This window comes from Rhizobium indicum (genome assembly GCF_005862305.2).
GTDB classification, from domain to species: domain Bacteria; phylum Pseudomonadota; class Alphaproteobacteria; order Rhizobiales; family Rhizobiaceae; genus Rhizobium; species Rhizobium indicum.
On record NZ_CP054022.1, the window covers coordinates 862279 to 1087961 of the forward strand.

A 225683-nucleotide genomic window follows, 5' to 3' on the forward strand; every position below is an offset into this window, starting at 1 on the left:
CGGGCCGGGATAGAATTGGGCCGGGCGGTCCGGCCTGGAGCCGTATTCGAAGGTCGCCTTGACGTCTTCGGCCTTGAAGGGTTTGCCGTCGTGGAATTTGACGCCTTCGCGCAGCTTGATCTCGAGCTTGTTCGGATCGAGAAGCTTGATGCTGGTGGCCAGTTCATAGACCACTTCATCGGGCTTTTCGACAGTCATCGGCGTCCGCGTCAAGAAACCCATGACGAAGCCTTCGATATTCTTCTGCGACAGCGTCGTGTGACCGGTCGGGTCCCAGTTGCCCGTAATGTTTTCCGCCGACAGGAACACCACTGCCTTACCCGATTGGGCAAAGGCCGAGGAGAACAGAAAATCCGGGTTGATCTGCAGGAGACCGGCACCCGTGCCAGCCGCACCAAGCCCGGCGAGGAAATTGCGTCTGCTGATGTCATTCATAAGCTGCTTCCCTTTTTGTGGTTTTATGTGGCTTTCTTATTATTCCACGATATCGGGCATTTTTTCCTTTTTCAATGGGCTCTCGTAAATTAGAAAACCGCAATGCCATACTCTCGCCGCAAGCCGACTCCGACGACTTGTATTCTGTTGATTATAAGTGCATTTTCGGAAAATTCGATCGCAGCGGCGCTAGCGAAAATCTCAAGAATGGTGAATTTTTCAGCATTTATCTATTGCTCAGGCAGAATAAGCGGATCAGATATTTCTATAAATATCACAAAATCACATTTTGGCGCCTAAAAAATACGCAGGGAAAGGCAACGCGCAAATCTCGCCATCTCCACCGACAACAGTTGCTCCTTTTGCGGCCATTCCCACATAGGCGTGTTCGATTTCGACCGTGCGACATAGACATGGCGATTCATATCGGCCAGCCCGATTGGCCCGGTGCGGAAAGCATATTTCTTATGAACGAGATGGTAGCACCGATCGCGTCCCCGTCTTTTCTCAGGTCACATCCAATCGTGAGGGCCGAAGATCTGCTTCGCCTGTCGCTGCTGCGGATGGCGTCCCAGGCCTCGAGCCATTTCTTGAAATCCTCCAAGTCACCGGCACCCCATCGCAGGCCATGCGGTTCGAACAGTTTAGCAACATGGCCCAAGCCTGCATTGCCGGACTGGGGCTCGCGTTGCGCCGCTTTTCCTCATCGACTCCGAGCTCGCAAATGGCCAGCTCGTTCAAGCCTTCCACATCAGGTCAAAAGCACCAGCGCCTATCATGCGGTCGCGCCACTGAGCAGGAAGGACTTCCGCCCTGTCGGGCGTTCCGCGCATGGCTGCTGGACGAGGTCGCCGCGTTGCCAGGAAGGCGAATCGGCAGATAGCGGCGGTTGATGAAGCCACAGCTGAGACACCTTCGACAAATCGGCGACATAATCGTTGATCGATGCCTCGGATGGGTCCGCAATGGGCGCCGATAGCGGGAGAGCATTTAAAAGCTCTTGAAAAGATTTGAACCCGAAACCCAGTCCTCTACCTTCGGCATCATTGAAAATTCCGGCTCTTGATCTTCAGCGAAGGATTGGGATTGTTGCCTGTACACCTGAACCTGCCCGTGCGCCTGAGGGATGTCGGAATTCCAAAGAACGGACTGCCTCTGCTGGCGGACAATATAGGACGCTATGTTGAAACCCCTTTTGATGGTCCGGATAGAGGCATGTTACGATGCTGACGTATCGCGTGTCGAAGAAGCCTTAGCAAACAACGATCTTTCCCTTCGAACTGCCGCGGTGAGTAAGTCGACAGTCTTGCGAATTCGGGCATGACGCCGAAGGTCCTCATGAACCGACAGCCAGTAGCTGCGGCGCAAGAGGAACGACGGCTGCAGGACCGGGACAAGCAGGTGTTTTCCTGCAGCAAGATAGGCCGGCAGAACGCCCATTGCCATGCCGCTTTCAATCATGGCGCATTGGGCAATGATGCTCGTACTCGTGAACCGCATCGCCGGCTTCAGATCCGCAATGTCGAGATAGGCAAGCTCCCTCGTGTGGAGAAGCCCCGCGATGTAGCCGCAGAGCGTGTGGCCGGTCAAATCGTCCAGCGTCTGGGGAAAGCCGTTTCGCCCGAGATAGTCACGGGTGGCGTAAAAGCCCAACTCATAATCGGTCAGCTTGCGTGTCGCCAGGCTGCCTTCTTCCGGGCGATCGAGCGAAATAGCGATGTCGGCTTCCCGCGAAGAAAGCGAATAGGTCTGAGGTAAAGCAACAAGCTCGATGTCAAGGTTCGGATAGTCTTGCATGATGGCTGCAATGCGTCCGCCGAGGTAACCTACTCCGAGCCCCTCCGGCGCACCGATCCGCACGCGGCCCGTCATGCCGGTTGTCGTCTCGGCACCGAGCCCGCCGATCTCCTGGAGGACGATCGATTCCAGCTTGACCGCCGAGCGTCTGAGATCTTCGCCGGCCGACGTGATGCGCAACCGCCGCCCGGCCCGTTCGAATAGCTGAACCCCGAGGCTCTCCTCGAGCTTGGCTAGACGGCGGCTGATAGTTGAGTGGTCAAGCGCCAGGGCCTTTGCCGCATCGATAACCCGGCCAGTGCGAGCGATGTGCAGAAATACCCTGATATTGTCCCAATCCATCTTTCCAGAACTCCTTTTTGCACATCGTATGTGCTTCTCCGCGCCTTGTCTTCAGTGGCGTCGCCGATAAACCCGTTTTGGATATCGATCGTAAGGCGGAGAAAAGCGATGGAGGGGGATTATGATTACATTGTCGTGGGGGCAGGGACGGCAGGGTGTATCCTTGCGAACAGGCTGTCTGAAAGCCCAAGGAACCGCGTGCTGCTCCTTGAGGCCGGCAGCAAGGACAACTGGATCTGGTTTCATATTCCCGTCGGTTATCTTTTCACCATCGGCAATCCCCGCTCCGACTGGATGTTCAAGACGGAGGCCGAAGCCGGCCTGAACGGCCGTTCGCTGTCCTACCCGCGCGGCAAAGTCATCGGCGGCTCCTCCGCGATCAACGCAATGATCGCCATGCGTGGTCAGGCGGCGGACTATGATGGATGGGCGAGCCTTGGTCTTGCGGGCTGGGGCTGGCAGGACGTTCTGCCCCATTTCCGGCAGATGGAAGATCACTTTATGGGGGAAAGCGCGCATCATGGCATAGGCGGCGGCTGGCGCGTCGAGGCCCCGCGTCTTTCCTGGCCGATCCTCGACGCCGTTCGGGAGGCTGCAGCGGAACTCGGAGTCGCCAAGATCGCGGATTTCAACACGGGTGACAATGAAGGATCCGGCTATTTTCACGTCAATCAGAAACGTGGTCGTCGGTGGTCTTCGGCAAGGGGTTTTCTGAAGCCGGTCTTAGCGCGGGCGAACCTGCGGCTTGAAACAGGCGTTCTGGTGGACAGGCTGGTCATCGAAGACGGTCGGGCAACGGGGGTGCGCTATATCCGCGACGGCGTCTTAAGAACGGCGACGGCAAGAGGCGAAGTCGTGCTGAGTGCCGGCGCCATCGGCTCCGTCCAGCTATTGCACCGGTCGGGCATCGGGCCGGCTGAATGGCTTGCTGCCGCGGGCATCGAACCGGCTCTCGCGCGGCCCGGCGTCGGGCGCAATCTCCAGGATCATCTGCAGCAACGCGCCGTCTACAGGATCAGCGGCGCCCGTACGCTTAATGAAACCTATCACTCGCTTCTGCGCCGTGGCCTGATGGGGATCGACTACGCCCTGCGTCGCCGTGGACCGCTAACCATGGCGCCGTCCCAACTCGGTCTGTTCATGCGCTCTGATCGGTCGCACGATCGCGCCAACATCCAGTTTCACGTCCAGCCCCTGTCTTTGGACAGGTTCGGCGAACCGTTGCATCGTTTTCCCGCGATCACCGTCAGCGCCTGCAATCTGAGGCCAACGTCGCGCGGCGAGGTGCGGCTGCGCTCAGCCGATCCCCACGCACCGCCGCTCATCGCCCCGCGCTATCTGACGACAGCGGAAGACAGGCGGGTGGCAGCGGACGCTATCCGCGCGACGCGGCGGCTGATGGCACAGCCCGCGCTGAGACCGTACCAGCCGGAGGAAGTTCTGCCGGGCATTGCCGTCGGCGACGACGACGCATCGCTTGCGAAGGCCGCCGGCGATATCGGCACCACCATCTTCCATCCGGTCGGGACCGCGAAGATGGGTCGCGCGGACGATCCGCTGTCCGTCGTCGATGCACGCCTGCGCCTCCACGGGGTAGCGGGTCTTCGCGTGATCGATGCGTCGATCATGCCGACGATCACCTCTGGCAATACCAATACGCCGACGGCGATGATCGCGATGAAAGGTGCTGCGATGGTCCTTGAGGATGCAAGCCGATAACCATGCACGGCCTTTCGTTCCGCTATTGTCACCGGACACGGAAACTGACATCATGGATCGGCTGGCTTCAATGAGCCGCTGATATTCCATGAGCAGGGTAGCTCTCGACCGGAAACGGGCGGGAGCTTTTTTATTTTTTGGTGGGCGATGATGCATTCAGAAAGTTGGCGGGTCGGTGTGCTGTTCTCCGAAACGGGTGTGACGGGAGCCGTGGAAACAACCCAGAGGGCCGCGACCTTGCTGGCGATCGACGAAATCAACGCGGCCGGCGGCGTGCTCGGCAGGACGATCGAGCCCGTCGTGTACGATCCGCAATCGACGCCCAATCTCTACAAGGAACTTGCAGTCAAGCTTTGCGACGAAGATCGGGTCCGGGTCGTTTTCGGTTGCCATATGTCGAGCACCCGCAAAGCTGTTCTGCCCGTCATCGAGGCCCGTGATGCACTGCTGTTTTACCCGACGCTCTACGAGGGATTCGAATACTCCCGTCACTGCATCTATACAGGTGCTGCCCCCAACCAGAACTCCGTCCAGCTCGTCGACTTCCTGACCGAGCACTATGGAAAGCGGGTTTTCCTGGTGGGTTCGAACTACGTCTATCCTTATGAATCCAACCGGACGATCAGCGACCTGTTTCTTCAGCTGGGCGGACAGGTCCTGGACGAGATGTATGTTCCCCTGAACCTCAAAACCGAGGACGTTGCCAAGATCATCCGGCACATTCGCGCGGTACAGCCGGATGTCATTTATTCGACGATTGTCGGCGACGGTATCATTCCCTTCTACACGGCGTTCAAGCAGGCCGGGTTCGATGCGGCGACAATGCCGATCGCGAGCCAATCGACCAGCGAGGCGGACGTGATCCGTATGCGGCCGGATGTGGCCGAGGGGCATATCACCGCAGCCCCCTTCTTCGCCTCTCTGGATACGCCCCGCGCCCGCGCTTTCGTCTCGGCTTACCAACAGCGATACGGCCTGCAGATGCTTCCGACCGCACCGGCTGAAGCGGCTTATTTCCAGGTTTATCTCTATGCGGCGGCTTTGCAGCGCGCCGGTGGCGACGGACTTGAGCAGCTTCTGCCGGCTCTCTATGATGTCGAGTACGATGCACCGCAGGGTGCGGTGAAGATAGACCGGACGACAAACCACACGCATCTGTGGCCAAGAGTGGCAAGGGTGAACCCCCAGGGCGGCTACGACATCGTCTACGATCCGTCGCTCCGGGTGGCGCCAGACCCGTTCATGCGAGAATATCGCCCGGACTTGACGCAGACTTTCCCGCATCGTGTTCAGGTTTGAGAGGGAGCGACGATGTCTTTCGCCCTTCTCAGAGATTTACGGGACCTCAAGGTTCTGGTCATCCACCCCCGGACATCCGAAGGAGAGTTTCTCGTCGATCACCTGCGCCGTATCGGTTGTACGGTCAGTTGCCTTTGGCCGGTGCCTGCCGAGTTGCCGCACGGCACAGATGTCGTCTTCCTCGCGATGGAAGATGAGGCGCGACCGGAAATCGAACGCCTGCTGAAGTCTTTCCCCAATCCTGCTCCGACCATGCTCGCCATCGTCGGGTACGAAAACCCCTCGACCTTGCAGATCGTTCTGGAAAGCGGCGCGCTCGCCATTGTCGAAAGACCGATCAAACCCTTTGGTCTGCTGACCAATCTCGCCATCGCCCGCAACCTCTGGCTGGAGCGGCAAAAGCTCGTCAAGGAAGCACGCAAATACAAGCGCAAGGTACTGGGAGACCAGAAACTTGCCCGGGCCAAAGCCATTCTGATGGCCAATCGCGGCACAAGCGAGAATGAGGCGTATCGCGAAATGCGCGACCAGGCGATGGCTCGGCGCGTGCCGATCGATGAAATCGCCAATTCGATTATCAACGCCGAACAGCTCTTGCGCCCGTCCCAAAAACATGATTAGTTTTTCACGTGTTTCCAACAAAACACCTCCGGCACATCCCTTCGTTTGACGAAGCCATGTGCCGCTGTTGCACGCGGCGCAGCCGTGATGCGGTGATGGCAAGGGTGCCCGCAGGCTGTGACAAGCCTCGCGGGTTTTTTGTTGTCTGCTGACAGTGACGTCAGTTCTCTACTCATTTCCGGCATGAAAGCCTTGCCGTTCGGCGGGCCGTGCCGCCGTGCGCGCCAATCAAAAAAGGGGAACCAAGATGGTGTTCAACAGACGAGAATTTCTGAAAACCGCAGCGACCGCTTCTGCCGCACTCGCCCTGCCGGCTCTGGGCAGCCGCGCCTTCGCAGCCGATGCCATCAAGGTCGGCGCTCTCTACTCGCAGACGGGCGGGCTTTCCGTTGCCGAGAAGCTTCTGGCAAACGGCGTCATGATGGCCGTGGCCGAAATCAACGCGACCGGCGGTGTTCTCGGTCGCCCAGTCGAGGTGGTCGTCGAAGACGGTGCTTCCGATCCGAAAACCTTCAGCGAGAAGGCTTCGAAACTGATCCTCAAGGACAAAATTTCGACCGTGTTCGGCTGCCACACATCGGCCAGCCGCAAGGCCGTGCTGCCGATCTTCGAGCGACGCGGCGCGATGCTATTCTACCAGACGCATTACGAAGGCTTCGAGTGCTCGCGCAACGTCGTCTATTCCGGCGCCGTTCCGAACCAGCAGCTCGCCAACTACATTCCCTGGATCGTCGAGAAACTGGGCAAGAAGAAATTCTTCATCGTCGGCTCGAACTATGTCTATCCGCGCGAAATGGCCAAGGTTTCCAAGAAGCTGATCGAGGCGGCCGGCGCCGAATGGGTGGCGGATGAATATCTGGAACTCGGCCATTCGGAATGGGCCGTCATGGTCAGCAAGATCAAGGAGTCGGGCGCCGACGTGGTTCTGTCCAACGTGGTCGGCGACTCCATCATCGCCTTCTACCGAGAGTTCAAGAACCAAGGGCTCTCGCAGGAGGTTCTGCCGATCTGCGCGACGGTCACCTCCGAAATCGAAATCGCCGCGATGGGCGCCGAATATGCGGCCGGAAGCTACACCTCCTTCCCCTATTTCATGTCGATCGACACGCCGGCGAACAAGAGCTTCATCGACCGCTTCAGGACCTTCGTCAACGATCCGAAAGCCGTCACCTACCATTCTCTCGAAGCAGCCTATTTCCAGGTCTTTCTGTGGAAGCAGGCCGTCGAAAAGTCCGGCGATCTTTCGGCTGACGCGATCAGGGCCGGCATTCGCGGCCAAACCTACGAAGCACCCGGCGGCAAGGTGACCACCGACCCCGACAACCTGCATTGCTGGCTGACGCCGCGCATCGGGCAATGGCAGGCGGACGGTCAGAGCAAGGTGGTGAATGCCTACCCGGCGCCGATCAAGCCTCTGCCCTATTCGGCCTATGGCGAGACGGAGAGCAATCTGTTCTGCACCAGCAACGGTCTCGACGCCGCAAAGCTCAAGGGCTGACCCCTCCCCGCGTCGTCCCGCCATCCATGGATGGCGGGATCATGTCTCGAAGGCCGGCCCTCTCTTCCTCCGCGAGCTGTCATCCTGCCGTCAGGATGGGAAGGCGCAGGAGAGTTCGGCCCGGCCTTCTCACGAACGGTGGCGCTATGCTCGACATTCTGTTTATCGGCCTCAGTCTCGGCTCGATCCTTCTTTTGGTGGCGCTCGGCCTTGCCATCACCTACGGCGCCATGGGCGTCATCAACATGGCTCATGGAGAGATGGTCATGATCGGCGCCTATGTCGCCGTCCTCTCCGGCATCTGGCTGAAGGCAAGCCTTCTGCTCGCCATCCCGCTGGCCTTCGTCGTGACGGCCCTGCTCGGTCTGCTGATCGAGCGGCTGGTCGTCCGGCGGCTTTATGGCCGTCTGCTGGACACGCTTCTCGCCACCTGGGGGATCGCCATCCTCCTGCAGCAGGCCGTGCGCCTCGAATTCGGCCTGTCCTTTTTCGGCATTCATGTCGAAGGTCTTGGGGCCGGCCTGCAGAACGTCGCGGTGCCTGCCTACCTGCAGGGCACGTTCAGGCTTGCCGGCGCTGACATCAACGCCTACCGCACCTTCATCATCGCCGTTACCGCCGCGCTGACACTGGCGACATGGTTCATTCTCTACCGGACGGCGGGCGGCATGCAGGTTCGCGCCATCATCCGGAACCCGAATATGGCCGCAGCCTGCGGAATCGACGTGAAACGCGTCAACGCCATGACATTTGCTTTCGGTTCCGGCCTTGCCGGCGTCGCCGGCGTCATGATGTCCGGCTTCAAGACGGTCTTTCCCGACATGGGCACGACGATGGTCGTCGACGGCTTCATGGTCGTCGTCACCGGCGGGGTCGGCAGCCTTTTCGGCACCATCCTGTCGTCAGGGCTGCTTGGCGAAATCAATGCGCTGGTCGCCATCGGTACGAACGACATCCTGGCACGTGCCGTCGTGTTCGGGGTCGTCATTCTCGTCATTCTCGTCAAGCCCAGCGGGCTGTTCTCGTTCAAGGGGCGCTGACATGAGCATCGAACGGAAATTCCAGGTCGCCGCCTATGTGCTCTTCATCGCGGTGATTTTTGCAGCGCCCGTTTTTGGCGACGAATTCTGGCTGAACCGCATTTCGAAATACCTGGTCTACGGCATGCTGGGCGTCGCCATCGCCCTCACATGGGGATATGCCGGTATTCTCAATCTCGGCCAGGGGCTATTTTTCGGTCTCGGCGCATACATGCTGGCCATGTCGCTGAAGCTGTCGAGCCTGACCAGTCTCCAACAGGGCTCCGACAAACCGGTTCCTGACTTCATGCTCTGGAATGCCGAGCCCGGCGCGCCGACGGAGCTTTGCTGCATCAATAAGGGCTCCTTCCTCTGGCTTCCGTTTCAAAGCCAGTCGGTGGGTCTCGTGCTCGGCATCGTGCTTCCGGTGGTGATTGCCGGAGCACTCGGCATGCTGGTTTTCCGCAAGCGCATTTCCGGCGTTTTCGTCTCGATCATCACGCTGGCGCTCGTTCTGCTTGTCCGTCTCGTCATGGTCGATGCGCAACCGGTGACAAACGGCTTCAACGGCCTGACGGATCTTGGTTGGCTGACGATCGGTGGCATCGAATTCGATCCCTATAGCCGGGCGACCTATTATCTGTGTGCCGCATGCCTGTCGCTGACGCTCATCGGTGCCCGCCTCATCGTTGAAACCCGCGCGGGCATGATCCTGCAGGCGATCCGCGACGATCATGTGCGTGCCCGGTATCTCGGCTTCGACGTCTCGCTCTACCAGGTGTTCTTCTTTGTCATTTCGGCGGGAATCGCCGGCGTTGCCGGCATGCTCTACGTGGTCGTCGCGGAGTTCGCCTCTCCGACCTTCATGGATCTGTCCTTCTCCGTGACGATGGTGGTCTGGGCTGCCGTCGGCGGCCGCTCCTCCCTGCTTGGCGCCTGCGTCGGCGCGATCCTGATCAACATGATCGAGGCGGAGGTCAGCGAGACCGAAGCGCTGGTCGAGGCATGGAAGGCGATCATCGGTCTCATCTTCGTGCTGGTCGTTCTGTTCATGCCGCGCGGCCTTGGCGGCGTTGCGCATGATGTGCTGCGATGGTTCGTCCGTCGGCGCAAACCAGGCAAGGCGTTTCCGGCATTGCCGCAGCAAAGCGAGGCATTGTGATATGAGCGCCATCGCATTGACCATCGACGGTCTTAGCGTCGACTTCGGCGGTTTCCGAGCCGTCAACAATGTCAGCATCACCGTCTTCGACGGCGAGTTGCGTGTGCTGCTTGGCGCAAACGGCGCGGGTAAGACGACCTTGATGGATCTGGTCAGCGGCAAGACCCACAGCACGCAGGGCAAGGTGTTCGTCTACGACACCGACATCACCAACTGGCCCGAACACCGCATCGCACGCGCCGGCATAGGCCGGAAATTCCAGATCCCCAGCGTCTTTCGCGAGCTTACCGTGCGACAGAATCTGGAGGTCGCCAATTGCCGCAACCCTTCGGTGCTTGCCAATCTTCGCTTCGGCTTTTCGCGCGCCGAGGCGAGCCGAGTGAACGACGTTCTGGCACTCATCGGCCTCGATGCCGAGCACGGCATGACGGCCGCCTATTTGAGCCACGGCCAGACGCAGTGGCTGGAGCTCGGCATGCTCATCGTTCAGGATCCCAAGGTGGTTCTGCTCGACGAGCCGACAGCCGGCATGACCCAGGCTGAAACCCGCAAGACGGCGCAGATCATCAACAATCTCAAAGGTCGCCATACGATTCTCGTTGTCGAACACGACATGGGGTTCGTCCGCGAAATCGCCGAGCGCATCACCGTTCTCCATCTCGGAGAGGTTCTGGCGGAAGGAAGCGTCGAAGATATCGAGCGCAATCCGAAAGTCCGTGAAGCCTATCTCGGTTCGAAAGGAATATCCTGATGCTGTCGTTGAAAGACGTGCACAGCTTTTACGGCCGCAGCCATATCCTGCACGGCATCACGCTCGATGTTCCGGCCGGCAAGGTGACAAGCATTCTCGGCCGCAACGGCACTGGCAAGACGACCCTGTTGAAAACCCTGATGGCACTGACAGACCGCATGACTGGCGAGATGCGTCTGCAGGGAAAGGACATGGCCGCATCCCCAACGCATGAAAGGGCAAGGGCCGGTATTGCCTACGTCCCTCAGGGCAGGGAGATCATTCCCGATTTTACTATCCGCGAGAACATCCTGATGGGCGCCTTTGCCCGCACCGATGGCAAACGCGAGATTCCTGCGCTGGTGCCAGAGCTTTTTCCATACCTGATGGCCAATCTCGATCGGCCGGGCGGCGTGCTTTCGGGCGGCCAGCAGCAGCAGCTCGCCATCGCCCGCGCGCTGGCCGCAGATCCGAAAGTGCTACTTCTCGATGAACCGAACGAAGGTATCCAACCCTCCATCGTCGAGGAGATCGAAAAGATCATCATCCGGCTCAATCGCGAGATCGGCATGACGATCATCCTCGTCGAGCAAAACGTCGCATTTGCGCGGCACGCCTCTCACCAGTTCGCAATGCTGGAGAAGGGAGGCGTGGTCGCGGCCGGCGCCATCGACAGGCTCTCCGACGCGCTTGTTCACCGGCATATGGCTGTCTGAAACAGACCGATATCCTTTCATAGAGACAATGGGAACAACAATGACATCGACACAAAGCTATACCGCGGCCACCATCCAATTCGAACCGACCATGTTCGAAAAGGCGCGCAATATCAGCCGGCTGGCAACCCTTTGCGAAGAGGCAGCGGAGGCAGGTGCGCGCCTGATCGTCACGCCCGAAATGGGCACGACCGGCTATTGCTGGTTCGACAGGGCCGAGGTGAAACCGTTCGTCGAGACTATCCCCGGAGCGACCACGGATGTTTTCCAGGCCATTGCCAGCAAACACCGCTGCTATATCGTCGTTGGCATGCCGGAAGTCGACCCGGCAAGTGATCTTTACTACAATACCGCCGTCCTGATCGGTCCAGACGGCGTCGTTGGCCGGCATCGCAAATCGCATCCCTATATCGCGGAGCCGAAATGGGCTGCCAACGGCGACATCGTCCATGAGGTATTCGAAACAGAGATCGGCCGGATCTCGATGCTGGTCTGCATGGATCTGCACTTCTTCGAGACGGCGCGCCTGGAGGCTCTCGCGGGAGCCGACATCATCTGCCATATCTCCAACTGGCTGCAGGAGCGCACGCCGGCACCCTATTGGATCAACCGCGCCTTTGAAAACGCCTGCTATGTCATCGAAAGCAACCGTTGGGGGTTGGAGAGAACCGTGCAGTTTTCCGGCGGAAGCTGCGTGATCGATCCCGACGGCACGGTCGCCGCCTCCATCGATACGGGCGACGGGATCGCCTATGGCACTATCGATCTCGCTCTTGCTCGCCGCCGCGAGGTCCTGTGCGAACCGGTTTTCGAGTCTCGCCGGCCCGAACTCTACATGAACATGATGACCAACAGCTTCACCTGGAACCCGGGCGATTACTTCCGTCTCTACGGATACCAGCCGATACCGCGCGGACGCACATCGCGCGCCGCTGTCGCCCAGTTCGCCCCGTCCTCTGTCATCGCAGACAATATTGCCCGCATCACTCAACTGGCAGCCGAGGCGAAGGCGACGACAGCGCCGGACATTCTGGTTTTCCCCGAGCTGTCGCTGACCGGACTAGGGGCCCCTGAAACGCGGGCGGAGCCGCTCTCAGGCCCGACGGTATCCGCCTTCGTTCGTCTGGCAATGAAGCTTGGTTTCTATCTTGTCGCCGGATTTGCCGAGGCGGACGGAGACAAGGTCTATAACAGCGCGGTCCTTGCAGGCCCCGAGGGTCTTGTGGGCAGCTACCGCAAGACGCATCTCGGCATTGCCGACAGCTGGGCGACGGCCGGCGACGAATGGAAAGTCTACGATCTTGCCATCGGCCGCGTCGGCCTGGCGGTCGGCCACGACGCGCTCTATCCGGAAGCCATCCGTTCGCTCGCGCTCATGGGATGCGACGTGGTCGCTTGCCCATCAGCCATAGCCGGCACTTTCACCGGCAGCCACAACGGCACGAAAATTCCGCATAACTATCCGATCCCCAAGGGCGCCGATCCCTACCACTGGCATGCGTTGCGCGTGCGCGGTGGCGAGAACAACGTTTATTTCGCCTTCGCCAATGTGCTGGATGCAGCGCGGGGATACCTGGGCAAGAGTGCTGTGTTCGGGCCGGATTCCTTTGCCTTTCCACGCCAGGAATCGGCAATCCTGGACGAGGACGGGATTGCGGCGGCAGCCGTCGACACCACCAATCTCGATACGCCGTATCCGACGAACATCGTCCGGCGAAAGGATCTTGTTGTCATGCGCCAGCCGCATCACTATCAGCCGCTGGTCAAATGGCATCAGTGAGAGACAGGCAGATGTCCACATTCACATTCGCAACCGTCCCGCAGATCATCGCGGGGCCAGGCTGCATCGCCAGACTTTCAGAGCTGACGAAAACGCGGCTTGGGCCGCGTGTTCTGGTGATTTCGGACGATGGGGTCGTCAAGGCGGGGCTGGTGCAGCCGGCCCTGGCGAGCCTTTCGGCAGGTGGCGCTGAAACATCCATCTTTACAGGCGTTGTGGCTGATCCGCCGGAAGCCATTATTCACGCGGCTGTGGCGCGGGCGATCGAGTTTGGCGCGACCGGTGTATTGGGCATCGGCGGCGGCTCGTCGCTCGATGTCGCGAAACTCGTGGCTCTTCTGGCCAAAAGCGGAGAAGCGCTCGGCAATATCTACGGGGTTGGAAACGTGACCGGGCAGCGCTTGCCGCTGGTGCTCGTGCCGACAACGGCAGGCACCGGATCAGAAGTCACACCGATTTCCATCGTCACCACGGGCGCATACCAGAAAAAGGGCGTCGTATCGCAGGTCCTGCTACCTGATACGGCCTTTCTCGACGCGGAGCTGACCATCGGCCTTCCACCGGCCGTGACCGCTGCAACGGGGATTGACGCCATGGTGCACGCCATCGAGGCTTTCACCTCCGCGAGCGCAAACAACAATCCGGTTTCCCGTGCTCTTGCCAAGGAGGCTCTTCGGCTTCTCGGGGCGAATATCGAGATCGCGGTCATGAACGGAAGCGATCTGGCCGCCCGACAGGCGATGCTGCTCGGCGCAATGCTGGCGGGTCAGGCCTTTGCCAATTCGCCGGTCGCTGCCGTCCATGCTCTCGCCTATCCGATCGGTGGCCGCTATCACGTTCCGCACGGCCTTTCCAACAGTCTTGTTTTACCGCATGTGCTGCGCTTCAATGCGATCGCGTGTGGTGATGCCTATGCGGAACTGGCACCTTGTCTCTTTCCTCACCTTGAGCCTGCCAGTCAGGCCGAACGGCTTTCCGGTTTCATCGAAGGACTGGCATTGATCCCTGTGCGCCTGAACCTGCCCGTACGCCTGCGCGATGTCGGAATTCCCAAGGACGGGCTTTCTCTACTAGCGGAAAGTGCGATGGAACAGACCCGCTTGCTGGTCAACAATCCGCGCACGGTGTCGCTGTCGGATGCCGCCAGGATCTACGAAGTCGCTTGGTAAAAACGTGCCGGACGCCAGGGTCGCGCCATATGTGACAACGCCGACAGAATTACGGTCGCCTTGATACGATTCGAACCACTGCACCGCCGAACCTTTTTGCTAAGCCTCTGCTTGGCCTGCCTTTTTGCGCCGTAACCACATTTATGGAACTATGGCTGTAGATCAGAACCAACGCGAAATGGAGTCGCGTCAGCTTTCCGCAGGAATGCCCCCGGCCGCGATGATGGCCTCGGGCGTGTCGACGTCGATCTGCGCCGCGTCGCCAATCTCGACCTCAATCACCGGCAGCCCAGAGGTTTTGATCAGATAGCGGGCGCCGACATCGCCCTTCAGCCGCAGAACGGCATCGTTCAGCGACCGCGGCAGGATAACGGGATTTCCGCGCTTGCCCTGCGAGACGGCACGAACGATCGATGCACCCTTGCCATCTTGAAAGGCCGTAATCAACCGGTTGAGATCGCTGCTGGTCACACCCGGCATGTCCGCGAGCATGACGAGGACACCGTCGGCACCATTCGCCTCGGCAGAGGCAAAGCCTATCACCAGGGAGCTTGCCATCCCGGACGCGTAATCCCGATTTGCGACGATGTTCAATTGGAGATCGGAGAGTGCCTTGCGGATGTCGTCCTGGCGGTGGCCGACGACCACAGTGACGGATTCGGCATGACTATTGCTCGCAGTCACCGCCGAACGGCGGACGAGCGGGATCCCGTCAAACTCGGCCAGCAGCTTGTGGCCGCCGTTCGGGCCCAAGCGCGTCGCCATACCGGCAGCCAGAAGTACGATCGCCACTATTGGCTTCACCGCGACTTCTACTCCAAGGTCTGACATGGCATCGGCCGCGTCTGGATCTCCATCGGGCGCCCGCCACCCATTCGAATATATCATTTTCATCGGGACTCTCACCCGCCAGAATGCGCAGGCTCGTCGATCTTCGAGCGATGAACCGCTTGCGGAATGATTTTGAAGGTCGCGATCATCGTACCGATGCCAACCCCTGCGTGGTCGGCCAGGCAGGCGAAGGCAATCGCCGGCGCGATGGCATTGAGCCTGTCGACCGCTGCTTTGTCGATCGCGAATGTACCCTTGACGGTCGAGTGGACGTTGACCCGGCCCGTCGTCGCCTTGGACAACTTTATATCTTCAGTGGCGATTGATTGTCCCAGCATGTAGGCGGCCTGGTCTTCTCCCACATCATCCGTGTTCATGCGCGCATCCGTTACGTGGCGAAGCTCAGCCTGCTTCAGCCGCGCGAGGTCGCAGTCTTTCAGAACATGGCCTTTCGAAAAAGTGCCTTCGGGCAACCTCAGCGAATGAGCAACCACACGCCCGTTAGCGTCGTCGACGGATAACTGACCGAATTTCATGGTGCTCCATCCCCAGATAACGAAAGAGGGCGCGACCGCAGTGCTTGAATGACTTCGCCCAATATCGCCACGGCGATCTCGGCCGGATTGGAAGCCCCGATATCGAGCCCGATCGGAGCATGAATGGCTGAAAGCGCATCGGGGGTGAAACCTTTCAACGCAAGCCTGTCGGTCCTCGCAGCATGCGTCTTTCTGCTACCGAGCGCGCCGATGTAGAAGCAGCCCGTCCGCAACGCCTCCGCTAGCGGAAGATCATCGATCTTCGGATCATGGGTGAGTGCAACCAAGGCCGTGTAACGGTCGAGCGGGTCGAGCAGAAAAACATCGGCAGGCCAGTCGGTGAAGAGCGGCACACCAGGGAAGCGTTCGCTAGTCGCAAAGGCCGTGCGCGGATCGATGATGCGCACATCGAAACCGGCAAGCCCTGCTATCTGCGTCAGATACTGGCCAATGTGCACGGCGCCAATAATGGCGATACGCGGCGCAGGTAAATAGACGTTCAGGAACCCTCTGCCCTCGGTTGCATCGAACGCCATCGAGCGGCCGGAGCGAAAGGCATCTTCGATCAAATCTGCGATCGGCCCGTCAAGCGGATCACCCTCTAGAACGATGCGTTCGGTATGACTGTCAAGATCAGCCAGCAGAATCGCAGCGATCCGTTTGCGGCGCGCAGCGTTTAGGCGTTGCAGGCTGGCAAGCTGCATCAGTCGAGCCTTTCGACATAAACGCGGATACGCCCGCCACAGGACAGCCCAAGGCGCCAGGCGGTCTCGTCCGTGACGCCGAACTCTAGCATCTGCGCCGTGCCACCGGCAATCACATCGAGCGCGGCCGTGACGACCGCACCTTCGACACAGCCGCCGGAAACCGAGCCTTCGAAATTGCCATCTGCGTCGACGACCAGATGGCTGCCAACAGGACGTGGAGCCGAGCCCCAGGTTTCGATGACCGTTGCGATGGCAACGGCGCGACTTTCATCTATCCATGTCTCGGCCGTCAATAGCGGATCGTTTGGATGTGATACAGTTGTCATTCCAGCGAATCTTCCACGCAAGTGTCGTTCAAGCTCGCGAAGACCAGGGCGATATCCGCCTCCCTGACGCTATCGCCGACGTACCAGCTCAGGGTGTCATAAAAGCCGAGGAAAGAGCCCTTTGTCTTCGCGAGAAGCGCCCTGGCTTCCGCACTGGAGATCGAAAGCGTGGCGACAAAGAAGTCAACCAGAGCGGCCTCGGCCTTCGGATGGGCAAATATCAGCGCCGGTGGAGAGTTGGGCAAAAGCACGTGCAGTCCTGGACGTTCCGGCCGGCATGGTAGAATGGCCTCCAGAAGCATATCACGTGATGATGCACCCACTTCTATGACGAAAGCCTCCGCATCCAGCACCCATGCGGAGCGGACGGCGTCGAAGTACTGGAAGTCCCGCTCAACGAGGGTAAGGGGCACCGTCTTCGCCTCGCCGGGCTCCAGATACAGTTTGCAGAAGGCTTTGAGTTCACGGATCGGCCGTTTTAAGCCGGGTTTCACCGGGCGAACGTAGAGTTGAATGATCTCCTTGCCCGCGACAGATCCAGTGTTGCGGATAGTAACGCTCGCAGTACAGGCCACGCCCGGAGCGACTTCCTGTATGTCGATCCAGAGATTCTCATAGCTGAAGGTCGTGTAGCTGAGACCGTGCCCGAAGGGAAACGCCGGGGCGATTGCCTTGAGATCGTAGAAGCGATAGCCGACGAAAACACCCTCGCTATAGAGATGGCGCCCATGCTCACCAGGATAGGTGTGCCAGCCGGGAATGTCCCGCATCCGCACGGGCATGCTGGCAGAGAGTTTGCCGCAGGGGTTCTGCTCGCCAAACAGAACGCGGGCAATGGCTTCGCCGCCGCCCTGTCCGGCGTAGAACGCGGCGAGCACGGCATCGACATCCTCGAGCCACGGCATTTCGACGGCATCCGGCATCGAGAGCACCACGATTACCTTGCAACCGGATGCAGCCAGCGCATGAAGGAGGGCGTCGTGGGTGGCGGCCAGCTTCAGTGTGTCGCGGTCGTTGCCCTCGCCGTGCCGGCTCTTCTCGTTTTCCGCAAACACCACTGTGAAATCGGCAGAAGACGCCGCCACGACGGTCGCCTCGATCAACGCCTGCATATTGACCTCTGCGGCAGAGGGGAATGGCAGATGCTGCACCTCGAAGTCGGCGCCTGCCCGCGCGGCAATCTGAACGAAGGGGCTGTCGACGCGATAGGGATTGGTCGTGGCCGAACCGGAACCTTGGATCACGGGAATGGTAGCGCCGTCACCAACGACGAGGAGCCGGCCGGTGCTATTCGGATCAAGCGGCAATGTCCTGCCTTCGTTGCGCAGCAAGACGATCGATTCCGCTGCAATCTCCCGCGACAGAGCGTGGTGCCGGTCGAGATCGATGACCGTGTCGCGCCGCTCATGCATCTTGCATTTGCGCACGAACGCCAGAACCTTAGCGCAGGCGGCATCGACCACCTCGGGCGCCAGATCACCAGCCTCGATCGCCGCCCGCAGGCGGGCCTTGCGTGGCTGGCTTTCCGGCATGTCGAGATCAGTCCCGGCAGCGAGCGCCGCACCACGGTCCTTAATCGCGTGCCAATCGGAGACGACCAGCCCGTCATAGCCCCATTCCTCGCGCAACACAGTGCTGAGCAACCATTGATTTTCTGCTGCCTGGATGCCGTTCAACCGGTTGTAAGCGCTCATCACCGTCCAGGGCGCGCTCTTTCCGATCACTCGTTCGAAGCCCGCCAGATAGATTTCGCGAAGAGCCCGTTCATCGACATCGGAGCTGGTCGTTGTCCGGTCGATCTCGGAATTGTTGCAGGCAAAATGCTTCAACGAGGCGCCGACGCCATTGTCTTGCAGGCCCGAGATGACGGCTGCGGCAATGTTCCCGCTGATGAGGGGGTCCTCGGAGTAGTATTCATAGGCGCGGCCGGCAAGCGGCGTGCGGCGGATATTGATGCCGGGCCCAAGCAGGAGATGAACGCCAAATTCCTGGCATTCCGCCGCCAGCGCCTCCCCCATGCGGTAGGCCAGATCGACATCCCAGGAACAGCCAAGCAGATTGCCGTTTGGAAAGCAGGTTGCAGGACGTGTCGCGCCGAACATGCCGCCTGATGCATCGGCTTGTTGGCCGACAACCGCCAGAAACGCCCGTAGGCTGTCTTCGTCATTGTCGCCGGCGTCGATCTGGGTTGTGGAGTAGCGAACGCCATGGGCACCATCGGTCATGACAATCGATGGAATACCGAGCCGTGGGATCGATGCGGTTTTCCACAGCCCGCGTCCGCTCAGAAGATCAACCTTTTCGGCAACCGTCATCTGGCCGACAAGCGACTTGATTTCGTCTTCGCTGGGCTGAAACATGGTATTCTCTCGATTTGTAGAAACAGTCGTGGTCTCTTATCAACAGATCTTCTGCAGGAGCTCCATCAGCATCATCCGCTCAGCAAGCGTCAGCGTGCTCAGCGTTTCCTGCGAGATCTGCAGTGCGACCGACAGGTTGCGAGCCACTGTCGCCTCGCCTTCCGGCGTCAGCGTCAGCACCAGCCGGCGCGCGTCGGTGGCGTCGGGTGCGGTGTGCACCAGCCCACGTTTTACCAGACGGTCGACGACGCCCTTGATGGTCGCCATATCCATGGCGGTCTCGCGGCCGAGGTTGCCCTGCGAGCAGGGCTGCAGGTCCTGCAGCCTGACGAGCGCCGCCCACTGGGTGGTGGTCAGCCTTTCCGCCATCAGGCTCGCAAAGATCGCCACGTGCCGCTGGTTGGCCTGGCGTAGGTAGAAGCCGATCTGCTCGCCAAGCGTATACTGTACCTGCTGGCTCTGCGCCTCGGTCGCTGCGGTCTTTTGTCGGCCGCTTTTGTCTTTGAACGGAACGTCCATCGGATCTCTCAAATCTGCCTGTTCATCGTCGTGACCGGCAATGGCGCTGCCGAATTTACTCTCGCCATAATTTCAGAATGGCTTCTGTCGTTAGAATTTCAATCTGCTCCGAAAGCCTTGGCGCCAGGATCTCGATGACCATGGCGTGCGCCTTCAAGTCGCCGCTTGCCAGTGCGTCCTCGGCGAGGATGACCCGGTAGCCGGCGTCGACCGCATCAAGAACGCTCGCGTAGACGCAGACGTCGGTCTCGACCCCCGAGAAAATCAGCGTGTCCGTTGCCGATCCTTGCAGCCGCTCTAAAAAACCGGGCGAGCCAAAGACCGAGTAGGTCTCCTTGTCCACGATAGACCCTGGACCGGCGATCGCCGAAAGCGGCGCCACCAGATCCAGCATGGCGACATCGAGCTCATCCAGCGTCACGGATGACCAGCGACGATAGTAGGTCTTCCAGCGACCCGTGGCATTTTCGGCACTTTGGGGCACCATGAAGCGAGCAAAGACAGTCTCAGCGGGCTGCGCTTTGCTGAGCGCCACCACATTGGGAAGAATGCCGGCAATTGCCGGCGTATGCCACGCCGTTTGCTCAGCGAAGAGGCGTTGCATGTCGATGACGACACGCAACGCATTCCTGGAGAGTGGCGCGGGTGCCATCATCAGTCGGCCACCGGGACGGTGTGTTCCGCGGCCCAGGTCAGGGTGATGGTGTCGCCATCGCTCAGGACTTTGCCATCGCGGTTCTGTGCAAACAGCTTCAGCGGCACACCGTCTGCGGTTTCCAGCAGATAGGACAGCACGGGACCTGCGTAGATGACGGTGGTAATGCGTGCCGTCAGGCCGTTGCCATCCGTCGGACCGGATGCGATCGACATCTTCTCGGGGCGCACGGCGAGCGTGACGTTCGAACCGCTTGCGGGCAACGTGCCGGTAGTCTGAACTACCGTCCCATCGGCGAGACGCACGGCGCCGTTCTCCACGGTGCCGGTGAGGAAGTTGGAGTCGCCGAGGAATTCGGCGGCAAAGCGCGTCAGCGGTCGCTCATAGACGGTTTCCGGCTCGCCGATCTGGACGATGCGGCCCTTGTCGAGGATCGCTACCTTATCGGACAGCGTCAGCGCCTCTTCCTGGTCGTGGGTGACGAAGATCGTCGTCAGGCCGCTTTCGCGCTGGATGCGCAACAGTTCGACCTGCATTTCCTGGCGCAGGCGCCGATCGAGCGCCGACAGCGGCTCGTCGAGGAGCAGCACGCTCGGCTTGATGACCATGGCGCGGGCAAGCGCAACGCGCTGCTGCTGGCCCCCGGACAACTGCTTGGGCATGCGATCGGCAAAGCCAGGCAGATGCACCATTTCCAGCGCACGGTCGACTTCCTTACGGGCGGCGGCGCCCTTGATGCCCCGGCGTTCGAGACCGAAGGCGACGTTCTGGGCAATTGTCATATGCGGGAACAGCGCGTAGGACTGGAACATCATGCCGATGTTACGGCCCCAGACCGGAATGTCGGTGACATCATTGTTGCCGATCGTGACGACGCCCTGGTCGGGCTTGATAAAGCCCGCGATGATGCGCAGCAGTGTGGTCTTGCCGGAGCCGGATGGGCCGAGAAGGCTGGTGAAAGAGCCTTCAGGGAACTCGGTGGTGATATCGGACAGGACCGGTGTGGTGCCGTAGGTCTTGGCGACGGAATTGACTTTAACGTTTGTCACTTGTGTCTCCGGGCTTGGCGAAGCGCGCAAAAATCAGGATGATCGTCATCGAGCCGAGCAGAAGCACGGTGGAGATCGCGTTGATTTCAGGGGTGAAGCCCTTGCGGATCGAGGAGTAGATCTGCACCGGCAGGGTGGTGTATCCGGGCGTTGCGAGGAAGTAGGAAATCACGAACTGGTCGAGCGACACGGCGAAGGCGAAGAGCGCGGCGCCAAGGATGCTCGGATAAAGCAGCGGTAGCGTCACCGAGAAGAAGGCGTGAACCGGTGTCGAACCAAGGCTCATTGCGGCTTCTTCAAGGTCGGCGCGGATTGTCTTGAAGCCCGTGCCGACGACCAGAACAACGTAGGGGATGGCGAGTGCCACATGGCCGATCAACAGGGCATGCATGCCGCGCCCGATTCCGGTCCAATAAAAGAAGATCAGCATGGCCGTGCCGGTGATCAGCCAGGGAATGGCAATCGGCGGCAGCAGCATCAGTTGCAGGAGACTTCTGCCGCGAAAGGTCCGGCGCGACAGCGCAACGGACGCCATGGTACCCAAAGCCGTCGCCAGAACCGCGGTGATACTCGCGATCACCAGGCTGTTCAGACCCGCCGTCAGAAGGATGCTGTTGTCCCAGAGCGCGTCGTACCATTGCAGCGAGAAATGGAATGGCAGCTCGTAAAGTGGCGAAGCGTTGAACCCCATCGCCATCATCACGAGAATGGGCGTGTAGAGGAAGATGAGGATAGCGATGAGATAGATTGGACCGAGCGTTTTCATGATCCCTTCCTCAAGCGACCGTCCCGCGGCGCAGGACACCGGAGAAGGTTGCGAAAATTGCGAGCACGACAGCCAGCAGCGTAAAGGACAACGATGCGCCCAAAGGCCAGTTGAAGGCCTGGGTGAACTGATCCTCGATCACCGTTCCCATGGTCACGCCGACACGACCGCCCAGAATGCGCGGTTCCATGAATGAACCGATGACCGGAATGAAGATCAAAACGGCGCCGGAGAGCAGTCCGGGAGCCGCAAGCGGCATCAAAATCTTGAACAGGATGGTCCACCAGCGCGCACCGAGGCTTGAAGCAGCCTCAATGATCGCGTCGTCGATGGCCACCAGCGCTATGTAGCAGGTCAGGATCATGTACGGCAGGTAGCCGTGAACGAGACCAACCACCACGGCATAGCGCGTGTAGAGAAAGCCGATGGAACCCGCGTCCGGAGCAATCATATGCAGCAGACTGTCGAGAAAGCCGTTTTCGCGCAGCACCATGGTCCACGAAAAGACGCGCACAAGACCGTTGGTCCAGAATGGCAGGAGAATGAGGATCAATAACATCTCGCGCGTCTTGCCGAAGGTCGAGCGGACCAGCGCCACGGCCGCCAGGAAACCAAGCACGGCGCAGAACAGCGTCGTCCAGAAGCCGATCAGCAGGGACGTGATGCCGATCCCGACCAGATAGGGTTGATCGATGAACGCGCGGTACTGCTTCAGCGTAAAGACGATCGGGGCCTTGCCCATCGGTGTCGCCGACATGAAGCTGAACACGAACATGGTCAGCAGCGGCAGAAAGACGGCAAGTGTCAGCCATCCATAGGTCGGCAGCAGCAGCGCCGTCGTCGAAACCCATGGCGGGAGCGGGCGCCGGCTGCGCGGACCCGAAGGTCCGCGCTCTGACGCTGATATCAGACGATCATTCTGCATAGAAGGCTTTCACTTCCTGCCAGACATTGTTGAAGGCTTCGCGCCGGTCGTCGGGAATGCCCGAGACAAAGGACGTCGTCTTCAAATATTCGGTCTTGTGTACCAGGCGGGTGAGATCGTCAGCAGGAAGTGCTGAAAGGGCTGCCGAATTCGACGAGGCGGGCGCCCCGATCTTGGTTGCCCATTCGACATAGAATGTCGGATCGATCATCCAGTTGACGAAGGCAAGAGCACCTTCTGGATTCGGAGCCGATGCCGGAACACCGAGACCATCGACCCAACCGACGCCGCCTTCCTTAGGCACTACGAACTGAACCGGAAGTTTGGAAACGCGCTTGGATCGCACCGAGCCGCCCGACCAGAACAGCGACAGGTCGAATTCCTTGGCGGCGAATGACTTGTTCCACTGATCTTCCGTCGACCACAGCAACTTGACGTTCGGCTTGATCGATTTCAGCGCGGCGGTAACAGCAGCCAGATCCTTGGGATCGTTGATGTCCTGCCCGCTCATCAGCGCGCCAACGCCGACATTGATGATGGCGTCGTCGTCCATGGCAACACGGCCCTTATAGGCCGGGTCGGCGAGCACCGCGTAACTGTCGGGAACGGTCATGCCTTCACGGATGGCAAGCGAGGTCATGCCCCAGACCCACGGAACGGCATAACCCTTGCCATCCTTGCTGAAGTTCGGGTTGGCGCGCAGGGTCTCGTCGACTGTTGACGCGTTTGGAACCTTGCTGAAATCGATCGGCTGCAGCAGGTCTTCGGCAACCGCCTGGGCGCAACGCGCAGCGTTGAGGATAACAAGATCGTAGGCGCCCGGATTCGTGCGCATCTTGGTCAACATTTCCGATTCCGAGCTGTAGTAGTCATGGACGACTGTGATGCCCGTCTTTTCGGTGAAAGCCTTCAGCGACCAGGCTTCGTCGGTGCCGTAGCCCTGCCAGTTGAGGACCGTGATGGATCCGGCCGAAAAGGCTTTCCGCGGCAAGGTGGAGATGCTGACGCCAGCAATCAGTGCTGCGGACATCAACTTCATTGTGTTGCGTCTGGTGAGTTCAGTCATTGTGGCACCCCTCTTGAAGATACACAGTTATGGACCATCATGACCCGCGGTCATCGACCTCAACGGATCGGCTAGCTTGAAAACAAACAACGTGCCAAAGCGCGCTCAATCATTTGTATACATACTAAAAGCAGATGGGCATTGTCCGTGGGGCGCTGACGTCTCGGCGAAATGAAGCGCGCGCTGCGACGCAGCGGCACACCACCTCTGTAAGAGCAGCACATCACTTCACTGAGCGGCCGGCATGAATCCACGGATCTCCTGCAAGCTGTTCGTTCAACCCTCTGACTTTAGCATCAGTCTTTTATTTTATATGTACACAAACTATCCGTGAGGAATCGAGACCTGTCAAGCACTGCCTTGCTTTAGTGAGCGCTTGACGATGAAAAATAGACGTCGAGCCGGCGATCCTCCGCGTGTTCAGCAATCATGACGCGTATTCCGTCGCCGCCCGACACATAGTTGATGTCCTGCCCGTTGATGCGGGCGGCAAGAACATCGCCCAATGCCAAGCCTGGCAACTCGATGAAACCTGCCTCGGAGACCGGAGCAATCGTGCAGGCCACCCGCCCGTTGGCGAAGACGATGCGCGACAGCGTGGTGCGCAGATCTGTCTTCAGTGCTGCGCGCCCGTTCAAAGTCATCACCAGTGTTCCGGACTTGACGACCAGCTCGAGCGTTCCCGACGGCGAGACCATAGGTCCGAGCACCACATCCCGGCCGGCATGGCCCATCGTCCATCCGGTCCACGGATCGAAGTCAACGATCTCACTGGCAGCCATCAGCGGCAGCATGGCGGCCCAGATGTAGAACGGATCGGTATCGCCCTGATCCATTGCCTCGCCGGTCACCGCGTTGTAATTTTCGGCGGCGATGCGATCGTAACGCCAGTTCTTCATGAACAGGTCGTAGCTCTGGCTTGCCAGCTTGCTCGCCTCCGCCACGAAACCGTAGCGCCGCAGGCCAAGCCAGACCATATAGTTGACGTTCGGCCAGATGCGCCCGCGCCAGTAGACGTTGTCGGCGAAGGCCGGACCGTCTCGCGTTGCGTTCGGCAGCACGAAATCGCCGCCGAAGGTTGTCTCGTCGCTCAGATGCTCGAGCAGACGCGCCGCCTGCGCCGGCGTCGCGGCTCCGCACAGCAGCGGGTAGAAGCTGGTCGGCGACAGCGAGCGCACGAAACCGCCGCGCCGCTGGCGATTGGCGAAGATGCCGCGGCTCTCGTCCCAGAGCGTCTGCGAGATCAGCGTCCGCTGACGCTCGGCCAGAGCGGCGAATTCGCGGGCATCGTCATGCTTGCCGAGCACGGCGGCCATTTTCGAAAGCATCTCGGCATCGAGAGCGGCCGCGCAGTTGAGGCCGAGATCGAAGGTCGACAGCGTCCGGGTGACGGGATCGTAGATCGCCTCGTCATGGGTCGCGGAATTGTCCATGCCGGTCTCGTTGCGCGCGGCAAAGGCCGTCCCCTTGTAGAGGCCCTCGCCCACGTCGGAGGTGCCGCAGGACAGCAGGCCGAAACCGTCCGGATCGCGGTTGTCCTGCCACCAGCGCCGATTGCGCACCAGCGCCTCGTAACTTGCCTGGATCATCGACCGCTCGCCGGTCCGCTGGTAGAGCTGCCAGACGACCAGTGCGCCGAACGGCAGCTGGCTGCGATCGACCCAGGCATCGTTGGAGGTGACGATGCAGGCGATATTGCCCTGCGGGGTTGCGCCGGCCATCGCGGTCGCCATGTTCTCGCGCGCCAGATCGGCGTCGAACACGCCCGCAAGAAGGGCGGCGAAAATCTGGTCGTTGAACCAGACGGCGAATTTCCCGAGGTTCCAGATCCGGGTGACCGCCGTGTAGGAACGCGCGTTGGTTTCGTCCCAGATGGTGTTCCAGGCGACGACGTCGCGCATCGCGTCGAGCGCGCCCTCGAACACGCCGGTCTGCGCATCGGCGATTGCAGCTGGCGCGTCGGCGGCAAGGCATGCCTGCGCCTTGGCGATCGCCAGTTCGGCACTGTCGGCGACGCCTGCGGCATAGGCGCCCTGGCGCATCATCTCGAGATTGAAACGCAGGGCAATCAACGGCGCTTCGCTCCTGCGGGTGGCGGTATAGAAATAACCGTTTTCCTCGAAGTCGGCCCGCAGCGCGTCGATCGTCTCATGACCGGTGACGTGCACCGGCGCCTCGGCGGTCGCGACCGCCACGAAGCGCGTTCCGACCTTCAGCAGCGTAATGTTGCGGCCCGCGTCATGGACCACCACTTCGCCGCCATCTGAGGAGATTGCCAGCGTCAGCCAGAATCGCAGTCCCCACTCGGCCGATACCTTGCCGTTCCAACTGCCGCGGATGGCGAAGGGGTCTGTCTTCGTCGTAGAAAAGGCGACCGTCGTGCCGCTGAGCTCGGTCTCCAGCTCGATCAGCGAGCCGTCGATGGTGTGACGGCCGAGGCGAACCATATCGCGTCGCGGCTCGATCGCGGAGGTCGTCTTGCTGCGGGTCGAATAGAGAACCGGTGTGATCCGCACGCCGAGCGGCAGGAAGACCATTTCGGCCGGCCGGTTGGACCAGCTATTCCAGGCACGCATCAGGGGTATCGTCGAATGTTGTAGCATGGATCTGTAACTTCCGGTCAGTTTGCCAGCTGGATAAGCTTCGGTGCGGCGGACAAGCCGCTCTTGTCGGCGGTGTCACCGAGATAAGGCGTGTTGATGTAGTAGCGATTTGCGGCCGTGTTGGCGACGCGCAGTTCCAGCGAATGGACGCCTGGAAGCAGCCGCCCCAGAGCAAAGCGATAGGGGCGCCAGCCTCTTCGATCGATCTGCCGGCCATCGAGCAGCGCCGCGACCACCGTGTGGACCTCGGGCAATTCGAGGACCCACTCGGCCTCATCGCCGATTTCGAGCGCCAGCCGATAAATGCCGGTACCGGAGAACCCGGCAAAACCCTGCGTTTCCCACCCTGCAACCACCGAGATCGGCACGAATCCCGCGTCAGGGTCCGGCGCGAAGCTCCAGCCGTCGACAAGCGATATCGCCCGAGGCGCGGCAAGCAGCGGCTGGTGCTCGAGATGGCCTCGCACGGTGGTCTTCTGCGTCGTCTTGCTCAGTCGAATGCATTGCACCTCCTGGGGCGCGAGCGCGACTGTCAGGTGGCTGAAGGCGGTTGCCTTTCCCACGTCTCCCGTCGTCGCGGACCAGACCTCGCACGCGAAACCGTCGCCGAAGGAAATCTCACTGATGAGGTGCGATGCGCCATCGTTGAACAGCACGACCCGCCACCAACCAGCGTCCTCATACCCCACCCATTGCCAGGGTCTGCCCGCGGAATGACAGGCAAGATCTGGACCCGATGACCGAAGCGACTGCAACAGAGCGGTGATGTCGTCTTTGCCGGGCATTCCTTCGAGATGGATCGACGGGCCGACGGCACGCCCCGCTGCGCCATCGCAGACGGTGGAGAGCCGCTCGCCTGAAGACCAGACAGCACCACCCGCCGCTTTGAAGACGGCGAGCGTGTGCAAGGTCTTCGTCGTCTCGAGCACGGTGACGGACGGCAGAACGACAGCATCGAAAACAAGGCCGGACGCGCGCAGGCGGCCGTTCTCGATCGTAGCGGTCGCCAAATCGGCCTCGCTGACGAACATGAAGTCGCAGCCTTCTGCTAAGAGCCCTTTGCACCAGGCGCCGATATGGGTTGCATGGCTGTGGCGCGGCCCTTCTGCGAAAGCTGTATGAAGAGGATAAAGGATCGCAACCGGCGTGCGGGGCGTGGCCCCCTCGATGAAGGCGGAAATCCGTGCCGTCTCCTCGGCAAACAGATCGTGGTAGCTCCACCACGGCTCGAAATTGATGCCCGGCCCGAAATCGAAACGTGGATTGGAAAACGGCGTCGGATCGTCGTCGCGCCCGTCCGTCTGGTAGACGCCGTGCCAGAGGAACTGTCGGCTCCCGAGGCAGTGAAGCCGGATGGCCTGCGCCCGCATCGTCTCCAGGGTCAGTTCCCATTGCCCGGCGGCACGCACGGGCGTTCGCTCGGCGCTGGCATAAGTTTCGACGACGCATCGGCTGCGACCATTCGAACGAGCAACGGAGTCGCCGAGCTTCGGCGCCAGCTGCGCCACGAAATTGTTGGAATCAACGGCCGTCTCGTGCCGGTAGGCATCGATGCCGAAGAAATCCACGGCAAGCGCCACCCTGGGGTCGATGCTGGTAAAACCGCCGTTCAGCGACCACGAACTGACATGCGGCAGGATTTCGTGCCCAGTGAGGACGATCCCCCTGCCCTCGGCCCATCGGCGCAACGTGCCGGAGAAGGCCTCGTTCATCAGGGCCGAATAAGCGGCGTAGAATTGGGCGCGCAGCCGCAGGGTTTCAGGCCCGACGCCACGCACCAGCGCCATCAGGGCCCTGGCGAAGGTCTCTCCCGTGCCGCGCGACACGGCGTCCGGCAGGGTCGGCGCATAGAGCAGGCTGTTGCCGAGGTCACCGGAGATCTGGCTCCACTTGTAGAAACCCGCCGCCGGCTGGTCGTAGAATACGAAGCCGACGGGGTCTGGCACGAGAGCGCCAAGCGCCTCGATCAGCGGATCGAGTCCGACTTCGATGAACCGCTCCGCAGCCTCCGGCAGGAGATAATTGATCAGCCGCGAGGTCCTCGACCGGGCGCTGACGAACACCGTGAGCACCTGCCCCTCGGCGGGTACACCGTCGAACGCATGGGTGCAGGATATTCCGTCGCTTTCGATGATGGATGTCCGCGCCGTGACATCGACCACCTGATCGAGGCTGTCGATGCCGACCGACGGATGCAGCAGCGCTGCCTCGACGGTCCATTCGCACCACTCGACGATGCTGCCCTCATACTGCCACGCGACGATATCGGGGCCCATTGTCCGGGTGAACGGCGGATGGATGCCGCTGATCTCGCCCCGCGCCCCTCCCGAGGACGACCAGAACAGGTGGCGCTCGCGCAGGTCGTCGCGGTCCACGACCGTCCGGCCGCCGGCGTGACCGCTGATCCAGTTGTAATCGTCGTAGATCCCGAGCTTCAGGCCCAGCTTGCCGGCAATCCCAGCCGCAACACGATAGGCGTCCAGATAGGCCGGCGACAGGTAGTCATCGCGCGACATTGCGAGACGGGCCTGGATCAGGATCGTGCCGATCCCCTTCTGTTTGAAATCGGCGAGCTGCGCGTGGCAAACGTCCTCTGCCGGGATCGAATGCCAGAACCAGTAGGCCGACGGGCGAAACGCGGCTGTCGGGTTCTCGAACAAGTCGCGGCGGCCGATATCCTGCCCGGTTGGGATCTGCTCCAACTCGTCTCTCCCTAGTGGCTTGCTGCCGTCACGCGTTGCATGGCTTTGGTCGTTTCCGTCCAGGCCGGCTTGTCGGGGGCGAAGCGCGCTCTCAGATAATCGGCGAGATCCTTGATCTGGCCGTCGTTCAGCGTCCGGCGGAAAGCCGGCATCGACATCACCTCCGGGGCTTGGCGGCCGGTCGTCTGCGCAAGGATTGCCGGCGCCTCGACACCGTTCAGGATTGCCTGGATGAGATTGTCAGGGGTCGCCGCATGAAGGTTGCTGTTGAGTGCCAGCGACGACAGGATCGTGTTTCCAGAATGGCACGTGGCGCAGGCGCCATTAAACAGCCGCTCGCCCTTCGGCGAAATCCGCGCGGCGGAAGCCTTTGCCGCTTCACTCGCGGCAAGGGCGGCCTGGCTCTGCGCCTTGCTATCGGCGGGCGCCTCGTTGAGGCTTGCGAGATAGGTCGCCATGGCGCGAATATCGCTATCCGGCAGCGGCTGCATGACCTCGACGACATGTGCCATCGGGCCGGCTGCACTGCCATGATCGCGCGAGTGTCCGGTGCGCAGATAGTCGTAGAAGGCATCGGCCGTCCAGCCGACCGGGCCCTCGGCGAACGCATTCAGGGCCGGCGCCTCCCAGCCGTCGGCAAAGCCGCCGGAAAGCCGGGCGCTGCCGCTCTTTTCCGCGCCGAGCACATTGCGGTCCGTGTGACAGGCCGAACAGTGGCCCAAGGTCTCGACGAGATAGGCGCCCCTGTTCCACTGCGCATCGCGGGTCTCGACATATTTGAACGGCTCCGCCTTCAGGAACAGCGCGTTCCAGCCCGCCATCATCGCGCGGATGCTGTAGGGAAATTTGAGCTTCGTCTCCGGCGCCTTTTCGGCGACCGGCGCCTGCGTCATCATGTAGGCGTAGAGCGCCTGAAGATCGGCATCCTCGGCGCCCGCGAACGAGGTGTAGGGATGGGCGGGATAAAGATGATGGCCGTCGCGGCCCACGCCCTCGCGCATGGCCCGCTCGAAGGCCGGGTAGGACCAGGCGCCGATGCCGCTTTGCGCGTCCGGGGTGATGTTGGTGGCAAAGACGGCGCCGAACGGCGTGTCGAAGCGCCGTCCGCCTGCAAAGGGTGTGCCGTCATTGCCGACATGACAGACATTGCAGGCGCCGGCCGCCGCCGCCAGCCGGCCGCGCTCGATGGTGGCGGCGCTGTAGACGTTCGCGTTCGGGCGCTGGATGGTGCCGATCGCCGGGCGCCATGGCGAGGCCATGGTGACGATACCGGACAGAGCCGCGACGGCACCGACGGCCGACAGACCGATGTTCCACCAGTTCCGCTTCTTGACGGGCGCGGCGGCCGACGGTTCGTCCGTCTTGATGTTCAACGCCGCCAGCACCAGTTCCGGCGTCAGCGGCAGCTCACGGAAGCGAATACCGGTGGCGTCGTAGACGGCGTTGGCAATGGCCGAGGCGCTGGGAACGGAGGCGGACTCTCCGACGCCGAGCGGCGGTTCGTCCTGCCGCGGCACCATTAACACGTCGATATCAGGCACCTCGGGAAAGGTGATCAGCGGATAGCCACCCCACTCCTTCGACTGCACGGCGGTCGACGAGAATTCGACCTTTTCCTTCAGCACCCGGCTGGTGGATTGAATGATATTGCCGTGGATCTGGTGGCGCACGCCATCCGGATTGATCATCATCCCGGAATCCTGCGCGCACGTCACCTTGGTGACCGCGATCTCGCCAGTCTTCTTATTGACCGCGACATCGGCGACCCAGGCGGCCCAGGCGGCAGCTTTGCCCGGAAACGGCCCATGGATGTAGACGGCATAGGCGAACCCTCGCCCGTAGAGCAGGTCGCCCTCGCCGCCGAGCGTGCCCCATGTCGTATGCGATACCCAGTTTGCCCGTTCGGCCAGCGCACGCACTAGATCGACGGCGCGCGGATCGTGGAGGTAGCGAAGCCTGTACTCGACCGGATCGACGCCGGCCGCGGCGGCCAGTTCATCGACATAGCATTCGTGCGCAAACGTGTTGGGCATCGCCGACACACCGCGGAACCAAGAGGCGCGCGCGATCGGCGGCATGTCGTGCACGGTGACGCGGAGGTTCCCGTAGGCATAGGGCGGGATGGCGGTGCGATCGCCCATCTGCACGACGTCGGAGACTGGCGGCACCTTGCCGGTGAGGATCAAGGGAAGGGTCGGTGCCAGATTGGAGGGATAGCGGGTTTCGAAATCATAGGCGGACGGACCGCCCTCCAGGTCGAGACCGCCGCGCACATCCATGATCTGGGCGGCGCCCTTCGGCTCCCAGGCATGTTCCTGTTCGCGCGTCAGCTGGACCCGGACGGGTGCCTTGACGGCCCGCGACAGCAGCGCCGCGTCGGCTGTTACGTCATCGGCGCAGTTGCGGCCGTAACAGCCGGCCGCCTCCAGCCGCTCGACCCTGATCTGCTCTTCCGGCATGTCGAGCAGCAGCGCCAGATCGCGGCGCATGGGATAAGGGTTCTGGGTTCCCGACCAGACGGTCAGCCCGGCGTCATTGTAATCGGCCACCGCGCAGGACGGGCCGATCGAGCCGTGCATCTGGTAGGGCCAGACATAGGTGCGGTTCATCGGCTGGGCGCTGCCGGCCAGTGCCATATCGACATTGCCGAGATCGGCAAGCTTGCGCGCGGTCGACGGATTGGCGCGCAGCGCCTTTTCTGGCGCGTTGAGATCCGGCCACTCGGGCGGCGCGCGCCACACGACCTTCAGGCTCTTCGCCGCCTCGATGGCGATTTCCTCGCGGGTCGCGACCACGCCGACGAAATCGCCGATGGCGACGATGCCGACAAGCCCGCGAATATGCGCGACCGATGCCTCGTCGATCGAAATCAGGCTGTTTCCGACATGGTCGCCGTGATCGAAACCGGCATAGGGCGGCCGCACGACGCGGCCATGCAGCATGCCCGGCACGCGGACATCATGCACGTAGGTCCAGCGCCCCGTCGCCTTCTCGGGAATATCGACGCGCGGACGCGACGAACCGACCAGCTTGTAGTCCGAGGCCGGTTTCAGGGCCGCGTGCTTGTCGATCGACAGCCTGGCATGGCTGCCGGCGACGATGTCGCCGAAGCTCAACTGCCAGTTCTCGCCGCCGTCGGCACGGATGATGCCGTCTTCCAGCCTCAGTCGCTCAAGCGGCACGCCGACCTTCTCGGCTGCCTTGGCCAGCAGATGATGGCGGGCGGTGGCGGCGGCCTGCCGCAGCGGCACCGCGGTGATCTGGATCGTTTCGCTGGCGATGGTCGCGCCCTGGTCGGGTGCGGCGGAGGTGGTGCCAAGCACCATGTCCACATGCTCGAACGGCACGCTGAGTTCCTCGGCGACGATTTGCGCCAGGGAAGTTCGGATGCCTGTCCCGAGATCGACGTGACCGTTGAACGCGGTCACTCGGCTATCGGCACCCACCGCGATATAGAGTTCGGCCGCATCGCCGAGCAGTGCATCGTTGACGATCAGCAGCGTGTCGGCGGCCGACATATAGGCCGATTTCGGCATTTGGCGGTGGTCGGTCACGGGGAGACCTCCTTCGCGGCTTTTGGCGAGACACCGTCCGGCATGGATCGGCGCGCTCGCTCGACCTTGGCATAGGCGACAGCCCGCCTGGCCGCGGCGAGTATTTCCATATGCGTTCCGCAACGGCAGAGGTGATGGCGCAGCGCCTCGCGAATCGTGTCCTCGTCGGGATCGGTGTTGCGATTGAGCAGGGCTGCGGTGGCGATGATCATGCCGTTCAGGCAATATCCGCATTGAGCAGCGGCCTCGTCGATAAAGGCCGCCTGGACCGGATGCAGATGCTCGGGCGTGCCGAGACCCTCGAGCGTGGTGACACGGCGCTTGCCGACCGCACCGAGCGGCACCGTGCACGAGCGAACGGCGCGACCATCGACAAGTACAGCGCAGGCACCGCATTCGCCGAGCCCGCAACCGTATTTCGGACCATTCAGGGAGAGATCGTTTCTGAGGATGTAGAGGAGTGGTGTTTCCGGGCTTGCTTCGACGCTCTCGACGGCGTCGTTCACATTCAAACTGAAGCAAACTGGCAGTGTCAAAGCAGGCCCCCCGCACCGGAGAACCAAACACAGACCACGCCTTTTTCCATCGGCCGAACCGCTACGCAGCAGACATCGCGCGGACGCCCACAAACCATAACGATGCGACAGTCACCGACTCTTCGCATCTATTGCCTCTTTTATTTTATTAAGAAGCGTATACGCTTTATAGTGACGAATGACAAGTCGGATTTCGCCGTTGCGATTTTGCTAGAATATTCAATTGCCGGGCGAATTTCCGCGCAATTTTGACGAAAATCAAAGCCTCGCTATTGCTATTTAGAGTGTATGCGCTAGAATTTTGCGAAGCCTCCAATCGTGGGAACAATGCGTCGAAAGACAGCTAGGAAGGGTCGCTATGTCTAACGGAAAAGAAAAGATCGCGATTATCGGCGCCGGCCTCGGTGGCGCCGTCGCGGGTGCGCTACTCCAGCACGCGGGTTTTGACGTCAACGTCTATGAACAAGCGCCGAGCTTCTCGCGCCTGGGCGCCGGCATCCATATGGGGCCGAACGTCCTGAAGATTTTCGAACGCATCGGCGTCGACAAGAAGGTCATCAGCATCAGCAGCACGCCGAGCCATTGGTTTAGCCGCGACGGCATTACCGGCGAATATACCGCGCGGGTTCCGCTCGAGGGCTACGGCCAGACCTATTGCACTGTTCACCGCGGCGACCTGCAGGCCATTCAGTGCGATGCGCTGCAGCCGGGCACCTTGCATTTCGGCAAGAAGCTGGCTCGCCTCGACGACAGCGGCACCGACGTACTGATCGAATTCGAAGATGGAACCTCGGTCCGCGCCGATATCGTGATCGGCGCCGACGGCATCAATTCGCGCGTTCGCGAAACGCTGCTCGGCGAAGAAAAGCCGAATTACAGCGGCTGGGTCGGCCATCGCGCCCTGATCTCGTCCGACAAGCTGAAGAAATACGACCTGACCTTCGAGGATTGCGTCAAGTGGTGGGGTCCGGACCGTCACATGATGGTCTACTACACGACGGCCAGCCGCGACGAATATTACTATGTCACCGGCGTTCCGCATCCGGCCTGGGAATTCGATTCGGCCTTCGTCGACAGCAGCCGCGACGAGATGGCGGCGGCGTTCGAGGGCTATCATCCGATCATCCAGGCGCTGATCGAAAGCACCGATGGGGTGACGAAATGGCCGCTGTTCAACCGCAACCCGCTCCCGCTTTGGAGCAAGGGCCGCCTAGTGCTGCTCGGCGATGCCTGCCATCCGATGAAGCCGCACATGGCGCAGGGTGCCGCGATGGCTATCGAAGACGCCGCCATGCTGACCCGCTGCCTGCAGGAAACCGGCATCAACGATTTCCGCACCGCTTTCGGACTGTATGAGACTAACCGCCGCGACCGCGCGACGCGTGTCCAGAGCGTTTCGAACGCCAACACCTTCCTGCTCAAGCAGGAGGATCCCGCGTGGGTCTATGGCTACGACATCTATGCCGAGCCGCTGAAGAGCGAGACCGCAGCATGAGCGGCGGTGCGTTGTACGGGGCAAACGTCTTCGCCAACGGCATTCGGCAACACTATCTGCGCTACGGCGGAAACGGCCCTGCCGTCATCCTGATCCCCGGCATAACCAGCCCGGCGATCACCTGGGGATTTGTCGCCGAGCGGCTCGCCGAGCGCTACGACGTCTACGTGATCGACGTGCGCGGCCGGGGGCTGTCTTCGACCGGTCCAGATCTCGAATACGGGCTCGACACGATGGCAGCTGACGTCGTCGGCTTCGCCTCAGCGCTCGGACTTTCCGCTCCGGCACTGCTTGGCCACTCGATGGGTGCACGCATTGCAATCCGCGCCGCCGTTTCGGCACCTAGGGCGTTCTCGCGGCTTGCGCTGATCGATCCGCCTGTGTCTGGCCCCGGACGTCGCGCCTACCCGAGCAAGCTGCCCTGGTATGTCGACAGCATCCGCCTGGCGCTGAAGGGCATCGATGCGGAAGACATGAAGGCGTTTTGCCCGACATGGACCGACGAACAGCTGAAGCTGCGCGCCGAATGGCTGCACACCTGCTACGAGCCCGCCATCGTCACCGCCTTCGAGGACTTCCACAAGGACGACATCTTCTCCGATCTCCCGAAGCTCAACCAGCCAGCCATGCTTATGGTTGCCGGTCGCGGAGGCGTCATCGAGCCGGCGGATGAGGACGAAATCCAGGCACTTTATCCAGCGGTGGAAATCGTGCGCGTGCCCAATGCCGGGCACATGATCCCATGGGATGATTTCGACGGTTTCTTTGCCGCGCTTGGAGATTTTCTCTCCCGTTATTGAAACGGCGACGGGTCGACGATCCGCCGCCGTTTGTTTGGCACCCGCTTTTGCAACGCAGAGGATTCCACCCGTGCAGAAATATTACCGTATCGGCCAGATCGTTCCGAGCTCCAACACAACGATGGAGACCGAAATTCCCGCCATGTTGACGGCGCGCCAGTCCATCCGCCCCGAGCGCTTCACCTTCCACTCCAGCCGCATGCGGATGAAGAAAGTGGTCAAGGAAGAACTGGCCGCGATGGACGCCGAATCCGACCGTTGCGCCGTCGAGCTTTCCGACGCCCGCGTCGATGTTCTGGGATATGCTTGCCTGGTTGCCATCATGGCGATGGGCCTCGGCTATCACCGCCAGTCGGAAAAGCGTCTGACGGGTCGCACTCAGGAAAACAACGCGAACATTCCCGTCGTTACCAGCGCTGGCGCGTTGATCGAGGGCCTGAAGGTGATGAAGGCAAACAAGATCGCCGTCGTCGCACCCTATATGAAACCGTTGACCGAACTCGTGGTGAATTACATCCGGGAAGAGGGTTTCGAGGTCATGGATTGGCGGGCCCTTGAAATTCCCGACAATCTCGATGTCGCCCGCCACGATCCAGAAAATCTCCCGGCCATTGTCCAGACACTCGATCTGTCGAACGTCGATGTCATCGTGCTGTCGGCCTGCGTGCAGATGCCGTCGCTGCCGGTGATTGCCAAGGTCGAGGCCATGACCGGGAAGCCGGTTCTGACCGCCGCTGCGGCGACAACTTACTGTATGCTCAAGAAGCTCGGTCTGGAAGCAGTCGTGCCGGGCGCCGGCGCACTTCTGTCCGGCGCATACTGAAGAGAGACCAATCATGCAGAGCGCAGAAAGCAATTATCAAGGCGTCTGGGGTAACCGCATCGGCTTCGGCCAGCGCCCTGCCCTGCTCGTCATCGATTTCCTGAAGGGGTACACCACCGAGGGCGCGCCTCTCTACGCCCCGGGCGTGGTTGACGCGGTCGCGCAGACGCCGGCGCTCATCCAGGCCGCCCGCGACGCCGGCATCCCGGTCATCCATACGCGCATCCTCTATCTTGCGGAAAACTGCGCTGACGGCGGTATGTGGGTGAAGAAATCGCCCGTCATGAAGGGAATGGTCGAAGGCAATGTGCTGGCCGAGTTCTGCGGCGGCGTCGAGCCTGCCAATGGCGAGCTCGTTATCGTCAAGCAGTATGCCAGCGCTTTCTTCGGCACCAGCCTTGCCTCGCAGCTGCATGCGCAGGGCATCGACACCGTGATCATGGCCGGCTGCTCGACCAGCGGCTGTATCCGCGCCACCGCCGTCGACGCGGTCCAGCACGGATTCCGTGGCATCGTCGTGCGCGAATGCGTCGGAGACCGGCACCCGGATCCGCACAATGCCAACCTCTTCGATATCGACAGCAAATATGGCGATGTCGTTTCGAGGGAGGAGGCGATCGCCGAAATCGCCAAGGTCAAGTCCGAATGTCCGTAACTGGACGAAACACCCAAGCCTTCAAGCAAAGATAAGGGAACGAGCATGGATCAATTCAGCTTCACGGAAATCTGCCTGCATCAGTTGAAGATGTCGGGCGTCCACGACGGAGAAAAACTCATTGTCCTTACCCAGGGCAACGATCGCCTCGATTACGCCGACGCCTTTATGGCGGCGGGCATGCGTCTTGGCGCCAAGATGTATCACATGCGTTTGCCGCCGGTGCCGCCGGCAGGTGCGTGGGCGGTCGGCCAGACAGGCCTCGCCGCCATGCCGGACGCGGTAGAGGCCCTGAAGGCCGCCGACATGCTGATCGATTGCATCTTCCTGCTCTTCAGCCCGGAACAGATGGCGATCCAGGCGGCCGGCACGCGCATCCTGACTGCCGTCGAACCGCCGGAGATTCTCGCGCGCATGCTGCCGACAAAGGAACTGCGCGAGCGCGTCGAATTTGCCGGAGACCTGCTGTCCAAAGCGAAGGTGATGCGGATCACCTCTGCGCATGGCACAGATGTCACCTACAAGCTCAATACCTATCCCACCGTCACGGAATATGCGTGCACGGACGAGCCTGGCCGCTGGGATCATTGGCCGTCCGGGTTTGTCTTTACCGGTGGTGACGACGATGGCGTCGACGGCACAATCGTCGTTGCTCCCGGCGATATCCTGCTGCCGCAGAATATCTACGTGCGCGACCCGATCATCTATACGATCGAGAACGGTTGGGTCACCGATATCCGCGGTGGCCTCGATGCCGAGCTGGTCAAATCCTACATGGCAGGTTTCAACGACCCGCGTGGCATGGGCATGAGCCATGTCGGCTGGGGCCTTAATCAGAACGCCAAGTGGCATCGAATGGTGCCCGGCGAATTCCCGGGCGGCATGGGCATGGAGGCACGCTCCTTCTACGGCAACGTGATGTTCTCCACTGGCCCCAACAACGAGCTCGGCGGCCCGAACGACACCGCCTGCCATCTGGACATCCCGATGCGCGGTTGCTCGCTGTTCCTCGACGATGAACCGATGGTTCTGGATGGCGACATCGCCGTCAAGGAAATGAAGTACAACTTCAAATAACCGAGATAGCCAAGCCGCTCCGCGTGAAATCGCGCGGAGCGGATGCGGCGCGACACGCCTTGACCGGCGCAACCTGCTGTGATGTTTGCTGCAGTCCGCGCTGCATTCGCGCCAAAGACGCCGCAAACCGATGGACCACGCCGACGATGACCGCAAAAGACACCGAACACCTGCCCGAAGCGCCGGCGCCTCAGAATGGCTACCACGTCACGGAGCAAGTCGGGCATCTGCTGCGCAAGGCCTATCAGCGTCATCTTTCGATTTTCCAGACCAATGCCAGCGATCCAGACCTGACATCGGTGCAGTTCGTGACGCTGTGCGCGCTGCATGACCTCGGTCCCAGTTCACAGGTCGAACTCGTCAAGGCCACCTCCGTCGACCAGGCGACCATCCGTGGCATCGTCGAGCGGCTGAAGGCCCGCGGGCTGATCGATCTCTCCAAGGACGAGGCCGACGGCCGCAAGGTGGTGATCTCCCTGCTGCCCAAGGGCGAGGCCCTGCTCGAGGAGATGTATCCCCGGGCACATCTCATCAGCGAAGAGACTGTTTCACGCCTCAATCCGGCAGAACGCATTGCTCTGTTGTACCTCCTGCGCAAAATCGCTGATGACGAGTGTGCAGAACTGTAGGTTGTGGATAGGATTCAACAGGAAACTCCTCAGATGGCACCATTTCGGAGAAATCTGCAATTGAAAGGGGCAGGTGGTCGCCTACGTTGCCTGACAGCCGCATCGACTGGGATTGTGCGGTCCAGGTGTGAGCGCATGTCTGAAGGGGAGTGTCTTAGCGGCTGAATAATGTCATAGGCGCGTTTATGAAGAGGTAGAGATCATCGACATTCTCGATGCCCTAATGGTCGGTTTTTACTATCAGCCGCGCTTACCGGTAAAGCTATTCGCCTTGAAGGATCTGAACGGCGATTTAGTACAAAGAGGTGATTTTTCAGGCGGATAAGCCCGTTTGGGGGCGGGGTCCTCACTAAAAGCTTCCCCGCCGTGTCACCTTGGCGTCGCGACCGCAACTCACTCCATTACGGCCATGAACGCCGGGACCTGCTGTTCAAAGAACTTCGAGAACGAGGCGATACGGGGCGGCAGCACCTGATACGGGGGGTAGTACAGGGTCAACCATAAGTCTGGCGGCGCCCAGTCCCGCAGGACGTGGACCAGCCGTCCGGTCCGCAGATGCTCGGCCACATGGAACTTGGGCAGCATGGCGACCCCGACGCCGTCGGCCGCCATGCTCGCCAGCACCTCTCCGCTATTGGCGCTGAATGCCCGGCCCGCAGAAATCGTGGCGCTACCACTGCCGTCCGACAGCGTCCAGGTCTCCCGCTTGCTGTCACCGCTATAGGCCAGGCAATCGTCGGGAATGAGCTCGTTCGGATGTTTCATGTCGAAAAACCGGCTGCCCGGCGCTGCGACGAGGATACGGCGCACGACGCTGATCTTGCGCCAGATCGTGAACTTGTCCGAGGGTGCCGCGGAAATGCGGATCGCCAGATCATAGTCGTCGTCAATAATGTTCACGAGCCCATCCGCGAGCGAGATCTCGAAGCTGATCTTCGGGTAGCGTTCCTTAAAGGCCGACAGGATGGGCGGCAAGGCCTGCTGGCCGAACCAGGTCGGCGCGCTGATCCGCAGGCGGCCATGATCCGCCTTGTGGGTATTCATCACGTCCTTGCGCGCATTGTCCAGTGCCTGCACCGCCGGCTGGATCTGGGCCGCGAAGATCGCGCCGTCGGTGGTCAGAGACACCTGGCGCGTGGTCCGCACGAAGAGTTGCACGCCAAGGTCTTCTTCCAGGGCGGCGATCGCCCGGGTGACGGCTGCCGGGGTCATGTCGAGTTCGCGCGCAACCTGCGCGAAGTTCCGCTTTTCGGCGGCCAGCAGAAAGGTTCGAAGCAGCTTGTAGTCGTTCATCGATTATTACATCCACCGCAATTCATTGACAATTATTATTGCAATTCCGGCCGATGATCAACGGGCGTAGGTTTCAATCACACCAGACAAACCAACCCAGTCGCGGAAGGGCGAAACATCATGATCAAGGATATCAAGGGACTGCATCACATCACGTCGATGGCATCGGATGCCCGCCAGAACAACGCGTTCTTCACCGACACGCTTGGCCTGCGCCGCGTCAAGAAGACCGTGAATTTCGACGACCCCAACGTCTACCACCTCTACTACGGTGATGAAGCAGGCACTCCCGGCTCCGTCATGACCTACTTTCCTTTTCCCGACGTGATGCGCGGCCGTCCCGGCGTCGGCGAAGTCAGCGAAACCCAGTTCGCTATTCCCAAGGGCTCGCTCTCCTTCTGGCAGGATCGCCTGTCGGCAAAGGGAGCCGGCAACCTGCAGGCCGACACTGCCTTCGGTGCCGACCGCCTGCTGTTCAAGGGGCCGGACGGTGAGGGGTTTGCTTTGATCGAAGCGGAAGACGATGGCCGCAGGGCCTGGACTGGCGCCGGCATCGACGAAAGCGTCGGTATCCGCGGTTTTTCCGGCGCGAGGTTTCGCCTGCATGATACCGCTGCTACGTCCGAACTGCTCGGCTTCATGGGCTACCAGCGCGCCGAGACGGATGGCGATGTCACCCGCTTCATCATTCCCGGCGGTAATGGTGCCGATACGATCGACCTCGAGCTTCTTCCGAAAACACCTTTCGCAAGGCAGGGCGCGGGTTCGGTGCATCATATCGCTTTCGCCGTCGAGAACCGCGCAAAGCAGCTCGAAGTCCGCAAGGCCCTGATGGATACGGGATACCAGGTGACACCTGTCATCGACCGTGATTACTTCTGGGCTATCTACTTCCGCACACCCGGCGGCGTCCTGTTCGAAATCGCCACGAACGAACCCGGTTTCGACCGCGACGAAGACACGGCACACCTTGGCGAGGTTTTGAAACTGCCGGCTCGCTACGAGCCCTATCGTGACCAGATCGAAGCCGGCCTGGCACCGCTGGCTGCCTGACGTCGCTTTCCAACAATAAGGCGGCATAACTTTCAAGACGTGCCGCCCTCCCTGCCCCATTACCTACCTGCAACCCAATCAAAGGAAGACACGAGATGTCCAGCAAGCTTCAGGTTCTCACCCCGCAGAACAGCCAGATCATCTTCATCGACCAGCAGCCGCAGATGGCCTTCGGTGTTCAGTCGATCGACCGCCAGGTCTTGAAGAACAACGTCGTCGGTCTTGCCAAGGCGGCCAGGATCTTCAACATCCCGACCACGATCACCACCGTCGAGACCGACAGTTTCTCGGGCAATACCTTCCCGGAGCTGCTCGCCGTCGTCCCCGACAATGATATCCTCGAGCGCACCTCGATGAATTCCTGGGACGACCAGAACGTCCGCGACGCGCTGGCCAAGCATGCAGCAGACGGCCGCAAGAAGGTCGTTGTCGCCGGCCTGTGGACCGAAGTTTGCAACACGACCTTCGCGCTCTCCTGCATGAACGACACCGACTACGAAATCTACATGGTCGCCGATGCTTCCGGCGGTACCTCCGTCGATGCGCACAAATATGCGATGGACCGCATGGTGCAGGCGGGTGTCGTTCCCGTCACCTGGCAGCAGGTCCTCCTGGAATGGCAGCGCGACTGGGCCCGCAAGGAAACCTACGACGCGGTCACGTCGCTAGTGAAGGAGCACTCCGGCGCCTACGGCATGGGCATCGATTATGCTGTTACGCATGTCCACGGCGGCGCCGAACGCGTCAAGCACGGCAAGCGGATCGGCCCGAACCCGGCCTCTATCTGATCTGAAACAGCCCCGCCCTGATCCACTTGGCGGGGCGATCTTTTTGGAAAAGGAATGCCCGGATGAAAATTTACCTTCTATCGCTGGCAGTCGGCCTTCTCGTCGGCGTCATCTACGGACTTCTCAACGTCCGCTCCCCGGCTCCGCCCGTCATCGCTCTCATCGGCTTGCTAGGTATTCTCGTCGGCGAACAGATCGTGCCGCTGGCAAAAAATCTCTGGAGCCGCGAGCCCGCTGCCGTTTCCTGGCTTCATCAGGTCAAGCCGCACATGTTTGGTCACCTTCCGAAGGGTGGGCTTAATGTAGCGAAGGCGACCTCCACAGGCGACGATTTGACATTGGGGAAAAGCTGATGACGACACGGCGCAAATTCCTGGGCGCAGCATCAAGCCTCGCCTTTTCAAATCTGTTTACACCGGCCAATGCCGCCGATCCCATCAAGACCGGAGCTGCTTCCATGCACGCCGATATCGTTTTTCACAACGGACTGATCACGACGCTTGATCGCGCAAATCCGAACGCCACCGCTGTCGCCGTGAAAGACGGCCTGTTCCTCGAGGTGGGAACCGACAGCGAGGTGATGACGCTCGCCGGACCGGATACGAAGATCATCGACCTGAAAGGCAAGCGCATGCTGCCGGGTCTGATCGACAACCACACCCACGTCGTGCGCGGCGGCCTCAACTTCAACATGGAACTCCGCTGGGATGGCGTTCGCTCACTCGCCGACGCGATGGACATGCTGAAGCGGCAGGTCGCGATCACGCCGGCTCCGCAGTGGGTTCGCGTAGTCGGTGGTTTCACCGAGCATCAGTTTGCCGAGAAGCGCCTGCCGACGATCGACGAGATCAACGCGATCGCGCCCGATACCCCGGTCTTTCTGCTCCATCTCTATGACCGGGCGCTCTTGAACGGCGCAGCACTCCGCGCCGTCGGCTATACCAGAGACACACCGAACCCGCCGGGCGGCGAGATCACCCGCGATGCCAACGGCAATCCGACGGGCCTTCTGCTCGCCAAACCGAATGCGGGCATTCTCTATTCGACCCTTTCCAAGGGACCGAAACTTCCGTTCGAATACCAGGTCAATTCCACCCGCCATTTCATGCGCGAACTCAACCGGCTGGGCATTACCGGCGTGATCGATGCGGGCGGCGGTTTCCAGAACTACCCGGACGATTACGCGGTCATCCAGAAGCTTTCGGATGAGGACCAGCTGACGGTACGCCTCGCCTACAATCTGTTCACCCAGAAGCCGAGGGAAGAGAAGCAGGACTTCCTCAACTGGACGCAGTCGGTGAAATACAAGCAGGGTAATGATTACTTCCGTCACAACGGCGCTGGCGAAATGCTCGTCTTCTCCGCCGCCGACTTCGAGGATTTCCGCCAACCGCGGCCCGAAATGGCGCCGGAAATGGAAGGCGAGCTCGAGGAAGTGGTTCGCGTGCTCGCTGAAAACCGTTGGCCCTGGCGCATGCATGCCACCTATGACGAGACCATCTCCCGTTCGCTCGACGTTTTCGAGAAGGTCAATAAGGACATCCCGCTCGAAGGTCTCAACTGGTTCTTCGACCATGCCGAGACGATCTCGGATCGTTCGATCGACCGGATCGCGGCGCTCGGCGGCGGCATCGCTACCCAGCACCGCATGGCCTATCAGGGCGAATATTTCGTCGAGCGCTATGGTCATGGCATCGCCGAGGCCACGCCGCCGATCAAGCGCATGCTTGAGAAGGGCGTCAACGTCTCGGCAGGGACCGACGCGACGCGTGTCGCCTCCTACAATCCATGGGTTTCCCTTGCCTGGATGGTGACCGGGAAGACGGTCGGCGGCATGCAGCTCTATCCGCGCGCCAACTGCCTCGACCGCGAGATGGCGCTGCGCATGTGGACGGAGAAGGTCACCTGGTTCTCCAACGAGGAAGGCAAGAAGGGCCGGATCGAAAAAGGCCAGTTCGCCGACGTCGTCGTGCCGGACAAGGACTTCTTCACCTGCGCCGAAGACGAGATCTCGTACCTCACCTCGCAGTTGACCATGGTTGGCGGCAAGATCGTCTACGGTGCAGGCGACTTCTCGGCGCTTGACGAAAACAACGTCCCGCCTGCCATGCCGGATTGGTCACCCGTTCGCACGTTCGGCGGCTATGCGGCCTGGGGTGAACCGCAGGGTGCCGGCATGAATTCCCTGCGCCGGACCGCGATCTTCTCCTGCGGCTGCGCCAGTTCCTGCAACGTCCACGGCCACGACCACGCCGGTGCCTGGACGTCGAAACTGCCGATCGCCGATCTCAAGGGTTTCTTCGGCGCACTCGGCTGCGCCTGCTGGGCTGTGTGACTTTTCAACATAATCGATGGGCAGCGTTCAGATTGCTGCCCCACGGAACATTGTTGCGAGTATCGCAAGAGAATCTCAATTTTTGATGCAATTGTTGGCGGCAATCTTTGCGGCCAATATCGCTCCATCAGATGGAAACAACGCCGCCGCATGGACGAAGCGGCCAACATTGCAGGAGCCGACATGACTGATCACTCCCTCTCTTCCAACAGCTGGCGCCCGCGTATTGCCGGGGTCGTTGCCGCACCTGCAACCCGAACCTTTGCGCTCCTTGCCCTGTGCGCGGCCTATATCCAGGGGCCGCTGACCAAGCTTTTCGATTTCCAGAGTGCGATCGGCGAGATGGAGCATTTCGGTCTTCATCCGGCTGCCTTCTTCGGGGTCGCCGTGATCGTGTTCGAACTGGCGGCCTCGGCCATGGTGGTGTCGGGGATCCTTCGCTGGGCCGGAGCGCTGGCGCTCGCCGGGTTCACGCTCTTTGCCACGCTAATCGCCCTTCGTTTCTGGGAGCTGTCCCCAGGCATGGACCGCATGATGGCAACCAACGCCTTCTTCGAGCATCTCGGGCTCGGTGGCGCTTTCATTATTGTCGCCGCAAATGATCTGACCAAGGGAGCTGGCAAATGAGCACTACCAAATCCTCCGGGGGCAGCTTTGCTCCCCTTGCCCAGCCAATCTTCGCAGTTCTTTGGGCTGCAACCGTCCTCGGAAATACCGGCAGCTTTATGCGCGATGTCGCCAGTTCCTGGCTCATGACCGATCTATCGGCCTCGCCGGCCGCAGTCGCGCTGGTACAGGCGGCGGGAACCCTGCCGATCTTCCTCCTGGCAATACCTGCGGGCGTGCTCACCGATATTCTCGATCGTCGCAAGTTCCTGATCGCCGTGCAGATCTTGCTCGCGTCAGTCAGCGTAAGCCTCATGATCCTGGCAAATACCGGCATGCTTTCGGTCAGTGCGCTGATCGGCCTGACGTTTCTTGGCGGCATCGGCGCCGCGTTAATGGGGCCGACCTGGCAGGCGATCGTGCCGGAACTGGTGAAAAGAGAGGACGTCAAGAGCGCCGTCGCGCTCAACTCGCTCGGCATCAATATCGCCCGTTCGATCGGGCCGGCTGCCGGCGGCCTACTCCTTGCTGCCTTCGGCGCGGGCGTCACCTATGGCGCGGATGTTGCGAGCTATCTCGTCGTCATCGCGGCGCTCGTCTGGTGGCCCCGGGCAAAGAACGCCAATGATGCGCTGGCTGAAGGCTTCTTCGGCGCGTTCCGTGCAGGCCTGCGCTACACCCGCGCCAGCAAGCCCTTGCATGTCGTGCTTTTGCGCGCGGCGATCTTCTTTGCCTTCGCCAGTGCCATCTGGGCACTCCTGCCGCTCGTCGCCCGACAATTGCTCGGCGGTGACGCAGGCTTCTACGGTATCCTGCTTGGCGCCGTCGGCGCCGGCGCGATCGGCGGCGCATTGCTCATGCCTAAACTGCGCGAACGCTTTAATGCCGATGGCCTGCTTCTTGGTGCCGCTATTATCACAGCACTCGTCATGGGCGCTTTGTCGCTCGCGCCGCCGAAATGGGTCGCCATCATTGTTCTGCTCTTTCTCGGAGGCGCTTGGATCACGGCCCTGACCACCCTGAATGGCGCAGCGCAGGCCGTGCTTCCGAACTGGGTCCGCGGTCGCGGCCTGGCGGTCTATCTCACCGTCTTCAATGGCGCGATGACGGCAGGTAGCCTTGGCTGGGGCGCCGTTGGTGAAGCTGCCGGGGTGCCGGGGGCGCTGCTGATCGGCGCGGTGGGACTGCTCATTGCGGGCTTCATCATGCATCGCTTAAAGCTGCCGGCAGGCGACGCGGATATGGTGCCGTCCAACCACTGGCCAGAACCCTTGGTCGCCGAGCCTGTCGCCCATGACCGTGGACCTGTTCTGATCCTCATAGAATACCACGTCGAAAAACATCATCGCACAGCCTTCCTGCATGCGCTGGATGACATGTCCCACGAGCGGCGGCGGGACGGCGCCTACGGATGGGGGGTGACGGAAGACTCCGCCGATCCGCAAAAGATTGTCGAATGGTTCATGGTCGAATCCTGGGCCGAGCATCTTCGCCAGCACAAGCGGGTTTCAAATGCCGATGCTGACCTACAAGGCCAGGTCCTCGCCTATCACTCAGGAACGGACAAGCCGGTCGTACGGCATTTCCTGACAATCAACCGGCCGGGGGCCGCCTAGCAACGCGGGAGAGCGGCATCCTCCACTACCCTCGAATCATAGCCGTTAAAGGATCACGGTACGCGAAAATGACCGAGAACTTCCCCTCCATCACCCGCCGCAGCGCATTGCTTTCCGGAGCTGCCGCCGCAGCCGCCATGGTACTTCCCGCATCGTTTGGCCTGGCGGCCAACGCTGCTTCGACCACCACCTCAGCCAAAGGAGATAATACAATGGGCTACATCACCACCAAGGACGGCGTCGAAATCTTCTACAAGGATTGGGGTCCGAAGGATGCCCAGCCGATCGTCTTTCACCATGGCTGGCCGCTCTCCTCGGACGATTGGGATGCGCAGATGCTGTTCTTCCTGGCAAAGGGCTTCCGCGTCGTCGCCCACGACCGTCGTGGTCACGGTCGTTCGGCACAGGTTTCTGAAGGTCACGACATGGACCACTATGCCGCCGATGCCTTCGCCGTGGCCGAAGCGCTCGACCTGAAGAACGCCGTTCATATCGGCCATTCAACCGGCGGCGGGGAAGTTGCTCGCTATGTGGCAAAATACGGCCAGCCGGCCGGCCGCGTCGCCAAGGCCGTTCTGGTTTCAGCCGTTCCGCCGCTCATGCTCAAGACCGAGACAAATCCGGGCGGCTTGCCGATGGAAGTGTTCGACGGCATCCGCAAGGGCGTCGCCGGAAACCGCGCGCAGCTGTTCATCGACTTCCCCACCGGTCCGTTCTATGGCTTCAACCGGTCCGACGCGAAGGTCTACCCGGCCGTCATCCAGAATTGGTGGCGGCAGGGCATGATGGGCAGCGCCAAGGCCCATTACGATGGAATCAAGGCCTTTTCCGAAACCGACCAGACGGAAGACCTGAAGGCGATCACCGTTCCGACCCTCGTCATGCATGGCGATGACGATCAGGTCGTGCCCATCGACAACGCTGGCAAGCTCTCCGTCAAGCTAGTGCAAAATGGCACCCTGAAGGTCTATCAGGGTTATCCGCACGGCATGCTGACAACGCATGCCGACGTCCTGAACGCCGACCTCTTGGCATTTATTCAGGCTTAATTGGACTGTCCGGGTGGGGCCGTTTTCGCCGCATCCGGATCCGGCCGCACAAGCTCGACCCATATTGCCATCACCCCGAGTTTACTTTTCTGAAGCTCAGCTCAAGAGCAGTGCTGCTCGATGGCTTTTTTCAGTGCCGGTTGCGCAAGCGCCACGCAGCCGGAGGCACTCCCTCGGCCCTCGTGAAGGTTGCGACGAATTCATTTTCATCCGGAAACCCGCACTCTTCAGCGATCCGGGCGATAGTTTCACCGGTTCTGCTCAGTTGCGATTGGGCTCTGCTCATTCGATACGACGCAATCCATTCCGAAACAGACTGCCCGGTCGTGCTCAAAAATCCGGAACAGAGCTCATCGACTGAAAACCCGCACGCTTCGGCGATCTTATCGACCGGTGTGCCGCCCGATAGGTTCGCAGCTATGTACGCCTTGATGCGCTTTTCCTGCAGCGCCGACAACTGACCGGTGCCCGAAAGGTGCTGGATGGGGGACCGTCCGTAACGATGCGCAAGATGGGCGCTTAACGCTAATCCGATATGAGGAAGCACTGTGTCCCTTACCTCGTCCGGCATGTCGAACATCGGCATCAGCGCACCGCCGATATTGCGGACCACCTGATCGTTGATCCCGCGGCAGGTTGTGAGGTCATCAATACGTGGCTCGCCTGCCTCCTCCGCGAGCTCGATAAAAAGCGCGCTTGGGATATGAAACGCGAGTGCTTCGAAGCGGCCGCTAACCGAAATTGCGGCGCCATTCCTCAGACTGATGAGACACATAGAACCTCTGGAATAGGTCTTCAGGGGCGTCCGTGCTCCGTCCGGCAGGATGTCGCAATGATCAACGTCAACGAGATAGAGCATGACCAGAAAAGCGTCATCAGCTGGCAGGAAGATTGTATGTTCGCCATTGTCATAGGAGTGCTCGAGATGGACGACAGCGAGCTTGGCTTCGCAAAGAGGCCTGATTGCCAGCGCCCTTGCGGCATTAATCCCAAAACACGCCGCAATTCTCTCACTGACCGTCAACGCTTCACTCACATGTGTCTCGATCATCCTGGCTGGGAACTGTATAGCCGTCCCGACGAGATGCTGCGCTTCAATTTTCCTACACAGATTTCAAACGGCAATATTGAACAAAAGGATCCTCGCGGGGCCGATTTAACAAATTGTCGCGAGGCAAGCTTAGCGTGGGAAAGCTACCAAGCCGGCAGGTCCCGTGTTCGAGTGTCTAAAAATGAAAGAAGTGCGTCATGGTCCAAGCTCTCCCCCTCCGCCACCAATCCACTGGAAACTCGACCGACGGGTTCGGGTGCTCGTTGAAGCAGTTGTCGATCAACCAAAGCCTACCTGGTTCAGACATCGATATCTTTCGAAAGGCGACAGTCAACACTAAACTCGATCAGGTCATGACACCGGCAAGCGATCGGGGGTTTGTCGTCGGGGTTTCCTCTCTCGGTGGCCACACGCGGCGCATCTTCCACAAACATCATGCGACCACCCACGAATTTACCGAGAACTCGATCTATATTCGCGATTTCTCGGACGCCTACAAGGCGGATCTCCGCGGTCCTTTCGATTTCGTGTTGTTTGAAATTTCGCCAGCGTCCCTCGGCAAAATTGCCGATGATGCTGAAATGCCCGGCGTGACGTCGCTGTCAGTTGAAACCGCGTCAAAAGATATTGTGCTTGCCAATCTCGCTCGGGCGCTGATCCCGGCACTCGAAAAGCCAGACGAAGCCAACGCGCTGTTCGTCGAGCAAATGACAACGGCCATCGGAACCTACCTGGTCCAGCGTTATGGCGGCCGGCCAACGGTAGCCTCTGATAGGTCGGGTAGCCTTTCGCGGACGCATGAGGATCTGGCGAAAGGTTTGCTTCTTGAGAACCTCGACGGCAACGTGTCAATTTCCGAAGTCGCGCAGATGTGCAATCTGTCGCGCGGCTATTTCATTCGCGCTTTTCGTGAGACGACCGGTATGACGCCCTATCAATGGGTTCTTCGTGAGCGAATAGACCGCGCCCGCAACCTCCTGCGGACCTCAAAGACTCCACTCGCCGAAGTGGCCATCGCCTGCGGCTTCGCGGACCAAAGCCATTTCACGCGCGTCTTTGCAAGTATCGTCGGCACCACGCCTGGCAATTGGCGGCGCAACACCTGATCCAGACGAGCCCTCTTGGAGATTTTCGAACCGGAAGCTCTTGACCAGATTCGAACCTGAGACACACCAAATCCCACAGCTCCATCCGAGGTGCGCTAAATTGATTCACTTGCCCAATCTTCATGCGCGTGGCGAATTCGTATTACAAAAATTGTCTCATCATCTTCGATCCGATAAACGATTAGATGCGCTTTGAAGGGATGAATTCTAACGGGCGGATCAATCTCATCCCGTTCGCGCGCGATGCGCGGATTGACAGCTATCAGATCAAATAATGCGAAAAGTTCATCGTGGCATCGGTTTGCCTGGCCGGCCCCGAACATGCGGACACCTTGCTCGGCGATCGCAATAATGTCCTCTTCCGCTTCGGCAGAAAGCTTAAAACTCATGACTTGCTGGCACGAGCCATCGCTTCAGCAAAGAGTTCATCCTTTGATCGGATGCCGACACCACTTTGGAGCCCGGCCTCGACGAAGCTTTGCATGGCGGCGATCTTGTCGTTTCGCGTCTGGTCGCGTCGGATCAGGTCGCGCACGTAGTCGCTAGCATTCGAATATCGCCCGGTCCTGGCCTGGGCCTCCACCCAATCCTTCATCGGGCCTGGAAGAGATACGTTCATCGTGGCCATTGATAACCTCCATTTGAAGTCAACATAACCGATTTTGGCAAAGTTTGTCAAAGGCTAGAACGCCTTTGATGAGATGCGGACCACTTCATCTCGATAGCATAACCTTCAACGACTTAGCGACGCGTCGAGGCATATGGCGATTTACGGAACCAAGCACTTTTCCGCTATGGCACGTCACTATGCGGCTGCAGCATGATCGCGCCTTTCGGTAGCAAATCTCAGACGGGGCGCGAACGACGCTGGAGCGTAGCACCACAATGTAACAACATGATCACCCGCCGTCATGAGGGCACAAGCGCCCCTCTGTGGCGGAACGAAGCACGTAGCAGCACGGATGCGATTTGCACGAACAGTCCGTGTACGAGCTTGGACATTGAACGCGAGCGCCGCTTCCTCACTTCGTTTGTTCAACTCGACAAAATCTCCGGACACCTTGATAGTGATCGTCGCCCGCGGGACTCCGCCAGGGCCCAGAAGGCTGCCTCGAACTCCCCTCGACGCCGGGCTGGACAAGGCCCTTCTTAAGGCCGTCGTGTAGCCGTCGCCCTCGGCACGGAAGGCCATAGTTAAATCATCTCGCCTTCGGACGTCCAGCTGTAGGGCGCCATGCGCGTTTGATAACCTGCGGAACTAAACAACGCCTGTCGTCTACATCGCCCCAACCTCTAGGTACTGAGAGATTCGAGCATGTGGTTTCGGAAGTCCCATCGGACATGTCTGATTCCGTGGACTTTGGATTCCGATCGGCACATCGTTGCCAATGCGGCATCAAAACGGGGAGAGGGCCGCAGGTCAATGACCTTGCGTTAACGGGAATAGACAAAATTTGGCCTCGCCACAGCGTTTTCGACTATGGCATAGGTCTCTTCAAGCCCCATAGTCGCAGCAATTCTGCTGGAGCCGATATCTCTGCGGCAAAGACGTAAGGGTCTTCAGATCGTCTCGACTTCGTAGCGTCCCGCATTTTGATTGGAAGCCCGTGCCCCATGTTCCTGACCGAATAGAAGGCCAGCTTCAGACCGTCTGCGGCCCGCCACGATTGCAATCTGCCCCACGGTTTTTCCTCCGCACGTCCGCTGCTTTCGTCGATGCCCTGGACTTCGAGCCACTGTGCTATGCATGCGCTCGCGTTGACCGGGTTCACAGTCCTATCGTCCATGCCCTGCCAGATCGTTACCGCGGGCCACGTCTTGACCTCGGAAGAGATCTTCGTAACGGCTCGGCCCCAGCCGCCGGACGGCGGCGTCACGCCCGACTTCATTGCTCGTAACGCGGACATCGCATCTCGGGCCGATCCGACGGGCATGCCGGCAATAATCGCGGCGCCTGCGAACAATGGAGGATAGTTGGCAACGAGCGCGGCCGTCATCGCCCCGCCTGCAGACAGTCCTGCGATAAAGATCCTCGAGCGGTCGATGCGATGTTTTTCGCAAGTATGTTCGATCATCTGCTTGATGGAGAGCATCTCTCCACGGTCTCTGGCGACGGCGCTTGGGCGGAACCAGTTGAAGCATCGTTGCGAATTATTGGCGCTTCTCTGCTCAGGATAAAGGAGAACGAAGCCGCGGTCTTTTGCGAGTTTGGAGAAGCCAGCGGCACTATCCAGGCTTTCGGGTGTTTGTCGGCAGCCATGAAGCACGACCACAAGTGCGGGGTTTTTCGGCAGCCGCGCTGTCGGCACGAAGGTTTTCATGATTAGGCGGCCGGGATTGGTTCCAAATGCGGTCGTCTCGACCAGAGTCGGTTTCCCGGCACGGAGTGTCGGCGTCGCGCGTTTCGCCTTGTTTCGCGGCGCCTTGAGGGCCTTCTCGATCAGCCTGCTGAATTTCTTCTGGGATTTGAGGACCCGGGCTAGCGATTTGCCGAAACCGACTTTCATACGCCCACGCACTCGAGCTGCGACAACAGCATCCGCAAGCCCGGCTGCGCTGCTTCCCGCAGCGCGGTTTCCAAGGGGAACCATCGCGTCTTTCGGACATCCTTCTCCGGAAACTTGTCCGCGATCTTCGACACCTGGAGGAGATGCACGGCCACGTGGTACCGGTTGGAACTCGTGTCCTTCCGATAAGAAAACGTACCGAACACGGTCTTGTCGACGATGCCTGCGACCCCGGCCTCCTCGAACGCCTCTCTCAGCGCCGCGGCGCTGCTGACCTCACCACCTTCGACGTGCCCCTTCGGAATGCCCCATCGACCGTTCCGTCGGCTGCCTACAAAAAGGATTTCAACTCCACCGTTTTCGTTCCGACGGTAGCACAGAGCACCAGCCTGCGCGACATCGCGACCAGACATGGTTTTCGTAAGTTCGGTCTGGGCGTTTTCGTCGAGCATCGTCCGCCTCCGGTTTCGAAGCCCGCGCAAGCTAGCTGGGCGACGTTCGAGAGTCCAGTTTGCTTCATCACGTCGTGACGCGACCGAACTATGACAGGACCTCCAGCGTTGATGAGCGTCCAATCAGAATGGAGCCTGCCTTGCCAACAGAAATCGAAATCAAGCTCGACCTCTCTAACGAAGCCCTTGAGAGCCTTTTGGGTTCCGATCTTCTCGGAGAGCCTGACGACGCACTGCAGCAGTCATCGACCTACTTCGAGACGGATGATCGTCGGCTGTCGCAGAAGGGGTTCTCTCTGCGCATCCGCTCTACCGGCTCTTCCCACGTCCAGACTGTGAAGGCATCCGGGCCGGCGAAATCGCTGTTTGTCCGTTCGGAATGGGAGACTCCCATTGAAGGCAAGGAACCCGTCCTCGACCATACGAGCCCTCTCATGAGAGAGTTCGGACCGGAACTTGAGGTGGAAGCCGCTTTCACCTTGTTCATTGAGCGCAGCATCTGGAACATCGAGTTGAACGGCTCTCGGCTGGAGGTGGTCGTCGATCGGGGAGACGCAGTGTCTGGCAACAGGCGCTCGCCTGTTCAGGAAATCGAGGTCGAACTGAAGGACGGGGATCCGAAAGACCTGTTCGTCTTCATTCGCAAGATCGACGCGATCGCACCTTTCCGGTTCGGCATTCAGTCCAAGTCCGAACGGGGTCTCGCGCTTCTGGACAGGCTGCAATTCATGTCCAAGGCAGAGCGCCTCGATCTCGAGCGAAACATCAAGGCATCTGCCGCCTTTCGAGAGATCGCCACGTCCTGCTTTCGGCAGTTCCGTCTCAACGAAGAGATCCTTCTCCAGCGACGAAATTCCGAAGCCCTTCATCAGGCGCGGGTAGCCCTGCGGCGTCTCCGCTCTGCGTTCTCCCTGTTCAGGCCGCTCCTGATGGGCGACGAGCCGAAAAGGATCCAAGAGGAACTTCGCTGGCTCGCTGGCGTCCTGGGCGAAGCGCGTAATCTCGACGTCCTGCTGATGAAAGCGAAGGACTCCGACCTTAGGGCCAAGCTCAAGGATGCCCGCAACAAGGCCTACGGAGACGCTGTCGAGGCTCTAGAATCGGCGAGAGGGCGCGCGCTGATGCTCGATTTCAACGAGTGGCTTCAATGTGACACCGATCGCGCCGGCGGCGGTGGCGCAACTTCTGAGGACCCGCCAGCTTCGGAGTTTGCCGCGAAGGCCCTCGAGAGGATGCGTAAGAAGCTAAAAAAGCATGGCAGTGCGCTGGCAGAGACCGACGACGAGCATCGTCACCAGGTTCGCAAGGACGCCAAAAAGCTTCGCTACGCGGCCGAGTTCTTCGGATCGCTGTTCGCCGACAAGCGCGGCGCCCGTCGGTACCGGAAATTCATCGTAGCGATGGAGGCGCTGCAGGACCATCTTGGAGCACTGAACGATCTGGCAACCGGACCGGACGTGCTTGAGCAGCATGGACTGGCCGACCACCCTGCTCGAGATTCTGTCGTTTCCCACGAGGACAAGAATACGTTGATCCGCATGGCGCAGTCCTCAGTAGATGAGGTCATCGACACGAAGCGCTTCTGGCGCTGACATGAGGACGCCATGAACCTTAAGCGAAGGAACCTCGGTCTAGCAGGCACGGTCGAGAACGTCGATGAACATCGAGCAGACACGATGAATGAGATTGACGTCTATCCGAAGCCGATCCAGCAGTATGGTGCATTGTGTTTCCGAAACACACCCAAGGGGCCACAGGTGCTTCTCATCACGACGCGGGAGACGAGACGTTGGATGATCCCGAAGGGCTGGCCGATATCAGGTTTGAAGCCGCGCAAGGTGGCAGAACGTGAGGCCTGGGAGGAAGCTGGCGTGATCGGGAGGGCGAAGAAGAAGCCCTTCGGCGAGTTCCTCTATGACAAGCTGATGCAGGACGGAAGTGGAGCGCGACCGGTCGTTGCCGTCTTCCTACTGGAGGTCCGCCGTAGCCGAAAGCGCTTTCCAGAAATGGCGGAGCGAGATTCCGTGTGGCTGACGCCGTTTGAGGCCGCCCGCCGCGTAGAGGAGCCGGACCTTGAGCGCCTGCTGCTGAAGTTCGGACGAATGGTCGAGCGCGGGGGACGACTTCCCTAGCTCGACGGTCGCGGATTTTCGATCTCGGGAATTCCGGTTCCGCCTTTCGTCAGCCACGAGTTCCTGGAATGTGAACTTGTCTCTACTTCTCCAAGCTAGCTTCGACCTTCTTGCGGCTGTTGCCGACTTTTTTAACAGTCTCCTTGACCTTCGACGTCGAGACCCGCTCTTTTTCCGCCTCGTACCGGACCTCGTGATCCTGTCCTCCTTATAAGTTCTCGAAGGCGATCTGATAGCAAGAGGCAGGCGCACGTCATCGCAAGCCTTCTCTTCGGCGCAATCCCCGATCTATCCGCAAATTTGGAGATTGGTGTTAGTGTTGACTCTGGAGATCACTCAGCCGAAAACAGGCCGTGGCTTAAGAGGAATACCGATGGCTGACGAGAACAACATAGGACCGGCTGCTGTAATCGAGGCAACGGACGCGGACGCAAAAACACCTGCTGCCAAGAAGCAGAAGCCGCCACAGCGCCAGAAGACAACCTTCGAACCGGCGCAATCTGCATCAAATGCAACTGCTGCAAAGTCACAGGCCACTAAGCGAAGGTCCTACAGCGAGCAAGAAAAAACCGGCAAGCTCAAGCTGATCGAGACGCAAGTCACCGAGGGCAAAAGCACCCTCAAGGACGCGATCAAGAAGGTCGGCATTTCCGAACAAACCTACTATAATTGGAAACGGACTGGGATGCCTGTTGTTCACAGGAACGAGAAGCCTGTTCCGGCCGGTGATGAGCTGGCGGATCTTGTGCAGCTCGAAAAAGAGAACCAGAGGCTTCGCAAGCTTCTGGCGGAAAAATTGCGTTCGGAAAACTCGCAGCTGCGCAAGAGGCTCGGACTGAGCTAAGAATCGGCCACCCAGGCGGTCATTTTTTCCATTGGATCCGAACGGCTTCCACCCCAATCCCGGTGTTTAAGGCCAACGACTGCGCGAAATTCTTCCGCTGGCCCGCTCCTCAAAAAGCCCGTGTACTCCGTACGGTATTGTTGGTGCGAAGTATCGTCGCTATCTCGCGCGGTGGCTAGTTGAAGCGCGCTGCGAGGCAATATATGGGTCCGGGGGCGGGAACGAAGTGGCGCCGGTTGGTGCTGGCTGCACGCGATTTACTTGAGGTTGAAACCGGATGAAAACGCCACAACGGAAATTCATTGTCGAATTCAAATCGGGTCGACGACCCACGAAGGGGCAAACAAACTCAATTTGGGGTGACACTGATCTCAAGGCTTTTAATCGAGAAGTGGAAGATAAGGCGCCACATCCATTCAATTCAAATGCGGCACATGGTCTGCCTGACGAAGCCGGAGACATGGCATCTGATGCGATGAATTCGGGTTCCGCTCGCAAACACCCAGGCGAGGCCAATGTTGCACAAACTTTGATATCATCAAGCGACGGCGCAAAGGTCGACGTGCCAAAGCAACATGCGACTACCGTTCCGACTGCCAAAGTTGTTGCGCAGGTGCAGGAGAGCCAGACGGTTTTCCAGCCCGAGAGAATATCAAACGGCACTCTTCGAAAGCGTGTTAGGCGCGGCCCCGTTTCGACGGGGAAGAGCAAGCCCCGAAGCACGAAATCCGTGACTGCTCGGGTTGCGGTTTCCTTCGAGGAAGTAACTGCCCTCGATGCAGAAAACAAGCGGCTCAAGAGGCTACTGGCAGAACAGCTTCTTGCACAGAACTTGCAGCTCACGAAGATGCTTGAGCGCTTTGATGTCGCGTAAAACTGCCCCGGAAAATGGCCGTCGCGCCAGATCCGAGCCTGATCGGCAATGAGGGTCGAGTGCTCGCCTGATGAGGGGACACCCTGCCGCGTCATCGACGATGTCTCTTAGGCGGCTTCGCCTCAAACGTACACGGTCCGCTTTTGCGTAAGACCTCGACAGGGTTTCCAGGAAAACCCTCGCAATGCGTCGACAGAGGATTGATTCGCAAGTCCGTTTGTGAATTCGCGCACTAACGCGCGATGATAGCCGTGGGGCTATCATGTAGAGCCGCCGCCGCGGGGGGCTTCCGTCTGGATTTCGTCGAGCCTTCGCGCGAACAGGCACCGCGTGCTGCGGTTGGTTTGTCGCAGATCGAATTTCAATAGTCATCTCGGCTGTGCCGCCGGTTCTCGGGACCTCGTTCATCGGTCACACAATCTTCAATTCCAAATTTTAAAGCATGCTCATATATTGCGGCAGGGATTGCAGCGTCAGTACCTTGAGGGGTCGAGCACAATGTGCTGGAATACATCGTCGGCATTTGCGCCGGTCGGGCTAGCTCTGCACGGTCCGGCAACGCACAAGATCGTACGCACGCTCGGCGACGCAGCGCATATCCTGATTAAGGATTGGCCATCCGATGAGGGCGAAGAATATGTCGCCGCCGTAAAAGCCTGTGTCGATGCAATTAGCGGGCAGATTGCTCCGGAACAATTCCGGGAAGCGCTTTTGCGTGCGGCCGATGAAGCGGGTATCGCTGCTCTAACTGTCGTTCGCCGATGACCACCAGTAGGAAAGCGGCGGCACAGTCTCAGCTGCCGTTGCCCCCGGATCTAAGCAGCGAATGCCGCCAACGACAGTTTATATCTAAGGAGACGGATTGAAGCAGAGGATCGTCTCAGAAGCTGGCGTCAATGTCGACCTCCGCTTGTCCGCCAACCGGTTCGTCCAAGCCCCGCCAGGAGCAGGCTCACGATCGGTCGAATCGCTCGAGCATCTTTTCAAGCTGAACATTCTGCAAATGCAGCTTTTGCGCTAACTGACCTCTTAGTTGCCTGATCTCCTCGTCCACGCTTGCCACCTCATCGAAGAAGCTTTCACGAGAGGACGAGGATTGAGCACCTTGATCGCTATTTGCGACGTCAGTGCTCTCCGAACCCCTATCGGTTCGGGTTTTCTTCGCGCGTCCTTGCCGCCCTGAGGGTGGTGTTCGCGGAGACATTTTGCTTGTCTTGCCTTCCGGCGCAAACCTATGCGCATCAGTACCGGATCGACTGACCGCATGATCTGCCGGCGTCTGGACCTCTTCAACATCGACTGGCGGCGAGACTGCTCGGGCGACGCCGGGATCGCCGTCGGCTTCATTTGAAGTCGTCCTCGCCACGAGATCAACAGTTGCGTTCTCATCGTGGTCCCGACGACCAGATGCTTCCGTTGAGTCTGACGAAAGCGCCGACGTTTGCCCCGCGCCGCTTTCGCTCGCTTCGGTATCGGCACCAACGCCACTCTCTCGTGCTTCCACCGGCCGTCTTCGCGACGTCAACTGAGCAAGGAATTTCCATGGTGATTTCATAATGCTTCAACCTCGAGCAATCTGCACCACGACGTTGCCGCAGCTTTAGATCCGGGCTCGTGACGTGAGCCCGGCGAATTTCTCTGCTACCGAAGATGTAGTGGCTGAGGTCGATCTCGCAACCGCCTCCGCTATTTATGGTCGATCAATCGAGCGCGAGCCGCTTGCGCAGGTCGGCATTTTCCGCGCGAAGCTTATCTGCCAGGGTTTTGCGGAGCCTTTTATTCTCTTCTTCGAGCTGAATAAGATCTGCCATCTCATCCATAGACGAAACAGGCGCGCTCACGGTCGGCTCGGTTTGTTTCGGCGCCCTCTTCCTTCCGGTTTGCTTGACGGCGTCCTTCCCAGTGCTCTTGCTCGTGACTTGCGTTTCCCCCGCCGTCAGCTTCGCTTCCCCGGTTTGCTCGCCACGCGTCCTGCGACCGCTCGGCACCTTTGCCGTCTTCGCAAGAGATGCGGCTGCCGTTGCTTCGGCGGCTGCCTTCTGGCGTCGCGGTGCGCGCTGCTTTTTAGGCGCCGGCAATTTCGCCGTCACATCCGTCTCTGCAACCTCGGACTTGAGCCCCGTATCGTTCTCGTCAGCCATCAATCGTCTCCCTCTAACGGCAAGAGTTCTTTTCGGCTGAGTGAAAGGGGGAGTCAACATGAACGCTAAAGATAGCTCGCCGTTTTGAAACGCAGCTCTACTGCTCATATATATATGTATATATCAGGATCGGCGAAGAAGCGGAAGCACTCTCGCTCGCTTTGAAACGGTTCGAACCGCCGGCACGCCTTTATTATCTAAGTAGCCTTCTGATTTATCTGAGATACTGTGGCGTAACGCCCTACTATGGAAACCATTGAAACTCGATCTCCTTCTCTTGTCGATTAGTCGGGCCGCCACTCGCCGACCTGGATGGCACCGGTTGCGGTTAGTTCGGTGCATACGAAATGTGAAAGCTCATCGCGCCTGATTACGGCGGCGCTCAGCCGGCCAGTCCGATATGCTCCGGTATCCAAAGCTATGCGATTCGAGTAAACTTCGGGTCGCAGCGACTTCGTGATCGTGTGACCGTGCAAAACCACATGGCCAAAGACGTCCATGTGGTCGAGGAAGCCCGCCCTGATCCAGCGCAAGTCGTATTCGCTTTGATTTGCAAGCTGAACACCGGGACGTATTCCAGCGTGAACAAAGCAGAAGCGCCCGATCTCCTTGAATGTCAGCGCGTTTTCCAGCAAGTCCGCATGGTGGGGGAAGACGCGGCGGATATCTGCGGCGATGTTCTCGAAATCAGGCACCGGGCGATTGGAATATGCGCTCACCGTTGCGACGCCTCCCCAGTCCATCCAGTTGACGGCGTCCTCATGGGTGAGAGCGCCACGAAGGAGTTCACGCAGGTAAAAATCATGGTTGCCAAGGATCAGCCGAGAACCCGGATAAAGGTCGAGTGTCGAATAGACCTGATCGAGTACCTTTGGACTGTAAGGGCCGCGGTCGATCAGATCGCCTAGGAAGATCACGACCGGCTTGGATTGATGATCACTCGAGGCACCCGCGATGTATCCAAGCATGACCTCAAGAAGATCGGCGCGTCCATGGACGTCGGCAATGGCATAGATGTCGGAAGGTAAGCTCTCGGTTGTAGTCACTATTTCTTCCTGCAAGTAAACATAGTGTGCGACGGTTTCCCTGGTGCTTGCAAGATATCGAGACTTGGAGCGGCGGGGACGGGACCAGGGCCAAGCCTTGGTGGTGGCAGCTCCTATAGGCCATGTCGGCCATGACGCGCCATCAAAAGTGAATGTTGGCGTGAAATTTCCGACCTGTCTTAGCCTGATTTGGAATGTCGTGACAGGATCACGTCACGCGCTAATGCGGCCTACGCCAGCACTGGCTTATCTCACTCACGTTCCGCTTGTTCTGTCCGTCGCTGTGGCAGAGCCGAAGATAGTTTTTGCCCTGATCTGATCGCCACCAGGGCGTCTCTTCGCCCCACGAGAAGGCGCTCATCCCCTGATCTTTGGTTAGCGAGTTACGGGGTGAATCGAGAGGATTGTTGCGGGGCGAGAAATGCCCCTGTTCACGTCGCCAACGCCTGCTGCCTCCGCCGCAGCCTGGGCCATAGGATCAACCAGATCACCAAAGCAAGGTTGACGCAGTTCCAAAGAAAGCCATGCAGGAAAGCCAGGCGGTAAGAGCCGGTGGCATCGAAAATGTAACCAGCGGCTAAGCCCCCACAAGCCATGCCAAGTACGGTCGCCATCAACACCAGGCTAATCCGGATACCTGCCTCACGTGGCGGCAAATATTTACGAATAATCACGGCATACATCGGAACTATGCCGCCTTGGAATAGCCCGAACAGGCCGGAGATCACGTAGAGCGACGACTTGCTGTTGAAAAACAGATATAGCAGCAGCGCTGCCGCCTGCATTGAGGAACCGAGGATCAACATCGGCCCGGCACCGATCCGATCGGCGACCGCCCCGGACGCCAATCGGCTGACCACACCCAGTCCAAGCATCAAGGCGATGATCTGCGTGCCCACCGCCACACCGTAGCCGAGATCCCCGCAATATGCGACGATATGGACCTGCGGCATTGACATTGCCATGCAGCACGCAAAGCCCGCGACGACGAGGACGAGCTGCAACGCGTTCGGGCTTAGGCCCAATTCGTTGCGTGCTGCTTCGGTTGCGGCCTCGGCCTGGACATAGGTTCCGGTCTGTAGACGCCGCTTCAACAGCAGACCGATGGGCACCATCACCAGTGGGATGAAAATGCCGATTCCGACATGGGTTGCACGCCAGCCCTGGGTCGTCTGAAAATACTCGATAGCCATCGGCCAAACCGCCCCGGAAAGATAGCTGCCCGAGGCCGCAAAGGCGACTGCGAGGGCCCGGTGCTTGCTAAACCAAAGAGAGAGGTCGGATATCAGCGGCGCGAAGCCGGCAGCTGATCCAAGGCCGATTACCAGCGAGAAGGCTGCGAACTGCCAGATATTGGTGGTAAGGGCAGCCAGGATGTAGCCAATGCAAAGTAAGAACGCCCCAATCAGTACTGGCACGACGATGCCGACCCGATCGGCCAGACGCCCCATCACCACCCCGCCAAAGGCAAAGCCAAGCATCGTGCAGGTATAGGGAAGCGAGGCGCCGCCACGCACCGTGTCGAACTCGACTTGCAGGGTTGGAAGAAGCACTACGACAGACCAATTGCCGACGCAGGCAACGGTGCCAAGAATGAGCGTGAGTACTAGCCGCCACCAGGCATATCCAGAGTCGACGTCGCCAGAATCAGGCCCACCTGCCGCAGTCATCTTCTTCCGGTTGGGCAAGGCTTGATTCAGGTCTGTCATGTCTTTCCCTCGCGGCTCACAAGGCTCCTGCGTCCGCCATACTTCAGCTTTCCCGCCCTGTCTACGAAGAGTCCGGCAGCCCCTACCTCGAAGCGCGGCGAGGGTGTCCCGAATAGATGAGGATCAGGCGCTCGACATGAAAAATTCGCTGCGTTCTCCATCGAAGAAAGCTATCACGATGGATTCCTTAGTGAAAATTCCTGGCCTTCACCTTCAGCGTATCTATGTGTAGGTGCGGAACTTATCCTGAGCCCGATACTATGCCGAGCCCATTCCCTAAAGCCCGAGATTTCCGGTATTCCAGGATCGAAAGCTCGGCATAATTTGAACGCGTTGAAAGACCGGGTTCGGCTCGAAGCGGACCTTCCCGAAGAGTTAAAGCCCCGGCCACATGCCGCCGTCAAGCCGCAGGTTTGCACCCGTTATATAGCTGGCTCGCGGACTTACGAGGAAAGCGATGGCATCAGCGATTTCTCAAGCGTTGCAACCCTTCCCATAGGGACTTGGGCAAACATCGGCAGCACAATTTTCTCGATTTCGGTAAATGAAGCGTCTGAGGCAAGGCCTTGCCCGGCAGCGACCTTGCGGAAGCCTTCGTCTAACTTGTCGCTATGAATCGTTCCGGGCGATACCGTGTTCGCCGTAATGCCATCCATCGCGACCTCCTTCGCGAGGGAGGCCGCTAACGATTCAATTCCGGAAATGCCGGTTCGAGAAAGCTCGGATATCTCTCGCCGACCAAGCAATCCACCGGCGGTGCCATTGCGGCTGGCCGGGGAGCTGAGCCAGACGTGCTACCGCTTACTTCGAGGAGCAGTTTCCGGCGGACCGCGCTCGCAAAAACCTCCACCTCGTGCACGGGAATCATGAAGGAGCCAGGGCCGCCGATGACACATTCCGCATAATACTGGTCGAGCGGAACGGTAGAATTAGAGGGCCTGACAAGTATCACCAATCCGTTGATAACGATCCCGCGCGCCAGGGCATCGGCGCGAGCGCGCGCGAGCGGCGGCCCCGCGTTGTTGTGCCCATCACCCGAAAGATCGAGGATACGTCGCGCCCCAGAATAGGCATTGGACTCAATCGATTTCGCGCCGAAGAGGATTGCGCTCGAGACCGAGGTTCCGCGCCGTGTGCCGATCGGGCGGGTTTCGAGCCTGGCGGCGAAGGCTTCGGCATCCTTGGCGTTTTCGATCACCTGCCAGGCGACGACCGACGATTCGTTCACCTGCCCAGCCCATTCAAAATAGCCAAGGGCAATGCGTCCCAGGTAACCGCCGTTAACGGCGCTGATGAAATCCGGGTGTCGGAGCGCCTCCAAGTAGCCAGAACGCTGCACGTTCGCTCCCCCATGTCCATGGAGCCCGACATGTCGACTGCTAGCACGAGTCCATCGCGGCGCTAAGACGCAAACTGAGCGCGCCTCGCAACGACCAATCGGCCTTTCCATATTTCGTGCCATCCGGCTTGGACCTGATGAGATGGATCTCGTTCGTTTCGAGCTGTCGAAGCCGATCGATCCGGTAGATGATGCCAAGCAGATCGGCCTCGCGATCGACATTGACGCCGCTTTCGCTGATCACGAAACGCCAGCGCCCTCCGTTTTTCGCGGCTGCTTCCGTATAGGCTTTGAGGGCGTCGGCGCTTTCCACTTCCTGGAGGGCGAGCAAGTCGAAACTGCCCATCGCGGCGATCGTTTCGGCCACTTTTGACGGCTGCGTATCGGCGTCGGATTCAGTGTTGAACGTCGCGATCCGAAGAAATCGAAGAGCTCGCAAGAGAGCAGCAAAACGCCAAGTATGCAGGAAATCTCATCCTCGCCCCCGATGGCTAGTGTCTGAACGCGTTTTGTCTGCCCAATGTGACCTCTTAGCCGGCGGTCGATCTTCGGGCTGACCTGTCGCGGACTCCGCAATCTAATGAGGCCGCCGTCAGCCTTCGATCGATAAGTTCGATTCCATCGGGCTTCGATTTCAAGACAGCGAGACAGGCTGCAGGAATTCCGAGTCGCGTCGCAGCGACCGCCGCATAAGTCGGTCTTTACTGGCGGATTATTTTTCCGCTCTGGGGCATGACGCCGCCAATACAATCAACTCCATACAGAACGGTGGAAGTCGCGTTGGCAACGCGGCCGCCAACGATCTGTAAGAACAGTCGCGGCTATTCCAGTCCATGACTTTGCGGTCGCCAGCCCCACTCTCGCGCTGAGCCGTCCCTGCCAAACCAAAGTCGCTCCTCCCAACAATGAGCATACTAGGCAGGGGCGCGCTTCCGCGCCAGCGCCAGTTCGCGCACGGCTTTACCGGCTAAAAGGGCAGACGCAGGAAGGTTAGCAAAGCGACGCTCGCAACGAGCGGAACCCCGGCACCGACTGCCCCGGCAAGCCGTTCCGCTTGGGGCGGCACCTGGTGCCCCTCGCCTCACCTGCCCGGCCGCGCAGTGACCGTGCGATATCGACGATGTCATCGCGCGAAGCCTGATATTTTGAATTATAAATCATACTATAGGCTGATTTATGTCGATTGATAATCAGTCTGTATTCTGATACTTACTGTCTCAAGATCAGCTTACAGTCTGAGAGCAATGGATGAAGAGCGACAGTCGAAAGAGGGGGCGCCTGCGCCTCGATGAACGACTTCGAGCGCTCCAACCGATCGACCGGTTCAGGTCGCCGCCGAAGGGATGGGTGCGCGCGCTACGCGACGCGCTCGGAATGACGGGCGCGCAGCTCGGCACACGCATTGGCGTGCGACCTCAAACCGTAGAAGCCATCGAGAAGTCGGAAGCCGCGGGCACGATCCAACTTAACACCTTACGTCGTGCAGCTGAGGCGCTGGATTGCACGCTCGTCTACGCCCTCGTTCCAAACAGTTCACTTGAGACTGTCATCGAGGCGCGCGCGAGGAAAATCGCTACGCGCGAGCTTCAGCGCGTCGCGCATACGATGCGGCTCGAAGCTCAAGGCACGGACGAGGCAGACTTCGAATCCCGCGTCCAGGCATACATTCGCGATAGACTCTCCGAGCGCGACCTCTGGAACGAGACATGACGGACCTGTTTCAGGAGCCTGAGGACGCAACACCCCTTGAACCGCACGAGCGAGAGGGACTGCTTCAGACATGGATCACGCACCGCCGTGATCTCAACGAGGCGGAGCAGGAAAACATCGTCGAGGGAGCGGCCTGGTCGCGCGGTCGCCGGCGCGTATCGCTTGAGCGAATGCTCAGCGAGGACTTCATGCGAACACTGCACAAGCGGATGTTTGGCGAAGTCTGGGAATGGGCCGGCACCTTCCGAATGACGGAGCGCAACATCGGCGTCCAAGCCTACCGCATCGGAGTGGAGCTCGTGAGCCTGTTAAGCGACGTCCGCTATTGGGTTGAGCATGAGGCATTTCCGTCGGACGAGATCGCGGTCAGGTTCCACCATCGCCTAGTCGCAATACACCCGTTTCCGAATGGAAACGGCCGTCACGCTCGATTGGCGGCCGATCTTCTGATCGAATGCCTTGGCGGCGAGCGTTTCAGTTGGGGCGGCGGAACTCTGGCCAATGTCGGTGAACTGCGCACTCGCTACGTCGTGGCCCTTCGCGCAGCAGACAACCATGATATCGCGCCGCTGCTGGAATTCGCGCGCACCTGACAAGCGGCGTATCATTCGCCTTGAAGGGATCTGAACCGGCGGTGCCTTAACTCAGATAAACTAAGCGCCTGATAAACCGAAATTGTCAAAGCTGGTTAGAGCCGCGACGGTTCCAGCCAATTAGAAACGCGACACTTGTTCCTCGGATCAGCCCCCGCTCCGACCGGCTGGGCCGGGTTGCAAGGGAGGAGCGGGGGCGGGTGAGATGCACCCTTTCGGCTTTAGCTTTTAGATATGCTCGCCACCATTCATTCTGCAGCCTCCATACGAGCCAGAGCTTTCTGTCGCTTAGCAATTACGTCCGGGTCGCTCATGAAGTCCTTCCTTTTACCCGGCTTGCGCCCCCGCTTCTGATATCCGTTGCTCGTGCTGCCGTCGCGAATGCCGAACATATGATCTGTCTGGCCGGTGCGGCGAGGGCCGCTCTGCTGCGCTGCTGTTCCCGCCCGGCCTGCTGTTCTATGATGGCCGAGAGCACGTCATCCAGGCGCTTGTTCTCGACAACAACTGACCGATGAACCGACCGCAAGGTGTCAAAGGTTCTGTAAGGTAGGACGTAACTCTCATGCATGATCTCGAGGCGTCCATCCGGATAGTCGCAAACCACGACCTTCTTGCCTGCCAAGGGTCTGGAGACAGCACTGGGTTCGAGAACGAAGAGGACTTTGTCATAGCGCAGCGTCAGGGATTGCGACAGCGTGCGAGCTTCTTTCCTACACATGGCGCCATCAAGGTTCTCATGATCGGCCAGCGGCCGGTGCATGTCCTTCGAATTACGCGGTTGCTTACCAAAACGAGAATTGAAATCCACAATGAATTCTGATGCATAGGCGTTGGCAGCCTCGATCGTGTCGATACTGCGAAGCCGCAACTCCTTCACCAGCCGATCCTGCAGCGTCTGGTTGGCGCGCTCCACACGGCCTTTGGCTTGCGGAGTGTTGGCGCAGATAATGTCGATGTTCAGCTCATAGAGCGCACGTCCAAACTGCGTTAGCCCGCTCGTCCGGTCTTTCTCCGATGCATTAGTCGAGCGAAAGACGCTGTGCTTGTCGCTATAGAACGCCAGTGGTTTGCCCCATTGCTGCAGATAAGCCTTTGTCGCATGCAGATAGTCGAACGTGTTCTCTGATCCAGCGAACCGCAGATGCAGCAACTTGCCGGTCGCATCATCGATATAGACCAGCAGGGCGCATTTGGGGCCGCGGTTCTCGAACCACCAATGATGCGAGCCATCGATCTGAACCAACTCACCGAAACAGTCGCGCCGGCCGCGCGGCTGGAAAACCCGCTTCTTGCGCTCACGCCGCGAGACCCAGATACCGGCCTCGGTCATCCATTGCCGCAGCGTTTCCTTGGCGACCGAGATCCGGTGCAGCTCGATCAGCTTCTCACGCGCCAGCGTCGGACCGAAATCAAGATAGCGCTCCCGGATCAGATCCAGCGCCGCATTGCGAAACTCCTCGCAGTGGCGCCGGTTGCTCGGCTGCGATCGCTTCTTGAAACGAGCCCGGCTGGACCATCCCTGTCATAGGCCTGTAGCAGCCTGTGCATCTGACTTCGGCTAAGGCCCAGCTGTTCGGCGGCCCGGACAACGCTCAGGCGTTCGTCACGGATCTTCTGGATGACTTCGAGGCGATGCAATTCTTTCTGCGACATGGTGATCATAAAGGACATGACGGCTCCGACCGCTCCTGGTCTCGACCAGGCTGAAGATCGTCATCCTTGCTCCCAACGTTGGCTTTGACCAGCGCGTCGAGAGGCGAGACTGTCGCATCTCTAACTGGCCCAACTGTCGCATTACTAAATAGCCGCTACAGAAATTCACGGCATAAAGCCAATTTATGGAACTAAACAGTTTTCCGCCTTGGCACGTCGCATTAAAAGGCTAACGACATACGCCTTCACGAGGGCACACGCGCCCCTCTGAGACGCACCGACGCGCGAACCAGCACGAGGGACGCAGCCAGCAGAACTGCGTCCTTTAGTAGAAACTGCCCTGGTGCAGCCGAAATCGCAGGAAAGCCGCCGGCAGTCGGCTCCGCGACACCAGGGGTGGTGATGAAAAAGGTCAGCGTAATCAGGTACGTCGCGGCTGACATCAGTGCGCCGAGCGTCGAGAATAGTGGACGAAATGCACCAAGGATCAGAACAATAGCGGTTGATAGCTCGATAACGCCGATGAAATAGCTCTGCCCCTGCGTCCCGAAAATACCCAGCCAACCCATAATAGGGCTGTTTCCGATAAACGGGGCGATACCATCAGCCTCGTACGCTGTGAACTTCATCGCGCCGAACCACAGAAATACGATCACGAGAGCCCATCTGAGCAGAGCGAGTTCCTTCCGATCCTGCTCGGGGACAAGAAATTCGTAGCGGTCAAAAATGCTCATCTAAAACTCCTCAATTGTAGTGGTCTGGTAGCATGTCATGGGTGGGTATATGCGCCGATCATACACTTGAGCGCGGGAGATGTCTTTTGACTGCTGTTTCGCCATGCTAGCCGCTGCATCTACGACGGCTAAGTCAGCGACCCCTTATGCAACGTCTTCCACAGTGAGGTCCCGGCCGTTGAACTGCACGGTCTCCCCTGCTCGGGCACCCTCAATCGCTTCGAAGATCGGCGCCATCGTAGAAATGCCCATGAGCTCCCGCCCACGACAAGTGAACTTGCTCGTTGACACTGCGATCACAAAATAGCGGCCGGACAGCTTGACGACAGCGCCTTCCTTGACTGAAGTTTTAGGGCCGAAGTCGATCGTCCTGAGCTTTTCGAGTTTATCGCCGTAGTCTTCCAGAGTGTCATCAAGCGCCTCGGCGAAGTCGCTAGCGACCTCGGCCTGAGCCAGTTCGTCGTTCTCGATCGGCTCGCTCCGATCGACCCGAGCGGTGGAGACGTAATCCAGATAATTCTCGCGAGCGCTATGCAAGGCTGCGGTCTCCAGCGAAAGCCTAGTTTCTCGAATGTGGTCTTTATTCCAATCCATCATAACCTCGTTGTGTTTCGGTAATCCAAATGTCCTAAAGGCTGGTCCGTGACCGCGTTGGGTGGTGACCGCACAAACTCGTCGACACCGCTATTCATCGCTGATGACGTCTTCTCCCTGGTAGGGGATTCTCATCAGCCGAGAATCTCGGATGATGCTTGTGACGAGCCAGACATATGACTGCTCGGCGGTATCGAAGCCGAGGATGCTGAAGGCTCCGCCGAAAGGGCATGGTGGGAAGTCTGGAAAGCCCTCCCGCAGAACGTAGCGCTCTGGATCATGCTCAAACTCGTTCTTGTAGACTTTGCGCAGTCCGTGCTTGCTCGGCCCATCTTGGTCACCTGCCGGCGCTGTTTCACGATCCGCTACAAGCCTCTCAGAAAGGTCGCGATGACATATTTCGTCGAACACGTCGAACGCGTCGATCAAATGGCCCTTATGCCCGGTCGCCGGATCTGTGATCGCGTAGATGTTAGAGGCGTCTTCGGCATCATTTCCGCTTTCGAGGCGCAACGCTGCGTCGACGCGAATGGTGCACGGATCTAGGGTCGATCCTAGTTCGAGATCGACGAGATTGCCGTCCTTGACGCGGTACTCGCCGTCATAGCCCTTGGCGATGAACGACTGGGCTGCTTCTAGAACGTCGGTCACATGGGATGTCATAGACGCACCTTCATCTCGAGTTGGATTGGACACGCTCCTGCATAAGGCGCGCCGTGACCCGTCGGATGACGGCGAAGAAACCGAAGTGCGGTATTCATAGCCACTTGGCCTTCTTGAAGCGCACGAACAGGAGAAGGCAGAACACCGCTATCAGACCGAGCACGACGAAGTATCCATAGGTCGTGTTCAGTTCCGGCATGTTCGTAAAGTTCATGCCGTATATTCCCGCGATCGCCGTCGGAACTGCCAGTATTGCCGCCCAAGCCGCGAGCTGGCGGGTGATCACACCCGTCCTTTGTGCTTCGAGAAGGCTGCTGGCCTCAAAGACCGTGGACAGAACCTGAAGGAGGCCATCGACCATGGACTGCACGCGTTGGATATGGTCCGCGACGTCGCTGAAGTATGGTCTCACTTCGGCGCTGATGCAGGGAAAGTGGCCGCGAACGAGCTTTCGCACCAGCTCGGCCATAGCCCCGAGTGTGCGCTGGAAGCGCGTGAGTTCGGACCTTAGTCCGAAGATGCGGGCGACTTCTTTTCGTCCGAGAAAGTCGTCTAACGACCGTCTCTCCATCGCCAGAACGTCATCCTCGATCATTTCGAAGATGGGCAAATACTGGTCGACGAGCCGGTGCAAGATCGCGTGCAGCACGTAGTCGACACCCTGCCCGAAGAGCGCCGGCGAAGCCTCGAGTTGCTCCCGAAGGTTGCCTAGCGCTCCGGCGTTGCCATGTCGTACGCTGATAAGGTGATTGTGACCGGTGAAGATCGCCGTCTTGCCATAGCTGATCCGGTCGCCGACCAGCTCGGCGGTCTGAGCGACGATGTATAGCTCGCCGTTGTAGACTTCGAGCTTGGGCGGGCAGAGCGGGTGGATCGCGTTATCGATTGCCAACGGATGGAGATGATACGTCGCTTGCAGCGCGTGAAGTTCGTCGGCGGTGGGCTCGCGAAGCGCGATCCAGCAGAAGCCCGAGCGACTCTTATCGAGATTGACGCGCTCGTCGATCGCGATTTCCCGAATTCGCTTGCCTTCGTTGTAATAGTAGGCGGCGATGACACTCATGCTTCTACGATCCTAGTGCGGGGATGGCGGAGGACTGGGGATGCCCTTGCTCATCAAGCTGGTTCGTGACCGCATCGGTGAACGATGCGGTCACGAGCGTTGCGAACCGTAGCAGCATAGCACGTACGGACGCCTTACCTACTCCGCTGCGGCACCGGCCGCCGGCTGCGTGTCGCCAGCAGGTTGGCGCTTGGGAAGCACCCAGCCGGCTCGTGGGAAATGGCAGCTATACCCGCCCGGCCGCTTCTCAAGATAATCCTGGTGCTCCGGTTCGGCCTCCCAGAAATCGCTGACCGGCTCGACCTCGGTGACCACTTTGCCATCCCACAGACCGGAGGCATCCAAATCGGCTATCGTCTCTTCGGCGACGCGCTTCTGCGCCTCGTCGACGTAATAGATGCCCGACCGGTAGGAGAGCCCACGATCATTGCCCTGGCGGTTCTTCGTCGTCGGATCGTGGATCTGAAAGAAGTATTCCAGGATGTTCCGATAGCTCGTCACCCCCGGGTCGAAGACGATCTCGATTCCCTCGGCATGCGTGCCGTGATTGCGATAAGTGGCGTTCGGAATATCGCCGCCGGTGTAACCCACACGAGTTGAGACGATGCCGGGCTGCTTGCGGATTAGGTCCTGCATGCCCCAGAAACATCCGCCTGCGAGAACAGCGCGCTGATGCATGTTAAGCCTCCTCTACCTGATCGAGATAATCGCCGTATCCCTCGCTTTCCATCTCGTCGCGCGGGATGAAGCGAAGGGACGCTGAGTTGATGCAGTAGCGCAGACCGCCGCGGTCGGAAGGACCATCCGGGAACACATGGCCGAGATGGCTGTCGGCGTGTACCGACCTGACCTCCGTCCGGACCATGCCGTGCGCGCTGTCCCGCACCTCGTTGACGTTTGCCGGAACGATCGGCTTGGTGAAGCTGGGCCAGCCAGTGCGCGAATCGAACTTGTCCGTCGAAGCGAACAGCGGCTCGCCCGACACGATGTCGACGTAGATGCCAGGCTCCTTGTTGTCATTGTACTCGCCGGTGAAGGGCCTTTCGGTGCCCGACTCCTGGGTAATCCGGCGTTGCTCGGGGGTCAGGCGGTCAAGTGCTGTCTGTGACTTTTCAAACTTCATGATAGTCTCCAATACTCATCTCGAGGGGGACATTCGATCTCTTCATCGGCTACAGTGGCCGTATCTATATTTGGACCGGCCACGGCGCCGTTGAGAATTGTCCATTCGGATAGAACGCTCTCACTTATCCTGACATTCGGCGCCAGACGCACTGCTACCCAACTTATCAGTCATTGCGTAGACTATCGCAGTGCGCCCAAGATTTATCCAATACGCTGTGCGTATAGTTTCCATAGCGCCGAAGCTCTTCACGTCGTGCTTCAGTTCCACTCGTATAGGGCTGCCAGCTGCGCGATCTTGCGTATCTCGACCGTCGCCGTGGAACCGGATACAGTCGCGATCACGACTTCGCGCTCCAAGACGAATCCGTCGATCGGCCGAGTGACGAGTCCGTGCGCCGTGGCCGATCGTTCAGGAAGAATGCATATGGCGTGGCCGTCGGCGACGGCCCGTTGCACCCAGTCCTCGCGATCTGACCGAAAGCGGGGTTGCATGAGCAAGTCCCGTCGCGCGAAGTGATCGAGAATCTGATCGCGAAACTCGCATTTCAGGCGATCAACGAAAGGAAATTCGAGCAAGTCTTCGGCCCGAACGATCTCACTGGCTGCCAAGGTATGGTTTGCAGAACAGCCGAGCACGAAGCGCTCCCGAAACAGAGGACGCACATCCAGCTTGCGTTCCGGTCTTGTTTCACGCGGCAGGATGCACGCGTGGTATTTTCCTGACAGCACTTCCGATGTGTCCTCGTTCGAACGGAGCGAGTGCAGCTTGATCTCGATGGACGGCATCTCCGCCAACGCACTCTCGAAAAACGCCGTGAATTGCTTTGGTCCGACGGAGGGCGCGACGGCGACATCCAGCACGCGGTGCCTCCCCATCGCCCAGTTCTCAGAGTGATTGCGCACGCTCTTCATCGCGACCATCATGCGCTGAAATTCTGCCTCGACGTCCTGGCCAAGGCCAGTAAGGCGGCTGTTCTTCCCATCGCGATGGATCAGTGGCCCGCCAAGTTCCTCCTCCAAGCGGCGGATGGCACGGGTCAGGCTTGGTTGAGACACACCACTCAAGCGAGCCGCGGCTGTAAAGTTCAGCGTATCGGCCAAGTTGATGAAATAGCTGATCTGATTGAGTTTCATTAGCTTCCGGCCCATGTGCCTGAGTGATGCTTGCTCGTGAGACCAGCTTCGGAAAGCAGGTGACGGATGTATGCTTCACGCATATAATCATCGTCGAAGGGATTGTCTATATGCGCCGCGCATATAAATGATACCCTGGGATGACGATTAATGTGTCGGTTCGCCCCGCTCAGCTCCATCGAAGGCTCTGGGAGGGCAACCGCCAAGCCGCTTGCTGGAGGTTCGATGGACATGGCAGAAAAAACATTCACATTCGCTAGCGGGGCTGGCTCTCAGCTTTCCGGGCATCTCGAACCGCCGGAAGGGACGCCGCGGGGCTGGGCGATCTTCGCCCACTGCTTCACCTGCGGAAAAGACAGTCGCGCCGCCGTTTACATCTCGCGCGCGCTGTCGCGTGCGGGCATCGGGGTCTTGAGGTTCGATTTCGCCGGAACCGGGATCAGCGGTGGGTCGGGGGAAGCTGTGAGCTTCGCGTCGGACGTCGAGGACCTTCGTGCAGCCGCAAAGGCGATGGCGGCGGCGGGTATGTTACCCTCCCTCCTTGTCGGGCACAGCCTGGGTGGCGCCGCTGCGATCGTAGCCGCTGCCGAGTTGCCTGACATTGCCGCGGTGGCGACGATCGGTGCGCCGGCCGACCTTCAGCACATCTTGCGCTTCTTCGGACCGGACGATCTAGACACCATCGCGAGCGAGGGCGAGGCCTCGGTGGAGATCGCCGGCAGACCCTTCTTCATTCGTCGCAGCTTCCTAGAGGCGGTTGCGGGAATCGACATCGAGAAGTCCATTGCCTCTCTGCGACGTCCGGTGCTGGTCATGCATTCTCCGCTAGATCAGGTGGTCGGCATCGACCACGCGTCGCGCATCTTCGTCGCGTCCAGGCATCCTAAAAGCTTCATCTCGCTCGACACGGCGGATCACCTTCTCACCAACGTTGCAGATGCGAACTACGCCTCGGCAATGGTGGCGGTATGGGCAAGCCGCTTTCTTCCACCGCTCACGGCGGATCTACCGCAGGTCGAGGCTGCCGAGGGCGTTGTCGCCACCGAAACTCTTGAGGGGAGGTTCCAGCTCAAGGTTCGCAGCGGCGAGCACACTCTGTTCGCCGATGAGCCAGCATCGGTTGGTGGTCTCGGAACCGGACTATCTCCTTACGAACTGGTATCTGCCGGCCTCGCAGCCTGCACGGTGATGACGATGCGCCTCTACGCCGACCGCAAGGGCTTTCCGCTTGAACGGGCGAGCACGACCGTGCAGCACGAGAAGGTGCCGGACATGATGCCACCCGATCGATTCTCCCGGACCATCGTCCTCGATGGCCCGCTGAGTGATGATCAGCGCGCTCGGATTCTCGCGATAGCTGATCGATGTCCCGTAGATTTAACTCTTATCCGGGGTTCGGACGTGCAGACCGAGCTTTCTATCACCAGTCAGGCTGCTGATCCCACGAGGCTGGCTTGACCTTGACCCACATAGAGAAAGGCGAACGAGCTATGAGCCAATCAGCTGCCGGTAATGATGCGGCCGCTACAGAGCGAGCGATTCTCGCAGGCGGCTGCTTCTGGGGCATGGAGGATTTGCTGCGCCGAGCGAAGGGAGTCGTATCGGCGCGTGTCGGTTACATAGGCGGAGAGATGCTTGATCCGACCTATGAGAGACATTACAGCCATGCAGAAGCGGTGGAAGTGACTTTCGACCCCTCCGTGCTTAGCTATCGCTCTCTCTTGGAGCTCTTTTTCCAGGTCCACGACCCCACGACCTACGAGCAACAGGGCAGCGATGTCGGTCCGAGCTATAGATCTGCAATTTTCTATACCACCGGGGTGCAGAAGGAAGTCGCCCTGACGACCATCGCAGAGAACGAAGCATCAGGTCGCTGGCCTAGCCAGATCGTGTCGGAAATCAATCCGGAAGAACCGTTTTGGGAGGCGGAGCCGGAGCACCAAAAATACCTGGTGCGCTATCCTGGGGGCTATAGCTGCCATTTCGCGCGCCCGACCTGGCGTCTGGAACGATCAGGTCGATGAGCAAGTCGTAGCCGCCCTCTTGGTTCGTAAGGGATGGGGTAGCAAGCGCCACGCGTCGCTGCAGGCCGGACTCCTGCTATGATGCCTGAGTTCATGATTGTTGGCCTTTGGGGCCGGATGTCGGGCAGCGGACTTTTGGCTGGAGCGATTATAGTGGACGCATTTTTTCAGGAGGATGACGCGCCGCATGATTTCGGCGGTGGGCGCCGCAGTTCATCGGCCTCATCACGGTTGTGGGCTTTCTGGCTGCTGATTTTATCGCTCAGCATTGATCTGCCCTAATTACACGCGTCCTACGCGTCGTCGTTCTTCTCGCGGTCTACACCTCGCTCATGTAATTCGGAATCGATGGGGCAGTTCGTGCAGCCCTCGTAGCAGCACAGGCGGCAGATGCGGTATGAATGCTCGAGGTTTTCCAAGCGATCGCGCAAAACGCGTTCAGCGATGTCGCATAAGATTTTCAGTTCGTCCGGATTAAGGATCGATAGCCCTTCGGCAATCACTTGATCGCGCGAAGCCAGGACCTCGTCGCTCGCGACCTTCCCGGCTGGAGTAAGATAGAGGGATCGCGTGCGCCCGTCGGTCGAATGCTCCCTACGCTCGATCAACCCCTCAGTCGCCAATCGATCCACCAGGCGAACGGTCCCTGCATGTGAAAGGCCCACCCCGACTGCAAGCATACGGATCGAGAGCCCGGGCTTGTGCGCGAGCAACGCCAGCGCTGAGGCGGCAGGTCCAGCTTCCGGCGCCCGCGATGAACTAGCGCGAACGATGTCGTCGCTGATCATGAGTGCGAACGCACCGAAAATATTTCGATCTCGAGGTCCATCCATTGCCACAGCTATATGTGCGCGGAGCATAGACAGCAAGTCATACTCTGGTCCTCTTCATCAACGCGCGGATTAAGAAAGCTCTGTTTTAAAGGGGTTTGAGGGTTTTCGAGTTATCTGGCCCACCAAAAAAAAGGGTCCGGCCCATCAAGGCGGGGAACGAATCGATACCTTGCGGCTATAGAGTAGGCCTCTCTGCTCTGAATCGCCGTAGGTCGCGCTTGAGAATCATCTCGCGTCAGAGCCGCCATCAAGTCGCGCAGGTGTAGATCAGCGAGGCCTTAAGCTTGCCCTACGGTGTCGCACTTCCACCGCGTCACCGGACGCGATTACGATTGCATCAATCTCATTGAGGAAAAGTCCGTGTTCCACGAAGCTGGGGATTGCAACGATCGCTGCTTTCGATTTCGGTAGGCCTTGGTATCTCGTCCAGGGCCGCGTCCAAGATCTGATGCGTCCTACGCGTCCTCCTGCGTTCGTATCATCGCATCGAGAGATCCTGTTATCATCGGCGTGCTCGGACAACGGGTGGCCTTGGCCTCGATTGGGCGCCTTGGCTGCCTGCGTGCGATGGTCAGCACCGCCAAGGGTAGTGAGCAACCCGGCCGCATAGAGGAATAAGCCGCCTGGGCCGACGATATTCATCGCAACTCCCCCTATAAGGGGTCCAGCGGCTGTCCCGACCCCGTTAAGCAGAAGAAGCCCGCGTGCGGTCCCGAGTAGCCGACCGGCCGGAAGATCGTCGTTCGCGACGGCGAGTGACAACGAATAGATCGGGATGCCAAATCCGCCGAAGAGCGCACCCGCTGCGAGGAGCACGGGCAAAGGCGCTTCCGCCGCCAATGCTACGCCGACGGCGGCCACTGCGGCCGCTAGGGCCGCGCCGGCAATGACACGGTTCTGGGGCACCCGATCCGAAAGCCAGCCGAGTGGCCATTGCAATGCAAGTGTTCCACCAACAACCGCAGCCATGAAAGCGAATATGCCGCCCACATCGAGTCCGATCCTCTGGGCGAAGTTCGGGCCCATGCCCCAGAAACCACCAATAGCCAGGCCGGCCAAGAAAACGCCAGCCGCAGCGAGAGGTGATGCGAGGACGAGGTCCCTGAACGCGACCCGTTCCTGTGCCACCTGGCCCGGCGGATGACTGGGTAGCAAGGTGATCGGAACCACCGCTGCCGATATCAACAGCGACACGATGAGGAACAATGTCACATCGGCAGGCGGTGCGATGTTGAGTAACGCCTGCCCGATTGCCCATGAGCCCATCGAGACAACTCCGAAGATCGACAGGAGCTGCCCGCGCGTGGTTTGCAATGCATGGGCGTTGAGCCAGCTCTCCGTTGCGAGGATCATGCCCGCGTAGGCGAAGCCGGTAACGAGGCGAAGCGGCATCCAAGCAATAGGCCCAATGAAGGCCACATGGAGAAGGGCGGTCATCGAAGCGATAGCCGCAAAGCCGGCGAAGGTTCTGACGTGCCCTACAGAAACGATGATCCGCGGCAACGCCAGCGCGCCGATCGTGAAACCCGCGAAGTAGAAGGACATCATCGCGCTGATCGCGCCGCTCGAGAAGCCCTCCTGGCCGGCTCTCACGATCAAGAGCGTACCCAGCAAACCATTGCCCAGTAGCAGAGCGGCGACGCTCAACAGCAACGCCGCCACCGGCGCTAGAACGAGGCCGCGTCCACCCGCCGACTTTACGATATCCATCGCCTGTCTCATTTTCGATCCTGACGTGAGGGTTGATATTCCGCCCCACTGATGAACTGGTCGAATGCTTCGCACCAGATGACGACCGTATTGTAGTCGCGAACATCGATGCCGGCGGGCATCTCCACGATGAAGCCGTTGAAAGTCTTCACGTCGCCCACGCGGACCGATTTGTCCTTGACTAGGAGAAAGGCCTCCTTCGTATCGACGAAACGTGAGGCAAGGTAGAGCTTGTAGTCCGGTCCAGGGGCGAGACGCCCAAGGTGTGCGATCCGATTGCGCGAGACCCGGACTTCGCCTTCGCCCCAATGAAGTAGGTCGCTGCCTTTGAGATTGCGAACTAGGGCCCCTACGTAGAGCGTTTCAGTCGCGATCATCTGAAGCGCTGCTGTGTCCGGCCCCCGCGGCGCTGTGAGGACCGGCAGCGTATAGATGCCTCCTGCAAAGCCTATAGCGAGCATCACGAGATGGGTGGTAATCAGGATGAGCCAACGCCCCATTGGTTACGCTAGCTCCAGTTCCTTCACGAGTTGGTCCGCGTCGAGATGGAAGTCCGAGAAAACGATGCGGCCGCCAGCGTCGATAACCGTGAACCAGGGCGTTCCCCGGGTGCGGTAGTCTTCCATGAAGGTGGGAAGCGTCGCGCTGGCCGGTGGCTCGTCATGACCGAAAGCGACAGGAAGCTCATACTTGAGCTGGTTGACGCGCAATTTCTCGAAGGTGTTCTCATGCGCTCCCTCGAAGACGGTCTGGATCACAGCAAACCCCACGCCCTTGGAGCTCAATGCATCATGCAACCTTCGCAAAGTCGGAAACCCATCCAAATGGCAGCCACGGCACCAGTGCTGGAAGGCGAACAAGATCTTCGGGCCGATCCCGACATCCGACAATTTGAGCGGCGCGATGCTTCCTCCATCCTCGCCAATCCATTTCTGCACCCGCAGTTCAGGCGCTCGTTGTTCGGTCACGCTCATCTTATCCTCCAACCCCGACGCAGACGCGCGCTGTATGTATGGTCGAGCGTCGCGATGGCAGGCGAACTTCCGACCTTGTTTGCGCCCTGTATCCTGAAGCCTTGATCGATCAGATCGACATTTCTTCCGAACTATACTCAGGATCTAAAGGCTTCGCGTGTTAGACTATGAAGGTATGCGCGTAGCATTTCCAATAGCGGCGCGACATAGTTTCCATACCTTACCGCCGTTCAGTCCGATCGTAGTAACCTCAGTTTGCATAGGCATGTCGACCTCTCGGCAGTAGCGTTGGTAGGGGCGATATCGCCCTGCCCCCGATCTTACACTACCGTTGACAAGCGCCGGCGTCCGCTTGAAATTCGCCGACAGGGATGCCGCTGTAATGCTGATGCGAAGCTATCAAAACTATAGCCACAAGGTATTGGGAAATCATGCTAGCCTGACGCTATAGTCACCACACAACAATCACGACCTAAAGTGGTCCAACACATTTCCATACTGATAGAGCCTCCGGTATTTCACGTGGTAGGGGGAACAGAAGTAGCGCAACCGTGCATGCGGCTCGGTGCTCAGTCGCTCTTCCAACGCGGCCGTCAGGCGGGACTTGCCAATCCCAGGCTCCCCCGACAGCATCACCGCCTGGCCTTTTCCTGTGCGAGCCTGCTCCCAGCGTTGAAGCAGAAGCTCGAGTTCCTCGGATCGCCCCACCAGCGGCGTCGCGATGGCGTGCAGCGCATCGAAGCGTCCCTCGGCATCAGCCTCGCCGGTGATGCGCCAGGCGGGAACAGGGGCGGCGAAGCCCTTGAGCTGCTGAAAACCGAGGTCGATCATCTCGAACAACCCTGCAACCAGCCGCTGCGTGCTGTCAGCGATCACGACGGTGCTTGGCTCGGCAAAGGCCTGCAAGCGAGCCGCGAGGTTCGGCGTGTCGCCGACCACGGCCTCTTCCTGCGCTGATCCTTCGCCAATGAGGTCGCCAACTAACGACGAGACCGGTGGCGATACCTATCCGGTCTGCCAGCGATTTGCCCAATGGGGACGTCAGGCTGGCAGTCGCTGCCGCTGCCGCCATACCCGCCCGCACCGCCCGCTCAGCATCGTCTTCATGCGCACTTGGCCAACCGAAATAGGCGAGCACGCCATCACCCATGAGCTTGGCAACGTAACCGTCGTACTGTGCAATCTCCGTCGACACCGCACTTTGATAGGCGCGCAGGACGTCGCGCATTTCCTCCGGATCGAGCCTCTGTGACAGCTCGGTCGAACCTACAAGATCGATGAACACGACGGTCAACTGCCGCCGCTCGGCTTCGACTGGCGAAGGCGCTGGCGCGGACACGGAACTCCCTCGCGGCATCGTGTCCAGTGCGGCAATTGCAGCCAGAACCCTGCGACGCGGCCCGAGGGGTAACCCCAGCTCTCTCAGGTCTTCTTCACTGAGATGCCGAAGCGCATCAAAATCGACTTCATTGGCAGTGAACGCCTCTGTGTACTTGTCCCACCCTAGGCGAGCCAGCCATGAGGCGATGTGCGGCATGACAACCACCTCCCTGGGAGACAGAATACCACAACGGTGGTTGCACAGCACACAAGCGCCATGGAAGTGTACGTCGTTGCGGTGATCGTCGGGACCGAGCAGAAGAAGGATTCGACATCTCCAGCGCCTTGTCGCGTGTCGACGTCAGGATCACAAAGTGCGGCGCTTCGGCCCCATCTCGGTGAACTGGCGACGGAACACGTCGATGTCGATGTGCATAACCGCGCCGGAAGAGCGAAATCCGCTTCAAGCAAGAAACGCGCCGGTCGATGAAGGCTGGCTCCCCGACAGGTGCAGTTGGCGAACCGAGCAAGATTTCAGAAGGCTGATCGCTGCTCAACTGCGTGAGGTCCACCTACCCGTTCAACCCCTCAATCGGTTCGTGCCACCATTTGATCTTCCGCTTCTCGTTCCGACCTTCCAAGCAGGTATTTGCTCGTCGAAACCTTTGAGCTGCCGCGGGCCGAGAGCGACCAATAAAATTTCTCCACGCACGGATTGCGCTACAGCGTGATCGACGAGGATTTGCTGATCGGCGGCGGATGAACAGAGTCGCGATGCCAGGTTCACGACATGTCCGATCGCGGTGTAGTCAACACGGGCTTCGTAACCAATTCGGCCGACTGTCGCCCAGCCCATCGCCAGTCCTATGCCGAAGCCAATCGCATGACCGCGCAGACGCCATTCGGCGATTAGGCGCTGGATGGCATCCTGCATGTCGATCGCCATCTCAACAGCACGAAGCGCCGGGTCTGCGCACGGTACCGGGGCGTTGACGAGCACCATCAAACCGTCTGCCGCGAAGTTGGTCAGCGTGGCCTCGTAGTGTGTAATGATCGCGCCGAGCGCCTCATAGTACTCGCGCAAGACCTGCATGATCTCCTCGGGTTCGGCGTGCGCCGAAAAAGCGGTGAAGCCACGTAAATCGCAGAATACAGCGACGACTTCCGCGCGCTGTCCGGCGAGCACACTCTCGTCGCCGGACTTTTCGACGAGTTCCGCGACCTGAGGTGCGAGAAAACGCTTCAGCCGTGCAATTCGCTCTGAACGATCCCGCGATACGGCGAGTTCTTGCGCCATTTCATTGAACCGGTCCGCCAGCCGTTCGAATTCGTCTCCTGTGACGATGTCGATCCGGTGCTCGAACTGTCCAGCACCGATTTTTTCGGTGCCTTCCTCCAGCAGGCGGATTGGCTCGGTCATCCGCCTAGCAAGCCAGTAGGCAAGCGCCGATGCGAAGATGGCGGCGGCGAGCAGCAGGCCACCCGTTCGCCACAATGACGCATACAGCGGTGCGAAAGCCTCGGCCTGCGCCTGCTCCACGAACACGGTCCAACCGAGATTGGGGATCGCCGCCATGGCGGTCACAACCGGTTCGTTCTCGGCGTTGCGGGCCGTGGTCGCCTCTCCCCCGGCGGCGGCGATCTCGTCCCGCAATCTGGTGAGGGCCGCCGCTGTCTTCTCGTCCGTGCCCTGCAACACCTTACTGATGTCGGGGTGGGCGATGAGCCGGCCGGTCCGATCGAGAACAAACGCCCGGCCACGACTACCGACTCGAATTTCCGAAACAACCGTCCAGACAAGCTTCAGGTTGATTTCGGCGGCGACGATGCCACTTGCCTTACGGTTTCCGGCCATGGCCATGGTCATGAACGGTTCGGAGCCGTCGCGAAAAGTGACTGGCCCAAACCATGTGCCGCTCGAGCGAACTCCCACGACGGCAGGATCGCCAGAGCGATCCGATCCGCCTTCCATCCTGTTCAAGTCGATACGGGAGACATGCAGCCGTTCAACACCGACATCGTCAACAAGGGTGATGCTGACGATCGCCGGGGCTTGGCGCATCACCCGCAGTGCATCGAGCCGATGCTGTCCCTCGGCATCAGCGGTCCAGGCTTGCTGGACCGTCCAACCCAGTTGATCCTTGATTCCGTCGAGAAAGCTCTGAATTTTGCCGGCCGCCGATGTGGCCTCCACCCGCAATAGAGTGCTGAGCATTGCACGCTGGTCGCGATAGCCGAACCAGGCGTCGCCGATGCCGCTAACAGCCAGCGGAACAATGACCGCAGCGAAGAAGGCGAGGAAGTACTTCCGGAACAGCGATCGGCGCATCGGGGCGGCTTGAAGCTGGACCGAACGCCGCACACCATCCTCACTCGATGACTTCATCAGCCATCAGCAAAACCGTCTGCGGCAGCTCGATCCCGAGTGCATTTGCCGTCTTCAGATTGACCGACAAGTCGAACTTCGTCGGCTGCTCGATCGGCAACTCCCCTGGCTTGGTTCCTTTCAAAATGCGATCGACATAATAGGCGAGCCGATGTTGCATTACACCATAGTCCGCCGAATAGGCCATCAGGCAGCCGTCTGCGACGTACCACAAGCCCCAAGCCATGATCGGCATGTGATGCTCGATCGCCAAGGCGGCGATTCGTGACGACTGGTCGGCCAACATGATGTCGGGAAGCACCAGGGCAGCCTGAGCGCCATCGGCCTTCATGCGCGAGAAGGCAGCATCGAGTTCGCCCGGCTCGCTGACTTGCTGGAGGCTCAAAGCCACTCCGAGGTGGCGGGCAGCTTGCTTGGTGTCCGTTTCGAAAGGGAGATATGACACCACCGGGTTTGCCAGCACGCCGACATTGACAAGCCCCGGTATGGCCTCCATCAAAAGCTGCAGCCGTTTGGCGGCTAGTTCGGTGGCGTAATAAGTGACGCCCGTGAGATTGCCCCCAGGTTTTGCGAGGCTTCTCGCCAAGCCTGCCGCAACTGGGTCACCGCTGATGATGGTCACGATTGGAATCGCATCGGTCGCTGCTTGGGCGGCATGCGCCGCCGGCTGAGACGATGTCACGATCACATCCACGGGGAGTTGCACCAGGTCCCTCGCCGCGGCCGCAAGCCGACTGTCTTGCTTACTCGCGCTCCGGCACTCGAAGCTAAGTTCGTGCAGCGTGTAGCCCAGGTCGTGAAGTCCTTGCATGAACATTCCGAACTCACTGGTTTCGCTCACATACGGCATAGCGCACGGCCACCAGGCGAGAAGGCCGATTCGTGGCGTCTCAGCCGACGTCTGCTGCGCGGCGGCGATGGCAGGAAAGCTCAGCGTCAGCGCGACTGCAAGCTTGAGGAAGGGACGTCGTTTCGGTTTCATCCGAACACCCCTCGCTGACCCACGGCACAGAACGGGTCGGCTAATTGCTGCAAACTCACATTTCGATGCGCCCCTTCTCCTGAAGGAGCGACCGACAAACAAGCCAAGATATTCAGTCGATGAAAGTATAGTTGATATTGGCGCGGATTGGTAGCGCGGGCAGCCTAGTTGGCATTCCGTAAGATCTGTTGATTCTCATTGCGATAAGAAGAAAAGGCGATGCGGCCGCCTGCCGACAATTTGGGTAAGGGAGACCGGTCGAAATGCCGGCTGACAGCTCGAAGTTCCATCATGGCGTACGCTCAGCCGATTATCGGGGAAAAGCGCACTGATGCCAAACCTCGCCTCGTCCGAGGCGAGGTCATTGCTTCTGCATTAATTGGCAACGAGACGTGCTGGCCGAGGCGGATGCGTGGTCGGCTTTCTCTTCCACGGGGCCAGGACGGATGGCATGCCCGCTTCGAGACAGGCCGCCACGAGCTAAAGAGAGATGTATCCTGGGATGGTGCGCATTGATCGGCAGCCCTACTTTCGATATTCGATGGCCTGCAGGCGCTGCTGCGCGTTGGTCAAGAGATTGAAGACACGGTCGAAGCCGATGCTGGACCGATAAATCGGTGCGAAGTCGAAGTCGTTTCTCATACCAAATCCTCCGTAAAGCGAGATGGAATGGAGACGCGGAATCTGGCGTCTCCGGGTTGCTGTCGGCCCCATCGGGCGACCGACGCAAAATGATCTGGTCTCGAGCGTTTTTTGATTCAAGAAGCGCATCAAAAAAATTGAGCGTCGCGCTTCGAACCTCTTGAATGCTGTTTCGTTGAAACAATCTCTTTTCCACCTGGAGATTTTCGCTCCGTTAGCTGGAAGTTTTTAGGAGACGCAAGATGAAAACAAAAGGCTCTGACCACACCAATCCTCACAACGCCGTCGACGCGATATCCGCGTCGCACATTCTTCACCTGCACCGACACTTCGACCACCCGGAGGAGGTCGTCTCCGCGCGGCTTTCGAAAGACGAGAAACGAGCAATTCTCGCTTCATGGGCTTCTGACCTTCACGCGGTCGAATCTTTGCCGGAACTGCGCCATCCGCCGGGCGTCCCTCATCCAGTTCGATACAGGGACATTGTCGACGCACTGAAGAAGCTCGACGAGTGGCTAGACGAGGGCTCGCAGACGCAGCCCTCGCGCCGTCCGGTTTTACTTGGATAAGCGGAGGCCGAACATGAAAGTCCGGCAACCCCAACCTCGGAGTGTCACCACTACCCACGATCCCGTGCCACAGCGGCTCTTGGTGATTTCGCGCTATGTGGAGAACATCCGCCGCCTTGCACGGCTGGCGGACCGCATCGGGCGCAGCGAACTCGGCACGGCAATGATGGAGGTGGCAGGCTGTATGGAAAGGATGTCCAACGACATCGCTGTGAGCGCAACCGGCGCGGTCATCTTGCGGCGGGCCGCGAGGCTTGTTGGTACCGTCGAGGGTCTTCTGGAGAGGCAGGCGAAGCTTGCAGTGCTGCATTAGGTCTGTTCCAATCCAGATCGACTTTTCCGCGAACTGAGCGAATCCGCTTGAGGACGGCCTGCCGCTCCGCGGGCGGAAGTTCGAGGAGGACGGGCCGATTGAAATCATGCTTCGTCATTGCTTGGCATGATGGTCGCCGCGGTCGCCTTCGCCCCGCTTCGCTTCGGTCTTGGACTTGTGTCGCTTGTCCGCGGAAAGAGAACGGCCGACATCCGTCGATTCCTTGAACTGCCCCTGCTTGTCGCGGCGCACGAAGCGCTTGTCCGTTCTCGTTTCGATCAGTTCGCGTTTGGTCATGACTTTCTCCTCTGTCAAAGAATTGGAAACGCACAAGATTCCAAAATGTTGCGTCTGTTTTTACCTTGAGCTGCCGGCACGATACGACGACCCGCGCGGCATCAGCTCGCGGACGTGTGACGACAGGAGTCCGAGGTCATACGGCTTAGGGAGAAATCGCGCGCCCGCTGGCAGGGCGTCTGCGCCGACGTGGTATCTGCCCGAGGTTATAAGAATGCCGATCTCCGGATAGACGCCTGCCACGAGCTTCGCCAGGTCTACGCCCGTCAGGCCACCGGGCATGTCCACGTCGGTGAAGACGACATCGATCTCCCGGCTCGACAGGATGCCAACCGCTTCGAGGACGGAGCCCGCCTCATAGACCACGTAGCCGTCGTCTTCGAGGACGTCGACAGCGACGAAGCGAATGAGCGCTTCATCGTCCACTACCAGGACTGCTTTCTGCATGGAGCCGCCTCTCCTACCTCTGTAACGGACATGATTCAGCGACAACGAAAGTCAACGGCGGATAGATAAGAAAATGCTAATAAAGTAGTAGATACCCACGAAGTTTTGATTGACGGCCACTCCGAACGGATCTTCGGACTTCAGTCGGAAGTGACAGGCACGGTCGTTTTCGATACTCTTGCGCTGCCCCAGAAGGAGAAATATGCCTACGATTCTCATCCTTGAAGACGAACCGTTCATCGCGCTCGATATCGAAACGGTTCTGGAGGGTTGTGGCCAGCGCTGCTTCGTAACGCTCTCGACGGGTTCGGACGCCGTTTCCTGGCTGAAGGAAAACTCGCCGTCCGCCGCAATCGTCGACCCTCGCCTCTCGGACGGCGTCTGCACTGCCGTGGCGCGGCATCTCGTCTATTGCGACATTCCGTTCATTGTTTATTCGGGCGAGACGGAATCCGTTTCCGAGCTGGAACCCGCGTTCGCAGAAGGTCATCTCCTGATGAAGCCGGCCTCGCCTGAACAGCTTGTGGAAGCCGTCGAGACGGCCTTGTACGGGTCCGACCGTCTGCGTAAGTCCGGGGCATGACGACACGTTATCTCTGGACGCTGGAACGCGAAGGCCGGTCGACCCTCAGCGGCCTCGACACGATCGGGGAAATCATTTCGATCATTGTGGCCGAGGACGTTCCCGGTGCCATGCCGGCCGACTGGGTGGTCTCGTTCATGCGGATCGATGCCGACCAGGACGGATCGGCAGCTCACGAATCTCCGCTGGGTTGGACGCTGCGTCTGCAGCAATCTGGCGCGCCTGAACGAGAGTGTGGTTTTGGGGCTGATCCACATCCTCGAACAGATTGAGGACGCGCCGAAGCGAATCCATTTGTCGCGTTCGTGATGAGCTCGCGGAGCACGAGGGAGAACGCTAACCTCGCCTATTCAGGCATGGCCGCAGGCATTCCATGTAGCGGAGGAACTATATCTTATCGGTGGCGTTTATCCGGACACTCAAAATCCTGGGAGGATAACAACATGAAAACACTGGTCATCTCTGCGGTAGCGCTGTTTCTGTCACTCGGAGGAGCGGCGGTCGCGCAGACGACGACGGTCGTCGTTCCCGGCGAGGTCAAGACCTATGTACTAAAACAGGAAACGCCATCCGTCACCTTTGAAGGTGACGTCGCAGTCGGTACGGCGCTTCCGGACACGGTCGAGGTCCACACAATCCCCGATCAACCTGATTACGGTTATGTGGTCGTCAACAAAAAACGTGTGCTCGTCAATCCGAAGACGCGCACGGTGATTGAGGTCGTCCAATAAATTGAAAGCATCGCGGGCCTGCTTCCAAGGCCCGCGATTCCTCTCCTCCGTCCGCATCAGGTGCCGTTCGCTCGGGGAGCGAGGGCTGAATTCAGCTTGGCATCCACCGCAGCCAGTCGCATCAGATGACGTCGTAATCGCGGGGTCTCCTTTGGGCATTCCAGACGCGAAGGAGCAATATGATCGTCGAATTTCAACCTCTTCATTCGCGGCTGATCTTCACGGTTTGCTGTGGTCGTCCCGAGACGAAGACAGTGTTGTATTCCGCGCAGACCCTTCTCGAGTACAAGCCGAACCACGAAACACGGGTCGCTTCGGAAAATCACCCCAATGGTCACGAGTGACAGATACGTTCTCCGAGCTTGTCGGAATTCCCAAAACGCATATTTCTGCGTGGCGTCGATTGCACTTCCGATCGCGTATCGGGGGACTTGCGGATTTGCGGCCAGGGAACGCCGGACGACTTCCAAAGCACTTTTACCCATTCGCAGATGATCGGAAGACATGCTGCCTGGATGCTTTCGATATCCCACCAGCCGTTCGGGAACGACTTCGATGAAGTAGCGTGCGGCTAGCTTGAGCTTGAAATCGAGGTCTTCGCAGCCTCCAATGCCGGCTGCTGCATATGAGCTATCAAACCCACCTATCGCAAGCGCGCCGGACGAGAAGCGCGCTTCCATTCCCTATATACTTAACATTCAGATGCCGAGCATAGATATATCCTCTTGCAACATCGGAACTGCCAGGGCGAATGATCTCGTCGTCGTCATTGATGATGTAATGCAGCGTATAGACCGCAGCCCAGTGCGAGGGCAACCGCTCGAGAGCGTCACCTGCTTTTCGATTTTCGTGGGGTGCCAGAGATCGTCCGCATCAGGAATGCCACGAATCGACCTGATGATGCCTCGATCCCAGTATTCCTTGCGGCGGCGACACCGCGGTTGGGGGTGGACAGGAGGCGGATCCGTGGGTCTGACGTGGCTATCTGCTCGACGAGTTTTGCCGTGTCGTCCGTGGAACCGTCGTTGACAACGACGATCTCCAGGGCGGCGTAGGTCTTCGCATAGCGGACCGAAGCGTGCGCTCAATGTAAGTGGAAGCATTGAAGGCCGGGATGACTACCGAGACCAGAGGCTGGTCAGAATGAAATGTGTCTGGTCGATCCTCATCTTTATATGAAAGCATTGCAGATCTCTCGCCACGTCATCCAGAAAGATACTTTCGTACAGGTGAAGGGACTGCTTTTTGATTTCTGCCGTTTTCGTACATTCAATTCGGGGCGGGCAAATCCCAGCCGCCGACATTGTTGGAACGCCGTCAACAAGCCTACACTCTAGCTTTGTTCTGCGGGCGCAAACGGACTTTGGTCTGACGTAGACCCTCTACTTTCGTAGAAGAGGGTAGATATGTCAGCCGCACGTTGGCGAACCCTGGAGTTCCAGGCAAGGCGTCAAGATCTGGTCCTCCGACACTTCGTACACGCGGGTCGCGCACAGGGGCCGGCGCCCGACCTCGGTGAGGCATCCGGATCTCGGACCTTAGTTGGGTATGCTTGAGACTGAAGTCCTACACGTGGAACGGCTTGTAGCGGGGAATGTTTTCGATTGGCGACGCCAGAGAGCGCCGCGCCGATTTTGTAGCCGCCCTGGAGACGAAACATGCGTCTGCTCATCGTCGAAGACGAACCGGGAATCGCTCTGGTGATCGAGGACGTCGCGATCGACGCCGGATTCGAAATCATTGGCATCGCGGGGAACATGTCAGAGGCTCTGGAGCTCGGCTCCGAAGCAGACATCGCCATCATCGACGTCCGGCTTGGGGATGGACTCACCGGGCCGTCCATTGCCCGCGCCCTCTTTTCCGGGTTCGGACTTGGTGTGGTGTATTTCACCGTGAACCCCGGCCTTATCGAAAACCCGGAGGGCCGATCTGTCGTCACCAAACCGGCGAGCCCCGAAAGAATAGTGGACGCGTTGTCCATGGCAGCCAAGAACGCAAGAACGCATCGCGTCGCGAGCGGGCCCACCTTCTCCTGAACGCTTGAGGCGCCGTTGATCGGCTTCCTCCCCCGAACCCAATGCTGCCGACACTATTCCTATTGTCGGTCAGGAGATGCACATGCCCGCTCCGCAATCGTATGACGCGCCGCCGTAACTGCTGCTCCGCTCGCCCGTTGTCCTCGGCGCCGGCTTGCGGCAAGGCATTCCGTCAGTGGACGACGGCAATCACGGGAATTCCGGCTTCCTCCGCAGCGTGAAGGAGTGCGGTACGCGCTGCCTTTGCTGGGATATTACCCTGAATGGCATCGAGACATGTTTTTACCGACGCGATGTATTCCTTGCCATCGTCGGTCGGCCATACGGCGACTAGGGCTTCAAGGTCACAACGGTCCCGCTGTCAACAATGATCCAGAGAGTCCGGACCATATCTGCCGCTTCGCGAAGGGTTGCCGAGATATTCGCTTGGGAAAATGTGACGACGCCTTTTGCCACGATATCCAGCCGGACGATTGCATCGTGTTCGGTACCACCTCCAGGGATGCCAGCATGCTCGCGCAGATCGCGCACTGTAGTCATCGCGCGAAGCAACAAGCTCTCGATTCGCCCGCGGTCAGGCGGTCGACTTCTTTCGCCGCCCTCACGAGTTCTGCGACGAACCCCGGGATGCTGCTCGTCTCCGCAGTTATCGTCATCATCCCTCGAATTCAGCGCCGGGCAGCCAACCGCGCGTATAGCCCCTTGCTGATGCATGCCCGGGCGATTGCAAGCTGCTCGCACAGCCGTTCGCGATCCTTGAGCAGAGCATCGATGGTTGCGCGCGGATCCCCTCCGTGCCAAGCCATAGCTGCGTCGACGGGGTTGGATTCCGGTGTCGTACGACGTTCGGCAAGCATGTCGGATCCTAGTCATTTCAGGGAGAGCATGCTCGGAGACAATGTTGCGGGAGCGAACTGCGTGATGCAACGGAGCGCGGATGCGCGAGCATCGAAAAGCTAGACACCAGAACGAGTCGTAGCAAGGATTCGTTGAACGCTGAGCAGGTCACAAGATGCGGCGTGTCCTGAGGCTTGAATTCCCCCTTGCTGCCGGAACAAAGATGAGGACGGGGGGAAACCGATGAAAATGCTGATAATGCTTGCAGTCGGAATGGTGGCGTTCGATGACGTTGCCGCGGACTATCCCACCAATGGCATGCAGTGCGAATTCCTCTAGTTCAGCCCGAGATGATTTTGGCCTGTCAATGCACTGAGCTCGAAGATGGCGCGTTTGCGCGCGTGGCGGCCAGCCCGACGTAAGTGCCGATCAGAACGGTCGCCATCTCCTTTACCGAGCGACAGCCCTCGTTGTAGAGTTCGATGGCGGCATCACACAAAAAAGAGGACGCTTGATCGTCCCACTCCACCTCGTAGTACCGATACCATTCACGGACCGCCTTCGACATCAGCAGATGATCTTCCTGTATGCACTTGGACATGCGTTACCCCAGACATGGAGGTGGCAGGCCTGCGTGGCTATGACTGCTCCGTTACGACCGAGCGGCGTCGCCATATCCCGGACTAGGAAAGACAGGACACCCACGGGGACTGCCTCGTCCGTGGACAGGGCAACGCCGCTCGGTCGTCTAACGGCGACCAATCTCGGCCTCGACCTTCTTCCGTGAGTTTCCAGCGCTCTTCACGGCCTTCTTGACGGCATCTTTCGAGACGCCTTCCTTCGTTGCTTCGTACTTGACCTCGTGATCCTGGCCGCCGGCCACGCGGGCTCGATCCTGTGCGCGGCCGCGGGATGTCGGTGTCTGTGCCATCGGGCTTCTCCTCGGAATGAGCGTCCGCAGTAGAAACTCACAACGATTCCGGTGGTTCCCGGGAGATAGTGGATGATGATGATGCTTTGAAGCGGCTGCGGAATTCCCTAAGCGGTGCCCGCCATTGTGCTGGAGGAAGGTGGTTGCTTAGTCTCGAACTGAACAAATCTCCACCGCTTTCCACTACTGCCAGGCGCAATTCGACCATCGGAGACGGCGGAATCAATTTGGGAGAGAAATTCCGCAAAGCATTGAAAAATGATTCGTTTGGAGTCGGAACGAATCACCCTGACACGTCTTTGAGTCGCGTATTAATGATTCGGAGTATTTGTCATGCCGTCAGGACAGCGTGCGCAGTGGAAAGGCTTTCTGAAGTTCGGTGAGGTAAGCTGCGGCGTCGCTCTCTACACGGCAGCCTCGACCAGCGACCGCATCACCTTCAACACCATCAACAAGGCCACGGGCAACCGCGTCAACCGCATCTTCATAGACAGCGAGACCGAGGATCCGGTGCCGAAGGAAGCCCAGACCAAGGGCTTCGAGATCGAGAACGGCCAGTACATCATCATCGATCCCGAGGAAGTTTCCGCCGCGATCCCTGAGAGCAACAAGACGCTCGAGATCGAGGCGTTCATCCCCTGCTCCGACGTCGACGACGTCTATTTCGACAAGCCGTACTACCTCACGCCCGACAAGATGGGCGGAGACGCGTTCGCGGCTCTCCGCGATGCGATGAAGAAGTCGATGGTCGCGGCCATCGCCCGCACCGTCCTATTCCGTCGAATGCGTACGGTGCTGATACGGCCGCACGGCAAGGGCCTGATCGCCAGCACGCTCAACTACGACTACGAGGTTCGTTCCTCCGAAAAGGCTTTCGAGGAGATGCCCAAGCTCAAGATCCAGGGCGAGATGCTCGATCTCGCCAAGCACATCATCAGCACCAAGAAGGGCGAGTTCGATCCGGCGACCTTCGACGACCGCTACGAAGCCGCCGTCGCGGATCTGGTGAAGGCGAAGCTGGAAGGCAAGTCGCTTCCGAAGCCGAAGAAGGTGCAGGTCTCGAAGCCCAACGATCTGCTGGCCGCGCTCCGAGAGAGTGCTGGGATGATGAAGGCCGCTGACGACAAACCGAAACGCACTGCGGCCAATGCCAATCAAGGCACTGGCAGGCAGCGCGCCGCGCGCGGAGCGGCTTCGAAAGCCGCCTCTTCCGGTGCCGCTCCGCGGCGCAAGGCCAGCTAGGGGGATAGGTCATGGCTCCGAAATATTACTGGAAAGGCTATCTCAAACTCTCTCTGGTCACCTGCCCTGTGGCAATGACCCCGGCTACGAGCGAAAGCGAGAAGGTTCGCTTCCATACACTCAACAAGGAGACGGGCAACCGCGTCGTTTCCCGGTACATCGATTCCGTCACGGGCAAGCCCGTCAAGGACGAGAACGAAGCCAAGGGCTACGCTCGCGGGGAGAACGACTACGTTATCCTCACCGAAGACGATCTGGATGCCGTTGCGCTCGACACGGTAAAGACGATCGACATCGACAGGTTCGTCCCGGCCGACAGCATCGAGTGGATCTACCTTGAGAAGCCGCATTACCTGATGCCGAACGACGCCGTTGGCAACGAGGCATTTGCGGTGATTAGGGATGCCATGAAGGCCGACAAGGTTTTCGGAGTGTCGAAGCTCGTGATGGGCCGCCGAGAGCGGGCGGTCGTCCTGGAACCGCGCGGCGAAGGCATCGTGCTCTGGACTTTGCGTTTCGGCGACGAGGTTCGACCGGAGGAGAATTACTTCGAAGACATCGACGAGCAGGCCGATCCGGATCTCATTCCCCTTGTGCAGCAGCTCATCAAGCAGAAGACCGCGCGCTGGTCTCCGGACATGGTGAGTGATCCAATCCAGGAGAGCCTGCTCAAGATCATCGCTGAGAAGAAGAAGGCGCTGAAGCCGGAAAAGGCGGCGAAGGGGAAGGCGGCCGAAGTCGCTCCGAAGTCCAATGTGGTCAGCATCATGGATGCGCTCCGGAAGAGCGTTGAGGCAGATCTTAAAGGTAGGAAGTCAGGGTAGTCAGATGCACTTGCTGGAAACGAAGATTGTTCACGAGAAAACCGGATGGCGGGTAGACTTTGTCGGCGACGACGGGGAAGCGGTGTCGATCAAGGTGGCGGACGGTCACGCTGCAAGCGAAGACGAGGCCATTGAGCGTGCGAAAGAGGTCATGGTTCAGTTGACGGCATATGGCACGCGTGGCGGCGGCCGGAACATCAACCCGTACGATGCCGCCAGCAATGGAAACTTTGACGACGATGAGCCGTTGCTGGATACGCGGCACTGATCCGCCTTGAGGAAACTCCAGCCTCTCAGCAACAAAAAAGGCCGGGGCGAAACCGCACCGACCTTCCTCATCATCGCCTTCTTACCAGTGCCAGTACATCCGTGGGCAAAAGCATTTCAGCAATGCGGCGTTGCGAGCAGCGAATTCAGCGCTCATCAGCAAGGCCTATGAGAGAGTTCTACCTGTGAAGTGTGTCCGCAACAAGTCTCAACTAGAAAATTACCCGAAGGGATGTGCCAGCCGGCTTCCCGGGCCTGCGTCAGGCCTGGGAAGCCGGCCAGTCGTTTGACGGTTCCTCGACAGCCTCGTCCGATTGGTCGTCTGCGGGATCCGGGTTGCGGTCGTACGCGACCCTCAGGCGGTCGAGTTCATTCTGGATGGCATCGTAGACGTCCGTCACCTTTGCGCCTTTCACCACGAACGTGTCGATGAAATCTTCGAGCTTCAGGCTCAGGTCGTCGCGCCAGTCCTTGGTCATTGCCCGTTCTCCCGCTGAAGGCGAATCCCTCTGCAAAGAAGGCCCCACGTCGGGCAATGTACGGACGGGCGTATGCTTGGAGAAGCGCCCTCGTCGGGTTCGGGATCGGGAAGCGGTTCCTCGCCGGGTATCCGGTCAGGATCGCGCGGTGGCGTGTCGACGGGCGGCGGCGACGGCGGCGGCACAATGGGTTCGTTTGGCACAGACATGGGGTTCCTCCTCGCTGCGAGAACGTGGGAATTGATCCCAAGTTCCGTTGACGCGCGGCCCCTTCAACACCATCTGCTGCGACATGCCCAAGACGAAGACGAAAAGCAAGGAAGGCGACGATCCCGAGCTGATCAGGGAGTGGCCGCTTCCCGTGGTGGCGACCCTCGGATCTGGTGTGAGGGTGAAGGGGATCCTGCAGGAAATCCGCTCGCGACTACCATCCCCGGTGCGGACGTCGCTGGATATGCAGGCAGGCGGGCTCATCCTCGTCATGCCAGAGACTGCGAAGACAGCATTCAAGGCGACGGCATCGGCCGTTTCCAGCGCACTGGACGGCATCGCAGACCTTCCGATCATTCCTCGTGAGATCGAGGATATCCTGACGATCACGGCATCAGAGCGGAAGCGCTGGCTCGAAGACGGTCGCCTGCCCAGCGCCGGAACGCGAACGGTGAGGCTGCAAGGGCGCGCAAGGAAGATCACCTTTCACGTATTCGACCCCCGAGTCGTCGAAGATCTGCTCGACCGTGGCGCCATGGATGAATGGCGAGAGGAGGACGCAGCGGCGAAAGCGGAAAATCGCAGGCGGGCCGCGTATCAGGCGAAGCTGACGCGTTCGCTGAAGAAAAAGGAAAAAGCCAAACAGACTGAACGAGCCGATGAAGCCGCGACCGGCTTGAGCGGATGGGACGAATTCGGGAGCGACGGTCTCCTTCGGTAGGATTGCCGTCAGTGGAAGTTTCGTGCCTTCACTTTGAGCGTATCGATGTGCAGATCTCTGACGAAGATATCCCTCGGCTCGGGCAGAGGCTTCGGTCGATCCCGCGAATCCGAACTTCCGGGAGAGCCATGCGCGAACTCGTCGCCCCTGCCTGTCGGTAGCCTGAAATCAATGTCGCGATCTGCTAGACCGGATAGATCGCCGGACAGGTCGAAGAGCTGCTGTGCAACAAGATGGACGACATCGCCCTCCCTCTGGATCTTCCCATTGATCGCCATCATCGATGATCCGAGCACCACGCGACGGCGCTTTTCGAACAAGGATGGCCAGACCACCAGGTTGGCAGGACCCGTTTCGTCCTCGATGGTGATGAACATCACGCCTTTTGCCGATCCGGGCTTCTGCCTGACCAGAACAAGGCCCGCGGTCATCAGCCAGCGGCCGTCGCGAGCGTTCATCGCTTCCGAGCACGTGACGATGTTCTTCTTCTGCAGATCCTTCCGCAGGAAGGCGAGCGGATGCTCGCGTAGCGTCAGCCCCGTGTGGCTGTAGTCGGCGATGACATTGTGCCCGTCGGTCATCTGCCGGAGCGCGACCTCCGGTTCCTGCTGCTCCGCGATCGCTTTCATCTCGCGCTCGGCAGCGGCCGCGAACAGAGGGAGCGGCTCGTCACGGAGGGCCTTGATCGCCCAGATCGCATCACGTCTCTCAAGTCCCATAGACGGCAGATATGCATCGGCATCGGCGAGCTGCTTCAGAGCCTCGGACGGAACGCCCGAACGCCGCCACATGTCGTCGATGCTCTCGAATACCGTATGCATCCGGGCGGCGACAATCCGAGCGGCATCGGCGGCCGCCAGTCCCTTGACCATCCGCATTCCGAGACGAACGGCATGTCCGTCGCTGTTGACGACGCGTTCGAGCGTGCAATCCCAGCGAGATCGGTTCACGCACACTGGGAGAACTTGCACGCCGTGGTTCTTGGCACATCCGACGATCTGCGCCGGAGCATAGAAGCCCATAGGCTGGGAATTCAGGAGCGCCGCGCAGAAGGCATCCGGATAATGGCACTTCACGAAGCTGGAGGCGTAGGCGATGAGAGCGAACGAGGCCGCATGGCTTTCGGGAAAACCATAGGATCCGAATCCCTCGAGCTGTGAGAAGGTCTTCTCTGCGAACTCTGCGGTGTAGCCATTCTTGACCATCCCGGATACCAGCTTGTCCTTGAACCTCGATACGCCGCCCGTGAACTTGAAGGTTGCCATGCTCTTCCGGAGCTGGTCGGCCTCCCCGCCCGTGAACCCGGCGCAGACCATAGCCACGCGCATCGCGCTTTCTTGGAAGAGTGGCACTCCGAGGGTCTTCCCGAGAACGGCCTCCAGCTCCGGTGTCGGGTATTCGATCTTTTCCTTGCCTTCACGGCGGCGAAGATAGGGGTGGACCATATCGCCTTGGATCGGCCCCGGCCTGACAATCGCGACCTGAACCACGAGATCGTAAAAGGTCTGCGGTCGAAGCCTCGGGAGCATCGACATCTGCGCGCGGGATTCAATCTGGAACGTGCCCAAGGTGTCAGCCTTCCGGATCATCGCGTAGGTCGCTGAATCTTCCTGTTCGATCTTCGCGAGATCGAGATCTTCGTGCTTGTGCTCGCGGATGAGATTGAATGCCTTCGACATGCAGGTGAGCATGCCCAAGGCCAATACATCGACCTTCATGAACTTCAGCGCCTCGACGTCGTCCTTATCCCATTCGATGATCTGCCGATCTTTCATGCTGGCAGGTTCGATTGGCACGAGATCGTCCAATCTGTCGTGGGTAAGGACGAAGCCGCCAGGATGCTGGCCGAGGTGACGCGGCGCGCCCATGAGCTGCTGAGCCAGCTTCAGCGTAAGTACGAGACGGCGGTCTTCAGGGTTGAGGTTCAGCTCGCGGACGTTCCGATCCGAAACCTCCTCCGACCATGACCACATTCCCGACGACAGGGCCTTGATCACGTCCTCGGGCAGTCCGAGCGCTTTGCCGACATCGCGGATTGCGCCCTTCGCCCGATACCGAGTAACCGTCGCGCAGAGAGCGGCCTTCTCGCGGGTGTAGGTCTTGTAGATCCACTGGATCACTTCCTCACGACGCTCATGTTCGAAGTCCACGTCGATATCTGGCGGCTCATCACGCTCCTGAGAAACGAAGCGCTCGAAGAGTAGATCGTTCGTCGACGGGTCGATGCTCGTTATGCCCAGGACATAGCAGACGGCGCTGTTGGCGGCCGATCCCCTACCCTGACACAGGATTCCTTGGGACCGTGCGAACTTGACGATACTGAAAACAGTCAAAAAGTACGGCGCGTACTTCATCTTCTGTACGAGATCGAGCTCGTGACGGATCGTCTTCAGTACATCGGTCGGCAGACCTTCCGGATACCGATGCGGCACGCACTCCCACACATACTGCTCCAAGGACTCCTGCGCCGACTTGCCGGGGACGATCGCCTCTTCTGGATACTGATAGGTGAGCTCTTCCAAGGAGAACCTGCAGCGATCGACGATCTCCACCGTGCGCCTGAGCGCTTCCGGATAGCGCGGGAACAGACGCGCCATCTCGTCGGGAGGCTTGAGATACCGGTCTGCATGGCGCTCGCGCTCGAACCCGACGGTGTCGATTGTGGTGTTGTGCCGGATGCAGGTCACAACGTCTTGTAGCTGCCGCCTGCCCGGCTCGTGGAATAACACGTCGTTCGTGACGACCGTCTTCACCCTGAACTTCGTCGCCATATTCGACAGGTCATGTAGCCGCAACTGATCGTTCGGGCGCCGTCGGAGACAGAGCGAGAGATATGCCCGGTCGCCGAATATCTCCGCCATCTTCCTGAGCTGGACCGCGCATCTCTCGTCGGGCAGATCCGGTAAAAGGATGCCAATCATGCCGTCGGAATACGCAACGACATCATCCAGGTGCAGAATGCAGTTGTTCTTGCCGCCTCGGGACTTACCCAGCGTGATGAGGCGTGTCAGCCGGGAGTAAGCGGCGCGGTCGGTGGGGTAGACGAGGATCGACATCCCGTCCTGCAAATCGAGGCGACAGCCGACGACAAGCCGGATCCCGGTCGACCGCGAGGCTTCCAGCGCCCGAACAATCCCTGCAAGCGAATTTCTGTCGACGATGCCGACGGCATCGATCCCCAGCATCTTGGCGGTCTCGAACAGCTCCTGCGCCGAACTCGCACCCCGCAGGAACGAAAAATGTGTCGTGACCTGCAGCTCCGCGTATCTCATGCGAAGACCCCGTGCACGAACCATTTATGGCTGCCTGTTTCCGTATCGACGCCATCGCCGGACCGGAAGATCCAGAGCCGCTCACCGCCCTCGTCCTCGATCACGAAATAGTCGCGGACCGCCGCCATCTCGGAGTTGCGTTCCCACCATTCCCCGAAAATCCGCTCTGGCCCATCGGCGTTCTTCACCTTCCGGCGCTTGCCCCGCCACATGATCCAGACGGGCGGATGGTCTGGCAGCAGCGCCATCACATCGACCTGGTCCGGCCGCGCCAGCAGGCGGACCGGGCGTCGCCAGTGATTGACCCACGAGGCCTCTACCGGATCGGATGCGGCACCGATCCTCCGGACGGAACGCTCGGGAACGTCGGAAGCAACGGGGGCGACGCGATAGACGCGTTGGCCACGGTTGCCGTAGATGTCGATTAGCGGCGTGAGGTCCACGACCTCGTCTTCGACCAGCAACGACGACTTCTGGGCTTCCTCCAGCGGCTCCGCCATGACCGCCACTAGCGTCATCTTCTCGATACCGAAGCCGGGTTCGATCTTCTCGGTTCTGTCTTTGAATAGCTTCGTCAGCCAGGCGACATCGCGCGCGGGTTTGGCGGTCCCGGCGCGGATGGCTTGCCGGGTGCCGTCGACCGTCTCGACAATAAGGTCGGCGCGACGGACGCCGAGACCCCTTCTCTGTAGCTCATCGACAAGCTGGACGACCAGCCGGGCGACATACTTGTTGATGGTCTCCGCGGCGCCGATGGGTTCAGCGAACGCCCTACTGACTTCGACAAGCTCGGCTGTTCGGATGGGATCGATAGGCTCCGGTGTGCGGCCGAACATTTGGTCGAGGCGGCGGCCGATTTCCGGCCCGAAGCGGAGCGTCAGCGGGGCACGTGGCGTATTGGCGAGTTCGCCGATGGTCTTGAAGCCGAGCGTCCGCAGATCACCGACGATCTTCTCCGGAAGGCGCAGAAGGGAGAGCGGCAGCTTCTCGACCGCCCGAACGGTCTCGCCTCTCGGAACGATAACGGTCTCGCGGCTGATCGCTCTGGCGCACGCGTTGGCGGCGCCCCATGTCTCGGCGATCGCAACCCGCGCCGTCAGGCCCTTAGCGCGGAAGCGGTTGGCGATGCTCGTCAACATGCGCTCCTCGCCGCCCTGCAAATGGTCCGCGCCTTCCGTGTCCATGACGATGCCGTCCGGCGCGTCGATGGCGACGATCGGCGAATACTGGCTCAACGCCCACATGGTAATGCGCTCGAGCGCTGCGGCATCGGCGGCGAGATCGGCGTCGATCATCCGGAGGCCCTGGAAGAGTGCCTGTGCCTTGGCGGCCGGCATGCCCAAATGGACACCAGCCTTCCTGGCTGCGGCGTCAGCGGCCGACACCCATCGCTTGGAACCGCTCTTCGAAATGACGGCGATCGCCTGCTCAACGGGAATAGCGGGATCGGCCCGCCTGATCCTGTCCGTCGGCAGATCGGGAAAAAATATCGATACGACCCTCGGCATCGCAGGCTCCTACTTCGAACTCGGCGCACTCACCCGCTTTCACCCTCATCAATTCCAGAAACCACCTCGCCCGCCCGACGCCCGGAACCGGCAGCTCCTCGCTTGGAATGACGCTCACCCTCCAGCGCGTGGTCGCGGCAGTCGGCTGGCCGAAGTCGCTAGCCTCGGTCTGCCGTCGCCACCGCCGCACCGCGAGCGCCATCGTGCCGGTCTTCTCGGCAGCAAGCTGCAGTCGCCGGGAGGCCGCCATCGGCAGGCGGACGATCTCGCCAATCACCGCGCCGAGACCGCCGTACGAGAGGCCCTCCTCCATGTTGGCAAGGACGTCCTCCTCCTTGTCGGACTCGACGAAGACGACCCGGTTCGGATGCAGACCCGCCTGCGCCAAGGCCGGGAAGAACAGGTCGGGACGTGTCAGGCACCAGACGACCTTGCCTTTGGTACGAGCCGCTATCCCGGCCACGAACGGGGCGGCGGCCGCCCCATCTACGGTGCCCGCCCCGCCGCCAGCACACTCGTGCAGCGCCCCATAGGCCAACCCACCGCCCGGAAGCCGATCGTCGATTTGTGCGAGGCCGAAAGGCAAAACGCCTCGCTTGCGCTGACTGGCGCTTTCCAGGTGCGCAATCTGCTCGCGCAGGCTGTCGAGGACGGCGTTTGAAGCGGCGGCTGAGTTCATGATCTCCCTTTGTCGGCAACCCGTTTTCAGCTTGAGCAACAGTAATATGTTCTGTATTTGTTCTTAAGGCGTAAATGAGTCAATGCGCATGTAACCCGCTGAAGTTGAGCACGGGTGCAAAGCAGAAAAATCGCCAGCGGATTCAATCGGATGGTAAGGAAGGAATATTTTCGGATGCGCCGAACGCGGCTTGTGGACGATGCGATGCCGACACTGAAAGATCACAAGGTGCCGGTGGTCGAACTCATCTGCCTCCTCTGCGATCGCCATAGTGCGCTTGAGCGGAAAACGTTGGTGAAAGCGTTTGGCGCAAGCGTCACCTTCGCGGAAATCCGCCGGCGCATGGCCATGGGCTGCGAGCGGATGCAGACGACCAAGGGTGACAAGTGTGGGGCATACTTCCCATGTTTGAGTCATGGTCTCGCTGATGGAAGCTAGATAATGACAGACGAAGACAACCGCGAACGGCCGCGCAAGATCGTGCATGTCGACATGGACGCCTTCTACGCATCGGTCGAGCAGCGCGACAATCCGGAGCTGCGAGGTGTGCCGGTTGCTGTCGGCAGTCCTGCTGCCCGCGGGGTCGTAGCGGCCGCCAGCTACGAGGCACGCAAATTCGGCGTCCATTCCGCCATGCCGTCGGTGACTGCGCAGCGGAAATGCCCCGATCTTGTCTTCGTCAAACCCCGCTTCGACGTCTACAAGGCCGTCTCGCTGCAGATCCGCGCCATCTTCGCCGAATACACGCCGATAATCGAGCCATTGTCGCACGACGAGGCATATCTCGACGTCACTGAAAATCTCAAAGGCATGGAGATCGCCACTGAGATCGCCGCCGAAATCCGCGCCAGGATCAAGGCAGCGACAGGACTGACCGCATCCGCCGGCATTTCGTACAACAAGTTCCTCGCCAAGATGGCATCCGACCAGAACAAGCCGGACGGCCAGTTCGTCATCACGCCGAAGAACGGTCCAGCCTTCGTCGAGCGCCTGCCCATTAAGAAGTTTCACGGCGTCGGGCCGGCGACGGCCGAGAAGATGTATCGGCTCGGGATCGAGACCGGAGCGGACCTCAAGGAGAGAACGCTCGACTTTCTCGTCGAACATTTCGCAAAGTCGGGGCCGTATTTTTATGGCATCGCCCGCGGCATCGACAATCGCCAGGTCAGACCGGACCGGGTGCGGAAGTCCGTCGGTGCGGAAGACACTTTCTCTGCGGACATCCATTCTTATGGACCCGCGCGCGAAGGGCTTCAGACGCTGATCGAAAAGGTATGGGGCTATTGCGAGGCCAATGAAATCGGTGCCAAGACGGTGACGCTCAAGGTCAAATATGCCGACTTCAGCCAGATCACCCGCAGCAAAACCGTTCCGGCACCTCTGTCCGCGATCACCGATCTTGAGGAGGTGGTCGACCTGCTCCTCGCGCCAATTTTCCCGCCGCGAAAAGGCATACGTCTGCTCGGCGTGTCGCTGTCTTCGCTGGAACGGAGGAGGCTTGAAACGACGCCGCAGTTGCGGCTGGCGCTTTAGACGCCGAGGAATGGCTGGAAGGGATCCCCACGGGACAGTGTGAGAAACGAACACTCCAGCTTTATGGAAGCCATCGAACCAAAGTTCCCCATCGCCTGGTAAGGCACATAACTGCACGGTATTGCGGGCATAGACAGTGGCATCGAACGTGTCGGGCTTCTGCTGCGCTATGACTGCACCTTCTTCCACCCTGCCAAGCTGGGCGAGACAGGCCGCCTGGTTCAACCTGAAAAAATATGGCGGATTGCTGAGGGTTCCCGATGCTGCCAGGGCAGCGCCAAGTAGTAGCAATCACCTGCGACAGCGAACTACACAGATGTAACCTACACCTTGCAAATCAGCGTTTCGGGAAAGGCACCACCGCTGCAAGGTCGAGGGCCGCATTGATTTCCGTCGCCAGTTCCTCGACGAGTTCGGTGTATTCGACGCTGCGGCTGTCACGACGCGGATCGGGAGAAGACTGCCATTTCCTGTACTCGGCTTCTGGCGTAATCGGCGCAAATGTCCCTGAAGCTTTGGTTGCGGGCCAGCAGCTCGTCGATCGCCTGAGTGCGGTCAGGAAAGCGGTTTTTGACAGCAGTCCCGTTGTCAGCCATCAGCTTGTTTTCCTCCTTGTATGCTTACACAATAACACTACTGCAACGCCTGCCTAACAGGACATTACCTTGGATAGGCCGGGATAGGGGAGTGTGTTACTGTAACATACGGGGAATAGGCGGGTGACTCTGGGGAGAGGAGCGGGCCGTGCTGACAACAACAGACGTCAAAGACCACAAGCTGCCCTGCGAGGAGGAGATTCGCGCCCAACTGCACCGCATCATCAACAGTACCGAGTTTCCGAACGTCGGCCGCGGAGCCGCCTTTCTCAGCTTCATCGTGGAAGAGACGCTGGCCGGGCGTGCGAGCCGCATCAAAGGCTACGCCATCGCTCTTGAGGTCTTCAAGCGTGACGAGAAGTTCACGCAAGAGGACCCCGTCGTCCGGATCCAGGCCGGACGGCTCCGGCGCGTGCTCGAACGCTACTACCTCACTGCCGGGCAGGCGGATCCGATACGCATCGGCATTCCGAAGGGCGGATATGCCCCGGTTTTCACATGGAGCGTCCCCGCATCGATCGAGCCGGAGCATGACGAGGCGGGTTCTGCAGAGGGAATTGAGCGCCACATTCCTGTCAATCAGTCGTGGTGGATCGCGCAGTGGCGGACAGTCTCCGGCCTCGCCGCCGTCGCTTTCATCTTGGTGGCCGCGGCCTACTGGATCTCGCGCCCTGCTTTCGCTCCGGCTGACGAAGCGACCGTCATCGGACCTGACGAGCCGACCTTGGTTATCGCCCCGTTCGCCGATCTGGGGGAAGGGCCGCAGGCCAAGCTCTATGCTCGCGGTCTCACCGAAGAACTACTGACGTCATTGCCACGCTTTAAGGAAATCAAGGTGTTCGGGCGCGAGACCTCGAACGGGCTGCTACCGGATGTTGACGTCAGGCAGGTCCGCGATCAGATCGGCGCTCGCTATCTGTTGTCAGGCGGCGTCAGAGTGGCCGGAGACCACATGCGTGTGACCGCTCGTCTTGCAAACACCAGCGACGGCGCGATCCTGTGGTCGCAGATCTACGACAACGACCTGCGCTCCCGTGACCTGTTTGCGCTCCAGACGGATGTGGCGAGCCAAGTCGCCACAGCCGTCGCGCAGCCGTACGGCATCGTGGCCCAGGCCGATGCCGCCCGCCCACCGCCGGACGATCGCGGCGCATATGAGTGCACCTTGAGTTTCTACGACTACCGCGCCGAAGTCAGCCCGGAACGCCATGCTGTCGTCCGCGACTGTCTGGAAAGTGCGGTGGCCCGCTATCCGACCTTTGCAACGGCGTGGGCGATGCTGTCTCTCATCTATCTCGATGAGGGAAGGTTCAAATTCAACCCCCGCGCAGCCGCCATCAGCCCATTGGAGCGGTCGCTTCAGACGGCACGGCAGGCGGCACGGGCCGAACCCGGCAACACCCGTGCCCTCCAGGCCTTGATGACTGCGTTGTTCTTCAACCGGCAGCCGGAGGATGCGATCCGTGTCGGTGAGCAGGCCTTGGCGATCAATCCAAATGATACCGAATTCATCGGAGAGTTCGGACGGATCCTCTGCCTAACCGGACAATGGGAGCGCGGCGCGGTGCTTCTCGACCGTGCCGTCGCACTCAATCCGGGCGGCGGGGGCTTCTACCGAGGATCTCGCGCCCTGGCCTCCGCCATGCTGGGGGACCACCGACGCGCGGTGCAGGAGATCAGACAGGCCGACGCACAGGCGTTCCCGCTTTTTCATCTGGTTGCGGCGATGATCTATGCGGAAGCGGGGATGGAGATGGACGCGCGTCGGGAAGGTGAGATCTTCGTAAAGATGATGCCTGGGTTCCTGCCCAACGTCGTAGCCGAGTTGAAGTGGCGCAACATGCCGCCCGACGACCAGTCCCGTTTCCTGGCTGCGATGCGCAAGGCCGGCATGGCGGTTCCGGATAATGCTGAATCCACGGTCAAACCATCAACGGCGGCCTCGGACCTTCAGCCCCGCTGAGGTCGAAAGCTACACGGGTGATACCTGATGTTACATGCGCCTTCTAGCGAAGGCGCGTAGTCTCTGACGGCTGCCCGATGACCGGGCAAGGCATGGGAGGGCATATGATGAGCACGACGATGCGAAATGCCACGCGCGCCGCAAGGAACGGACTGCTGTCGACGGCACTCGCCGTCTTCATGTCATCGACCGTGGCGCATGCGGGTGAGGCGGAGGCCAAGAGCCTCCTCAAAGCGATGTCGGACTATCTGGCGGCGCAGAAGGCGATCTCGTTTTCCTACGACGGCGATCTTGAGATCGTAACCAAGGATCACCAGAAGCTGCTTCTGGCAAATTCCGGCAGGATCGACCTCGGACGCCCGGACAAGGTCCGTGCGACACGCAAGGGCGGGTTTGCCGATGTGGAGATGAGCTTCGACGGCAAGACGGTCACTCTTTTTGGAAAGGACGCCAACGCCTACACCCAGAAAGAGCTTCCCGGCTCGGTCGAAAACCTGATCGATGCGCTGCGCGACAAGCTTGGCCGGCCGTTACCCGCCGCCGACCTGCTGCTCCCGAACGTCTATGAAGAACTGATGAAGGACGTGACCGACGTCAAGGATCTTGGCAGCGGCGTGATCGGTGGCGTCGAATGCGACCACCTGGCATTCCGTACCCCCGAAGTGGACTGGCAGATCTGGATCGCGCAGGGAGACCAGCCTTATCCCTGCAGGTACATCATTACGTCGACAAAGGTCGATCAGGGGCCGCAGTACAGCATCCGCATCTCCGACTGGAAGACCGGCATTGACGTTGTGGCCGCCGATTTCACGTTCGATAACAAGACCGGGGCGAAACAGGTCAGCATGGAATCCCTTCCGGATATCGATGACCTGCCAGCTCACTTCGCAATGGGAGAAGCCAAATGAACGTGTCACGGAAATTGAAAATTGCGTTGTTCGCCGTGGTCGTCGGCCTGTTCAGTCTGGAGGCTGGCGAGCAGGTTTCCTTCCCCGGCGTGTCCGGCTTCGTTTCGAGCGCCGAGGCCCGCGTCGGCCGTCCGCTCACGCCTGTGAGCGTCGCTGGTGTAGCGCGCCGGACAACAAGGCGATGTGTGAGCGGCGTATACAACTGCTGACCTGAGTGAGCGGCCGCCGGGCGAGACCCCGGCGGCCGTCCATCGACAAACGAGCTTTCCCTTGGAAGTGTAGTTTCCGGCGGATGCAGATGCCCGCTTGAATCGGTTTTTCTCGGCCGCCCACCTGCAACCATTTCGTCCAGCCGTTAAGTTTGGAAGAGCAGATAGAGGAGAACACGTCATGACAGATGATACGGACGGCGGTCAGCGGCGCATGAGCCGCCGCGACGCCCTCAAGACGGCGGGTCTGGCCGGAGCTGCGGTTCTGTCGACGACCGCGGTGGCATCGGCGCAGGCGCAAGAGGAGGCTGTGACCGCAAGGAACCCGTACGGCGGCGTGCCGAGCGGCGGGATCACGCTGCCACCTTATTACCGACCGACGCCCTATCTCGTCAGCAACAACATCTACTATCCAGGCCAGGAGCAGGTCGGCCCCGACGAGATGCGGATCTCGTTCATTGGCAGTACGCCCATCCCGGTCACGAAGACGCAGGCCGGCACCTGCATCATGATTGAACTTGGCAACGGCAACCGGTTCTTCTTTGATTTTGGCTCGGGCTGCATGCGCAACATCATCGCGATGGCCGTGCCGTTGCAGACGGTCAACGACATCTTCTTCACCCACCTCCATGTAGATCATTATGCGGACCTTCCGTATCTCTACGCGTTCGCGCCGTGGATGGGGCGTTGGAAGCCGTTGCGCGTCCATGGGCCATCGGGCCGGACGCCGAAGGACGGCATCAAGCACATGATCGATGGCATGAAGATGATGACCCATTGGCACACGGACTCCTTCAACGCCCTCCCGATCGGCGACGGCTACGAGATCGAGGTCAACGAGTTCGACTTCCGCGACGACAACGGCATCTGCTACGACAAGGATGGTGTTGTCATTCGCCATTGGCGGCGCGCGCATACGAAGGACGGTGCCTCGGCCTACAGGCTTGATTGGAACGGGCTGTCGTTCGTCTGGACCGGCGACGGGCGGCCGGACGAACTTTCGCTGGAACTGGCCAAGGGTGTGGATGTCTTCGTGACCGAAGTTCAACCGGACACCGCCAATCTCCAAGCGTTGAAATTCGGCATGCCGCCAGTCATGGTCACCAATACGATCGACCAGGCCCACAGCCCACATTACGCAGTCGGCTATATGTTCGACAAGATTCAGCCGCGTCTCGCCATGGTGACGCATCTGAGCTACGACGAGGAGCTGATCCCGGAGATCACCGCCGGAATCCGCACCCACTATAGCGGACTGTTCCAGTTCGGCGCGCCCGACGTCGTGGTCGTCAATGTCACGAAGGACGCCGTCTGGACGCGCAAGGCTGCGCTTCCCGAAGCGGGCAACATGGCGCGTCCGAGCCCGAAGGAAGCCATCGGCCTGTTCGACCTCAGCCCGGCGAATCTAAAGGTCAAATTTCCAAATCCACGGCATACCGTCGCCGACGTGCAGGAGCAGGCCGTCCGCGATCGGGAGATCGATCCGAAGAAGTACTATCCATCCGACGTGTATCGCGAGCCGCAGCCGAACTTCCCGCAGGACTTCACGATCGATGTCCGCGAGATAGTTCTCATGAAGGCAAAATCGGCACAGGCGAAGCTCTCCACCAAGAGTGCGGAGATTCAGGCAATCATCGATGCGATCGAGGCGGTAAAATAGGGCTGGCAATCGCGGCATCAGCATCTGTCTGGAAACTCCGGAAGGAAATCAAGATGACGTCAACCAACCAACCCGGCACGAACGCCGTCCCCCTGACGGTTCTCACCGGCTTCCTGGGCGCTGGAAAGACAACGCTTTTGAACCGCATTCTTTCCGGCGACCACGGCCTCCGAGTTGCAGTGCTGGTCAACGACTTCGGGTCGATCAATATCGATGCCGAACTCGTGGTCGGCATCGAAAGCGACGGGGATGTGATCAATCTCGCCAACGGGTGTGTCTGCTGCAACATTCGTGAGGATCTGGTCACCGCGGTCACGCAGGTGATGGCCCGTCCCGAACAGCCCGAATATATCCTGCTCGAGGCGAGCGGGGTGGCCGACCCGTCCGGTATCGCGCTGACCTTCATGGACGAGGACATGCGGGACCGCATCCGGTTGGACAGCATCATGTGCGTCGTTGACGCGGAGCAGATCTTCGCGGCGCCTGAGATGATGGAACTGAAGCTTCGCCAGGTGGCGTTCGCGGATCTGCTCATTCTCAACAAGGTCGATCTTGTCGCCCCCGAACAGATCGGCCGGATCAAGGCCTGGCTCGACGACCGCTTCCACCGATACCGGCTCGTCCGGACATCCCTCGGCAACGTGCCCCTGGAGATCCTGCTGTCGGTCGGTCGTTTTGATCCCTTGCAGCTCGAAGCCATATCCCCGATTGAGGATTCTGGTCATTCTCCGGACTGTCGCGATCACAATTGCGGACATCGCCTACACTATCACAGGCAAGACCACGCGCAGGTCTTCAGCACGTGGAGCTACGAGACGACAGAGCCGCTGTCGCTCGAAGCCGTGCGGGAGGCGGCGCAGAAACTGCCCGCCAGCATCTATCGATGCAAAGGCTTCCTCCACACTGTCGAAGAACCGGGCCGCCCGGTCATCCTCCAGGTCGTCGGCAAGCGGGTGGATATCGTGGTCGGGGACGAATGGAACGGCCGGGAACCGCAGTCCCGCATTGTCGCCATCGGAGCGCATGATGGAACGGATGCAGCGGCACTGCGCCAGCTCTTCGACCGGTGCCATGTAGAGCCGCCGCAGGTGTTCGCGCCGCCCGCGGCCTCCAGTCGGATGTTTGCCCTGTCCTAGAAGTGGAACGACAATCGGGTGAACAGCCCGTGCTGCGTGGCATCGTAGCGGAAGCCGTCGTCGCTGTAGTCGGTATAGAGCGCCCGGTAGCCGAAGGACGATGAGATCGTGTCGGTCCAGTTGTAGCCCACCGTTGCCATTCCCTGCAGGGTGAGGTCCGAAGCAATGCCGAACCCGCCCACATCGGCCATCACATCGACGAACCATCGGTCATTGATGTCGTAGTGCAACGCCATGCCGACGATCGGATCGACCCAGCTCTGCGACCCGCTTCGATTGGTTCCCGGAAAGAAGAGGCATCGGCTTGTTGAGCCGAGCCTCGCGCAGTTAGCGTGCGTGCATGGGCGTCGGCGTTCCCGTACCTGGCCCCGCCATTTCGATTACTCGACATCGTCGCCGGGTGTCGGACCGAGGGCGCGGGTTGCGAACGAACGACTTGTCTGCCCGCTTGATCGACCACTGACCGGAACCTCATTGAACGCGACTCCGTGCGCAGCGATCTCCGCTGACGGAAAAGTTGCAAATCGTCGATGTTAAATCCAGTCCGATGCTCTCCGACGCCTACGATCGCGTCTACAGCAATGGTCATCGCGACGGACGGATCGAAGCACTCATCATGATGTCCGGCCCCAAACGCAAGACTATCAACGACACCGGCACGAAGGACTCGCACAACTGTTCACGGATCATCCAATGCCTTATTGATGGCCGCAATCAGCGCGGCTCCGGAAAATTGCTTCTGCAGATAAGCAACGCATCCCACCTTTTCGGCCTCCGCCTTGACGGAGGCGGTTTCCAGTGCCGTGATGAAAATCACCGGAAGGGTTGTGCCCTCGGCCTTCAGCCTGCGTTGCAGATCGATGCCGGACATGCCACCGAGGTCGATATCAAGGACAAGGCAATCTATCGCTGTTTTGGGATCGCGAGCGAGAAAGGCCTCGGCGGATGCATACTCCATGGCCAGAAAACCGTAGGCGTTGAGCAGCCGCCCGAGGCTGCGCCGTAGGCTTGCATCATCATCGACGACAGCGACCGTGCGGCGAAGGTTCTCCACCTCATGCCCCCTCTTTCGAACATATGAGAGACTAACGGTTGCCGGTCAAATTAGGCCGCTTGGAGGTCGATTGATATTGTCCTAAGGGGAAGGACATCGGATCACCCCACCGGCGATGCCGTATCCTGGTCGATGAGACCGATACTCGCGGCGATCAACACGGCCTCGGCCAGCGAGCGTACGCCAAGCTTTTCCATGACCTGATGGCGATGCACCTTCACCGTACGCTCCGAGACGCCGAGCGCATGAGCGATCTGCTTGTTGAGACGGCCGCGAATGAGGAGACCGAATACTTCGACCTCGCGCGGACTAAGTCCCGCCACCAGCGCCCGCTGGGCTTGGAGGCGGTCGTGTTCGGCCTTCTGCCTTTCATATTGGATGAGAGCGCGATCGATCGCCTCCATCAATGCAGCCGCGGTCGAACTTTTCTCCAGAAAGTCCCTGGCGCCCGCCTTCATCGCCTCGACGCTTGCCTTGATGTCTCCTTCCCCCGTCAGGAACACGACAGGCATTAGCGGCGCCAGCTCGCACAGCCGGTTTTGGATCTGCAGGCCGGACTGGCCAGGCATCCGGAGGTCGAGAAGAACGCAGCCCGGCTCGCAAGCGGAAAGCCGGGCGAGAAACTGGTCTCCGGATTCATGGGCTTCGACCCTGAGGCCGTGTGCGGAAAGCAGCCTCGCGGTCGCCGTCCGGTAGGATTCATCGTCATCGACGATATGGACAACCGGTTTCATCTCGATTGCTCCTCCCTGTGAGCGAGAGGCAGGGCCACGCAAAAGACCGCGCCTCCTTCGGGGCGGTTGCCGGCACAGATGGTACCGCCATAGGTCTCCAGAATGGCGCGGGCTATGGACAGACCCAGCCCCGTGCCCGCCTGCTTGGTGGTATAGAACGGCTCGAAGATGCGGATCAGCCTTTCCTCGGGAATGCCATCTCCAGTGTCGGAGACCCGAAGCTCCGCCTTCTCGTTCGCCAGTCCCGTCGCGAAGGTAAGCGTTCTCCCGGCCGGGACGGCGTTCAGCATGGCGTCCATCGCGTTGGTCGCCAGATTGAGAATAACCTGCTGTACGTGAACCTTATCGGCACGCACCGGCAGCTCGCCCGGCGGCTGTGTTGAGGTCAGCGTAATTCCGCGCCGTTCCGCCTCGCCGTGAATGATGTGGATCGCGCTCGACGTGACATCGTTCAGATCGAACTCCTGCCAATCGATCTCGCTTCTCTTCTTGAGCAACCCTCTCATTCGGCTGATGATATCGCCCGCTCGCTGATCGTCTTCCTGGATGTCGAGGAGAATCTGCTGAATCAGTTCGTGATCCGGGTTCGCGCTTCGCAATAGCACCGAGGCTGCCTCGGCATTGTTTCGGATGGCCGAAAGGGGCTGGTTCAGTTCGTGAGCGATGGACGAGGATAACGCGCCGGCTGTCGCGGACTGGTTGAGATGAACGGCTTCCAGCAAATGAAGTCGCGCGCTGCGCTCGGCGACGCGGCGCCGCCGCCGCTCGAGCAGCAGCACCGAGATGATGCTGGCTTGCGCCAGCAGGAGGCCGCTCGCCGCCACCAATATGACCCAATGTTCCTCCCAGAGGCTTTTTTCCCGGTACATCGGGACCGTGCCCGGCGGCAGATCCTCCTCGGCAAGCCCCCAACGCCGGAGTTGCCGGACGTCGGCGATATAAGTCTGGGGCGCTTCGAGATCCGATACCGGCTTGCCCGCGATCGCATCGATGACGAGGTCGCCGACGGTCCGGCCCAGCGCGTCGAACGTGACGGTATTGCCGCCGACGACGCCATGATCGATGTAGGTCTGGTAGGGTCCGTAGACCGGCGCGCTGGCGGTTGCCGAGATCTGTCTGATCGCGTCGCGCGGAACGAAGTTGCGCCCTGTCTTATCCTTGAAGACCGTCAATGCTATGATGATGCTGTCGGGCGGCACGCGGGACGCGCGTTCGACGAATTCGTCGATCGTCAGATCTTCCAGATAGGTCGTCGTATCAAAGGATTTGGAGAACTGTTTCAAATCCGCGCGGGTCGTCGTCAGCCAGCTCCGGTCGAAGTCGGACGAGCCTCCGACGATGTAGAGGTGGCGGGCATGAGGCTGCAGGCCGCGGGCCATCTCGGCCGTCTTCAGAATGTTGAATGTCGAGAAGGCTCCGATCACGTCATCCGGCAAAGCGATCTTCTCGGCGGTGGCCGTGCCGAAACCGGCGGCGACGATTTTCGCGCCCGGAGCGATCGTGCCGTGGTTCGCGACGATGAAGCTGGCCGACTCCCTGCCGAAAGCCACGACCACGTCGGGGCGGCGCGCGGCGTATTTCTCGCCCAGATATCGGGCCATGCGCGCGACATGCTCGCCTTCCGGAAAGCGGGAGAGATCCAGGAACTCGGAAAACAGATCGATCTTGCCGTTGGTCGCCTCCAGCAGACGGCTTCGCAACGCCTCTCCGGCAGCGGTCGTCGCCGCGATCCTCTCGTCATAGGGATAAAGAACGAGGACGCGGGGAACCCGGCCAACGATGGCAATCGAGGCGTCGGAGGCTGCGGCATGGCGACTGGACGCACCCAGGACGGCCACCGCCAACAAAAAGGCAGTGCAGCATAGTCGACCTGACCATTCGCCCAAGCCCATCCGCTTTCCCCCAAAGCCGGGCAACAATAACAGCTTCCCGCTGCGCCGTCATCTGCGCATCACTACTGTCGATTGCCACCGCATGAAGAGATTCCCTAAAGTACAATATCGGGCGAAGGCAGCATTCGCTAAAGTTCAGCGGGCCGGGGCAGAGATGCGGCCGACTTCGCAACCCCGCCGGAGGCAGCTCCGGCAGGATCTTCATTTTCAAGGCAGTCCAGTTGAATCGACGCATGCAATCGCCGCGCTTTGCCGCGAGTGGCTTCGTCACTCAACCGGACGTCGACGGAGGGATTTGAAATGAACAGCAGAATCCTTATCCGCTGCATCGGAGTACTGGCTTCATCCACCGTTTTCTGGTGCGCAGCCTCGCCCGTGCAAGCGCAGGACGCCCAACGAAAGCCCAACATCCTGTTCATCGTTTCGGATGATACCGGCTACGGCGATCTCGGCCCCTATGGCGGAGGTGAAGGTCGCGGGATGCCGACCCCGAACATCGACAAGTTGGCAGACGATGGGATGACCTTCTTTTCCTTCTATGCCCAGCCGAGCTGCACGCCCGGCCGTGCGGCCATGCAGACGGGACGAATTCCGAACCGCAGCGGCATGACCACAGTGGCGTTTCAGGGCCAGGGTGGTGGCTTGCCCGCGGCCGAATGGACGCTTGCGTCCGTTCTAAAACGCGGCGGCTATCATACCTATTTCACTGGCAAGTGGCACCTCGGCGAGGCGGACTACGCGCTTCCGATTGCGCAGGGCTACGACGAGATGAAGTATGTCGGCCTCTATCATCTCAATGCCTACACCTATGCCGACCCGACCTGGTTCCCGGACATGGATGCGGAAACCCGCGCTCTGTTCCAGAAGGTGACGACGGGCTCGCTGTCCGGCAAGGCCGGCGGCGAGGTAAAGGAAGACTTCAAGATCAACGGCCAGTATGTCGATACGCCCGTGATCGACGGCAAGGAGGGCGTTGTCGGCATTCCGTTCTTCGACGGCTACGTCGAGAAAGCGGCACTGGGCTTTCTTGATGAAGCCGCGAAGACGCCCGATCAACCTTTCTTCATCAACGTCAATTTCATGAAAGTGCACCAGCCGAACATGCCGGCCCCGGACTTTCAAGGAAAATCGATCTCGAAGAGCAAGTATGCGGACTCCGTCGTGGAGCTCGATACACGTATCGGCAGGATCATGGACAAGCTGCGTGAGACTGGCATGGACAGAAATACGCTGGTTTTTTACACGACCGATAACGGCGCTTGGCAAGACGTCTATCCGGACGCGGGCTACACACCATTCCGCGGCACGAAAGGCACCGTGCGCGAAGGCGGCAACCGTGTTCCCGCGATCGCTGTCTGGCCCGGCAAGATCAAGCATGACGTGAAAAATCACGACATCGTCGGCGGCCTCGATCTGATGGCGACCTTCGCCGCGGCTGGCGGCGTGCCGCTGCCCACCAAGGACCGCGAAGATAAACCGATCATCTTCGATAGCTACGATATGACCCCCGTCCTGCTGGGGACCGGAAAATCGGCCCGCAAGAACTGGTTCTACTTCACCGAGAACGAACTGACGCCGGGCGCTGCCCGCGTCGGCAATTACAAGGCCGTGTTCAACCTGCGCGGCGACAATGGGCAGGCCACGGGCGGTTTGGCTGTTGATACCAACCTTGGCTGGAAGGGCGCTCAGTCCTACGTCGCCATCGTGCCGCAGGTGTTCGATCTGCTGCAAGATCCGCAAGAACGCTACGACGTCTTCATGAACAACTACACCGAACACACCTGGACACTGGTCTCCATCTCCGCGGCGATCAAGGATCTCATGAAAACCTACGTCGAGTACCCCCCGCGCAAGCTGCAGAGCATGGGTTACGACGGTCCGATCGAACTCTCCAAGTATCAAATGCTGCAGTCGGTTCGTGAGCAACTCGGCAAGGAGGGGGTCAATATCACGGCTCCGACCGGAAACTAGGTCCTTGGCAGCCCCGGAGCGATCCGGGGCTGCCGTATATCTCCGATTGCACGATCGCTGCAAGTTGATCGATGGGAGGCGTTGCGATGATTTCGGCACGTAATTTCCTGCATTTTTCCCGAGGCGTCGCGCTCGCCGCCGCGGTATGCTTTTTTGCCGCGACGCTGGCGGTCGCCCAAACGGACGCGCTGCCTTCGTGGAATGACACGGCACCGAAGCAAGCGATCATCTCTTTCGTCGAGCAGGTGACGAAACCGGGTTCAGCCGACTTCGTTCCGGAAGCGGAGCGTATCGCCGTGTTCGACAATGACGGAACCCTTTGGGTCGAACATCCGATCTATACGCAGCTCGCGTTCGCCCTTGACCGAGTGAAGACGCTTGCTCCGCAACATCCGGAATGGAAGGAAACGCAGCCGTTCAAGGCGGTGCTCGAAGGCGATATGAAGGCGCTCGCGGCGTCCGGCGAAAAGGGCCTTGTCGAGCTCATCATGACGACACATGCCGGAATGACCACCAGCGATTTTCAGAAGATCGTGACCGATTGGTTCGCTTCGGCACGCGACCCCAGATTCAAGCGGCCATACACCGAACTCGTCTACCAGCCGATGATCGAGCTTCTCGCCTATCTCCGCGACAATGGCTTCAAGACTTTCATCGTTTCAGGCGGCGGCGTCGAGCTGATGCGGCCCTGGGCGGAAAAGGTCTACGGCATCCCACCAGAGCAGGTCGTCGGTTCGTCGATCACGACCGAGTTCAGGATGCAGGACGACACGCCGACCCTGTTTCGGCTTCCTGAAGTCAATTTCATCGACGACAAGGCCGGCAAGCCCGTCGGGATCAACCAGCATATCGGCCGGCGGCCGATTGCCGCCTTCGGCAATTCCGACGGAGATCTCGAAATGCTGCAATGGACGACCATGGCCGGTGGACCCGCCAGGCTCGGCGTGCTGATCCATCATACCGATGCGGAGCGCGAATACGCCTACGACCGAGACACCGAATTCGGCCGCCTCGACAAGGCGCTGGATGCGGCCTCCATCGCCGGCTGGACCGTCGTCGATATGAAGGCCGACTGGAAGCAGGTGTTCAAGGACTAGGGGAAATAAGCCGAGTATCGGAGCCTCGCACGATGGCGCCGTGACTTTCTGGAACGTCGACAGGGAGCGATTGAGTGGCAGCGTCTGTTCGATCAGCAGCGGCGAAGGGAGTGACCGCCCTGCTTTTCCTCTTGCTCGCCTTTGCCGGGCACAGTCTTGCGAGTGACGCCCTCTCGCCGACCACCGCCGACCCACGAATATCGATCCACGACGGTTTCGTCGACGAAAGGACGTGCTCAGCCTGCCACGCCGATCAGGTGGCTGCTTTTTCGAAGTCGCATCATGCGAAGGCCATGGCCTTGGCCGACGACGAAACGGTGCGCGGCGATTTCGACAATAGCAGGTTCGAACATGACGGCGTGGTCACGACCTTCACCCGCCGCGACGGCCGCTTCTTCGTGAACACCGAGGGTGCGGACGGCGGCAAGGCCGAGTTCGAAGTCAAATATACCTTCGCCTACGAACCGCTGCAGCAATACCTTGTCGACATCGGAGGCGGACGGCTGCAGGCTCTCGATATCGCCTGGGACACGGCCAGACGGCAATGGTTCTGGCTGGGCGACGCCACCCCCGCCAAACCGGGCTCGACCTATCATTGGACAGGTCCTTTCTACCGCTGGAACCGCACCTGCATCGACTGTCATTCGACCGATCCCCAGGCGAGGTTTCAACCGCGGACGAACGAATACAGGTCGACTTACGTCGCCACCAGCATCGGCTGTCAGTCCTGTCACGGCCCAGGCGCCAGGCACGTCGCTTTGGCGCGAGCGACCGATGTTTCATCTCCAATGACGGATAGAGGCTTGCCGAAGGTTGAGGCGAGCACCTGCTTCGCCTGCCATGCCAGGCGTACCAGGCTGCTGGACGGTTATCAGCCGGGAAAGCCCTTTCTCGACTATTTCTCCCCTGCCCTGCTCCGACGGGATCTTTATTTCCCGGACGGGCAGATACGCGACGAAGTCTTCGAATATGGCTCGTTTCAGCAAAGCAAGATGGCAAGGGCCGGTGTGACCTGCCTCGACTGTCATCGGCCGCACGATGCCGGCCTCAAGGCCGAGGGCAATGCGCTGTGCACGCAATGCCACGCCGAGACAAAGCCGGAGCGCTTCGTCGATCAGGACCCGAGCGGCGTGTTCGACACGCCCGCGCACACTGGCCATCAGGCCGGTTCGACCGGAGCGCAATGCGCCAACTGCCATATGCCGGAGCGCACTTACATGAAGGTCGACCCGCGCCGCGACCACTCCTTCGTCATCCCCCGGCCGGACCTGTCGGCGAGCCTCGGAACGCCAAATGCGTGCACGACCTGTCACGCCGGCGGAACCGATGACTGGGCGGCCGAAACAATGGACAAATGGTACGGAACGCAATGGCGCAAACGCCCGTCGAGCGCCCGTGCCTTCGCCGGAGCCGCGAACGGCAAACAAGCCGCGGTGGAGGCTCTACGCGCGCTTGTCAGCGACCGTGACCAGGCGGGAATTGTCAGGGGCAGCGCCATCGCCGCGATGAGCGGGATCGGCGGGGAGGATATCAGCATCGACATTCGAGCGGCCGCGGCCGATGCGGATCCACTCGTCAGGCTCGCCGCCGCGGAAGCGGCCGGCAACATTCCGCCGGAGCAGAGGCTCAAGGCGATCGGCGACCTGGTGGGCGATGAAACGCGCGCGGTTCGCGTTGCCGCCGCCAATGCCCTCGCAAGCATTCCTCCCGACCTCTTCGGCGATCGGCGAGGCCATTTGGAAGCCGCCGTCGCGGACTTGCGCGCCTATGTCGAAACAAATGCCGACGTCGCGGAAATACAAAGCAGTCATGGCTTCTTCCTGTTCGCCCGCCAGGCTACGGCCGAGGCCGAAGCCGCCTTCCGGCGGGCGATTCTTCTCGACCCGACACTGGAGGCGATGCGCATCAATCTCGCCGAGTTCTACCGCGCCACCGGCCGGAACGACAAGTCGGAGCAGACCTATGCCGAAGCGATCCGGATGGCGCCCGAACAAGCTGATCTGCGGTACGGACATGCGCTGTCCCTGGTGCGCAAGCAGGAATTGGCCGAGGCGATAATGGAACTCGAAGAAGCGGTGCGGCTCGATCCGCAAAACTTTCGCTACAAGACGACCTTCGCCGTCGCTCTCGATTCCGCTGGCCGGACGGACGACGCCCTGGACAGGCTCGATGGGTGGGCGGCGGGCGGAGACGCCGACATCCTAGGCCTCGCACTCCAATACAGTCTCAAGCTTCGACGTTTGCCGGAGGCGCTGAAACACGCGGAAGCTCTGGCGCGAGTGAGGCCTGAGGACCGGGAGATTTCGGACCTCATCGGACAGTTGAAGCAGGCCATCAACGGAAAATAGGTATTTAAGCTTGTCCAAATCTACTTCTCGCTGCACAGTGCCGACTCGGGACAGCAGTGCCGAGGCGACGAACGAGATCGGGGGATTCTCATGAAAGCCATATACTTGCGCTCCATTCTGTTGCTGGCGGGCGTCTGCGCGGCGTCGGTCGGCAATGCCGCCGATGTCACGCCGCTGGCGCCGGAAGCAAAAACCGTCGAGAGCCAGAGCGGCTGGGAATTCACCTTCGCTCCATATTTCTGGGCCGCCGGCATTTCCGGCGATATTGGGCAGTTTGGGCTTCCGGAAGTTCATGTCGACGCGGATTTCGGCGATATTCTCGACAATCTCGACTTCGCGTTCATGGCGGCAGGCGAAGCAAGATATGATCGCTTCAGCATCGTCGGTGACGTGATCTATACCAAGCTAGGTGCCGATGCCGACACGCCGGCCGGCATCCTTGCCGACAGCGTCGATGTGACGTCGAAGACCTTTTCGGGATTTCTTGGCGTCGGCTACGCCATACTCGAAGACCAAAATGGCCACCTCGATGTGGTCGGCGGCATGAAGGTCTGGTCGGCGGAAACCGAGATCTCCTTCAATGGCGGCATTCTGGCCGGAGTGGATGTCGAAGACAGCGCCACATGGGTCGATGCCGTCGCCGGCCTCAGAGGAAACTACTTCTTCACGCCGGAAATCTATCTCACGGGGTGGGGTCTGGTGGGCGCCGGCGGCGCCGATCTCGATTGGGACGTGGCGTTGGGTCTCGGCTACAAGTTCAACGACAGCATCTCGGCGATCGCCGGATATCGCGCACTGGGCGTCAATTACGACAATGACGGGTTCGTCTTCGACGTCGTCCAGCAGGGGCCCATCTTTGGCGTAGCCATCCGCTTTTAGGCGGACAAGCCGCTCGCAGGGGTGCGAGCGCGACGGCCTACGGCAGTGAGCAACGACGGAAAGAGGACGCTATGAAAGAACGGCGGCTCTCTCCTCAGACTGTATCCAGGCAACATGAACGCGGACCAGCCGAAGCGTCATGCCGGTCCCGCTGAACTCCACGCCTGCGATATGGTAGTGCCCGAGATGCGGATTTGGTCTTGCAGCTCCTGAAGGGCGTCCGCACCCGACCTTCGATTTCTTCAGGATGACGACACCCATTCTGCCTTGTCGCGAACGAGGTAGATGTCGCCACGTTCGCTCCCGGAGGTCAGGAACCGTTCCGCTTGCTTCTGGTCCGGATCATGACGAAAACTTCGGCGAGCAGTGCCGTCGCCTCGAGAAGGAGCGGGAAGCGTTCGTTGAGCCCCGGGGCTCCGACTTGTTTCCCGTTCACGAGAGCCATGCCCTCGTCCAGCCGTCGCCGTCCTATTGCTTGTCGGCCGATTTCAGGGCCAGGCCCCCAACAAGGATTCGACCGTCGGTGAAGTATGGGTCGCCGCCACCGTTGCGACCATCTTTTTTCGCACCGACGCCTGCGCGCTCGTAGGTCATGGAGATCTGCCCGGCGGCCTTGAGGTCGCCGATCACCAGTTCGCGCTCGGCATCGAGATCGGGGCCGATATGGTGGGTGATCTGCCCGGTGTCGTGGCTGACGCCGACGCCGCGGTCGAAGCTGGCGGAACCCAGCCACAGCGGCTGGCCGTCGGCGCCGACGGTCGCCGTTTGCCAGAGGCGTATGTGGTGGCGCTCGTCCGCGCTTCGCCCGACAGGCTTTTCGAAAGCCAGATCCTGCTTCCGGCCGTCGAAGAACAGCGGGCTGACGGGCGCATCGAGATCCGGCCGATCGAGCGCCACGCTCAGGCCGATTTCGACCGACGAGAGCAATGTGATCCTGTCGGCCGGATCCCAGCCCGAGGCGGCGAAGGCCTTGATCACCTGTTGCTTCGGGCCGACGACGCCGACGTTGATCGGGTCGCCCGGAATGTCGTCGCCGGTCGTGGTGACCATCCGGCTGAGATCGGCAACAGTGCTCCGGTCGCGGAAGATCCAAAGCTCCGGCATGACCAGGTAGCAGACGAGCAGATACGCCAGAAGGACGGCGGCAAGAACGCCAACAGCCGACTTCCATCTGCCACGACTGCTTCTCCCCTCTTCCATTGCAATGTGCCGCTCCCGACTTCAGTAGCAGGGCGGATACGGATAGTAGCCGCAAGGGGGGTGATAGTAGTATGGCGCGGAGGCCGCCGCGGCACCGATGGCCGCCCCCGTCGCGACCGCGGCGCCGTAGCGGGCCGCAGGGTGCGCATACCAGCCCCCATGGAAGCCGACAGCACCCACGCCAACCACGCCGACGCGCCCCATTCCGGCTCGCGCCACGAACATGTCAATGAAAAGCGAAGCCGGGCCATTGGCCTTTGCGAGTTCGCCCTCGAGAACCTGGACGTCAAAGGTCAGCGTGCCGCCATCCAGCTTTGGTTTGGTCAGGACCACGACCGCGTCTTCGACAGCGGTGCCATCGCTGCTCATGAGGGAGATCGTCGCGTTCGGCGGGTCGACCGCGAAGCTGTCCTTGCCCTCGTCCCATTCCTTGATGAACTCGGTCGTGAGAACATGTCCGGCCGATCGTACGGGACGGTCGGCGAACACGATGGAATTCGGGGTGACGCCCGTCATCGTCAGCTTGCCGTCGACAAGCGTCGCCCCGGCGGAATTGAGGACGGCGAGCGACGGCACCATCTTCCCGGCCGCGGTCGCTCCAATGGTCTTGGAAGCGGGTGCCGTGATCGCGTCTTCGGCCAGCGCCGCTCCTGCGAATGACACGAGGCAGGCTACGGCGACTGTGCCGATCCGAATATGGCGTTTCATGGCGAATCCTCCTGGTTGCTACTTTACGAGACCGAGGTTGACGAGCTGGACGCGCCGATTGTCGGCGGCCTGCGGATTCGACGGATCTACGGGCCACTCCTCGCCGACGCCGATCGCGAACAGACGGTCCGGGGCGATGGCGAATGTCGTCGACAGCGCCTCCGTAATCGCGTTCGCCCGCTTCTGGCTGAGGTCCAGATTGTGCTTGGCGTCGCCCGTCGAGCTCGTGTGGCCGACGACAAGGAACTTGTAGCGCCGCAGGTTCGGATGATGCAGGGCGTCAGCGATCATGCCGACGGTGCGATAGGATTTCGGTTCGATGGCGATGGAGTCGTTCTCGAAGTCGATCTCGACCATGAGCTGCGACAGCTTCGAAAGCTTCTGCCAGTCGGGAAGCGCGGCGACGCCCTTGCCAGCACTCGCCGCCGCTTCTTCCATGAGCAACGCGAGGTCGATGCCCGGCGCTCCGCCCTGCAATCTGTCGAGCGTGCGCACCACTTGCTGGCCGCTCAGTTCCTGGGCGAACGGGTGGCCGGGTGCCAGCAGCAGTCCGGCGGTAAACATCGTTGCGAGTCGAAAGCTCTTCATGATCCTGTGTCCCTTCAACATCGTTTCACCGCCAGCCGGCGTCGGTGATGGCCTGGCCGCACTGGCCTTCGTTCACGCGGGTCGCCTTGTTCAGGCAGGAAAGAATGTTGCCCTCGCCCACTACGCCGCTGCAGAACTGCGCGACGTAGTGCTTGCAGATCGCGGTGAACGACGACTGGGCGGCAAGGCGCTGCTCGATCGAGGTGGTGACGCTCGCCAGTGTCGACGTGCAGGTCGGCGAGACTTTTGCGGCATGGGCCTCGAGGCAGTTCTGGATGCGGCCGCTTCCGAGGTTCAGGCCCTTGCAAAACTTCTTGATGTCGGATCCGCAGTCGTTGGCGAGCGTGCTCACCGCGTCGGCGAAGCTGATGGTGTCGGCACGGGCCGGCCCGGTGAGCGCCAGGAACGCGACCAGCGCCCCTCCTAACAGTCTGGTTCTCGTCGACATGCTACCCCCATCGTGAACGATTGATCGTCGGAGAAACTCTCCGCACGCATCTGGTGCGCTTTCGGGGGTGAGAAGGGAAGTATGTTACGGTTACACGGACCGTAGGACACGGCGTTCAACGCGAAGATGCCGAGTTCCGGCGAGCACTTCACCATCAGTCGCGTGAACGTCCCCGAACCTTTTGTCGTTGGTGCGATAATGCGATCCGGGCTTTCGCGGCAGCTATGGATATGGAAGCTACTCGCCGCGCTCTGGCGGCCGATCCTCCACGGCCTTCCCGAACCTATCCAGCTCGAGCGAGTAGCAGAATAGTCCGAAAAGCGTCCCCGCGACATACAGGCACTTCACGAACGCCTGGGCGAGCGGCGGAAAGGCGTCGAGTTCCGGCAGATGCCTGAAGAAGATGGCCGAGAAGAGCGCACCGCCGAAGAAGAAGCTCACCCTGCTGGCAAAGAAGAGCAGATGGGCCACGAAGACGCTGTGAAACGGCGGCGTGACCGGCACCCATTTCAACCGTGCCCAGTAACAGCAATGAAGCAGCGCGGCGCTGGCAACAATCCCGACCTGGTCCGAGAGATCGAGCATCTGCCGTTCACCGAGGTGGGTGACCAAGCCATGAAAGATGGGGAACACGATCCAGAACAGGACCAAGGCCGCAGCGGTCTGAGCTGCAAGGAGACCCAGGTAGATCCATGGTGCCGACAGCCCTGATCTTAAATTCAAGCTCCGCCTCCCCATGCAGTCCTGCTGATCGTTGCTACGGCGAAAACACGAGCCAGAAGGCGCAAGCCGCCGTGGCTGATGCCGAGGACGCTCTCATGCACGGCGCAACTTTCCGGGCGATACCGATCCGACATAGAAGTCGGATCGGCAGGGAGGTGAACCCAGCAAGCCGGCGGGCGCCTGTGGCGATCCGTTCATCGCGTCTTCTGGCGTCACTCGACTGGTTCGAACTCGCCCGGCTTCCAGGTCTTGTCGAACCATGACTCCAGCGGGCCATAGAGGCGAAGAAGGACGTTCCAACCCTTGCCGGGCACTGTCTGGACCCAGTTGGCCTCATGGCCTTTCGGCGCCGTTGGACCGAACCAGACGTCGACCGACGAGTCCGCGTTGATCACGATATCCTTCTTGTCGCTTCCGATGCTGGGGAATTGCCGGTCCGTCTGCAGCATCGAACGCGTCTGGTTGTCATACGCCACGAACGACCAGAATTCCTTTGCAGGAATGTTTGGCGGCAGGTGAATCTTATAGGTCTTGCCGCCGTCGAACGGCTTGCCGTCCTTGTCGGTCGTTGCGCCGGCATATTGCGAGCCGATGCCGACGCGCTTTATCGCCATGGCCGGCGTGATGCCCGTCGCGTAGTAATGAAACAGGACACGGGCATCCAGATAGCGAACGCCGGGCTGCAGCAGAAACTCGTAGCTCCCGCCGACAAAGCCGGTGAACCAGGCACTGTTCGGGTAATAATAGGCATCCTTCATGCGGGTCTTGAAGGTGATGGTGCGCGCCGTCGCATTGCCGACGGCCACGGCTTCGGTGAGGATCTTCTTCATCCGCGCATCCGGCGCGAAGGGCTTGCCCTTTATGATGCCGATGGACGCGAGCTGTCCCAGCACTTCCGGATGATAGGCTTCGTTCGGTTCGTACTGGACGATGTCGTTCACTTCCTCGTAGAAATGGAAATTATTGGCATGGATCGTGTTGAACTCCTTGCCTGAGACGTTGATGATCTCCATCGGCGGCGGATTGCCGGCCTCCGAAAGCGGATAGACTTTGGCGAATTTCCTGGTGTTTTCGATGGCGGCCATCGTGCTGCCGTTCTCGAGGAACCCGCGCCAGAAGAACAGGTTTCCGTAGGTCGACGTCCGCAACACGTGATAACCTTCGGGGACCTCGCCCTCGTAGCCCGGCGGCAGGAGCAGGTATTTTCCACCCTTGCCCTTGTCTGGACCGGCGTTGCCGACGTCGCCGACATATTCGAACCAGTGGTTGTCGATTATGCCCAGGATATTGGGTGGCGTCTCGATGACCAGCGGACCAGCCTTGGTATCCAGCCACATGAGATTGTAGATGCTTTCGGTGTTGCCGGTCAGGAACAGCGAATGCGAATCCATGAGTTTTTCGAATATCAGAATGGTTTGGTTGTTGTCGGCGCCCTGGCTGGCCAGTCCAACCCGAAGGGCTTCGACCGAAGCGCCGGGCATCGCATTGAGAAAAGCGTCCACGCCTCGCATGAAATCGAGATTGTCATAGATCTTTTCCGAAGTGGCGTCGTCCGGAAAGCCGTCGAAAAAGTTCAACTTGCCAATCCTGGTGTCGACGCTCTCCGGCGTGACGATCGAATCCGGTATCGGCGTCGCCATCTTGGTCTTCGGTGCTTCCGCGGAAGCGGCCCCCCAGCCCATCAGTAGCACCGCGGCAGTAGCGTAAACCCGTCTCGTCGCGCGTTTCATTGCACTCTCCTTGTCGACCGCCCCGTCGGTCGTTTTTCATGAGGTCGCCAATCTGTGTGCATTTGGCGGCGCGCGGGGAAGTATGTTACGGTTACACGACCGTAGCCTACCGCGAGCCGCCCCCCGGCTTCGGCTAGAACTTCACCGCCAGTCGCGTGAAGACGCCATGCTGGGTGGCGTCGTACTGGAAGCCATCGTCCTCGTAGTCGGTGTAGAGGGCCTTGTAGCCGAAAGACGAAGCGAGCGTGTCCGTCCAGTTGTAGCCGACCGTTGCAGTGCCTTGCAGCGTGATGTCCGAGGCGACTCCGAAGCCGCCGACGTCGGCCATGACGTCCACGAACCATTTGCTGTTGACGTCATAATGCATGGTGAGCCCGACGATGGGATCGGCCCAGCTTTGCGAACCGCTGCGGTCGATCGCCGGGAAGAACACGGGATCGATCCCGACTTCCACCTTGTTGTGCTGGTAGCGAAGTCCGCCCGTCGCGTAGAGCTGCATGTTGGCCACGTTGACCGGCAGTTCGTAGCCGACAAGGGCCGCCGCCACGATCTGCGTCTGCTCGAAGTCGGCCGTTCCGCCGAAGGGGCCGAAGTCGGCGTCGGTCGAAATCTTGGCCCACATAACATCCGTATAGAGAAGCCAGTTATCGCCTGCTGCCTGAAAGGATCCTGCGAACACGCCGTCCAAATCCTCCAGCACGTCCAGAGGCGAGACGTCGACTGCCGCCGCCGGGAGGCCGCGCACGCCGATGTCGCCATTCAAACCTGCCAGCCAGCCGTCGAACGTGACCTGGAACTTCCATCCGCTGTCGACGACGACCGGTCGAGGTTCCGACATGTCTGCGGCGGCCGCGGGTGCCGCCGCCAGGGCCAGAGCCAACCCGCAATAGACGCTTTTCATTTCAATCATGCAGCAGTCCCCGATCTTTCATGGCTCCGGCGACCGCCGGAAATGATTCCCTGCGAAAGGGATAGCCGATCACGCCGAAAGCACCCGTATGTTACCGTATCCGATTGTCCCCGCGGACTATTGGCGTGACCATTTCTGCGACTCGCAGACGACCTTCATCACGCAGCCTTTGAGGGTGACCGTGTCGCCGGAAACGCTGATGGTGCCGTTGTAGGTCTTCTTCGCGTCGGGATCGGTGATCTTGCCAGAATAGCTGCCACCGCTGCCTTCGAACGCGCCGATCTTCTCACCGGTATGCTTGCCGCTCTTCAGCGTGATGCAGAAACCGGCGCCGCACGGCTCGATCGCGGCGGTGTCGCCGAGCGTCGTCTTCCAGTTTCCGATGATCGGCTCGGCTGCGCTCGCCAGTCCGGTCGACATCAGCAGCGCTGTGACGGAAATCAGGATGGGTTTCACGGTAAGGTCCTCGCATGGCTGGCCCGCCACCGGGCCGATAACCGAATGGACCACACATGCTCTGCCGACCGCAAGAAACTCGCCGTGTGTTACTGTAACCTACATGGTGCCGGCCCGGTTCTGTGTCATCTTCACGACGACGACGCGATGTGCGCCCCCGCGTCGCCTGGCCGGGAGCCGATGCAATGGAATACGACACGGAGTTCGCCAAGCGCAGGTTTCCCGAGCAGACGCTGGAGATCGAAGCGCTTGCCTCCCGCAGTGAAAGCTTCCGGGAACTGTGCAACGACTTTTCCATCGCGGACCAACTCGTGCGGGACTGGGAGTCGTCTACGGCGCCGGAGCGAGACGCACGTTATGCCGAAGCGCTAGAACTCATGGACGGCCTCGCCGCGGAAATCCACACCATGCTCGACTTTGCCAAGGTCGTTCCATTCCCAGCCGCAAGATGAAGTTGCGATCTCCCCGTCGTGGGGGCACGGCGGCTACAGAAAAGGAACAACATGCCTCGACCGATGGCGATCGTCCTCATCATCCCGGTCGCCATGATCGTGGCGGCTTTGACGGCCTGGGGCTCCTTGGCCCTCTGGTATCGGCTGTCCCTGCCTGATGGCGGGCGGGCGATCGGCGCTAGCGTCTTCCTCGTCTTCGGTCTCTTCTCTGTAGCGGCGCTTGCCAGCCGGCTGCGCATCAAAGCACTCCTTTCGTTCGCGGTCGTCTTCGCGCTGGTTCTCTTCTGGTGGAACTCGATCAAGCCGGAAGCGAACGCCGCATGGGCGCCGGATGTCGCCCGCCAGGTCACGGGTCGTGTCGACGGAAATTCGCTGACCTTGACCGATGTCCGGGACTTCGAGTGGCGAAGCAATTCCGACTTTACGGAGCGTTGGACGACGCGAACCTACGATGTGAGCAAGGTGAGGACGGTCGACCTGTTCATGTCATACTGGGCGGGGCCGAAGATCGCGCATGTCATTTTCAGCTTCGGCTTCGAAGGCGGCGAACAGCTCGCCTGGTCGATCGAGGTGCGCCACAAGGTCGGCGGCGGGTTTTCTCCCCTTGCCGATCTCTTCAAGAATGACCCGCTGGTGGTCGTTGCCGCGGACGAACGCGACGTCGTCGGCGTCCGCTCCAACGTGCGTGGCGAGGACGTCCAGGTTTATCGGCTGAGAGCCAGTCCCGAGCAGGCGCGGAACCTGCTGCTCGAGTACGTCGCCGAGGCCAACGCACTCGCCCGGACGCCGCAGTTCTACAACTCGATCACGACGAACTGCACGACGACCGTCGCCAAGCTGATGCGGGTCGCAGGGGACAAGGTTCCGTTCGACTGGCGGCTGATCGTCAACGGTTATCTTCCCGACTATGCCTATGACCGGGGAGCCGTCGACACGTCGATGCCGCTCGACCGCCTGCGGGAGATTGCCAAGATCGATGTGCGGGCGCGGGCGGATGGATTGTCGCCCGACTTCTCGAAGGCAATCCGTCTCGGCGTGCCCTTCCCGGTCGTCGTCGATAGGCCGTAACGTACAGTAACATACGAAGGGAATCGCGATGATTGAGGCATGGTCCGCCCTGTCAGGAATTCGCTAGGCGAAGTTTCACCTATGCCCTTAACCAGGACCGAGCTCATGAACCTCATCAAGCACTTTCAGAACGTCGCGACGGTTGCGGCCCTCCTGATGATGGTGGCCGCGCCGATGCTCGCTCCGACCCCGGCCGAAGCCCGCCGTGCGGTGGTCGGCTGCGGAGCGAGAGGATGTGCGGCCGTCGGCAATCGCGGCGCCGTCGTGGTCCCTCGCGCCCCCGTCAGGCGCGGCGTCGTCATCGTGAATCCTCGCCGCTATTGGCCCGCCGGGGGTGCGATCGCGGCTGGAGCCGCCATCGGCTTCATCGCGGGCGCCGCGGCGGCCTCGGTCGCTGGAACGCCGCCGAAGTCCGGCACGTGCTGGTACTATACCGATAGCACCAAGAAGACGGGTTTCTGGGACATCTGCCCACGATAGCGCTCGACGATCGCCGTGAGCATCGAGCACGGCGAACCGATTTCAACAGGGGACTTGAGCTTGTTTGGTTCGTTGACTGCTGGTCCTATCCGGCGACTTCTTCCATGCCTCGCGCTGGTCGTGCTCGCGGGCTGCGGCGGACATCCGAAGAACGTGCTGTTCCCCGTTGCGGACACCGTGCCGGATACCAGTCGCGTCGACATGCTGGTCGCGACCACCCGCGCCCGATCGACTGTTCCCGGCGAGATGTTCACGGGCGAGCGCGCCCGGACGCCGTCCTTCGCGCAGATGAGAGTTTCGCTGCCCAAGGTCCGCAACGAGGGCGACGTCGCCTGGCCCAAGAGGCTCCCTTCAAATCCGGAGACCGACTTCGCCACGCTGAAGGCCGACGAACTCAGTCTCGAGGCGGCGAAAGGCTGGCTGAACGCCTCGGTCAAAAGGAACCGCGACCACAGCGTCCTTGTCTTCATCCACGGCTTCAACAACCGCTTTGAGGACAGCGTCTACCGCTTCGCTCAAATCGTCCACGATTCCAATGTCCGCAGCACGCCGGTGCTTGTGACCTGGCCATCGCGCGGCAGCCTGCTCGCCTACGGTTATGACCGCGAGAGCACCAACTACACGCGCAACGCGCTCGAGACGCTGTTCCAGTATCTCGCCAAAGACGGCACCGTGAAGGAAGTCAACGTGCTCGCCCACTCGATGGGCAACTGGCTGGCGCTGGAAGCGCTCCGGCAGATGGCGATCCGCAACGGCGGTCTTCCGGCGAAGTTCAAGAACGTCATGCTGGCCGCTCCGGACGTCGATGTAGACGTCTTCCGGTCGCAGATCGAGGACATGGGTGCCCCCCATCCGCAGTTCACGCTCTTCGTCTCGCGCGACGACAAGGCGCTTGCCTTCTCGCGGCGGGTCTGGGGCAACATCCCGCGGCTTGGTTCGATCGATCCGGAAACCGCGCCGTACAAGACCGAACTTGCCGACTATAAGGTATCGGTGATCGATCTGACCAAGATCAAGGTCAGCGACGACCTCAATCACAGCAAGTTCGCGGAATCGCCTGAAGTCGTCCAGCTCATCGGCGCGCGGCTGTCGGAAGGGCAGACGCTGACCGACAGCCGGGTCGGCCTTGGCGACACGATCCTTGCAGGGACGACGAGCGTGGCGGCGGCGGCCGGAAGCGCCGCAGGCCTCGTACTGACCGCCCCCGTCGCGGTGCTCGACGCCGATACTCGCAGCAACTACGCCAATCATGTCGGCGGTCTGACCGGACAAGATAGCGGAACGCAGAAGATCGCGGTCAAGAACTGCCCGGCGACGCCGACCGACCCGGCGTGCCGGAAGCAGCGATAGCAGGAGGCGCCCGCTTGAAGTTAGGCCACGCCTGGCACGCTCTTCGTCATATGCCCGTCCGGGGCCTTGTTCATCGGCATCATCGCGGTAACCGGTAGCCCGGCCCATACGTGATCCGCCTTGAAACTTCTTTCAGGTAGACGAAGGACTATTCGGGGAATAGGTTGCATAAGGGGATTTTAATATAAGCTTTAACTGTCGCGCACCTGTGTGACGAGGGGGAGGATGCAATGCAGACCTCGGTGCCTTTGCCTGACGATCAGGCCGAGCGCTCCTGTCCGACCCATGAGGAGGTCAGGGCGCAGCTTGAACGGATTCTGTCGAGCCGCGAGTTTCCCAGCGCCGGACGTGGCGCTGCCTTCCTGAAATACGTCACCGAGGAGACGCTTGCAGGCCGGGCACAGCGTCTCAAGGCGTATTCGATCGCCATCGAAGTGTTCAACCGAAGCGCGAGCTTCTCTCAGGAGGATCCGGTCGTCCGCATCGAGGCCGGACGTCTCCACCCTGCCCGTGATCCCTTTCTCGCTGAACGCCGACTGGAATCTGATCTCCCGCACGATCCTTCCCGTGACCTACCAGAACGACATCGCCGGGCCGTCCGGATCACAGTTCGGTCTCGGCGACGTCGTTCAGAGCTTTTTCCTGTCCCCTGCCAAGCCCACCGATGGCGGCCTCATCTGGGGCGCTGGCCCTGTCTTCCTGATCCCGACCGCGACCGACGATCTGCTCGGCGGCGAGAAATGGGGCGCAGGGCCGACCATCGTCGCGCTGAAGCAGGACGGCCCCTGGACCTATGGCGTGCTGGCCAACCACATCTGGTCGTTCGCCGGCAACGAGGACCGCAACGACATTAGCAGCACGTACATGCAGCCATTCCTCTCCTACACGACGCCGACCGCATGGACGTTCGCGCTGAACACGGAATCCACATACGACTGGAAGGCGCACGACTGGTCCGTGCCGATCAATCTGACCGTCTCGAAGCTGCTCAAGGTGAACGAGCAGCCGATCAGCCTGACGGCCGGACTTCGATACTGGGCGGCGGCTCCTGACGACGGCCCCGAAGGGCTCGGCGTCCGTCTCGGGCTGACATTCCTGTTTCCGAAGTAGTCGCATAACACCGTCTCATGGTCAGGACTCGATCTGCTCTGTTCGATCGATTTCCGCAGCCGCATGACCCCTTCTCCTGCCACCTGCGCGTGCCTGATCGCACGCCGCGAACCGAAAGGACGTTCACATGCTTACGAAACGCGATCTACTCCGCTCTGCTGCGATGGCCGCACTCGTCGCCGCAACGGCGAAGTCCACCCCGGTGCTTGCGCAGAACAAGGCCGAATGGCCCAGTCTGCTGGAGGCCAAGGACATCGCTGAAGAAGGCTTCATCTACGGCCTGCCGCTGGTGATGAACTATGCTGTCATGAACGAGTTCGCGGTGGACAGGAACTCCGGGCAGTTCAAGGCGCCGTTCAACGAGATCAACAACATGCATCAGGTCGCCAGCCCGGCGGACACGGCAATCATCACGCCGAACAGTGACACGCCGTACTCGATCCTCTGGCTGGACTTGCGTGCTGAACCGATGGTCATCTCGGTGCCGACGGTCGAGAAGGAACGCTATTACTCGGTCCAGCTCATCGACGGCAACACCTACAATTTCGGCTATATCGGCTCGCGCGCCACGGGAAGCGAGCCGGGTTCCTATCTCGTTGTCGGACCCGACTGGAAAGGCGAGAAGCCCGACGGCATCAAGCAGGTCTTCACCTCGAGCACCCCTTTCGTATTCGCCAACTTCCGGACGCAGCTTATCGACGCCGATGATATGGCGAACGTAGAAAAGGTGCAGGCCGGCTACAAGGCGCAACCGCTTTCAGCCTTCCTCAAGCAACCCGCCCCGCCCGCCGCACCGACGATCGAGTTCCTTCCCGCCACCACTGCCGGCATCAAGAAAAACTTCTTCGAATATCTCGACGTGGCTCTGCAGTTCGTCCCGGAGACGTCAAGGGACAAGGAGATCCGTGCGAAGCTTGCAAGGATCGGCATCGGTCCCGGCAAGACCTTCGAGTCCAAGGATCTACCGCTCGAACACAAGGCCGAGTTGCTGGTCGGCATGAAGCAGGGCGACGACAAGATCGACAAGTGGCTGGCCAGCGGAAACAAGCCGATCAACGGCTGGAACGTCAGCTCGCTGCTTGGCGACGAGGCCTTCTTCAATGGCGATTGGTTGATGCGCTCAGGCGCGGCCAAGGCAGGCCTCTATGGCAACGATGCAGCAGAGGCCATGTACCCCTTCACCCGAACAGATGCGAGCGGGAAACCGCTCGACGGCAGCAAGCACAAGTACACGATCACCTTCCCGCCGGGCCAGTTGCCGCCAGTGCATTCGTTCTGGTCCGTGACCATGTACGACGGCAAGACCCAGTTCCTGGTCAAGAACCCGATCAATCGATACCTCGTCAATTCTCCGATGTTGCCTGGTATGAAAAAGGACGCGGACGGCTCGCTCACCCTCTATATCCAGAAAGACAGCCCGGGCGAGGACAAGGAAGCCAACTGGCTTCCGGCACCGGACGGCACGATCTATCTCGTGATGCGCCTGTACTGGCCGAAGACGGAAGCGCCTTCGATCCTGCCTGCGGGAAAAGGAACGTGGCAACCGCCCGGCGTGAAGCGGGTCTCGTAGAAGGCGCTGAACGCCGACTGGAACCTGCTCCGCGACCGCCAGGCTCGACAAGGCGCTTCACGAGCTCGGAGCGCTGCAACCGGCTGGACGTCGACCTGAAGTCGGACTAGAGACCGGTCTTCGCAGTCGAAAACAGCCGGAAGGGGACAAGTGTATGAAATGGATCGCCGGGCTTTTTCTGGCTCTGACAATGTCCGCCTTTGCTCACGCTCAGGAGGCTCCACGACCCCAGAAGGTCGACGATCTCGTGCGGCTGCTACAGGATCCCGAGGTTCGGTCATGGCTAGAGAAAGCGCCCGGCCCGTCGTCGATAGCCGTCGAGGAAGTCGACGCCGGGCTGGCGACATGGGAGGAGGCCACGCGAAGCCGGATTGATGGCGTCGTTCAGGCAGTCCCGAGAATTCCTGGCGAGTTCATGGCCGCAGCTTTTCGCACGAGGGCGGACGCCTTGTCGCACGGAAAGCTGCCGGTGTTCGTCGTCTTCCTTGGGCTGACGGCGGTCGGACTTTTCGCCGAGTGGATGTTCGCGCGGTTGAGACGACACGCGGAAGGGCTGCAGGAACGCCTGCTGGCGATCGGCGTCTTCGCGGCGGCCATGGGCGTGGTCTTCTTCGCATTCGACTGGCCCGCCCGCCCACGCATCGTCCTCCTGGTTTGGCTGCTGGCACTCCTGGCATACCGTACGGTCGCCGCGCTCATCGAGGCGGCCGTACTCACGTCCTCCGCTCGCAGGCGGGCGAAGGGCTTTGCCGGAGTTGCCGTGATCGCCATTGCCGCCGCAAGCCTCGGCCAGCCATTGTCGATCGACCCGGCGGCGACGGAGGCGATTTCGTTCTGCTTTTCGATCGCTCTCCTCGCTTTGGCCGTCGAGGGCGCCGTCTCCTCGTCCGAGAGACCCCTTGGCACGCGCATATCAATGTGCCTCGCCTTCGTCGTCATCTGGGCGCTCTGGTGCGTCGGTCTGCACGGTCTGTTCTGGCTGGGCGTCTATGCGATGGCCCTGCCCGCGGTACTGCGCTTCACCGGTCGCGCGGCGGCCGAAGCGTTTCCTTTCGAACCTGACAGCACGAAACGTGTTCTCCTTGTCCGCGGCAGCCGGGCCGTGGTCGTGGCGGCCGCGGCTGTGTGGCTGGCCCTCGTCTGGCGGTTCGATCCGAACTCCCTGGTCCACAGCGATCATGTGGTGGCCGCGATATCCTACGGGCTTCTGAAGAGCGTGGTCGTTCTGCTGCTCGCCGACCTCGCGTGGCATCTCGCGAGGTCGTGGATAGACAGAAGGCTCACCGTTTCGCCCGGCCTCGCTGTCGATGCATCTCAGGCGGCCCGGCAAGGACGGCTTCGGACGCTCCTGCCGATCTTCCGGAACGTGCTCGCCGTCATGGTGGCGGTTGTAGCCGGCCTGATCGTGCTGGCGGAACTTGGCGTCGAGATCGGGCCTCTGATCGCAGGCGCCGGCATTTTCGGCGTCGCGCTCGGCTTCGGATCGCAGACGCTGGTGAAGGACGTCGTCAGCGGGGTCTTCTACCTTCTCGACGACGCCTTTCGCGTGGGCGAGTACATCCAGGCGAAGAGCTACAAGGGGACCGTCGAGGGGTTCAGCCTCCGGTCGGTGCGGCTGCGTCATCACCGCGGCCCGGTGTTCACCGTTCCGTTCGGCGAACTTGGAGCCGTCGAGAACATGAGCCGCGACTGGGTGATCGACAAGTTTCGGGTGAACGTCAGCTACGACGCGGACATTGAGAAGGCGCGCAAGCTCGCGAAAAAGATTGGGGAGGAGCTGAAGGCCGATCCGGAACTCGGGCCGCTCTTCATCGAGCCGTTGAAGATGAAGGGCGTCGAGGAGTTCGGTGACTACGGCATCGTCCTCAGCTTCGCGATGACCACAGTGCCGGGCATGCAGACCTACATCCGGCGCAAGGCATACGCGAAGATCCGCGAGGCGTTCAAGGCGAACGGCATCGACTTCGCGACGCCGTCGGTTCAAGTCGGCGGCGATGCCAGGGACAGCGCAGCGGCGGTCGCGACGGCGATCCGGACGCAGCAGGCCAAGGGGGTGGCGGAGGAGGCTTAGTTGGCATGGCTGAGCGGAACCGCCTTCGGATCTCGGATGGATCGAAGCAGCCATAGAGTTGAACGCCACCCTCGCCGTTCGCTCGATCCGTTTCAAAAACAGTTATGACAAACCCGAGGACGGCGGCGGCCGGCTCCCGGAGGTGGCACATCCGCGCGAGAGTTATCAGTCCATCCTTCGGAAAGGTCCGACTGATGTTAGAGGAGATATTGCGGGATTGTCGGGACCTCGTCGGTCAGCTCTCCAACGAACGCCGCCAGGAGCTGGTTGTCCGCTACCCGCGTTTCAACAAAGGATTCGTCAAGCTGGCCGAGCGGCCCTACCAGACCGGGTTCGCCGCGCTCTCCGGCCCGCTGAATGTCGCCGTCGACCGCTTTCATTCATGGCTCAGAAGAATGCCGAGAACACGTTTCTCGACCGGGCTTCGGCTGTCTCTGACGTGGAAACTCGGCTGTTGGCCGGCCTTCGCCTCGCTAGACGGAAATCGACCACGCACAGTGCGCCAAGCTATGATCCAGCAAATGGTTCCTGCACGGGATTTTCGCATGAGATATGCCGAGCTCCAGGTCACGACACATTTCTCGTTCCTGCGCGGGGCATCGTCGGCGGATGAGCTGTTTGCCTCCCATTTCGAGCCTCACAAAGTAGAGTGGCGACACTGGTTAGTCCAGCGGATCGCTCTGGGTGCGACACGCATGATCTACTAACGCTCGGCGTTGATGATCGTCCAATCAAACCTGGAGTGCATCTTCCGAAATTGAACTCAAGCTCAAGCTGTCTAGTGAAGCCCGAAGGCGCTTTTAGGTTCCGACCTGCTCGGAGAGGAGATCCGGGAGCAGCCATCGAGTCATTTCGGCTCGGAAATCGCAGGCTCGTGCAGCAGGCTTCTCACCGCGTGTCCGAAACGGTGGGACGCCGCGCCAGATACCCGTACGATCGACGCGCCATTCTAGTTTTTGGTCGCAAATGCATGGTCTGACTTTGCTGCTGGTGGATCGCCTCGTCGGATCTGGCGACAAGGTAGAGGAGCTGACCGAGAGCGTCTAGCAAGGGATGCTCGCCGGATTGGCAAATAGCATCCCCGTAATACCAGCAGGCGTCCAGACAGGTCTTCATCGCGCCGACTAGGACGTCCCATGCCTCGGGCGCGCGTCCAATGGCCGATGCGGCCGAGCTGCTGTCGCGAGGGAATAGGTGCCGGGTTTTTCTAACATTGCGCCACCATCTTGATTCAGTCTCAACGCCCGTAGCGCGGCAAAATTGCCGCCATAGCGTAAGGCCACGCGATTGGAATGTTGGCACTCCGCCCTAATTTGATATCGACGTCTAGGAGGAGAACAGCATGGCGACCATCACCTATCATGTCAGCGAGCACGACGGCGGCTTCGGCTACCGTCTGGGAGACGTCTGGTCGGAGACCTATCCGGACCACGATAGCGCGCTCGCTGCCGCCAAGTCGGCGGCCCAGCGTCAGCACATTGAAGGCCGCGATGCCGAAATTTCATATCAGCTCGCCGACGGTCGGTGGCAGACGGAACATGCCGATGGCGGCGACCGCCCCGATACGGAGGTTGTCGACGACGAACAGGGGAACGGGTGATGGGCGTCCTGACCGGATTCTAACTCTGCGGTAACGTACACATCGCCGTCCGCGGCGACCCAACCCGGATCGGCATATGTCGCTGCACGGACTGCCGGCAGGAGAGCGGTTCCGCATTCGCCTACTTCGCCATATGGCCGGCCGATCAGGGAGAGCGAAGGCGACACCATCGCCTGTGGCAGGCGCCGATTCTGTCGGAGCGCGGTCGCGCATGTACTCCGCGGACGAGAATGAAAGCCGAGATCAAGACCGGCTGCGACTTCTTACACGACCGAGGGGCTGCCTGGCACCTTCCAACCTCCCATCTCGCAACACAAAAACATGATGAGAACAACGCAATTGGGACCATTCGACATGCTGCGCGTTGCTGGGGTGCGGAGATCACAGCCAAGCCTGTTGAGGATTGGAGCATGACTTGCTTTATCTGCGCCGCCTGCGGCGCTCAGTTCAGCGAAAGATCTGAGCCGCCGCGAGCCTGCCCGTCTGCGAAGACGACCGTCAGTTCGTGCCCGAGTCGGGGTAGAGGTGGACGGATATGGAGGCAATCAGCCTGACACACAGTGGAACCAAGAAGCGCAGGGTGTTCACTGCCTGCAGATTACGCCTGCCTTTGCAATTGGCCAACGCGCCTTCCAACAGTCAAGGCGGATATGCGGAGCGGGTAGCGTAGCCGGCTCGCCTCGGTCGGCCTGGATCGCGTCGTCGGAAGAACCGCCCTCATCTCCTCCGCACAGGCAGATTTATTCAAGAATCAGCAGTGCGAGTGGAACGTAACAGCCAAGGCAAAGTTCACCCCCAATTAGAGGAGGACGCCAATGCTCAATGATGATCGCCCGGGTTTTACCGACGCGGAACTGCTTGATAATATGCCGGCTCTCCGAAGTTTTGCCAGACGCTTCCACAGCTCGGCGAGCGATATCGATGACCTCGTTCAGGAAACGCTTGCCAAAGCGATCGCGCATTCCGGGAAGTTTCAGCCTGGCACCCGGCTGCGCTCCTGGCTGTTTACCATCATGCGCAATACCTTCTGCAGCAAATTTAAAATATCTAAACGAGAACGGGTCGGTGGGATCGAAGATTCCGCCGCTTCGGCTTCGCTCCCGCCATCGCAAATCTGGGAGGTGCGCGGACACGAGCTGGAGGTCGCGATCTCTACCTTGCCGGACAACTATCGAACCGCCGTTGACCTGGTGCTTATTCAGGGTGTCAGTTACGAAGCCGCTGCAGACCGGTGCGGCGTTCCGATCGGGACAATCAAGAGTCGGGTTAACCGGGGCCGCCATCATCTGACGAGGGTCCTCGACAGCGAGTGATCTAGTGGTATTCGGCAGGCCTCTGGCCGAACAATGCTTCCGCGATCTTTCCCAATTCGGTCGGCTTCTCGCAAAGCGCGAAGCCTGTGAACTTCACGGGAATTACCGACGGGTCGAAAGCTGTGGCGAATACAAACGGGATATCGCGACGCTCAAGCTCCTCCGCGACCGGAAATACGAACTCGCCCTCCAGGTGAACATCAAGGATTGCCGCGTCGATCTCCTCATTCTCGACCAGATCCAGGGCGGCGGTCACACCGGCGGCCGGACCGATAACTGTTGCGCCGGCTTTCTCAAGCTTCCGCCGTGTCTCATCCGCCAGAAAATATTCGTCTTCGACGATCAGTACGCGCTTTCCTGCAAAGAGCTCGATGGCTAAATTTTCCAAAGCCTCGCTCCTCTGACCTCATTGTGACGGACCGGGATAGATGATTTGGGCGCAGAAAGGCGAGTGTTGTAGCAGGCATTCCGGGGGTATCAACCTAGCAATCATTCGACTTGCTTGATTGAACCGGTCCGGCCGGAGCCACGCGATTTGCCACCCATCCTATCCGTTTTAGCCCCGGCTTGGACGTGACCGTCGTCAACTGCTTGCGTTACCTGAGGCAGGGAACTGCCTGTCTTCGATTCCGCTTCGGCTTCCTGCCAGTGCTGCTCATGCCGTCCATCCGGCTTGCCCTCCCTTTCCCATTTTGCGTGAGCCAGCTGGCGGACTGCTTCTTCGCGACCGTTTGACATCATGCGTCTCCTTGATCCGATTGGAACCAACCCAACATGCCGGAGCGGCGAATGTTCCCGGCGCTTCCAAAGAGGGCTGGAACATTTGGAGAGCCGGAGGTTGGCTCTTTGAAAACCAGGAGAATATCGATGAACGGAACCGAGTGGGCGCTGCTTTCGGGACGCTGACACTCATGTGCTGGTTGGGAGCGGGTCTTGTTGCGGGGATACTCGACGCCAAATATGGATCCCGGAATAAAGAAACGCGGAAGGCTCCGAATTCGTCATGCTCGGTCTGGCTGCCCTTGGCCCCGTTTCAGCCTTCGCAATGGCCGCGGAAATAGTATCGTTATGAAATCGGCCCGACGGTGATGAAAAGACCCACCAGATCATCTCACATCTTCATTTCGACGTCAGCCCCGTGGCGAGCGCCGCAGTCGGCCACGCTGCGGCAAAGGATTTGGAACTTCCGGATCCGGTCGCGGTTGGTGCGGTTCACTCCTAGGGAGGTTTATGATGACGAATTCGAACCACCAGTCGCAGTGAGGAATGACATGGACAAGGTGATCGAGGTAGATTTCAAGGTGACATGGCAGGCACCCGTTTTTGTCAGGATTGGCAACGGCTTCCGGGAACGCGTGGATGGGCCGGACGCCGCGCTCGAGGCGCTTGCCCATCGGTGGCCCGAATGCCGAAGCGAGGTCTATGGCGAAGCAAAGCTTCGCTGTCTTGAGGCGCTCGTTCAGCATGGCAGTGCGGAGACCGCACGAAGCCGCTTTATCGAGGCCGCCATCGCAGCAGGCGTCTTTGCGTGAGCGGTCACATGCCGCGATGTTTAAATACTCTGCCGCCAATTCGTTCGGTAAACGCGGTCAGGTCTGAAACGCCTTCAGCGCCTCGACAAGTCGTTTCGGGTCCGTCGGCTTTCCAATGTTGGCGACACCGGCAAGCACCGGGTGGGCTGCAAGCTCGGTGGCATGGACTGCACTGGCGAGGACGAACGGAACCCCCAATGCTTTCAACTGAAGAGCGACGGGCGTGACTTTCTCGCCAACGAGATTGAAATCCAGGACCGCTGCATGGGGGCGCTCCTCGCTGACCAGATCAAGAGCATGATCGACCGATGCAGCCGGCCCCAACACCCGGAACCCTTCGTCGATCAAGGCCGCCTTGAGTTCCATTGCAATCAGCACTTCGTCTTCTACGACCAGGACGCATCTTCTGCCTTCAACATCGATTTCCGCAGGGTCGTCCATCTGTCCTCACAGCGGGATTTTGATCGTGGCTGACAAACCATCCGGATCGTATTTTAGTTCCACCTTTCCGCCGAGATGAGCGGATGTGCCCTCGATCAACTCGGTGCCATAACCCCGGCGCTGAGGCGGCGCGACAGGTAACCCGTTCTTTTCCTGCCACTTGCAGACAAGAAAGGTCCGGCCTCTCGGACCAGACTCGAGTGCCCATGCAACGTAGATCTGCCCATCGGGAACGGACAAGGCGCCGTATTTCACGGCATTGGTACCGAGTTCATGGAATATCATGCCGACCGCAAGAACCTTGGAACTGGCAAGGGTCACCGCCGGGCCGTCGCAATGAAGATGGTCAACACCGGGCTCGCCAACGGATTGCCGCAGCAGTACTTCAAAATCAATTGTCTGATCGGTAGACGCGATTTCCTGCGCCCGAAGCGTGACCTCAAACCGTCCGAGGAAGATGTCGCGATATTCGGCGGCAGTGCGATCCTCGGTTTGCGTATGCATGGCGATCGAGCGCATTACCGCAAACAGGTTCTTCAGGCGGTGCCATGTCTCCGCGATGACGAAATCTCTCTCCGCGTCTTGGCGCCGGCGCTCGGTGACATCATCGAAGAGAATGAGGATGTTCGTGCTGTTATTATCGGGATGAATGAGACGACGCGCATCGACGAGAAACGTCCGCTTCCCGATTGCGGCAAAGTCGTGTGTCACTTCAAAGCCGATAACGGCGGCGGCTTTTGGGATCACCGTCGCGATCAGGTGCCGGAGTTCGGCAATATCCCATTGACCGTTTCCTAGACCAAAGAAATTTTGCCCCAAGATGTCGTCCCGCTCGACCTCGAAGGTCCGCACGAATGCATTATTGGCGCTCGTCAGACAGAGATTATGATCCAGTACGACAATCGGCTGGGTCATCGTATCGACGATGCCCTGGGCCTGCACGTGTCCGCTTTTCAACAAGCGGTAAAGGTCTTCCAGGATCATCTCCGCCCTGTTCCCTCGGCAGAAAGTTGCACGGTCTTGTGGTCGTTTTCGCGCGTTCGACAACAGAAACTAGGGTGATAGGCCTGTTGTGCAAGGGGTTCGTCACACTTCTAGAGTGACGGCGCCTGCGCTCCTGCGTTGATGGCATTAGCCGGCTGGAGGGGGCCCTTTGCGTAAGGCGCATAAAACAGAAGGCCGCCAACGAGGCGGCCTTTGCATGATTATCGTTCGGACGCTTAGGCGGCCTTCTTGCCCTTGGCATTTGCAGACGCCTGGGCAAGCTGGGTCAGCTTCTTGTCGGTGGCTACTTCTTCGGCAAGGTTTGCCTGAAGCAGCGGAACGGCATCCTTCAGGCCGAGCTGGTTTGCCCAGGCGATGAGAGTGCCGTAACGGGCGATCTCGTAGTGTTCGACGGCCTGGGCCGAAGAGATGAGACCGGCATCCAACGCCGGCGATCCTTTGAACTCTTCCATGATCTCTTCACCCTCGGCGATGATGCCCTGGATTGCTTCACATGTCTTGCCGCGTGCGGGCTTGCCGAGAAGCTCGAATACCTGATCGAGACGTTCGATCTGCCCCTGAGTTTCGTCGCGGTGCTGCAGGAATCCTGCTTTGCCTTCTTCTGACTGGGCGGCGCGAGCCATTTTCGGCAGCGCCTTCAGGATCTGCTTTTCCGCGAAATAGATGTCCTTGAGTGTATCAAGGAAAAGGTCATCAAGTGTCTTGGTGGTGGTAGTCGCCATGGTTAATCCTCCTGTGGCATGGGCTTGCGCGGGGTAAACGCCGCGTGGTTTTGGTTGTTCAAAGGGCGCCGGGCTGATCCGCAGCTAGGTAACCACGCGGGACGATCGTTGTTCCCTTAGGCTTTGCTTTCTCTCCAGCTTCCCTACGAGAAGAAACTTGGTCGTCACGGAACGATGTTTTCATCAAGCCACTGTGCCATCGCCTTCTTTTCAGCAAGGTTTACCTGGAGGGCAGCGCTGGCCGAAAATCTCCGTGTTGACCGTCCCGAACTTCGCACGCCCGGCGCTTCTTTTCCGGTCGAGCGCGCGTCGCCCTGTCGCAAGGGCGTCATCGACCGCGTCGGCGTCGCGTTTTCGGTCAGTGGGGAAACGAGTTCGGAGGCAGTTGCCGAGGGCGACGGCGAGCTAACATAGGGCGGCGCGCCTTTGATCTCTGAGCGAAGCCGGGTACTCCGAAGTCAGAGCAAGGCACAGGCCTTTGCCTTACCGTCGACAAGTCTTTCCACGGTGCCGATGAGGCACGCTGCGCGCCTCAAGAGTTCGATCCCCGTCATCGTTGAGCCGCCAGAGATGCTCCGAGTATCTTGTCTCAAAGACGAGCCTGTCCGTCGGAGGGCTTACCTACCTCTCCAGACCAAATCATTCCTCGGCGTCGGAATAGTTTTTGTACTGCAGCTTTTGGAGGGACGCATCCAGCCTCAGGATGAGCCCGGTCGGGGCGTAATCAACGGTGACCTCTCCGAAGGCGGATAGACTGGAGGTGATGAGCCGGCAGCCAAAGCCCTTCCTGCTCGGAACTTCCACTACGGGGCCCCCGACCTCCCGCCAACTGAAGTTCAGGCGCTTGTCGCCCGCCTCGTCGCGCACGGACCACACGATTTCGATCGTCCCGGTACCCACCGACAGCGCACCATACTTGTTGGCATTGGTGACAAGTTCGTGCAGCACGAGGGAGAACGCAAGCGCCGCCCGGGGACCCAATTCAACCGCGGGACCGACTGATTGGAAACGTGCTGACGACTCAAGTCCGAGATTAGTCGCGGTCGCCTCGACAATCGTCGCCATGGTGGTGCCCAGCCAATTCTGCTGCAGCAAAATGTCGTGCGCTTTCGAAAAAGCATTGATCCGCGCCGAGATCGCCTGTTCCGCATCCTCCATGCAACTGGCGTTTCGGAAGGATTGACTGGTGATAGCCTGAACGACGGCCAGCGTATTCTTCATGCGGTGAGAGAGTTCGTGCATCAGGACGCGCTGTCGCTGCTCGTTTTCTCTCTGCTCCGTGCGATCTCTCAGAATCTTCACAAAGCCCTCGACTTCGCCGTCATCCGACGTCAACGCCATCATCTGACCCGACGCCCAGAACAACGATCCGTCCTTGCGAACGTGCCAGCGTTCGTCGTTGCCATGGCCTTCCGCTAAAGCCGCGGTCATCTCCCGTTTGAGAATCCCCCCCTGCAGGTCTTCCTGCGTGAAAATTACGGCTGCGGGCTTGCCGATAATCTCAGCCTCGTCCCATCCGAGGATCCGTCGCGCGCCCTCATTCCACGTGGTCACCAGGCCATCCAGATCCATAGAGATGATCGCATATTCGATCGCGCTTTGGAGGATAGCTTCGAGAAAGCGCTCTCGGGAGCGGCTGGAATTGGAAAAAAGTCTCATGATCATATGGTGCGCCTGATCCTCCGGAGCTGCAAGGCTGATCGAGCACATCCGGATTTTATAGCGGAGGCCATCGTATTGGCAAAGGCCGCAGCAGGTGACACGTTGTTCGGCAAGTCTCGGAGGGCCCGCGCCATAATCCAAATGGATGGCCATCTCGGAAATAAAGGAACGCGAGCCGCGTTATTGGGCGATCTCCTATTAAGCGCGGAAGCCATTCATCGAAAAAAACTCCACGGGGATTTGCCTTCCGCATCGTCAAAGGCGGCCCGGGCACCGGCCTTAACATCCGATGGCAGGAGACGGCGGCGAGCGCCCGCTATTTTAGGTACTCTTCGATCACCTTGATTAGGGCTTCAGCGGAATAGGGCTTCTGCAACCAAGCGATCGGCGAGGCCGCCGAGGCTCTTTCATGGGTTCGAGCATCCGCATAGGCGGTGGCAAAAATCGAGCGGACGCCGAGCGTTGTAAACAACTCGATCGCGGCTTGGACACCATCTTTGCGACCGGCCAGTCGAATGTCCATGATCGCAAGGTCCGGACTGGTTGATCCGGCGATGGAAATTGCCTCATCGGCCGTCACTGCGATGCCGACGACCTCAAAACCTGCATCAAGAAGGCGATTTTCAATCTCGAGTGCTATAAGATATTCGTCCTCTGCAATCAGAATGCGTGGCGGCCTTCCACCTGTCGCGGCCTGTTTGGCCTCCTCGGCGGATCCGGCATTGGAGCCGCTGGTGTCATTGGCGGGGGGCCCGAACAAGGTCATGAATCAAGGCTGCTTTCCGATTGAGATTGATTGGTGAAACGGACGGTGCATCGCGCCCCCGGCCCTGGAGCAACCGAGAACGAGCCGCGCAGCTGCCGGACCAGGCCGGAGACGAGACCGGTTCCGGATGAACGTCGGCCCGTGACCTTGAAATCGAAGCCAGGACCGTTGTCACGGACCGTCAGCTCGAAGTCGCCTTCCGACCGTTTGAGTGATATCCATATCTCGCAATTGCCTTCGTCATCACAGCCGTGCTTCGCAGCGTTTGTGAGAAGCTCGTTCAGAACGAGAGCCAGAGGCATTGTGACGTCATTCGCCAGGTTTCCGGCGTCGACGTCGATGTGGAGCGTGACGTTTTTCGAGAACGCTTGTCTTGCACTGTCGCACACCGCACGGACAAAATTGCGTGCCTCCACCTCGGAGCGGTCATGTTCCGTATAAAGCGCCTGCTGCGCCGAAGCCATGGCCCCAACACGCTGAGCTGCATCACCCAGAACAACGCTTGCCTCTCGGCTATTGCTTTCGCGCTGCGCCGAACGGATCAAGGCGTAGAGCATCATCATGTTGTTTTTGACGCGATGATTGAGCTCGTCGAGGAAAACCCGCTGATTGCTCTCGGCCAGCTTGCGGTCGCTGATGTCGACCAGCATGTTTACCGCCCCTGTTAGCTCGCCGTCGTCATTGCGCATAGGCGTGGGGAAGGGAAGGAAGGGAAACATCGAGCCGTCGGGCCGCTGAGCCATGGCCTCTACACCTCGCACAGGGCGGTTTTCCTTAAGGGTGATCGCCATCGGGCATTCGTTATGTGGCAGCGGCTGCCCATCGGCCGTGAACAGCCGAAAAGTCACACACCATTCGTCCTCGCCGATGATCGGCTCCCTGCCGGCCAAATCGGCGGCCGCACGGTTGAAATACGTGATCTTGCCCTGTGCGTCGGTCGTGTAGACGGCGGCAGGAAGCGCTTCAAGAACCTGGCGCATTTCTTCGTCTTTGCGCACCAGTTGCCGCCTTACCCGGACGATCTCGGTAACATCGGTTGTGAAACAGCGGGTGTGGATGAATTCGCCCTTGCGGATCTGAGCACTGGAAGTGGTTTCGACGTGCTTGATCGTGCCGTCTTTGGCACGCATCCGGGCCGGAAAGCGGACGAGCTTTTCCCCGGACGCCAAGCGCGTTAACATCTCGTCTATGGTGTGTGGGTCTGCATGAAATTCAGAAATCGGCCGGCCGACGTATTCGTCGGCTGCGTAGCCGAGGAGATCCAATTCCGCCTGATTGGCGCGCAAGATGGTGCCGTCAGCCCCAACCAGATGCAGGGCAACGGCACCATTTTCAAAAAAGTCTTCGTAATCTTCGGGGAAAATATCAGTTTGGGCAATGGGGGTGCCGCTCACCAATTCAACCTTGCCCATTTAATCTCCTCAATTCCCTCAATTAACGCCAACTTAACTCTGTTAAACCCGCCAAGTGTATTTTGGTTCCTGCTCGGTCTTATAGAACAGCGTGACGTCGAAATGGCGCTGAAGCTGACTGGTGCCCTTGAACGAGTACCGACCATCGACCCTGTTGTTTCAAAAGGCCCTTCATATCCATTACCCAAGGTGGTGTGAACATATTGACCGATTTGGGGCCCGAAGCGGTCGTTAGCCGTCGCAAAAATTCGCCGCGACACTCGCAGAACGCATCAAGAAAGACCGGAGTGGCACAAAAGTCGGCAGTCCTGCGACTGGGAAGTAAGATGACGCTCAGGCGCATAAGACAGGACTGTGCAGCGCCTGCCCGTCTCAATGGCGATACACGGTTGCTTGATGCGTCAGTAGAGCAACCGCGTTCTGATCGTTCCCGGTATATCGCGTAGCGCCCCTAGAATGTAGTCGGCTGTCTGGGACGCGTCCTCGACCTCGATGACCACATAACCTGTATTGCCATATGTCTGTAGGAATTCGGCGACGATATTCAGCCCACGTGACGAGAAGACCTCGTTCAACTGGATGAGCATGCCGGGGCGGTTTTCATGAACATGGATGAACCGCGTGCCGTTCGGGCGTTCGGGCAATTGCACCTGCGGAAAGTTGACGGCGCCCATCGTTGATCCGATGTCGGAATATTCGACCAGCTTTCTGGAGACTTCTCCGCCGATACGCTCCTGGGCCTCTTCTGTCGAGCCGCCGATATGCGGTGTCAGAATGACATTGCTCAAGCCCTGCAGCGGCGTTTCGAAACGCTCTTTGTTCGATGCCGGCTCCTTGGGAAAAACATCGACCGCAGCGCCCGCCAGATGGCCCTCTTTCAAGACTTTTGCGAGAGCGTCGAGATCGACCACTGTGCCGCGGGAATTGTTGATGAAGATGGCGCCCTTCTTCATGCGACGCAGTTCGGTTTCGGTGATCATATTGTATGTCGATGGCGTTTCCGGAACGTGCATCGTCACATAATCAGAGATTTCCAAGAGATCGCCGAGCGAAGCCATCGATTCCGAATTGCCGCGGCGCAGCCTGTCGGAGAGATCGAAATAGCGCACCACCATGCCCATGCTTTCCGCAAGAGCGCTCAGCTGCGAGCCGATATTGCCATAGCCGACGATACCGAGGGTTTTTCCGCGGACTTCGCGGCTGCCGACAGCGGATTTCTCCCATCCGCCCTCATGTGCAGATGCCGAGCGTGGGAAGATCTGCCGCGTCAGCATGATGATCTCGCCGATCACAAGTTCGGCCACCGAGCGCGTGTTCGAATAAGGCGCGTTGAACACCGGGATTCCGCGACGGCGTGCCGCTTCCAGATCGACCTGGTTCGTGCCGACAGAAAAACAGCCGACGGCAATCAGCTTCCTGGCGGATTCGAAAATCTCTTCTGTCAGCTGCGTTCGGGAACGAATGCCGATGATATGTGCATCGGCGATATGGCTTTTGAGATCCCTGTCATCAAGCGCTTTCGGCAGATGCACGAGGTTGGTGTATCCGCACGACGAAAAATAGTCCACGGCGCTTTGGCTGATGCCTTCAAGCAGAAGCACGGAAATTCGGTCACGCGAGAGGGAAAGCTGGAGAGGCATAGAGAGACTTTCGTTTTCCGAATTTAAACAAGTCGATGTCGTTTACGGCGCATTGCAACATGGCTTTGCGACCATCCGACAACCGGTGCAAGCACAAATTCTGCTATTCTCAGCTTCCATTGAGCGCGCCTCGGCGACTGATGCAGAATTGCGCTAGTCAACTCCGCGACGTCTGCAAGCAGCTTGCTCGCGCTCTTCACCATGTGCGGCCGAAGCTGGTGCTTGGGCCCGGACTTTTCGACGTCTGGCGCAGTCGAGGGATTCGAACCAGAGGCTCCTTGTCATCGAAAACCGTCGAATTTTCAAGAATGTGCGGGTCTGGAGACTGAGCAGAAATTCCCAGGCGCTAACGCCACAATGCCGAAATAGGCACGGCGTATAGATGTTCTCCGAAGGGGACCACCTTTTGATGGTCATACAAAACAAAGCCTGAAACAAATCTTTCTCCAGATGCTTCGGCCAGGATTCGCAATCCAGAAAAATCAGCGCTCGAGACGGTCGCTGCCGCCTTTATCTCAATGCCGACGATGCGTCCTCTTCTGTCTTCGATAACGATATCGACTTCGTTCTGCTGCTTGTCGCGAAAGTGTGAGAATTCAAATCGTTCTTCCCCGCCACTCGCGAGTTTAAGAATTTCGGCGAAGACGAAAGTCTCCAGTAATGGTCCAAATTGCCCCCTGTCTGCCCGTAGCCGGTCGAGAGAGAGGTCCCGGAGGGAAGCGAGAAGACCAGAATCGAGAAAATGTATTTTGGGTGTCTTGATGAGACGTTTCAGCTTATTGGAAAACCAGGGCTGCAAGGTTCGAGCGAGGAATAAGCTCTCGAATATGCCGACGTATTTTTGTGTTGTGATGTGGTTCATCCCGATCGCAGCACCAATGCCGGAATAATTCACGAGTTGACCTGAATGCTCCGCAAGAATGCGTAGCAACCGCGGCATTTGAGTGATCTGCTCGATTTGTGCCACATCGCGAACATCACGTTGAACGATTGCCTGGATATAATCCGCGTACCAGTCTTGTCTGCGGGTCAGGTTTTTACGGCCCAATGCCTCGGGATATCCACCTGCCAGAACTGCAACCATCAAGTCGTCGCCGAAGATGGAATCTCCGGCTTTGGCGTCGTTGCGAAAAGCGTCGCGCAAAAAGCTGCCGCCGGCCGCCCTGATTTCGCTTTGAGCGAGCGGCAGTAATCGGACAACCTCCATGCGTCCTGCGAGCGAGTCCGCTACGCGTGGCAGTGTCATGAGATTGGCTGAGCCCGTCAGCAGGAAACGTCCCGGACGTTGGTCGGTATCCACACTTTCTTTGATCGCCAGCAGCAGCTCGGGAGCACGCTGAATCTCGTCGATGATGGCCCGGTCCATTCCTCTGACGAAGCCAACCGGGTCTCGTTGAGCCGCTTCCAGGGTCGTCGCATTGTCGAGTGTGTAATATTCCATTTCTGGACTGGCCATCTTCTTCGCCAGCGTCGTTTTGCCGGATTGTCGGGGGCCGACGATCAATACGACGCGCGTGTCCGACATGGCATCGTTAACACGTTGCTCGGCGAGCCTTGGATATAGCGCCATAGTTTTTGCTCCTTGTGACCAGTTGAAGCTATGGCGTTGACTAATTGAAAGTCAATATATGACCATTTGAAATCAAAGTGGCGTCCGTTTGAAACTGCAAGACAAAGTCGCGGGTGCCCCTTTGCGACATAAATTAGGAGAGAGATGCCAAGAAGGCGCTGCTTGAACTTTTCGCTGATTGGTCACCGGAACTGACCGAGCTGATCCGCAAAGGCGGGGTACCTGATCAGGAGTGAAGCGAAAGCAAATTTATGCATCGATTTCCCATCGCTCCGCCAAGCCGAGCCGCTTTTAGACAAAGAATGCAAGGCTCTTGAGGGTTCGAACCGCTAACCCTCCTCGATCGAACCGAACCAGTTCACTCGCGCAGGGGGCTCAACGACTCGGTTATTATACATCGACCAGAGAACCGATAGGGGAGCAGCGTGCAACTTCTCTGCGAATGGGGTCACGCGATCATGATCGTGAAGCACTAGGCCGCGGATAAAGCGGTCTCCACAGAGCGGCCGCGCCGCTGATTTGGGTCGGAATCAGACAGACGCGAGTGTGGGTTTCGGTCACTGTTTAAGCACGCGGGGCTTCATTTAAATAACGATAAAGCTAAAGTAAGCGCCCTTAAACAAGCCTCGGAACCGCCGGCCGTCTCTAATCCATCGATCACCGGTCGATTTACGATTTGTGGTTTAAGGCAACCCGTGTAGAATCGGGCTAAGTGCCTGAATTTCTCATAATCATTTTAAAGCCGCCCCGCGATCATTGCTCTCCATGATGAAATCATCCCTCAACCATATGCCACTTCGCAAGCAGCGCGAGATTGGCCGCGTTCTGGAAATTCTCCACGAGGAATTCGAGGACGCGTTGAAGGATGCGGCGGCCGATTTCAAGAAGCGCGGCCGGATCCTGAAGATCATCCTGTTCGGCTCCTACGCCAAGGGTGGCTGGGTCGATGAACCCTTCACGATGAAGGGGTATCGCTCCGATTTCGATCTCTTGATCATCGTCAACAACCGCAAGCTCTGCGAGTTTGCCGAGTACTGGTACAAGGCCGCCGACCGGCTGATCCGGGAAAGCTCGATCGAAACGCCGGTGAGTTTCATCGTCCACTCCAGACGCGAGGTAAATACCTACCTCAAGGAAGGACAGTATTTTTTCTCCGATATTCGCAAGCAAGGCATCGTTCTCTACGAACTGGACGATGAATCTCTCCCCGAGCCGGAACCGCTTTCGCCGGCAGATCGGTTGCGTGTGGCGAAGGAGCACCACTCGGATCGGTTTTCGCTGGCGCAGGCGTTTCTAAAGGGCTTTCGGTTCTACGTTAGCGAGAAGGAACTCCGCGTGGCGGCGTTTGAGCTCCATCAATCGATCGAGCAGGCCTATTCCTGTGTCCTGCTTACACTCACCAATTACGGCCCGCCATCCCACAACATCAAGTTCCTACGCTCGCTTGCCGAGGAGCAGGACCGACGACTAATCGAGGCCTTTCCTCGCGATCAGCACAGAGAACGCGCCTGGTTCAACACGCTAAACGAAGCATATGTCAAGGCACGGTACTCCGAGCATTTCGAGATCAACGACGAAGCGCTTAGTTGGCTTGGGGAGCGAACGGCCAAGCTGCTTGAGTTGGTAAAAATCGTTTGCTCCGAGCATTTGGAGAAGCTTGAGCGGAGTAAGGTGTAGCGGCGGATCGTGAGCTCTATGTTAGCCATTTGGGGTGCAATCCCACGGCCTAATATGCGGGAAAGCGTCTTCGACCGGCGGTCTTGACCGGAATCGAGCGATCGGCCCTGCCAATTCCCCAATTGAAGCTCTAGAAGGGATCTAAACCGGCGGCGCCTCAACTCAATAAGCTAAGTGCCTGATAAACCGAAATTGTCAAAGCTGGTTAGAGCCGCGACGGTTCCAGCCAATTAGAAACGCGACACTTGTTCCTCGGATCAGCCCCCGCTCCGACCGGCTGGGCCGGGTTGCAAGGGAGGAGCGGGGGCGGGTGAGATGCACCCTTTCGGCTTTAGCTTTTAGATATGCTCGCCACCATTCATTCTGCAGCCTCCATACGAGCCAGAGCTTTCTGTCGCTTAGCAATTACGTCCGGGTCGCTCATGAAGTCCTTCCTTTTACCCGGCTTGCGCCCCCGCTTCTGATATCCGTTGCTCGTGCTGCCGTCGCGAATGCCGAACATATGATCTGTCTGGCCGGTGCGGCGAGGGCCGCTCTTGCTGCGCTGCTGTTCCCGCCCGGCCTGCTGTTCTATGATGGCCGAGAGCACGTCATCCAGGCGCTTGTTCTCGACAACAACTGACCGATGAACCGACCGCAAGGTGTCAAAGGTTCTGTAAGGTAGGACGTAACTCTCATGCATGATCTCGAGGCGTCCATCCGGATAGTCGCAAACCACGACCTTCTTGCCTGCCAAGGGTCTGGAGACAGCACTGGGTTCGAGAACGAAGAGGACTTTGTCATAGCGCAGCGTCAGGGATTGCGACAGCGTGCGAGCTTCTTTCCTACACATGGCGCCATCAAGGTTCTCATGATCGGCCAGCGGCCGGTGCATGTCCTTCGAATTACGCGGTTGCTTACCAAAACGAGAATTGAAATCCACAATGAATTCTGATGCATAGGCGTTGGCAGCCTCGATCGTGTCGATACTGCGAAGCCGCAACTCCTTCACCAGCCGATCCTGCAGCGTCTGGTTGGCGCGCTCCACACGGCCTTTGGCTTGCGGAGTGTTGGCGCAGATAATGTCGATGTTCAGCTCATAGAGCGCACGTCCAAACTGCGTTAGCCCGCTCGTCCGGTCTTTCTCCGATGCATTAGTCGAGCGAAAGACGCTGTGCTTGTCGCTATAGAACGCCAGTGGTTTGCCCCATTGCTGCAGATAAGCCTTTGTCGCATGCAGATAGTCGAACGTGTTCTCTGATCCAGCGAACCGCAGATGCAGCAACTTGCCGGTCGCATCATCGATATAGACCAGCAGGGCGCATTTGGGGCCGCGGTTCTCGAACCACCAATGATGCGAGCCATCGATCTGAACCAACTCACCGAAACAGTCGCGCCGGCCGCGCGGCTGGAAAACCCGCTTCTTGCGCTCACGCCGCGAGACCCAGATACCGGCCTCGGTCATCCATTGCCGCAGCGTTTCCTTGGCGACCGAGATCCGGTGCAGCTCGATCAGCTTCTCACGCGCCAGCGTCGGACCGAAATCAAGATAGCGCTCCCGGATCAGATCCAGCGCCGCATTGCGAAACTCCTCGCAGTGGCGCCGGTTGCTCGGCTGCGATCGCTTCTTGGAAACGAGCCCGGCTGGACCATCCCTGTCATAGGCCTGTAGCAGCCTGTGCATCTGACTTCGGCTAAGGCCCAGCTGTTCGGCGGCCCGGACAACGCTCAGGCGTTCGTCACGGATCTTCTGGATGACTTCGAGGCGATGCAATTCTTTCTGCGACATGGTGATCATAAAGGACATGACGGCTCCGACCGCTCCTGGTCTCGACCAGGCTGAAGATCGTCATCCTTGCTCCCAACGTTGGCTTTGACCAGCGCGTCGAGAGGCGAGACTGTCGCATCTCTAACTGGCCCAACTGTCGCATTACTAAATAGCCGCTACAGAAATTCTCGGCATAACGTTGATTTATGGAACTGCAAGGAAATATCTTCATTCGGCTTAGCAACCGCATGCCTCATTGTTGCCATCGCTTGCCATGGTCGGGACGCCGTGAGGTAGATTCCGCGACCTGCAGCCCGAGTGCATGTCCGCGTTTGAACTGCAACCCCTCGGAAAGCTCCCGATCGGCGGCCGAACGCCTCCCGCTTATGAGACTGTACGTGGCGCTCTCATTCGCCTGATTTCAGCGAAAGCCGCCGAGCGCGGCGAAATGTCTTGGGGGAGTCGCTATCTTGGGGAAATAGAGGTGAAAGCTTTGGGGACCCGCCAGGACTGAGCCAAGGGCCCGGTTAGGAAATGAGGCGTACTGCCATTTCGCGCATACGGATCTTGGAGGAAGGACGTGCTCAGAACTCGAGAAGGCGTAAAAATATGCTTGGTCAATCGATCGAGGGGTCCGTCGCCCCGCAGTTCCCTGCACCGCAGCCCGGAACGTTGATGAACTCGACCCCTCCCTCCCTGATAGCCCTGATTAGCTGAGCCCCCGTTGAGCGATGCAATCCATGTCTGCCTCCTTCGAAGTCGCGGATCGTACTCCGCGACACGGATGAGTGCGCGGCCAGGTCATCTTTAGTGGCCTGCTGCCGGTTTATCGGACACGAGGTTAAGCTAATCCCACCTTTGTTTCAAAGTCATTGGGGCTGAGATAGCCCAGTGTCGAGTGGCGGCGCTTCGGGTTGTAGAAACGCTCGATGTAATCGAACACATCGGCTCTGGCGTCATTCCTCGTGCGATAAACCTTCCGTGCCGTTCTCTCCGTTTTCAGTGAGGAGAAGAAGCTCTCCATTGCAGCGTTGTCCCAGACATTTCCAGAGCGGCTCATCAAGCAGGTGATGCCGTGATCTCCCATGAGGCGCTGGAACTGCTCGCTGGTATATTGGCTGCCCTGGTCGGAGTGATGCCGTGCCGATATAGAGGGCCGGGCGCCGACAATGGCAGTATCGTTCGGCGTCACCACTGCGGCCCGCGAGGCCGGAGCAATCGAAGGGTCCATTGAAATCCTCCTCTAAGACCTCAGCTCCGCAGTTTGGTCTTGTGCCGTACCAACTCGGGTGGGCACAAGACCAAACTGGAAAGGAGCCCATGCAACCAACACTCACGTTTCCGGGTTCGACGGCCAAGATGTCCTTCGAAAGGAGAATCAGATGAGACTGGTGCCATTCCAATACGCCGGCCACAATCCCGCCGTCGTCTTCATTAACCCGGAACAGGTTGTTGCTGTGCGAGCATTCGACAAGAGCACTGACATCTATGTTGCTGCGCCTCAGAAGGATGGCGCGCCATATCCCGTCAGAGAGACGGTCGAAGAAGTCGTTAAGCTGCTAACGGCTTAGCATGCCGAGCGGCCGGAACTTCTATACTTCATCGATGTTTTATCGGCATGAGCAACACAGAGCAAAAAGCCACGAAAGGCATGATCAAATTCGTGCTGACTATCTTCGTTGTCGCGATGATCATAGCGCTGGCGTATTTGGCCTTCTTCACGCCCGGGCAGGCGTAAGCTGAACGGCACCAAGTACATCGATCGTATGCTAGAGCGGCCAACAACCGCAGCAGATCGCCCTGCCACCGCAGCCGAATGGCTCTGCCTCCAAATTGGAGTAGGCGAGATGAGCGAGAACTTCAGCGCCAAGGAGACCTTCGCCATATATGGCGAGTACGCAACCACGATCACATTCCTCCGGGATGAATTTTTCAGCGAGGAAAAGACGTTGCCGACGATGCAAGATGCAATCGATTACCTGAAAGCATTGGACCCTACCCCACTAGGGATAGTTCTCCACATCCGCGCTCACGGTCGCGACATACCATTCGACCGCGATAATATAGCGAAGCTGATGCGGGAGCTATGAGTGAAATGCGGACCTATTGCTGATAAGTCAACGGGATGGAGCCCTACAGAGCTCCGTCCGCGCAAATCATGACTATAGCTAATCTATAGCCGTTTCCTGTAACGGCGCAAGTGCCAGTCAAGCCTTTTTTTCCGTTGCGTACCACGGTTTTTCATACCCCAATCGCGGGCCATCTCATCGAGGCCATCCTTTAGATAATCTGCAAGCGTTTTGCGCTCCCGATGCGAACTGGCAAGCTCCCCGATCGCGAAGCCTTGACCGGCTACCTTGCTCATGATGTCGTAGGCTCCGACGCCAAGGATTTCGCGGCAGCGCTTCAGCTGCTGCTATTCCGTCAAAGGTTCGCGAGAGCCGCCGCCGTCGACCGGCTCGCGGCTCTAGTCGAACGATCCTGCCCCTGCCCCGCTCATGGACTCGTAGAGCGCCTTGAAGCGTGTCGCCGCGGCAAGCTGAGCCTCGTTGATCTGCTTCCTTGCAGCAAGCGTGACGATAGCGCTCTCGCGGATATTCATCTGCGCCTGGATCTTCACCGGGTTGGCTTCGACCCCTTGGTGATGCAAGCACTGGGCGGTGGCGAAGAAACCATTTCATTCGCGCGGAGAAATTCGGTAGCCGATCCAGGACATCTCGACCGATCACCTCGACAGCAAACAATGGGATTAACCCCACCATGGAGCGCACTCGAAGCGTCTGTTGCGCGCCCTCGAAATCTCTGACAACGTCATAGAAAAAGCCGTCCTGCTCATCCCAGAGGCTCTCGTCAGCTCCCCCCGCCCCGGACATGGCGGCAGCGATGGAAAGAAAGTGCTCGAAGAACTTTGTCGCCAGATCCTCATACACCGGACGTTCCAACGCCAGTTCGATCGACATTGCCATCAAGTTCAGTGCGTACATTGCCATCCAGGCGGTCCCGTCCGCTTGATCGATGGAGCTTCCATCAGGCATCTGCTCGGACCGGTTGAACGGGCTAATATTGTCCAAGCCGAGGAAACCTCCCCGGAACAGGTTCCGTTCGCCATCATCCCGGCGATTGACCCACCATGTGAAGTTCAGGCTGAGCTTGTGCAGCACGCGCTCGAGAAAATCGAGGTCTCCGCCCCCCTTGCCGCCTTCGCCTTCGGTAGACCTGCAAAGCAGCCCACGCATGCACGGGAGGATTAGCGTCACCGAAGTCCCATTCGTAAGCTGGCAACTGGCCATTGGGGTGCATGTACCAGTCGCGCGTCAACAACTCGAGTTGGTCCTTCGCAAAAGCTGCATCGACCGTCGCCAAGGCCACGCACTGAAAGGCCAGGTCCCAGGAAGCGTACCAAGGGTACTCCCACTTGTCGGGCATCAGGACGACGTCCGCATTGTTCAGGTGCTGCCACTTGGCGTTACGGCCGGACGGCTGACCGGCGGTTCAGGCTGACCAGGGTCACCCGCCAGCCACTTCGGTACATCGTAGTAGTAGAACTGTTTCGACCACAGCAGGCCAGCAATCGCCTGACGATGCACTGCGCGAGCGTCGGTTCCCAATCCTGGCTGTAAAGCAGCGAAGAACTCGTCTGCCTCCCGAATCCGCGCATCGAAGATCCCGTCGAAGTCCTGGAAGGGCGGAGACCGTTCTCTCTCCGGATGCCACCGGGCACGCACCACACCCGTTTTTCCGGGACCTAACTTCATTTCGCTGATCGCAGCCGCTTTCGTCCCTCTATCCCTTCTGATGGCCTTCTCCCGCCCCTCAACCAGATAGTCGTTGATGCCATCCTTGAAAGGTCTTGGCCGGGAGGAGGGATCGGATACCAACGAGGAGGGGATGACTGATACGCGGGTCTAGGTGCTTTTGCGGGCATTAGGTAGGAAAACAATCACGAGCCGCCCGGTGAGAACACGCGGCCTCCTCCGGCGCGGCTTCGGTTTGCAAACCGAGGCTAACAGCCGCGCTCCGAAAAGTGGGGCATGCCAGATCAACGGCGGGACGTCTTTAGCGACGACGTGACGGAGGATATCATTGCTGGGCTCTCGCGGTCGTGTTGGTGCAAGGAGCCAGCATTCTGACGACTACGTCGGCCCACCCTTCGTCCTTCGGCTAAGGAGAACCAATGCCGCTTCAGATGCGCCCCGGACGTGCCGCCATTTCTCAGAGACGAGAATGGCCATATTCCCATGAACGATGAGACGGCCGACTGGCTCGTGATCGGGCGCACTGGCGAAAGCGTACGAAAACCGGGTGGCAGCGGCCGATACTCTCGGCATTCCGGCCGGTACCTCGATGTCGCGGTGTCAACGTGCGCGGGAGGCTCCGTTCAATCGAGCATGACCCGTCGCCCACATACCCGTCTCCCTGTTTTGCCTACCTCTACGAACGAGATAAGACTTATTTCTTTTTAGCCAAGCGACGGCTGTTGGCGCGAACCCGCTTACCGAATGGTCTCACGGCGGCTGCGACGACCGCGTCGCGGGTTTTCGGCACCGAGGGACGTCCGCCCATCATCATGTGGTGTCGAATGCAGCCGTCGACGGTGCCATGTTGACGGCCACCGCGCTCTCTGCAGTGGCCGCGACTTTTTCTGCGACCATGCGGTGAAGCTCCGCCGCATCCTGCGGTTTGCCTGTCAGGGCCGCGAGTTGCATCTGCTGGAGCCGGAGCGCCATCACGAACGGAGCCTCTAACCAGAACGTGACAGCATTCGTACGAAGTCGGCGCGGCGTCATGGTGAGTGCTCCTATGTAGCGGGCAGCCATATAAGCATGCCTCCTTGGATGGACCTCCATGAAAAAGACGCATGCGGCTCATGCGGAAGATGGCGCTATGCGGCGTAACGCCAGATACTCCCACAACGCCACCACAAAAAGGACGGCGGTTGCGAGCATCTGGATGTGATAGTTGTCCGTTATGGGCAGCAGCAGCGCGACCATCACGAGCAACACGAGCCCACCAATATGCGAGACCGGCATCTCGCGGGCAGCGGCTCGTTTCACCCAGATATTTCCTATGAGAAAGAGCGCCGGACCGCCCAGGATCGCGACAGCCTCCTTGGGCGTGCTTTCCTCGCTTGCAAGCGAAAGGCTGAAGTCTTGGCCTACCGCCGCGAGGATGATGCCTGCAACAATTGGCAGATGGCCGTAGGTGAAAAGTTTCAGCGCGACACTCTCCGGTTTAGACGTCGCTTCCGCCTTGTCCGCTACTTTCTCCTGGCCGTGATGAAAATAAATCCACCACATGAACCCGATGCTGAGGAAAGCGCTGCAGAAGACAGCAAAAGTCAGATCGCCCGCCATGTGTTCGGCGGCATTGCGGCCGGTCGTCAGGATCGTCTCGCCGAGGCAGATTATCACGAACAGTGCACAGCGTTCGGCCATGTGCTCGCCTGAGACATCCAAAGTCTCACGTCCCGACTTTCCCATGCCTGGAACGTAATATCGAACGGCGGGTGATGCATATTCGATCAGAAGCGCAAGCGACCAGAAGACAGGACGCGCCTCCAGCGCACCGGCTATCCAAAATACACTCGACATCAGCATCCACAGGGTAATACGCAAGAAGGTCAGGGATGATGCCGGATCGACGCCGCGAAATGCATAGAGCGCGAAGACAGAGCGCCCGACTTGCATGGCGCTATAGATTGCGGCAAAGACCAGACCATGCGCTTCGAAGGCTTGGGGTATCGCAATGGCCAGCAGAACGCCGCCGAACATCAGGCCAAAAAGCAGCAGCCGGACAGGGTCTTTGTCGGTGTCTAAGAGGTTTGTGACCCATGTTGTGTTGATCCAGACCCACCAGACCGCGAAGATTAGGAGAAGCGATTCAATCGCGGCCGTCGAACTAAAATCGGATGCGAGCGCATGTGACAGCTGAATGAGCGCGAACACAAAAACCAGGTCGAAGAAAAGTTCGGGAAAGCTGGTTCTAGTTTGAGCTGCACCCTCTTTCCGGACCCAATTTCTGCTCCGGTCACTCGCCATGTAACGCTCCGTTCCCGATCACCTTGTGAAGGTAGGGGCCGCCTACGCTGAAGAAAATCAATTCATCGAAGTCCCACGCGACTGACGACGGTAAGGTAGGGCGCAAGCTTGCTGTGGCAATTGCAGGTCAAAACACGATGCTGACTTGCCGGTGAGAAGGCGTACCGATCACGTATAAAGTAGGGATCCTTTTCGAACGGCAGCTTCGCTACGGCTTCTTCAATCCTCGTCACGCGATAGGTCCTTTCGCTTTTCAGGCACTCCGAACGGTATGACTGTGATCGACCCGGGTGATCTGGTTTTATTATGCTGACGGGTTTCACGGCCATGGAAGAGTTGCCCGGCCCATCGTTAGGCAACTTTCCTCGCCATCCCGACCGAGCGCGGCGCGGTTTCGGCGAAACCGAACTGCTTGTAGAGGCGGTTTGCCGGCACGTCGGCGATCAGACTGACATAGGCGGTCTTCGGCAACTGCTTCTCGATATAGTCCGTCAGCGCGGCCATGATCACCTCGCCGAGCCCCCTGCCCTGGTGCTCAGGCATGATCCCGATGTCAGTGATTTGAAAGAAACAGCCTCCGTCGCCGATGATGCGCCCCATGCCGACGACCGCGTCGCCATGCATCAAGCAGACGCCAAAGATCGAGTTGGGCAAGCCCTTTTCGGCCGCCTCTCTCGAAAAAGCACTGAGGCCTGACGCCTGCCGTATGCGCAGATAATCGTCGGTACCTGGGACATGGGGCTCAATGCGGTAGTCGTCGTGCTGGGCCAATGCGATGCCTTCTTTCCTGACAAGTATCCTAAAGTCTCCGTCCGCCATTATCGCGTCCCCCGCGGTTGATAGGCAATCACAGGCGATGTAAAAAGCAGTCGCCACGTCAACCGCGATAAGATGCAAGAGGAACAGTCTCACGCCCGAAAACGGTGGGCAGGACATCTTCGTTCATGTGTCCTCGTTGCAGCGCGGCGGCTCGCTCAGAGAAGGTGACAAAGTCAGCTTCGAGGTGGGTCAGGACCGCAAGACAGGGAAGTCGAAGGCAGAGAACGTCAGCGTACTTTAATTCGACAGGTCTCTTTGACGCAAGTTGGAGATACGCGAAGCGGCCATCGTCGCCGGCGACGTTAAGTCGGAGGCATATGCCCTTGGCATTGGCAACGCGGTATGGTGGGCCGACAATCACCGGCCAGCAAGAGATGCTCGCTGGCCGTGCTGACTGATGCTGCACGTACGGCCTTGCCGCGGCCGACGGATGAGCATCGGTCGCCTCACGACCAGCGCCGAGGCAGCGGCGATCTCTGTTTCTGCCTGGATCTCCCACCCTTTTCCCCGCCAGCTTCTGCATCAGTGCTCACATCTCACGTTCTCGTAACGAACCGGCCGGGTCGATGCCGTGCGGCTCCCACAAGATGCTCTGCGCGGCTCGACGGGCTCTTTGCTCGCCAGTCGATGGAGCGCGCCAGTCCGCTCCAAACCGCCATCACTGCCATCGAGACGTCATAAGCCAAAGCATCGTAAGGAAAGAAGCTCGTCGATCGATAATTGTCTTCCGAACACGTAGTAGCGCCAGACCGGCGCTGTCGCGACGACCAGCCCAAGAGCGAAAGCTCCCCAAGTCGCAGCATTCAGCACCCCGCTCAAGTTCATCCTTCGGTGTGATTTCAAGAGCGCCTCCCGGCGACCCAACCGAGGGCGACCATCGCCGCTCCCCAGATCAAAAAACCGATATCCCAGAACATCCACGACGACCGCTCGACTGTTTCGTTGACATGGTGAAGGCCAAGAACCTGATGGTCGACGACGCCCTCTACCAAGTTGCGAAGAGATGAGGCCGGCGTCCAGTGCCGGCGACCCCTTGAACTCTTCCATTATCTCTTCACCCTCGGCGATGATGCCCTGGATTGCTTCACAGGTTTTACCGCGTGCCGGTTTGGCGAGAAGTTTTTTTGTCGGAGCGAACTTGTATCTAGCCGCGAAGCCGGATCATTGAGCGGTCGGCGCCGCTCAACGACATGCGAAGCAGGCCGTTATGCGGCGCCGGCTCGTCTGAGAGGAAATTCGACTACTTGTTTTCGGAAGCAAGTTCGCCGGGACTGAAGCTTCCAGGCTCGCCGTCTTCCCCCGTCACTGCCTCCGAAGTCGTTCCTCCGCCGTCCGGAATAGTGGTTGCGCTGTGATGAGCAGGAGACCACGTCTGCGGAAGCTCGCCGTCTCCTGCTTGTTCGCGCTCGGCTTGCAGCCAGTGTCGCTCGTGCTCGCCCTCGGGCCTGCCCTCCGCTTCCCATATCTCTTGCGCGCGGCGTCTGATGTATTCGATGTCCATGGCATCCTCCTTGGTGACAATGTCCTCGAACCCGATCGAGAGCGTCTTGTTCCATCCCCCGCGTAGATGTTCGTGACGGGGCCGTTCATGCTAACATGCCTCCCCCTCGCCCCTTAAATGGCTCGCTTGTTGCCCACCATATTTCCAGGCAAAAACACGCCTGTAAGATGAGACTAACCATGCAACCAACTAAGTACGGCCATACCAACGGCGGCCGCGACCAGGATCGCGATCAGCAGCCCCGTCGGAAAGATACGGCCGGTTTGAGAAGTCGTCTTCGCTGAAGCGTCGTGATCTTGCGGCGTCGAATGGCTGCCCCGTAGAGCTGAGCCTGGGCGTTCATTCTCGCCAGCAGCTCAGTGCCGCTGATGCCGTCCGGGGAATCCGGCGTGGTTGTGCGACATAGGAATGCTAGAAGCCCGGCTGGAGTCGTCGTGGAAGACCGTCACGGAAAGATGGTAGCGCGCCAGGTAAATCGCCGCGGTCAGGCCAGCCGGACCACCCCCGATGACAATGCAGTCGTTCACTTTCTCTTCAAATGCGTTCGTCATCATGCCATTCCGTATCCTGTTGGCCCCAACCGGGATTGCACCAGTGTGGGCGACGGCAAACCTCGGCAAACGGCAATGGTTCCATTGTCCGGTAACCCAACTCACCATGTCCTTGACATCCATGCGATGCAGTCCAGAACGACCTTATCAGCTCCATCCGGTTGTTTTCACACCGAACTCGGATCGATTCCCGGCTTTAAGTATCGGCTGGAGCTATCGAGATTCCCGGGAACAAAGGGGCGGACAACAGGTTGGGCGGCAATGAACGACGCCCGATATACGTTTCACGAAACCATTGCCGAAATAGCGGCGCTAACTCAGCCGTGTTGTGATGAGGGAAGTACCTTCCATTTCTCGGTCGAGCACCTCGCGAAACGGCAGGTCTGCTTCCAGTTCAGGGGACGAAACCGAAATGGCCGGTTCGAGGTGGTCGGCCATCGCCTTGATGTGAATCGCGGCGATCTCACGTTTTTGCCGGGCCACCTCGTCGTGGCGGCCATGGCTGACTTTGAAGACAACGCGGTAATGGCGTTCTACATCGGCAAATGTTCATCGATCGGAACAATCACCGGCGAGGTACTAGCGCGGTTGGGAATGTCGCCCGAAGTGCTTCTCATCGAGATCGTCACGGGACAGTCGGATGACCTGTCGGCGTCTAACTCTCTGTCGCGGCTGGCCCTAATAGGACTGGAGGGAACCAAGGGATGGTCTCCGTTAAGGGCCGCTTCTGACATCTTGACCCTGGATGGTCTCCTGCATCCCTACTGGTGTCGGAACAGGTGTGTCGTCATCGGAGGGCCTAAATTCTCCTTGAACAGATAGCCCTCGCCTGGACCGACACGCCCCTTTTTCACTAAGGGTGATCCACGGGCCCATCTGGACATCTTCGGCAAAGGTGCCGCTATCAATCGTGATTAGACATCGGCTGCGACCTGAGCCAGGCTGTTTTTGGGAGGCGGACCATCTATTTTTCCGGAGATAGGAGGCCGAAATGGAACAGTACGCATTAGACCAGTTGAAAGCCATCGCAGCGGTCAGCCCGACCTGCAAGCGCCTTGAAATAACGCGGCGCGAACGGCTTGAACGCTGGGCCGAAAGTCTCGAACGCAGCCCCAGACCGTTTCTCAAGACGCTTCACGAAACTGAATACCAGCCGATTGTAGATCGGCTTGCTCTCAGGGATGACGGCACCCCGATCTCTGTTGCATTCGCCGACCCCATTCTGCGGGCGGCAGGGATGGAAAATGAAAGCTATGGAGAAGCCAAACGGTTCTTCGAGCTCAGCGACGAGCAATTGCATGATCTTGTGTGCTTCTGCCATTTCGGTGAACGCGTCAGCGCGGCAGTCGTCGCTCGCCGCTTGCGAAAGATGGCAGGTTGCAAACCAAGCGGGTTTTTCGCTGAGCTTCGTGCGTGGTTTGCCTGATCGAGGCTAAAGACCAAGGACCGGCGCTCCCGCTTTGGTGCATGCCGCGTGACCGGGGGCGCCGCCCGCCTTAGCGAATGCGAACAGGCTCTGGTACGGTTAGCAGCGCTACGCCAGGTCTGACGTAGTGGTTTGTGAATGCTTCGATCTGTCTTTTCCAATGACGACCAGCGAGCGGGATCGGCATCATCAGTGGTGCGGTCGAAGTTCGATGCCTCGGCGACCTCTTCCGAAGATACATCTACAGCCATACGACGTTCCAAAGCCGACGAGGCGGCGTACCTGAACTGCGGTCAGTTTGGAGATCGCTCCGGGCGGACGGAGCCACTGTCTTCGCCCGTCGTGGTGCGACGGGAATGACTGCCATGACGATTGCATGTCAGCCCGTGGAGGTTTAGCCCCGCGAAGCGAACTCTCTGATTTGCTGCCGGTGATGGCGACATCGCTCCGCGGTCCCAAGGACCGCAGCGGCTCCTCTGAGCATCCAACAGGCCAGCGTCAATGCGACGAATACCGTGTCAAGTTCATGGTGTTGATCATCCATTTCCTGTGTCTTCAGGTCTCCCCGCATTGCCCCCAGCTATTAGGAGTAGCTCGATTTGGTGATGGAACCAAAACGGCCTGACCGTTGTTCGGCGGGCTCCCACGATTTCAAGCAAAAAGGGAAATCCTTTGAGCGAACTGCACCATGAATTCAAGCTACGAAGCGATTTTCTGCCGACGACCCGAGAGGACGAATGTATTGCACCTCGTAGTGCGACGACGCCGGTCCGGGGCGCGCCGAAACTGCAAAGGGCGCTGTCGCCGCGACCGCTGGTGGTTGACCTTGACGGCACCTTGATTCGATCCGATCTGCTGATCGAGACCGCCTTTTCCGAAGTCAGGCGCCGACGCTGACGATCTCTGGACTACTGCTCCGAACTTGGCAGGCCAGGAGGATCCGCCATCTCTTGCTCATGCCGACTAATGCACCGAACGACTGAGAACCGGATGCGGATAACGGCTGGAGTGCGATATCATCGCACAAGGTGCGGCAGTGCCCGCTCGCCTTCTCGGGCTTATCGCGAGCGGGGTCATCAGGTACCAATAATGCCGAGAGTATCCTCGTCTAGCCCTGGCGCTACCGAACCCGCGAAGGGTCGATTTTCCTATCGAGTTGAGTGAAGCGCATGTCGGAGGGCATCCGTTCGGCGGAGCCGGCCCCGAGACAAGCTGCCGGAAGGCCTCAAGCGCGGCGACAGTACGGACCAAGGTAGCGCACTGCCCTAATCCGTCGCGGATCGGCGTGGCAGCGATCCCGCCTGCTGTCGGAAAGTGCCACCGGATGCTCTGGAAGAAAGGGCCGGGCAGAGCCCGGCCCCTGAGATCGGGCCATACGCAGACTGAGGCTAATTAGCGCTTGCCGCCACTGGAGTTTTCGCCGCCCTTTTTGCCTGCTTCGGAAGCGCGCTCCGGATCGTTCTTGAAGTTGCCGCCGGATGCCTGACCGCCTTTGCTGGCGATGTCCTTCTGCTTTTCATCATCCATCGATGCGAAGCCGCGCTTGGACGTATCACCGGCGGACTGGTTTTCACTTTGGTTTGCCATCACCTACTCCTTACTCAGGGATCATTCCCTGGTAAGCGAACCTCAGATACCCAATAAGGTTTCCTGTTGGTCTTACACCGTACAGTCGATGGCACGCCTTCAGCCGAGGGTGCTCCGAGCCGCCGACGAGTGATCGAGCAGCGTCCCTCAGGCGATAAGCCCCAATAACTCCAACTGCGATGCGGGTTTTGAGATAAAGGAGACGCCCGTTTCGAGGTCGTCATGAGATAGCGCGATAAGGCCGGAAGTGACAATTACCTTGGTGGACGGCCAATCAGCCCTGACTCTCCTGACAAGCCCCAGGCCATCCATGGAACCTGGCATATCGATGTCGGTGAACAAAGTGTCGACGTTGTTCCGTCTGAGGAAGACCATAGCCTCGTCCGCGTTCGCAGCCTCGAGGACACGGTGCCCAGCCCGCTCGAGAAAATCGACCGTATCGTAGCGGAGTATCGGTTCGTCCTCAACGACCAGAACGTTTGAACTGCGTTGGGCCTGCGATGGGTCGGCCCTCGTGCGGTTGATGACTTCCTGGCCATCGGAAGACGCCTTGGTCTCCTCCAGGAGGCGCCGCTCCAGCACGGCCTGCTGCAAATGCATTTCATCTGCCCCGAACGGGCGGCCCGCCAGTTCCCACAAGGCATAAGCCCGTGTTGCTATCCATTCGTCAGCGTTGCCGGTCATCGTCCCTAGTCCTCTAATAACAATGTTTTCAGCGAGACTTGAATTGCGAAAACACATGCCGGTTTCTCCTGTCTCGCCGCGGCCCGCACCAAACGTCGAAAGACTTAAACGGGTTCCTCGCATGCCAACGATTTTGAGCGGTTCGACAGCAACCGAACTTCGACGGCGGTGGCCCCTGAGCTGGCGAATGAAAACTCGGCACGCGGCTCGACGTCTCTCGCTATGTCGCTCAAGGCTCTTTTTGCAGAGGAATTAGGGGGAGCTGGTGCGAGATTTTTTTCGGCGGCCGCGGTTGTGTCCGAATTGTTTGGCGATCTCCTTCCACCCAACCTCGCCGGCGCGGCCGGCGCCGGAAAGGAACGGCTCAGCGGCTCGAAGTCGTCTAGCGATCGCGTCTTTGTCATGAAGTATTCCTAACATCGACGTTCGAAATCCCGTTCCGGCAACCCGTGAGTCCTTCGCCGCGACAAACGTCTGTTCTCCGACATGGTTTAACATGACGAAACCCTGATCCGCAAATGGAACGACCATCCACCCTGACGACGAGGTCTGGCGTCTGGGAGACTTCATGTCGGCAAGAGGTGGCGATTGCGCCTTGCGAGCTTGAACGGTCGGAAGCACCTGATCGTGGGCAGCCACGACCCGACGACGACTACGGGTTCGCCGGAATGGGAGAGCGTGCAGCATTACGCCGAACTCTCGCATGAAGGACGTCATCTCCTTCGACAAATCGTAGTGTCGATCGCGTTTGGTGAAGGCAGCCTGAACATCGTCGATCAAGATGCGATTAGGCGTTCCAGGAAGCTGTCCCAGGCCGGCTGAGCGACCGCGTATAAGTCGACGATCGTCTCCTGGTACGCGGTGTGCGGGGGGAAAGATAGCAACGCCGATGTCCGGGCGCTTCTCGTTGCGCTGAAGGGGCTGAAGGGGCTGCGGGCGGGTCTATCCCGCCAAACTTTCCGATGGCGGGTCTGATCGGGTGCTGAGAATTCGAGGCGCTCCCCAGCGCAATGGCGAAATCATCGGACCGCCGTAATGCACCGACGCATCAGCGCTTTTGATAGGGTTACCGTTCGAAACCGGTAAGCGTCGCCAACAAGGCCATATAGTCGATCGGCTTTTCGAGAACAGGAACGCCGGGATATCTCGCTTCTAGCTCGCCGCGATCGTAACCGGTGACAAACAGAAACGGTTTGCCTTTCAACTGCAGGGCATTCGCAAGAGAAAAACACCGGCCATCCTGCAATGTTACATCGAGGATGGCCCAATCAAGCTGAACGGATTTGCGCACCAGATCAATGGCATCAACCACATTGGACACCGGTCCGATAACATCGGCGCCAGCGCGCTCCAAGAAGTCGGCAAGGTCAAATGCCGCAAAGTAGTCGTCTTCGGCAACAAGGATTTTCCGAGCAAACAGCGGGTCAACGTTAGGTTCCATCACGTCTCCTGTGAGCGGCCGGAAGGTGCGACGCGATACGACGGGCTCCATGGACGTCTCCCTTCAGGATGGCACATCGAACAGTTGTGAGGTAGAGCTTCCACTTTCTGGTTTACCTCTGTGGTCGTGCTCAACAGCCTGTTCGTAGAGACCCAAGGTGGACGCCGGCTGACAAAGTGCGGGCGCAATCGCAGTCGATTGGCCGTCGAAGCCGCAGTCGTTGCGGCGTACGACCTTGAGGAAGAGCAGTCCGAAGTCACGGGGCGCATCAGTTATCGCTGTCTTCATCGGAATGAAGCTTTGTCACGAAAGTGCCAGCGCGGCCTTTGGAGACCACGACATCACCCTGGACGCCCTCTCGACTCATATCGACGTTTTTGAGATCAAGAGACTGCTCTCTGGATCCGCGCTTCACGATCGCCGGATTGGGACGGGATGGTTTCAATATGGGACCTTCATTCGACATTCTCGTTCTCCCTGTTGCGGGCACCTAACCGGCAAAGACTACGCAAGTTCCGGTCTTCGGCCCTTCGAGAGCGCTTTTGCTGTGAAACCAACTCCTCAAGAGCCGCCTCGCGGCATTGCCTCGAGCATCGCGAATTTGTTGGAACGTATTTTTCCGTTTCGACCAAATGCGGATGAATTACTTCGCTCAGCTCCCAAGGCCGGACAACAGAGCGGAGTGGGAAGCGGGATTGCCGTGGGAATGGACGACATCAAAAGCCTGGCATATGAGTGCTTTTCGATGTTGCGAGCCGAAGAAAACCGCACCTGGTTTCAATCCAAGATCGCGCTGAAATGGCTTCTCGCCGCATGACGCCGGTCGCAACTTCTCGCGCAGCGCACATATGAGGCAGTTGTCTGCAGAGTATGGGGCGGATTCGCGAGGCCTTAGCCCGAACAATGTCGCGGCTATTCTGGAGAAGGAAGCACGCGGCCTCGACGCGCGGTTCTTCTCCGGTTTCGCGGATGTGTCGGAACCGCCGAGGGCCTACAAGTGCTGCGAACGTGCGGTCGCAGATCGAGCACTATGGCTTGGCGAAGTGGTCGACGAGGTGATCCCCTACGGGAGCATCATGGCCGGCGACTGGCCGAAGAATGCGCCCTGGCGCAAGAAGCGTCAGTAAGTACGGGGAAAAGGAGGTAAGCTCGCCTTCCGCAACATTCAGCATGCCGACAACAGTGCGGTAAGTTCGAAGCTCAGGCAGGTCGTCATGGCCATAGGTCCAGCTGTCGGAGGCGGCAGCTTCCGTGATCGTCTTGATACGCCCCACCTTGTCGCGGCCAATACTGATTGTCCATGAGTGGCGCCGCTGGAACTTGCCGTCGTTACCCGCGACAGGAAGCGGCGGGTTGGCGAGTAGCTGAAGCTGGACGTTACACCGTTGGCATAGGCGATCGACTGCGTCTGGCCATCAGCCTCATAGGCGCTCATTGTCGTTGGCATGGGTGAGCAGACCGATATTGGCTGAGCTTGCCTCGAACTGTTCGTCGTAGCTATTGTCGGCGATGGTGGCCGGCGTGGTCTCGCCTGCCCCGTCAATTGCTAATACATCACCCTCCGCTGCGGCCAAGCCATCATCGGTGACACATCCGCGAACGGTGACCATTTGCAGATCACCGCAGGCCGCGTTCTCCGACCGTGGACCTTCCTCATCAAGGCCAGTAGAATCCATCAGCGGCGGTTCGTTCACGGCCGCCGATAGACAGCGGGGATCGTTTCCGGATCGACCTGATTGCCTGCTGTCATGACCTGCCAGTACGCCTCATCGACCGCATGAATGATTGCGTTTTCTATGCTGCGCGCGACCATATTGCCTTCGGCCGAATGTGCTGCGGCGACATGAGCGACCTCCTCGGGCAAGCCTACGCTGAGGCAGATGTGAACGCCGTATGCAGGATGGCGAATAGCAGGACGGCCGGTATGGGGCGACGATTTCCATCGTTGCCTGTTGAGAGGATCGAACTCCCACGGCTTGCCTATGTCGTGACAAAGCGCGCCGGCAATGACCAAATCCCGGTCAATGTCCAGCAGCGGGAAATTCTTGATGTAGTCGTCAGCCACGAGTATCGCCTGCCGCGTGACAGCACGCAGATGATCTGTCTGATTGCCGCCTTTTGCTTCGAAAATCCCAGGAACCCCACATGCCGGCATATCGATAAGGGATTCATAGCTACTGCCGGCTAGCGCAAAGGCCCAGGCCTCGATGACTTTCGTGCGCAGATCGTCATTTGCTATCTCGGCGATTTCAGGCAGGTCTCGAAGGACCCGCTCGCGCAGATCGTCGGTGATCGGCCGCCCTTGTTTCGCTGCCGGCGTATTCGCAGGCGGGGAGCTTATTGGTTCCATTCTCTTAATCCCTATTTCTCTTCAGTTCGTGAGGTTTGGTCGCCTAAAGCGCCGTCGCATTGGCAAGTTCGATCAGGGCCGGCGGAAATAGATCCGGATTATCAGTCAGGACCGGCGCGGTCTTCTTGCGGAAGGACTCGCGATCGACATCGGCCGCGACCTGTAGACCCTGGGCGGTAAAGAAGCTGTAGGCTTCGGTTTCCTGCTGTTGAGTGACCCCGCGAACGTGATCGTCCGCAGCCTGAGAAGCTTTTTCGAAGGCCTCTTTCTCCGTATCGGAGAGCTTGGCATAGACGTCCGGATTGATGACAATATAGGCCGTCGTCAGCACGTGATCAGTCTTCGAAACGAATTTCTGAACTTCATAGAGCTTCGTCGATTTGACCACCGGTGCCGGCGTATCCTGGCCATCGGCAACGCCCTGTCTCAGAGCAAGATAAAGTTCGCTGAGATCGACCGCGACCGTGGAAGCCCCTAGCGCCTGGATGAGTGCGATATACGCGCGGGAGTTCGGCACCCGCATTTTCAGCCCCTGCATGTCTTCGGCCGTCAGGACCGGCTTGACGTTATTCGTCATGCAGCGAAACCCGAGATCAGTCCAACCCACGAGCTTGAAACCCTTGTCGAGGGAAAGTTTGCGCAAATCGTCGCCGAACTGGCCGGCAAAAGCCTTGTAGGCCTGCTGACGGCTTTTCCAGAGAAAGGGCGCGTCGGTGATCGACATTTCAGGTACCCACCCTGACAGTCCCACACCGATACCGCCCATTTCGACCGAGCCGCGGCGGACGGCCTGGGCGATATCCCGTTCTCCGCCAAGCTGTGCGTTCGGGAAAATCTGTACGGTGACGGACCCGTTTGTCAGCGTCTCGACCTGCGTCTTGAATTCTGCCGCCCAGAGGTGCCAGCCGTGTTCGGTCGGCGCCGGGTGGGCAAGTCGCAATCGCTTTGCCGCTTGGGCCTTGACGAGGCCTGCGGGCAACAGAGATGCCGCACTCGCCGCAGCGCCCAGCTTCAGGATCTGCCTGCGTGAGACAGTACCAAGGCTGAAATTATCCGGTTTCAACAGTGTCATCGTCATTCACTCCCTCTTCTACAGGCCGATCAGCCCTTGACGTTAAACAGGCTCGGCAAAATGGTGGTTATCGATGGAAAGGCGACCAGGACGAGAAGTCCGATCACAAGCACGCTGAGATACCAGAGCAAAATCCGGCTCGTCGGCTCGACGCGCGCGCCGGTAATTTTACAGGCCACGTAAAGCGCGATGCCGATGGGCGGCAGGACCACGCCAATCCCGAAGGCTTCCGCCATGACGATGCCGTAGTGAAGCGGGTCGACATGCAGCGACATCGCCACCGGCATCAGCAAGGGAGCAAGGATGATTATGGTGACGAAGCTCTCCAGCACCGCACCGACGAGAACGAAAATCACGATCACGGAAAGCAGGAAGCCAGTCGGCCCGAAATGACTGACGAAATCCGCAAGCGAGGCGGTAACCCCCTCCAGCGTCAGCGCCCAGGAAAACACGGTCGCCATGCTGACCGTGAAGAACACCATCCCATTCAGCATCGAGGCGTTGGTCATGGTCTGCCACAAGGATGCAGGTGTGAATTTACGATAGAGCAGACCGAGGAGCAGACCGTAGAGGACTGCAAACGTCGACACTTCCGTCGGCGTGCCAAGTCCACCAACGATACCTCCGATGAGGATGACAGGTAGAAGCAGCGGGAAGAAAGCGCTGCGGCCAGTCGAAATCACCCGGCTCATCGGAGCGCGGGGCCGCGGCTTCCAGCCAAACATCGAGGCTCGCACACGAATGAGCAGCATCTGAAATATTGCCAGCGTGGCTGCCGGCAGAACGCCTGCAATGAACAGTGCGCCCGTGGATATCCCGGTCGCGGAACCGATCAGGATGAGAGCGATACTCGGCGGCACCGATTCAGACATTGCGGCGGCCGCTGCCAGCACGGCAGCGCGCTCAGGCGCGGGATAGCCCTCCTCCTCCAGCTGCTTCGACATCGGAATTCCGATCATCGCCATGTCAGCGGCTTTGGACCCGGAAATGCAGGACCCGAGATAGCAGCCGACCACCATGACCTGCAGCAAACCACCGCGCACGTGACCGATCAGCGCGACGATCAGGTTCACAATCCTGGAACCGATATCGGCTCTGTCCATGATGAAGCCGGCGAAGATGAAGAACGGCAGCGCCAGGAGAATGAACCCATCCGAACCACGTTGCGCGTTCATGACAACTGCAACCATATCGGCGGATTGGGAGGACAGCACGCAGACGATGCCGGTGGTCGCCAGAATGAAGCCGATCGGTATCCCGAGGATCAATTGCAGCAGGAACATTCCGGCCAACGTCACGTAGAGGGCGTGTACGTTCTGTCCCAGCGCGTCCTGCGACAGCAGGAACAGGGCAACAGCCAGAGCCGGGATGAAGGCCGCCGCGATGATTGCCGGAACCGGAAGCCGCGACAGTCTGACAGCCGCGTGAAGAATGAACAGGCCACACCCGAGGGTTATCGGGACCGTCATCCACACGTAGCTTATGCCGAGGACGATCGTCGTCTCTTCCACATTGGAGATCACCAAGGGGATTGAATAATAGCCAACCAAGGCAGTGACCAGAATGACCGTCCATTCGACCAGAGCCGCAAGAAATGGTCTCAGCCACAGCGGCATGCGATCGGAGAGAAATGTGATCGCAACAAAGTTGCCGCGGCTGTATGAAACGGCCCCGCCGAGGAAGGATATCGTCACCAGGAACGGATGAGCGGTTTCGGCTGCTCCGACAATCATCGGCGAGTTCGTGTAACTGCGCAGGACCGTACTGGAGAAGATCAGCAAGACTTGTGCAATGAGCGAGATGTTCAAGATGGCAATCGCCACGGTGTCGAGGTAACCGAGCCAACGCGGCGCTGGCATCAGAATCTCTTCACCATGCGTGCCGGTTTCCAAGGCTGGAGCTGCATTCACTGTCATTTGTCGTTCTCCCCACATACGCGAAGCATCCTTGACCTCTGGGCCGGTGCTGCTTGCGTTTGAACCCGGGCCTCCCGCCCGGGATGTTAATCCTTGAGATCTATGGCAAGGCGCTTTCGGTCTCCGTCATTGCAGACGAGGGACGGCGGCCGCGCATCGTCTCGCCACCAGATCAGCGGCAGCAGCTGACGGCAAACGCTGCCTCGATTGCCTGCATCCAGACCGAAACTGCCCTTGCTCCGCCATCAGGGACGCCAAGCGCACGGTCTCCGATGTAACTTGCACGGCCGGCGCGCGGGGTCATGGATGCCGTCATCGCCGCTCCCTCCGAAGCGGCAAAAACAGCAGCGCTAAAGGCCTCGTGCGGGTTGTGCGGCACGGACGTTGCCTTGATCCACGCATCCAGAGCCGGATACAGAGCGTCCAGCATCGTGCGGTCACCGCGCTTCGCCCCGCCAAGGTCTGCTATGCCCTGTATTGCCGCCGCGAAGGCTGTCTGCCACTCCGCCTCATCCGGTATTTCAATACCTTTCAGATGGCTGGCCGCACGGACCAATGCAGCCGCATAAAACGGCCCTGAACTGCCTGCGATCGCGCGGCGAACCGCGGTACCAAGATCCGATAGGAGCCGCTCGGGAGTGGCGTAGCTTGCTTGCGGCAGGTTCCGGATCGCGGCCGCACCCCGCACCATGCTGGCGCCCAGGTCGCCGTCTCCTGCCTTGCCGTCGAGATCGGCGAGTTCGCCTTCCGCACGTTCCAGTGCCGTGGCGACGGTCAGTGCCACCGAACGCAGGATATTCGACAATAGACCGGGCGGCAGATCCGGCCGGTTGTCAGCCGCCAGAAGCTCCTCGTCAGCAAGGACGATCGGATAGCGGATGGCGCCATTGCCCGGCCAGTCCGACGCATCTGTGTTGGCGTCCAGCAATTCGAGACGGCTGGTTTCGATCGGCAACACGGAAAGCGATAGGCCGGGCATCTCGAGTGCGGTCATGAAATTTCCGCACCACGCCCTCTCGACCTTGATGCCCCGGCGCTCAAGGTGGCCGACGGCATGCCGCAACGCGATGGCGAGTTCCATCTGCGGCGTTCCACCAAGCCCATTGACCAGAAGAGCACATGCGGGAAAGGAAGCATCGGCGAAATCCGACAAAATCACATCGAGAACATCGTCGACGATCTCGTCTGCCGATTTCATCAGCGTCCGCCTGACCCCCTTTTCGCCATGGATGCCAAGACCGTATTCGATCTCGTTGTCTTCAAGGGCAAAGCCGGCGTGGCCGACCGCGGGCACGATGCATGTTCCGAGCCCCACTCCCATCGAGCGTATGTCGGCGGCTGCCTTTCCGGCGATGCGGGCAACGTCGGAGAGTGGCAAGCCGGCTTCGGCGGCCGCGCCGGCCAGCTTGTGCACGAGAACCGTTCCGGCGATGCCGCGGCGGCGTTCCATCGAGACGGTGTCCCGCAGCGCCACGTCATCACCGACCAGCACAACCTCTGTAGGGATGCCCTCGCTCGTGGCAATTTCAGCCGCGAGGCCGAAATTCAGCCGGTCACCGGTATAATTCTTGACGATCAGCAATGCGCCCGCCTGGCCGGCAACAGCCTTGATGCCGGCAAGGACCGCATCGACGCTGGGCGACGTGAAGACATCACCGACAACGGCAGCCGCCAGCATTCCCATACCCACATATCCGGCATGAGCCGGTTCGTGCCCCGCCCCGCCGCCAGAGATGACGGCGACCTTCCTGTTGGGCTTGTCAGGAAGGTCCGAGCGGACGACGACGTTCTCGTTGCGCAGAATTGCGAGGTGGCGTGACGTGGTGACAACCCCTTCGAGCATCTCGCGCACCACTGCTTTGGGATCGTTGATGAGCTTTTTCATTCTTCTCTTCCGAACTTGAACAGGTAACAGGAAAGGCGGTCGTCAGATCAGGCCGCAGCCAGCATGATGCGCCTGATGTCATCGGCATGGAGATTTTTATGTTCTCCCAAGGGAAGCTGCCGCGCTCGCTCCAGATGATCGACAATGTCATCGATATCGAAGTGAACGGAGGGCAGATCGCGCATGCGCACGGGGCAACCCATGAGAACGAAGAAGCTTTCCAGTCTGTCGATTGCTTCCATGGCGACCGCGTGGTCGTCAGCGCCGTCAAGCTTCCAGACACGCCTGCCGAACCGGGCAAGCAACCGGCGCTTGGCATCGACCCTGTTTCGCAGCAAATGCGGCATGACCAATGAAAGCGTGCGGGCATGATCGATGCCGTAGAGAGCCGTGATGGCGTGCCCGATCATGTGCGTCGACCAGTCCTGAAGGACGCCCGCACCGATCAAACCGTTGAGAGCCTGGTTTGCCGCCCACATGACCGTATCGCGGACATCGTCGGTGGGCTCATTGATCAACAGCGGACCGGCTTCGAACAGCGCCGATAGCAGCACCTCGCTGTATCCATATTGGACGGCCAGGTTTGCATCGTCGGTGAGGTACTGCTCTAGCACATGCGTCACGGCGTCGGTGACGCCGTTTTCCAGTTGCCGCCGGGACAGCGAGGCCATCGTCGACGAGTCTAGAATGGCAAAAGCCGGCCTCGCCGCCTCGATAGCAAACGGCAGCTTCAGGCCTCTGCTCTTGCGCGATATCACCGAAACCGGATTACTTTCCGATCCGGTCGCAGGCAGTGTGAGGATCGCGCCGTTCGGAAGAGGATCGATTGCCCCGCCGCCGGAAACGAGAAGATCCCAGGGATCTTGATGGTCAGTGCGGATCACGGCAGCGAGAAATTTCGCCGCGTCGATGACCGAGCCACCGCCGACACCCAGCACAAAGGTCGTCCCGGCCTCCCGCGCGACCCGCCGTGCTTCCATGATCGTGTCGTATTCCGGGTTCGGTTCGATGCCGCCGAACACAACAACCCGCCTTTGCCCCAAGGAACGGACGACCTGATCATACACGCCGTTCGCCTTGATGCTGCCTCCGCCGAAGAGCAGCAGGACGCGCTCGTCGGGGCCGACGAGCCGGTCGAGATCGGCAATGCGATTGCGGCCGAAGACGATTCTGGTTGTGTTCTGCAGCTCGAAATTCATCGTCTCTCCATCCATCCTCGTACTGCTTTCATCATCCGCTCGACCCAATGGACGCGCTGCGGCCTTGGGAACGCGTGCACCTTCACGTCGTAAAAGCGATTTCGAGCGTGCCGTAGCCTGCGAAGGACGCGGTGACGGTGTCCCCGGGCTGGACGTATTTCAGGCCGGTCAGGGTGCCGGTAGTGATGACGGTTCCGGCCGGCAGGTGATCCGGGCGATGCGGTGCCCTCAGAAAGGCCAGGGCCGGCAATCGCGGATCCCCGGCCGAATGGCCGCCTTCGGCTTCGGCAAGGACCTGGTCACCATTTGACAGGCCGACGCGCAATGTCGGGAAGTCTGTCTCGACGCTTTCGGGCCAGGGATCTCCGACAACCAGAGCGCCGTTCGACATGAAATCTGCATTGCGATCCATGGCGGGGGCGGCCGTATAGCTGAGAAAGCGGGAGTCCACAATTTCGATCGCCGGCACAACAGAGGTCATCTCGTCGAATTGCTCGATCGTCAATGCCCGGTCACCCGCCTCCACATCACGCTTCAAAAGGTAGGCAATCTCCGCTTCCACACCGAGAAGGGGAACGTCTGCCGCGGGCAGCTGTGCGGGATGCTGCAGGAAACGGGACCCGAGGATCGCTCCCCAGATCACCTGGGCAGGATCGACGCCGGAAACTTTATAGGCCACGATGGGCTCATCGAGGATGTGCGCCGTTTCCGTCTGGATCGCAGCCGCATCGGCGAAGGTAGCGGGCTTGAGCTTCTCCGGCAGTTCTTGCACGAAGCGTCCCTCTTGCCTGGATTTTGCGAGAAGCTTGGCGGCGGAGTGGATTTTTGAACGGTCCATGGGCCGGCCTCAATATGCCTGGCCGGAAGGCTGGACCAACAACTGGCGCGCGCCCGTCAACAGCACCTGGTTGATCCAGGCGAGGTTCATGAAGTCTTCGCGCACTGGTTTGCCGGCCGATCGGATCAACCCCGCGGCCTTTTCCACGGCACTTTTGACAGTAGGATGGCCGGGTTCTCCAGGATGTCCCAGCGATTGGGCGAGGTCGTTGAGACCAAAGCTGATGTAATCGACCCCGCGCAATGCGGCGATCTCGTGCACGGCGTCCAGCCCCTTGCCGCTTTCGATCATGATGCCGACGGAAACGTTCTCGTTGCAGGCAGCGAGATGCCCCGGCAGATTATCGATCTCGGTGAAGAACGGCCTGCCGCCGCCGAAGGAACGGTTGCCAAGCGGTCCAAAATATACCGCGCCCAGGGCCTCGCGCGCCTCATCAGCCGACTCGACGTGAGGAACAACGATGCCCCGCACCCCGCGATCGAGAAAGCGTGTGATGGTGGCGGCAGTGCGATCGGGAACACGGGCGATCGGCACGATGCCGTGTCGCTCGGCGGCCAGACATGCCGCCTCCAGGTCGCGTGTCTCGAACGAACCATGTTCACCGTCGAGGTATACGAAGTCGAGATTCAAGGACGAAAGAACCTCGATCGCTGTCGGAGCAGGAAACGTCAGATGAATGCCACGGATGGTCTCCCGTGATGCCGCGGCACGCTTGACGATGTTTTGATGAAACGACATCTGCATCTTACTCATGATGAAACCTCTTAGGTGAGAGAAATTTTCGGCCGTTGAACTGTTGCGGACGGCATCGATCCTCCGTCGAGAAACGCCATGACGTTGTCGATCGATTGCTCGTAGAAGACCTTGAAGTTTTCGCGGACGCAGTAGCCGAGATGCGGCGAAAGAACGGTATTCGGAGAAGTCCGCAGTGGATGGTCCTCAGGCAGGGGCTCCTGGCTGTAGACATCAAGCGCGGCGACGATCTTGCCCTGAGCAAGTGCCGCCAGCAACGCAGCCTCATCGATCAGCGGACCACGCGACGTGTTGACGATGACGGCGCCGGTTTTCATCAGCGCGAAATCACGCGCGCCGATGATCCCGTCTGTCTCCGGGGCAAGGACCATATGAATGCTGATGACATCAGCACGCTTTAGCAGGTCGTCCTTTTCCGCAAACTCGACGCCCGCGGCGGCGGCTCGCTCGGCCGTCAGGTTCGGGCTCCAGGCTATAATCGTCATTCCAAGCGCCTTGGCATAGGATGCCACCAGCGTTCCCAGGCGCCCCAATCCAATCAGGCCGAGCGTCTTGCCACGAAGGGTAAAGCCGGGGGCGATGCCCTGCTGGAAGCCGCCTGCCCTGATCTTGGCGTCCCCGGCAGGTACCCGGCGTGCGGCTGACAGCATCAGGCAAAGAGCCAGTTCGGCGGTCGCCTCGCCATCCTCGCCGGCTTGGGTGAAAGACACCGCCACGCCTCGCCCTTTCAGTGCTTCCATGTCTACCGAGCGATTGCGCGCGCCGGTGATGCTCAGCATCCGCAGGTTGGGGAGCTTTGCAATCAGGCTGGCGGGGAACGGCGTGCGTTCGCGCATCGTCATGACGATGTCGAAATCCCGCAACCGTCTTGCGACCGCATCTTCGCCTGCGAGCGCGTCCTCGAAGAATGTCACATCCGCTCGTATCGAAAGCGGTCCCCAGTCGGCGCTCTTCCGGGCAATGCCTTGCCAATCGTCAATTACCGCAATTTTCGTCATGTCATATGTCTCCGCAGAGCTCTGATCAGCTCAATTCCTTGACGGCCAAATCCAGCAGGCCTTTTCCGATGGAAGCCTCGAACTGCTGGTAGACAGGCTGTGTTGCCTTCACGAATAGCGCGCGGTCGGCTTCCGCGATGTCATTGATAGTCATAAGCGTCTTGAGCTTTTCAACGGCCGTTGCGGTGGTCTGCGGCTGGATCTGCCATTCCCAGTCCATCGACTTCTTCATCGCCGCCTGCAGGATGCCCTGTTCCTCACTGCCCAGCCCGTCCCAAAGACCCTTGTTCATCGATACGACGAAGAAATCCGTGACGTGGTTGGTAAGGGACACGTATTTGCAGACCTCGTAGAGCTTCACGTTGATGAGATCTGGGATCGGATATTCCAGCCCATCAACGACCTTCTGCTGCATCGCCAGATAGATTTCCGCGGAATCGAGTGCGACGGGATTTGCTCCCATGGCCCTGAAGGCCTGCAGATAGACCTGGCTCGAGATGACGCGGAACTTCAGTCCTGCAACGTCAGCGGGGGTGTGAATCGCGTGGACGTTGTTGACCATGTGGCGGGCGCCCATCAGCCAGGAACCGAGAATCTTGAAGCCGGCAGCTTCCGAGTGGCTTTCGATCTGAGAGCCGAACTCCCCGTCGAAGGCCGCTCTCAGTTTATCAGGCGAAGAAATCATGAACGGCAGCGTGAAGACGTCCATCTGACGCACGAAATTGGAGTACCAGGCCGGCGTCGCGTTGGTCATCGACAATGTGCCGAGTTGCACGGCTGTCAGCATCTCCTTGATGCTTCCGAGCTGCGAGTTGGGAAAGGTCTCGATCTTGATCTTGTTCGACGAAAGAGTTGCGACCTCGTCCGCGAACATCATCATCGCCTTGTGATAGTTCGAGTCCGTCGGCTGCGGGTTTCCGAAACGGAACACCCGTGCGCGTTGGGCAAGAGCCGGCGTCGCCAAGCCTCCCAGGGAGACCGCCGCGCCAGCCGCGGCCGACAGTTTGAGGAAATCCCGACGGCTTGCAGATGCGCCGTTTGTGCCAATAAGCGTTTTCATGATTTCATCCTCCCAGATGGTTTTCGTCACATTTAAAGGGTTCACTGCATGCCGAACATGGACGGCAACCAGGTGGTAATCTGCGGGAACAGGATCACGACCACGACGCCTGCGAGAAGAAAGGCATTGTAGTACATGCTCGAGCGCATGGTGGCGTTGATAGGCGCCTCCCCGATGGTGCAGGCGATGTAGAAGCCGATGCCAACAGGCGGCATCATCACGCCGATGCCCGTTGCCATGATGATGAGAATGCCGAATTGCAGCGGGTCCACGCCAAGCTTCACGGCGAGCGGCAGAAGGATGGGGGCGGAGATCAGGATCGCCGGGAAACCCTCGAGCACAAAGCCGATGACGATCAGTGCCGCGACGCTGACAAAGAGGAAGACGGTGGGGCTGACGGTATTGCTGAAGAGGCTGACCATTGTCGCGCCGAGCCCGTCGACGACGATCGCCTGAACCATCAGGTTTGCCATTCCGACCATCAGCAGAACCATCCCCGCCACCAGCGCCGCTTCCCGCATCGCCCGCCAGCAAGATGAAAATCCGGCACTGCGATAGAAGAACAGGGCGGCCAGGAGCCCGTAGACGACAGCGAAGGATGACGACTCCGTTGGCGAAGCCACGCCGCCGACCAGGCCGCCAATTACGATGACGGGGACGCCGAGAGCTGGCAAAGCCGGAGGCACACTGCCGACCGCACGCCGGAGATTGAATGGTACCCCCGCCGGCCAGCCCCTGGTGCGTCCGCGCAGCACCACGGCAATGATCAGGGCGATCGCCAGGATCGCGGCAGGCAGGAAACCCGCAACGAAGAGGGCGCCGACCGAAAGACTTGTCACGGACCCGAGGATCAGCATGGCGACTGACGGCGGAATAGTTTCTGCCATTGCCGCGGATGCTGCGAGAACGGCGACGAATTCCGTCGAGGGATAGTTCCGCTCGCGCATCGGCGCTTTCATGACCGACCCAACAGTCGCGATGTCGGCCGCCTTCGAGCCACTGACACCCGAAAAGACATAGGTCGCCAGGATCTCGGCAATCAGCAGACCGCCTTTCCAGTGTCCGACCCATTCCTGAACCATGTCGATCAGGCGGCGTGCCATTCCGGTAACGTCCATGAGCGAGCCCGCAGCCATGAAAAACGGGATGGCGAGGAGCACAAAGCTGCTGATCCCGTATTGGAAGGCTGCCGGTATCGCGACCAATGGCGCATCACCGGTCATGATGAAATATAGCGCACCGCCGGAGGCCAGAATGAAAGGGATCGGCGTTCCGGCAACGAATGCCAGGGCAAGAAAGACGACGATCGGCAGGAATGGATCGAATTCCACGGCACCCGAATAATAGCCGCTGCGCAGGAGCAGGATCGAACCAACGAGCACCGCGCCGACACCGATGGCGATCGCCAGGGCAGTCCACGAGACATCCGACAGTTTCTCCAGCGTGTAGATGATCGTCAGCACAAGCCCTATCCCGAGCCATATTGCGACCGAGCCTTGGGATATCTGCAGAACCGGCAGAACCTGGCGAACCTGTGCTGCAAAGAAGCCCGGGAAAACGCAAAGCGACAAGACGCAGAGCGCGATCACGAACAGGTAGCCGCAGCTGCGCAAGACATCCTTGCGTATGCCGGACATCTGATCGACGACAGCCATATAGGCCATCCCCGAGGTGCGCCGCATGAAGGCCGGTGCGCCGAGAAAAGTGATGATCGACAGAAGCAACGTCGATGCATCCGCGGCCCAGGGCAGGTCCTGTCCCAAGACATAGCGAAGCATGGTATTGGAAAACGTCACGATGATATTGATGATCAACGCCACGACCACGAATATCTCGACCGCAGCCGCAAGAAGGTCGAGCGGCAGCCGAAGGCGATGTTGTGGGACATCGATCCCAGCAGTCTCGAGGACAGGCTCGACAATTGCTTCGTCTGCATGAGACGCAAATGCATTCGTGCTCATGGCCGTTGCTCCGGTGTGTGCTCAAGGAGAAAATCACGGGCGCGCAAGGACGCAGCGTCCCTGTAATCGGGGCCCTTCCAGGGAGCGAGAACTTCAGCATTGGTCAGGCGCGCGATGTCGGCAGATACCGACGCAGGGTGCATCTTGTCGTCTCCCGGCATGAGCAACGTCGGCACATTCCCGCGCGCCGCATCGTCGCAAGAAACGCTGAAGATGAAGTCGGTCGCAAACATGCGTTTGCCGGCTTCATCCAACAGTTTCTGATCGACATCCGGACGCCCGAGCAGGCCGGAAGCCCAATGCGCAATCTCGGCGTCAACTGTCAGCCGGTTGATTTCGCTCAGGCCGATCGGGTTCTGGAGAACCTGCGCGGAAACGGTGCCCGGCCTTGCCTTCTCTAGTGCGAGAGCGAACGATACGCCGATGCATCCGCCCATCACATGGCAGCGCTGGATATCAAGATGCTGTAGGAGAGCGAGATGATCGGCGGTGTATGAGCTCCATCCGTAGTCGGAACCGATGGCGGCGCGTGACCGGCCGGCGTTGCGAACATCAAGGCGGACGACGCTAAAATGGGGTGTCAGGACCGGGATCGGGTCGCTCCAATCCTGGTCCATCCCCGGGCGCGATGGATTGGAATGCCAGCGCTCGATGCGCGAGCTTAAGAAGCCCGGAGCGAAGAGCAGGACCGGGTATCCCTCGCCGCTTTGCTCATAATAGATTTCTCCACCATCGACCGAAAGTATCGGCATCGCATCCTCCCAGATGTTCAATCTCCCTGATGGCTTAATAGCAGGATGGTATCGAATTAAAAAATTGATTGTTTTCGGCCATTATGATTGATATTTTTAATCATGGCTATCACCCTCGCTCAGGTACGGGCTTTCGAACGCATTGCCCGACTCGGCAGCTTTCACGCTGCTGCCCATCACATTGGCATCACGCAGCCAAGCATTTCCCATCGCATTCAGGACTTGGAGGCGATCCTTGCGACGGATCTTTTCCTGCGCAACGGTCCGAAGGTCACATTGACGGCGGACGGACATTCCTTCCTCGAATATGCTGACCGGCTGCTTGAAACCGCCGACGAAGCGACCGTGCGTTTCAAGAAACGAAATCCGTTGCTGGGCCTGCTGAGGCTAGGCGTCAGCGAGAGTTTTGCTCATATTTGCCTCAGCGATTTGATGACACGCCTGGAGCAGCAGTATCCCAAGCTGAAAACGTCGGTCACCGTCGGAGATACCGGGATGATCAGCGCGCTTTTGAACGAGCACCAACTCGACATAGCGGTCATTTCCGAACCCGGAGTGGCAAGTCATATTCACCGGGTTCCAATCGGACGCAACGAACTTGCCTGGATCGCGAGCAGCCGGCTCAAGCTCCCATCCGGCATCCTGACGCCTGCCGATCTGGCTCAGAACCACATCATCGTCAGCCCGCATACCGCGCGTCTGCACACCACCATGACAAACTGGTTCTCCATGGGCGGAACAGCGCCAAGCCGCGTCAGCACATGCAACAGTCTCTCGGTTACCCTGTCGATGATCAGAAGCGGTTTCGCGATCGGCCTTGTTCCGGTTCGGCTGGTTGCCGACGAGCTCCAAAGAGGCGAGCTCGTCGCTGTCCCGGTGACCGTTCCGGTCGAATCACATCGCGTTTTTCTGTGCTACCAGATCGTCGAATTCGGCCCCGATCTCGAAGCCATTGTCGGCCTGACCAAAGAGCTGATCGCGCACCACCAGCTTTTTCGGTAGGTAGGCGCGCGTCGGCCCCGCCGAGAACGTGTCTCAGCGGTAGCTGTGCCTTGAGCCGGTGGATGACGCGATCTCGACCGCGTCAAGCAACCGGTGCCTCAGGACGGCATCGGCAAATCTTGGTACATGGGACGTGCCGTTCAGGATGTCCTTGCGCATCAGAGTGTAGGCATGCGCCAACGTATAGAAGCCGTCTGTCGGCGCGCAGCCGTTAACCAGCCTGTAGGCGCTGGGGACAAACATATCGACCAACTTGCCGCCATTGCCGGGGCCATGCTGGATTTTCAGGTCGCTGTATTGAAGGCGTCCGTGGCTCGCGGTGACCACAAGATCGCCCTTGGTGCCGTTGATTTCCCAAACAAAATTGCTTGCAGAAGAAGAGCCGGACCGATAGTGAACGGATGCAACCGCACCATTCGTCAACAAACCGCTCACCGCGATCTGATCGGCAATCGTCTTCTCGACCAATTCCCCAGTGTCCGTTCGGGGAACCAGAGGAAACCGCGTGGCAAGGGTCGCCGAGAGCTCCGAAAATTCGCCGAGGCACCAGCATAGCCCATCGATCATGTGACCGAACTGCACGGTCAACATCGACACCCCATTTCGGTAATCAAGTCCGTAGACCAGTCTTGGCTCGATCTTGTCGCCCCAGGCGCCTGCCGACCCGACAAGGGTCGTCGACACGATCTCGCCAATATGGCCGGCCCGCACGAGATCCCGGATGTAGCGCAAGGCGGGTGACGATCGGCCCTGCAGCCCCACAAACCCTTGTACCTCGGTATTGATTGCATTAATCGCTTCCGCGTCAGCCCTTCCGTTACCCAGCGGCCATTCGCAATAGACCTGCTTTCCGGCGTTGAGAGCTGCACTCACCAGCTCCCGATGATGCGGAACCCTGACCGCAACGACAACAAGATCGACGTCTTTGTGTTGCGCCAGCTCATCGGCATTATCGAAGTAAGCGGGCACGTCGTACTGAGCCGCAGCCTTGGAAGCCGATTCACGGTTTGAAGTCGATAGTGCCACGATCTTGTAGCCGTCTGCAGCCCTGATCGCAGGGACATGAGCTCTGGCAGCCCAGGACTCCTCAGAGCTCAACCCGATGATACCAACGCCCACAGTTGTTCTCGACATTTTTTCCTCGCTGATCCCCGTCGGGCAGGCCATCCCTGCTGATCAGGATTGCTTGACGGTGCGGTCAAGCAAAACGATCATACCGATCGACCAGCGGAAATTACCGGATCACGACCGCAAAAAAAAATCGATTATTTCGCTCGTCATCATTCTTTTTTTCAATCGGACTGCGGCGATCGCACAAATGTCCTCGAGATGAGCGGAGCACCTTGAAGCTGCCGCCTGCGCCGGCTTCAATGAACGCGTGACCGTTCTGGGCCGACAGGAGTTCATTTGGGCACGTATCACCTTGGGAACCTCGCTAATTCGACTTGTCAAAGCTGGTTAGAGCCGCGACGGTTCCAGCCAATTAGAAACGCGACACTTGTTCCTCGGATCAGCCCCCGCTCCGACCGGCTGGGCCGGGTTGCAAGGGAGGAGCGGGGGCGGGTGAGATGCACCCTTTCGGCTTTAGCTTTTAGATATGCTCGCCACCATTCATTCTGCAGCCTCCATACGAGCCAGAGCTTTCTGTCGCTTAGCAATTACGTCCGGGTCGCTCATGAAGTCCTTCCTTTTACCCGGCTTGCGCCCCCGCTTCTGATATCCGTTGCTCGTGCTGCCGTCGCGAATGCCGAACATATGATCTGTCTGGCCGGTGCGGCGAGGGCCGCTCTTGCTGCGCTGCTGTTCCCGCCCGGCCTGCTGTTCTATGATGGCCGAGAGCACGTCATCCAGGCGCTTGTTCTCGACAACAACTGACCGATGAACCGACCGCAAGGTGTCAAAGGTTCTGTAAGGTAGGACGTAACTCTCATGCATGATCTCGAGGCGTCCATCCGGATAGTCGCAAACCACGACCTTCTTGCCTGCCAAGGGTCTGGAGACAGCACTGGGTTCGAGAACGAAGAGGACTTTGTCATAGCGCAGCGATCGCGGCCGCCCAACACCCGGAACCGGTAGCTCTTCCGATGGCAGTACGCTGACGCGCCACCTTGATGTCGACGCTGTCGGCTGCCCAAAATCCGATGCCTCCGTCTGCCGTCGCCATCGTCGCACAACCAGCCCAATCGTTCCGGTCTTCTCCGCCGCAAGCTGAAGCCGGCGCGACGCGGTCATGGGAAAACGGACCAGTTCACCGACCACGGCGCCCAGGCCACCATAGCCAAGACCTTCCTCCATGGTCGCCAGGACATCTTCTTCCTTATCGGCTTCGGCAAAGACCACGCGATCGGGATGAAGACCCGCCAGCGCCAGCGCCGGGAAAAACAGGTCCGGCCGCGTCATGCACCAAAGGATCTGCCCATTGGTCCGTGCCGCAATCCCCGCTACGCAGAGGGCGGCGGCAGCACCGTCGACCGTTCCGGATCCGCCACCCGCGAACTCGTGCAAGGCGCCATAGGCCAGACCTCCTCCCGGCAGGACCGCATCGATCTCCGGCACGCCGAAGGACAGACAGCCGGCCTTTCTGGCTGACACGCCCTCCAGCGAGGCAATGCGCTCGCGCAAATCGGAAATCACCCTTTCACGGGCAGCAGTCATCGTTCACGGCTCCCTTCAAGGTCGTGTTGGCGGCCGACATCATGTCGAGCAAAATGCGAATGTTCTCTTTCTGTTCCGGCTCAACAAAAGAGTCAAGCAACCGGAGGGATGGGAATATTATCCTGAACATCAGAAATCCGCGGAATATCCATGGGAATCAGCCCAATAGCGGCCCGCGGATTTTTTTCCGGGCGCCTGCGAGCGCTACTCCCTTTGTGTGAATTGCGGGGACAAGTCGGTATCGTCACAGTGTCTTTAAGATTTTTCTGCTGAACTGGGGCGATGAAGAAGCCTCCTAGATCAAAACCCCTCCTTCATGATACCGAGGCCCCGATCCGTTCCCGGCCGCGAGGCAAGCGAAATCCCGCCCAACCGCAGCTGCTGTTCGATCCCATGCCCGAGCGCGTCGAGCCCGCGCTGGCGGAATTGAAGCCCCATCCCCCAAAGGGAAACGAGTGGAGCTGGGAGCTGAAATTGGATGGCTATCGCCTTGCCGTTCATATCGAGCCCCAAGGGATCCGGATCCTCACCCGCGGCGGCCATGACTGGACCCACCGGTTTCCGGCGATAGAGCAGGCCGCCCGAGCGCTCGGGCCGGCGACGATGATCATCGATGGCGAGGCGGTCGTGCTCGACGAAGAGGGTCGTCCGGATTTCGGGCTGTTGCAGCAATCGCTCGGAGCATCCGGCAAACAAGCTGGCAACCGTGCCTCCGACGCCGTCCTTTACGCTTTCGATCTTATCTACCTTGATGGCCACGATCTGCGCAGTGTCGAATACCGGTCCCGCCGACACCTTCTCGAGGACACGCTAAACGGCGCAAAGAATGACCAAGGCGGCGCCGTCAGGCTATCGGAAACACTCGATGCCGAGCCCGCCGTCCTGCTTGAGCACATCTGCCGCCTCCGGCTGGAAGGCATCGTCGGCAAGCGCCTCGATCGGCCCTATCGCTCGGGCCGGACCGGGGATTGGGTGAAAGTCAAATGCGTCCAGAGCGAGGCCTTCTTCATTGTCGGCTATGAGAGGTCGACGGCATCCCCTGCCGGCTTCGGCTCGTTGGTGCTTGCCGCCTACAGCGATGCCGATCTCGTCCACGTCGGAAGCGTCGGAACAGGCTTCAGTCAAGCCGAGGCCAGCAGGTTGCGGAAGATGCTGGACACGCTGCGATGGAAGCGAAAGCAGCCGCCCCTGCCCTATTCCGGAAGTGCCGATATTGTCTGGGTCGAGCCGACCCTGATCGCCGAGATCGAGTTTCGCGCCTGGACGACAGACGGGAAACTTCGTCATCCATCCTACAAAGGCTTGCGAGAACGCCAGGACAATGCCGACGTCTTCCGGCTCGACTAGCGAATTCAGGGCCATCCGCTAGATTGGTCACCATCCGAGCTCGGCGGAGTAGATATCTAGCATGTGCAACCTTTATCGCATGGAAGACAAAGACTGGGTCGCGAAGTGGGCCCAGGACGCTGAAAGCCTCATCAACCTTATGCCGGCCTACCAGATGAACCCCGATCAGATGGGGCCGATCGTCCGCAACACCGCGGACGGGAAGAAGCAACTGGTCCATGCGCGCTGGGGACTGCCCTCGCCGCGCTTCGCGCTCGAGAAGGCCGCCAAAGCCAAGGCCGAGAAACTTGCGGCCAAGGGCAAGCCTTTCGATCTCGAAGAACTGATCCGTATGGAGGCCGACCGCGGGACGACCAACGTGCGCAAGCTCAGTTTTCCGCACTGGAAACGATGGTTTGGCGTCGAAAACAGATGCCTCGTTCCGGTCACCAGTTTCGCGGAGCCGGATCCGGCCAGTCAGCAGGACGGCGGCAACGTGCCGAACGCCTGGTTCGCCCGTGACGCAACCAAGCCGCTGATGTTCTTTGCCGGCCTCCATGTGCCGCAATGGCAGAGTGTCCGAAAAGTCAGGGACGGCCTGACGACCGATGATCTCTATGGTTTCCTGACGACGGATGCGAATGACCTTGTGAAGCCGATCCACGACAAGGCCATGCCCGTCCTATTGCTGACGAAGGAAGAGACTGACATCTGGATGCAGGCGCCCTGGGAAGAGGCCAAGGAACTGGCCCAGCCGTTACCCAATGACGCCCTCATCATTTCGTCCCGCGATCCGTATGGATCCACGATCGTCTCGAAATCCGGAGAGCCGGTGGAACAGGGCAATCTGCCCTTTGACGCCTAAACTCAGAGCTTGAATGGATCGAAAAACGAAAAAGCCTGCCGCGGGAGGAGGTGCGGCAGGCTTTTCCAAAGAATTGAACAACGGCTGGGAGGAGGAGTGCCGCTGTTCCGTCAGGCGCCCTTTCGGGAGGAGGAAACGGGCGCCTGAAACACGAAGCTCTGCGGGAGGAGGTGCATTGCTTCGTTGATCTGAACGATACCAGAGGCTGTCCCGACCGCCAGCGCTTATATCGCAGTCCAGCCGTGCATTTGCTGCAATGCAATATAGAGCTGTGCTGAATTTTCGAATTCGATCACCTTAACCGAAGCCGAAAGCCGTCCCAAAGAAATGATTGGGCGAGGGTTCCAGGTGGAATTTGGGGCCGAGAGCAGTCGGGCCGCTATGAAATGAGAGATGCGGATAGCGGACTTTTGCTAAGCAGTCCGCTATTCAGAGATTTAGGAGATTGGGCGGGAGTAGACGGGGCCCGTGTCGATTTGAACTTCTAAGTGCTTCCCGCACGCGTGCGACACAGAAGCGGATAGTCTCCGTCTCATGCCTGATCCGTCGCCGACTTACGCCTTGGCGGCGTTCTGTGCAGCCGCGAATACATCGCGTGCGGACGTCGTACCCGCTACATGCTCCGTACCCTCGACGCCGAGGTCCATCCATCCTGCATTCACGGCCTCGTACATTTCTTCGGCAGGTCCGCTGTGGCCCTTCGGGATGCCGAATTGCTCTAACGCTTCCGCCCACCCTGCACGCGGGATTGCAAAGGCTTTCACGTCGAGATTCAGGACTTCGCCCAATTGCTCCGCGACTTCATCCGCAGTGACCATCGAACCAATCTCGACGATGCGCTGCCCTGACCACGCTGGCCCGGTCAAAACGGTTGCGACCTCCGCGCCGATGTCGTTCGTCGCGACCATGGTCGATTTCCGGTTTGTCGGATTGTAGAAGACCGGTAGCGTTCCGCCCTGCGCGACCTGCAAGCCGAAAAGAAAATTTTCGAAGAATCCGCCTGCGCGCACAAATGCGATTGGCGATATCAGGTCGCGAAAACCTTGCTCCAGAAGCGACAAGGCAGTGATCACCCCGTGCCCGCTGGTTCTGTTCGCGCCCATCGACGAAAGCGCAACCACTTGCGGCGGCGCTGCCTTGGTGAGCGCCTCGACGTAATTTGCAATCACGCTCTTTGCTTCTTTGTAATCGGGCGACGGCGCCCAGACAGGGGGCAACATGACGAACGCGCCTTCGACGCCTTTGAGCGCTCGCTCAATGGCTGCCGAATCATTCCAATCGCCGTCAACCAGTTCCACGCCCTGGTTCGCCCATTTAACCGCCTTCTCGCGGTCGCGGACCAGCGCGCGCACGTTCTTGCCTTGCGCTAGCAAATGCCTTGCCGTCGCGCCGCCCACGTTTCCCGTGATTCCCATTACTAAAAACATGCGTTTTCTCCTGATGTTGAGGGACAGAGCAGTGCCCCAGTTGGTTCAATGGATGAGCGGCAGAATGGCCCGGATACGGGGATCACGCAGATAGAGGCCGCCCCAAGTCATCGCGCCCAGAAGCAGCGAAATGATTTCCGGCGGCGACCCCAACTCACCGATGCGGACATGGGCGCAGATCGCGCCTCCCAAAAAACCCGTCACCAGGATCGCGCCGAGGACGGCGGTGGCCGGGATCGCGTAGAGGATGGCGCAGGCGAGGATAATCGGACCCACGACATGGGTCAGATCCATCGCGAACCCGGTTTCCTGCAACATGCTCGCGATCTGTGCCGGCGCGAAAAGCTGAATAGTCCCGTCTGCCACCAGAGCGATAACGACAAACCCGCTCATTATCCGGCCGGCCCATAGGGTGCGATGCAAGGTCATAGTTTCAGGCAACTGATGCAGATTCATAGTTTTGGACACCTGTCGTTCTCCGATGGGATCATCTGATTTAGAAGGCTACTGTGTCTCTTGGATATGATAAACACTCAGGAACAGAACCCACTGTTCTCTCTGAGGCGAACAATACCGAGGCACGAAAATGCAGAACCTCGAACCCATCCTGATTTTCATAACGGTCGCGGAAATGGGGAGCTTCACCCGCGCAGCCGATAGCCTGGGCATCCAAAAGGGCAGGGCCTCAACGGCCATCCGGAAGCTGGAAGAGGATATCGGTGTCAGGCTCCTGCATCGGACGACGCGCAGCGTGCAGTTGACGGAGGACGGACGCGCGTTTCGTGCCCGAGCCCGCGATCTACTTGCTGAAGTCGATGACCTACACTCGATGTTCGCAGGCGATCGCGTGGCACTTCGCGGGCGTTTACGGGTCGATCTTCCGACCGAGGTGGCGCGCACGACGATCGTGCCGGCCTTGCCGGATTTCATGGCGGCTCACCCCGAGTTGGAGCTGGAGGTGTCGAGTACGGATCGGCAAGTCGACCTGGTTCAAGAGGGGTTCGACTGTGTATTGCGGCTTGGATCCATCCGGGACGAAACGCTGATTGCCCGCCCACTGGGCCTGTTGCGCATGGCCAACGCTGCCAGTCCCGCCTATCTGGCGCGCTATGGCGTCCCTCGATCGCTCGAAGATCTGCAGCGCCAGGGGCATCGGACAATTCACTTTTCGACGATACTGGGCGCAAGGCCCCATGGATGGGAATATCCGGACGGCGACAGCTACGCAACGCTTCAGTTGCCAGGTGCGCTACACGTCAACAGCGCGCAAACCTACGACGCCGCTGCTCTTGCCGGCCTTGGCCTGATTCAGGCCCCAGTCTTGGGAATTGGCCAATACTTTGAGAGTGGGGCGCTTGTGGAGGTCATGCGCGATGCTCGTCGCCGGGCGATTCCGGTGTCCCTCGTCGTAGCACATCGGAGCAATCTATCGCGCCGAGTCCGCGTATTCATGAAATGGATCGAAGATGTGCTGACACCGTATCTGGAATAGATGGCCGCTTTCGGGCGAGCCACTTGCCCGAGAACGGCTGGCAGGGGGCGCGAAGCCGACGTTCAGTCAGCTGAATTTCTATTTCCGATTCTGCGGCATTTGCGAAAGTGAGCGATGCTCGCCTTGACGGGATTCGAACCAACTACCCTGCTGTTTCGCAGGGCGTAACGTCTCAAAAGCACCAGAACGGACATTGGCCACAAATACTAAGTCCGATTTTCGGCGGATAGAAGACTGGCGGTTCATTGAGCGTGGAACGCGCTGAGCGCGCAGTATCGGGCAAAGTGCGATCTTCGTCGCCCTTTCGGCGAAGGCTGCATCGGGCGAGGAAGCTTCCATGCCGAAATAGTGGGCGCGCGACCAAAGCAGGTCCGATCCGAGATGCGTTCAGGATGGTCAAAGCGGCTTCATCGGCTCGATGCGATATCTTTTCTCGAACTCACGAAGAACCATTTCGAGCGTCGCCTCGAAAGCACTTTGATCAAACATCATCGTTTTATTCGCCTCATGAAGATAACGCCAGTCGATGAAGGCATCCTTGTGCTGATACAGAATGTGACGGATGCCATAGTCGATGAAAAAACCGCTCGGATGATGCGGGACGACGGACCTTTTAAACTCGATGTCGAGTTTCTCTTGGCTTTCCGGCTTTAGGCTTTCAAACAACTTCATCAGGTTGTGCGATTTGGCAACTTTAGGATCGTCGTAGTCGAAAACGAACCATGCCTTCAGTGCCAACTCCATGGAAAGCGCCAAAAGCATAGGTTCGACGCCGATGTGGTTGCTTTGTCTCAGGTCTTCATGCTCTCCGAATCCCCGGTCTGGAAAGCTCCGAGTCTTTCTAAGTATAGCCCTAGCAGCGTCTCCGATTCTAATGGCCGTCGATAGGCGCGCACTCATTAGAGGTCCACTGAGTTGATGTAGACTGGCCTTGCAGTAGAACTGAGACATTGAAAGGGTGTTTCCCTGGGGCCGGTCGACGCGGCGATCCGATATCTAGAAATGCTCAAATCTTTCCGCCCGAGATCGGTTCGCTGAACTGCGGTTGGCGGCTAGCGACCATGACACTTCTTGTATTTCAAACCACTGCCGCACGAACATGGGTCGTTGCGCCGCTGCTTATTGCTCCTAATCGAGCTGATACCATTCTTCGAGTGATCAAAGGACACGGTGCGTCCGCGCTGCGTCATTCGCGCAGCGTCTTCGTAAATCTCCATATTCTCTATCGTACGCTTCGTGGGCATGCGGACGGCAAAAGATCGAGCGCTGCGGTAAAAGCCATCGACTCCAACCTCTGCCACCACGCAAGTGATGTCGGTCGACTTGATCGACAATGCTGCTGCGCTGGCCTTCTCGTTCACCTTCGCCCAATCAATTGGGTGAGCGCTGTTATTCAACCAAACGAAGAGTGGCGCGCCATCGCCACCCTGCAGGAAGTAGCGAGTGGGAAAACGGGCCAGAGTTTGACGAAGATCCGACAGCATTTTGGCCAAATTCTTCCGGCCTTGATCGTCGAAATTTCGAATATGGCTATCGACCGATAGCCAGCCGGATGCTCGAGTGGCGTCAAGCGCCTGCAGCAGTCTCAGCACCTCCTCCGGAAAGCTCTGTGCCGGAAGCGGCCCGTCTTCCCAGTTTTCTCCTGCAAAGGCGGTGTCGACAATCTCGCTCATGCCATCCCAGACGACCATGTTTGACTTCCCGTCTTTCAGCTGGTTGGCAATGGTCAGGTCGAAACGGTTCGTCTTCAGGTAGGCGCCCAGGTGGTCGAACTCGTCGAAGAGGTGAGCCCGGCGGGTCCCTGCCACCGCTTGCCTAACCTCCACATAATGGGCGAACGCGCCGGGTGTCGGCAGGAGCCGTTTAAGCACGAACAGATCGTCAATCGAAAGTGAAACAAAAGCATGCTTTCCGAGCAGCGGCTCAATCTGCGGGAGTTCCTTGCAATAGGCCGAAAACGGCGAAAACGATTCTACGGTCAGCCCGATCGGCACCATCACCCGATAGTTAGAGCGGCTAACCCGAGCACATTCCTGGTATTTTCCGTCGATACGATTGAAGAGCGGCACTTCATCAGCCGAAGCGAGGTAGCCGAAGAAGCGTTCACACTGCTTATAAGCCTTAATAACCAAGTCCTGGACGGCCTGGGCGTGGCGGCCGAAATCAAGCGCCGGCGACGCAATCGTTGCAGCAGCTCCCGCTTTGGCTTCAACCAGGAAAAGCACGTCATCGATCAGGATGAGAGTATCGTTCTCCGACCACTGCCTGCTGACGGGGTCCTTATAATAGACCTCCTGAAAAATCGCGGCGCCGGGAAGTTGGGCCGAGAGGATATCGGCAAAGGCCGCTTCGCTCATCGTCTTTTGCCGATCTTCAAACGTTCTCTTGTAGCCCGGCTTCCGCTGCAGAAGGTTGTAGAGAAGTGCCCGATAGCCTGCGTCGCGGGCAAAGCACGGGTCAATTGCATAATAGTCCGAGCCGAGTTGGATCAGAGGCTTCTTCCGGGCAGGCAGCGTTCGGTAAGGCGTTCCAGAAAAGTCGCCAAGTGCAAAGAATTCGGTTTCCTCTCCGCGCCGGTAGGCCAGGTCCTCCAATAGGATCGATGGCAAATTCGTGTGACGACTGACGTTGGCGATGCCACCTCGAAACATGTCATCCATTGCCCGTCCAGCGGCCTTCGATTCCTCCGCATTGGCGGTAACCCACTCGTCCATAACGTCTTCCAGGGCCGCGCCCCGCGCGGCCGCGAAGGCCTGTGCTGCTTCAAACTGCATCATCATTTCCGACATTGCATCCGAGTGCCCGGTACGCGTCGCATTGGCCATCGCCTGGAAACCTTCCGCGATTTCAGCGGCGCCTACACCGTAGACCTCAATCAGAACATCGTCATGGGCAGCCAGAACGTAACGATAGAACTCTTCTTCCAAGACCTGGTAGCGGTTCCCGCGCAACATAACCCAGGTGGATTTCGCGCGGAATTCGATGTCCGACGTATCGGGACCAAAAACGCCATTTTTAATATCGGCGGATGTGGTGATGGCGAATACCATGGACAGTCCGCGCAGTTTGCGGCTGAGTTCAAAAAGTTCAGCGCATGAAGCTTCGTCGAAAGTCGCATTCGGAGGTTCCGGATCTGTCGCGAGAGCGGCGTGAACGTATTCCAGTAGGAACTGATTTTCATTGATGAGGTCATCGGTGCCGTCGGCGTTGGACTGCCCTGAAACAGCGCCTTGTATGGCAATCGCTTTCATCATGTATTGCGCATAGATGAAGCCCAGCAAATCATGAGGAGGCACGGCAACGATCAGCGCACGCATTCGGGCCGCGGTCTTTTCCATTTCCTTCAACAAGGAAGCCGCAGCTTCCTTTCGCTTTTGCTCGTCCATAACGTCCGACACCTAGCCTCGATGGGTTCGCGTTTCTGCAAAATGCACACTAGCCTTGCCGCGGCAAATTTCTAGCTGCGGTGGTGCATCATGCCGTGTATAAGTTGCATTTGTTGCGAATCTGAGGGTGGAGTGAACAGCGTTGACCAACGACACACGTAAGCCAGTGCTGGATGATCATGTCGCAGTCAGGCGTAAGCTCATTCCGCCGTTTTTGCATAAACTAGGTGGCAAATTTTCCCAATATTCATGGACCCGTCAGCTTGTGCCAGAGGCGCTTTGGATTGGATTGCTGATTGACAATTGTGGCTACAAGTCGGCCCGGGACCACGCTCAGGCTCTGGGCAAGGCCGCATTTTCGGCGAGAAACAAGTTCGACTGTCCCCCGTTCGTGAAGTTCAGCACATTCGCGGAACTTTCAGATTCTCAGAAGCAGGCGACGATATCTTCACTCAAACAGGCCAGTCTGGCAGCTATCCGGCATTCTATGGCGCCGCTCGCTGCTGTGATACCTGATCACCCTTTGGCGTTCTTGGGTAAGGTAGACGCAAGCCCCGAACAGAATGCGCGTTTTCCTGAATTGCTCCGCGAATTTTATGATCGCAACAGTCGAGCGGCGGTACACTCGACGGCGATCGGTTATGGTCTCGGGCTCGACCAGGAAAAAATTCACGTTGCTGCTCACCTCATCGAGGACCTTATCGCGAAGTTCAAAGTTATCGAGGATTACCCAGAAACAGAAGAATCGCGCCGAGCCGCGGGGGCATTTCGAGCAGCTGCGCCGACACTCTTCATGGGCGTCAACGTTGACGAGGCCCAATTCGAGACAGATGCACCTTGGGTCGAATCATTTTGGGAGCATATTGCCGGCTTCGGACCTTGTTTGATTTCGGACACACTCCAAGACGAAACGACTGATAGCGCGGATGCCCTTAAGCTTTTCATCTTCGACTACCGCAATGCCGTACGAGCCGATCTCCGAGCCAGACTGGCCGCCTGGCCGCTCGATTTAAACGAGATCGAGGTCTTCGAGGTGGTCACCGCTCTTCTTTGTAGGCAGGCGACTCTGACGATGGAAATAGCATCGTCCCCTGGCACCTGGACGCCGCACTTGGCGCCTATTTTCTTACGCGCGATTGCTGACGTCTTCATCAATCTCGCCTGGATTCTAAAGGACCCTCGTCCACGCGCCCGTATGTACGTCGAGGATGGGCAAGGAGCCATCAAGTTACAGATCGCCCACCAGAAGCGAGCTATTGAGGCCGCGACTGACGCCAACGAAGCCGATCAGCTCCGCAGCATGATCGAGTTGTGGGGCGGGTGGCTCTCAGCACAGCGCATTGAGGCTCTTGTCGAGGTCAACCTGGGCAGTTGGTCGGGCCTCAACACGCGAAAGATGGCTGACGAGGCGGGCTTTCTCGATTTTTACAATTACGTCTATCAGCCGTTCAGCAGCGCTGTGCATTCTAACTGGGCGCACGTGAGCATGTTCAATACCGTCCACTGCCAGAATCCTGCCCATCGGTGGCATCGCGCCGCTGCGATTGCGCCGGCACCGATTGATCCCAGTTGGCTTTACTTGGCGTCGAAGTATCTGAGTAAAACACTCGCACATTTCGACGATGTGTACGGCCTCGATTTGCCCCATGCAGCATTTGACCTGGTGGCAAGTCAACTGGCAGAGACGGTGGAGGAAACCGAAAGCTGAAATCTGGACAAAGCTTCAAGGCACTTCTCGCGCCATTTATGCACGCTTGTTGGTATCAGACTGACCGCCGGGGACTGACGGACCGTTGGAGACGAAAGTGGACCAGTACAGATCAGACTTCTCGGAACAGCAATGGAGAACGAATTGACCTCGAAAAGCTGCGCGAGCGTTCGATCGCGAAGCTCACCGACGACGACGCACTCAATCACGTCGGGGCGTTGATCGATGCGTCTCAGGACGCAGGCTTCTCGCGGGGTGTGGATCGAGCGATCTATCTTCTGGACGAACAAAGCGTATTGGACGCTAAGCACTCAGCGGTCGTCGAATATTTCCGCGCGAACGCATGGAGTGCGAAAGAAGAGATTGCTAGGAGAACGCGGATCCTGGGCCTGGGAGCACCCGGAGCGGGAACAGCAGATCCTCGCGTTGCCCCGCGCTGCAGCACATCCCGGTTTCGTCGAACTCGATGTTATCCGCCTCGAGTATCCCGGCATCCCGCTCAACACCAATGCCTCCGAAAACGCCTTACGGACGTTTGTCACGAAGCGGAAGATCTCTGGTGGCACAATGAGCCAGGATGGCCGTGATGCGCGCGATGTCATGCTCGGCCTGATGAAGACCTGCCAAAAGCTCGGCCTGTCGTTCTTGCACTTTCTCGGCGATCGGCTGGGGATCAATGACGAAGATCATGCTGTTGCACCCCTCGCCTCGATGATTGCAGCACGCGCCTGAACGCTCTCGGCCCTTTGAGCACCCTGGCATGGCCACCAAATCAGCCCCGTAGCAGTAACTGGAGCAGATCTGGTGGCACGGGGGATTGAACGAAGCCGCTAGCGCGGCAATTGGGGCATCTGATTTGCATGGAGTGCCCCTGTTTTGAAGGATTGAGCTGTTTGGCCCAACCTTTAAGCAGGAGAGTACCATGAGTGAGATGAGCCCGCTGCGGCGTCGGATGATCGAGGACATGACGATCCGCAATCTGTCGCCTGCGACGCAGCGATCATATCTGCATGCAGTGACGAAGTTCTCGCGCTATTTTGGGCGTTCGCCTGACCGGCTAGGGCTGGAGGATGTTCGCGCCTTTCAGGTGCATCTGGTGTCATCGGGCCTCTCATGGCCGGCGTTGAACCAGACGGTTTGTGCGCTTCGGTTCTTCTTCGGCGTCACGCTTGGGCATGCAGAGATACCGGAGCGCATCGCCTATGCCCGAACACCATCCAAGCTGCCGACGATATTGAACGGCGATGAGATCGTGCGGTTTCTGGAAGCGGTCCCGAGCCTGAAGACCCGAACCGCACTGACGACGGCGTATGCGGCAGGATTGCGCGCCACCGAGACGGTCAGTCTCAAGGTCAGCAATATCGACGGCGAACGCGGCGTCATCCGCATCGAGCATGGCAAAGGCGGCAAGGATCGCAATGTGATGCTGTCGGCGCAGTTGCTGCATATCCTGCGGGTCTATTGGAAGCTGGCGCGGCCGCAGGTCCGGTTGTTTCCGGGACGCGATGAGAGCAAGCCCATCGATGTCCAGGTTCTGCATTCCGCCTGCCGCTCGGCGCGGATTGCCGCCGGTATCGACAAGCGGATATCGGTGCATACGCTGCGGCACAGCTTTGCCACCCATCTTCTGGAGAGCGGCACCGACATTCGCATCATCCAGGTTCTGCTCGGCCACAACAATCTGTCGACCACGGCACACTATACGAAAGTGTCCAACACGCTCATCCGTGCCACGACCAGTCCGCTCGACCGGCTGACGCTGGAGGTGGTGCCGCCAGGCTGAGGCTATCCCGCCATGGTGGCGGGATTGGAGGTGGCGGACATCTTTCGCCGCCACGGGGAAGACTATCGCCAATCGCATGACACGCATCTCGGGCGGGTGGAGCGCCGGGTGATGAGCGCTGTCGAGATGTGTCGGACCGCCCGGCTGGGCGGCCATGTCCAGCAATGCCAGGATTGTGAGGCGCTCCGCATCGCTTACAATTCCTGCCGCAACCGGCATTGCCCGAAGTGTCAGGGACAGGCCAGCCGCGATTGGCTTGCCGCCCGGCAGGCTGACCTCTTACCCGTCGGCTATTTCCACGTCGTCTTCACCGTGCCGGAAGCGATCGCCGCGATAGCCTTCCAGAACAAGCAGACGGTCTATGCTATCCTGTTTCGCGCCGTCGCCGAGACACTCCGCAGACTTGCCGCTGACCCCAGACATCTGGGTGCTGAACTCGGCTTCATCGCCGTGCTGCATTCCTGGGGGCAGAACCTCCATTATCACCCACACATCCACTGCATCGTGCCGGGTGGCGGATTGTCGTTCGATCAAACCCGCTGGGTGGCTTGTCGGAAGAACTTCTTCCTGCCGGTGCGAGTGCTGTCGCGCCTGTTCCGGCGACTGTTCCTCGAGCATCTGAAGCAGGCTCATGACGAAGGCCAGCTTCAGTTCTTCGGCGGCATCGCGAGCCTAGCCGATCCAGCCGCATTCACTCGCATGGTCAAAGAAGTGCGGCGCGTCAATTGGGTCGTCTATGCCAAACCACCCTTTGCCGGCCCCCGACAGGTGTTGGCCTATCTCGGCCGCTATACCCATCGTATCGCCATCTCCAATTCCCGCCTCGTCAGCATGGAGGGTGATCAAGTCACTTTCCGCTGGAGGGATTATCGAACGAGTGGCAGGCAGAAGCTGATGACGCTCGATGCCCACGAGTTCATTCGTCGCTTCCTGCTGCATACGGTTCCGGACGGCTTCCATCGCATCCGTCACTTTGGCTTGCTTGCCAACGGACATCGGCAGCAGAAGCTGGAGGCATGCCGCAATCTCCTCAATGTCCCGCAACCGGAAGAGCCGGTCGAAGACCTGGATACGGTCGAGGCCCCACCGTTTGCACACCGCTGTCCCTGTTGCGGCGGAAGGATGAACATCCTCGGCATCTGGAGGCCGCGTCAACCAGCTTGTCGGCCAGCATGGAACGATAGCTCATGACCAGGCACGGCATCACTCCAACGATCACCGTCGGCAGATCGAAGGGCCGCGAGCGGATTGCTTTGGCCAAGCATGCCCGCGCGACACAAATCGCAGCAACACCCAAGCTTCGTTCGGCGCAGACCAACCAGAAACGCCGCCAGAGACATCTCAATTGGCGACGAGAACCTTCTTCCCAGACACTCTCCCAACCCCGCCTGGGCGCACCCCTGTCAAACGCCATCCAGCGCTACGGCTAAATCCCCATAGTGCCAAACAACCCGCACCTTCGTTCAATCCGGCTTCAATGAGGTCCGGTCAGCGAATGCTGCATCCAAAGCGGCCGGACCTCACAGAACCCTCCAGATTCCGATTTTTTGTGAATCATGATTCACTTCCTTTATGACGAAGCGCCGCCTCCCCATGGTCGAGCATGCCGATACGCTGTCGCTGAAGGCGCTGCGGGAATTGGTGACGGGACTTGTGGCGCGGGCCGATCGGGCAGAAATCCGGATTGAGGCGCTTGAGGCTGACAACCGAAAGCTTCGAGAAGAAAACGATCAGCTGAGGATCGAGAACACCCGGCTGAAGGTCGACAACCAGCTTCTGCGCGACGAGATTGCGCGGCTTAAAAACCTGCCGCCACGCCCACCGTTCAGGCCATCGGGCATGGAGCAGGCAACGAGCGACAAGGCGGTTGCCGGCAGCCGAAAGCCTGCGCGGCGTCGCGGGCCGAAGGGCGACACGGGGAGCGCCACGCGCCAAGAGGTGCTGCCTGCCAGAGCCCCACCTGGATCGCGGTTTAAAGGCTACAAGGATTGCGTGGTCCGGGATCTGGTTGTGCGGACCGACGTGGTGCGGTATCGCCGCGAATGCTGGGTGACACCGGAAGGACGCACGATCATTGCGCCGCTGCCAGCAGGGATAAAGGGCGGCTACGGCGCCAGTCTGCGTCGCTTCTGCCTGATGCTTCATAGCCATGGGCAGGTCACAACGCAGCGATTGACGACCTTGCTGAACGATGTCGGTGTCGAAATTACAGCGTCATCGCTAGCGATGATCGCGACCAAACGCCAGGTCATCCGGTTTTTGACAGAGCGGCTGGATGGCTTTCATGCAGAGGATGCCGCCGTGCTGCATGCCGGCCTGGTCTCGGCTCCCTTTGTCACGGTCGACGATACAGGTGCCCGCCATGCCAATCGCAATTTCCATACGACACAGATCGGAGGCGAACAGTTCACCGCCTTCCGCACGACGCCGTCGAAGTCGCGGCTGAACTTTCTGGCCCTGCTGCGCGGCAACTATCAGGACTATGTTCTCAACGATGCCGCCTTCACCTTTCTGGAAACCCGTCAGGTGGACCCCGCCCTTCTGGCGCGGTTGAAGACATGTGAACCGCGGCGGTTTGCCAATCAGGTTCCGTTTCTCGAGTATCTGGCCGCCAATGGTATCGACATCTTCGACAAGGACATAATCCGCCCGTTTGCCGAGGCCGGCATCTGGGGCGCCATCCGCCATCACGGTCTGGTCGGCAATGCGGTGATCGTATCCGACGATGCCGGACAATTCCGCGTCGGCACCCATGCGCTGTGCTGGGTCCACGCCGAGCGGTTGCTGCACAAGTTGATGCCGGCGACGCCCGGCCAAGTGAAACACGTCGAAACCCTGCGCGAGCTTGTCTGGCACTTTTACAAGACCCTGAAAGCCTATCAGCGAAGACCTGATCCCCGTGCAGCCCGGGGCCTTCAGGCTCGGTTCGATCGGATCTTTTCGCTGCGCACCGGTTATGGCGACCTCGACAAACTGCTGTTTCGACTGGGTCGCCGCAAGGCCGAACTGCTGCGGGTTCTGGAGCGGCCTGAAACCCCGCTCCATACCAATGCGTCGGAAAGAGATCTGCGCGGACTTGTCATCAAGCGAAAGATTTCCGGCGGCACGGTCAGTCGCAACGGTCGGCAGGCGCGTGACAGCATGCTCGGCCTGATGAAGACCTGCCAAAAGCTCGGCCTTTCGTTCTGGCACTATCTCGGCGATCGGCTGGGGATCAATGACGAAGATCATGCTGTTGCACCCCTCGCCTCGATGGTTGCAGCACGCGCCTGAACACTCTCGGCCCTTCGAGCACCCTGCTTCTGCGTCATACATGCTGATTGTCTCGGCATCGCCACCAAATCAGCCCCGCTTACCCTCGGCCGGCAGATCTGGATGGCAATGCCCGAATCTTAATACACTGAATTCATGGTGAACACACCATTAACCAGAAGCGATATCGCCTCTAACTTCCGTCATGCATGCGGACTTCTTGCAAAGGTAATAACCATCGATAAGTACTGGTTATCGATGTTGAGACGATCACGCTCTGAGCAAATCCCGTTTAGAGGCGCCAGACCATTTCTCTTTTCAGCGTTACCTCTAGCAAATGCGTCGGGTGGCGGGTCTTCCTTCCCGTTCCTACTGAGTGCGAGGCCTGCCTAGGAACCGGCATTCACGGTCATCTTCGATCAACACGATTCTCGAAAGAAGGTGATCTCAGATGTGACTACGTCCTACAGTTTCCCTCTCAAAACTGCGAGTAGACGGTACGAGATCTTTCGCCTATCGATTGCTTATGAAATCGTCGCTTGAACATATGCCGCTCCGCAAGCAGCGAGAACTCGGACGGGTTCTCGAAATCCTCCACGAGGAATTCGAGGACGCGCTGAAGGAAGGCACGGCCGATTTCAAGAAGCGTGGCAGGATACTGAAGATCGTCCTGTTCGGCTCCTACGCCAAGGGTGGCTGGGTCGATGAACCGTTCACCATGAAGGGGTATCGCTCCGATTTCGATCTGCTGATCATCGTCAACAATCGCAAGCTCTGCGAGTTCGCCGAATACTGGCACAAGGCAGCCGACCGGCTGATCCACGAAGCCGCGATCGAAACGCCAGTGAGCTTCATCGTCCATTCCAGACGCGAGGTGAATACCTACCTCAAGGAGGGGCAGTATTTCTTCTCTGACATTCGCAAGGAAGGCATCGTTCTCTACGAACTGGACGATGAGCCGTTGGCTGAGCCCGAGCCCCTTTCGACCGAGGACCGGCTTCGCGTGGCGAAGGAGCATTTTGAAGAGCGGATCGAGGCTTCGACGGAATTTCTCGATCTGGCCGAACATGCACGTACTAGGGGCTACGGGAAACGAGCGGGGTTTCTTTTTCATCAGTCGCTGGAGCAAGCCTATTCCTGCATTCTCCTTACTCTCACCAATTACGGTCCACCATCGCACAACATCAAGTTTCTGCGCTCGCTCGCCGAGGAGCAGGACCGCCGGCTGGCCGAGGCCTTTCCACGTGATCAGCACCGGGAACGCGCGTGGTTCAACACATTGAACGAGGCATATGTGAAGGCGCGCTATTCAAAACATTACGAGATCAGCGAGGAGGCTCTCGCCTGGTTTGGCGAGAGGACAACCGTGCTGCTTGAATTGGTCCGGATGGTTTGCTCCGAGCATCTCGAAAGGCTGAAACACGTCAGCCACTAGCTAGTGGCGTGTGGCCTTTACGCCCGACTGAAGGGGCTACGATCGAGCCCAATGCGACGTCGACATGCGGCTGGAACCGGGGCACCACCTGGAACGTTTTGAGAACGCATTCAGGCGGCCGCTATGAGTGACAATCCGAAAACCAAGACATCGTCCAACACACAAAAGGACCCCGACGATTGGGCGTTGCCCGCACGGAATGGTGCAGGCGTAGAACCCATCGCTGACCGGAATTTGCCAGCTACGGCCGAACTTGCTGCGAGCTGATTATGTTCGAAGCCTCGACAAACCCCACAATCGCATCATCTCTGCTGGAGCCGAGATTTCTGCCGGGATCACGTAGGGGTCTCCAGATCGTAGCGCCGTGACGCTCTTGCGCTTCTTGATCGGAAGCCCGTGGCCCATGTTGCTGACCGAATAAAGGGCCACTTTCAGCTCGCTTGTGATTTTCCACGACTGCAGCCTGCCCCATGGTTTCTCCTCCAAACGGCCGCTGTTTTCTGCAATGCCTTGGACTTCGAGCCACTGAGCAACACACGCGAGCGCATTGACGGGCTTGACCACCCGGTCTTCCATGCCATGCCAGATGGTTATCGCAGGCCATGCCTTAGCCTCTGGCGAAATCTCAGCGATGGGCCTACCCCATCCGCCCGGCGGCGGCGTCGCACCTGACTTCATCGCGCGCAGGGCCGACATCGTATCGCGGGCAGATCCGAATGGCATCCCGGCTATGATCGCGGCGCCTGCAAACAATGCGGGATAGTTCGCGACAAGCGCGCCCGCCATCGCCCCGCCGGCGGACAGCCCCGCGACGAAGATCCTCGAACGGTCGATGCGATGTCGCTCGCATATGTGCTCGACCATCTGCTTGATTGAACGCACCTCTCCGCGGTCTCGAGCGACGGCGCTTGGTCGAAACCAGTTGAAGCAATTTTGCGAATTGTTTGCTCTCTTCTGCTGCGCATAAAGCAGAACGAAACCGCGCTCTTTCGCGAGCTTGGAGAACCCGGTCGCGACATCCAGGCTTTCGGGGGTCTGACCGCAGCCATGAAGCAGGACGACAAGCGCGGGGTTCTTCGGCAGCCGCGTCGTCGGAACGAAGGATTTCATCACCAGGCGGCCCGGATTGCTTCCAAACGCGGTTGTCTCGACCAAAATCGGTTTCGCCGGACGGGATGTGGAGGTTGTGCGTTTCGGTTTGGTTCGGGTCGCTTCGACAGCTTTCCCGATCAGCTTGCCGATTTTCTTTTGGACTCTGAAGGCCTTTACTAGCGATCTGCCGAAACTGAACTTCATACGTCAAGGTCCTCAACCTGCGATAGGAGCGTTCTCAGACCGGCTGCGCGGCGTGGCGCCCGCGTACTGTTCGGTTCGCGGCTCTCGACGTGTCCTTTGGAATGCCCCATCGGCGGCTGCGGCTGCCGGTCCAATGGAACCACGCGGGACCATTGTTGTTCCCTAGATCTTGGCTTTCCTGCCAGCGTCGCTAGAAGAAAGGAACTTGGTCGTCACTGAGACGCTGTTTTCATCAAGCCACCGCGTCTTCTTCTTCGCCACGATTTGCTTGGAGGGGGCGCTCGTGGCGCGGTAACTGCCGGCGTCGACGATAGTCAGCAGCGATTTGAAGGCCGCCGATCCGCAGTTCTCGAAAGCGATTTCGCGAATGAGACCTTCGCCGGAAGACGGTGCCCCCGGGGCTCGGGGCGTGCGTGATGAGCGAGATCGCGTCGGTGGCGTATTTGTCATAGGGCTAATCGACAATCTGCTGCGTCCGCCACTGGTGGTCCAGGGGACGCGGCTCCCCGACTATGTGGTGTTGATCTCAACGGTCGGCGGCATCTCCCTGTTCGGCATCAATGGCTTCGTCATTGGCCCCCTGATTGCAGCCTTGTTTATCGCGGCATGGTCGCTTTTCGCCGAACAGCAGAGCGCTGAGAGAGCAAAGTCCACGGATATAGAATGACAGTTCCACAGGTTCCCGGCACTTTAGGACGGGAGTGACAACGCGCAGGTGGTCGGAGAGCTCGCGAACCTGTGTGATAGATGTGGTGGCTCGGCTAATGCCGATGCCCTGATTCGAGAGCACTCATGTCGAAAATCCGTATCCACCATCGCACGATCTATCGCTACCGCTATGCGGTCAATCTCAGGCCTCACCGGCTGATGTTGAGGCCGCGCGAGAGCCCCGATCTCCGGCTGCTGTCGCATGAGGTCTCGATAACACCACAGGCCCAGGTCAGTTGGGCGATCGATGTATTCGGCAACGCCGTTGCCACCGCGGTTTTCAGCGACATGACCGATGTCCTGACCGTCGACAGCGTCGCCTTGGTCGACCTCACCGCCGCAGCATGGCCGGTCTTTGCTATTGCAGGCTCCGCGCTCACCTTTCCATTCCGCTATTCGGACGAGGAATGGACCGATCTCGGCGCGCTGACGGCTCGGCAGTATGCCGACCCGTCCCAGCAACTTCAGCGGTGGGCACAAGGATTTGTCGCAAGCAATTCGACAGACACGCTCTCGCTTCTGAAGGACATAAGCGCTGGGGTGTCTTCATCGATCTCCTATCAAAGCCGCGAGGCGGAAGGCACACAGACGCCAACCCAGACGTTGGATCGTGGTCGGGGATCGTGCCGCGACTTTGCAGTGCTGTTTGCCGAAGCCGTTCGAGCCCTAGGTTTTGGAGCGCGTATCGTGTCGGGATACCTGTCCAATCCTGATCAAATATTGCTCGGTTCGCAGGATCAGGGCTCGACCCATGCCTGGGTCGAGGTATTCGTTCCCGGCGGCGGATGGATCACGTTCGATCCGACCAACCGCAGCATGGGCGGGGCCAATCTCATCCCTGTCGCCGTCACCCGCGATATCGCGCAATCCGTGCCCGTCGCCGGCAGCTTCGTCGGTGCGTCCGATGCATTCATATTGATGGACGTGGAGGTCGAGGTGTCCGCGTGAGCTTCGCAGCAGCCCCACGAGGATTTAGTCGTCTAGCCATTCGCACGGAGCACGACCTTAACGAGACTGTCTTCCATCACCATGGGAACGGGAGCCTCGACCTCGAGGTAAAGCCGATCGATAGTGGCCGCCAGCGGTTCGCCGGTGGCGATCATCTCATGGATGAAATTCTGCAACGCGAGGATCATCGGTTCATTTCTATGGGAGGAAAACAGCTCAACAAGGTGGCCTTCAGATGAAGTTGCCTGCTGTCGATCCGAGCGAGAACCATCGGGCCGGCGGCTCGCTATGCAGGCGAGCGTTAAACACGATCCCTTACTAAATGCTTACTTTATCGGAACCGGAATCAAATTATCGCCGGGAGGTTGTATCGACGCCCCCAATTCTTTCTGAGTTCCGGCATCGTGTCGCGAATGTGCCGACGACAGATAGTTTCAAGCGGACTGCACGGCTTTCTCGACATCCTGGGCAGAGTGGCCCGTCAGATCCTTGGAGATTTCCAGAAGCAGTTTGGCGGAAAGGAACTTGTGATAATGCTTTCGCAGTTCGCCCAGTGAACGCGGCGCCGAAATGACCACGAGATTGACAATACCGCCCTCCAACACCTGCTTGTTGAGGTATTGAGCGACACCAGCGGAAAATCCGTCTTCCGACATCTGGCTTTCATCCGGGTTCGCCGAGGTGCTTCCGTGGCGACCACCCGAGCCTTTGGCTTCGTCGTCTATGGAAATGTCAGGCAGTGCGGTTAGACTGAGTTCGGAGCCAGTCCCGGTGTTGCGATAGAGGTCTAGTTTCTCACCGTCGGTCACGGCGACGACTGTACCTTGCGGAAGTATCATTGGATTTCCCATGAAGTTGGCTCGAGCCGCTTCACGAGGAATTTCGCGAACGACGAGAACGTCGCGTTTTCCGCGAAGAAGTACTAGAGACGGCGATTGTGGCTTTTCGACGCGAATTGGTTCTCCCGGCCAAGCACATCGCCACATCGCCCGCACCATATGCCGCAAACGCGGAGGTGCGCCCTTCCCGATCGTTAGCTTCCCGCCATATTTAGTGGGCACGCTGACGCGCTACTGGGCGGTGAAGAACGTCAGCAGAACCTTGCCCTTGTCGCCGAGCAAGCATACGAACCTGTCCGGCTTTCCGGTCTTTTCCTTCCGGGCGATGTAGGCCTCTCCAAGAATGACGGTCTTCACGGCAACATCCTCGACTTTCGTATCAGACTTGCTGATGGCGAGGCTTTCCATGTCCATGACAAGATCCGTGATCTCCGGTGAACGCTCCCGAAGGGCGAGAAGGCCTGTGTTCTTGCAGGCGTTGACTGCCGGATCCTCAGCTGCCTGGGCAGATGCGTTTTCTGTAAGGAGACCGACAAGGACGGCCGCAACGGCGAGTGCTACACTTTTCATGGTCGTTTCTTTCGTTAAAAAAAGCCCGCGACCAGCGCGGGCTTAAAGTGAACTTGAGTGCTCGAATGTGGCTATGCCTTATCGACGACCTTTTTCACGGCATCCTTGACGTCGCCCTTGGCAACCTGGGCCTTGCCCTTGGCTTCCTGAACGGCACCCTTTGCCTGTTCCTCGTGATTATCAACGGCTTTGCCCGCGGCCTGCCGCGCCTTGCCGGCGACTTCGTTCGTGGTTCCCTTAATCTTGTCTGCAGTGCTTCCCATAATCATCTCCTTCGTTTTGCTGAAATGAAAGTCATAGAACCGCTATTCGTTCCCAGCGTTAACGCCCCTCCACAACGATTGCTCATTCGAAGCCGTGCAAAGGGGAAGTCAGCAGGCGAGACATCACCTGATACCCCAAGCGATCAGCTTGAGGGGAATCGCTCCAGCGCGGGACACGGGGAGACCGAGAGCATCACTTTCATCGCTCTTGTTCATCCGCACCGACAATGCGGCTTTAGCATGCCAGGCATCGATGCAGACGACAGGAAGATCGATCCGCTTGAGTTCGTGCCACAGTCAGCTCGACATCGCGCTGACATGCAGTGAGGCCTGTGGTGAAGTGGCTGGGAAACCGCCGTCAACTGCAGCGGTTCGTGATATCACGCAAGCAGTGCGGATTTCCGGCGGCTTCATCGGCGCGGCCAAAACCTTTGTGTCGATGAGTGTCGTGGTCGAGGTTTCTGAACTGTGACAGTCCCTGAGCCTCCGATCGGAAAAGGTTTCGATCATCATTTTAGTGAACTGAACGCGCCGGTGGCCGCCGAGCGGCTCGGGACCTTCGACCATCGATCCATCTCATCGTGGGAGTAACCGCGATACCGTGCACCACGATCGAAACAAGGATGATCAGGAGCACTGTCGCCCAGACGGTCTGGACGTTCTCGAACTCGGCTTGACCCGTGGCGTATGCGAGATAATAGATCGACCCAAGCCCTCTGATGCCGAAGACGGCGATAATCACAGTTTCGCCGGGCGAATGTCCGGCTCCGAGTAAACTCAGCCAGCCGATGATTGGACGGACGAACGCGATCGCCAAAACGACGAAGGCTGAGACCCGCCAATCGATACCTGCCAGAAGCTGCCCGCTAGCCGCGATTGACCCGAGGCAGACAAGGAGTACCATCATCAGCAAACGTTCTATTTGCTCCGCGAAATCATGAAGCTGCTCGTGAAAATCGTGGTCTCGTTCACTCGCTCTGAACGCGATCGCCGCAAGGAACACGGCGACGAAGCCGTAGCCACCGATTAGTTGAGTCAACCCATACGTGGTGAAGGTCATTCCAAGAGCGACGAAGCCGTCCTGCGTTTTTGCGAGGCTGCTTCCCATCATCCTGAACGACAAAAAACCGAAAGCCTTCCCCAGCGCCCATCCCATAAAGGCGCCTGCGGCCAGTCTCCAGAACACGTCAAGAAATGCCCAATGTTGCAACAGGGAGACGCCCTCCTTCGCGGCAAGCGCCAGGGCGATGGCAAGGTGGACGAACGGGAAGCTCAAGCCGTCGTTAAGCCCTGCTTCGGAGGTTAGCGCAAAACGGACCTCGTCCTCCTCTCCTGTCTGCGGTGGCCCGACCTGCACATCGCTGGCGAGGACCGGATCGGTCGGGGCAAGGCAGGCGCCGAGCAAAAGAGCAGAAGCCCCTCCGAGACCCAGTATCCATGACCCGAGGAATGCGAGTGCGACGATGGTCAGCGGCATGGCTATCCCGAGAAGTCGCCATGTCGTCATCCACGGCTTCCATCCGATCGGACGGTCGAGTTTAAGCCCTGCACCCATCAGCGCGACGATGACGACGATCTCGGTCATCCGCTCGGTGAATGCGCGATTCTCCAGAGGATTGAAACGCGGCAGAAGTGGGAACGGCGACCATGCAAGCACCGCGCCAATGGCCAGACAGGCGATTGGAAGAGACAGGGGCATACGTTTCATCACCATCGGCAACCAGGCCGTCAGAGCACGACAACGCCAAGGATTGTTAGGGTGATGATATAAAGGTCCATTCAGTCCGGTTTCTCGAGGGTCGCTTTCTTACGCTCTAGCACACCGGGGCGAGCGACGTCCGGCGACAATCGGTTTCCAGCGACCAGGGCCAAGGCGCTCCCGCGCCTTTCGTTGTTTACTGAACGTTCTTAATTTCACTCAGCTAATCGGCGAGAATGATACTTAAGGCAGATGATGCTTAGGGAAAGTCGGACTTAAGTCGGGCTAACAACCTTAGAAGTCACTACTCATATATTAGCTTGAGGTCACGTGTAGGGTCCGCGAGGGGGGCGGAACGGGAGGAAGATATGAAGTTCAGCTCTGACTGCTACGGCCATGAACAGTACGGTTCACAAGGCCATAGTTCGGCGTCGACTATCGCGACGATCGAAGCAGCCCTTTCCGCCGATTCGAACATCGACAACCGTGCCATCCAGATCAGGATGCTCGGCCCTGTCGTCCTGCTCGAAGGCTACATAACAAACACTGCAGACCGCGAGAGAGCCATCTCGCTTGCGGCGATGATCGTCGGCCAGGAGAACGTCCAAGACCGGATGTTGAGCCGTTTCCCCATGCAGTAGCCCAGTTCCTCTGTTTGACGGTTTGGCCCCCAGCGGAACCGACCGCATCAAAAGAGGAAACAGATGAATATCAACGCAGTAGGAATTGCCGTTGTTGGCATCGACGTTGCCTTTGCGCAGTCGTCGGTGGCTCGTCGCCGGCGCGGCAGGTAGAGTCATTGATCCGCCGCCGCAAAAGGTGGTGACCTATGTTCAGCAGGCTCCGGCCCCGACCAGGCGGGTCATGGTGAAGGAGAAGGTCGTCGTCGGACAGCCCCTGCCGAGACCGTCGTCGGCATTGCGCAGCCGCAGCGCGGCCCGGCGAAGCATGATCTGGAGATCCGGCCGGGAGATATCTGCAATTCGATCGGCGGCATCTTCGAGTAATGTCGTGGTCTCGGGCGAGGTCATGAGTTTACTCCCCTATCCGTTTAGTCTTGTCGGCCGGGAAGGATCAATGGATCAGCTTTGGTGCGTCTTCAATCTCTTCCAGTACGAGCCCCAAACTACATTCCTGTTCAGGCGAGCCAGTATGAGGCCCGACCGCTCAGCTATCTCGCCGGTGCGCCGGTCGAATATGGGTTTTGTTGCCTGCGCTATCTATCGCGACGCTTGTCACGTGCCCAATCCGCAGGTCGCAGATCGTCTCGCGGGTGCGCGATGCGGCGAACATACTCTCCGAGAACAGGGTCGGCGGTCAAATGCCTCTGAAACTGCACCTCGTCCATTCGGCCGGCGCGATAGGTGTTTACGATCTCTTCTTGGTGGGCGGTTAATGTTGACTGACCCCCACGCTCTGGCGGGACGACGCCTAGCCGGGTAGAAATAGCGACCGCAGTGCCATCTTTTTTCTCATTAACGTCCATCGCACTCTCCTCCGAGCGTGATCGCTCGCGGCATCATCAAGCTAGTGTTCTTGATGGAGCGCCCGTGTCGCGATGGAGCACCAATGGATAACTTGACCATTGGCCGTTAGTTCCAGCGTCGCTCGCAGCAGATTTTCTTCGAAAAGACAATGAATAGCGAAATTTCGTGGACGCTGGTGGTAGTCCTCACTCGCGGAAAAACTTAGAATCGGGTTTTATCGAGCGTCGGCTCGCCGGAGCCGGCGCGAGATTGTCACCCGGGTCGGACCCCTTCGGCTTGGCCGCCTTCCGGCGTTTACGGCCAGCACGACGCTGATATCTGTCGATCCGGCCGCAGTTGCCCTACCGTTCGACACGAACACGCCATCCGCGTCAGTCGCACGCCTTCAAGTTCTGCTTGACCGTGCCGGAGCATCTCCAGGGGTCATCGATGGGCTAGATGGTGGAAATCTGCGGAGCGCGCTTGCAGCATTCGAATCCATGCATGGTCTCAATGTTGATGGCAAAATCGGGTCGCAGGTAATTGACGCCATTGATGACCCAAAGCAGGTCATTGGCAGTTACGTGATTACCGGCGAAGATATTTCGGTGGTTGTTGGTGCGATCCCCAAAGACTACGCGCAGATGGCACAGATGAAATATCTCGGCTATGCGACTGTGACCGAAGGGCTGGCCGAACGGTTTCACATGGGCGAGGATTTTCTGAAAGCGCTCAATCCGAATGCACGATATGGCGAAGGCGAAACGATATTCGTTGCCGATCTTGGGGTAAACAAGACGGGCAAGGCGGTCAGGCTCGAAGTTGATAAAACGCAGGGCCAGGTCAGAGCGTATGCAGCTGACGACTCGTTGCTCGTTGCCTATCCTGCGACGATCGGAAGCGAAACAAACCCGTCACCATCCGGGACGCATACGGTCAAGACCGTTGCGCTAAACCCTGAGTATACTTACAATCCCAAGATCAATTTTCAACAGGGAAACAACAACAGCGTTCTAACACTCCCTCCCGGGCCTAATGGTCCGGTTGGAACGGTGTGGATCGACCTGTCCGAGCCAACCTTCGGAATTCACGGCACGCCGGAACCAAGCCGGATCGACAAGACAGGCTCGCATAGATGTGTTCGTTTGACTAATTGGGATGCGGAAGAACTTGCCAAATTGCTGACGAAAGACGTTTTGGTCGAATTCATGTAACTATGTCGGTTGGTTGGGGCTTTGTGCCGTGGGGGCCATGCCGGTATTGCTCCTGCTGCATTGGGTGTTAGCTCCGGCGCCTTGATAGGAATCGAACCGGCGTTGGCTAATCGTATTTTGCGTAAGCAAGTGACAGATCACAGACTGCTGAATATGAGCTGTCGAGTATCATCTTCAGCGTAGGGAAACTCGGACCGGCATTGGAGAGCTTTTAATGGGCTGGAAAACACCGAAGATCGAATACGTGAATGGCTATAAGATCGTTGAAGTTGAAGGGCCTATCTTCAAAGTCTACGATGGCGACCGTCAGCTCGGGGACGATTTCCCCTATCCTGGCGAAGCTGCTGCTTACGCGACCTCCTTGCCAAAGCGGGATCATCCACGCAGCTAGGCGAGAAGCCGCGGAAGATCATTGAACCCTTTATGGCAGCCTTACCGAATGCGGAACAAGATTTGACCAGCTCCCAACCTTTCTTCACCGCTGGAACTGCTTGGGTGGTCTGAATTCTTCGCGGACCAGGTCCAGCCCAGCGAAGCGGACTTGATCCCCCGACGCGTCGCTTCAGTTCACCGGGCACTGAGCTTTCGCGCGTCTTCATCGCGGCGGCGATCAGGGCCCGCCAGGCGGTCGAAAGAGAAACAACGTGATTTTCGAAACTCAAGCTCGGCAGAGGGACAACCCAACAGTACGCTGCAGCAACCTATCCAGGGCAGTTAGGAGCAGAATGAAAAGAGTTGCCACGTGCTCATGCGGCCGGCTTTCAATGGCCATCCACGGTGAACCGACCAAAATTTCCGCCTGCCATTGCCAGGCCTGCCAGCGACGTACCGGAAGCGCGTTCGGGGTGGCGGTCTTCTATAAGAAGGACCGGGTGGAGACGTCTGGCGCCTCGACCAGTTACGTCCGGGCTGGCGACAGCGGAAGATCGATTGAGTTTCGGTTTTGTCCGGCTTGCGGGTCGACGGTTTTCTGGATGCCGGAATTTCGCGTGGATCTCGTCGCGATCGCGCTGGGATGCTTCGTCGAATCGCGATCGCTGGTTCCCACGCAGAGCGTCTACGAACAGAGCCGCCTGCCGTGGGTGTCGCTCGATCTGCTTTGACCCCGCAGGGCTGGCTTGCTGCCCGTTGGCGGGCACGATGGATGGCTCCGACGTCTCGTGGCATCATCGACTTAAATCAGACGCAATCTTCCCAACATTCCCATTGCATGACATCCCGACGCCGCGTCGCTTCAATCATTCTTTCGGCCCTTGCTGGAATATCCGTTGTCGGTGCTCCGACCGTTGCCGCGGCGCATCCTCACATCTTTGTCGACGCGAAGTTCGAGGCTGTCGCTGCGGCCGACGGAAGTCTGGCCGAACTTCGCGACACCTGGCGGTTCGACGAAGTCTTTTCCTCCTCGGTGCTTCTCGACTACGACAAGAACGGGAACAACACGCTCGATGCGGCGGAACTGGCCGCCGTTGCAAAGACGGTCCGGGAGTCACTCGGGCAATACAATTATTATACGAATGTGACGATCAACGGCAAAGCCGTGACGCTTGCCAAGCCGGATGTCCTCCATGGCGCCTATGAGAATGGCTCGCTCGTCCTGTCCTTCACTCAAAAGCCGGCCGGGAAGACACCGCTGAAGGGGCTGATCGTGTTCGGCGTCTACGATCCGACCCTCTACACGGCACTCGACTTCGCGGATGACGCCGATCTGAAGACCTCGGGAGATGGTTTCAACCGGTGCTCGCGAAAGGTCGTTAGGCCGGACTCGAAGGAGATCCTCGCGGAAAACCAGGCGATGCTGACGACCATGTTCTTCAATGACCCGATGGGGACGGACTATTCGCAAATCGTCGCGACGAGACTTGAGGTCCGCTGTTAGGGCGTTCTCAAGCATATTGGCTGATCGTTATAGTCTTCATATCCGCGGAGTCCACCGGTGGTGCGGCCGCCGCAAGGTCTGCTGAGTCAACCGTTGTCTCCAGGAGAATATGCATGAATTCCAACCCCGGATTTCTCACGTTTTTCAGACTCTTCTCCGCCGTCGCTTGCGTATCGGCGCCCTCGCTGGCCTTAGCTTCGGAAGGTGCGTCCGCCCTCCCAAGCTGGCTGAAGGAACATGTGGGCGAAGGAGCCGGCCAGATCGCTCCGAAGGTGCTCGAACGGGCGCGGGCGCTCTACCTGGAGAAGGTGGCGGAAGGGAAGGTCAGGAACGGCTGCTACTTCGCGATGGACGCCACACGTCCGAACGATCTCACCGACGGGGTGTCGGGCGGCCGTTTCTACACGATCTGCGACGCGGAGCGGTCTTTCCGCTCGATCTCCGCTGGGCACGGCGGCGGGCGTAACCTCCCGGGCGTCGTCAATTTCTCCAACGGACGAGAGTGCGCGAAGAACTTCGGCAACGCTTTGGATTCCAACCTGACGGCCGGCGGCGCCTATCTGACAAGCGAGATCAAGACCTCCTTCAAGGGCTATTACCGCAGTTCTGCCAAGCAAGAGTCTCTCCTGACCAGATCCTTCGTGCAGTTTGACGGTATCGGAGAGACGGCCAACGCCAGGCAGCGCGCGATCGGCGGGCATGCGGCAGCCTTGGTATCGGGAATCTGCATGCTGAAGAAGCCGGAGAGTCCGTACGCCAATCACGACGGCTATATTCCGCTTGGAAAACTCGTGAACTACGCTGGCGGGCGCAGTGACGGCTGCACCAGTTGGTCGCCGGAGGAGACGCCGCAGGTCTTGTCGATGGTCAAGGACAACCCGACGACCCTTTATATCTACCCGGAGTCACGCGACATCAGCGCTGTCACTAACGCCGTGGTATCGGGTCAATCTCCGGAGAGCGACGGGCTGTATTGGAATGCCTCCTGTCTGAAGGAGATCGGTTCTCCGACCTTCTGGCCAAGGGAAAAGCTGGAGCCGATCATCGTCCGGTACAAACAGGATCATCCCGCGCCGCCGCCGCGCCCGGTTCCGATCTGCGAAGGCCCGTCGAATTGACGCGCCGTTCGCTGGCCTGAGGCTCTCACCCCAACTCTGTTTCAGCTCTCGTGGCTCCATACCAACCAGGCCTGATGAGCGGCCGCTTTGCAGGTGCTTTCTCCGACAATTCGATGTAAGCGGTGTCCCGGTCCCACCTTGACGACGTCGCTTTAAGCAATTTCGAAGAGAGTCGCCATGATCGCGTAGTTCATTGACGATAATCGCGATCATTAATCATCGACCGCGTTGCACAGCACCTTTATGGGAGACATTCCTCAGGCTCGGGAAACGGTCCAAGGACCTCCGCGCCGTGGTCGGCCAAGGCTTCCGCGATCGTCTTCGCCTGCAGGTAGTTGTCCTCGACGACGAGGACTTTTCGGCCGGTGAGATCGCCCTGTGACATGATGTGGTTCCTCCTGCCATCCGAACAACAGATGCAGCCCGTTGTTCCTCGGGGTCAAGGATTCGTGAGAGTTCATCGACGCTAAGCGTCCACTAGCCCTTGAGCGCCGCCTCCATCAGCACGGCCGCGGAGCGTCTGTATTCTTGAGCGCGTTCTTCGAACGTTTCGGCGGCGGCGGTTCGACCTGCCTGAAGTGCGTCGAGCCTCATCTTCTCCATGAGAGTGGCCCGCTCGCCAATGACCCGAACCGCCATGCGCACTGCCTCGTCAACGGAGCCCTCCTGCTCGTGGACCAAGGCCTCGGCGGTGTAGCCGTGCCCCACCTGACAGCGGAAGCGTAGCGGTGAACGCCTAATCTGCGACAGCGTCCCCCACATCCGGGACAATTCAATGGCACTGGATCTGTGATTTCGGCGATGGTGGGCGTGTCGGAGTTGCGCCCCATGGCGATCGCCACTTCGAGCGCGACGCTTGCAGGAGGAGTTAGGGCCGGACCTGGCTCCTCCTGCACCAGTCGGGTCAGCAGGGCGGCCAGATCAATTGCAGGCGCACGATAGTCGATGTCGCTCGCCAGCAGCGCCGTTCGCGGCATCTCGCTTTCGGCGGCGTCGAGCGGGCTTTGAACTACAGTCATACCGCCGCAACGCTTGAGGTCCGCCAACCCGGAAGCCCCGTCGTTCAGCATGCCAGAGAGCAGGACGCCGATCGCTCTCGGTCCGGCGCTGATCCCTGCAGACCGAAACAAAGGATCGATCGCAGGCCTCGCCATATTCTCGCGTGGTCCGCGACCTAGTCGGACAAAGCGCCCATCGACCACCAGATGATGGTCTACGGGAGCCACGTAGATACGCGCGTCCTTTAGCGGCTCGCCGTCAACCGCGGTGCTTGCGGGGAGCGGTCCGCCGTTGTCCAAAATACTGGCAAGCAGATTCTGGTTGCCGGCTCTGACATGGACGGCGATGAGTACGGAGGCATGCAGGTCCGCCCGCAATAGGCTGCAGATTTTCCGGATCGCCTGGATCGACCCTGCGGAGCCGCCGATTGCGATGATCTTGCGCATGGCCATGTCACTTCCTCCAGTGAATGCCTGGGCCGACGCGGCGGTCGTCACTGGCTCCGTTCGTTCGATCCCGCTCCCAGCAATTGAAGCAGCCGTTCCGCAAGGTCGCTGGGGCTGTAGGGCTTGGTTAACCGCGGGCGGTCGCGGTGCCGTTCTTCGAGCGCCCAGTCGCTGTAGCCGCTGCAGAAGACGAACGGAATTCCACGTTCGGCGAGGATATCCGCAACAGGGTAGGAATTCCCTCCCCGGATATTGACGTCGAGGATCGCGGCATCGATTGACGCCTCGCTGGCCAGCCGCAGGGCAACGTCCAGGCGCGACGCAGGCCCGACGACGTGCGCGCCGAGTTCAAGCAGCGTGTCTTCGATCACCAGCACGATGGTCATCTCATCTTCGACGACAAGCACCTGGCGCCCTTCCGCGATATCTTGAGCAGCCATTCAACGCCCCCCTCGCTCAGACGGGCGAAGGTCTCCTACCTCTGAGGTAAAGGGCAGGTCGATTATGCAGACCACGCCACTCGGTTCGAAGCTGCGCTCCACCTCCCCGTCGAATTCATAGCTCAGGGAGCGGTCGATCACTGTTGTGCCGAAGCCCCTTTGCGAGGGCGGTCCGGGAACGGGCGGGCCGCCCGTTTCCGTCCAGCTTAGCCGTAACCGACGATCGGGGTTGTTCGTCACCTCCCAGGAAACGGCGAGCTGGCCTTCGGGGACGGACAACGAGCCATACTTTGCTGCGTTGCTGGCCAGTTCATGGATGGCCATCGCAACCGACAGGCCAGCCTTGGGCGTGAGCATGATGTCGGGGCCTTCGACCCGAAGGTGCCGATCCTCATATGGCTTCAGTTCCGTATCCACGAGGTTTTGCAGAGTGCCGGTGCCGCCTTTCCCTCGGTTGGTAAGCAGACTATGAGCGCGCGTGATCGCAGTTATGCGCCCTGAAATCGTCGCGGCGAACGCTTCCGGCGAAGGACTTGTCCTGAGAGTCTGGGCAACGATCGAGGAAACGATCGCCAAAATGTTTTTCACGCGATGATCGAGCTCACCCAGAAGCAATGCCGCCTGCTCTTCGGCGCGCCTGCGTTCTTCAATTTCCAACGTGACTGAAATGACGCTGTTGGCGCGCCCATCGCTCTCGCCGAGCACGGAGACGCTGTCGTGCACCCACACGGACGTCCCGTCTGCCCGCTGAAGGCGGTACTCGGCCTCGAACGGCTTGCCATCGCGGGTCGCCTGCTCGAAGCGCTCGTTGATCGCCTCGGCGTCATCGGGATTGATAAGCTCCTGCCGACGTAGCCGATGCAAATCTCCCGCAGACCGACCGGTCATCGTCTGGAACGCAGCGTTGGTCAGCTTGAAGCGGCCGGAAGGATCTGTTTCGGCAACGCCAACGGCTGCCTGGTTGACGATCGCGGTGAAGCGTCGCTCGCTGACGCCCTTCGCCCGCTCGGCCTCTTTGCGCGCCGTTACGTCGACAAAGGTAATGACAACGCCTTCGATCACCCGCTCGATGCTGCGATATGGTCGGATGCGCATGACGAACGACGCGCCGCGGTCATGCAGTTCGAGCTCGCGCTCGATGACCGTGAGTTCCCGCAACACCGTGGCGACGTCGCGTCGCAGGTCACCATAGGCAAGCAGGCTGACGATTTCTGTCAGAGGTCGGCCACGGTCGTTCTCGCGCAGGCTGAAGATGTCCGCCATACCTGGGGTGAAGTTCTTGATGCGGAGATTTTCGTCGAGGAAGATCGTCGCGATCTGTGTGCTGTCCAGCAGGTTCTGCAGATCGCTGTTTAGGTTGGAGAGAAGATCGTTCTTCGCCATCATCTCGGCGTTGACTGTCTGAAGCTCCTCATTGATCGACTGCATCTCTTCCTTCGAGGTCTGCAGCTCCTCGTTCGTCGACTGCAGTTCCTCGTTGACCGATTGGTACTCCTCCGCCGTGGACTTCATTTCCTCGTTTGCCGTTTCAAGATCGGCGATCGTCGTCTGCAACTGCGCGCGCGCTAAGCGGAGCTCCCGCTCCGCGGCCACGGCTTCCGGGCTCCGCGCGCTCCCGTCCGGGGCTTGCATAGGCTCTGTCGCCAACGTGCGCATCTCCTGGAAGGCGACGACGTACAGCCCTTCGCTGCCTGTGTCATGGACGGGCTCGACGATGACGCTCAGCACGCGTTGCCGACCCTCGAGGAAGACGGATACGTTGTCGGCGACCACGGCCTCGCCGGTCTTCACCACGGACTGCAACGCGGTGCGAACGGTGATCCGTAAGTTTTTCCGAAGGTTGGAGTGGAGGCTTAGGCTTGCGACGCCAGCCGAAGGTTCGAGGTATCGGGCAACTTCTCCGCCGGAATAGCGCACGATGTTGTTCTGCCGATCAACGACGAGGAATACGGGCGAGTGTTTTGCCAAGGCCATGCGGACGGCGCGATCGACCCGGTCACCAACTCCTTGACTTAGTTCGCGAGCGAGACGATTCCCCGCAGCGGGCGTCTGCGCGGGCATCGGCATGTCTGGGAATGCCGCATCCCCATCTCTCCGTTGGAAGATGTGTGCGGCCTTGTCTCGAACCGCAAAGAGTTTGGCGTGCGCGCCCGCGCCTTCGGACAGCCCGAGGAACAGGAGGCCATCGCGCTTCAACGCGTAGTGGAACGTTCGAAGGACGCGATCTTGCAGGTCGCCATCCATGTAGATCATGAGGTTGCGACACGAGATCAGTTCCAGCTTGGAGAATGGCGGGTCTTTCGTCACATTATGCACGGAGAAGACACACATTCCCCGTATCTGCCGGTTCGGGCAGAATGCGCCGTCCTCCTCGAAAAACCAGCGTTGAAGACGCTCAGGCGAGATGCCCGTCGTACGCTGGTAGCGCCCGGCTCTGGCAAATTCAATCGCACGGTCATCGATGTCCGTACCGAAAATCTGGACGTCCAGAGTGGCGCCGCGCGCTTCGATCACTTCTCGAATGGTGATCGCGAGGCTGTAGACCTCCTCGCCCGTCGAACAGGCCGGCACCCAGACCCTTAACGGCTGCTCGGCCCCACCGCGTTCGAGAATAGCGTCAATGGCCGCCGACAGCCCCTGAAATGCCACCGGATCGCGGAAGAACTCGGTCACGCCGATGAGAAGGTCCCGAAAGAGCAGCTCCGGCTCGCGTGGATCCTCGCGCAGATGCTTGAGATAGACGGGGGCGTCTGCTTGCAGAACCTGCATGCGACGCTGGATGCGGCGGGTGACAGTCTTGATTTTGTATTTGGCGAAATCATGCCCGGTTTTCGAGCGGAGGACGGCAAGGACGGTTGAAAGGTGCTCAGCGGCATCAGTCCGCGTGCCGTCGCCATCCTTGCGGTCGGCAACCAGCGCCAGATGATCGCGATATTCAATCAGCTTGGCGGGCATCTCTTCGACCTGCATCACATAATCGACGAGGCCGGTCGCCGCCGCGCTTTGCGGCATACCGGGCATCGCATGGTGGTCGAACTCTGCCTGGGCGATCGTCAGCCCGCCGGCTTCCTTCACGGCTGCAAGCCCGATCGACCCATCGCTACCCACGCCCGATAGGACGATCGAAACCGCGTTATCGTTCTGGTCCTTGGCCAGGGAGGTGAAAAAAGAATCGATTGGTCGACGGTCCGCCCGCGGTGGCGCCGGCTGGACGACAACGAGTTGGCTGTTGTCTATCGTCAAAGTGGCATCGGGCGGGATCACGTGAACTCGATTGGGTTCGACGCGCATGCCGTGCTCGGCTTCGACGACCGGGACGGGCGACGCCCGACCAAGGATCTCCGTCAACATGCTCTTATGATCGGGAGAAAGGTGCTGCACCAGCACGAAAGCCATTCCGCTGTTGGCCGGCAAGTTGGCGAAAAACGCTTTGAAAGCTTCGAGACCACCCGCCGAAGCGCCGATGCCGACAATAAGGCCAGAGCGGGCAGATTTTTCTTGATCATCCCTCATGCCCATTAACCGTACGCCCTCGATTATGTTCCCGACCTGGATCCCGGGACGTTCCAAATTGTCAATGCGAAGACGAATGCCGTCTAGAGTCGCCAAATGACAGGCGAAAGCCGCAGGGGCGCCGGAAATCGACGGGCAGAAACGGAGGCTACATCAACGCCCTTGAACAGGTCGCACCCGTCGGTCACTGGGCGCCGGGTGGGGTGCTCGTCTGGTGTTTCGCTGCCCCGCACGGAATGGTGCAGGCGTAGAACCCATCGCTGACCGGAATTTGCCAGCTACGGCCGAACTTGCTGCGAGCTGATTACGTTCGAAGCCTCGACAAACCCCACAATCGCATCATCTCTGCTGGAGCCGAGATTTCTGCCGGGATCACGTAGGGATCTCCAGATCGCAGCGCCGTGACGCTCTTGCGCTTCTTGATCGGAAGCCCGTGGCCCATGTTGCTGACCGAATAGAGGGCCACTTTCAGCTCGTTTGTGACTTTCCACGACTGCAACCTGCCCCACGGTTTCTCCTCCAAACGGCCGCTGTTTTCTGCAATGCCTTGGACTTCGAGCCACTGAGCAACACGCGCGAGCGCATTGACAGGTTTGACCACCCGGTCGTCCATGCCCTGCCAGATGGTTATCGCAGGCCATGCCTTAGCTTGTGGGGAAATCTCAGCGATGGGTCTACCCCATCCGCCCGGCGGCGGCGTCGCACCTGACTTCATCGCGCGCAGCGCCGAGATCGTATCGCGGGCAGATCCGAATGGCATCCCGGCTATGATCGCGGCGCCTGCAAACAATGAGGGATAGTTTGCAATAAGCGCGCCTGTCATCGCCCCGCCGGCGGACAGCCCCGCGACGAAGATCCTCGAACGGTCGATGCGATGTCGCTCGCATATGTGCTCGACCATCTGCTTGATTGAACGCACCTCTCCGCGGTCTCGAGCAACGGCACTTGGTCGAAACCAGTTGAAGCAATTTTGCGGATTGTTTGCTCTCTTCTGCTGCGGATAAAGCAGAACGAAACCGCGCTCTTTCGCGAGCTTGGAGAACCCGGTCGCGACATCCAGGCTTTCGGGGTCTGACCGCAGCCATGAAGCAGGACGACAAGCGCGGGGTTTTTCGGCAGCCTCGTCGTCGGAACGAAGGATTTCATCACCAGGCGGCCCGGATTGCTTCCAAACGCGGTTGTCTCGACCAAAATCGGTTTCGCCGGACGGGATGTTGAACGTTTCGTTCTACTTCGGGTCGTTTCGAGAGCTTTCTCGATCCGCTTGCTGATCTTCTTTTGGGCTCTGAGGACCTCTATAGCGATCTGCCGAGACTGAGCTTCATAGGTTAAGGGTCTCAACCCGCGACAGGAGCATCCGCAAGCCCGGCTGCGCCGCTTCCCGCAGCGCGGTCTCCAAGGGGAACCATCGCGTCTTTCGGACATCCTTCTCCGGAAACTTGTCCGCGATCCTCGACACGTGGAGAAGATGGACGGCCACTTGGTAGCGGTTGGGACTCGTGTCCTTCCGATACGAAAACGAACCGAACACGGTCTTGTCGACGATACCCGCCACTCCGGCCTCCTCGAAGGCCTCTCTCAGCGCCGCAGCGCTGCTGGCTTCACCATCTTCGACGTGCCCCTTCGGAATGCCCCATCGACCGTTCCGTCGGCTACCTACAAAGAGGATTTCAAATCCACCGTTTTCGGTCCGCCGGTAGCAAAGAGCACCGGCCTGCGCCACATCGCGACCAGACAGGGTTTTCACAAGATCCGTCTGGGCGTTTTCGTTGAGCATCGTCCGCCTCCGGTTTCGAAGCCCGCGCAAGCTAGCTGGGCAACGTTCGAGAGTCCAGTTTGCTTCATCACGGCGGGGAACTGCTCCAAACGGAAAATGCCCTTCCCGGTCACCATTTCCCCGCAGGTTCTCCACAGGATATCCCCAGGAGAACGCTGCGTAATCTCGTCGTTTCTTGGCAGCGACGTCTTTCAGTGGACAAATACGGGCGACAACTCTGCGATAGACGCAAGGTCATTCGCGCCAACAATGTCGTTTCCGATGCGGGGGAGTATGGTCGCCTACCTTCTTGAGCCCGTGGCGGTAGACGCTCGGAGGAAACGGCAGCTGATGATCTTTGCTGGCTGTCGCTCGGTTAAAACCACCCTGGATCTGGACGGAGCCTGAAGCGGTGGAGCTTGCGGATCGCTGCAACCGTCTGCCATCGTCGTGCCCATTGATCCATTCGTGGTCGGCGAGGATGTTTGAGCAAGGAGGTCGAAAGTCTGCCTTTGTTGCAGCTTAATCGGCGACGCCAGCTATACTCTTTTACGTGCCCGCAACATGCGCACGAGCCGCGAAATTAAGGTCAACAGCGCACCAGGGCTGCTTGCTCGCCAAGGTCGTTGCGGATGGTCGTAGCAGCAACCCCTGCCTGCCCCATGGCATGGCTGATCTGGTCAAGGCCGGCGACCACGTCTCCTGCGGCGTAAAATCCTGGAACCGTGGTCCTCTGGTGACCATCGACGCTAACACATCCTTCGTCTGAGAGCCTTGCTCCAAGACGTGATGCCAGGTGCGAACAGCTGTCGGATCCAAGAGCCGGATATATGGACGCGAATGAATAGGTTTCCGTTGGTGTTGTGACGCGGATCATATCATTGTCCAGATCGGTCGAGGTTACGGGGCCGACCTCCACTCTTATTCCGAGGTGGGTCAAGGACGACGTCTCGATTTCGGACAGATCATGGACGCCCTCAGGCGATATCAGCGCGAGATCCTTCGTGTAACTTCGAAGGAAAACGGCCTCCTTGAACCCCTTCGTTCCAGTTCCGATTACACCGAGGGGCTTGTCCGTTACCTCAAAACCGTCACAGACGGGACAGTAGCGCAGAAGGCCACGAGCCACGGCTTCATCATGGGTTGCCTGTGGCATCGCAGGCCGTCGGTTGACGACACCGGTAGCCAAGAGTACGGCCCGAGAGCGGATGCTGCCGCTCTCGAATTCTGCCACGAACAGGTTGTCGACTTTATGAAGCGTCGTGATCCTGCGGCGTCGAATGGCTGCCCCGTAGAGCTGAGCCTGGGCGTTCATTCTCGCCAGCAGCTCAGTGCCGCTGATGCCGTCCGGGAATCCGGCGTGGTTGTGCGACATAGGGATGGTGGAAGCGCGGCTGGAGTTATCGTGGAAGACCGCCACGGAAAGATGGTAGCGCGCCAGGTAAATCGCCGCGGTCAGGCCAGCCGGACCACCCCCGATGACAACGCAGTCGTACACTTTCTCTTCAAATGCGTTCGTCATCATGCCATTCCGTATCCTGTTGGCCCCAACCGGGATTGCACCAGTGTGGGCGACATGGCCAACCTCGGCAAACGGTAATGGTTCCATTGTCCGGTAACCCAACTCACCATGTCCTTGACATCCATGCGATGCGGTCAAAAGTTGCCGGGGCTCTTGGGGTCCACCAAATTCGGATGGCCTCCCGCCTTCCAAGATCAAGGCTATCGGCTAGAGCTCAGATCCCCCGGCGGACGGACCACAAGGCTGGGTAGCAGTGAGCGACGCCCGACATAGGTTCAATAAACGCCTCCCTCTGGAATAATTGTAAGCTTCGTGATACATATCCCTCAAATCTGTAGTGCGAAGGTGGCAAATGCCAACACCTCATAATCCTCCGGCCGCTGTGCGGCGCGCGCTGCGCAAACTGGGCGCAGACATTCGCGACGCTCGTCGACGTCGCCGCCTGCCTATGGCTGTAGTGGCCGAACGCGCCTTTACCTCACGCTCAACGCTTCAGAAGATCGAAGCCGGAGACACCAATGTCAGCATCGGCATCTATGCAGGTGTTCTACAGGCACTCGGTTTGCTAGAGGGACTGAGCCAAGTCGCCGACATCAGTAACGACCGCGTCGGTCAGTCGCTCGCCAGTGCGGAACTACCTAAGCACGCGCACCCGAAACGATCGCCGGGATCGTCGCGTAATGGCTGATTTCGAAGTTCATCTCGACCTGCACGGCCTCGCACGTCCGATCGGACTGGCCCGGAGCAATCGCGTGCGCGGTGCCGAGACGATCATGTTCGAGTATCACCGGGCCTGGCTTGAGGACCCCGACCGCTTCTCGCTAGAGCCCGCGCTAGCCCTGACCCGGGGCGCTTTCGCGCCACCCGCCGGCCTGGCAACCTTTGGCTCCATTGGCGACTCTGCACCAGATACCTGGGGCCGACGCCTCATGCAACGCTCGGAGCGCCGTACGGCTGAGCGCGATGGCCGGGCCGTTCGCACACTGGCCGAAAGCGATTATCTGTTTGGCGTCGCGGACGAGACACGACTCGGCGCGCTCCGCTTTCGCGGGGTTGGCGAGGAGCAGTTCCAAGCGCCGATCCGAGCCGGTGTTCCCGCCCTCATCGAGCTCGGCCGCCTGCTGCAGATCACTGAACGTATTCTGCGCGATGAGGAAACCGACGAAGACCTCCAACTTATCCTCGCGCCTGGTTCGTCGCTTGGTGGAGCGCGCCCGAAGGCCTCTGTCATCGATCAGCATGGCCATCTCTCGATTGCCAAGTTTCCCAAGGAAACCGACGACTACAGCATGGAGACATGGGAGGAGATTGCTCTGCGACTGGCTGAACAAGCCGGCATTGTCACGCCCATCCACGAACTCATCGACGTCGCCGGCAAGAAGGTCATGCTCTCGCGTCGCTTCGACCGCGATGGTGCCGTCCGGATCCCCTTCTTGTCTGCCATGGCGATGGTGGGCGCAAAGGACGGCGAACGCGGCAGCTACCCGGAGATCGTAGACGCCCTGGCCGAACACGGCGCGCAGGGAAGAACCGATGCCCACGCGCTTTATCGCCGCGTGGCCTTCAATGTGCTGATTTCCAACGTCGACGACCACTTGCGAAATCACGGCTTTCTGTGGCTCGGCAAAGCCGGTTGGTCGTTGTCACCTGCCTATGACCTCAATCCAGTGCCTACCGACGTCAAAGCGCGCGTCCTGACGACCAACATCGATCTTGATGACGGCACCTGCTCGCTTGATCTGCTGGAAGAAGCTGCCGGGTTCTTCGCCCTCACGGTCACCCAGGCTCGCGCGATCATCAAGGAAGTCGCGACCTCGACCGCGACGTGGCGCGAGACCGCAAAAGCGGTCGGTGCGCGGTCGGCCGAGATCAACCGTATGGCCAGTGCGTTCGAGCACGATGATTTTAAGCGAGCGCTAGCCCTCTGATGAGAACCCTCCTCCACAGTTTCGATCCGCCCGCCAGCCCGATCACCGGCGCGACCGTCGCATTCGCGAAGTTCAGACGCCGGTGCCGCGTATGGCCCATGGTCTATCCTCGACGCGCTCCTATGCTCTCCGTCCGGTGTTGGGAAAGCCCTCCATCTCGCGCGAACCGCTCGGCCAGGCCCAAGAGGTGAAGGTCGCTCTATCGGGGCTATTCGGCCGCTTCGTCGCGCGCACCCATTTAGAGCGCTACTTCAACCTCTCGATCTTTGCGCATCTCGGCAGTCAGACCTAGATCTGGATCGGCGAGGAAGGTCAAAGTCACCCGTCTATCGCGAGGAGATCTACCGGATTGGATTGCCTGTGCGCCGGATTTGTCGTCGCTCACCGTCGCTGGAGCCACACCGAGCTGGCAAACGCCTTCAGGCGGCGGCACGATAGTAGATTTCAGTCACCCGAAACCGACCATCGATGCGTTTGCACTGGACGATGACGTCGATGGCGATCTTCAGCATCTCGCGTATGTCGTCTCGTGCCAGGTCTCTCCCGCCTTCGGATTCCTTAACCAGCAGTGTCAGCTGTTCGAATGCAAGCCTGGCCGAGTCGGCGTGCACGGTCGTGATCGAGCCTGGATGACCTGAGTTCACATTCCGAACGTAGTAGAACGCTGTGCCGTCGCGCAGCTCCTGCAGAAGAATCCGATCTGGTCGCATGCGAAGACAGGATTCGAGCAGATCCTTCGCCCCGACCTTCGCCAACCCTTGGCCGCCCTTGGAATAGAAGAGGCGGACATGGTTGGGTTGCGGGATGACGAGTTCGGGCGTGTCTTCGATCGAGATGATACGCTCGCTCGAGGGGATGTGGCGGATCAACGCTTTCGAAAGCGTCGTCTTGCCAGAGCCGGTCGCCCCGGAAATGATGATGTTTTTGCGCGCGTAGACGGCCTCTCGAAGGAATGCCTGGTATGACCCGGTTCGATGGAGGTCCAGGAGCCTACGGTCGATCGGAGAGATGTCCGCTTCTTCCCTTGCCACCTCGGCGAACAAGCCGCCTTGATCAAGATCGTTCAGGCTTAGCGACACCGACGACGGCTTTCTGATGGTGATGCTGACCGTTCCCTTTGTCGTCGCCGGCGGGATCACGATCTGAATCCGCTCGTCGCCCGGCAGGGTCGCCGAGAGGATGGGCCGGGTTTCGTCGATCGACTGGTTGGAATAGCTGGCGACAGCCCGCGCCAGACGCATCAGCTTGTCGAATGACAGCTCTGGCAGATCATGGATTTGCCACCCAGCCTTACCCTCGGTGACAACCTGGGTCGGCCAGTTGATGATGACCTCGTAAAGCGACTTGTCGCGGAGAAAAGGCGACAGCGGTGCCAGCAACTCGCGCACGACGCCAGAGTCAGCTCCCTCTGTCATAGCCGGGCTATTTCGTGACCAGGGTCGAGGCTTGACGGAAGTCGCCAAGAACCGCTCGATCGTAGATGCGGTTGCGGGGTTCTGTCACGCGAAGCCGATAGACGCTCGAGAAGTCGAGATCACGGGCCACGAAGATCGAAACCAGCTCTCCTTGATGCTTCAACAGTGTCGGCGTAATATTGATCGACTGCTCGACGGCGATGGTGGCGGCCTGCTTGCCGGCGCTCGTCGTGTTATCTGCCTCGATATCGCTATCCTGCAGCTGGCTGTTGGCGTAGGAGGTCGCGTCGCCGACGATCGACAAGAGGATCGCGCTCCCGAAACGCTCCCACCAATGGGTATCGACGTAGCCGTCGACACCGGCACGCCCAAGCGCATCGGTTGCCGGCGACGCCAGGGTGATGATCACCCCTTTCGGCGTCTTTGCCCGGTTCCAGAGCACAAACAGGCGCTTCTGACCGCGGCGAAGGCCGCCACGATATTCGCCGACGACCTGCGTGCCCTTCTCCATCAGCACGACCCGGCCGTTGTCCGACAGGACGTCGCGGTTGATGACACAGCTCGTGAATCCTGGTTGGTCGGAGGAGAGTGCTGTCTCCAGGACGCATGGAATGGAGGTGCCCATGGCAACAATGAAATCCCGATTGCCAAGCGTGCCGGCCCGCGAGCCCTGCAACTGTGTCGGCGTCAGCATGCGATTGAAGCGCTGGTCCTCGTTTTCCGCCTGGCCACCGAGACCGCCCTGATTGTTCCCGAGCGGAACGTAGGTCGAACGGGCATCCGTGCTGGCACCCTCGTCTCGAGGATGAGGCTGTGGAGAATTTTCTCCACCATAGGCGATGACCGGCGCGCGGCGGGCAGCGTCGAGAAGCTTCTCATCCTCGCCCGCCTGCTCGGGCATTCCGGGCGTCGGCAGGATCGTTTCCGGTGGCGTGGCGACCGGTTGGACCGGCTCCTTCGCCGGCTCGAAATCCGATGTCTGACGGATGACGACGCGCTCGGGCTGGGTGCCGTCGGCGGGCTTCTCCTGGCCGCGCATCGACCAGAGCGCAAAACCGACGAAGGCGACGATTGCCAGCGCCACCGCACCACGTTTTAGGGTCGGATTGCCGTCGAGCCCGCGGCCGGTCGTTATTTCCGCGCGCTCTCCGGGAATGTGGGTATTGTTATCTTCCTCGGCCATGACGTCCTCCTATTCTTCTGCGCCATCCTGCGTCTTGACGACGCGCTCGACAGAGGGTGAGGTCGTGTTCGTGTCGGGATTGATGCCGATACGATCATAGGCCTCGTTGAAGATGCACAGCACGTCGCCTCCCCTGCGCAGGATGAACTTGCGGCTGATCGCGTGCACCAGCACCAGGTTGTTGTCGACGGACTTCGGCACGAGGCTTTCGCTGCCGTCGGAGTTTTCCATGTAGATCGCCGGCATTTCCTGGTTGCCGGCAAAGGCAAAGGTGGTGACCTTGCCGTTGTCGTAGACCGCCTGCGGTTCAAGTGCCGCGGACCCTTGCGCCGAATAACGCCAGTTGCGTGGGCCATAGGCTTCGTGAAGAGCGAGAACCTTGTCCGCTTCGCCGGCTTGAGCTGCTTGCGCGCGAGCGGCGGTCTCCAGTCTCCGGCGTTCGGCCTCGTCCGTGGGATAGCGATACTTCACATAGAAGTAGGTGTTCTGCCCGGCCTCCACGGTGCCATCTCGAACCGTCAGCTCCATCTGGTAGCTGCGTGTCGATCCGTCCCGCCTGGTCGTGACGACCGAGATGTTGGTCACCGGCTGGTTTTCGCGGGGCTTCAGGAACAGGATGTTGCCGGCGGGCGCCACTTCCCATGCGACGCTATTGCCGAGCGCCACATGGGCGATTTCCTCGTCGGCGGCAAACTCTATCTGCACCGAGGACCGCAAGGTGCCGACGATCTTCGTGATGTTATAGGGCTGGTAGTCGATGAAACGGACGCGGCTATCCTGCGATGCGCCGCGCGGGACTTCGAGCGCCAGCGCCGTCGTGGACAGACTGGCGACCATGGTCAGGGCGATCAGGAAACTTGGCTTCAATTGATGGCCTCCGGATCGGCGCGATATTCGCTGACGGCAAAACCCAGCGGATTGGTCAGCCGGTCGGTCGAGGACATCGGGGCGTTGACATAAGAGAAGGTGAGCGTCGCGACCCAATGGGTGGTCCTGACATCGTCACCGCGGGTGACGGTTCTGATAAGGCGCACCGAGGCCACATTGGCGTTGATCAGCGAGATCGAGACGACGTTGATGCGTGACGTCGCGCCGCGCCCATAGATATTCTGCGGCGAGTCCGGATTTCCGCCTCGATAGATCGCCGCAAAGCGCGTCTGTTCCGGCTGGGTCGAGAGCAGAGCGACCGTTCGAAAATTCTCCTCGGCCTCGCTCCAGACATAGGCTTCCCGCGCACGCACATACTTGGCCGCAAAATACTTGGTCACCGCCTCGTCATAGCTGCCGGCGGTCGAGGTCAGCGCTGAGACGACGTCGACGATGCCGGTCGCATTGTCGACCCGAACGACGAAAGGCTCGACCGTCTTCAAAGGCGTGAGGCCGGCGACCGCGACCATCGAGGTGGCGGCAAGCACGCTCGCGGCGGTCGCGATCGACCAGGCGATGCGCGCCGACCGCTCCATCTGGATCAACCGATCCTGATCGAAGCGGCGCGCCTTGTCGAAATAGCTCTTCAGACTGTCCGTACTCACCATCTCACCCCTCCTCGCACGGCCGATAGGAACCCGCGGCATCGAAATGCGCGAAGGCGGCGGGCTTCTCCGTCAGCGGCTCTTCGCCATAGGAAGACACCTGGCCGGCCGCCGTCGCCGGGACTGCGTCATTGCCGCTTTGCTTGGCCTTGTTGCCCTCAACCTGCCACATGGCGCGGTTGAGCGGCCGGCGCGAATAGCCGTCGCATTTGGGCAAAGGGTGGGACCTCGATGCGCAGCCAGTGAGCTCCAGCGCAAGGAGGAGGGAGACGATAATGCGGATCATTGGAATGCAAACCTCTGAAACGTTTTCGTGGAGAAGTCGTCATTAAGTCCCTCAAGATCTGAGGCGGCGGCCGACGAAACGGGCGCCTCGTCCGACCGCTCTGGTACTATGCGAGGCGGCCCAGGCGAGCGTACTTTCGTGGGCATCTCGGCCGGCACCGTAGCCGTAGGTCAGCGACGCCCCGCCCGCCGCGAGCGCGGAGGCAATGCCGGGCAGCTGGTAGAAGACGTAGAGGGCGGCGAGGCAGATGGCGCAAAGGGCGACCGGGCGCATCATGACATCGGAATAGCTTTCGATCGCCGTGAAGGTCGTGTCGATGCAGCTGATCAGCAGTGAACCGATCGCGACAACCAGGACCTGGAGAATGACGAAATTGGCGAGCTGGCCGATCCAGGATTCGGTAAAACGACGGGTGGACTGGAACATCGCAAGCGCGACGAAGATCGGGCCGATCGCCAGCACGATGGCGAGCGCCAACCGTGCATAGAGCGAGACGATATAGCCGATCGCCGCCACGGTGAAGCTCGCGCCGATTGCCATCATCCCGCCGATGCCGGTGACAATGTCGGCGGGCCAGGTCGCCCGCGCCCAGATTTCCTGGGCGCATTTCTGGCCCTTGTCGAGCAAGCTGTCGAAGGTGGA

Annotated in this window: 214 protein-coding genes and 32 pseudogenes (2 of these 246 only partly in view); 106 read left to right on the forward strand and 140 right to left on the reverse strand. The window is 59.5% G+C overall.

The annotated features are described in order from the left end of the window. A protein-coding gene (locus FFM53_RS28360) for an ABC transporter substrate-binding protein (RefSeq protein WP_138331149.1) crosses the window boundary here: on the reverse strand, nucleotides 1-435 show its start. It extends 1149 nt beyond the left edge of the window; the window shows 435 of its 1584 coding nt (coding positions 1-435); the start codon lies at nucleotides 433-435; its stop codon lies off the left edge, out of view. Between the two features lie 372 nt (nucleotides 436-807). Here FFM53_RS28360 and FFM53_RS36565 point away from each other — a divergent pair. Continuing rightward, nucleotides 808-1318, forward strand: a pseudogene (locus tag FFM53_RS36565) (LysR substrate-binding domain-containing protein); the annotation flags it as partial. Nucleotides 1319-1653: 335 nt separating this feature from the next. Here the strand turns inward: FFM53_RS36565 and FFM53_RS28365 are convergent. Next, the gene (locus FFM53_RS28365) at nucleotides 1654-2574 is read right to left on the reverse strand and encodes a LysR family transcriptional regulator (RefSeq protein WP_138331148.1); all 921 of its coding nucleotides are present in this window, start codon (nucleotides 2572-2574) and stop codon (nucleotides 1654-1656) included. A gap of 108 nt (nucleotides 2575-2682) precedes the next feature. Here FFM53_RS28365 and FFM53_RS28370 point away from each other — a divergent pair, with 108 nt between their 5' ends. The 10 genes from FFM53_RS28370 to FFM53_RS28415 all read left to right on the forward strand — a co-directional run bounded on the left by FFM53_RS28370 (nucleotide 2683) and on the right by FFM53_RS28415 (nucleotide 14287). Continuing rightward, nucleotides 2683-4293 (forward strand): GMC family oxidoreductase, encoded by a 1611-nt coding sequence (locus tag FFM53_RS28370; protein ID WP_138390771.1) that lies wholly within the window; start codon nucleotides 2683-2685, stop codon nucleotides 4291-4293. A gap of 147 nt (nucleotides 4294-4440) precedes the next feature. Continuing rightward, nucleotides 4441-5592, forward strand: coding sequence for a transporter substrate-binding domain-containing protein (locus tag FFM53_RS28375; protein WP_138390770.1), 1152 nt, complete (start codon nucleotides 4441-4443; stop codon nucleotides 5590-5592). Nucleotides 5593-5604: 12 nt separating this feature from the next. Continuing rightward, nucleotides 5605-6213, forward strand: a complete 609-nt coding sequence (locus FFM53_RS28380; protein ID WP_072641334.1) for an ANTAR domain-containing response regulator — start codon at nucleotides 5605-5607, stop codon at nucleotides 6211-6213. A 247-nt stretch (nucleotides 6214-6460) separates the two neighbouring features. After that, nucleotides 6461-7711 carry a transporter substrate-binding domain-containing protein gene (locus tag FFM53_RS28385; RefSeq protein ID WP_138331145.1) on the forward strand — a complete coding sequence of 417 codons (1251 nt, stop codon included), beginning with the start codon at nucleotides 6461-6463 and terminating at the stop codon, nucleotides 7709-7711. Nucleotides 7712-7857: 146 nt separating this feature from the next. After that, nucleotides 7858-8751, forward strand: coding sequence for an urea ABC transporter permease subunit UrtB (urtB, locus tag FFM53_RS28390; protein WP_138331144.1), 894 nt, complete (start codon nucleotides 7858-7860; stop codon nucleotides 8749-8751). Between the two features lies 1 nt (nucleotide 8752). Next, a complete protein-coding gene (gene urtC, locus FFM53_RS28395) occupies nucleotides 8753-9892 on the forward strand; it encodes an urea ABC transporter permease subunit UrtC (RefSeq protein ID WP_138331143.1) in 1140 nt (379 codons plus the stop codon). Between the two features lies 1 nt (nucleotide 9893). Beyond that, nucleotides 9894-10643, forward strand: coding sequence for an urea ABC transporter ATP-binding protein UrtD (urtD, locus tag FFM53_RS28400; protein ID WP_138390769.1), 750 nt, complete (start codon nucleotides 9894-9896; stop codon nucleotides 10641-10643). Then, nucleotides 10643-11338, forward strand: a complete 696-nt coding sequence (gene urtE / locus FFM53_RS28405; RefSeq protein ID WP_138331141.1) for an urea ABC transporter ATP-binding subunit UrtE — start codon at nucleotides 10643-10645, stop codon at nucleotides 11336-11338. Before urtD ends, urtE begins: the two co-directional genes overlap by 1 nt. A gap of 28 nt (nucleotides 11339-11366) precedes the next feature. After that, on the forward strand, nucleotides 11367-13118 hold the full coding sequence (locus tag FFM53_RS28410) for a nitrilase-related carbon-nitrogen hydrolase (protein ID WP_173863035.1): 1752 nt from the start codon (nucleotides 11367-11369) through the stop codon (nucleotides 13116-13118). A gap of 11 nt (nucleotides 13119-13129) precedes the next feature. Next, complete coding sequence (locus tag FFM53_RS28415; RefSeq protein ID WP_138331139.1) at nucleotides 13130-14287, forward strand: iron-containing alcohol dehydrogenase; 1158 nt, start codon at nucleotides 13130-13132, stop codon at nucleotides 14285-14287. 189 nt (nucleotides 14288-14476) lie between these two features. On the opposite strand, the gene FFM53_RS28420 is transcribed toward FFM53_RS28415, so the two are convergent. From FFM53_RS28420 to FFM53_RS28490, 15 genes are all read right to left on the reverse strand, one after another. Continuing rightward, nucleotides 14477-15040 carry a nucleotidyltransferase family protein gene (locus tag FFM53_RS28420; RefSeq protein WP_246413243.1) on the reverse strand — a complete coding sequence of 188 codons (564 nt, stop codon included), beginning with the start codon at nucleotides 15038-15040 and terminating at the stop codon, nucleotides 14477-14479. Nucleotides 15041-15189: 149 nt separating this feature from the next. Beyond that, nucleotides 15190-15654, reverse strand: coding sequence for a molybdopterin-binding domain-containing protein (locus tag FFM53_RS28425; protein WP_138390768.1), 465 nt, complete (start codon nucleotides 15652-15654; stop codon nucleotides 15190-15192). Continuing rightward, nucleotides 15651-16358 (reverse strand): XdhC family protein, encoded by a 708-nt coding sequence (locus FFM53_RS28430; protein WP_138390767.1) that lies wholly within the window; start codon nucleotides 16356-16358, stop codon nucleotides 15651-15653. Before FFM53_RS28430 ends, FFM53_RS28425 begins: the two co-directional genes overlap by 4 nt. Further along, nucleotides 16358-16687, reverse strand: a complete 330-nt coding sequence (locus FFM53_RS28435) for an XdhC family protein (protein ID WP_138390766.1) — start codon at nucleotides 16685-16687, stop codon at nucleotides 16358-16360. Before FFM53_RS28435 ends, FFM53_RS28430 begins: the two co-directional genes overlap by 1 nt. Continuing rightward, nucleotides 16684-19047, reverse strand: a complete 2364-nt coding sequence (locus tag FFM53_RS28440) for a beta-glucosidase family protein (RefSeq protein WP_138390765.1) — start codon at nucleotides 19045-19047, stop codon at nucleotides 16684-16686. The genes FFM53_RS28435 and FFM53_RS28440 overlap by 4 nt, the downstream gene beginning before the upstream one ends. Nucleotides 19048-19086: 39 nt before the next feature. Beyond that, nucleotides 19087-19566, reverse strand: coding sequence for a MarR family winged helix-turn-helix transcriptional regulator (locus tag FFM53_RS28445; protein WP_138390764.1), 480 nt, complete (start codon nucleotides 19564-19566; stop codon nucleotides 19087-19089). 55 nt (nucleotides 19567-19621) lie between these two features. Next, nucleotides 19622-20221 (reverse strand): cysteine hydrolase family protein, encoded by a 600-nt coding sequence (locus FFM53_RS28450; RefSeq protein ID WP_138390763.1) that lies wholly within the window; start codon nucleotides 20219-20221, stop codon nucleotides 19622-19624. After that, nucleotides 20221-21270: an ABC transporter ATP-binding protein gene (locus FFM53_RS28455; protein WP_138390762.1), complete on the reverse strand. Its 1050-nt coding sequence runs from the start codon at nucleotides 21268-21270 to the stop codon at nucleotides 20221-20223. Before FFM53_RS28455 ends, FFM53_RS28450 begins: the two co-directional genes overlap by 1 nt. Further along, nucleotides 21257-22036 (reverse strand): ABC transporter permease, encoded by a 780-nt coding sequence (locus tag FFM53_RS28460; RefSeq protein ID WP_003554934.1) that lies wholly within the window; start codon nucleotides 22034-22036, stop codon nucleotides 21257-21259. The genes FFM53_RS28455 and FFM53_RS28460 overlap by 14 nt, the downstream gene beginning before the upstream one ends. Before the next feature lie 10 nt (nucleotides 22037-22046). Further along, nucleotides 22047-22961 (reverse strand): ABC transporter permease, encoded by a 915-nt coding sequence (locus FFM53_RS28465; RefSeq protein WP_138390761.1) that lies wholly within the window; start codon nucleotides 22959-22961, stop codon nucleotides 22047-22049. After that, nucleotides 22951-24027, reverse strand: a complete 1077-nt coding sequence (locus FFM53_RS28470; protein WP_138390760.1) for an ABC transporter substrate-binding protein — start codon at nucleotides 24025-24027, stop codon at nucleotides 22951-22953. Before FFM53_RS28470 ends, FFM53_RS28465 begins: the two co-directional genes overlap by 11 nt. A gap of 365 nt (nucleotides 24028-24392) precedes the next feature. Continuing rightward, nucleotides 24393-26630 carry an MGH1-like glycoside hydrolase domain-containing protein gene (locus FFM53_RS28475; protein WP_138390759.1) on the reverse strand — a complete coding sequence of 746 codons (2238 nt, stop codon included), beginning with the start codon at nucleotides 26628-26630 and terminating at the stop codon, nucleotides 24393-24395. Between the two features lie 17 nt (nucleotides 26631-26647). Next, entirely contained in the window at nucleotides 26648-29332 is a 2685-nt protein-coding gene (locus tag FFM53_RS28480) for a carbohydrate-binding protein (RefSeq protein WP_138390758.1), read from the reverse strand. A gap of 11 nt (nucleotides 29333-29343) precedes the next feature. Further along, nucleotides 29344-32886, reverse strand: coding sequence for a molybdopterin cofactor-binding domain-containing protein (locus FFM53_RS28485; RefSeq protein WP_138390757.1), 3543 nt, complete (start codon nucleotides 32884-32886; stop codon nucleotides 29344-29346). Beyond that, nucleotides 32883-33422 carry a (2Fe-2S)-binding protein gene (locus FFM53_RS28490; protein WP_245456294.1) on the reverse strand — a complete coding sequence of 180 codons (540 nt, stop codon included), beginning with the start codon at nucleotides 33420-33422 and terminating at the stop codon, nucleotides 32883-32885. The genes FFM53_RS28485 and FFM53_RS28490 overlap by 4 nt, the downstream gene beginning before the upstream one ends. Before the next feature lie 358 nt (nucleotides 33423-33780). Between FFM53_RS28490 and FFM53_RS28495 the strand changes: the two genes are divergently transcribed. From FFM53_RS28495 to FFM53_RS28520, 6 genes are all read left to right on the forward strand, one after another. Further along, complete coding sequence (locus tag FFM53_RS28495) at nucleotides 33781-34917, forward strand: FAD-dependent monooxygenase (protein WP_138331127.1); 1137 nt, start codon at nucleotides 33781-33783, stop codon at nucleotides 34915-34917. Next, nucleotides 34914-35717: an alpha/beta fold hydrolase gene (locus FFM53_RS28500; RefSeq protein ID WP_138390756.1), complete on the forward strand. Its 804-nt coding sequence runs from the start codon at nucleotides 34914-34916 to the stop codon at nucleotides 35715-35717. Before FFM53_RS28495 ends, FFM53_RS28500 begins: the two co-directional genes overlap by 4 nt. Before the next feature lie 70 nt (nucleotides 35718-35787). Beyond that, nucleotides 35788-36540, forward strand: coding sequence for a maleate cis-trans isomerase family protein (locus tag FFM53_RS28505; RefSeq protein WP_138390755.1), 753 nt, complete (start codon nucleotides 35788-35790; stop codon nucleotides 36538-36540). 13 nt (nucleotides 36541-36553) lie between these two features. Beyond that, a complete protein-coding gene (locus FFM53_RS28510; RefSeq protein WP_138331124.1) occupies nucleotides 36554-37195 on the forward strand; it encodes an N-carbamoylsarcosine amidohydrolase in 642 nt (213 codons plus the stop codon). Between the two features lie 45 nt (nucleotides 37196-37240). Next, nucleotides 37241-38272 (forward strand): 2,5-dihydroxypyridine 5,6-dioxygenase NicX family protein, encoded by a 1032-nt coding sequence (locus FFM53_RS28515; RefSeq protein ID WP_138390754.1) that lies wholly within the window; start codon nucleotides 37241-37243, stop codon nucleotides 38270-38272. 146 nt (nucleotides 38273-38418) lie between these two features. Further along, complete coding sequence (locus FFM53_RS28520) at nucleotides 38419-38901, forward strand: MarR family winged helix-turn-helix transcriptional regulator (protein ID WP_138331122.1); 483 nt, start codon at nucleotides 38419-38421, stop codon at nucleotides 38899-38901. 393 nt (nucleotides 38902-39294) lie between these two features. On the opposite strand, the gene FFM53_RS28525 is transcribed toward FFM53_RS28520, so the two are convergent. Further along, entirely contained in the window at nucleotides 39295-40194 is a 900-nt protein-coding gene (locus FFM53_RS28525; RefSeq protein ID WP_138331121.1) for a LysR family transcriptional regulator, read from the reverse strand. Nucleotides 40195-40314: 120 nt separating this feature from the next. On the opposite strand from FFM53_RS28525, the gene FFM53_RS28530 reads away from it, so the two are divergent. The 7 genes from FFM53_RS28530 (at nucleotide 40315) to FFM53_RS28560 (ending at nucleotide 47641) form a co-directional block, all read left to right on the forward strand. Further along, entirely contained in the window at nucleotides 40315-41247 is a 933-nt protein-coding gene (locus FFM53_RS28530; protein ID WP_138390753.1) for a VOC family protein, read from the forward strand. Between the two features lie 95 nt (nucleotides 41248-41342). Then, nucleotides 41343-42035, forward strand: coding sequence for a hydrolase (locus tag FFM53_RS28535; RefSeq protein WP_129421021.1), 693 nt, complete (start codon nucleotides 41343-41345; stop codon nucleotides 42033-42035). A gap of 62 nt (nucleotides 42036-42097) precedes the next feature. Beyond that, complete coding sequence (locus FFM53_RS28540) at nucleotides 42098-42388, forward strand: XapX domain-containing protein (RefSeq protein ID WP_138331118.1); 291 nt, start codon at nucleotides 42098-42100, stop codon at nucleotides 42386-42388. Then, nucleotides 42388-44370, forward strand: coding sequence for an amidohydrolase (locus FFM53_RS28545; protein ID WP_138390752.1), 1983 nt, complete (start codon nucleotides 42388-42390; stop codon nucleotides 44368-44370). Before FFM53_RS28540 ends, FFM53_RS28545 begins: the two co-directional genes overlap by 1 nt. 183 nt (nucleotides 44371-44553) lie before the next feature. Then, nucleotides 44554-44997, forward strand: coding sequence for a DoxX family protein (locus FFM53_RS28550; RefSeq protein ID WP_138390751.1), 444 nt, complete (start codon nucleotides 44554-44556; stop codon nucleotides 44995-44997). Further along, complete coding sequence (locus FFM53_RS28555) at nucleotides 44994-46592, forward strand: MFS transporter (protein ID WP_138390750.1); 1599 nt, start codon at nucleotides 44994-44996, stop codon at nucleotides 46590-46592. Before FFM53_RS28550 ends, FFM53_RS28555 begins: the two co-directional genes overlap by 4 nt. Nucleotides 46593-46804: 212 nt before the next feature. Next, nucleotides 46805-47641, forward strand: coding sequence for an alpha/beta fold hydrolase (locus FFM53_RS28560; protein WP_425504968.1), 837 nt, complete (start codon nucleotides 46805-46807; stop codon nucleotides 47639-47641). A gap of 130 nt (nucleotides 47642-47771) precedes the next feature. Here the strand turns inward: FFM53_RS28560 and FFM53_RS28565 are convergent, their stop codons facing one another. Continuing rightward, a complete protein-coding gene (locus tag FFM53_RS28565) occupies nucleotides 47772-48500 on the reverse strand; it encodes a helix-turn-helix transcriptional regulator (RefSeq protein ID WP_246413245.1) in 729 nt (242 codons plus the stop codon). Here FFM53_RS28565 and FFM53_RS36570 point away from each other — a divergent pair. Both FFM53_RS36570 and FFM53_RS28570 read left to right on the forward strand, forming a co-directional pair. Next, on the forward strand, nucleotides 48474-48959 hold the full coding sequence (locus tag FFM53_RS36570) for a hypothetical protein (RefSeq protein WP_246413247.1): 486 nt from the start codon (nucleotides 48474-48476) through the stop codon (nucleotides 48957-48959). The genes FFM53_RS28565 and FFM53_RS36570 overlap by 27 nt on opposite strands. Nucleotides 48960-48964: 5 nt before the next feature. Then, nucleotides 48965-49798: an AraC family transcriptional regulator gene (locus FFM53_RS28570; protein ID WP_138390823.1), complete on the forward strand. Its 834-nt coding sequence runs from the start codon at nucleotides 48965-48967 to the stop codon at nucleotides 49796-49798. Nucleotides 49799-49893: 95 nt separating this feature from the next. On the opposite strand, the gene FFM53_RS28575 is transcribed toward FFM53_RS28570, so the two are convergent. The 4 genes from FFM53_RS28575 to FFM53_RS28590 all read right to left on the reverse strand — a co-directional run bounded on the left by FFM53_RS28575 (nucleotide 49894) and on the right by FFM53_RS28590 (nucleotide 52757). Continuing rightward, nucleotides 49894-50187 carry a type II toxin-antitoxin system RelE/ParE family toxin gene (locus FFM53_RS28575; protein WP_138390748.1) on the reverse strand — a complete coding sequence of 98 codons (294 nt, stop codon included), beginning with the start codon at nucleotides 50185-50187 and terminating at the stop codon, nucleotides 49894-49896. Continuing rightward, nucleotides 50184-50426, reverse strand: coding sequence for a type II toxin-antitoxin system ParD family antitoxin (locus FFM53_RS28580; protein ID WP_028739446.1), 243 nt, complete (start codon nucleotides 50424-50426; stop codon nucleotides 50184-50186). The genes FFM53_RS28575 and FFM53_RS28580 overlap by 4 nt, the downstream gene beginning before the upstream one ends. An 850-nt stretch (nucleotides 50427-51276) precedes the next feature. Beyond that, a complete protein-coding gene (locus tag FFM53_RS28585; protein WP_138390747.1) occupies nucleotides 51277-52305 on the reverse strand; it encodes an extracellular catalytic domain type 1 short-chain-length polyhydroxyalkanoate depolymerase in 1029 nt (342 codons plus the stop codon). Then, on the reverse strand, nucleotides 52302-52757 hold the full coding sequence (locus FFM53_RS28590; RefSeq protein WP_138390746.1) for an NUDIX hydrolase: 456 nt from the start codon (nucleotides 52755-52757) through the stop codon (nucleotides 52302-52304). The genes FFM53_RS28585 and FFM53_RS28590 overlap by 4 nt, the downstream gene beginning before the upstream one ends. A gap of 128 nt (nucleotides 52758-52885) precedes the next feature. Between FFM53_RS28590 and FFM53_RS28595 the strand changes: the two genes are divergently transcribed. Then, nucleotides 52886-54349 (forward strand): CYTH and CHAD domain-containing protein, encoded by a 1464-nt coding sequence (locus FFM53_RS28595; RefSeq protein ID WP_138390745.1) that lies wholly within the window; start codon nucleotides 52886-52888, stop codon nucleotides 54347-54349. Between the two features lie 84 nt (nucleotides 54350-54433). Next, nucleotides 54434-54889, forward strand: coding sequence for an NUDIX hydrolase (locus tag FFM53_RS28600; protein WP_138331109.1), 456 nt, complete (start codon nucleotides 54434-54436; stop codon nucleotides 54887-54889). An 82-nt stretch (nucleotides 54890-54971) separates the two neighbouring features. On the opposite strand, the pseudogene FFM53_RS28605 reads toward FFM53_RS28600, so the two are convergent. Continuing rightward, nucleotides 54972-55097, reverse strand: a pseudogene (locus FFM53_RS28605) (DUF3606 domain-containing protein); the annotation flags it as partial. A gap of 165 nt (nucleotides 55098-55262) precedes the next feature. Here FFM53_RS28605 and FFM53_RS28610 point away from each other — a divergent pair. The 3 genes from FFM53_RS28610 (at nucleotide 55263) to FFM53_RS28620 (ending at nucleotide 57372) form a co-directional block, all read left to right on the forward strand. Beyond that, on the forward strand, nucleotides 55263-55733 hold the full coding sequence (locus FFM53_RS28610; RefSeq protein WP_138390744.1) for a transposase: 471 nt from the start codon (nucleotides 55263-55265) through the stop codon (nucleotides 55731-55733). Between the two features lie 277 nt (nucleotides 55734-56010). Further along, the gene (locus tag FFM53_RS28615; RefSeq protein ID WP_138390743.1) at nucleotides 56011-56607 is read left to right on the forward strand and encodes a hypothetical protein; all 597 of its coding nucleotides are present in this window, start codon (nucleotides 56011-56013) and stop codon (nucleotides 56605-56607) included. A 498-nt stretch (nucleotides 56608-57105) separates the two neighbouring features. Beyond that, complete coding sequence (locus FFM53_RS28620) at nucleotides 57106-57372, forward strand: DUF982 domain-containing protein (protein ID WP_138331106.1); 267 nt, start codon at nucleotides 57106-57108, stop codon at nucleotides 57370-57372. A gap of 187 nt (nucleotides 57373-57559) precedes the next feature. On the opposite strand, the gene FFM53_RS28625 is transcribed toward FFM53_RS28620, so the two are convergent. The 7 genes and pseudogenes from FFM53_RS28625 to FFM53_RS28655 form a co-directional block, all read right to left on the reverse strand. Beyond that, nucleotides 57560-58162, reverse strand: coding sequence for a hypothetical protein (locus FFM53_RS28625; RefSeq protein WP_138331105.1), 603 nt, complete (start codon nucleotides 58160-58162; stop codon nucleotides 57560-57562). Between the two features lie 145 nt (nucleotides 58163-58307). Continuing rightward, nucleotides 58308-58748, reverse strand: coding sequence for a SyrB-like regulator (locus tag FFM53_RS28630; RefSeq protein WP_138390742.1), 441 nt, complete (start codon nucleotides 58746-58748; stop codon nucleotides 58308-58310). A gap of 284 nt (nucleotides 58749-59032) precedes the next feature. After that, nucleotides 59033-59794 (reverse strand): metallophosphoesterase, encoded by a 762-nt coding sequence (locus tag FFM53_RS28635; RefSeq protein WP_138390741.1) that lies wholly within the window; start codon nucleotides 59792-59794, stop codon nucleotides 59033-59035. 431 nt (nucleotides 59795-60225) lie between these two features. After that, on the reverse strand, nucleotides 60226-61503 hold the full coding sequence (locus FFM53_RS28640; RefSeq protein ID WP_425504961.1) for an MFS transporter: 1278 nt from the start codon (nucleotides 61501-61503) through the stop codon (nucleotides 60226-60228). A 375-nt stretch (nucleotides 61504-61878) separates the two neighbouring features. After that, nucleotides 61879-62192: pseudogene (locus FFM53_RS28645) on the reverse strand (SDR family oxidoreductase); the annotation flags it as partial. After that, nucleotides 62186-62874: pseudogene (locus FFM53_RS28650) on the reverse strand (DUF1194 domain-containing protein). The pseudogenes FFM53_RS28650 and FFM53_RS28645, both read right to left, overlap by 7 nt. A gap of 8 nt (nucleotides 62875-62882) precedes the next feature. Then, nucleotides 62883-63188, reverse strand: a complete 306-nt coding sequence (locus tag FFM53_RS28655; RefSeq protein WP_138390740.1) for an exonuclease/endonuclease/phosphatase family protein — start codon at nucleotides 63186-63188, stop codon at nucleotides 62883-62885. A 902-nt stretch (nucleotides 63189-64090) separates the two neighbouring features. Here FFM53_RS28655 and FFM53_RS28660 point away from each other — a divergent pair. Together FFM53_RS28660 and FFM53_RS28665 are read left to right on the forward strand one after the other, a co-directional pair. Next, nucleotides 64091-64552, forward strand: a complete 462-nt coding sequence (locus FFM53_RS28660; RefSeq protein WP_138390739.1) for a mobile mystery protein A — start codon at nucleotides 64091-64093, stop codon at nucleotides 64550-64552. Then, nucleotides 64549-65145 (forward strand): mobile mystery protein B, encoded by a 597-nt coding sequence (locus tag FFM53_RS28665; RefSeq protein ID WP_138390738.1) that lies wholly within the window; start codon nucleotides 64549-64551, stop codon nucleotides 65143-65145. Before FFM53_RS28660 ends, FFM53_RS28665 begins: the two co-directional genes overlap by 4 nt. Before the next feature lie 248 nt (nucleotides 65146-65393). Here FFM53_RS28665 and FFM53_RS28670 read toward each other — a convergent pair. The 8 genes and pseudogenes from FFM53_RS28670 to FFM53_RS28705 all read right to left on the reverse strand — a co-directional run bounded on the left by FFM53_RS28670 (nucleotide 65394) and on the right by FFM53_RS28705 (nucleotide 72114). Next, nucleotides 65394-66819, reverse strand: a pseudogene (locus tag FFM53_RS28670) (ISNCY family transposase). 227 nt (nucleotides 66820-67046) lie between these two features. Further along, entirely contained in the window at nucleotides 67047-67535 is a 489-nt protein-coding gene (locus FFM53_RS28675; protein WP_138391013.1) for a YkgB family protein, read from the reverse strand. Between the two features lie 144 nt (nucleotides 67536-67679). Beyond that, the gene (locus FFM53_RS28680) at nucleotides 67680-68129 is read right to left on the reverse strand and encodes a hypothetical protein (RefSeq protein ID WP_173883670.1); all 450 of its coding nucleotides are present in this window, start codon (nucleotides 68127-68129) and stop codon (nucleotides 67680-67682) included. Between the two features lie 90 nt (nucleotides 68130-68219). After that, on the reverse strand, nucleotides 68220-68792 hold the full coding sequence (locus tag FFM53_RS28685; protein WP_138391015.1) for a hypothetical protein: 573 nt from the start codon (nucleotides 68790-68792) through the stop codon (nucleotides 68220-68222). 94 nt (nucleotides 68793-68886) lie between these two features. After that, entirely contained in the window at nucleotides 68887-69855 is a 969-nt protein-coding gene (locus tag FFM53_RS28690) for a magnesium and cobalt transport protein CorA (protein ID WP_138391016.1), read from the reverse strand. A 138-nt stretch (nucleotides 69856-69993) separates the two neighbouring features. Then, nucleotides 69994-70533 carry a peptide-methionine (S)-S-oxide reductase MsrA gene (gene msrA / locus FFM53_RS28695; RefSeq protein ID WP_138391017.1) on the reverse strand — a complete coding sequence of 180 codons (540 nt, stop codon included), beginning with the start codon at nucleotides 70531-70533 and terminating at the stop codon, nucleotides 69994-69996. Between the two features lies 1 nt (nucleotide 70534). Then, nucleotides 70535-70978, reverse strand: coding sequence for a peptide-methionine (R)-S-oxide reductase MsrB (msrB, locus tag FFM53_RS28700; RefSeq protein WP_138391018.1), 444 nt, complete (start codon nucleotides 70976-70978; stop codon nucleotides 70535-70537). 260 nt (nucleotides 70979-71238) lie between these two features. Further along, nucleotides 71239-72114 carry a LysR family transcriptional regulator gene (locus FFM53_RS28705; RefSeq protein WP_138391019.1) on the reverse strand — a complete coding sequence of 292 codons (876 nt, stop codon included), beginning with the start codon at nucleotides 72112-72114 and terminating at the stop codon, nucleotides 71239-71241. 225 nt (nucleotides 72115-72339) lie between these two features. On the opposite strand from FFM53_RS28705, the gene FFM53_RS28710 reads away from it, so the two are divergent. The 3 genes from FFM53_RS28710 to FFM53_RS28720 all read left to right on the forward strand — a co-directional run bounded on the left by FFM53_RS28710 (nucleotide 72340) and on the right by FFM53_RS28720 (nucleotide 74420). Continuing rightward, nucleotides 72340-73572, forward strand: coding sequence for a bifunctional alpha/beta hydrolase/OsmC family protein (locus FFM53_RS28710; protein WP_138391020.1), 1233 nt, complete (start codon nucleotides 72340-72342; stop codon nucleotides 73570-73572). Nucleotides 73573-73679: 107 nt separating this feature from the next. After that, entirely contained in the window at nucleotides 73680-74138 is a 459-nt protein-coding gene (msrA, locus tag FFM53_RS28715; RefSeq protein ID WP_246413308.1) for a peptide-methionine (S)-S-oxide reductase MsrA, read from the forward strand. A 78-nt stretch (nucleotides 74139-74216) separates the two neighbouring features. Beyond that, nucleotides 74217-74420, forward strand: coding sequence for a hypothetical protein (locus tag FFM53_RS28720; RefSeq protein WP_138391021.1), 204 nt, complete (start codon nucleotides 74217-74219; stop codon nucleotides 74418-74420). 11 nt (nucleotides 74421-74431) lie between these two features. Here the strand turns inward: FFM53_RS28720 and FFM53_RS28725 are convergent, their stop codons facing one another. From FFM53_RS28725 to FFM53_RS28760, 11 genes and pseudogenes are all read right to left on the reverse strand, one after another. After that, nucleotides 74432-74926, reverse strand: coding sequence for a MarR family winged helix-turn-helix transcriptional regulator (locus FFM53_RS28725; protein WP_246413248.1), 495 nt, complete (start codon nucleotides 74924-74926; stop codon nucleotides 74432-74434). Between the two features lie 312 nt (nucleotides 74927-75238). Further along, nucleotides 75239-76681: an MFS transporter gene (locus tag FFM53_RS28730; protein ID WP_246413249.1), complete on the reverse strand. Its 1443-nt coding sequence runs from the start codon at nucleotides 76679-76681 to the stop codon at nucleotides 75239-75241. Nucleotides 76682-76689: 8 nt separating this feature from the next. Continuing rightward, a complete protein-coding gene (locus FFM53_RS28735) occupies nucleotides 76690-77181 on the reverse strand; it encodes a DM13 domain-containing protein (RefSeq protein ID WP_138391023.1) in 492 nt (163 codons plus the stop codon). A gap of 3 nt (nucleotides 77182-77184) precedes the next feature. Continuing rightward, nucleotides 77185-77655, reverse strand: coding sequence for a peroxiredoxin family protein (locus FFM53_RS28740; protein ID WP_138391024.1), 471 nt, complete (start codon nucleotides 77653-77655; stop codon nucleotides 77185-77187). 465 nt (nucleotides 77656-78120) lie between these two features. Further along, nucleotides 78121-78594, reverse strand: a complete 474-nt coding sequence (locus FFM53_RS36575; RefSeq protein ID WP_246413250.1) for an AAA family ATPase — start codon at nucleotides 78592-78594, stop codon at nucleotides 78121-78123. Then, a complete protein-coding gene (locus FFM53_RS28745; protein WP_246413251.1) occupies nucleotides 78521-79192 on the reverse strand; it encodes an adenylate/guanylate cyclase domain-containing protein in 672 nt (223 codons plus the stop codon). Before FFM53_RS28745 ends, FFM53_RS36575 begins: the two co-directional genes overlap by 74 nt. Nucleotides 79193-79301: 109 nt before the next feature. Further along, a pseudogene (locus FFM53_RS36580) lies at nucleotides 79302-79405 on the reverse strand (alpha/beta hydrolase); the annotation flags it as partial. A gap of 150 nt (nucleotides 79406-79555) precedes the next feature. After that, nucleotides 79556-81361, reverse strand: a complete 1806-nt coding sequence (locus FFM53_RS28750) for an adenylate/guanylate cyclase domain-containing protein (protein WP_246413252.1) — start codon at nucleotides 81359-81361, stop codon at nucleotides 79556-79558. Continuing rightward, a complete protein-coding gene (locus FFM53_RS28755) occupies nucleotides 81345-82343 on the reverse strand; it encodes an ABC transporter substrate-binding protein (protein ID WP_138391025.1) in 999 nt (332 codons plus the stop codon). The genes FFM53_RS28750 and FFM53_RS28755 overlap by 17 nt, the downstream gene beginning before the upstream one ends. A gap of 375 nt (nucleotides 82344-82718) precedes the next feature. After that, a pseudogene (locus FFM53_RS36945) lies at nucleotides 82719-82820 on the reverse strand (DUF982 domain-containing protein); the annotation flags it as partial. Between the two features lie 60 nt (nucleotides 82821-82880). Beyond that, nucleotides 82881-82985, reverse strand: a pseudogene (locus FFM53_RS28760) (Hsp20 family protein); the annotation flags it as partial. A gap of 242 nt (nucleotides 82986-83227) precedes the next feature. Here FFM53_RS28760 and FFM53_RS28765 point away from each other — a divergent pair. After that, nucleotides 83228-83554, forward strand: a complete 327-nt coding sequence (locus tag FFM53_RS28765; RefSeq protein WP_138391026.1) for a hypothetical protein — start codon at nucleotides 83228-83230, stop codon at nucleotides 83552-83554. Nucleotides 83555-83567: 13 nt separating this feature from the next. Then, nucleotides 83568-83867, forward strand: a complete 300-nt coding sequence (locus FFM53_RS28770; RefSeq protein ID WP_138391027.1) for a hypothetical protein — start codon at nucleotides 83568-83570, stop codon at nucleotides 83865-83867. A gap of 114 nt (nucleotides 83868-83981) precedes the next feature. On the opposite strand, the gene FFM53_RS28775 is transcribed toward FFM53_RS28770, so the two are convergent. Together FFM53_RS28775 and FFM53_RS28780 are read right to left on the reverse strand one after the other, a co-directional pair. After that, nucleotides 83982-84164, reverse strand: coding sequence for a hypothetical protein (locus tag FFM53_RS28775; protein WP_138391028.1), 183 nt, complete (start codon nucleotides 84162-84164; stop codon nucleotides 83982-83984). 60 nt (nucleotides 84165-84224) lie between these two features. Further along, the gene (locus FFM53_RS28780) at nucleotides 84225-84611 is read right to left on the reverse strand and encodes a response regulator (RefSeq protein WP_138391029.1); all 387 of its coding nucleotides are present in this window, start codon (nucleotides 84609-84611) and stop codon (nucleotides 84225-84227) included. Nucleotides 84612-84813: 202 nt separating this feature from the next. Here FFM53_RS28780 and FFM53_RS28785 point away from each other — a divergent pair, with 202 nt between their 5' ends. From FFM53_RS28785 to FFM53_RS28795, 3 genes are all read left to right on the forward strand, one after another. After that, complete coding sequence (locus FFM53_RS28785; protein WP_138391030.1) at nucleotides 84814-85194, forward strand: response regulator; 381 nt, start codon at nucleotides 84814-84816, stop codon at nucleotides 85192-85194. Then, complete coding sequence (locus FFM53_RS28790; RefSeq protein WP_138391031.1) at nucleotides 85191-85466, forward strand: hypothetical protein; 276 nt, start codon at nucleotides 85191-85193, stop codon at nucleotides 85464-85466. The genes FFM53_RS28785 and FFM53_RS28790 overlap by 4 nt, the downstream gene beginning before the upstream one ends. A 171-nt stretch (nucleotides 85467-85637) precedes the next feature. After that, nucleotides 85638-85925 (forward strand): DUF1236 domain-containing protein, encoded by a 288-nt coding sequence (locus FFM53_RS28795; RefSeq protein WP_138391032.1) that lies wholly within the window; start codon nucleotides 85638-85640, stop codon nucleotides 85923-85925. A 56-nt stretch (nucleotides 85926-85981) separates the two neighbouring features. Here the strand turns inward: FFM53_RS28795 and FFM53_RS28800 are convergent. Continuing rightward, nucleotides 85982-87110 (reverse strand): annotated as a pseudogene (locus tag FFM53_RS28800) (glycosyltransferase family 2 protein). A gap of 473 nt (nucleotides 87111-87583) precedes the next feature. Here FFM53_RS28800 and FFM53_RS28805 point away from each other — a divergent pair. Then, nucleotides 87584-87961, forward strand: coding sequence for a response regulator (locus FFM53_RS28805; protein ID WP_138391033.1), 378 nt, complete (start codon nucleotides 87584-87586; stop codon nucleotides 87959-87961). Between the two features lie 172 nt (nucleotides 87962-88133). Here the strand turns inward: FFM53_RS28805 and FFM53_RS28810 are convergent. The 3 genes and pseudogenes from FFM53_RS28810 to FFM53_RS28820 form a co-directional block, all read right to left on the reverse strand. Then, nucleotides 88134-88301: pseudogene (locus FFM53_RS28810) on the reverse strand (DUF982 domain-containing protein); the annotation flags it as partial. Nucleotides 88302-89162: 861 nt separating this feature from the next. Continuing rightward, nucleotides 89163-89399, reverse strand: coding sequence for a hypothetical protein (locus FFM53_RS28815; RefSeq protein ID WP_138391034.1), 237 nt, complete (start codon nucleotides 89397-89399; stop codon nucleotides 89163-89165). A 147-nt stretch (nucleotides 89400-89546) separates the two neighbouring features. After that, complete coding sequence (locus FFM53_RS28820) at nucleotides 89547-89729, reverse strand: DUF3606 domain-containing protein (RefSeq protein ID WP_077988735.1); 183 nt, start codon at nucleotides 89727-89729, stop codon at nucleotides 89547-89549. Nucleotides 89730-90062: 333 nt separating this feature from the next. Here FFM53_RS28820 and ku (FFM53_RS28825) point away from each other — a divergent pair, with 333 nt between their 5' ends. From ku (FFM53_RS28825) to FFM53_RS28835, 3 genes are read left to right on the forward strand one after another with little or no spacing between them, the layout of a single operon-like run. Next, nucleotides 90063-90971 carry a non-homologous end joining protein Ku gene (ku, locus tag FFM53_RS28825; RefSeq protein WP_138391035.1) on the forward strand — a complete coding sequence of 303 codons (909 nt, stop codon included), beginning with the start codon at nucleotides 90063-90065 and terminating at the stop codon, nucleotides 90969-90971. An 11-nt stretch (nucleotides 90972-90982) separates the two neighbouring features. Then, the gene (ku, locus tag FFM53_RS28830) at nucleotides 90983-91795 is read left to right on the forward strand and encodes a non-homologous end joining protein Ku (RefSeq protein WP_138391036.1); all 813 of its coding nucleotides are present in this window, start codon (nucleotides 90983-90985) and stop codon (nucleotides 91793-91795) included. A 4-nt stretch (nucleotides 91796-91799) separates the two neighbouring features. After that, entirely contained in the window at nucleotides 91800-92063 is a 264-nt protein-coding gene (locus FFM53_RS28835; RefSeq protein WP_138391037.1) for a hypothetical protein, read from the forward strand. Nucleotides 92064-92322: 259 nt separating this feature from the next. On the opposite strand, the gene FFM53_RS28840 is transcribed toward FFM53_RS28835, so the two are convergent. After that, nucleotides 92323-92541: a hypothetical protein gene (locus FFM53_RS28840; RefSeq protein ID WP_138391038.1), complete on the reverse strand. Its 219-nt coding sequence runs from the start codon at nucleotides 92539-92541 to the stop codon at nucleotides 92323-92325. Between the two features lie 292 nt (nucleotides 92542-92833). On the opposite strand from FFM53_RS28840, the gene FFM53_RS28845 reads away from it, so the two are divergent. Then, entirely contained in the window at nucleotides 92834-93472 is a 639-nt protein-coding gene (locus tag FFM53_RS28845) for a hypothetical protein (RefSeq protein ID WP_138391040.1), read from the forward strand. 8 nt (nucleotides 93473-93480) lie between these two features. On the opposite strand, the gene FFM53_RS28850 is transcribed toward FFM53_RS28845, so the two are convergent. The 3 genes from FFM53_RS28850 to FFM53_RS28860 are packed head-to-tail and all read right to left on the reverse strand — an operon-like array spanning nucleotide 93481 to nucleotide 98931. Continuing rightward, complete coding sequence (locus FFM53_RS28850) at nucleotides 93481-96744, reverse strand: error-prone DNA polymerase (protein ID WP_138391041.1); 3264 nt, start codon at nucleotides 96742-96744, stop codon at nucleotides 93481-93483. Next, entirely contained in the window at nucleotides 96741-98252 is a 1512-nt protein-coding gene (locus FFM53_RS28855) for a Y-family DNA polymerase (protein WP_173883671.1), read from the reverse strand. Before FFM53_RS28855 ends, FFM53_RS28850 begins: the two co-directional genes overlap by 4 nt. Continuing rightward, nucleotides 98173-98931: an ImuA family protein gene (locus tag FFM53_RS28860; protein WP_138391084.1), complete on the reverse strand. Its 759-nt coding sequence runs from the start codon at nucleotides 98929-98931 to the stop codon at nucleotides 98173-98175. Before FFM53_RS28860 ends, FFM53_RS28855 begins: the two co-directional genes overlap by 80 nt. Nucleotides 98932-99105: 174 nt before the next feature. Between FFM53_RS28860 and FFM53_RS28865 the strand changes: the two genes are divergently transcribed. Then, nucleotides 99106-99369 carry a hypothetical protein gene (locus tag FFM53_RS28865; protein ID WP_138391085.1) on the forward strand — a complete coding sequence of 88 codons (264 nt, stop codon included), beginning with the start codon at nucleotides 99106-99108 and terminating at the stop codon, nucleotides 99367-99369. Nucleotides 99370-99372: 3 nt separating this feature from the next. Next, nucleotides 99373-100464, forward strand: coding sequence for a DNA polymerase IV (gene dinB / locus FFM53_RS28870; RefSeq protein ID WP_173883672.1), 1092 nt, complete (start codon nucleotides 99373-99375; stop codon nucleotides 100462-100464). A 437-nt stretch (nucleotides 100465-100901) separates the two neighbouring features. On the opposite strand, the gene FFM53_RS36950 is transcribed toward dinB, so the two are convergent. Beyond that, complete coding sequence (locus tag FFM53_RS36950; RefSeq protein WP_343075050.1) at nucleotides 100902-101060, reverse strand: hypothetical protein; 159 nt, start codon at nucleotides 101058-101060, stop codon at nucleotides 100902-100904. A gap of 148 nt (nucleotides 101061-101208) precedes the next feature. On the opposite strand from FFM53_RS36950, the gene FFM53_RS28880 reads away from it, so the two are divergent. From FFM53_RS28880 to FFM53_RS28900, 5 genes are all read left to right on the forward strand, one after another. Then, nucleotides 101209-103023: an adenylate cyclase gene (locus FFM53_RS28880; RefSeq protein ID WP_138391043.1), complete on the forward strand. Its 1815-nt coding sequence runs from the start codon at nucleotides 101209-101211 to the stop codon at nucleotides 103021-103023. Nucleotides 103024-103127: 104 nt separating this feature from the next. Next, the gene (locus FFM53_RS28885; protein ID WP_138391044.1) at nucleotides 103128-103931 is read left to right on the forward strand and encodes a DUF2092 domain-containing protein; all 804 of its coding nucleotides are present in this window, start codon (nucleotides 103128-103130) and stop codon (nucleotides 103929-103931) included. After that, entirely contained in the window at nucleotides 103928-104140 is a 213-nt protein-coding gene (locus FFM53_RS28890; RefSeq protein ID WP_138391045.1) for a hypothetical protein, read from the forward strand. The genes FFM53_RS28885 and FFM53_RS28890 overlap by 4 nt, the downstream gene beginning before the upstream one ends. A 181-nt stretch (nucleotides 104141-104321) precedes the next feature. Continuing rightward, nucleotides 104322-105800, forward strand: a complete 1479-nt coding sequence (gene gntH / locus FFM53_RS28895) for a guanitoxin biosynthesis MBL fold metallo-hydrolase GntH (protein ID WP_138391046.1) — start codon at nucleotides 104322-104324, stop codon at nucleotides 105798-105800. 53 nt (nucleotides 105801-105853) lie between these two features. After that, nucleotides 105854-106936: a CobW family GTP-binding protein gene (locus tag FFM53_RS28900; RefSeq protein WP_138391047.1), complete on the forward strand. Its 1083-nt coding sequence runs from the start codon at nucleotides 105854-105856 to the stop codon at nucleotides 106934-106936. On the opposite strand, the gene FFM53_RS28905 is transcribed toward FFM53_RS28900, so the two are convergent. The 4 genes from FFM53_RS28905 to FFM53_RS28920 all read right to left on the reverse strand — a co-directional run bounded on the left by FFM53_RS28905 (nucleotide 106933) and on the right by FFM53_RS28920 (nucleotide 110616). Beyond that, nucleotides 106933-107172: a hypothetical protein gene (locus FFM53_RS28905; RefSeq protein WP_246413254.1), complete on the reverse strand. Its 240-nt coding sequence runs from the start codon at nucleotides 107170-107172 to the stop codon at nucleotides 106933-106935. The two genes, FFM53_RS28900 and FFM53_RS28905, sit on opposite strands and share 4 nt — an antisense overlap. A gap of 443 nt (nucleotides 107173-107615) precedes the next feature. Then, nucleotides 107616-107990 (reverse strand): response regulator transcription factor, encoded by a 375-nt coding sequence (locus FFM53_RS28910; protein ID WP_138391048.1) that lies wholly within the window; start codon nucleotides 107988-107990, stop codon nucleotides 107616-107618. A 101-nt stretch (nucleotides 107991-108091) separates the two neighbouring features. Beyond that, nucleotides 108092-108724 carry a response regulator transcription factor gene (locus tag FFM53_RS28915; RefSeq protein WP_138391049.1) on the reverse strand — a complete coding sequence of 211 codons (633 nt, stop codon included), beginning with the start codon at nucleotides 108722-108724 and terminating at the stop codon, nucleotides 108092-108094. After that, nucleotides 108721-110616, reverse strand: a complete 1896-nt coding sequence (locus tag FFM53_RS28920) for a sensor histidine kinase (protein WP_138391050.1) — start codon at nucleotides 110614-110616, stop codon at nucleotides 108721-108723. Before FFM53_RS28920 ends, FFM53_RS28915 begins: the two co-directional genes overlap by 4 nt. Before the next feature lie 300 nt (nucleotides 110617-110916). Between FFM53_RS28920 and FFM53_RS28925 the strand changes: the two genes are divergently transcribed. The 4 genes from FFM53_RS28925 to FFM53_RS28940 all read left to right on the forward strand — a co-directional run bounded on the left by FFM53_RS28925 (nucleotide 110917) and on the right by FFM53_RS28940 (nucleotide 116911). Next, complete coding sequence (locus tag FFM53_RS28925; RefSeq protein WP_138391051.1) at nucleotides 110917-112587, forward strand: arylsulfatase; 1671 nt, start codon at nucleotides 110917-110919, stop codon at nucleotides 112585-112587. 86 nt (nucleotides 112588-112673) lie between these two features. Next, nucleotides 112674-113684: an HAD family hydrolase gene (locus FFM53_RS28930; protein ID WP_138391052.1), complete on the forward strand. Its 1011-nt coding sequence runs from the start codon at nucleotides 112674-112676 to the stop codon at nucleotides 113682-113684. 74 nt (nucleotides 113685-113758) lie between these two features. Then, nucleotides 113759-116032: a multiheme c-type cytochrome gene (locus FFM53_RS28935; protein WP_138391053.1), complete on the forward strand. Its 2274-nt coding sequence runs from the start codon at nucleotides 113759-113761 to the stop codon at nucleotides 116030-116032. Between the two features lie 90 nt (nucleotides 116033-116122). After that, on the forward strand, nucleotides 116123-116911 hold the full coding sequence (locus FFM53_RS28940) for a DUF481 domain-containing protein (protein WP_138391054.1): 789 nt from the start codon (nucleotides 116123-116125) through the stop codon (nucleotides 116909-116911). A gap of 468 nt (nucleotides 116912-117379) precedes the next feature. Here FFM53_RS28940 and FFM53_RS28945 read toward each other — a convergent pair whose 3' ends face one another. The 8 genes from FFM53_RS28945 to FFM53_RS28980 form a co-directional block, all read right to left on the reverse strand. Beyond that, on the reverse strand, nucleotides 117380-118111 hold the full coding sequence (locus FFM53_RS28945; protein WP_138391055.1) for an LssY C-terminal domain-containing protein: 732 nt from the start codon (nucleotides 118109-118111) through the stop codon (nucleotides 117380-117382). 21 nt (nucleotides 118112-118132) lie between these two features. Then, complete coding sequence (locus FFM53_RS28950) at nucleotides 118133-118819, reverse strand: hypothetical protein (protein ID WP_138391056.1); 687 nt, start codon at nucleotides 118817-118819, stop codon at nucleotides 118133-118135. An 18-nt stretch (nucleotides 118820-118837) separates the two neighbouring features. After that, nucleotides 118838-119407 carry an OmpA family protein gene (locus FFM53_RS28955; RefSeq protein ID WP_138391057.1) on the reverse strand — a complete coding sequence of 190 codons (570 nt, stop codon included), beginning with the start codon at nucleotides 119405-119407 and terminating at the stop codon, nucleotides 118838-118840. A 25-nt stretch (nucleotides 119408-119432) separates the two neighbouring features. Then, on the reverse strand, nucleotides 119433-119855 hold the full coding sequence (locus FFM53_RS28960) for a cysteine rich repeat-containing protein (protein ID WP_138391058.1): 423 nt from the start codon (nucleotides 119853-119855) through the stop codon (nucleotides 119433-119435). Between the two features lie 237 nt (nucleotides 119856-120092). Next, entirely contained in the window at nucleotides 120093-120440 is a 348-nt protein-coding gene (locus tag FFM53_RS28965; protein WP_246413256.1) for a hypothetical protein, read from the reverse strand. A gap of 350 nt (nucleotides 120441-120790) precedes the next feature. Next, nucleotides 120791-122308 (reverse strand): DUF1254 domain-containing protein, encoded by a 1518-nt coding sequence (locus tag FFM53_RS28970; RefSeq protein WP_138391060.1) that lies wholly within the window; start codon nucleotides 122306-122308, stop codon nucleotides 120791-120793. A 133-nt stretch (nucleotides 122309-122441) separates the two neighbouring features. Beyond that, entirely contained in the window at nucleotides 122442-123218 is a 777-nt protein-coding gene (locus FFM53_RS28975) for a hypothetical protein (RefSeq protein ID WP_138391061.1), read from the reverse strand. A 117-nt stretch (nucleotides 123219-123335) separates the two neighbouring features. Then, the gene (locus tag FFM53_RS28980; protein ID WP_138391062.1) at nucleotides 123336-123674 is read right to left on the reverse strand and encodes a DUF2147 domain-containing protein; all 339 of its coding nucleotides are present in this window, start codon (nucleotides 123672-123674) and stop codon (nucleotides 123336-123338) included. A 185-nt stretch (nucleotides 123675-123859) separates the two neighbouring features. On the opposite strand from FFM53_RS28980, the gene FFM53_RS28985 reads away from it, so the two are divergent. From FFM53_RS28985 to FFM53_RS29020, 8 genes and pseudogenes are all read left to right on the forward strand, one after another. Then, nucleotides 123860-124126 carry a hypothetical protein gene (locus FFM53_RS28985; protein ID WP_138391063.1) on the forward strand — a complete coding sequence of 89 codons (267 nt, stop codon included), beginning with the start codon at nucleotides 123860-123862 and terminating at the stop codon, nucleotides 124124-124126. A gap of 51 nt (nucleotides 124127-124177) precedes the next feature. Further along, a complete protein-coding gene (locus FFM53_RS28990) occupies nucleotides 124178-125194 on the forward strand; it encodes an Lnb N-terminal periplasmic domain-containing protein (protein WP_138391064.1) in 1017 nt (338 codons plus the stop codon). A 105-nt stretch (nucleotides 125195-125299) separates the two neighbouring features. Then, nucleotides 125300-125674, forward strand: coding sequence for a hypothetical protein (locus FFM53_RS28995; RefSeq protein ID WP_138391065.1), 375 nt, complete (start codon nucleotides 125300-125302; stop codon nucleotides 125672-125674). A gap of 60 nt (nucleotides 125675-125734) precedes the next feature. After that, a complete protein-coding gene (locus FFM53_RS29000; protein ID WP_425504962.1) occupies nucleotides 125735-127024 on the forward strand; it encodes an alpha/beta hydrolase in 1290 nt (429 codons plus the stop codon). 230 nt (nucleotides 127025-127254) lie between these two features. Continuing rightward, nucleotides 127255-127524 (forward strand): annotated as a pseudogene (locus FFM53_RS36590) (adenylate cyclase); the annotation flags it as partial. A gap of 7 nt (nucleotides 127525-127531) precedes the next feature. Next, a pseudogene (locus FFM53_RS29010) lies at nucleotides 127532-128134 on the forward strand (transporter); the annotation flags it as partial. Nucleotides 128135-128261: 127 nt separating this feature from the next. Further along, the gene (locus FFM53_RS29015) at nucleotides 128262-129704 is read left to right on the forward strand and encodes a DUF1254 domain-containing protein (RefSeq protein WP_138391066.1); all 1443 of its coding nucleotides are present in this window, start codon (nucleotides 128262-128264) and stop codon (nucleotides 129702-129704) included. Between the two features lie 154 nt (nucleotides 129705-129858). Continuing rightward, nucleotides 129859-131775 carry a mechanosensitive ion channel family protein gene (locus FFM53_RS29020; RefSeq protein ID WP_138391067.1) on the forward strand — a complete coding sequence of 639 codons (1917 nt, stop codon included), beginning with the start codon at nucleotides 129859-129861 and terminating at the stop codon, nucleotides 131773-131775. A 197-nt stretch (nucleotides 131776-131972) separates the two neighbouring features. Here FFM53_RS29020 and FFM53_RS29025 read toward each other — a convergent pair whose 3' ends face one another. After that, nucleotides 131973-132155, reverse strand: coding sequence for a hypothetical protein (locus FFM53_RS29025; RefSeq protein ID WP_173883673.1), 183 nt, complete (start codon nucleotides 132153-132155; stop codon nucleotides 131973-131975). 165 nt (nucleotides 132156-132320) lie between these two features. Between FFM53_RS29025 and FFM53_RS37070 the strand changes: the two are divergent. The 4 genes and pseudogenes from FFM53_RS37070 to FFM53_RS29040 form a co-directional block, all read left to right on the forward strand. After that, a pseudogene (locus FFM53_RS37070) lies at nucleotides 132321-132401 on the forward strand (DNA polymerase III subunit alpha); the annotation flags it as partial. Nucleotides 132402-133117: 716 nt separating this feature from the next. Further along, the gene (locus FFM53_RS29030; RefSeq protein ID WP_138391068.1) at nucleotides 133118-133375 is read left to right on the forward strand and encodes a DUF2188 domain-containing protein; all 258 of its coding nucleotides are present in this window, start codon (nucleotides 133118-133120) and stop codon (nucleotides 133373-133375) included. A 410-nt stretch (nucleotides 133376-133785) separates the two neighbouring features. Continuing rightward, a pseudogene (locus FFM53_RS36600) lies at nucleotides 133786-134008 on the forward strand (MBL fold metallo-hydrolase); the annotation flags it as partial. A gap of 182 nt (nucleotides 134009-134190) precedes the next feature. Then, the gene (locus tag FFM53_RS29040) at nucleotides 134191-134688 is read left to right on the forward strand and encodes a sigma-70 family RNA polymerase sigma factor (RefSeq protein ID WP_138391069.1); all 498 of its coding nucleotides are present in this window, start codon (nucleotides 134191-134193) and stop codon (nucleotides 134686-134688) included. Nucleotide 134689: 1 nt separating this feature from the next. Here FFM53_RS29040 and FFM53_RS29045 read toward each other — a convergent pair whose 3' ends face one another. Both FFM53_RS29045 and FFM53_RS29050 read right to left on the reverse strand, forming a co-directional pair. Continuing rightward, complete coding sequence (locus tag FFM53_RS29045) at nucleotides 134690-135076, reverse strand: response regulator (RefSeq protein ID WP_138391070.1); 387 nt, start codon at nucleotides 135074-135076, stop codon at nucleotides 134690-134692. Between the two features lie 101 nt (nucleotides 135077-135177). After that, a complete protein-coding gene (locus tag FFM53_RS29050; protein WP_138391071.1) occupies nucleotides 135178-135426 on the reverse strand; it encodes a DUF2934 domain-containing protein in 249 nt (82 codons plus the stop codon). Nucleotides 135427-135959: 533 nt separating this feature from the next. Here FFM53_RS29050 and FFM53_RS29055 point away from each other — a divergent pair. Further along, nucleotides 135960-136220, forward strand: coding sequence for a DUF982 domain-containing protein (locus tag FFM53_RS29055; RefSeq protein ID WP_138391072.1), 261 nt, complete (start codon nucleotides 135960-135962; stop codon nucleotides 136218-136220). 57 nt (nucleotides 136221-136277) lie between these two features. Here the strand turns inward: FFM53_RS29055 and FFM53_RS29060 are convergent, their stop codons facing one another. The 8 genes from FFM53_RS29060 to FFM53_RS29095 form a co-directional block, all read right to left on the reverse strand. Next, a complete protein-coding gene (locus FFM53_RS29060; protein ID WP_138391073.1) occupies nucleotides 136278-136661 on the reverse strand; it encodes a response regulator in 384 nt (127 codons plus the stop codon). A gap of 6 nt (nucleotides 136662-136667) precedes the next feature. After that, nucleotides 136668-137645: a PAS domain-containing protein gene (locus FFM53_RS29065; RefSeq protein WP_138391074.1), complete on the reverse strand. Its 978-nt coding sequence runs from the start codon at nucleotides 137643-137645 to the stop codon at nucleotides 136668-136670. A 236-nt stretch (nucleotides 137646-137881) separates the two neighbouring features. Continuing rightward, on the reverse strand, nucleotides 137882-138388 hold the full coding sequence (locus tag FFM53_RS29070) for a YciE/YciF ferroxidase family protein (protein WP_138391075.1): 507 nt from the start codon (nucleotides 138386-138388) through the stop codon (nucleotides 137882-137884). 639 nt (nucleotides 138389-139027) lie between these two features. Next, entirely contained in the window at nucleotides 139028-140053 is a 1026-nt protein-coding gene (locus tag FFM53_RS29075) for a sensor histidine kinase (RefSeq protein WP_138391076.1), read from the reverse strand. A 313-nt stretch (nucleotides 140054-140366) separates the two neighbouring features. Further along, complete coding sequence (locus FFM53_RS29080; RefSeq protein ID WP_138391078.1) at nucleotides 140367-140816, reverse strand: response regulator; 450 nt, start codon at nucleotides 140814-140816, stop codon at nucleotides 140367-140369. Beyond that, complete coding sequence (locus FFM53_RS29085; protein WP_138391079.1) at nucleotides 140813-142228, reverse strand: sensor histidine kinase; 1416 nt, start codon at nucleotides 142226-142228, stop codon at nucleotides 140813-140815. The genes FFM53_RS29080 and FFM53_RS29085 overlap by 4 nt, the downstream gene beginning before the upstream one ends. Before the next feature lie 401 nt (nucleotides 142229-142629). After that, nucleotides 142630-143868 (reverse strand): phosphoglycerate dehydrogenase, encoded by a 1239-nt coding sequence (serA, locus tag FFM53_RS29090; protein ID WP_138391080.1) that lies wholly within the window; start codon nucleotides 143866-143868, stop codon nucleotides 142630-142632. Nucleotides 143869-144214: 346 nt separating this feature from the next. Next, the gene (locus FFM53_RS29095) at nucleotides 144215-145438 is read right to left on the reverse strand and encodes an ATP-binding protein (protein ID WP_138391081.1); all 1224 of its coding nucleotides are present in this window, start codon (nucleotides 145436-145438) and stop codon (nucleotides 144215-144217) included. A 765-nt stretch (nucleotides 145439-146203) separates the two neighbouring features. Between FFM53_RS29095 and FFM53_RS29100 the strand changes: the two genes are divergently transcribed. After that, nucleotides 146204-147115, forward strand: coding sequence for a nucleotidyltransferase and HEPN domain-containing protein (locus FFM53_RS29100; RefSeq protein WP_425504963.1), 912 nt, complete (start codon nucleotides 146204-146206; stop codon nucleotides 147113-147115). Between the two features lie 358 nt (nucleotides 147116-147473). Here the strand turns inward: FFM53_RS29100 and FFM53_RS29105 are convergent, their stop codons facing one another. Next, nucleotides 147474-148901 carry an ISNCY family transposase gene (locus FFM53_RS29105; protein ID WP_173883674.1) on the reverse strand — a complete coding sequence of 476 codons (1428 nt, stop codon included), beginning with the start codon at nucleotides 148899-148901 and terminating at the stop codon, nucleotides 147474-147476. A gap of 802 nt (nucleotides 148902-149703) precedes the next feature. After that, nucleotides 149704-150000: pseudogene (locus tag FFM53_RS29110) on the reverse strand (IS3 family transposase); the annotation flags it as partial. 244 nt (nucleotides 150001-150244) lie between these two features. Here FFM53_RS29110 and FFM53_RS29115 point away from each other — a divergent pair. Together FFM53_RS29115 and FFM53_RS29120 are read left to right on the forward strand one after the other, a co-directional pair. Then, a complete protein-coding gene (locus FFM53_RS29115; protein ID WP_138391214.1) occupies nucleotides 150245-150433 on the forward strand; it encodes a hypothetical protein in 189 nt (62 codons plus the stop codon). 276 nt (nucleotides 150434-150709) lie between these two features. Next, a complete protein-coding gene (locus tag FFM53_RS29120) occupies nucleotides 150710-150952 on the forward strand; it encodes a hypothetical protein (protein ID WP_138391213.1) in 243 nt (80 codons plus the stop codon). 83 nt (nucleotides 150953-151035) lie between these two features. Here the strand turns inward: FFM53_RS29120 and FFM53_RS29125 are convergent, their stop codons facing one another. The 7 genes from FFM53_RS29125 to FFM53_RS29155 all read right to left on the reverse strand — a co-directional run bounded on the left by FFM53_RS29125 (nucleotide 151036) and on the right by FFM53_RS29155 (nucleotide 155671). After that, a complete protein-coding gene (locus tag FFM53_RS29125; protein WP_138391212.1) occupies nucleotides 151036-151227 on the reverse strand; it encodes a hypothetical protein in 192 nt (63 codons plus the stop codon). Between the two features lie 102 nt (nucleotides 151228-151329). Continuing rightward, entirely contained in the window at nucleotides 151330-151482 is a 153-nt protein-coding gene (locus FFM53_RS29130) for a hypothetical protein (RefSeq protein ID WP_173883675.1), read from the reverse strand. A gap of 488 nt (nucleotides 151483-151970) precedes the next feature. Continuing rightward, the gene (locus FFM53_RS37075) at nucleotides 151971-152288 is read right to left on the reverse strand and encodes an MGH1-like glycoside hydrolase domain-containing protein (protein WP_425504964.1); all 318 of its coding nucleotides are present in this window, start codon (nucleotides 152286-152288) and stop codon (nucleotides 151971-151973) included. A 20-nt stretch (nucleotides 152289-152308) separates the two neighbouring features. After that, entirely contained in the window at nucleotides 152309-152617 is a 309-nt protein-coding gene (locus tag FFM53_RS29140) for a hypothetical protein (protein WP_138391210.1), read from the reverse strand. A gap of 810 nt (nucleotides 152618-153427) precedes the next feature. After that, nucleotides 153428-153679 carry a hypothetical protein gene (locus FFM53_RS29145; protein ID WP_246413258.1) on the reverse strand — a complete coding sequence of 84 codons (252 nt, stop codon included), beginning with the start codon at nucleotides 153677-153679 and terminating at the stop codon, nucleotides 153428-153430. Between the two features lie 48 nt (nucleotides 153680-153727). Then, the gene (locus tag FFM53_RS29150; RefSeq protein ID WP_138391208.1) at nucleotides 153728-154900 is read right to left on the reverse strand and encodes a low temperature requirement protein A; all 1173 of its coding nucleotides are present in this window, start codon (nucleotides 154898-154900) and stop codon (nucleotides 153728-153730) included. 351 nt (nucleotides 154901-155251) lie between these two features. After that, nucleotides 155252-155671 carry a GNAT family N-acetyltransferase gene (locus tag FFM53_RS29155; RefSeq protein WP_138391207.1) on the reverse strand — a complete coding sequence of 140 codons (420 nt, stop codon included), beginning with the start codon at nucleotides 155669-155671 and terminating at the stop codon, nucleotides 155252-155254. A gap of 136 nt (nucleotides 155672-155807) precedes the next feature. Between FFM53_RS29155 and FFM53_RS29160 the strand changes: the two are divergent. Next, nucleotides 155808-155960: pseudogene (locus tag FFM53_RS29160) on the forward strand (cold-shock protein); the annotation flags it as partial. 598 nt (nucleotides 155961-156558) lie between these two features. Here FFM53_RS29160 and FFM53_RS29165 read toward each other — a convergent pair. The 4 genes and pseudogenes from FFM53_RS29165 to FFM53_RS29180 all read right to left on the reverse strand — a co-directional run. After that, nucleotides 156559-156714: pseudogene (locus tag FFM53_RS29165) on the reverse strand (DUF2243 domain-containing protein); the annotation flags it as partial. 1 nt (nucleotide 156715) lies between these two features. Further along, nucleotides 156716-156841 (reverse strand): annotated as a pseudogene (locus tag FFM53_RS29170) (DUF892 family protein); the annotation flags it as partial. 118 nt (nucleotides 156842-156959) lie between these two features. After that, nucleotides 156960-157220 carry a DUF2934 domain-containing protein gene (locus FFM53_RS29175; RefSeq protein WP_138391205.1) on the reverse strand — a complete coding sequence of 87 codons (261 nt, stop codon included), beginning with the start codon at nucleotides 157218-157220 and terminating at the stop codon, nucleotides 156960-156962. A gap of 277 nt (nucleotides 157221-157497) precedes the next feature. Beyond that, nucleotides 157498-157771 (reverse strand): annotated as a pseudogene (locus FFM53_RS29180) (NAD(P)/FAD-dependent oxidoreductase); the annotation flags it as partial. Between the two features lie 261 nt (nucleotides 157772-158032). Here FFM53_RS29180 and FFM53_RS29185 point away from each other — a divergent pair. From FFM53_RS29185 to FFM53_RS29195, 3 genes are all read left to right on the forward strand, one after another. Continuing rightward, entirely contained in the window at nucleotides 158033-158593 is a 561-nt protein-coding gene (locus FFM53_RS29185; protein ID WP_138391204.1) for a cupin domain-containing protein, read from the forward strand. A 169-nt stretch (nucleotides 158594-158762) separates the two neighbouring features. Then, on the forward strand, nucleotides 158763-159197 hold the full coding sequence (locus tag FFM53_RS29190) for a hypothetical protein (RefSeq protein WP_138391203.1): 435 nt from the start codon (nucleotides 158763-158765) through the stop codon (nucleotides 159195-159197). 672 nt (nucleotides 159198-159869) lie between these two features. After that, nucleotides 159870-160094: a hypothetical protein gene (locus FFM53_RS29195; protein WP_138391202.1), complete on the forward strand. Its 225-nt coding sequence runs from the start codon at nucleotides 159870-159872 to the stop codon at nucleotides 160092-160094. A gap of 495 nt (nucleotides 160095-160589) precedes the next feature. Here FFM53_RS29195 and FFM53_RS29200 read toward each other — a convergent pair whose 3' ends face one another. Then, on the reverse strand, nucleotides 160590-160784 hold the full coding sequence (locus tag FFM53_RS29200) for a con-10 family general stress protein (protein ID WP_138391201.1): 195 nt from the start codon (nucleotides 160782-160784) through the stop codon (nucleotides 160590-160592). Between the two features lie 147 nt (nucleotides 160785-160931). Beyond that, nucleotides 160932-161468 (reverse strand): response regulator, encoded by a 537-nt coding sequence (locus FFM53_RS29205; RefSeq protein WP_138391200.1) that lies wholly within the window; start codon nucleotides 161466-161468, stop codon nucleotides 160932-160934. A 453-nt stretch (nucleotides 161469-161921) separates the two neighbouring features. Between FFM53_RS29205 and FFM53_RS37080 the strand changes: the two are divergent. Next, nucleotides 161922-162191 (forward strand): annotated as a pseudogene (locus tag FFM53_RS37080) (hydrolase); the annotation flags it as partial. Nucleotides 162192-162534: 343 nt separating this feature from the next. On the opposite strand, the gene FFM53_RS29215 reads toward FFM53_RS37080, so the two are convergent. Next, nucleotides 162535-162960, reverse strand: a complete 426-nt coding sequence (locus tag FFM53_RS29215) for a response regulator (protein ID WP_138391199.1) — start codon at nucleotides 162958-162960, stop codon at nucleotides 162535-162537. Nucleotides 162961-163144: 184 nt separating this feature from the next. On the opposite strand from FFM53_RS29215, the gene FFM53_RS29220 reads away from it, so the two are divergent. Next, the gene (locus FFM53_RS29220) at nucleotides 163145-163726 is read left to right on the forward strand and encodes a hypothetical protein (RefSeq protein ID WP_173883676.1); all 582 of its coding nucleotides are present in this window, start codon (nucleotides 163145-163147) and stop codon (nucleotides 163724-163726) included. Then, nucleotides 163710-164036 (forward strand): annotated as a pseudogene (locus FFM53_RS29225) (RtcB family protein); the annotation flags it as partial. The gene FFM53_RS29220 and the pseudogene FFM53_RS29225, both read left to right, overlap by 17 nt. 294 nt (nucleotides 164037-164330) lie before the next feature. On the opposite strand, the gene FFM53_RS29230 reads toward FFM53_RS29225, so the two are convergent. The 12 genes from FFM53_RS29230 to FFM53_RS29285 all read right to left on the reverse strand — a co-directional run bounded on the left by FFM53_RS29230 (nucleotide 164331) and on the right by FFM53_RS29285 (nucleotide 177693). Further along, nucleotides 164331-164585, reverse strand: a complete 255-nt coding sequence (locus FFM53_RS29230; RefSeq protein ID WP_138391196.1) for a hypothetical protein — start codon at nucleotides 164583-164585, stop codon at nucleotides 164331-164333. A gap of 14 nt (nucleotides 164586-164599) precedes the next feature. After that, nucleotides 164600-165259, reverse strand: a complete 660-nt coding sequence (locus FFM53_RS29235; RefSeq protein WP_138330966.1) for an HDIG domain-containing metalloprotein — start codon at nucleotides 165257-165259, stop codon at nucleotides 164600-164602. A 43-nt stretch (nucleotides 165260-165302) separates the two neighbouring features. Continuing rightward, nucleotides 165303-166337, reverse strand: coding sequence for a TRAP transporter substrate-binding protein (locus tag FFM53_RS29240; protein WP_138391217.1), 1035 nt, complete (start codon nucleotides 166335-166337; stop codon nucleotides 165303-165305). A 23-nt stretch (nucleotides 166338-166360) separates the two neighbouring features. Next, on the reverse strand, nucleotides 166361-168247 hold the full coding sequence (locus tag FFM53_RS29245) for a TRAP transporter large permease (protein ID WP_173883677.1): 1887 nt from the start codon (nucleotides 168245-168247) through the stop codon (nucleotides 166361-166363). A 172-nt stretch (nucleotides 168248-168419) separates the two neighbouring features. Continuing rightward, nucleotides 168420-170132 carry a dihydroxyacetone kinase family protein gene (locus tag FFM53_RS29250; protein ID WP_138391194.1) on the reverse strand — a complete coding sequence of 571 codons (1713 nt, stop codon included), beginning with the start codon at nucleotides 170130-170132 and terminating at the stop codon, nucleotides 168420-168422. Between the two features lie 47 nt (nucleotides 170133-170179). Continuing rightward, nucleotides 170180-171331, reverse strand: a complete 1152-nt coding sequence (locus FFM53_RS29255; protein WP_173883678.1) for an iron-containing alcohol dehydrogenase — start codon at nucleotides 171329-171331, stop codon at nucleotides 170180-170182. 82 nt (nucleotides 171332-171413) lie between these two features. Beyond that, nucleotides 171414-172169 carry a 2-keto-4-pentenoate hydratase gene (locus FFM53_RS29260; protein WP_138391192.1) on the reverse strand — a complete coding sequence of 252 codons (756 nt, stop codon included), beginning with the start codon at nucleotides 172167-172169 and terminating at the stop codon, nucleotides 171414-171416. 9 nt (nucleotides 172170-172178) lie between these two features. Next, on the reverse strand, nucleotides 172179-172922 hold the full coding sequence (locus FFM53_RS29265; protein WP_138391191.1) for an HpcH/HpaI aldolase family protein: 744 nt from the start codon (nucleotides 172920-172922) through the stop codon (nucleotides 172179-172181). 11 nt (nucleotides 172923-172933) lie between these two features. After that, nucleotides 172934-173920 carry a D-2-hydroxyacid dehydrogenase family protein gene (locus FFM53_RS29270; protein WP_138391190.1) on the reverse strand — a complete coding sequence of 329 codons (987 nt, stop codon included), beginning with the start codon at nucleotides 173918-173920 and terminating at the stop codon, nucleotides 172934-172936. Nucleotides 173921-173945: 25 nt separating this feature from the next. Beyond that, entirely contained in the window at nucleotides 173946-174980 is a 1035-nt protein-coding gene (locus FFM53_RS29275) for a TRAP transporter substrate-binding protein (RefSeq protein WP_138391216.1), read from the reverse strand. Nucleotides 174981-175021: 41 nt separating this feature from the next. Then, nucleotides 175022-176941 (reverse strand): TRAP transporter large permease, encoded by a 1920-nt coding sequence (locus tag FFM53_RS29280; protein WP_138391189.1) that lies wholly within the window; start codon nucleotides 176939-176941, stop codon nucleotides 175022-175024. Then, entirely contained in the window at nucleotides 176938-177693 is a 756-nt protein-coding gene (locus FFM53_RS29285; protein ID WP_138391188.1) for an alpha/beta fold hydrolase, read from the reverse strand. The genes FFM53_RS29280 and FFM53_RS29285 overlap by 4 nt, the downstream gene beginning before the upstream one ends. Before the next feature lie 102 nt (nucleotides 177694-177795). On the opposite strand from FFM53_RS29285, the pseudogene FFM53_RS37085 reads away from it, so the two are divergent. Both FFM53_RS37085 and FFM53_RS29290 read left to right on the forward strand, forming a co-directional pair. Then, nucleotides 177796-177924, forward strand: a pseudogene (locus FFM53_RS37085) (helix-turn-helix domain-containing protein); the annotation flags it as partial. A 138-nt stretch (nucleotides 177925-178062) separates the two neighbouring features. After that, the gene (locus FFM53_RS29290) at nucleotides 178063-178695 is read left to right on the forward strand and encodes a substrate-binding domain-containing protein (protein ID WP_246413264.1); all 633 of its coding nucleotides are present in this window, start codon (nucleotides 178063-178065) and stop codon (nucleotides 178693-178695) included. Nucleotides 178696-178728: 33 nt separating this feature from the next. Here FFM53_RS29290 and FFM53_RS29295 read toward each other — a convergent pair whose 3' ends face one another. From FFM53_RS29295 to FFM53_RS29305, 3 genes and pseudogenes are all read right to left on the reverse strand, one after another. Further along, on the reverse strand, nucleotides 178729-179829 hold the full coding sequence (locus FFM53_RS29295) for a Gfo/Idh/MocA family protein (protein WP_173883679.1): 1101 nt from the start codon (nucleotides 179827-179829) through the stop codon (nucleotides 178729-178731). Between the two features lie 477 nt (nucleotides 179830-180306). Further along, a pseudogene (locus FFM53_RS29300) lies at nucleotides 180307-180741 on the reverse strand (ISNCY family transposase); the annotation flags it as partial. After that, nucleotides 180736-181350, reverse strand: a pseudogene (locus FFM53_RS29305) (ImuA family protein); the annotation flags it as partial. The pseudogenes FFM53_RS29305 and FFM53_RS29300, both read right to left, overlap by 6 nt. A 282-nt stretch (nucleotides 181351-181632) precedes the next feature. Between FFM53_RS29305 and ligD the strand changes: the two are divergent. After that, on the forward strand, nucleotides 181633-182697 hold the full coding sequence (ligD, locus tag FFM53_RS29310) for a non-homologous end-joining DNA ligase (protein ID WP_138390512.1): 1065 nt from the start codon (nucleotides 181633-181635) through the stop codon (nucleotides 182695-182697). Nucleotides 182698-182758: 61 nt separating this feature from the next. Continuing rightward, nucleotides 182759-183541 (forward strand): SOS response-associated peptidase, encoded by a 783-nt coding sequence (locus FFM53_RS29315; RefSeq protein ID WP_138390511.1) that lies wholly within the window; start codon nucleotides 182759-182761, stop codon nucleotides 183539-183541. A gap of 554 nt (nucleotides 183542-184095) precedes the next feature. Here the strand turns inward: FFM53_RS29315 and FFM53_RS29320 are convergent. Beyond that, the gene (locus tag FFM53_RS29320) at nucleotides 184096-184968 is read right to left on the reverse strand and encodes an NmrA family NAD(P)-binding protein (RefSeq protein WP_138390510.1); all 873 of its coding nucleotides are present in this window, start codon (nucleotides 184966-184968) and stop codon (nucleotides 184096-184098) included. Nucleotides 184969-185013: 45 nt separating this feature from the next. After that, a complete protein-coding gene (locus FFM53_RS29325) occupies nucleotides 185014-185436 on the reverse strand; it encodes a DoxX family protein (RefSeq protein WP_138390509.1) in 423 nt (140 codons plus the stop codon). A gap of 118 nt (nucleotides 185437-185554) precedes the next feature. Here FFM53_RS29325 and FFM53_RS29330 point away from each other — a divergent pair, with 118 nt between their 5' ends. Beyond that, the gene (locus FFM53_RS29330; protein ID WP_138390508.1) at nucleotides 185555-186460 is read left to right on the forward strand and encodes a LysR family transcriptional regulator; all 906 of its coding nucleotides are present in this window, start codon (nucleotides 185555-185557) and stop codon (nucleotides 186458-186460) included. A 396-nt stretch (nucleotides 186461-186856) separates the two neighbouring features. On the opposite strand, the gene FFM53_RS29335 is transcribed toward FFM53_RS29330, so the two are convergent. Further along, on the reverse strand, nucleotides 186857-187411 hold the full coding sequence (locus FFM53_RS29335; RefSeq protein ID WP_246413266.1) for a hypothetical protein: 555 nt from the start codon (nucleotides 187409-187411) through the stop codon (nucleotides 186857-186859). Between the two features lie 101 nt (nucleotides 187412-187512). Next, nucleotides 187513-189846, reverse strand: coding sequence for an SEC-C metal-binding domain-containing protein (locus FFM53_RS29340; RefSeq protein WP_138390507.1), 2334 nt, complete (start codon nucleotides 189844-189846; stop codon nucleotides 187513-187515). A 142-nt stretch (nucleotides 189847-189988) separates the two neighbouring features. Here FFM53_RS29340 and FFM53_RS29345 point away from each other — a divergent pair, with 142 nt between their 5' ends. From FFM53_RS29345 to FFM53_RS29370, 6 genes and pseudogenes are all read left to right on the forward strand, one after another. After that, entirely contained in the window at nucleotides 189989-191554 is a 1566-nt protein-coding gene (locus FFM53_RS29345) for a DUF5677 domain-containing protein (protein WP_138390506.1), read from the forward strand. 477 nt (nucleotides 191555-192031) lie between these two features. After that, nucleotides 192032-192286: pseudogene (locus FFM53_RS37090) on the forward strand (IS66 family transposase); the annotation flags it as partial. 190 nt (nucleotides 192287-192476) lie between these two features. Beyond that, a complete protein-coding gene (locus FFM53_RS29355; RefSeq protein WP_138390505.1) occupies nucleotides 192477-193337 on the forward strand; it encodes a tyrosine-type recombinase/integrase in 861 nt (286 codons plus the stop codon). A 12-nt stretch (nucleotides 193338-193349) separates the two neighbouring features. Then, a complete protein-coding gene (locus FFM53_RS29360) occupies nucleotides 193350-194528 on the forward strand; it encodes an IS91 family transposase (protein WP_138390504.1) in 1179 nt (392 codons plus the stop codon). A gap of 381 nt (nucleotides 194529-194909) precedes the next feature. Beyond that, nucleotides 194910-196610, forward strand: a complete 1701-nt coding sequence (locus tag FFM53_RS29365; protein WP_138390503.1) for an IS66 family transposase — start codon at nucleotides 194910-194912, stop codon at nucleotides 196608-196610. Nucleotides 196611-197115: 505 nt separating this feature from the next. Continuing rightward, on the forward strand, nucleotides 197116-198024 hold the full coding sequence (locus tag FFM53_RS29370) for a nucleotidyltransferase and HEPN domain-containing protein (RefSeq protein ID WP_138390502.1): 909 nt from the start codon (nucleotides 197116-197118) through the stop codon (nucleotides 198022-198024). Between the two features lie 267 nt (nucleotides 198025-198291). On the opposite strand, the gene FFM53_RS29375 is transcribed toward FFM53_RS29370, so the two are convergent. Further along, nucleotides 198292-199320 (reverse strand): extracellular catalytic domain type 1 short-chain-length polyhydroxyalkanoate depolymerase, encoded by a 1029-nt coding sequence (locus FFM53_RS29375; RefSeq protein WP_138390501.1) that lies wholly within the window; start codon nucleotides 199318-199320, stop codon nucleotides 198292-198294. 430 nt (nucleotides 199321-199750) lie between these two features. Here FFM53_RS29375 and FFM53_RS29380 point away from each other — a divergent pair. Beyond that, nucleotides 199751-199987 (forward strand): annotated as a pseudogene (locus tag FFM53_RS29380) (AI-2E family transporter); the annotation flags it as partial. 125 nt (nucleotides 199988-200112) lie between these two features. Next, on the forward strand, nucleotides 200113-200976 hold the full coding sequence (locus tag FFM53_RS29385) for a transglutaminase family protein (protein ID WP_138390500.1): 864 nt from the start codon (nucleotides 200113-200115) through the stop codon (nucleotides 200974-200976). Between the two features lie 32 nt (nucleotides 200977-201008). Here the strand turns inward: FFM53_RS29385 and FFM53_RS29390 are convergent, their stop codons facing one another. The 5 genes and pseudogenes from FFM53_RS29390 to FFM53_RS37095 form a co-directional block, all read right to left on the reverse strand. Then, a complete protein-coding gene (locus tag FFM53_RS29390; RefSeq protein ID WP_173883680.1) occupies nucleotides 201009-201164 on the reverse strand; it encodes a hypothetical protein in 156 nt (51 codons plus the stop codon). Nucleotides 201165-201410: 246 nt separating this feature from the next. Then, complete coding sequence (locus tag FFM53_RS29395; protein WP_138390499.1) at nucleotides 201411-201815, reverse strand: host attachment family protein; 405 nt, start codon at nucleotides 201813-201815, stop codon at nucleotides 201411-201413. A gap of 231 nt (nucleotides 201816-202046) precedes the next feature. Further along, the gene (locus FFM53_RS29400; RefSeq protein WP_138390498.1) at nucleotides 202047-202385 is read right to left on the reverse strand and encodes a hypothetical protein; all 339 of its coding nucleotides are present in this window, start codon (nucleotides 202383-202385) and stop codon (nucleotides 202047-202049) included. Nucleotides 202386-202456: 71 nt separating this feature from the next. Beyond that, nucleotides 202457-202648, reverse strand: a complete 192-nt coding sequence (locus FFM53_RS29405) for a CsbD family protein (RefSeq protein WP_138390497.1) — start codon at nucleotides 202646-202648, stop codon at nucleotides 202457-202459. A 180-nt stretch (nucleotides 202649-202828) separates the two neighbouring features. After that, nucleotides 202829-202945 (reverse strand): annotated as a pseudogene (locus FFM53_RS37095) (IS110 family RNA-guided transposase); the annotation flags it as partial. Between FFM53_RS37095 and FFM53_RS29410 the strand changes: the two are divergent. Further along, nucleotides 202902-203120, forward strand: coding sequence for a hypothetical protein (locus tag FFM53_RS29410; protein WP_173883681.1), 219 nt, complete (start codon nucleotides 202902-202904; stop codon nucleotides 203118-203120). The pseudogene FFM53_RS37095 and the gene FFM53_RS29410 sit on opposite strands and share 44 nt — an antisense overlap. 42 nt (nucleotides 203121-203162) lie before the next feature. Here the strand turns inward: FFM53_RS29410 and FFM53_RS29415 are convergent, their stop codons facing one another. After that, on the reverse strand, nucleotides 203163-204356 hold the full coding sequence (locus tag FFM53_RS29415; RefSeq protein ID WP_343075052.1) for a cation:proton antiporter: 1194 nt from the start codon (nucleotides 204354-204356) through the stop codon (nucleotides 203163-203165). A 359-nt stretch (nucleotides 204357-204715) separates the two neighbouring features. Between FFM53_RS29415 and FFM53_RS29420 the strand changes: the two genes are divergently transcribed. Both FFM53_RS29420 and FFM53_RS37100 read left to right on the forward strand, forming a co-directional pair. After that, nucleotides 204716-204988: a BON domain-containing protein gene (locus tag FFM53_RS29420; RefSeq protein ID WP_138390496.1), complete on the forward strand. Its 273-nt coding sequence runs from the start codon at nucleotides 204716-204718 to the stop codon at nucleotides 204986-204988. Nucleotides 204989-205121: 133 nt separating this feature from the next. Next, a pseudogene (locus tag FFM53_RS37100) lies at nucleotides 205122-205250 on the forward strand (DUF1236 domain-containing protein); the annotation flags it as partial. A gap of 11 nt (nucleotides 205251-205261) precedes the next feature. On the opposite strand, the pseudogene FFM53_RS29430 reads toward FFM53_RS37100, so the two are convergent. Next, a pseudogene (locus FFM53_RS29430) lies at nucleotides 205262-205378 on the reverse strand (CopG family transcriptional regulator); the annotation flags it as partial. A gap of 881 nt (nucleotides 205379-206259) precedes the next feature. On the opposite strand from FFM53_RS29430, the pseudogene FFM53_RS36620 reads away from it, so the two are divergent. From FFM53_RS36620 to FFM53_RS29455, 7 genes and pseudogenes are all read left to right on the forward strand, one after another. After that, a pseudogene (locus FFM53_RS36620) lies at nucleotides 206260-206307 on the forward strand (hypothetical protein); the annotation flags it as partial. 6 nt (nucleotides 206308-206313) lie between these two features. Beyond that, nucleotides 206314-207027 (forward strand): L,D-transpeptidase, encoded by a 714-nt coding sequence (locus FFM53_RS29435; protein WP_246413270.1) that lies wholly within the window; start codon nucleotides 206314-206316, stop codon nucleotides 207025-207027. A 214-nt stretch (nucleotides 207028-207241) separates the two neighbouring features. After that, nucleotides 207242-207418 (forward strand): hypothetical protein, encoded by a 177-nt coding sequence (locus FFM53_RS29440; protein ID WP_020047024.1) that lies wholly within the window; start codon nucleotides 207242-207244, stop codon nucleotides 207416-207418. Nucleotides 207419-207450: 32 nt separating this feature from the next. Continuing rightward, nucleotides 207451-207604: pseudogene (locus FFM53_RS36955) on the forward strand (ribosome small subunit-dependent GTPase A); the annotation flags it as partial. Between the two features lie 148 nt (nucleotides 207605-207752). Continuing rightward, nucleotides 207753-208130 (forward strand): GFA family protein, encoded by a 378-nt coding sequence (locus FFM53_RS29445; RefSeq protein ID WP_138390494.1) that lies wholly within the window; start codon nucleotides 207753-207755, stop codon nucleotides 208128-208130. 107 nt (nucleotides 208131-208237) lie between these two features. Beyond that, nucleotides 208238-208903: a DUF1007 family protein gene (locus FFM53_RS29450; RefSeq protein WP_138390493.1), complete on the forward strand. Its 666-nt coding sequence runs from the start codon at nucleotides 208238-208240 to the stop codon at nucleotides 208901-208903. A 113-nt stretch (nucleotides 208904-209016) separates the two neighbouring features. Continuing rightward, nucleotides 209017-210021: a hypothetical protein gene (locus tag FFM53_RS29455; RefSeq protein WP_138390492.1), complete on the forward strand. Its 1005-nt coding sequence runs from the start codon at nucleotides 209017-209019 to the stop codon at nucleotides 210019-210021. 241 nt (nucleotides 210022-210262) lie between these two features. Here FFM53_RS29455 and FFM53_RS29460 read toward each other — a convergent pair whose 3' ends face one another. The 7 genes and pseudogenes from FFM53_RS29460 to FFM53_RS29490 all read right to left on the reverse strand — a co-directional run bounded on the left by FFM53_RS29460 (nucleotide 210263) and on the right by FFM53_RS29490 (nucleotide 218697). Beyond that, nucleotides 210263-210406 carry a response regulator gene (locus FFM53_RS29460; RefSeq protein ID WP_138390491.1) on the reverse strand — a complete coding sequence of 48 codons (144 nt, stop codon included), beginning with the start codon at nucleotides 210404-210406 and terminating at the stop codon, nucleotides 210263-210265. Between the two features lie 205 nt (nucleotides 210407-210611). Further along, nucleotides 210612-211472, reverse strand: coding sequence for a chemotaxis protein CheB (locus tag FFM53_RS29465; RefSeq protein WP_246413272.1), 861 nt, complete (start codon nucleotides 211470-211472; stop codon nucleotides 210612-210614). Between the two features lie 41 nt (nucleotides 211473-211513). Then, nucleotides 211514-211906, reverse strand: a complete 393-nt coding sequence (locus tag FFM53_RS29470) for a response regulator (RefSeq protein ID WP_138390490.1) — start codon at nucleotides 211904-211906, stop codon at nucleotides 211514-211516. Continuing rightward, the gene (locus FFM53_RS29475) at nucleotides 211907-215419 is read right to left on the reverse strand and encodes a chemotaxis protein CheB (protein ID WP_173883682.1); all 3513 of its coding nucleotides are present in this window, start codon (nucleotides 215417-215419) and stop codon (nucleotides 211907-211909) included. Between the two features lie 304 nt (nucleotides 215420-215723). Next, nucleotides 215724-216744 (reverse strand): annotated as a pseudogene (locus tag FFM53_RS29480) (extracellular catalytic domain type 1 short-chain-length polyhydroxyalkanoate depolymerase). After that, nucleotides 216741-217196: an NUDIX hydrolase gene (locus tag FFM53_RS29485; RefSeq protein ID WP_138390488.1), complete on the reverse strand. Its 456-nt coding sequence runs from the start codon at nucleotides 217194-217196 to the stop codon at nucleotides 216741-216743. The pseudogene FFM53_RS29480 and the gene FFM53_RS29485 overlap by 4 nt, the downstream one beginning before the upstream one ends. Before the next feature lie 568 nt (nucleotides 217197-217764). Next, complete coding sequence (locus tag FFM53_RS29490) at nucleotides 217765-218697, reverse strand: NAD(P)/FAD-dependent oxidoreductase (protein ID WP_138390524.1); 933 nt, start codon at nucleotides 218695-218697, stop codon at nucleotides 217765-217767. Between the two features lie 352 nt (nucleotides 218698-219049). On the opposite strand from FFM53_RS29490, the gene FFM53_RS29495 reads away from it, so the two are divergent. The 3 genes from FFM53_RS29495 to FFM53_RS36625 all read left to right on the forward strand — a co-directional run bounded on the left by FFM53_RS29495 (nucleotide 219050) and on the right by FFM53_RS36625 (nucleotide 220917). Continuing rightward, the gene (locus FFM53_RS29495) at nucleotides 219050-219385 is read left to right on the forward strand and encodes a helix-turn-helix domain-containing protein (RefSeq protein ID WP_138390487.1); all 336 of its coding nucleotides are present in this window, start codon (nucleotides 219050-219052) and stop codon (nucleotides 219383-219385) included. Continuing rightward, nucleotides 219378-220625 carry a type II toxin-antitoxin system HipA family toxin gene (locus FFM53_RS29500; protein WP_138390486.1) on the forward strand — a complete coding sequence of 416 codons (1248 nt, stop codon included), beginning with the start codon at nucleotides 219378-219380 and terminating at the stop codon, nucleotides 220623-220625. The genes FFM53_RS29495 and FFM53_RS29500 overlap by 8 nt, the downstream gene beginning before the upstream one ends. 91 nt (nucleotides 220626-220716) lie before the next feature. Next, nucleotides 220717-220917, forward strand: a complete 201-nt coding sequence (locus FFM53_RS36625) for a hypothetical protein (protein WP_246413274.1) — start codon at nucleotides 220717-220719, stop codon at nucleotides 220915-220917. A 127-nt stretch (nucleotides 220918-221044) separates the two neighbouring features. Here the strand turns inward: FFM53_RS36625 and virB11 are convergent, their stop codons facing one another. The 6 genes in view from virB11 to FFM53_RS29535 are tightly spaced (at most 51 nt apart) and all read right to left on the reverse strand, a layout consistent with a single transcriptional unit that may run on beyond the window. Next, complete coding sequence (gene virB11, locus FFM53_RS29510; protein ID WP_138390485.1) at nucleotides 221045-222040, reverse strand: P-type DNA transfer ATPase VirB11; 996 nt, start codon at nucleotides 222038-222040, stop codon at nucleotides 221045-221047. Nucleotides 222041-222047: 7 nt separating this feature from the next. Continuing rightward, nucleotides 222048-223223: a type IV secretion system protein VirB10 gene (gene virB10, locus FFM53_RS29515; protein ID WP_138390484.1), complete on the reverse strand. Its 1176-nt coding sequence runs from the start codon at nucleotides 223221-223223 to the stop codon at nucleotides 222048-222050. Between the two features lie 9 nt (nucleotides 223224-223232). Beyond that, nucleotides 223233-224090 (reverse strand): P-type conjugative transfer protein VirB9, encoded by an 858-nt coding sequence (gene virB9, locus FFM53_RS29520; protein ID WP_138390483.1) that lies wholly within the window; start codon nucleotides 224088-224090, stop codon nucleotides 223233-223235. Further along, on the reverse strand, nucleotides 224087-224758 hold the full coding sequence (locus tag FFM53_RS29525) for a VirB8 family type IV secretion system protein (protein WP_138390482.1): 672 nt from the start codon (nucleotides 224756-224758) through the stop codon (nucleotides 224087-224089). Before FFM53_RS29525 ends, virB9 begins: the two co-directional genes overlap by 4 nt. Nucleotide 224759: 1 nt before the next feature. Beyond that, nucleotides 224760-225041, reverse strand: a complete 282-nt coding sequence (locus FFM53_RS29530; RefSeq protein WP_138390481.1) for a hypothetical protein — start codon at nucleotides 225039-225041, stop codon at nucleotides 224760-224762. Nucleotides 225042-225092: 51 nt separating this feature from the next. Continuing rightward, a protein-coding gene (locus FFM53_RS29535) for a TrbL/VirB6 family protein (protein ID WP_138390480.1) crosses the window boundary here: on the reverse strand, nucleotides 225093-225683 show its 3' portion. The gene runs 330 nt beyond the window's last position; 591 of the gene's 921 nt are visible here — the last part of the coding sequence; its start codon lies off the right edge, out of view; its stop codon occupies nucleotides 225093-225095.

Coding starts and splice junctions, on each gene's coding strand:
- FFM53_RS28365 (WP_138331148.1), bottom strand. CDS start 2,574: ATGGATTGGGACAATATCAGGGTATTTCTGCACATCGCTCGCACTGGC.
- FFM53_RS28370 (WP_138390771.1), top strand. CDS start 2,683: ATGGAGGGGGATTATGATTACATTGTCGTGGGGGCAGGGACGGCAGGG.
- FFM53_RS28375 (WP_138390770.1), top strand. CDS start 4,441: ATGATGCATTCAGAAAGTTGGCGGGTCGGTGTGCTGTTCTCCGAAACG.
- FFM53_RS28380 (WP_072641334.1), top strand. CDS start 5,605: ATGTCTTTCGCCCTTCTCAGAGATTTACGGGACCTCAAGGTTCTGGTC.
- FFM53_RS28385 (WP_138331145.1), top strand. CDS start 6,461: ATGGTGTTCAACAGACGAGAATTTCTGAAAACCGCAGCGACCGCTTCT.
- urtB (WP_138331144.1), top strand. CDS start 7,858: ATGCTCGACATTCTGTTTATCGGCCTCAGTCTCGGCTCGATCCTTCTT.
- urtC (WP_138331143.1), top strand. CDS start 8,753: ATGAGCATCGAACGGAAATTCCAGGTCGCCGCCTATGTGCTCTTCATC.
- urtD (WP_138390769.1), top strand. CDS start 9,894: ATGAGCGCCATCGCATTGACCATCGACGGTCTTAGCGTCGACTTCGGC.
- urtE (WP_138331141.1), top strand. CDS start 10,643: ATGCTGTCGTTGAAAGACGTGCACAGCTTTTACGGCCGCAGCCATATC.
- FFM53_RS28410 (WP_173863035.1), top strand. CDS start 11,367: ATGGGAACAACAATGACATCGACACAAAGCTATACCGCGGCCACCATC.
- FFM53_RS28415 (WP_138331139.1), top strand. CDS start 13,130: ATGTCCACATTCACATTCGCAACCGTCCCGCAGATCATCGCGGGGCCA.
- FFM53_RS28425 (WP_138390768.1), bottom strand. CDS start 15,654: ATGAAATTCGGTCAGTTATCCGTCGACGACGCTAACGGGCGTGTGGTT.
- FFM53_RS28430 (WP_138390767.1), bottom strand. CDS start 16,358: ATGCAGCTTGCCAGCCTGCAACGCCTAAACGCTGCGCGCCGCAAACGG.
- FFM53_RS28435 (WP_138390766.1), bottom strand. CDS start 16,687: ATGACAACTGTATCACATCCAAACGATCCGCTATTGACGGCCGAGACA.
- FFM53_RS28440 (WP_138390765.1), bottom strand. CDS start 19,047: ATGTTTCAGCCCAGCGAAGACGAAATCAAGTCGCTTGTCGGCCAGATG.
- FFM53_RS28445 (WP_138390764.1), bottom strand. CDS start 19,566: ATGGACGTTCCGTTCAAAGACAAAAGCGGCCGACAAAAGACCGCAGCG.
- FFM53_RS28450 (WP_138390763.1), bottom strand. CDS start 20,221: ATGATGGCACCCGCGCCACTCTCCAGGAATGCGTTGCGTGTCGTCATC.
- FFM53_RS28460 (WP_003554934.1), bottom strand. CDS start 22,036: ATGAAAACGCTCGGTCCAATCTATCTCATCGCTATCCTCATCTTCCTC.
- FFM53_RS28465 (WP_138390761.1), bottom strand. CDS start 22,961: ATGCAGAATGATCGTCTGATATCAGCGTCAGAGCGCGGACCTTCGGGT.
- FFM53_RS28470 (WP_138390760.1), bottom strand. CDS start 24,027: ATGACTGAACTCACCAGACGCAACACAATGAAGTTGATGTCCGCAGCA.
- FFM53_RS28475 (WP_138390759.1), bottom strand. CDS start 26,630: ATGCTACAACATTCGACGATACCCCTGATGCGTGCCTGGAATAGCTGG.
- FFM53_RS28495 (WP_138331127.1), top strand. CDS start 33,781: ATGTCTAACGGAAAAGAAAAGATCGCGATTATCGGCGCCGGCCTCGGT.
- FFM53_RS28500 (WP_138390756.1), top strand. CDS start 34,914: ATGAGCGGCGGTGCGTTGTACGGGGCAAACGTCTTCGCCAACGGCATT.
- FFM53_RS28510 (WP_138331124.1), top strand. CDS start 36,554: ATGCAGAGCGCAGAAAGCAATTATCAAGGCGTCTGGGGTAACCGCATC.
- FFM53_RS28515 (WP_138390754.1), top strand. CDS start 37,241: ATGGATCAATTCAGCTTCACGGAAATCTGCCTGCATCAGTTGAAGATG.
- FFM53_RS28520 (WP_138331122.1), top strand. CDS start 38,419: ATGACCGCAAAAGACACCGAACACCTGCCCGAAGCGCCGGCGCCTCAG.
- FFM53_RS28525 (WP_138331121.1), bottom strand. CDS start 40,194: ATGAACGACTACAAGCTGCTTCGAACCTTTCTGCTGGCCGCCGAAAAG.
- FFM53_RS28530 (WP_138390753.1), top strand. CDS start 40,315: ATGATCAAGGATATCAAGGGACTGCATCACATCACGTCGATGGCATCG.
- FFM53_RS28535 (WP_129421021.1), top strand. CDS start 41,343: ATGTCCAGCAAGCTTCAGGTTCTCACCCCGCAGAACAGCCAGATCATC.
- FFM53_RS28540 (WP_138331118.1), top strand. CDS start 42,098: ATGAAAATTTACCTTCTATCGCTGGCAGTCGGCCTTCTCGTCGGCGTC.
- FFM53_RS28545 (WP_138390752.1), top strand. CDS start 42,388: ATGACGACACGGCGCAAATTCCTGGGCGCAGCATCAAGCCTCGCCTTT.
- FFM53_RS28550 (WP_138390751.1), top strand. CDS start 44,554: ATGACTGATCACTCCCTCTCTTCCAACAGCTGGCGCCCGCGTATTGCC.
- FFM53_RS28555 (WP_138390750.1), top strand. CDS start 44,994: ATGAGCACTACCAAATCCTCCGGGGGCAGCTTTGCTCCCCTTGCCCAG.
- FFM53_RS28560 (WP_425504968.1), top strand. CDS start 46,805: ATGGGCTACATCACCACCAAGGACGGCGTCGAAATCTTCTACAAGGAT.
- FFM53_RS36570 (WP_246413247.1), top strand. CDS start 48,474: ATGATCAACGTCAACGAGATAGAGCATGACCAGAAAAGCGTCATCAGC.
- FFM53_RS28565 (WP_246413245.1), bottom strand. CDS start 48,500: ATGCTCTATCTCGTTGACGTTGATCATTGCGACATCCTGCCGGACGGA.
- FFM53_RS28575 (WP_138390748.1), bottom strand. CDS start 50,187: ATGAGTTTTAAGCTTTCTGCCGAAGCGGAAGAGGACATTATTGCGATC.
- FFM53_RS28580 (WP_028739446.1), bottom strand. CDS start 50,426: ATGGCCACGATGAACGTATCTCTTCCAGGCCCGATGAAGGATTGGGTG.
- FFM53_RS28585 (WP_138390747.1), bottom strand. CDS start 52,305: ATGAAAGTCGGTTTCGGCAAATCGCTAGCCCGGGTCCTCAAATCCCAG.
- FFM53_RS28590 (WP_138390746.1), bottom strand. CDS start 52,757: ATGCTCGACGAAAACGCCCAGACCGAACTTACGAAAACCATGTCTGGT.
- FFM53_RS28595 (WP_138390745.1), top strand. CDS start 52,886: ATGGAGCCTGCCTTGCCAACAGAAATCGAAATCAAGCTCGACCTCTCT.
- FFM53_RS28600 (WP_138331109.1), top strand. CDS start 54,434: ATGAATGAGATTGACGTCTATCCGAAGCCGATCCAGCAGTATGGTGCA.
- FFM53_RS28610 (WP_138390744.1), top strand. CDS start 55,263: ATGGCTGACGAGAACAACATAGGACCGGCTGCTGTAATCGAGGCAACG.
- FFM53_RS28615 (WP_138390743.1), top strand. CDS start 56,011: ATGAAAACGCCACAACGGAAATTCATTGTCGAATTCAAATCGGGTCGA.
- FFM53_RS28620 (WP_138331106.1), top strand. CDS start 57,106: ATGTGCTGGAATACATCGTCGGCATTTGCGCCGGTCGGGCTAGCTCTG.
- FFM53_RS28625 (WP_138331105.1), bottom strand. CDS start 58,162: ATGAAATCACCATGGAAATTCCTTGCTCAGTTGACGTCGCGAAGACGG.
- FFM53_RS28630 (WP_138390742.1), bottom strand. CDS start 58,748: ATGGCTGACGAGAACGATACGGGGCTCAAGTCCGAGGTTGCAGAGACG.
- FFM53_RS28640 (WP_425504961.1), bottom strand. CDS start 61,503: ATGACAGACCTGAATCAAGCCTTGCCCAACCGGAAGAAGATGACTGCG.
- FFM53_RS28655 (WP_138390740.1), bottom strand. CDS start 63,188: ATGGGCAGTTTCGACTTGCTCGCCCTCCAGGAAGTGGAAAGCGCCGAC.
- FFM53_RS28660 (WP_138390739.1), top strand. CDS start 64,091: ATGAAGAGCGACAGTCGAAAGAGGGGGCGCCTGCGCCTCGATGAACGA.
- FFM53_RS28665 (WP_138390738.1), top strand. CDS start 64,549: ATGACGGACCTGTTTCAGGAGCCTGAGGACGCAACACCCCTTGAACCG.
- FFM53_RS28675 (WP_138391013.1), bottom strand. CDS start 67,535: ATGAGCATTTTTGACCGCTACGAATTTCTTGTCCCCGAGCAGGATCGG.
- FFM53_RS28680 (WP_173883670.1), bottom strand. CDS start 68,129: ATGGATTGGAATAAAGACCACATTCGAGAAACTAGGCTTTCGCTGGAG.
- FFM53_RS28685 (WP_138391015.1), bottom strand. CDS start 68,792: ATGACATCCCATGTGACCGACGTTCTAGAAGCAGCCCAGTCGTTCATC.
- FFM53_RS28690 (WP_138391016.1), bottom strand. CDS start 69,855: ATGAGTGTCATCGCCGCCTACTATTACAACGAAGGCAAGCGAATTCGG.
- msrA (WP_138391017.1), bottom strand. CDS start 70,533: ATGCATCAGCGCGCTGTTCTCGCAGGCGGATGTTTCTGGGGCATGCAG.
- msrB (WP_138391018.1), bottom strand. CDS start 70,978: ATGAAGTTTGAAAAGTCACAGACAGCACTTGACCGCCTGACCCCCGAG.
- FFM53_RS28705 (WP_138391019.1), bottom strand. CDS start 72,114: ATGAAACTCAATCAGATCAGCTATTTCATCAACTTGGCCGATACGCTG.
- FFM53_RS28710 (WP_138391020.1), top strand. CDS start 72,340: ATGGACATGGCAGAAAAAACATTCACATTCGCTAGCGGGGCTGGCTCT.
- msrA (WP_246413308.1), top strand. CDS start 73,680: ATGGAGGATTTGCTGCGCCGAGCGAAGGGAGTCGTATCGGCGCGTGTC.
- FFM53_RS28720 (WP_138391021.1), top strand. CDS start 74,217: ATGATGCCTGAGTTCATGATTGTTGGCCTTTGGGGCCGGATGTCGGGC.
- FFM53_RS28725 (WP_246413248.1), bottom strand. CDS start 74,926: ATGATCAGCGACGACATCGTTCGCGCTAGTTCATCGCGGGCGCCGGAA.
- FFM53_RS28730 (WP_246413249.1), bottom strand. CDS start 76,681: ATGGATATCGTAAAGTCGGCGGGTGGACGCGGCCTCGTTCTAGCGCCG.
- FFM53_RS28735 (WP_138391023.1), bottom strand. CDS start 77,181: ATGGGGCGTTGGCTCATCCTGATTACCACCCATCTCGTGATGCTCGCT.
- FFM53_RS28740 (WP_138391024.1), bottom strand. CDS start 77,655: ATGAGCGTGACCGAACAACGAGCGCCTGAACTGCGGGTGCAGAAATGG.
- FFM53_RS28745 (WP_246413251.1), bottom strand. CDS start 79,192: ATGCCGCACATCGCCTCATGGCTGGCTCGCCTAGGGTGGGACAAGTAC.
- FFM53_RS28750 (WP_246413252.1), bottom strand. CDS start 81,361: ATGAAGTCATCGAGTGAGGATGGTGTGCGGCGTTCGGTCCAGCTTCAA.
- FFM53_RS28755 (WP_138391025.1), bottom strand. CDS start 82,343: ATGAAACCGAAACGACGTCCCTTCCTCAAGCTTGCAGTCGCGCTGACG.
- FFM53_RS28765 (WP_138391026.1), top strand. CDS start 83,228: ATGAAAACAAAAGGCTCTGACCACACCAATCCTCACAACGCCGTCGAC.
- FFM53_RS28770 (WP_138391027.1), top strand. CDS start 83,568: ATGAAAGTCCGGCAACCCCAACCTCGGAGTGTCACCACTACCCACGAT.
- FFM53_RS28775 (WP_138391028.1), bottom strand. CDS start 84,164: ATGACCAAACGCGAACTGATCGAAACGAGAACGGACAAGCGCTTCGTG.
- FFM53_RS28780 (WP_138391029.1), bottom strand. CDS start 84,611: ATGCAGAAAGCAGTCCTGGTAGTGGACGATGAAGCGCTCATTCGCTTC.
- FFM53_RS28785 (WP_138391030.1), top strand. CDS start 84,814: ATGCCTACGATTCTCATCCTTGAAGACGAACCGTTCATCGCGCTCGAT.
- FFM53_RS28790 (WP_138391031.1), top strand. CDS start 85,191: ATGACGACACGTTATCTCTGGACGCTGGAACGCGAAGGCCGGTCGACC.
- FFM53_RS28795 (WP_138391032.1), top strand. CDS start 85,638: ATGAAAACACTGGTCATCTCTGCGGTAGCGCTGTTTCTGTCACTCGGA.
- FFM53_RS28805 (WP_138391033.1), top strand. CDS start 87,584: ATGCGTCTGCTCATCGTCGAAGACGAACCGGGAATCGCTCTGGTGATC.
- FFM53_RS28815 (WP_138391034.1), bottom strand. CDS start 89,399: ATGTCCAAGTGCATACAGGAAGATCATCTGCTGATGTCGAAGGCGGTC.
- FFM53_RS28820 (WP_077988735.1), bottom strand. CDS start 89,729: ATGGCACAGACACCGACATCCCGCGGCCGCGCACAGGATCGAGCCCGC.
- ku (WP_138391035.1), top strand. CDS start 90,063: ATGCCGTCAGGACAGCGTGCGCAGTGGAAAGGCTTTCTGAAGTTCGGT.
- ku (WP_138391036.1), top strand. CDS start 90,983: ATGGCTCCGAAATATTACTGGAAAGGCTATCTCAAACTCTCTCTGGTC.
- FFM53_RS28835 (WP_138391037.1), top strand. CDS start 91,800: ATGCACTTGCTGGAAACGAAGATTGTTCACGAGAAAACCGGATGGCGG.
- FFM53_RS28840 (WP_138391038.1), bottom strand. CDS start 92,541: ATGACCAAGGACTGGCGCGACGACCTGAGCCTGAAGCTCGAAGATTTC.
- FFM53_RS28845 (WP_138391040.1), top strand. CDS start 92,834: ATGCCCAAGACGAAGACGAAAAGCAAGGAAGGCGACGATCCCGAGCTG.
- FFM53_RS28850 (WP_138391041.1), bottom strand. CDS start 96,744: ATGAGATACGCGGAGCTGCAGGTCACGACACATTTTTCGTTCCTGCGG.
- FFM53_RS28855 (WP_173883671.1), bottom strand. CDS start 98,252: ATGCCGAGGGTCGTATCGATATTTTTTCCCGATCTGCCGACGGACAGG.
- FFM53_RS28860 (WP_138391084.1), bottom strand. CDS start 98,931: ATGAACTCAGCCGCCGCTTCAAACGCCGTCCTCGACAGCCTGCGCGAG.
- FFM53_RS28865 (WP_138391085.1), top strand. CDS start 99,106: ATGCGCCGAACGCGGCTTGTGGACGATGCGATGCCGACACTGAAAGAT.
- dinB (WP_173883672.1), top strand. CDS start 99,373: ATGACAGACGAAGACAACCGCGAACGGCCGCGCAAGATCGTGCATGTC.
- FFM53_RS36950 (WP_343075050.1), bottom strand. CDS start 101,060: ATGGCTGACAACGGGACTGCTGTCAAAAACCGCTTTCCTGACCGCACT.
- FFM53_RS28885 (WP_138391044.1), top strand. CDS start 103,128: ATGATGAGCACGACGATGCGAAATGCCACGCGCGCCGCAAGGAACGGA.
- FFM53_RS28890 (WP_138391045.1), top strand. CDS start 103,928: ATGAACGTGTCACGGAAATTGAAAATTGCGTTGTTCGCCGTGGTCGTC.
- gntH (WP_138391046.1), top strand. CDS start 104,322: ATGACAGATGATACGGACGGCGGTCAGCGGCGCATGAGCCGCCGCGAC.
- FFM53_RS28900 (WP_138391047.1), top strand. CDS start 105,854: ATGACGTCAACCAACCAACCCGGCACGAACGCCGTCCCCCTGACGGTT.
- FFM53_RS28905 (WP_246413254.1), bottom strand. CDS start 107,172: ATGGCGTTGCACTACGACATCAATGACCGATGGTTCGTCGATGTGATG.
- FFM53_RS28915 (WP_138391049.1), bottom strand. CDS start 108,724: ATGAAACCGGTTGTCCATATCGTCGATGACGATGAATCCTACCGGACG.
- FFM53_RS28920 (WP_138391050.1), bottom strand. CDS start 110,616: ATGGGCTTGGGCGAATGGTCAGGTCGACTATGCTGCACTGCCTTTTTG.
- FFM53_RS28925 (WP_138391051.1), top strand. CDS start 110,917: ATGAACAGCAGAATCCTTATCCGCTGCATCGGAGTACTGGCTTCATCC.
- FFM53_RS28930 (WP_138391052.1), top strand. CDS start 112,674: ATGATTTCGGCACGTAATTTCCTGCATTTTTCCCGAGGCGTCGCGCTC.
- FFM53_RS28940 (WP_138391054.1), top strand. CDS start 116,123: ATGAAAGCCATATACTTGCGCTCCATTCTGTTGCTGGCGGGCGTCTGC.
- FFM53_RS28945 (WP_138391055.1), bottom strand. CDS start 118,111: ATGGAAGAGGGGAGAAGCAGTCGTGGCAGATGGAAGTCGGCTGTTGGC.
- FFM53_RS28950 (WP_138391056.1), bottom strand. CDS start 118,819: ATGAAACGCCATATTCGGATCGGCACAGTCGCCGTAGCCTGCCTCGTG.
- FFM53_RS28955 (WP_138391057.1), bottom strand. CDS start 119,407: ATGAAGAGCTTTCGACTCGCAACGATGTTTACCGCCGGACTGCTGCTG.
- FFM53_RS28960 (WP_138391058.1), bottom strand. CDS start 119,855: ATGTCGACGAGAACCAGACTGTTAGGAGGGGCGCTGGTCGCGTTCCTG.
- FFM53_RS28965 (WP_246413256.1), bottom strand. CDS start 120,440: ATGCTCGATCTCTCGGACCAGGTCGGGATTGTTGCCAGCGCCGCGCTG.
- FFM53_RS28970 (WP_138391060.1), bottom strand. CDS start 122,308: ATGAAACGCGCGACGAGACGGGTTTACGCTACTGCCGCGGTGCTACTG.
- FFM53_RS28975 (WP_138391061.1), bottom strand. CDS start 123,218: ATGATTGAAATGAAAAGCGTCTATTGCGGGTTGGCTCTGGCCCTGGCG.
- FFM53_RS28985 (WP_138391063.1), top strand. CDS start 123,860: ATGGAATACGACACGGAGTTCGCCAAGCGCAGGTTTCCCGAGCAGACG.
- FFM53_RS28990 (WP_138391064.1), top strand. CDS start 124,178: ATGCCTCGACCGATGGCGATCGTCCTCATCATCCCGGTCGCCATGATC.
- FFM53_RS28995 (WP_138391065.1), top strand. CDS start 125,300: ATGAACCTCATCAAGCACTTTCAGAACGTCGCGACGGTTGCGGCCCTC.
- FFM53_RS29015 (WP_138391066.1), top strand. CDS start 128,262: ATGCTTACGAAACGCGATCTACTCCGCTCTGCTGCGATGGCCGCACTC.
- FFM53_RS29020 (WP_138391067.1), top strand. CDS start 129,859: ATGAAATGGATCGCCGGGCTTTTTCTGGCTCTGACAATGTCCGCCTTT.
- FFM53_RS29025 (WP_173883673.1), bottom strand. CDS start 132,155: ATGAAAGCGGTCGACGGCGACATTCAGCGGGCCGGAGAGCGCGGCGAA.
- FFM53_RS29030 (WP_138391068.1), top strand. CDS start 133,118: ATGGCGACCATCACCTATCATGTCAGCGAGCACGACGGCGGCTTCGGC.
- FFM53_RS29040 (WP_138391069.1), top strand. CDS start 134,191: ATGCTCAATGATGATCGCCCGGGTTTTACCGACGCGGAACTGCTTGAT.
- FFM53_RS29050 (WP_138391071.1), bottom strand. CDS start 135,426: ATGTCAAACGGTCGCGAAGAAGCAGTCCGCCAGCTGGCTCACGCAAAA.
- FFM53_RS29055 (WP_138391072.1), top strand. CDS start 135,960: ATGGACAAGGTGATCGAGGTAGATTTCAAGGTGACATGGCAGGCACCC.
- FFM53_RS29060 (WP_138391073.1), bottom strand. CDS start 136,661: ATGGACGACCCTGCGGAAATCGATGTTGAAGGCAGAAGATGCGTCCTG.
- FFM53_RS29065 (WP_138391074.1), bottom strand. CDS start 137,645: ATGATCCTGGAAGACCTTTACCGCTTGTTGAAAAGCGGACACGTGCAG.
- FFM53_RS29070 (WP_138391075.1), bottom strand. CDS start 138,388: ATGGCGACTACCACCACCAAGACACTTGATGACCTTTTCCTTGATACA.
- FFM53_RS29075 (WP_138391076.1), bottom strand. CDS start 140,053: ATGATCATGAGACTTTTTTCCAATTCCAGCCGCTCCCGAGAGCGCTTT.
- FFM53_RS29080 (WP_138391078.1), bottom strand. CDS start 140,816: ATGACCTTGTTCGGGCCCCCCGCCAATGACACCAGCGGCTCCAATGCC.
- FFM53_RS29085 (WP_138391079.1), bottom strand. CDS start 142,228: ATGGGCAAGGTTGAATTGGTGAGCGGCACCCCCATTGCCCAAACTGAT.
- serA (WP_138391080.1), bottom strand. CDS start 143,868: ATGCCTCTCCAGCTTTCCCTCTCGCGTGACCGAATTTCCGTGCTTCTG.
- FFM53_RS29095 (WP_138391081.1), bottom strand. CDS start 145,438: ATGGCGCTATATCCAAGGCTCGCCGAGCAACGTGTTAACGATGCCATG.
- FFM53_RS29100 (WP_425504963.1), top strand. CDS start 146,204: ATGATGAAATCATCCCTCAACCATATGCCACTTCGCAAGCAGCGCGAG.
- FFM53_RS29105 (WP_173883674.1), bottom strand. CDS start 148,901: ATGTCCTTTATGATCACCATGTCGCAGAAAGAATTGCATCGCCTCGAA.
- FFM53_RS29115 (WP_138391214.1), top strand. CDS start 150,245: ATGAGACTGGTGCCATTCCAATACGCCGGCCACAATCCCGCCGTCGTC.
- FFM53_RS29120 (WP_138391213.1), top strand. CDS start 150,710: ATGAGCGAGAACTTCAGCGCCAAGGAGACCTTCGCCATATATGGCGAG.
- FFM53_RS29125 (WP_138391212.1), bottom strand. CDS start 151,227: ATGAGCAAGGTAGCCGGTCAAGGCTTCGCGATCGGGGAGCTTGCCAGT.
- FFM53_RS37075 (WP_425504964.1), bottom strand. CDS start 152,288: ATGCCCGACAAGTGGGAGTACCCTTGGTACGCTTCCTGGGACCTGGCC.
- FFM53_RS29140 (WP_138391210.1), bottom strand. CDS start 152,617: ATGAAGTTAGGTCCCGGAAAAACGGGTGTGGTGCGTGCCCGGTGGCAT.
- FFM53_RS29145 (WP_246413258.1), bottom strand. CDS start 153,679: ATGGCTGCCCGCTACATAGGAGCACTCACCATGACGCCGCGCCGACTT.
- FFM53_RS29150 (WP_138391208.1), bottom strand. CDS start 154,900: ATGGCGAGTGACCGGAGCAGAAATTGGGTCCGGAAAGAGGGTGCAGCT.
- FFM53_RS29175 (WP_138391205.1), bottom strand. CDS start 157,220: ATGGACATCGAATACATCAGACGCCGCGCGCAAGAGATATGGGAAGCG.
- FFM53_RS29185 (WP_138391204.1), top strand. CDS start 158,033: ATGAACGACGCCCGATATACGTTTCACGAAACCATTGCCGAAATAGCG.
- FFM53_RS29190 (WP_138391203.1), top strand. CDS start 158,763: ATGGAACAGTACGCATTAGACCAGTTGAAAGCCATCGCAGCGGTCAGC.
- FFM53_RS29200 (WP_138391201.1), bottom strand. CDS start 160,784: ATGGCAAACCAAAGTGAAAACCAGTCCGCCGGTGATACGTCCAAGCGC.
- FFM53_RS29205 (WP_138391200.1), bottom strand. CDS start 161,468: ATGACCGGCAACGCTGACGAATGGATAGCAACACGGGCTTATGCCTTG.
- FFM53_RS29215 (WP_138391199.1), bottom strand. CDS start 162,960: ATGGAGCCCGTCGTATCGCGTCGCACCTTCCGGCCGCTCACAGGAGAC.
- FFM53_RS29230 (WP_138391196.1), bottom strand. CDS start 164,585: ATGGATTCTACTGGCCTTGATGAGGAAGGTCCACGGTCGGAGAACGCG.
- FFM53_RS29235 (WP_138330966.1), bottom strand. CDS start 165,259: ATGGAACCAATAAGCTCCCCGCCTGCGAATACGCCGGCAGCGAAACAA.
- FFM53_RS29240 (WP_138391217.1), bottom strand. CDS start 166,337: ATGACGATGACACTGTTGAAACCGGATAATTTCAGCCTTGGTACTGTC.
- FFM53_RS29245 (WP_173883677.1), bottom strand. CDS start 168,247: ATGACAGTGAATGCAGCTCCAGCCTTGGAAACCGGCACGCATGGTGAA.
- FFM53_RS29250 (WP_138391194.1), bottom strand. CDS start 170,132: ATGAAAAAGCTCATCAACGATCCCAAAGCAGTGGTGCGCGAGATGCTC.
- FFM53_RS29255 (WP_173883678.1), bottom strand. CDS start 171,331: ATGAATTTCGAGCTGCAGAACACAACCAGAATCGTCTTCGGCCGCAAT.
- FFM53_RS29260 (WP_138391192.1), bottom strand. CDS start 172,169: ATGGACCGTTCAAAAATCCACTCCGCCGCCAAGCTTCTCGCAAAATCC.
- FFM53_RS29265 (WP_138391191.1), bottom strand. CDS start 172,922: ATGAGTAAGATGCAGATGTCGTTTCATCAAAACATCGTCAAGCGTGCC.
- FFM53_RS29270 (WP_138391190.1), bottom strand. CDS start 173,920: ATGACGAAAATTGCGGTAATTGACGATTGGCAAGGCATTGCCCGGAAG.
- FFM53_RS29275 (WP_138391216.1), bottom strand. CDS start 174,980: ATGAAAACGCTTATTGGCACAAACGGCGCATCTGCAAGCCGTCGGGAT.
- FFM53_RS29280 (WP_138391189.1), bottom strand. CDS start 176,941: ATGAGCACGAATGCATTTGCGTCTCATGCAGACGAAGCAATTGTCGAG.
- FFM53_RS29285 (WP_138391188.1), bottom strand. CDS start 177,693: ATGCCGATACTTTCGGTCGATGGTGGAGAAATCTATTATGAGCAAAGC.
- FFM53_RS29295 (WP_173883679.1), bottom strand. CDS start 179,829: ATGTCGAGAACAACTGTGGGCGTTGGTATCATCGGGTTGAGCTCTGAG.
- ligD (WP_138390512.1), top strand. CDS start 181,633: ATGAAGAAGCCTCCTAGATCAAAACCCCTCCTTCATGATACCGAGGCC.
- FFM53_RS29315 (WP_138390511.1), top strand. CDS start 182,759: ATGTGCAACCTTTATCGCATGGAAGACAAAGACTGGGTCGCGAAGTGG.
- FFM53_RS29320 (WP_138390510.1), bottom strand. CDS start 184,968: ATGTTTTTAGTAATGGGAATCACGGGAAACGTGGGCGGCGCGACGGCA.
- FFM53_RS29330 (WP_138390508.1), top strand. CDS start 185,555: ATGCAGAACCTCGAACCCATCCTGATTTTCATAACGGTCGCGGAAATG.
- FFM53_RS29335 (WP_246413266.1), bottom strand. CDS start 187,411: ATGTCTCAGTTCTACTGCAAGGCCAGTCTACATCAACTCAGTGGACCT.
- FFM53_RS29340 (WP_138390507.1), bottom strand. CDS start 189,846: ATGGACGAGCAAAAGCGAAAGGAAGCTGCGGCTTCCTTGTTGAAGGAA.
- FFM53_RS29355 (WP_138390505.1), top strand. CDS start 192,477: ATGAGTGAGATGAGCCCGCTGCGGCGTCGGATGATCGAGGACATGACG.
- FFM53_RS29360 (WP_138390504.1), top strand. CDS start 193,350: ATGGTGGCGGGATTGGAGGTGGCGGACATCTTTCGCCGCCACGGGGAA.
- FFM53_RS29365 (WP_138390503.1), top strand. CDS start 194,910: ATGACGAAGCGCCGCCTCCCCATGGTCGAGCATGCCGATACGCTGTCG.
- FFM53_RS29370 (WP_138390502.1), top strand. CDS start 197,116: ATGAAATCGTCGCTTGAACATATGCCGCTCCGCAAGCAGCGAGAACTC.
- FFM53_RS29375 (WP_138390501.1), bottom strand. CDS start 199,320: ATGAAGTTCAGTTTCGGCAGATCGCTAGTAAAGGCCTTCAGAGTCCAA.
- FFM53_RS29385 (WP_138390500.1), top strand. CDS start 200,113: ATGTCGAAAATCCGTATCCACCATCGCACGATCTATCGCTACCGCTAT.
- FFM53_RS29390 (WP_173883680.1), bottom strand. CDS start 201,164: ATGATCCTCGCGTTGCAGAATTTCATCCATGAGATGATCGCCACCGGC.
- FFM53_RS29395 (WP_138390499.1), bottom strand. CDS start 201,815: ATGATACTTCCGCAAGGTACAGTCGTCGCCGTGACCGACGGTGAGAAA.
- FFM53_RS29400 (WP_138390498.1), bottom strand. CDS start 202,385: ATGAAAAGTGTAGCACTCGCCGTTGCGGCCGTCCTTGTCGGTCTCCTT.
- FFM53_RS29405 (WP_138390497.1), bottom strand. CDS start 202,648: ATGGGAAGCACTGCAGACAAGATTAAGGGAACCACGAACGAAGTCGCC.
- FFM53_RS29410 (WP_173883681.1), top strand. CDS start 202,902: ATGCAGACGACAGGAAGATCGATCCGCTTGAGTTCGTGCCACAGTCAG.
- FFM53_RS29415 (WP_343075052.1), bottom strand. CDS start 204,356: ATGAAACGTATGCCCCTGTCTCTTCCAATCGCCTGTCTGGCCATTGGC.
- FFM53_RS29420 (WP_138390496.1), top strand. CDS start 204,716: ATGAAGTTCAGCTCTGACTGCTACGGCCATGAACAGTACGGTTCACAA.
- FFM53_RS29435 (WP_246413270.1), top strand. CDS start 206,314: ATGCATGGTCTCAATGTTGATGGCAAAATCGGGTCGCAGGTAATTGAC.
- FFM53_RS29440 (WP_020047024.1), top strand. CDS start 207,242: ATGGGCTGGAAAACACCGAAGATCGAATACGTGAATGGCTATAAGATC.
- FFM53_RS29445 (WP_138390494.1), top strand. CDS start 207,753: ATGAAAAGAGTTGCCACGTGCTCATGCGGCCGGCTTTCAATGGCCATC.
- FFM53_RS29450 (WP_138390493.1), top strand. CDS start 208,238: ATGACATCCCGACGCCGCGTCGCTTCAATCATTCTTTCGGCCCTTGCT.
- FFM53_RS29455 (WP_138390492.1), top strand. CDS start 209,017: ATGAATTCCAACCCCGGATTTCTCACGTTTTTCAGACTCTTCTCCGCC.
- FFM53_RS29460 (WP_138390491.1), bottom strand. CDS start 210,406: ATGTCACAGGGCGATCTCACCGGCCGAAAAGTCCTCGTCGTCGAGGAC.
- FFM53_RS29465 (WP_246413272.1), bottom strand. CDS start 211,472: ATGGCCATGCGCAAGATCATCGCAATCGGCGGCTCCGCAGGGTCGATC.
- FFM53_RS29470 (WP_138390490.1), bottom strand. CDS start 211,906: ATGGCTGCTCAAGATATCGCGGAAGGGCGCCAGGTGCTTGTCGTCGAA.
- FFM53_RS29475 (WP_173883682.1), bottom strand. CDS start 215,419: ATGAGGGATGATCAAGAAAAATCTGCCCGCTCTGGCCTTATTGTCGGC.
- FFM53_RS29485 (WP_138390488.1), bottom strand. CDS start 217,196: ATGCTCAACGAAAACGCCCAGACGGATCTTGTGAAAACCCTGTCTGGT.
- FFM53_RS29490 (WP_138390524.1), bottom strand. CDS start 218,697: ATGACGAACGCATTTGAAGAGAAAGTGTACGACTGCGTTGTCATCGGG.
- FFM53_RS29495 (WP_138390487.1), top strand. CDS start 219,050: ATGCCAACACCTCATAATCCTCCGGCCGCTGTGCGGCGCGCGCTGCGC.
- FFM53_RS29500 (WP_138390486.1), top strand. CDS start 219,378: ATGGCTGATTTCGAAGTTCATCTCGACCTGCACGGCCTCGCACGTCCG.
- FFM53_RS36625 (WP_246413274.1), top strand. CDS start 220,717: ATGGCCCATGGTCTATCCTCGACGCGCTCCTATGCTCTCCGTCCGGTG.
- virB11 (WP_138390485.1), bottom strand. CDS start 222,040: ATGACAGAGGGAGCTGACTCTGGCGTCGTGCGCGAGTTGCTGGCACCG.
- virB10 (WP_138390484.1), bottom strand. CDS start 223,223: ATGGCCGAGGAAGATAACAATACCCACATTCCCGGAGAGCGCGCGGAA.
- FFM53_RS29525 (WP_138390482.1), bottom strand. CDS start 224,758: ATGGTGAGTACGGACAGTCTGAAGAGCTATTTCGACAAGGCGCGCCGC.
- FFM53_RS29530 (WP_138390481.1), bottom strand. CDS start 225,041: ATGATCCGCATTATCGTCTCCCTCCTCCTTGCGCTGGAGCTCACTGGC.